A 230,686-nucleotide genomic window follows, 5' to 3' on the forward strand; every position below is an offset into this window, starting at 1 on the left:
AGTTGTTGGGTTTTTATTTCCAATACCAGCAGCTCCCAAACCTATTAAATATAAAAACTCAAGTGTTTGAAGTCTTTCAAAAAAGGATATTTCTTCTGAATAAACAACTGGCGAAGATAACATGTATAAATCTTGAGTTTCAAAATAACTAATGATCGTTGTCAACCAATTCTCATCCATACGACAGTCAGCATCTGTCGTAACGATAATATCTCCACTACATAAATCAATGGCTTTTGAAATAGCTAATTTCTTATATGAGTTCAATTTATTACTCTCATTGAGCTGAATCAATTGCACTCCTCTGTCCGCATAGGACAATACAACTTCACTTGTACGATCGTTAGAATGATCATCTATCACAATTAACTCGAGCAGTTCCGAAGGAAATCTTTGATGCAAAATAGCTTCGATAGTCCTTGCGATCCCAGACTCCTCATTGCGAGCGGCGATGATAACTGAAACTCTTCTCGTTGGTTTGTAATTGGATATAACGGTCGGTATCTCAAACCAACCCTTACGCATATACAGCACCAATGCAATATAGATCAGTGCTAATAATATTGTTAAAAAACTAAGACTTAGAATCACCAAAAAAATTTATTTTCAAAACAAAAAAAGAACCTAAAAAAGCTGGAAGTATTAGGTTTACAAACCAAATACAGGATACGATTGCCATTACGGCCAGCTCTTGGTTCGTTATATAACTATAAAGATTACCGGCAACAAAACTTCTTACACTAAAATCAAAAATATCCAATGTAGGTAATGCTGCCTGTACGAAGAACAAAATGAATATCATCAAAATCATTGCCATGACTGGCAATTCTGGCAAAATAACCAACATTAAAATAATATATTGCGAAGTAAAAATGATAAATCGAGCTAATGAGATCAAGATGACCACTAACAATTCCTTAAAAGTATATTCTTCCAAAATGGAGAAGAATGGTTTGATACGTTTCAGAAAACCAATTTTTCCAACGATAACATCTACCCAATGAACATTAAAATATAGAACTAAGAAACCTGTAGCATATAGAATTGCTAATAACCAAATACCAAACCCAATAGATAAAGGGGTTTCCATGTAAGTACATGCAAACCAAGCGATGCTTAATGCTCCCGCTATACTAGTCAATACCAATTGAGCAAATAAACCGACACCCATAGCGACAGCACCCTTAGCTCGATTTTCAGGCTTTAAAAACAAAACTCTTCCACCGTATTCACCAATTCTATTTGGAGTAAAGATAGCCCATGTTAATCCACTAAATACGGACTGGAAAGCTTTACCTAAGGATATTCTTTCAATTCTTATCGAGAGATACTGCCATTTAACAACTTCAAGCATCCAATTTACAAACATTAAAAATACAATAAGACTGAAGGTCAACCAAAAATAATGAGGATCAATCCCAGCTATCAGTGTTTTAAATTTCAGCAGATTATTTGGATCTGATAATTGCTTATAAATGTACCAGCCAGCAAAAGCCAAGACTGCGATTTTAATCAATATACCACTATATTTTTTTTGTGCTTTTGTCAGCATTTCTCAATTTTGGAAACAATGTTACTAAATTTTAGTCAAAGCTAAAGCTATTTTATGGCAATTGTAGTATCCTTTCGTCCTTGAATTTATATCCATATCGAATAAAAAATGTAATATTGCACATGCAGAAGGAGAAAGCGAAAGAAAGAATTATTTTAGGCATTGACCCTGGAACAGTTGTTTTGGGCTATGGGGTAATACGAGAACAGGGAAATAACATTAGTCTGATAACAATGGGCGTAGTTAAAATGGGACACCTTGATGATCATGCGCTCAAACTTCAACGCATATTTAAAAAAACGACAGCTTTAATCGAGGAGTATAAACCTGATAGTGTTGCTCTAGAGGCACCATTTTACGGCAAAAACATTCAAGTAATGCTTAAGCTCGGTAGAGCGCAAGGGGTTGCTATGGCCGCAGCGCTTAATTTTAACATACCAATTTTTGAATATGCACCTAGAAAAATTAAACAATCGGTCACTGGCAGTGGCAATGCCACCAAGGAACAGGTGGCAGGGATGCTCAAGTCCCTATTAAAATTCAATGAAACTCCAGAATTTTTAGATGCGACTGATGGACTGGCTGCTGCAGTTTGTCATTCTTTTCAAAAAAATGCGAGCACAGGTAATAGTAAAAGTTACAGTGGATGGAGTGCTTTTGTGAAAGATAATGAGAAAAGAGTCAAATAAGCTTATAGCTGCACTTGTCTAATTACATTTTTCACATTCAATTCTACAATATCAGTCATAGTTTTACATCTCAGATACTGCTCATTCTCATGTGAGATGGCATAAGCTTCGCGTAATTGCTTAATATTTTCCTCTGTAGATAATTGCTGAGTTTTTGATGCATCTCTCAGATCTGCAATTCGATGCCTCTCACTACGTACCCGATGGACAATCGAAGATCGTTCTTCTTGTTGATACTGCGATACTGTTTTATCAGTTAAATGCTCCATAGACAGCTTGACATAAGGAAAATTCTCTTTAAAAAACTGGGGCATATAGACTTTAGGATTGCCTTCATAAAATTGTTGGTCAAAATCAATTGCACGAATTCGAAATTGAAAATCATCAAAATCAGGAGTGATTTGTACAACGAAGTTATAAGCACGCATGTCTCCTAATAAAGATATAATACAACGTTCATTAAATTTGACAAACTCTTTAGAGATTCGAGTAAGATTATAATCAGGTGTATACATTCTTTGTTTAGCAAAAATATCTCCGGGAATACCCACAATATGCTCTTCCACTAATGTCTCATGATCTACCATATAGTTCACTTGGTTAGGAGACAATATCTCTTCCAATTCCAATCCGTAAATACGTGAAGCATCAGCCTGTTTGATATAAAAGTAATCATAAACATCATTCAAACGATTTACAATTCTAATTCGAAATGGTCTGGTATTTCCAAACGCGCAATATTCGACACGATCAATATACTTATGCTGCACAATTCGGGTATTACCAGATGCCTTTAAATTGGCGTAAATTACTTTCAAACCATCGTAAAGTTGATCGATTAGATATGGTGGATATAGTGGCGTTTCCCAAAAAGTATCATTCCCGTATTTGTCCATAACAGGTATGGTCTCAGTAAAGGAGAGTAGATCCTTATAACTGATAGGTAGTTTTGCGTCACGTTGATATAAACGTAAATATTTATGTAAACCCTCTCCCACAGCATAAATGGGTTTTTTTCTTGAAATTTTAACGTCTTCTATTTCCATAAATTTGGCATTCATGACTTAAAGTCAATAATAATCAAAATGATATAAAAAATTGTTATTCAAATATCACATTAATAATATGTATATAAAATTTTTACTAAATTTACAGACATAAACCAACAAATCTTAGTATTTTTGAAAAATTTAAAATTTTAATCTGTGACGATTATAAAAAACAATATGTCATCGACACTGATTAACTTAATTAATAACAGCACATTTAATGGAAAACAACTATTCTAATTACGATTTAGACAATCTTGATATTCAGATATTATCAATTTTGATGAATGATGCGTCTATTCCTTATACAGAAATAGCAAAAAAATTAATTGTATCTGGAGGTACCATCCATGTTCGCATGAAAAAAATGGAAGAATTGGGTATTATTAAAGGATCCAATCTCATTATAAATCCACAAAAAGTAGGTTTTGATATCACTGCTTTCTTAGGTATTTATCTTGAAAAAGGATCTCAATATTCAGATGCTGTTTCACAATTAAAAGAAATTAAAGAAGTTGTTGAATTACACTACTGTACAGGTCAATATAGTATCTTTGCCAAAATCATCTGTAGAGATACTGTACATCTTCGTAAAGTATTGAATGAAGATATTCAATCGGTACAAGGAATTCAACGTACTGAAACCATTATATCTCTTGAAGAAAGTATAAAAAGACAGATTAGTTTAGTTTAAACTATGAAATCTTATATAAATAAAAAAGCACAAAATATATTTTGTGCTTTTTTATTTATATAATTTTTTCTAACATGCTTATATAATCGTCGATACCATTCCGTATTTCTTCTATAAAAATAAATTCATCTGCCATATGGGAACGCCCAGAAAAACCTGGCCCCAATTTTACTGAAGGAATTCGTAATAACGCTTGGTCACTCATAGTGGGAGATCCATAAGTCTTCTTTCCAAGGCTAATGCCTGATAAAACAAAAGGATGATCTTCTGGAATTGAAGAAGAACTCAATCTAGTCGATCGCGCTGAAACATCCGATAACACGTGCTGTTTTATAATTGCCAATGTTTCTTCATTACTATAAGCATCCGTTGTCCTGACATCAACGACAAAATTGCAAGTCGCTGGTACAACGTTATGTTGTTCTCCACAATGAATCATCGTAACAGACATTTTGATCGGACCCAGTTTATTGGATTCTCGTTCAAATTGGTAAGATTTAAACCACTCAATGTCTCGAATAGCCTTGTAAAGAGCATTTTCACCTTCATCTCTTGCTGCATGCCCAGCTATACCGTGCGCTGTACAGTCCAATACCATTAAACCCTTTTCGGCAATAGCAAGATCCATTAAAGTTGGCTCTCCGACGATGGCAAAATCCAAAGTTCCTAAATCAGAAATTATTGATTCTATCCCTCCTTTTCCAGATACTTCCTCTTCCGCTGTCGCTGCCAAACAAAAATTATATTGAAGATCAGATCGATCGTAAAAATAAAGAAATGCAGCAATTAGAGAAACCAAACATCCTCCAGCATCATTACTCCCTAATCCAAAAAGCTTACCATCTGCTTCATCGGGCGAAAACGGATTTCTAGTGTAACCAGTATTGGGTTTTACTGTATCATGATGTGAATTTAATAAGATAGTAGGTTTAAGAGGGGAATAATTTTTATTATAAACCCAAATATTATTTCCTTTACGATACGACTTAATTTGTTTTTTATTAAAAAATTGAGCAATTAAATCGGCTGTTTCACCCTCATCCCTACTAAAAGAAGAAATTTTAATCAGTGATTTCAGTAATGTTAAACTCTCTTCAAATAATTGAACACGATTATTCATTATATAAACCTCCAGCCTTTTGAGCAGATAATTTAATACCTTTTATAAAGGCGGAGCTGAAACCATGATGCTCCATTTCATTCAAACCTGCAATAGTACATCCTTTAGGGGAAGTTACCTTATCAATTTCACTTTCTGGATGCGTTTGTGTTTGAAGTAACAAGTCAGCTGCACCCTTAGCTGTTTGAACCGCCATCTTTAGTGCATCATGGGCATGAAAACCGATTTCTACACCTCCTTGTGATGCCGCTCGAATAGCTCTTAAGAAAAAAGCAATTCCACAAGCGCACAGTGCTGTCGCCGAAGTCATTAAATCTTCATTTATGACAACAACTGCTCCAACGGTCTCAAACATCACCTCTACTTCTTTAACGATATGAGCTGCTGCAGTATCCGTAGCAATACAAGTCATTGATTGTCCAATAGCAATTGCCGTATTAGGCATTGCTCTTACGACCGATGTACCTTGTCCTAGCACTTCTTTAATATCCAAACAGCTCACTCCTGAAACAACAGACACAAAAATTTGATCAGAATCCTTCACTATCGGGGCAATTTCTTCCAGAACTTTCCGTAACTGTTGCGGTAAAATTGCAAAAACAATAATATCAGCATCTTGAACGGCCTGTACGTTATTGTCTGTGACGACAAATCCTAACTGGCTTTCATGACTTAATGCTTTAATATTACGTCTTGTTAAAGTAATTTGTTCTGCTTTGCAAAATTCACTCTTAACTAAACCTTTTGCAAGTGACAAACCAATATTTCCTGTTCCGATAATGGTGATTCTTTTCATGATTCAAAATTCTATTTTAAGGTTAAACAAGTTCCAAATTGCCCTTGTTGGAACAAGTGCAAGTTATTGGCATGACCAATATACACATTCCTAACACCTTTTTGTATAGCATCAAAAGCATTTTGCAGTTTTGGTACCATACCATCATGGATTGTACCATCTTCCTTTAATTTTGGAAACTCATCAGCATGAATTGAATTAATGACCGACTGATCATCTGTAACATCTCTTAATACACCATTCTTTTCAAAACAGTAAACTAAAGACGTATCATATAGAGACGATAGACCAACAGCTAAAGCAGAAGCAATTGTGTCTGCATTCGTATTCAATAACTGGCCTAAACCATTATGAGTGATTGCTGAGAACACGGGAACAAATCCCGCTTCTAAGAATTTTTTAATAGAAGCTGTATTTACAGAATCATGTAAAATATCACCAACAAAACCATAATCAATATCCCTAACAGGACGTTTTATGGCTTTAATAGTTCCGCCGTCAGCTCCACTCAGGCCTATCGCATCACATTTTAACACTTGAAGTTTTGCAACAATATTTTTATTAGTTAACCCTGCATAAACCATGGTTACAATACGTAACATGGCTTCATCTGTGATTCTACGTCCCTCGACCATCTTAGCCTCAATCCCTAGATCACTCGCCATGCGCGTAGCTATTTTACCACCACCATGCACTAAAATCTTTTTGCCTGGTAATGCTGCAAACTTTTCTAAAAATGAATCTAAAAGTAATTCATCATCAATGATATTGCCACCTATCTTTATAATATTCAGGCTACTATTTGACATCTTTCTCTCTAAATCTTCCAAAATAATATATTTACAAGCTTATTTTTATTTCTTTAAGCTCTCTAGCATACGCTTTAATACTACTTGAGCAGCCCAAACACGGTTACTGGCCTCTTTAATGACTAAAGAATTTGGACCATCCAGAACTTCTGATGACAATTCCAAATCTCTTCTAACAGGAAGGCAATGCATAATTTTTGCGTCATTGGTCAACGCTAATTTTTCGTTATCGATTAACCAATTTTCCTTTACAGGATATACCTGTCCATATTCTTCGTAAGAAGACCAATTTTTCACATATACAAAATCGGCCCCTTGAAGGCTATCATTCAAGTTATTCGATACCTTAGCACCATTTGTAAATTCTTCAGATAATTGATATCCATCAGGATGTACAATTGTAAAATCAACTAAACCTTCTGATTGAGCTTGACACATCCATTCCGAAAATGAATTTGGTACTGCTTGCGGTAAAGCTTTTACATGAGGAGCCCAAGCTAAAACAACTTTAGGCTTCTCCGTTTTTTTATATTCTGTGATGGTTATAATATCAGTCAGACTTTGTAAAGGATGACGGGTTGCACTTTCTAAAGAAATGACGGGTACACCACAATATTGAATAAACTTGTTAAATAAATCTTCCGAATAATCTTCTTCTCGATCTTTTAATTTTGGAAAAGAGCGTAAACCCAAAATATCACAATACTCTCCCATAACGGCAGCTGCTTCACGAATATGTTCGACAGTTGTACCATTCATGACAACTCCATCTTGAGTTTCTAGTGCCCAACCATCTTTATCCATATTCATGACCATGACATTCATTCCTAAATTCATAGCAGCTTTTTGAGTACTCAAACGCGTACGCAAACTCGGATTTAAGAACACTAAGCCCAGCGTTTTATATTTTCCTAAAGATTCTAATTCATTGGGATTAGCTTTTAGCTCCAACGCTTCTTTCACTACGTCAGACACATTTGCAACATCCTTAACAGAAAAAAACTTTTTCATATCTATATTTTAATCAAAATTAACCTTTCAAAATTTCAGCAAACGCTGTTAAAAATTGATCAGCCATTTCTTTTGTTGTATTTAATGCAGGTAATAAACGGATAACAGAAGGCTTAGCCTCTCCTGTGAATATTTTATAACTATCTAATAAATCTTTTCTTACATGAGCTAATTCACTAGGCAAATCAATACCTATCATCAATCCACGTCCTCTGACTTCGCTGATCTGTTCAAACTTATTCAATTCGCTTATGAGATAAGCTCCAACTTGAGCAGCATTTTGAATTAAATTGTCTTGTTTAATAACTTCCAGAACAGCAACTGCAGCGGCACAAGCCAAATGATTACCACCAAATGTCGTTCCCAACATACCGTAGGTAGCCACAAATTTGGGAGCTATACTAATTGCACCGATAGGAAATCCATTTCCCATTCCCTTTGCCATGGAATATATATCAGCATCAACACCAGCATAATCATGTGCATAAAACTGCCCAGAACGACCGTAACCACACTGTACAGCATCAGCAATAAATACAGAACCATATTGATCACAAAGTGAACGAATTAACTTAAGAAATGCTACAGATGCTTCACGAATACCCCCGACACCTTGTATTCCTTCAATAATTACAGATGAAATTTCATCGCCATAAGATTGGAATGCCTCAACCAAAGCTTCTTCATCGTTAAAAGGTAAAAATATAACATGATCAGTTTCATTGACCGGAGCAACAATACTTGGATTATCTGTACAAGCAACCGCCAAAGAAGTACGTCCATGAAAAGCTTTTGAAAAAGCAATAACCTTTTTTCGCTTATTATAGAAGGATGCCAATTTTAATGCATTTTCATTAGCTTCTGCACCAGAATTACATAAAAACAAATGATAATCCTCTTTCCCTGAAACCTCACCTAATAATCGAGCTAATTCACGTTGAATAGGAATCTCGACAGAATTAGAATAAAATCCAATTCGATTTAATTGTTCTGTCACACGTTGAACATAATGTGGATGCGTATGACCAATTGAAATCACAGCATGACCACCATATAAATCCAAGTAAGCATTTCCTTCGGCATCCCACACCGTCGAGCCCTGTGCTCTTACAATATTAATTGGATTAATGGGATAAACGTTAAATAAGTCCATTGATAATGAATAAATAATTAAATGAGAAACATAAGTCCGATATGCATTGCAAATATAGCTAAGTCTTCCTAAAAATCAGTTAAAAATAAAAAAGCCTATCATTTTCATGATAGGCCTTATATCTAAAAAAGTTAAAGAACTAGTCTTTGTTTTCTTCTTCTGTAGTAGTAGTAGCATCAGTTTCTGCTGGAGCTTCTTCAGTTCCTTCAGTTTTTTTCTTAGAAGTACCACGACGACGAGTTGCTTTTTTCTCAGTAGTAGCTTTAGCACCGTAGATTTCATTATAGTCAACCAATTCGATGAATGCCATTTCAGCGTTATCACCTAAACGATTTTCCATTTTGATAATACGTGTATAACCACCTGGACGATTAGCTACTTTTTCCGATATTTCACGGAATAATATAGTAACAGCCTCTTTATCTTTTAAGTAAGCGAAAACAGTACGACGAGAGTGAGTCGTATCGTTTTTAGATTTAGTAATCAAAGGCTCAACATATTTACGTAAAGCTTTAGCTTTTGCTAAAGTAGTTGTGATACGTTTATGTTTTACTAATGACGTTGCCATGTTAGCTAACATTGCCTTTCTATGGCTGTCAGTACGGCCTAAGTGATTTACTTTTTTTCCGTGTCTCATTTTTAATTTAATTTTAATGTATATACCGTCTCTACACAGAGGGAATTATATACAAGCCGCTTATTTTAATATATTAATCTTCGTCTAATTTATATTTAGACAAGTTCATTCCGAATGATAAACCTTTCGATTTAACCAATTCTTGAATTTCGCTTAATGATTTCTTACCGAAGTTTCTGAATTTCAACATATCTGCTACGTCATAAGTAACTAATTCAGATAATGAACGAATATCAGCAGCTTTCAAACAGTTCAATGCACGAACTGAAAGATCTAAGTCAACTAATTCCATTTTCAAAATTTTACGCATATGTAAAATTTCTTCATCAACAACTTTAGTTTCTTCCTTAGTTTGAGACTCAAGAAGCATATTTTCATCAGAAAATAAGATAAAGTGTTGAATTAAGATTTTAGCTGCTTCTTTTAAAGCTTCTTCTGGATGAATAGAACCATCAGTAGAAATATCTAACAACAATTTCTCGTAGTCAGTTTTTTGTTCTACACGGTAGTTCTCAATGGTAAATTTAACATTCTTAATCGGAGTAAAGATCGAATCAATCGCGATTAATCCTACAGGACCATCCACGACTTTATTCTCATCAGCATTTACATAACCACGACCTTTAGCTACGCTCAATTCTACTTCAATTGTAACCGAGTTATCCATGTTACAGATAACCAAATCAGGGTTTAATACTGTAAAGTTGTTTGAGAATTTTGTGATATCACCAGCTGAGAATTGCTCTTGACCATTGATTACTACAAATATCTTTTCGCTATCACCTTGATCACCTGTTTTTTGAAAACGAACTTGTTTCAAATTCAAAATAATCTCAGTAACGTCTTCAACTACACCTTTAATAGTTGAAAATTCGTGCGAAACGCCTGAAAACCTTATCGACGTAATTGCATATCCTTCTAATGAGGACAATAAAATACGGCGCAAAGCATTACCAATGGTTACACCAAAACCAGGCTCCAATGGACGAAATTCGAACGTACCATCAAAATCTGTAGATTTTTGCATGATAACTTTATCCGGTCTTTGAAATGCTAAAATTGCCATTTATTTCTTTTTAAAGTTTTTGTAATAATACTTGCAATACAATAGAATATGCATAATCCATGATGGACTATGCATATTACTACTTTATTTATTATTTAGAGTATAACTCTACGATTAAGTTCTCTTTGATGTTCTCAGGAATGTCAGATCTCTCAGGGTAACTTAAGAAAGTACCTGTAAGTTCTTTAGCATTCCACTCCAACCATGAGTATTTGTTGATAATTCTACCAGCAACTGAATCAGTGATTGTTTCAAGCGTTTGAGAACGCTCACGAACAGCGATTACATCACCTGGACGTAAGCTATATGATGGAATGTTAACTAATTCACCGTTAACAGTAATGTGTTTGTGCGATACTAACTGACGAGCAGCAGAACGAGTAGGGGCGATACCTAAACGGTAAACCGTGTTATCTAAACGAGCTTCTAATAATTTCAAGAAGATCTCCCCTGTAATACCTTGTTTTGAGGCAGCTTTAACAAACAAATTAGCGAATTGACGCTCTAACACCCCGTAAGTGTATTTTGCTTTTTGCTTTTCTAACAACTGAATAGCGTATTCAGATTGTTTACCTCTGCGTTTAGATGCTCCATGTTGTCCAGGAGGATAATTCTTTTTTTCTAACGCTTTATCTGGGCCGAAAATCGGCTCTCTAAATTTACGGGCAATTTTGGACTTAGGTCCTGTATATCTAGCCATTTTTTTTCTCTTAAAGTATCTATTAGCCTTTAGCTAATGAATCTTATCTTTAACCTAATTAAACTCTTCTACGTTTTGGAGGACGACAACCGTTGTGAGGAAGTGGTGTAATATCTTTGATAGTAGTTACATCAATTCCAACAGTTTGCAATGTTCTGATAGCCGACTCACGTCCAGCACCAGGTCCTTTTACGAATACTTCTACTTTACGTAGACCTAAATCGTATGCAACTTTACCACAGTCATTTGCTGCTTGACCCGCTGCGTACGGTGTATTCTTTTTAGAACCTCTAAAACCCATTTTCCCAGCACTTGACCAAGAAATAGTTTGACCTTGATTATTAGTCAAAGTAACAATGATATTATTAAACGTAGCATTGATGTGTGCTTGACCAACAGGCTCAATTACAACAATACGTTTTTTTGCAGCTTTTTTACTTTTAGCCATTTCTTAATTTTTATTTAGTAGCCTTTTTCTTGTTTGCAACTGTCTTACGTTTACCCTTACGAGTACGAGAGTTGTTTTTAGTGCGTTGACCACGAACTGGTAAATGCTTACGATGACGTAATCCACGGTAACATCCAATATCCATTAAACGTTTGATGTTTAATTGAATCTCTGAACGCAATGCACCTTCAACTTTAATTTCATCAGAAATCAATGTACGAATTGCTGCCAATTGCTCATCATTCCAATCTTGAACTTTAATGTCCTGACTGATTCCCGCCTTATCTAAGATAAGCTCCGCTGTTGTACGACCGATACCAAAAATGTAGGTAAGGCCGATAACACCCCTTTTGTTTTTAGGTAAGTCAATACCTGCTATCCTTGCCATATATGTTTAGCGATTATTTTTAATTAATTAACCCTGACGTTGTTTGTACTTAGGGTTCTTTTTGTTGATTACAAAAACTTTTCCTTTGCGACGAATGATCTTACAATCAGCGCTACGTTTTTTTATTGATGCTCTTACTTTCATGATCTTAATTATTTTCAAAAGCTTGCACTATCAGACAATCAACCCGTTACTTATAACGGTATGTGATACGTCCTTTAGTCAAATCATAAGGAGACATTTCTAATTTAACTTTATCCCCAGGCAAAATTTTGATATAGTGCATACGCATTTTACCAGAAATATGAGCAATAATTTCATGCCCATTTTCCAATTCTACCCTAAACATAGCATTAGAAAGTGCCTCTCTAATTATTCCATCTTGTTCAATTGAGGCTTGTTTAGCCATATATTCTTGATTATTATTTTGTTAAATAGCCTGCAAACAGGAGTGCAAAGATATATAAAATAATTGAAAATCAACTATTTTTCACCTAAAACTTTCTCTACATGTTCAAATGTCAACAACACATCGGGCTCGCCTTTACGAATAGCGACCATTTGTTCGAAGTGCGCTGACAGTTTACCATCAACAGTACTTACTGTCCATCCATCATCCCAAAATCTCACGCCTGCTTTTCCTGCGTTGATCATTGGTTCTATACAAATAACTAAGCCCGACTCTAATTTGGCACCAGAACCACGTTTACCGTAGTTAGGTACTTCTGGTTTTTCATGTAAATGAAGACCAACACCATGTCCAACCAGTTCTCGTACAATACCAAAACCGTATTTAGAAACATGCTCCTGTATCGCTGCACCGATATCACCTACACGTTTTCCAGCGACAGCTTGCTCTATGCCTTTGTACATAGATTCTTTTGTTACATCAAGTAACAGCTGCGCTTCTTCAGTAATATTACCAACACCAAAAGTGTAAGCTGAATCACTAATGAAACCGTTAAGATTTACGCCACCATCAACAGAAACAAGATCTCCATCTTTGATTATATAATCACTAGGAAATCCATGAACGATCTGATCGTTAACAGAAATGCAAAGTGAGTATGGAAATCCATGATAATTAAGGAACGCAGGCGTCCCACCATTATCATGGATAAACTCGTAAGCTAATTTATCAAGAGATAAAGTGGTTATGCCAGGTTTAATAACCTGAGCAACTTCACCAAGCAATTGCGAAAGCACATTTGCTGACAATCGCACTTGCTCGATTTCTTCCTCTGATTTATAATATACTTTAGACATCTAAAGAATTTAAATTGCCGACTGATCTACACCTTCTACTGCCGCAGGAGTTCTTCCTTTAATGCGTCCAGTTTTCATTAATCCGTCATAATGACGCATCAACAAGTGGCTTTCAATTTGTTGCAAAGTATCCAACACAACACCTACCAAAATCAATAAAGACGTACCTCCGTAGAAATGCGCAAATTGATTATTAATACCGAATAAACTTGCAATAGCAGGTAATATAGCAATGATCGCAAGGAAAATTGCACCAGGGAATGTGATATTTGAAATCACACGATCAATAAAGTTACTTGTTTCTAGACCTGGTTTAATACCGGGTACAAATCCTCCATTTTTCTTCATATCATCAGACATTTGCTGAGGATTAACCATAATTGCTGTATAAAAGAATGTAAATGCTATAATTAAAATAGCAAAGGTTACATTATATGCAACAGATGTATAATTACTCAACGACGTTAAGAAATCTGATTGAAGATTAGGGAAAAACTGACCTAGACTCATAGGCACAAACATAATCGCTTGCGCGAAAATGATTGGCATTACACCAGCAGCATTTACCTTTAGAGGAATATACTGTCTAACTCCACCCACCTGTTTATTTCCAACAATTTTCTTTGCATATTGAACTGGGATCTTACGAACACCTTGAACGATTAAAATCGTAAATACAACAACAAAAAATAAAGCTAAAAATTCCAGTAATAATGGAATTGGTCCACCACCACCTTTACTCATACGTGATACCCACTCCGCGGTAATACCACTTGGCAATTGTGCGATAATACCCGTCATAATGATTAAGGAAATACCATTACCAATACCTTTATCAGTAATTTTCTCTCCTAACCACATTACAAACAAAGTACCCGCTGTCAAAACTATTGCAGTAAGAATAGTGAACATTGGATCTGCTAACGTTTTTGCTGAAGGCTCAATTTGAGTTCTCACATACGCAAACGCTTGAAGCAAAGTAATCGCTAACGTTAGATAGCGCGTAATTTGATTCATTTTAGTACGACCACTTTCACCCTCCTTCTGCATTTTTTGGAAATAAGGTACCGCAATGCCCAGTAACTGAACAACAATGGATGCCGATATATAAGGCATTACCCCTAATGCAAAGATAGCCGAACGAGAGAATGACCCCCCTGCAAACATATCTAACAAACCAAGTAAACCTTCTTTCTGACCAGAGGCCAAAGCTTGAGGATTCACTCCAGGTAATACAATATGACATCCAATACGGTAAATTAGAAGAAATAGCAACGTATTCAAAATACGTGTACGTAGATCATCAATTTTCCAAATATTGGTTAAGGTTGTGATTAGTTTCTTCATTTATTAAAGTTTAACGATAGAACCGCCTGCTGCTTCAATAGCTTGTTGAGCAGTAGCCGAGAACGCATGCGCTGTAACTTCAACTTTTGCTTTCAACTCACCACGACCTAAGATTTTTACTTTGTCTTTCTTAGATACTAAACCGTGTGCAACCAATTCCTCTAAGTTTACAGTTGTCAAGTTATGTTTCTCTACCAATTCTTGTAAAGCATCTAAGTTTACACCATTATACTCAACACGGTTTAAGTTCTTGAAACCAAATTTAGGTACACGACGTTGCAAAGGCATTTGACCACCTTCGAAACCGATTTTCGTTGAGTGACCTGAACGAGAACCAGCACCTTTATGACCACGTGTAGAAGTACCACCGCGACCAGAACCTGTACCACGACCAATACGTTTACTACTTTTTACGGAACCTTTTGCAGGTCTTAAATTACTTAAGTTCATTTTAAAACTAAATTGTGTTAGGCCTTCGCTTTCACTAAACAGGTCCTAACGATTAAAAAATTGATTATAATAAAGTAATGGAAAGAACGATAAAGTTCTTTCCATATGCTTATATTAAATAGTTTCGATAGCTACTAAGTGATTTACTTTTCTCACCATACCAATAATAGCTGGTGTAGCTTCAACTTCTACTGAGTGATTGATTCTTTTCAAACCTAATGCCTCAATAGTTTTCTTTTGGCGCTCGCTTCTGTCGATAACGCTCTTTATCTGGGTGATTTTGATTTTTGCCATGATAATTAACCGTTAAATACTTTGTTTAAATCGACACCACGGTGCTGTGCTACTGTATATGCATCACGCATGTTAGCTAAAGCATCAATAGTTGCCTTTACCACATTATGTGGGTTAGATGAACCTAATGATTTTGCTAATACGTCTTTGATACCAGCAGACTCTAATACTGCACGCATAGCGCCACCTGCTAAAACTCCTGTACCCGCAATTGCTGGTTTAATCAAAACTGAACCTCCAGAATATTTACCATATTGTGAGTGAGGTACAGTACCTTTGATAATAGGAACTTTAACTAAGTTTTTCTTAGCGTCGTCAATTCCTTTCGTAATTGCTTCAGTAACCTCTTTCGCTTTACCTAAACCGAAACCAACGATACCGTTTTCATCACCTACAACCACGATTGCAGAGAAACTGAAAGTACGACCACCTTTAGTAACTTTAGCTACACGTTGGATACTTACTAAGCGATCTTTTAATTCAATCTCGCTTGATTTTACTCTTTTTATATTGCTTAATGCCATTTCGTTCTATGATTAAAAGTCTAAACCGCCTTCGCGAGCACCTTCAGCCAAAGATTTGATACGGCCATGGTATAAGTACCCATTACGGTCAAAAACTACTTTACTAATTCCAGCTGCAACTGCTTTTTCTGCAACTAATTTACCTACCGCTTTTGATTGCTCAACTTTGTTGCCTGCAGCAGCAAAATCTTTTGAAGCACTAGAAGCAGACACTAATGTCTTTCCAGCAACATCATCAATGATTTGAGCGTAGATACCTTTATTACTTCTAAAAACTGACAAGCGTGGACGCTCTGTTGATCCAGCCAGGTGTTTTCTGATTCCTTTTTTGATTCTCTCTCTACGAGATGCTTTATGTCCTGCCATGGTTATTATTTTTTAGCTGATTTACCTGCTTTTCTTCTTAATACTTCACCTACAAACTTAATACCTTTACCTTTATATGGCTCTGGTTTACGGAAGCCGCGGATTTTCGCTGCGATTTGACCGATTAATTGTTTGTCGATAGATTCCAAAGTGATAGTAGGGTTTTTACCCTTATCAGCAGTTGTTGTTGCTGTAATTTCTTTTGGCAACATAAATACAATCTGGTGAGAGAAACCTAAAGTTAACTCTAATACATTACCTGTGCATGTTGCACGGTAACCTACACCGACTAATTCTTGAGTAGTTTTGTAACCTTCAGTTACACCGACAACCATGTTGCTCAATAAAGAGCGGTATAATCCGTGTAATGCTTTGTGTCTTTTTTGATCTGTAGCACGAGTTACTACGATGTTTCCATCTTCTTGAGCAACTGTAATGTCACGATCAACTTGTTGTGTTAATTCACCTTTAGGGCCCTTTACTGTAACTAAATTCTTGTCAGATACAGTCACCGTTACACCAGCAGGCATAGCGATAGGCGCTTTTCCAATTCTTGACATTTCTTTGTGATTTTCCTAGATTAATAAACGTAACATAAAACTTCACCGCCAACATTTTGTAAGCGAGCTTCTTTGTCTGTCATAACTCCTTTAGAAGTTGACAAAACAGCGATACCCAAGCCGTTCAAAACACGAGGCATAGTCTCAACACTTGCATATTTTCTTAAACCAGGTTTACTCACACGTGTCAACGTACGAATAGCCGAGATTTTGCTAATTGGATTGTATTTCAAAGCAATTTTGATTGTGCCTTGAACTCCAGTCTCATCAAATTTGTAATTAGCAATGTAACCTTTGTCAAAAAGAACTTTAGTAATTTCTTTTTTAAGGTTCGATGCAGGAATTTCAACAACCCTGTGGTTGGCCTTAATGGCATTCCTTACTCGTGTAAGGTAATCCGCTATTGGATCTGTATTCATTATATATAAAAGTTGTGACAACGGTTTCCTTTCCAACTTTTGGAGCAGACCTTTTGTCGATTAATAAATTTTAACGTAAAAAACCCTAGCAAATCTGAAAAAAGATTTGCTGGGGCAAAATTACTTATTTTTTTGATATTACCAAGAAGCTTTTTTAACCCCCGGGATTTTACCGTCTAATGCCATCTCACGGAATGTTACACGAGAGATACCAAATTGACGCATATATCCTTTAGGACGTCCTGTTAATTTACAACGGTTGTGTAAACGAACTGGAGAAGCATTCTTAGGCAATTTATCTAATGCAGCATAATCACCAGCAGCTTTTAACGCAGCACGTTTGTCAGCAAATTTAGCTACTAATTTAGCGCGTTTTACTTCGCGAGCTTTTAATCCTTCCTTAGCCATTGTTATTAGTGTTTTGATTTTTAAATGGTAAACCGAATTGTTTCAACAATTCTAAAGCCTCAACATCATTTCCTGCACTAGTCACGAAAGTAATGTCCATACCTTGAATTTTGTTGATTTTATCAATGTTGATCTCAGGGAAAATGATTTGCTCAGTAATTCCTAAGTTGTAGTTACCTCTACCGTCGAAACCTTTATCGTTGATACCACGGAAGTCACGAATACGTGGAAGTGATACAGCGATTAAACGATCTAAGAACTCATACATGTTGTTATCACGCAAAGTAACACGCGCACCAACAGGCATACCTTTACGTAATTTGAAGTTTGAGATATCTTTTTTCGATTTAGTTGCAACAGCTTGTTGACCAGTAATTAATGTTAACTCTGCAATAGCGTTATCAATTAATTTTTTATCTGAAGTGGCAGCACCTACACCTTGTGAAACAACGATTTTCTCAAGTTTAGGAACCTGCATAACACTTTTATACTGGAATTTTTCTTTAAGTGCAGTACGGATTTCCTCCGCATATTTCACTTTTAATCTTGGTACGTAAGTCATTATTTAATTTCCTCCCCTGATTTTTTTGCTACACGAACAATTTTACCATCTTCGTTAACTTTACGACCTACGCGAGTAGGAGCTCCTGTTTTAGGATCGATTAAAGCTAAGTTAGAAATATGGATAGCTGCTTCTTTTTCAATAATACCACCATTAGGATTAGCCGCACTTGGTTTAGTGTGTTTTTTGATGATATTAGCGCCTTCTACAACAGCTCTATTAGCATCCACTAAAACTTGCAATACTTTTCCTTGAACACCTTTAGAGTTACCAGCGATAACTTTCACTAAATCACCTTTTTTGATTTTGATTTTGTGTGTAGTTGTTGTTGTTTTTTTGTATGCCATAATTATAAAACCTCCGGTGCTAGTGATACAATTTTCATGAACTGTTTCTCACGTAACTCTCTAGCAACTGGGCCAAAGATACGTGTACCACGTGGTTCATCATTATTATTTAATAATACTGCAGCGTTGTCATCAAAACGAATATAAGAACCATCTTTACGACGGATTTCTTTTTTAGTTCTAACAACTACAGCTTTAGAAACAGTACCTTTTTTTACGTTTCCTGAAGGTAAAGCGCTTTTGATGGTAACAACAATTTTATCACCTATCGAAGCATAACGCTTACCTGTGCCACCTAACACACGGATTACTAAAACTTCTTTAGCTCCGCTGTTATCAGCAACATTTAGTCTTGATTCCTGTTGTACCATGTTATTTAGCTCTTTCTAATATTTCTACTAATCTCCAATTCTTAGTCTTACTCAGCGGACGAGTTTCCATAATTAATACCGTATCGCCGATACCACAGGTATTAGTTTCGTCATGAGCAGTAAATTTAGTAGTTTTTTTAACGAATTTACCGTAGATAGGGTGTTTCACTTTACGCTCAACCTTTACTACGATAGATTTCTCCATCTTATTGCTAACTACTAAGCCGATTCTTGTTTTTCTTAATTGTCTTTCCATTTCGACTTCAATTTATGCCTCAGAGGCTGTTTCTTTCTTAGCTGCAGCTTTACGAGCACTCAATTCAGTACTTAAACGAGCGATATCTCTACGAGCTGTTTTGATTACATTAGGGTTCTCAATTGCAGAAACAGCATGTGCAAATTTCAATTTGCTAAGGGCAGCTTTCTCTTCTACTAAACGAGCAGCTAGATCCTCTGTTGATAATTCTAAAATTTCTGAATTTTTCATTTTATTTCAGTTGTTATATTGGGTTATCATTAGTTTATATATAGCCTTAGGAGTAACGGTCCTAAGGCTTAAATAATGACATTACCAACGATTTATGCTTCTACGTAATCTCTACGTATAACAAACTTAGTTTGAACCGGAAGCTTTTGAGCTGCAAGACGTAATGCTTCTTTAGCAATTTCTAAAGATACACCTTCTGCTTCAAATAACATACGGCCTGGGCGTACTACGGCAACCCAGTATTCTGGAGCTCCCTTACCTTTACCCATACGAACCTCTGCAGGTTTTTTAGTAACGGGTTTATCAGGGAAAATACGGATCCAAACTTGACCTTCACGTTTCATGTAACGTGTCACTGCAATACGAGCTGCCTCGATTTGACGGCTTGTGATCCATGCTTCCTCCATTGACTTGATACCGAAAGAACCAAAAGCTAACTCTGCTCCACGAGAAGCGTTACCTTTCATACGTCCTTTCTGCATCTTTCTGAACTTTGTTCTTTTTGGCTGTAACATGTTCGTTATTTATTTTAATCCCGTCAGCGACGGGATATTTTTAAATCTTATTATTAATTAATCTCTTTTTGCACCACGGTTGTTGCCACCACGATTGTTGTTTCCACCACGACGGTCACCACCACGACCACCTTTACGGTTGTCACGACGATCAGCACCGCCTTCGTTTCCACCACGTGTTTTCACACCAGAAGCTTGACCAATGTTTGGAGATAAGTCACGTTTACCGTAAACCTCACCTTTACAGATCCAAACTTTGATACCGATTTTACCGTAAGTAGTAAGTGCCTCAGCTAATGCATAGTCGATATCAGCACGCAATGTATGTAAAGGAGTTCTTCCTTCTTTGTACTGCTCAGAGCGTGCCATTTCAGCACCACCCAAACGACCAGAACACATAATTTTGATACCTTCAGCACCCATACGCATTGTCGATGCAATAGAAGTTTTCATTGCACGACGGAATGAAATACGCGCCTCTAATTGTTTAGCGACACCCTCAGCTACTAATTTAGCATCTAACTCAGGACGTTTAATCTCAAAAATGTTAATTTGAACATCTTTTTTAGTGATTTTCTTTAACTCTTCTTTGATCTTATCAACTTCCTGACCACCTTTACCGATAACGATACCAGGTCTTGCTGTATGGATAGTAACTGTGATACGTTTTAAAGTTCTTTCAATAACAACTTTTGCTACACCACCTTTTGCTATACGAACAGAAAGATATTTTCTAATCTTCTCGTCTTCTACTAATTTATCGGCATAGTTTTTTCCTCCGAACCAATTAGAATCCCAACCTCTGATGATTCCTAATCTGCTACCTATTGGATTTGCTTTTTGTCCCATTTCTCAATAAATTAGTTTTGTTCAACGTTAGATTTACTGTCAACGATCAAAGTAACATGGTTTGAACGCTTACGAATTCTATAACCGCGACCTTGTGGAGCTGGACGTAATCTTTTCAATTGACGACCACCTGCTACTTCGACTTCTTTAACGTATAATTGACTATCTTCAACTGATTTACCTTCGTTTTTAGCTTCCCAGTTTTTAATTGCAGATAATAATAATTTTTCTACACGGATTGCTGCTTCTTTGCTTGTATGCTTTAAAATATATAAAGCATTCTCTACTTTCTCGCCACGAATTAAGTCCACTACTAAACGCATCTTACGAGGTGAAGTAGGGCAATTTAATAATTTGGCAGTAGAAGCTCCTCCTATTTGAGCTTTCTCTTGCTCTTTGCGCTGTTTTATTAAAACAGACTTTTTAAGTTTTTTTGTTGCTTCCATTACCTATTATTTTTTCTTTTCTGCGTGGCCTCTGAATGTACGCGTAGGAGCGAATTCGCCTAATTTGTGACCTACCATGTTTTCCGTTACATAAACAGGGATAAATTTATTCCCGTTGTGCACTGCAAAGGTATGACCAACAAAATCAGGTGAAATCATTGATCTGCGAGACCATGTTTTGATAACTGACTTCTTGTTAGTTTCATTCATAGAAAGAACTTTTCCTTCTAAGTTGTGATCGATATAAGGACCTTTTTTAATTGAACGAGCCATTATTTTTTCCTTCTCTCAATGATGTAACGATTCGATGTTTTCTTCTTGTCGCGTGTTTTGAAGCCTTTAGCTAAAACACCTGTGCGTGAACGAGGCTGACCTCCTGAGGTACGACCCTCACCACCACCCATAGGGTGATCGACAGGGTTCATAGCTACACCACGAACTCTTGGACGACGTCCTAACCAACGGTTACGACCAGCCTTACCTAACACTTCGATTCTTCTATCATGGTTAGATACTGAACCAATTGTAGCTACGCAAGTCAATAAGATCATACGTGTCTCACTTGAAGGTAATTTGATAATAGCATATTTACCATCACGAGCAGACAATTGAGCATATGTACCAGCCGAACGAGCGATTGAACCACCTTGACCAGGATTCAATTCAATGTTATGAATGATAGAACCCAATGGAATGTTTGCTAATGGGATTGTATTACCTACTTCTGGGGCAACTTTTTCTCCTGCTACTACAGTCATTCCAACTTTTAAACCAGCTGGAGCGATGATATAACGTTTCTCACCATCAGCATAATGCAATAATGCAATACGTGCTGTACGGTTTGGATCGTATTCAATTGTAGCTACTGTTGCAGGGATATCTTTTTTATCGCGTTTGAAATCTATTAATCGGTATACTTTCTTGTGTCCCCCACCGATATAACGCATAGTCATTTTACCGGATTTATTACGACCGCCCGATCTTTTGTTGCTTCCAACTACTAATGATTTTTCAGGAACATTAGTTGTTACGTCAGAATAGTCAGCGCCTACTCTGAAACGAGTACCAGGGGTTACCGGTTTGAATCTTTTAACTGCCATCTCTAATTATATAGTACTGTAAAAGTCAATAGTTTCGCCATCTTTAATTGTAATGACAGCTTTTTTATACTTAGGAGCTCTACCAGAAACAAAACCTGCTTTTGTGTAACGGCTTTTTGCTTTACCTGCTACTACTGCAGTATTAACCGCAAGAACAGTAACACCAAACATAGCTTCAACTGCTGTTTTGATCTGAATTTTGTTAGCTCTGTGATCTACTTTGAAAGCATAACGGTTTAATTTTTCCGTTAAAAATGAAGCTTTCTCAGTTAAGATAGGTTTTTTAATAATGTCCATATTACTTAGCTAATGCCTCCTCCAAAGTTTTAAGAGAACCTGTAGTGAACAATAATTTAGTAGCATTCAATACATCATATGTATTCAATTGATCTACCGTAATTACTTTTGCTTTCTTCAAGTTTCTGCTTGATAAATAAACGTTGTTATCTTGCGCTTGTAAAACCAATAAAGTTTTCTCATTCGCTACATTTAAAGCATTTACTAAAGCAACATAATTTTTAGTTCCGATTGAGTCAAATTTAACTTCATCTAATACTAAAACATTGTTGTCAACAGCTTTGTAGCTTAACGCTGATTTACGTGCCAATTGTTTCAATTTTTTATTCAATTTGAAAGAATAGTCACGAGGTTGAGGACCGAATACACGACCACCACCATTAAACAATGGAGATTTGATAGAACCCGCACGAGCACCACCTGTACCTTTTTGTTTGTGTAATTTACGAGTTGATCCCGCGATTTCATTACGTTGTTTAGATTTGTGAGTTCCTTGGCGTTGATTCGCTAAGTATTGCTTCACGTCCAAATAGATCGCATGATCGTTAGGCTCTAACCCAAATACCGACTCAGGAAGTTGCACCTTGGCACCTGTTTCTTTACCTGATAAATTTAAAACTTTAACTTCCATTTCCTATTTGTCTACAACTACATAAGAACCTTTAGCTCCTGGGATGGAACCACTAACAACGATTAGGTTTTGATCAGCATAAACTTTCAAAACTTGTAAGTTCTGAACTTTAATCCTGTCACCACCCATACGACCCGCCATACGCATACCTTTAAATACACGTGAAGGCCAAGAAGCCGCACCAATTGAACCTGGAGCACGTAGTCTGTTGTGCTGACCGTGAGTCGCACCACCTACACCACCAAATCCATGACGTTTCATTACACCTTGAAAACCTTTACCTTTAGAAGTACCGACTACGTCAACATACTCCCCCTCTTCAAAAAGTGTAACGTCAACTACGTCACCAAGTTGTTTTGCATCTGGAAAAGTTTTAAACTCTACCAGCTTACGCTTAGGCGTTGTATTTGCTTTTGCAAAGTGCCCTTTTAAAGAATTCGTTGTGTTCTTTTCTCTTGCTTCATCGAAGCCAAGTTGAACAGCAGCGTAGCCATCTTTCTCTTCCGTACGTATCTGCGTAACCACGCACGGACCAGCTTGAATAACAGTACAAGGAATGTTTTTTCCCTCTGCATCAAACAGGCTTGTCATTCCTACTTTTTTTCCAATAATACCTGACATGTTGTAAATTAATTAATTAAAAGTCCATCGAAGCAGTAGGGCTTCGCTCAAGACGTATTTCTCCCAATAAGGGACTGCAAAAGTAAGAAGAATTTTCTAAGTATCAAATTATTAGCGCATTATTTTTTTATTTTTTTATCCCGATCAAGAAAATAAAAAAATAACCGATTGAATTATTAAAAATTAATCGAATAGCAGACAACTCATGGATACGATAAACATATAACTTAATTAACTTTTTTATCCTTAAAAAATCAAACGATGAAATATAAACCAAATGTAATACCGGCTTACTCAGTAAATAATAAATACCAATTTACAACAACCTAATAACAAAAACACCTATACCTAGTTGATAAAGCTAGGTATAGGTCGTTTAATCAGAATATACAGTCAATTTAAATTTTTATGATAGGCTCCCCATCCAATAATCGTTTATATCGAACTAAAGCTTCTACATAATAGTAGTCCGCATACGTCAAAGGAACATCAACCTCCGTCTCATGTGGAATGGACCCTACACTATGTTTTAAGATATACCCTCCCGATTCCTTATAGTCTGCTTTATAAGGTTTAGAAGACAATGATCGCAACATCTGCTCCGCTTTGACGATATATAATTGACTCTCCCCTCCATCGGTATATTGCGCAAGTTCCAACAATGCAGAAGCCATGACTGCGGCAGTTGACACATCACGCAAATCTTTCTGATTGTAATATTTACTAGAAGTCGTTAATTTATTTTGATCCATATCCCAATAAGGAATCAGATCTTGAGGTAAATTGGGATGATTCAAATAAAACTTTGCAATATTTCTTGCCTGCTGTAAATATTTTTGATCATTCGTTTCCCTAAACATCATAGTATAACCATATAAGCCCCAAGCCTGACCTCTGGACCAAGCTGATTCATCAAAAGCACCTTGTGCAGTCTTCCTAGATATAATACTTCCGTCCATACTATTATAATCAACTACATGATATGAACTATAATCTTTTCTGTAATGATTGACCATGGTTGCATCAGCATGTTTAATTGCGATGTCAGCATAACTGGAATTTCCTGTCATCTTAGATACTTCCATTAAAAACTCCAAATTCATCATATTATCTATAATAACAGGATATGTCCAAGATTGCCCATCCCAGTTTTTACCCCCATCCCATGAACGAATAGTCTTTGTAGCATCCTTATAACGTGTCGCCAATGAGGCAGCACCTGTACTCAGTACATATTTATAGGAAGTAGAGTCACTTGTCAACCTTAGTGCATTTCCAAAGCTGCAGTAAAGCATAAAACCCAGATCGTGCGTACCTTTATTATTCTTTTCTTTCTCCAAATATTTCAATTTTCTTTTGGCCTCATCTAATAATTTCGGATCCTTTGAATACTCATAAAGGTACAATACAGTACCTGGATAAAAACCAGAACACCACCAGCTAGATCCCCAATTCACATATTTACCATTTTGGAAAGTCGTAGGAATATCAGCTTCTTTTACAGAAGAGGCGAGATAACTAATTTGTTTCTTTGCATCTTCCAGGTTCTGATTCACAAAAGCTTGATCAAGGGTTAGCCTATCCTTCACCAACTTTCTTTTACCTTTGCACGAAGCTCCCTGAAGAGCAAATCCTATTATTCCAAACAGGATTAAATAATTTCTCAAGTTCATTTAAAAAGTAATTTTTGAGGTTTTTAATAATTTACATAATAATCTTTTGGAAACTGTTCAGCATCCCAGCATTTCTGCGAAGTCCATTTTTCAGGATTACAAGTCCAAAATTCATCATTAGCCGATAACCCAAGAGGAAGAAAGGACAAAGAGGCTACATACATAGAACCAGCATTCGTATAGTAATCTGCCAGATTCTGTTGCAAATCGCCTACCACCCCCATACGAAGCCATCCTGAAGGTGAAAAAGTCTTATCAATATAAATATTTCTCAATACTGCGGTTAGAGCTGCACGTACTTGTCCCTTAGAAATATCATCCGGCAATTTATTTTCAAGAGCCACCGCAGCCAAAGGCTGAAAAGCTGCATTCTTATAAGTTGAAGATCGACCAACCACCAAATAATAACCTTCTGGAGAAATCATACGTTCCAGATGATGTGCATAACGTTGCATTCTTTTATAAGCGCGATCAAACATTTCTTTATATCTCTTATCTACGCTTATATTATGACGCAAGGCTTCCACCAGCATATTATGGATCACATAACCATTATAATGATCAAAACTAAAGTGAGCGCCATCGCTGTACCAACCATCACCAACATACCATTCTGTATCAAATTTGTTTACAGCATAATCTATTTTCTCTCTTGCGCACTCCTCCCCGATATCATATAAAAACGTCTCCGTCATTGCCGCAAATAAAAGCCAATTACTTTCATTTGGTTTAATTTTACGCAAAAGTTTAAATTCTTCTACAACTCGACTTTTAGTAAGGGAATCTAAAGGTTCCCATAGTGCAACAGGAGCACGCAGAAAAGCTAGAGCTAAATGAGCTGCATCAACCAAAGTTTGCGAAGACGGACCACGCCAGGTAAAATAATCTGGAGATCTAGGATCTACTCCATGTTTTATTCCCAATAAAGCCTGCTCTCTGAATTTTTTACGCACACTCCCCTCATCCGTTCCATCATCAGGTAAAGCCAACCAAGGGGCCATACCTGCTAATAATCGACCAAATGCCTCTAGATAACCCACACCAGGATCACGCTTATCAAAAGTCGGACTGACCTCCATCGGCATATTTCTTCGCCATTGCTCCTTACTGATATTGGTTAATATCGGTGATGCCATCTTACTTAATATGGCTACCCAATAAGCACGGTCATTTTCCTGTCCAAAACAATGCCGTCCCTTTTGATGACCAGCCTCTAATTGCATGGGTACAGAAGTCGACAAGGTCCCTAATCCAATTCCACCTAAAAACTTCAATAACAACCTTCTTTTCATTTTTTTGTATCTATCTATGTGCACTAGATGTGCTTATTTATTAATCTAAGAGTCTAAAAATCATATTTTTGCATTAAAAAAGCAATCTTAAAAATATCAACCGACTTGTCAAACGATTGCACAGACGGTTGATATCAAAATCTTTACAGAATAATCAAAATTTAACTTAATTATCCCAACCAGGATTTTGAGTAAGATTTGTATTTCTCTCCCTTTCTAACTGTGGTACAGGCCAAGTAAATAAATGGTCTCCCCCCCAAGTGTATGGTGAATTCACTCTACCCCAAACTTCTTTAATACCATTTCCCGCATAAAAAGACGTCGCTTTAAGAGTTTTCCAACGCAGTTCATCAAAATAGATAACACCCTCACACATTAATTCACGACGTCGTTCATCACGAATTTCCTTACGCAAATCATCTTCACCGATACCTAAACGAATAGGCTGCACACTCGCACGAGTACGTACCTCATTGGCTTTTATAACGGCCTCTCCAGGCTTATGCAATTCATTCAGAGCCTCTGCCCATAACAATAATATATCGGCATAACGAATCACGATATAATCATAAGCTCCCGCCTCTCTGTTAGGAATACCAGGATTTGCACCCGTATAGACAAATTTTCGAGGATAGTAATAAAAATTTGGAACAATGTCCGTACGCAAATCAAATACACCTCCAAACTCCTGACGATATGGCCATCTCGAAGTAAACACCTGATCAGTTGCACCATTAGCCCCCACAAAAGTCGAATACGGCAAAATAACATTACTTGACAGCCTAGGATCTCGATCAACATAAGCAGCCATAACACGTTGCTCATTGCTCGTAGGAAGGTACAAAGACATATCTAAACCCTTTTTCGTCATATTAGCTATTTCCGTAGCTGTTAAGTTATTTCTTAAGAAAAATACCTCACGTTTTATGGGATCCATAGCATTATAACCCGGAATATAATCGTTCCAATTAAATGGTGAACCGTCCTTCTTTTGATAACGGTCCACCGCATCAGGGTGCACCAAGAACGTATTCCAATTAGAACCAAATGCAGATCTAGACCCAAATCTAAATTGATAATTTGACCCATAACCTGGTAAAGCAATATTCTGAATACTGAATATAATTTCAGGACTTTTCTCATTTTCACCTTTAAACAAATTCTCATAATTTCCGAAAAGAGTATGTCCAAGATCCTTCACTTTTTGAAAATCATCTATAGCTTTTTGCCATTCTTTTCTGTACATATACACTTTTCCTCGGAGAGCATAAGCAGCAGATTTTGAAATTCTTCCAAAATTCGAATTTGTAGCTTCATATCGATTTGGAAGATTAGTTTCGTTAATACAATCAGTCAAATCCTGTACAATCAAATTCCACACCTCATCTTCTGTATTTCTAGGCTTATCTACCTTATTCCATTCAATCGGTTCCGTATATATTGGAACACCTTGGTATAGTTGATTTAAACGATAGTAATAAAAAGCACGCAAAAATTTCACTTCCGCAAGCAACCGTGATTTTTTAACCTCCTCAGTTGGAGAAATATTGGTCAATCCATAGACTGCATCATTAGCTCGATGAATCCCCTCATAAAGATTCTGCCATTCGGAAGAAAATATTCCAGAGGACGCTGTTGCAGTACCATTCATTAAAACCGAATTATCTCTTCCCTGCAACGTAACATAAGTATCATATTCATACAGCATCTGTCCATTACGCAAGTTTTGATATACACCCGTTACACCTTGATCAGTTAGGTTGTCCGTTAACCACATATTATTGGTTAATACCTGTGTTTTTGGTACCGTGTCCAAGAGATCCTTATCGCAAGAAGATACCGATATTGCTGTCGCCAAGCTAGCAACAAGCATTAATTTTTTATTCCAAAATGTATATTTTATATTTTTATTTTTCATGATCAGTCTATTTTTAGAATCCAAAATTTAAACCCAATGCATACTGCTTCATTGTTGGGTATTCAGCACCTGCTCCCACTTCAGGATCTAATCCAGGGAAATTGGTAAACATCAACAAATTCTCTCCAGAAAAGAATATTCTTAAATTTCTAACCTTAAATTTCTCCGTGAGCTTCTTATCAAACGTATACCCGATTTGCAGATTTCTCAACTTAAAGAAATTCGATTCGTACAACCAATAATCACTAGACTGATTATTAATATTTTCTGCAGAGGTACCATATTTCAACCTTGGAAAATATCCATTTTGATTTGTACGCGGATCATCAGGATTATTTGGATTATAGAAGTAGTGATCGTCAGCAATTCGTGTCGTCACCTGATTTCCAGAAATCAAGACATTGTTATTATACCCATGATCATTCCAGTAATACTGCGCACCAGACTCTCCTGCCCAAATCATAGACATATCCAATCCCTTATACGAAAAGCCAAGACTAATACCGTAAATATATTTTGGATTGACAGAAGTACCGGTAAAATATTGATCCGCAGTATTTCCATATACACCATCTTGATTAAGATCCGAATAAATTAGATCTCCATAATATAGAGCAGTACTACCGTAAACATCACTGATTTTCTGACTCGAGTTTAAGAAGGAATAACCAGCAGCCTTCATCGCTTTTGCCCATTCATAGTCTCCCTCAGTACGAATCATTCCAGTCGTTGGACCTCCATGAATATTAACAGAACCATCCGCATTAAAATAAGAGCCATCCCCTTTATAGACTTTACGCAAATAAAATTCATTTAATTGACTTCCTTCAAGAATACGGTTGAGCCCCCCGCTAGAAACATCTCCTAAGTTTGTTTGCCAAGTCATTTTTCCTGTACCATCATCAACAAATCCTTCTTTCAACTGACCTTCAAATTTGATTACCTTATTCTTATTATAAGAAAAATTACCCCCTATATTATATCTGAAATCTCCAATCTGATCACGCCAATTTAAATTAAACTCAACACCTGTATTACGCATTGCAGCTTGATTAAAAAAAGGAGGAGTCGTCGTACCCGCAGTAATTGGAACCTCTGCAGCACGAATAATATTAGACGTCTTACGGTCATACACATTTAATTCTACAGATGCACGGCGTTTTAAGGTCGCAAATTCTAATCCGATCTCTTTGTTTTCAGCTTCCTCCCACTGCAATAAATCATTGCCAAAACGAGACAACTGCAAACCATTCATTTGTGTACCATTGAAAGAGTAACCAACCAGTCCGTAGACACCGTGCCAACCGTATACATTAAGACCATCTCCCCCATCATTCCCCAATTTACCCCATGATCCACGAATTTTCACATCCTGTATGTAAGGATTCACAGCAGCCATAAAAGATTCTTTTGACAGCATATAACCCAAAGAAAAAGAAGGAAAAGTTCCATATTTTCGATTACGGCCAAACTTCGAAGCACCGTCTCTACGAAGACTAAACTCAGCCAAATATTTAGAGTCATAATCATAGTTCACACGACCAAAGAAGGAACGCATAGAATTATCTGATTCATCTCCTCCGATAGATGACATTTCAGTTCCTGTACCAATATTAGTAATGGTTTCATCAATCAAACCTTTCTTAGAAGCACTGAATCCCGAATCATTATAATAAAATTCGTTATGTCCAATTAACGCACCGATTGTATGCTTGCCTATTTCCGTATTATAGCGCAAAACATTATCAAAAGATTTTCTATAAATTTTCCCATAGGATTGACTTGTTGTCAGCTGTGAAGGCACAGTTGGAGTAACCACCATATTCAGGGTAGAGAAATCATATCGAGCTGAAGGATTTTGATATCCGGTAATCTCATCAAAACGCGACTGATAATTAAATTTGGTTTCAAATGTTAAACCTTTCCAAAGTTTAAGATTAGCGAAAAATGTAGAATTCAATCGAGTTCGCTCATTACTCCCTTTATAATCATACAGATACAACAAAACATTATTTAATTGTGAAGACTCTCCTGAACTTAAAACGGCTCCCCCAAACTTGTCTTCATACTTGGGGTAGATACCCGGAGTTGTTTGACGCAAAAAATTGTAAAGATTAGCATCAGAAGCCAATGAACGATGTTCATTAACAACGAACGTTTGTGTTCCTACAGTCAAGAAATCGGTTACATCAGTTTCCAAGTTAACACGTCCTTCGTAACGCTTCATTCCTGTATTGTACATGATACCGGGATTATCTTGAATTCTTCCAGATAAATTAAAACGAATTTTCTCACTTCCTCCCAATACACTCACATTATGATTCTTCAACCAGCCATCTTCATAGATCCAGTCCCCCCAATTGGTATTAGGATAAGCAACATAATTAGGTAAACCAGAAGGAGCTAAACCATTTGGGTCCGCATTGGCGGCAGTCCATGTATCAATTGCAGACTGTGTATACTGTCCAGTAGTACCAATATTTGCAGCTGCTTCATTAAATAAATTCATGTGACGCACATAATCATTAACAAATACAGGCTTAGCACTGGGTGAGGTCCTTGAAAATAATCCCGAATAATTGATCTGCGGGCCTTGTCCAGCTTTACCTTTTTTAGTTGTTATCAAGATAACCCCATTTGCAGCACGTGCACCATATATTGCTGCAGATGATGCATCCTTCAAAACAGAAATATTTTCAATATCTTCGGGATTTACCGCATCCATTACACCTTGTATCCCATCAATGATAACTAGTGCGTCATTATTATTCATAGTTCCTACCCCGCGTACTCGAATAGTAGCACCATCACTTCCCGGTTTGCCATTTCCTACTTTTACCTGAACTCCTGCTGCTAAACCCGAGAGTGCAGAGGAAACATTAGTAACTGCACGATTTTCCAGTTGTTTAGCATCAATAGTTGATATGGATCCCAGTAATTTAGCCTTTTTCTGCGTTCCATAACCCACGACGACAACTTCATCAATAGCAGCATTTCCGTCCGCTAAAGTGATTGTAATAGCGGTTTTTCCATCGACAGAAACTTCTTGATTTTGGTAGCCTACATTAGAAATGATCAACGTTGCATTACTCGGGACAGAAATCGAAAAATTTCCAGATTTGTTAGTCGAAGTCGCTACTGTTCCTCCTTTTTCTTTGATCGTTACGCCAGATAATGCCCCACCTTGACTATCCGTTATTCGTCCAGACACAGAAATCTTTTGCTGAGCCATAGTCGTGCCTACCGTAAATAACATCATAGCCGATACCCCGACTGTGTAAAACTTTGCCATACTTTTGGATTTAGTTTATATATTAATTAATTGGTTTATGCCTCAAATTTGAAGCATAATCACAATAATAGAGGGTGATTTTTATAAATTTTTAGGGGTAAAATCTTAAATTTGACCTATAAACCAGCCAAAATGAATAATCAGCTAAATCTACTACGATGTTTTTTAACCTTGGGATTCTTGATTGCTCATTGCTATGCACAGGATTTTCGATTTGAACAATTAAGTCAGGAGAATATTCTTGACAAACAACCGGTTCTCTCTATTGCACAAGATCAAAAAGGTAGGCTTTGGTTTGGAGGAGCGGACAATCTTTTTGTTTATGATTCAAAAAATGTCTCCAATTTACGGAGATCTGACACCACACTAAATGATATTGAGTATATTATTAAAATTGGAATTAACGCAAAAAATGATCTTTTTATTGCTACCTCAACCCATTTACATCTATATGATATTAATCGACACAGATATATACAAAAAAACAGTAAACCCTTTAAAGAAAAGATAACCGTTCTAGACATTCAAACGCTATCTGGGCAGACTTTTCTTTGTGCTAAAGATGGGCTTTATCGTGCCAGCCCCACAGCATCTTCTTACAAACTTGAATTATTATTAGCCCGAGATAAAGTTCACACCATTACACAAATAAGTAGTGATACGTACATCATTGCAAGTCTACAGGGCATTGAAATGATACAATACAAGAATAAAAAGCTTTCTATTATATCCAACTTACAGCTGCCGATTCCATTACAAGAAGAACGTATTATAAGTTCGCTATTATATGACAAAGACAACTTATGGGTAGCAACTAAACTTCACGGTATTTATCGATATGAATTTAAGAATAAGACTTGGGTCAACCTTCATATAGGAAATAGCAATTTACTGAGTAATAATGTCCGTAAAATCATTAAAAACCCGCAAGGAAATATTTTAATCGGTACACTCAAGGGGTTATCTGTATTTGAAAAAGAAAATTATTTTAACAATTATCAACATACTACCTTCAACTATTCGCTATCACAAAACTCCATCTACGATATTTTTGTAGATAATCAAAAAATTGTCTGGTTAGGCACCTATTTTGGAGGAATAAATGCCATATACCCAAACGTTCTACCTCTTACTATATATGCTACGCGATCAAATAATTTGCATCGTTTAAATAGTGACATAACAAGCAGTTTTGCACAGACAAAAGAGAAGTATTGGATTGGGACAGAGGAAAATGGAATTAATATCATCAACAAAGCAAGCGGAAATAGCATTTCAGTTCCGCATCTAACAAAATCTAATCTCATCAAAGACCTTTACGTCCGAGAAAACAAGATTTATGCTGCTCAGTACGCCGGCGGATATAATGTCATTGATATCCATAGTCATAAAACGAATCATTATTATCTAGATAAAGACTCTTTCGATGTTAAGAATAATATTTTCGCTATTTATGTCGATCCATCTAAAAAAATCTATTTAGGAACAAATAGTGGATTATTTACTGTCGAAAACAATCAGATTCCTGTTCGAGTTGAAGAGATAAGAAGCAGAGAAGTTACAGACATTCAAGAAGACAGCAAATCTCAAATATATCTTTTACAAGAAAGTAAATTATATGTAAAAAATCAAACCGCTATCTTTAAAGTTATTCCAGAACTAAAGTCGCATTCAATAAAAGGTTTTTTCATCGATCCCTTGGATCAACTTTGGTTTACCACTGACAGTGCACTTTATAGTCTGCAAAAAAATGGTGAAGCAACCTTTCACGTCAAGTTCAATAAAAATAATCTCGGTTGGCCCATCATGATCGACAATATGCTCTGGATCACGAGTGAAAATGGCTTAATTTTCTTTAACCCTAAAACGAAGTACACGAATATTTTAAATCAAAATGATGGTTTACCCGTTAAAAATTTGCAAAGTGCAAAACTGTTCCATGGTGAAGAAGGAAAATTATTCTTGACGACTCTAAATGGGTTAGTATCCATAGATACTAAAAAAATAGCCTTCAATCATATTTTACCTACAGTTTTATTAAGAAATATCTATATAAATGAAAGTACACTGCCATTCGACCGAATTCATGCTACAGCAACGAACAATCATTATCAAATAAGATTACAACACCATGAAAACTATTTAACAATCGATTTTTCAAGCTCTAATTTCATCAAGCCACTAAAAAACAAATACAGATACAAGTTAGATGGGATTGACAAAGATTGGATAGAGACCAATTCAGCAAACATTAAATACACCAATATACCCGAAGGAAGACATAAATTAACCATATTTTCTTGCAACAACGATATGATTTGGAGCAAAACTCCTCTAATCTTAGATATTACGGTACTTCCTCCATTTTGGCGCACCTGGTGGGCATATCTTTTTTATGCACTATCATTTGCTTTAGCCATTCATTTCATAATAAAATTCATTGTGGAACGTGAAATTTTAATTAATTCAGAAAAAGAACACGAAAATAAAATTAACTTTTTCACTCAAATTTCACACGAAATTAGAACACCACTTACCTTAATCACAGCTCCGCTTGATGAATTAATAACAGAAGTGGCCAATCTTCCAACTACACAATTTAAATTAATACGCATCAAAAAAAATGCAAACAAACTTCTAACTGTAGTAAATGAATTATTGGACTTTAAAAAATTTGATGATCATAAACAAGAACTCAAATTGACATCAATTTCATTCAGAGAATATATCGAAGATACTTTTTATCTATTTAATGATTTTGCCCAAACAAAAAATTTAAACTATTATATTAAACACATAGATCCCATCGGCATCCAGTCAATTGATACCATACAATTTGATAAAGTGATGTTCAACCTACTGTCCAATGCTATTAAATATACCCCTGAAAATGGCACTGTCTACTTAGAAGTTATTCAAGATGAAAAAAGAATCACCATTCAGATTGTTGATAATGGCATCGGAATTACATCAACCAACCAATTTAAAATATTCGAAGAATATTATAGAGAAGATCAAGTAAATGATACTATCGGCACTGGTATAGGATTAGCCCTAACTAAAAAAATAATCGAACAACATGGTGGAGAAATTCATTGTCAATCCAAGCACGAGCAACAAGAAAATTGGACTATTTTTACCGTGCACTTGCCGAAAACATCAAATCTTGATTACAGTGAGACTGACAATTCCGTTCAAAGCATTTCTCCATTATCCGCTTTCCCCGCTATTGCAGAAGTAGGATTACAAACGACAATCCTCATTGTTGAAGATAATAAAGAGCTATTAGAAATAATTGCCAATATTTTTAAAGATAATTTCAATATTATTCTTGCTCATAATGGCGAGGAGGCATTAAAAAAAGCGGAAAAAATAGTACCTGATCTAATTATTTCTGACTTCATGATGCCCAATATGAATGGAATAGAGTTATGCAGAGCTATCAAGAACAGTATCATTACAAGCCATATTCCATTTATTTTATTAACCGCTTTAACAGACCATCAATTACAAACTGAGACTTTACAAAGTGGTGCAAACATTTATTTAACAAAACCATTTGATAACAGTCAACTCTTTTATTCTGTACAAAATCTCTTAAATATAAGTAAAAAGCGAAGCCAGAACTTTCAAATAAAAGCGACCATTAGTGATAACGAACAAGACAACAAATTCATTCAATCCTTAAACAGGCTTATCGAACATCACCTACTATCAGATTCATTTGACGTCAATTTTATTTCTCGTGCTATGGGAATGAGTGCTCCAGTACTTTACCGTAAATTAAATGCCATTACAAACCTTTCTCTTAATAACTATGTTAAAAACTATAGACTAAATAAAGCAAAAGATCTATTGCTTTCTGCTCTCAATATAAGTGAAGTAGCTTATGCTGTGGGATTTTCAGACAGAAAATACTTTAGTAAAGAATTTAAAAAACTCTTTGGACAAAATCCTTCTGAATTTATTATTAAAGAACAGCGTGATTCAAATGAATAATAACGTGTTAGTAGTTAGCATGCTAAATTGTTTATGTATTAATTGTACAACATAGTAATAATGGGGCAATAGTAGGATTACTTTTTGCCTTCGGCTAGTACTTTGTTAGCAAACTTGAATCCCTATTTCCAAACAAGTGATCGCTTGTTGATCAATGGAACCGTTATTTCCAAAAAAGCTGTCCTGAGTTGATAAACTTAAATTACTATTTCCAAAAAACTGATCCTGTGTTTAGAAATAGTAGTCACTTGTTCCCAGCAATGTACTCCTTAATCCATAAAGTGTTCAATCCTTTTAAATCATCGATTATTTATTTTCAAAAAGGTGATGGTTCTTATGAACAATGGAACACAGTTTTAGAAAACGTGATTTTCTTTTTAAAAGATTGGATTCCTTTGCCAGAGGATAGATTCCTTTTTTGAAAATAGGAACTACTCTTAGTCAAAGAGCGATTGCTCAGAGCCAAAAAGTAGTTGCAGAAAGGTTCACATGAACTCCTAAAACGGATAATTTAAGCTTTAAAAAGTGTTTTTACACAACAGTCCCATATAGTGAAGCTATACTTGATTAAGGTTGCAATATGGTTGTTCCACCAACTATATCCATTCTTACCGTATAGTCTACTTATCCTAGAGCTCCAAAAAATTCAATTTTACAATCAGCTCGATCATGATCGCTTGGCATATAGAATTGCAACTCACATTGTCCAAAATAATAAAGAACTGTTAGAGAAGTAAAAAATGTCATTTAGCGATCTCCTGAATAATAGCATTTCCCTCTAGAAGTCTTTTGTATCTAATCAATGCTTCAACATAGTAATAATCAGCATACGTCAATGGTACATCTATTTCAGAATTCAAAGGTAGTGCCCCTACACTATGTTTTAATAAATAACCGCCATTCTTTCCATACTCGGCCTTATAAGGAGCCTTAGATAAATTTGTGAGCATGGTCTCCGCCTTAGTAAGATAAAGCGTCGACTCCTTACCTACTGTATATTGCGCCAATTCGAGTAAAGCAGATGCATACAATGCCGCTGCTGAAACATCACGTAGATCTTTCTTAGCATACATTTTACTAGATTGATCAATCTTATCCTTATCAAAATCCCAATAAGGAATTAAATCTTGCGGTAAATTGGGATGATTAAAAATATACTTTGCAATATGTCGAGCCTGATTTAAAAATTCCTTCTTCTTGGTCTCGCGATACATCATGGTATAACCATAGAGTGCCCAACCTTGTCCTCTAGACCATGCAGATTCGTCAAAGGCACCCTGATGTGTTTTTTTGGCAATAACTTTACCCGTGTTCACATCATAATCAATAACATGATATGAGCTATAATCTTTTCTAAAATGGTTTCTCAATGTTGTCTCGGCATGTATTACCGCCAAATCATAATACCATTTATTTCCAGTCATTTTTGAAACCTGCGTCAAAAATTCCAAATTCATCATATTATCAATGATGACAGGATAATGCCAAGGCTTGTGATCCCAAGACCGAATAGTCTTTGTTGTCTCATTGAAACGAGAAGCGAGCGAAGCTGCGCCAGTAACTAACACATCTTTATATTTCACGGAATCACCTGTTAGACGTAAGCCATTTCCAAAACTGCAAAACAACATAAAACCTAGATCATGTGTCCCTTTATTATATTTTTCTTTCTCCAAATAAGGTAACTTCTCTTCCACCTTTTGTAATAACCCTCGATCTTGAGTTCCTTCATATAAGTACCACAGTGTTCCTGGATAGAATCCAGAACACCACCAGCTCGATGATGAAAAGACTTCTTTATTATTTTCAAAAGTTTTAGGAAATTTTTCGTCTGGGGTCTCATTTGCCAAGACTTTAATTTGTTGAGCGGCATCATTCAAATTCTGCTGGATAAACTCTTTCGATAATTTCAGATCGCTGGACTGGCCTTGCACAGTACATATTCCTAAAGCAGAACATAATACCATGAGAATCTGTTTTTTCATTTTCATCATAATTGCTATCGTCTTAATTTGCTACTATTTTATACATCACTTGATTCTTTAATTCCTTACTATTTATTGCAACATTTATTTTATAAGCGTTTCTCCCCACACTTTTAGCAATCGTGGATCTTCTATGTTTTTTGTTTCTGAAGAAAAATGAACCGTTCCCCTTTCGAAATATATAAATCCATTTTTCCATTATACGATGTCTGAAGCACGATAAATAATACATAAGGTTGGAATAAAAATAATATATGAACTTCTCACAACTTGGGCTCAATTGGACTCTAAAGTGTACTTTTTTTAGTAGACACACAAGGGAAACTTACGAAATCGTTTGAGAAGGGAAGGCATAAAAAAGGGTTATACTGGCTTTTTAAAACCAATATAACCCTTTTTTATGAGTTAAATACGGAATATAAATTCCGATAAAGTATAATTACAATATTTCAGTCTAATACTGTCCTGTACTTAAAAGAACCAGTGTACAAGCATTTTCAGTATCAATACCTAACTTATTAGCAAGTGCCGCTAATTCGGGATTTTCAGCACCAGGATTAAAGATAATTCGCTTTGGCTTTGTTGCCAATATGTAATCCATATAGCCCTTCTGATTTGCTTCGCCGACATACATCGTGATCGTATCAATATCCGAATGAATTGGTCCCATTGACTCTATTGCAACACCTGCAACTTCCCCCTTCTTAAGACCTACATTCACAATATCATGTCCATATTGCTTCAATTTATGAGCAGCTTTATACGAATACCTTTCTGGATTAGTACTCGCTCCTATTATTAGCGTTTTTTTCATAACTCCTTAATTAAACATCATCAGCCACATTACCAGCATCATTATAAACACCCTTCCTCAAAATAGGCATACCTAAAATTTTATACAATTCATCCAATTTAACTAAACTTCCATTAGTCATATTCGATAACAGTACAATCGTGACATTATTTTTAAGATCCCTCACATACAGATTGCGAAATCCGTGCCACCATCCGGTATGATAGATTATTACATCATTATTTCTATGAAAAGTACGCCATCCCAATCCATATCCAAATATTCCATTTTTAGATTTCGCACGGTCGACATAAGCAGAGTCTAATGTTTCTTTCTTTAATAATCTACCTTCATTCAAAGCTAAATCTAATTTATATAGATCCCTTACCGTACTATAAATTCCCTTATCTCCCAGAGGCCCATCTTGAAAATTTTGAACAACAGATCTTCTCCATACTTTATCGTGACCGATAACATCTGTAGGAATTTTTTCATAAATAGCCTTTGACAATGCTGCCGTATTTGTCATGCCTGCCGGATTAAAAACATTTTCCTTCATCCATTCCGCATAACTTTGATTAGTTACCTTTTCAATAATGGCACCTAACACCATGAAATTCGAGTTGTTATAAAAGAATTTACCATCTGGTTTTCCATATCGATTCGGCTTAAATTCTATCAGCATATTCATGACATCTTGATTGGTCATGCCCTTCTTCTTTTCCTTCCAATGCTGCTCCGAAAAATAAACATAATTTGGCAATCCAGATCGGTGAGACAACAATTGTTTAATTGTGATATCTGGATAAGGAAAATTCGGATAAAAATCATTAATGGTTTGATCCAATTTCAATTTCCCCTCCTCGACCAATTTCAAAATACCTATACCTGTGAGGGGTTTTGAAACAGAAGCCAATTCGAATTTTGAATCAATTTTCAAACTATCTTTTAAAAGATAATTGGCCCAACCAAATGAATTTTGATATAAAATCTTTCCATTTCTTGCAATCAGCACATTACCATTAAATCCTGATCTTTTATGCAGATTTTGCATAAATGCCTCAACTTTCGGATCTGCTTCAGATGGATGGTATATGAGTTTTAGACTATCAGTTTTAGCCTGTTCAACTAATGCCTTTTTTTGTTTTTCTTCTTTCGAACTACATGATACTGTTGCTATGATAAGAACAGCAACTAGACTTTTTAATATATATAACTTCACTATTTAACGGATTCTATTTCTTTTCTAATGTATAAATGCTAAAATGCTGATTTTAGTACTAAAAAAAGAAAAAAACAATAAAAAAAGGTCACTTTATATAAAGTGACCTTTTCAATATAAGTATTCGAAGTAAGATTATGCTAATAATCTTACTGGATTTTCTAATAATGCTTTTAACGTTTGTAAGAATTGAGCACCTGTAGCACCATCCACTACACGGTGGTCACAACCTAAAGTCAACTTCATCACATTTCCAGGAACAACCGCACCATTCTTAACAACTGGTACTTGTTGAATTGCACCAACAGATAGGATTGCACCATCAGGAGAGTTGATAATTGATGTAAATTCATCAATACCAAACATACCCAAATTAGAAACTGTAAATGTTGAACCTTCCCAATCTGCTGGAGTTAATTTTTTAGTTTTAGCTTTTTGAGCGAAATCTTTAACTTCTGCAGAAATGTGAGATAATGATTTTCCATCGGCAAAACTTACAACAGGAACTAATAAGCCATCTTCAACAGCCATTGCGACACCAATATTTGTATGTTCATTAAAACGAATCTTATCACCTTTCCATGAAGAATTTACGGCAGGGTGTTTTTTCAAGGCAACTGCAACTGCTTTTACAACGATATCATTGAAAGAAACTTTTACTGGAGCCACTTCATTGATTTGTGTACGAGCAATCATTGCATTTTCCATATCAATACTAACCGTCAAGTAAAAATGTGGAGCAGTAAATAAGCTTTCACCTAAGCGACGCGCAATAGTTTTACGCATTTGAGAAACAGCAACTTCTGTATATCTTTCTTCACCTACAAAAGTTGGTAAAGTGATCGCTTTTGTTTCGGTAGCTACTGGAGCAGACGCAGCAGGAGCAGATTTAGCAGCTGGAACGTAAGATTCAACATCTTTTTTAACAATACGACCACCATCAGCAGATCCTTTAATCTCACTCAGATTGATCCCTTTATCTTTAGCAATTTTACGGGCTAAAGGAGATGCTTTCACTCGAGAATCATCAGCTACATCAGTAGATTTATTTTCAGTAGTTACAGGAGCCTCTTCTTTGGATTCTTCTTTTTTTACTTCTGCAGGAGCAGCTTGAGATGCAGACGCTGGCTTTTGATTTAACAATGGTGTTACATCTGTTCCAGCAGGACCTACAATAGCAATGATATCATTTACTTTAGCAGCTTCACCTGCTTCAAGACCTACATACAACAATGTACCGTCAGCATAAGCTGTCACTTCCATTGTCGCCTTATCAGTCTCTACATCAGCAATAGAATCATCAGATTTGATCGTGTCACCAACTTTAAAATTCCACTGTGCAATCACACCTTCAGTCATCGTATCACTCAACAAAGGCATAGTAATTACGGTAACACCTAAAGATTCCGGAGTCACATTAGATTGTGGAGCTGCTTCAGTTTCAGATGAATTAGAAGTTTCTACTTCCTTTTTCTCTGTTACTTCTTCAGTCTGAGGAGCATCACTTAATAATGCTTGAAAATCTTCTCCTGGTTCTCCAAGAATAGCGATAATAGCATCAATCGCAACTGCTTCACCTTCTTTTGGACCAATATATAAAAGCGTTCCTTCTTGGTATGATTCAAAATCCATCGTTGCTTTATCAGTTTCGATTTCAGCAACTAAATCACCAGAGTTAACTTTATCACCAACTTGTTTGTGCCATTTTGCGATAACCCCTTCGGTCATGGTATCGCTCATTTTCGGCATTCTAACTACTTCAGCCATTGTATTTTATTTATCTAGTTAAAGTAACTTATATTAATCTAATATAAATGGATAATCCTCTTGAACGTACACATCTTTGTACAATTCATCAGCTGTAGGGAAAGGAGATTCTTCCGCAAATTTTACAGACTCATCTACAATACTTTTCACTTCAGCATCCACTTCAGCAAACCAAGCTTCATCAGCATAATTGTTTTCAACAATAGCATGCTTTGTCGCTAATAATGGATCACGCCCTTTATATTCTTCTAGTTCTTCTTTCGTACGGTATTTCGCAGGATCGGACATAGAGTGTCCTTTGTAACGGTATGTACGTATTTCTAAGAAAGTAGGTCCTTCACCAGCACGAGCACGTTGAACAGCTTCGTCCATTGCGTTGTGTACCGCTACTACATCCATACCATCTACTGGAGCACAAGGCATATCAAAACCTAAGCCCATTTTATAAATATCTTGCATATTGGTTGTACGTTGTACAGAAGTACCCATTGCGTAACCATTGTTTTCACAAACAAAAATTACTGGTAATTTCCACAACATGGCCATGTTCAAAGTTTCATTGAAAGCACCTTGACGAACAGCACCATCACCCATGTAACATACGTTAACATTATTTGTGCCCAAATATTTCTCAGCAAATGCGATACCAGCTCCTAACGGAATCTGACCACCGACAATACCATGGCCTCCCATCATCTTATGTTCTTTCGAAAAAAAGTGCATAGATCCACCTTTTCCTTTTGAACAACCTGTTGCTTTTCCAAACATCTCAGCCATACATTCATTTGCAGACACTCCTTTTGCTAAAGCATGTGCGTGATCACGGTAGGCTGTAATTAAAGAATCTTCAGGTTTAATTACAGACATGGTACCTGCTACTACTGCCTCTTGTCCAATGTACAAGTGACAGAAACCACGGATTTTTTGCTGTCCATAAAGTTGACCTGTTTTCTCTTCAAACTTACGCATAAGTAGCATAGATCTATACCACTCTAAATATGTCTCTTTTGTTATAGGTGTTGAACTCATTTCAAAGTTTTGAATTTCTTACTAATCTTGACTACAAATCTAATCAATTTGGGTGATATTTTGGTCAGAAAATCAAATTTTCTTCTCGTTTTAGACAGTTCTAAGACATTTGATTTAAACCACATAACAGGAAAGGCAAATAAATGACTGGCTTAATTTAGTAAATTAAAAAAAGAACAAACAAAAAAGCCAAAAGACATAATAATCTTTTGGCTTTTACTATTTTTTAACAAATTTGATTTTAGCTCAATTCAGCAATCAAAGTTGATTCATCAATTTTTCTTTGATCACCTGTTTGCATATCTTTTAATGAAAGCTGTCCAGAATAAACCTCCTCATCACCGATTAACAAAACATATGGAATCCCTTTACTGTCCGCGTAACTCATTTGTTTTTTCAATTTTGCGGCTGTTGGATAAAGTTCCACAGCAACATTTGCTTGACGTAAGCGATTTAAAAGTGGCAATGTAAAGGACTCGGTCTCTTTATCAAAATTCACAATCAACAGTTTGGTATAATCTCCTTTAGCCTCTGGATAAAGATTCAACTCTTCTAGAACATCATAGATGCGATCGGCACCAAAAGACACACCAACGCCTGTTAACCCTTTTAACCCAAACATACCTGTCAAATCATCGTAGCGTCCTCCGCCTCCGATACTTCCCATAGCTACTTCATTGGTCTTAACCTCAAAAATGCATCCAGTATAATAATTTAAACCACGAGCTAAGGTAATATCCACCTCTACAAACTGCTGTAAAACTTCATTTGAAGAATCCAACTTAGAAATATAATCAAAAGTTTCTTCTATTTCAGCTACGCCCTTCAATCCAATTTCCGAATTTGACAGTACATGTTTTAGCGCCGACAATTTCTCTTCATTTGATCCTTCCAATAAAATAATTGGGCGTAAAATTTCCAAATCAGTTGTTGTAAAACCACGTTCTAATAATTCCTTGTTGACTCCTTCTAAACCGATCTTATCCAATTTATCGATCGCAACTGTCATATCGACAATAAGTTCCGGCTTACCAATAATTTCTGCAATACCTGAAAGAATCTTACGATTGTTGATTTTAATCGTAAAATCTTTCAATCCCAAATTTTTCAGTGCTTCATGATAGATCAACATAAACTCAGCTTCATTGAGTAGACTGGCAGAGCCCACAACATCTACATCACATTGGTAAAATTCACGATAACGACCTCTTTGAGGACGATCTGCACGCCATACAGGTTGAATTTGAAAACGCTTGAAAGGTAAGGAAATATCATTTTGATGCATGACAACGTAACGAGCAAACGGTACAGTAAGGTCATAACGAAGTGCCTTTTCAGAAATATGAGAAATTAATTTAATGGAAGATTTAGATTTAAATAGATCATCAGGAGCTTTACTCAAATAATCTCCCGAATTCAAAATCTTAAAAATTAACTGATCCCCCTCATCACCGTACTTTCCAGTAAGTGTCTGTAAATTTTCAAAAGAAGGAGTTTGAATTTCACTGTAACCATATTTTATAAAAACACGTTTAAGCGTATTGAAAATATAATTACGTTTAAGCATTTCGGCTGGTGAAAAATCACGCGTGCCTTTTGCTAAAGAAGGTTTTACTGTTGCCATTTGGCAAAGTTAATATTTAAGAAGGATTTTTTGAGGCTTCTAAGAAAAAAGCTTAGTCAAGTTCCAAAATTTTCAAATATTCACAAGCTTTTTCAGCAGCAGATTTTTCGGCACTTTTCTTATTGAAATCTTGTCCCAACCCACATACCTCGCCTTGGACAATAGCCTCTACAGAAAACATTTTACTCGATTCTCCTGGTGGATTTTCAATTTGATTGAAAACAACCTCCTTGCCATTATGTTGACACCATTCGATCAATCGGCTTTTAAAATTTGTTTCCGTTTGTTCCAATAAATGAATATCAACATGTGGCTTAATAATGCGATTTAACAGAAAATTTTTAGTAAAAACATAACCTTTATCTAAATAAACAGCACCGATAAGTGCTTCAAAAGCATCTCCTAGCAGAGAGCCTTGTTTATTAGGAAAACTGATCATTCTGGCATCAAACTGAATCAGTTCATTGAATCCCAATTTTCGGGAAAGTTGATTAAGATGGACACGACTAACAATTTTAGATCTCATTTCAGTCAAAAAACCTTCGTCTTTATAGGGATACTTTTTGAAAAGTAATTCAGCAACAACTGAACCCAAAATTGCATCGCCCAAAAATTCCAATCTTTCATTGCTGTTTTTTGAACCTTCCTTAATCACAACAGCTACAGACTTATGCCTAAAAGCCATTTGATAAAGTCGTATGTTTCCAGGGACAAAACCTAACAGGTTCTTGAGCTTTCTAACATAAGCTTTGTCAGCAGAAAAATATAATTTATAAATCCTTGAAAAAGGCATCTTAGTCTAAAAATGGGACAACAGGTATAAAGCACCTGTTGTATCCCAATTATTTTAATAACTTAAATAAAGTAATATTAAGCTTTGTATTTTTTCACAACAATAGTTGCATTGTGACCACCAAAGCCAAAAGTATTACTCATTGCAGCATTTACAATACGCTTTTGAGCTTTATTAAATGTGAAATTTAATCTGTTGTCCAATTCTGGATCATCTGTAAAATGATTAATAGTAGGCGGTACTATATCATTTTGAACAGCTAAAATAGAAGCAATAGTTTCAATCGCGCCAGCTGCACCTAAAAGGTGTCCAGTCATTGATTTTGTAGAACTAATGTTCAATTTATAAGCATGCTCACCAAACAAATCCACAATAGCTTTAGTTTCACTAATATCCCCTACCGGAGTAGAAGTGCCATGCACATTGATATAATCAATATCTGTGAAATCTAGTTCCGCATCATTGACAGCCATTGTCATTGCAAGTTTAGCACCTAAACCCTCTGGATGTGAAGCTGTGATATGATGTGCATCAGCGCTCATACCTCCACCCCCAATTTCAGCATAAATTTTAGCACCACGCGCTAATGCGTGTTCTAAACTTTCTAATATGATCGCACCAGACCCTTCACCAGAAACAAAACCATCACGATCTTTATCAAAAGGACGCGAAGCTGTTTTAGGATCATCATTTCTAGTTGACAATGCATGCATCGCATTAAATCCACCGATTCCAGCTTCATTAATAGTCGCTTCAGATCCACCTGTAACAATCACATCAGCTTTACCCATACGAATATAGTTAAAAGCATCAATCATCGCATTGGTTGCCGAAGCACATGCAGAGACAGCAGAAAAATTAGGTCCACGAAGTCCGTGACGCATAGAAATATGTCCCGGAGCAATATCGACAAGCATCTTTGGAATAAAGAAAGGATTGAAACGCGGTGTTCCATCCCCTTTTGCAAAATTGACAACTTCATCTGTAAAAGTTGTCAATCCCCCAATTCCTGATCCCCAGATTACTCCGATACGATTTGTATCTAAATTTTCAAAAATTAAACCAGCATCCTTGATTGCTTCATCAGATGATGCAATAGCATACTGTACAAAAGGATCTACTTTGCGAGCTTCCTTTCGATCCATAAATTCATGTGGATCGAACCCCTTCACTTCACAAGCGAATTGGGTTTTAAATTTTGACGCATCAAAATGCGTAATGGGAGCAGCACCGCTTACACCATCTAGTAAACTATTCCAATATTCTGAAACGGTATTACCAATTGGTGTAAGTGCGCCTAATCCTGTTACTACTACTCTTTTAAGCTCCATTTATACGATTTGGCCCAATTAAATTAGTTAGTTAACGTTTTTTTCTAAATAAGTGATTGCTTGTCCCACTGTACCAATAGTTTCAGCTTGGTCATCAGGTATTGCAACGTTGAATTCTTTCTCAAATTCCATGATTAACTCTACAGTATCAAGTGAATCTGCACCTAAATCATTAGTGAAAGAAGCTTCTGGTGTTACCTCGTTTTCGTCTACACCTAATTTTTCAACGATAATTGCCTTTACTCTTGAAGCGATATCTGACATGATTTTATAGTTTAATTGTTTAATAAATCTGTGCAAAGAAAAATAAATTTCATCAAATATAAAAATCCAATTGATTTTTAGATTGTCAAATTATTTTCCAGGTAGGTACAGTCATACCCGTAACTCGCTATAAACTAACCTTCTTCAAGTATAACAATAATTCCTAATATGTACAAACAAGAAGTCAATTAATTCAAATTTTACATTAAATTCACAGCATTTGCATCATTTTTTTGTATTTTCGTCAAGAACACAAGCATAAATTTTCACTTTGAATAACAAAACGATACTAAAATGGGACCTAGAATTTGATGCCGAACTTGACTTCGTACTCATCGCCATATCATGTCCTTTAAAAGATTACCGTCTCTGTCATTTTATCAACAAGGTGACCTTACTCGATTTTGTAAGAGGTAAAGAAGATAAGTTTGATCATAATCAAAAATTAAAACAAAAATCTGCTGAAGAATTAGAATATCACATCATTGTCGATCATCATAAAAAATCGATACAGCACTTCACTACTTTTTGGTACATAAACACCAAATTTCAAACTGAGTATTATTTAATCAACAATAAAAGTATAGAGGGAAGCCTGCTAATACCCGAACATGCCAATTTTGATTATTTTATTCTCATCAAAAATTTTATTGATGAAGACGATTTAGATCGGATCATAAAAAACATAAACAAAATACCCGAAGTTGTGTTTGTAAAAGAAATATCACCAAAAATATTGAAATCCAAAGAAAATCTGATATTTTAGCAAACTATTTAATAGTGTACAAGATACACGCCTTAAATCTAAATTATCCTCGTTAGTAAAAACGAGTTTTATAATTTCAAAAAAATGAAATTATATAAAAATAAAAATACATAGTAATAAAAAAATTAGAATGGAAAAAGTTCAAAAAAGGACTAAAATTGTTGCAACATTAGGTCCTGCATCTGCTGACAAACAAGTGTTAACAAATATGATTGCCAAAGGTGTAGACGTTTGTCGTCTTAACTTTTCTCACGGGAGTCAAGAGGATCACCTAAAAGTTATTGAAACCATTAAAGAGATTAATGAAGAAACAAATTTCAATGTCGCTATTTTAGCCGATTTACAAGGTCCTAAGATCCGTATCGGAAAAATGAAAGAAGGTGGTGCTATCCTTGTAAATGGATCACAGGTTGAAATTACTACACATGAATTAATCGGTGATGAAGAGAAAATTTACATCACATACGATAATTTCCCAAATGATGTTGAAGCAAATGAAATCATCCTATTAGATGATGGAAAATTGCAATTACGTGTTATAAACACAAATCATAAAGATACTGTTACTTGTGAAGTTGTACATGGTGGTGTACTTACTTCCCGTAAAGGTGTTAATTTACCAAACACAAAAGTTTCAATCCCTTCTTTAACAGAAGAAGATTTAGATAATTTAAATTTCGCCCTTGATCATGGTGCAGATTGGATCGCTATGTCATTTGTGCGTTCAGCAGAAGACATCTACCAATGTAAAAAAATCATTGCTGAAAAAGGAAGTCATGCACAAGTAATTGCAAAAATTGAAAAGCCTGAGGCTATCGAAAATATTGATGCTATCATTGAAGCTACTGATGCAATCATGGTAGCACGTGGTGACTTAGGTGTTGAAATGCCAATGGAAGAAGTACCAGGACTACAAAAAATTATTGTTCAGAAATGTCGTGATTTATCAAAACCTGTTATCATTGCAACTCAGATGTTAGAAAGTATGATCACAACTCCTCGTGCTACACGTGCGGAAGTTAATGATGTGGCTAACTCGGTTATTGATGGTGCTGATGCAGTGATGCTAAGTGGCGAAACATCTGTAGGTGAATTTCCAGAGATCGTTATCGAAACAATGAGCAAAATCATTATCCACGTGGAACAAACATCTTATCCATATTATAATGAGAAAGTTAGTGAGATTAGTGATGGAACTAAAATTCCTGATGCAATTTGTGCATCTTCAGTATATTTAGCTAAGAAAACAGATGCAGCGGCAATTGCTGTCTTAACATCGTCGGGTGCTACTGCATTTGAAATCGCAAGTTACAGACCTAATGCAGACATTATGGTATTTACAGGAACTAAAAAATTGTTACGTCAATTGAGTTTATTATGGGGTGTTAAAACCTTCATATACGACAAATTTGATAGTACTGACGGTTCTATTCACGATGTCAACAAATTTATTGTGAAAAACAACTATATCGCTCCAGGTTCGATTGTAATCAACACAGCATCGACACCTTTAATCGAAAAAGGAAAAACGAATACCATTCGTGTTTCTCAATTGTAATCAAAACAATATAAAAGATAAAAAAGCTCTCCAATATGGAGCGCTTTTTTTTTGCAATATACCTCAATTCTCTCCAATTCAAAATCTTATTCTTCTCAATTCCAAATACAATTAACACTGACGATCCCAAATAGTCATCAAATTTATTCATGAAGTGAAAGTAACGTGATTTGAACCTCACTCGTATTCATGTACATCTTGGAAAATGTTATTCACACCTATGATATCCAATTTAATAGGCTAATAAGTAGTTACATAAAGCAGAGATTTTTCATTTTTATTTCAAATAATAAAAAATAAAATGATTTTATTGATAGCAATTTACAATTATCTCCTATTTATGACAATTATATTGATTGAAATAATTGTAAATAAAAATTATTATCATTAATCAACAAAAGCAGAACAAAACTTTCATAATCAATAATTTACAAAAAAAACAATTTAATGAGCTTGTTTACTGAAAGATATGCTATTAAGATCTTTCTCTCATAAAAATAACTAGCATCCATGAAAGCATCAAACACTTCCGAAAATTGGCGCTATATAATTCATAAAAAAAGCATAAATTTCACTATAATTAGATTTTGATATTGTTATTAGCTAATTGTAAGTACTGACTATCAATCAGTAACTACCTAAAAGTTCTCAATAATTAGAAAAAGCATTTTAGTAATTACACTTCCCAAAAAAAGCTCACTATGATTAATCATAACATTGACTTCAACAAAGCTAGCTTCAAAGAATTTGAAAATATACCACATTACGATATTGTACAATCTGCAAACGCTTTCCAAGAATTTATAGATTACATGAGCGATCATGATCAAATGAATTTTAGATTTATTACAGCAGGATGTGGTCCAATTGTTCAAGTCAAAACACCATTTATGAAGGTAGCAAAAGAGTGTATCAGCTTAGTGTCCAATGACTACCTCAATTTTACACAACATCCTAAAGTGAAACAGGCTGCGATTGACGGGATTATGAAGTATGGTACAGGAGCCGGAGCATCTCCGCTTATTGGAGGGCACCACGAGTACCATGTGCAACTCGAAGATCAATTATCTAGTTTTTTTAATAGACAACGGGGATCATCAATTGTATATACAACAGGATATTCTGCAAATGCAGCAACTCTACAATGTTTATTAAAGGCGGAGGATTGTGCAATTGTTGACATGGAAGTACATGCAAGTGTTTATGAAGGCTTATTACGTACTAATACTAAACGCTTTCCACATAACAGTATGATTCATTTGGAACGAGCATTGGTCGATGCAGAAAATAAATATAGAACCAAATTAGTGATAATAGATGGCGTATACTCTCAAAATGGGGATTTAGCAAAAATCGACGAAATATATCATTTGTGCGAAAAATATGGTGCTTATTTAATGGTAGATGATGCACATGGGATCGGTGTAATAGGAGAAAACGGAAGGGGCTGTATGGAAATGTACAATTTATTAGATAAAGTCCATATTATCTCCGGTACCTTAAGCAAAGCGTTTGGGCACATTGGAGGATTTATTATTTCATCTCCCGAGATCATCAATTATTTACGTCACCAATCCCGCCAACAAGTATTTTCGTCCACCTCCACTCCCGCATCCAATGGGCTTATACAGGCTATAAAACTAATCGATGAAGAACCAGAATGGCGTACAAAATTAGCTGAAAATATTTCATATTTTAAAAAAGGTCTATTATCTTTAAATCTAAACATTGGAACGTCACAGTCTGCAATAATTCCTATAAAAATCGGTGATCCACACAAAACATCTCAAGTTGCAAGAATGCTTTTAGCTGCTGGTGTATATGCAAATTGTATTGTCTATCCTGGTGTTTCAAAAAAAGATGCCCGAATAAGAACAAGCTTAATGGCAACCCATACTAGAGAAAATTTGGACCACGTATTAAATGTACTTGAACAAATTGCGAAAAAAATTAATCTTACAAAGACCACATAAAATCAATCATTAAAGAAAATGATATATTTAAATTAACTTTGAACCTAATGTTTAACCACATACACAACTACCATGGCTAGAAAAACGTATCAGGGGGAGAAAAACGACAAAAGTAGAACAATGAATAAGCTCATTCATTCTGTCGGCATTGTTTTAGAAAAAAAAGGATATACAGGCTTAACAATTGCTAATATCGCCAGTACAGCAGGTGTCGATAGGAAGTTAATCTCTGTATATTTTGGAAGCGTTGAAAACCTAATTGAAACGTACATCAAAGGAAAAGATTATTGGGTAGAAGCGACAGCTGCCGCAGAACAAACATTAGCAAATTCTAAAGATGACAGTACGCGTTATTTTCTAGAAAAACTGTTATTGGAACAAATTCACTATTTTGCATTAAATGACGAAATGCAAAAAGTTGTTCTGTGGCAGATTAGTGAAAAGTCAGATATTATGTCCCATGTGACACAATCGAGAGAAAAAATGAGTTCGCTCTTCTTTCCATATTCTGACAAGGAATTAGCAGGTAAAAATGTAGACCTCCGAGCAGTTTCAAGTTTACTTGTAGCAGGTATTTACTATTTAGTATTACATACAAAAATGACTGATAGTACTTTTTGCGAGATCGATCTTACAACCGAAGAAGGTATGAATCGTATTAAGGAGGCTGTTAAGTTTATTTTAAAACAGACTTATGAGGCGGAATAATAATGAGCATTAATTTACGACAATAAAGAATCTAGTAGTGAGTAAGCACCTTTGTTCAACATTATCAATATATATAACCAAAATATCCTATTACTATTAAAATATAGGTAATTCCCATTATCCCTTAAGAACTAAAACAAAACATCACCATTCATATTATTTTGGTGGTGAATGAGTGAGTATGATTTATCATATAGAATAATATCAAATATATGTTCCAAAAGAAAAAATCAGTTACTACTTTTCTTTGGTATCCATTCTATTTTTTAACGGAGAATCCATTCGATGGATCAGACTATCTTGTAAAAATTTGACACTATCTGTTAATCCTTTATTTTTCAACTGAGGAATACTGTTTCGTATTGAAAACTCTGAATGTTCAATAGAATTTGGTATCTTAATTGCAGAATTTTCATCAAGCTTTTTATATTTCAAATGGTAATGAACATTTGAATCTTGCGGAATCTTTAAAAAAGGTGCTTTCGAATGGAATTTACTGTTATTTGAATTAATCTTCCCTTTCAAGGTATCCTTAGACATAATTTGCGCTTGTGCTCGTGTTAAAAAAAAGCAAATAGAAAAACAAAACAAGGTTAATATCTTCTTCATATTTTTCAACTATAAAAAATGTTAATCTAAATTAACCAATAGCATTTTAAAATGAAACAATAAGCTTGTTAAACATTGTTAAATGCCGTTAAATCAAAGAAAGCATTCCTATATTTGTAACAAATGAAGAAAAGTAGCATCGTTTTGATTATTAGCTTGATGACCCTCGCCTTATTGGGCGTTGCGGCTATGCAATTCTATTTTATTAGAGAATCATACCGCCAAAAATCACAGCTTTTTGATGAATCTGTTAATGCGTCTCTAACAGCTGTTGCCGGCAAAATAGAGCGTAGAGAAGTTATTGACTTTGCGAAAGTACAGCAACAAACGAATATTAAAAAATACCAGTTTGAGCAAGAGAAGCAGCGACATCTAGCCGAGCAGCTGAAACTTCAAAGAGAGTTAGAAAATCTCAGATCTGAGCAATATGCTATTAAAGAAAAATTTAAAGAAGCAGAAGATCAATTGAAAGAAACTTTCCCAAGTGTTATTTCAATTGAGAATTCATTTTATGAAACCTACATCAATAGAAAGAATAAAGAGAATGTATTGAGTATTGATGTTATTAAATATAATAGTCCAGACCATGTCGTAAAAGAATATGTTGAAATTGGCGCTACCAAATTTTTACCTCGAGTAAACGCAAAAGATGATAGTGCCCGATTTGTTATTCCAACGATAGACCCTGTCCTAAAGCAAGCTATTGAATACAAAATAGCGACTTTACCCCCAAGATCTAATAAACAAATCTCAAAAAAAATAATTGAACTTGAAGATCAACTCGAAAACATGAGTGGTCAAAATTTAATTGGTAATGGGAAAAATGTATTTGATACCATTGCTGCCATTGGTGGTAAAAAAAGCGGTATTATAGAAGATGTAGCTATCGGTATGGAGTTATCAAAGCGTCCCTTTCGAGAGCGTCTAAATATCAATCTCATTCAAAATTTATTAAAAGAGGAATTATCTGAACGCGATATCCACTACCCTTTCAACATTGAGGTTCGAGATAGCAGTAATATTGTTTTCCGAATACAAACCATCGATAATATTATCAAACCCAATAAAATAACGCGCTATTCAACGGCCCTATTTAAAGGTGATATTGGCTCGCCTCCTGGAAGACTAAGCGTTTATTTCCCGAGAAAGAGTACAATTATTGTCGATAATATGAGTTATTTGCTACTCCCAACTCTAGCTTTACTTTTTCTTTTAATCGGCTGTTTTGCATATACCTTACTCATCATATTCAAACAAAAAAAGGTTTCAGAAATGAAAACTGATTTCATAAACAATATGACGCACGAATTTAAAACTCCTGTCGCTACGATCATGATAGCCAGTGAGTCTCTACGTGATCCCGAAATCATATCAGATGAGCGTCGAGTAAAGCGACTTGCCAATATCATATATGATGAGAATGTTAGATTAGGCAATCATATTGAACGAGTCTTAGATATAGCCCGTCTCGAAAAAGAGACTTTAAAACTAGAAAAAACGCCTATCCATATTAATGATCTATTATCAGCAGTGCTGGATAGTATGCAGCTGCAATTACAAAAAGTAGGTGGTAAATTTGAACATCATTTTGACGCAAAAAACGATGTTGTAGTAGGTGATGAACTTCATTTATCAAATGTATTTTTCAATTTGGTGGACAATGCCATTAAATACAGTAAAGATAATCCACACATAACTGTTAAAACTAAAAATACAAAAGACAGTATTCACATAACAATTATTGATAATGGGATCGGAATGGCAAAGGATCATCTCTTAAAAATATTTGATCAATTTTACCGCATTCCAACAGGAAATGTCCACAATGTGAAAGGCTTTGGGTTAGGACTTTCATATGTGTACGATATCATCAAAAGAATGAATGGCAAAATTCAAGTAAAAAGTGACAAAGACAAGGGAACACAATTTGACATCGTATTACCTATAAAAAATTAAATTTAAATCGATATTAATTTCGTATATTATCATCAATATTCGAACAAAACCATAAGAATATGCAGAAGATATTATTAGCAGAAGACGATCCAAACTTAGGAGACTTATTAAAAGATTATTTAGAGCTTAAGGGAAAATTTGATGTCACCTTATGCACTGATGGTGAAGAGGCCGTCAATCAATTTCGCAAAAGCACATATGATCTATGTATCTTAGACGTCATGATGCCCAAAAAAGATGGCTTTACAGTCGGTAAAGAAATCAGGAAAATAAATACGACAACCCCGATCATATTTGCTACCGCAAAAGGCATGATGGAAGATAAGACAGAAGCTTTTGAACTTGGCGGCGATGATTACATCACAAAACCATTTCGAGTAGAAGAATTACTCCTTCGCATAAATGCGTTGCTCAAACGTGTTATAAGAGAAAAAGATGATCAGGTTGTGAGCGATAAATTTGAAATTGGAGAATACTTCTTTGATTATACCAGTCAGCAAATAGCCCACAAAGGTGTGCAGCAGAAGCTATCGACAAAAGAAGCCGAATTATTAAGGTTACTTTGTTTAAAAAAGAATGATGTACTGACAAGAGAAGAAGCACTTTTAAAAATCTGGCATGATGACAATTATTTCACAGGGAGAAGTATGGACGTTTTCTTAAGTAAACTGAGAAAATATCTACGAGATGATCCAAAAGTTGAGATTGTTAACGTACATGGAAAAGGCTATAAATTATTGGTCAGCTAATATACATTTACTCCGAATAATAAAGAGATGTTAAAACATCTCTTTTTGTTTATCTTGCTACAATGAAAATATCAATAACAATTTTTTTTATCCTTTCTATCTTTTGCTACTCTCCATCTCTTTATGCGCAAAGAGATACTTTACAAAAAAATAATGAAGATTTTGACACCAGTAGGAATCAAATAAATTATAAACAATTAATAGTACCCGCTGCTTTAATGACTTATGGCATAATCTCCTTAAACAGCCCATACCTCAAAAATAAAGATCAACAGATAAATAATTCCATAAACAATGATCCATCAAAAACATTCAAATTTGATAATGTCAGTGTTTTTATTCCTTCAGCAGCTGTTTACGGTCTCAATTTCCTAGGTGTCCCAAGTAAACATAACTTCAAAGAACGTCTAGCCATTAGTGCGATCGCTCATGCCATCACCTTATCTACGGTATACACGATCAAACAGACCACTCCTACTTGGAGACCAGATCGTGCTGATCATGAATCATTCCCATCCGGACATACTGCTGTCGCATTTACGGGAGCCGAGATGTTATGGCAAGAGTATAAAGATCAATCCATTTGGTATGGTATCGCAGGATACACAATAGCTGCGGGTACAGGGTACCTCAGAATGTACAATCAGAAACATTGGTTTTCGGATGTCGCTATGGGAGCAGGTATTGGTATCATGGGAACAAAAATAGCATACTGGCTATTACCCCTATTTGATAAACATTTGCAATCAAGAAAGACAAGTTACTTAACCATGGCAACTCCATTTTACAATGGGAAACAACTTGGTGTATCTGCTAATTTTCAATTTTAAGCCTTGATTTATTGTCATTTTGATATAAAAGTTACAAAATATTTGTTTTTATAAAACTAATTCCGATATTTACAGCGCTTATAGAGAAAGGCAGAGGGAATAGACCCAATGAAGCCTTAGCAACCTGTCGATTGACAAGGTGCTACATTCTACCCCATCAAAAAGTGGGAATGATAAGCTAGACACAAATATATCTTGTGCCCTCCTCTCTAAAAGCAATCAAAAAATTTAGTAAATAGATTCAAGAATTTTTGATCGTTTTTTATTTCAAATAAAAAAAATCCATCTAATTTCTTGCTTCGTTAAGGTTGAACAAATAAAATAATTTTATATTTATGTTACTAACGAACAACTTAGGTTACCCACGTGTAGGTGCCTTCCGCGAGTTGAAAAAGGCCAATGAAGCATATTGGGCTAAAAAAATCAGCGCGCAAGAATTATTGCAGGCTGGACTGAAAATCCGTGAAGGCAACTGGAAAACTCAAAAAGATGCTGGCATCGATTTGATCCCTTCAAATGATTTTTCATTTTATGACCAAGTATTAGACTTGACTCTAACTGTAGGTGCTATTCCAGCACAATACCAATCACTCTTAAACAACGAAGATAAAGGATACAATTTGGACCTTTACTTTGCAATGGCGCGTGGTTTTCAACAAGATGGCGTTGATGTAACGGCAATGGAAATGACAAAATGGTTTGATACTAACTACCATTACATTGTTCCAGAATTCGTAAAAAATCAAGAATTCAAATTGACTTCAGAGAAATTCTTAAACGAATACAATGAAGCAAAATCTTTAGGTATCGAAACTAAGCCTGTATTAATCGGCCCAATCTCATACTTATTATTAGGTAAAGAAAAAGAATCTGGTTTCAATCGTATCGATCTAATCGATAAGTTGGTTCCCGTATATGAAGAAATCTTAGGCAAATTGGCTGCTGCTGGTGCAAAATATGTACAAATTGACGAGCCATTTTTAGCTTTAGATATCGATGATGCAACACGTGCTTTATACACCAGTGTATTTACTAAATTAGCTGCTGCTGCTCAAGACATCAAAATTATTGTAACGACTTATTTCGAGGCATTACGTGACAACGAAGAAACCGCTCTAAACTTACCAGTTTATGCTGTTCATGTTGATCTAGTAAGAGGTGAAAATCAACTCGACACTATATTAGCTAAAGTTCCTGCTTCATTAACACTTTCATTAGGTGTTGTTGAAGGACGTAACATTTGGAAAAATGATTACGAAAAATCTTTAGCACAAATCAAAAAAGCGGTTGATGCTCTAGGCAAAGACCGTGTATTAGTAGGACCTTCAAGTTCCTTATTACATGTACCTTTTGATTTAGACAATGAGGATAACGAAGAATCATTGCCTAAAGAAGTTAAAAATTGGTTAGCATTTGCTAAGCAAAAATTAGCAGAGGTAAAAGATCTAGCGATCTTAGCTGAAGGTGAAGTAGATGCAAAAACTGCGGAGCGTTTCGAAGCTAATAAAGCTGCAGCAGAAGATCGTCGTACATCTTCTTTAATTCACAAACCTGAAGTCAAAGAGCGTACTGCAAACATCACTGACGACGACGCAAAACGCACATCTTCATTCGCTGCTCGTAAAGAAGCACAGCAAGCTAAATTTAACCTTCCAGCATTCCCAACTACGACAATTGGTTCATTTCCACAAACAAAAGATGTCCGTAAATGGAGAGCTGATTTGAAAAAAGGTACCATTTCTCAAGAACAATATGACAAAGAAATCGCAGAGGAGACAGAAAGAACAATCCGTCTTCAAGAGCAATTAGATATCGATGTATTAGTTCATGGTGAATTCGAACGTAATGACATGGTTGAGTATTTCGGAGAGCAATTAGCGGGTTATGCCTTCACTAAGAATGGTTGGGTACAATCATATGGCTCACGTTGTGTAAAGCCTCCTGTTATTTATGGTGATGTTTACCGTCCTGCTGATATGACTGTTCGTTGGTCTTCATACGCCCAAACTTTGACTAACCGTCCGGTAAAAGGGATGTTAACAGGTCCAGTAACGATCTTACAATGGTCATTCGTACGTAACGATCAACCACGTTCTACCACAACTTATCAGATTGCATTAGCAATTTTGGATGAAGTACAAGCATTAGAAAAAGCAGGTATCAAAATTATTCAAATCGATGAACCAGCAATTCGTGAAGGTCTTCCGTTGCGTAAAGCCGATCATCAACAATATTTAGATTGGGCTGTGCGTTCATTCCGTGTTTCATCTTCTAATGTAGATGACGATACACAGATTCACACACATATGTGCTACTCTGAATTCAATGATATCATCGAAGATATCGCTGCAATGGACGCTGATGTAATTACCATCGAGACTTCTCGCTCACAAATGGAATTATTGGATGCATTTGCGGCTGACTTTAAATATCCAAACGATATTGGACCAGGTGTATATGACATCCACTCTCCTCGTGTACCGAGTACAGAAGAAATGGTTGAGTTATTGCGCAAAGCTAAAGCTGTAGTTCCTGCAGAACAACTTTGGGTGAATCCTGACTGTGGTTTAAAAACACGTGCTTGGCCAGAAACTAAAGCTGCTTTAGAAGCGATGGTTGAAGCTGCCAAAATCTTAAGAGCTGAATAAGTTTAGCGTTTTAGAATTATAAATATAAAAGATCCTGAAGTAAAATTACTTCGGGATCTTTTTTTACAAAAAAATAATACGCTCTATCTATTTCTTTAACACAGAAAGATTAATTTTACTGTAATCAAAAAAAGTGTATATCATGAAAATTTTAAGCTGGTTTTTCTGTTTGCTGTTTTTTTCATCTATCTATATCTATGCACAAGAAGGTTATCCGATCCCTCCTTTCAAATCTAACACCCTTTTTTATATTCAACATAGCGAAGGCCATAACACTTATGTATATGAAGCCAATATGATTGATAAACAGCATCTCAATGCCAACATTCCTATCAATAACTATCGAATTTTGTATGATAAAGGAGGACAAATTAAACCTTTAACGAGTATTCAACAAAAATTCGCATACGGAATCATTTCAAAAAATTTAGAGAACAATATAGTTGAGTTTGAGATTGTGTCTTATAAAAATCAACCGCTATATCTTAAGGTCGATAAAGCAGGTAAACCCTATGTAGAAACCACATTAAATGGACACAAATTTAATCTACATCGTATTTTTATCAAACAAAAGGAAGGAACGTCCGGTCTAGGGACACGAGTCGATTATCTCTTGTTTTACGGAATAGACCACAAAGGCAATAAAGTCCGAGAGAAATTAGTGCCGTAATTGATTTTTAGAAAGCAATCTCGTCACCTTATCATACTCAATGCTTTATTGCATCAGACTTTCTATTTTAATGAGTTTGTACCTCTTCAATGAAAAGAAGATAATACGTTTTATATGACGATGATGCATGATGATATTTAAAGCGTATACCCTTCTTTAATTCAATGGAAGGATATACGTCTAGTACTTTTTTTATTATAGTCACAATTTGTTGAATTTGTCCATACATTAGAACGTGCAACCTATCATTTCGTTATTTTTTGTTTACGTCCTATTTTCCGTTTTCCTTTAATTCGATCTTCAATATCTTTGATCGTGGCCAACATCTCAGTATCTACATTTTCCAATCTAACCAATTTTAATACTTTTAAGGCTTTTTTAACTTTTTTAAGTTTTTCCAATATGAGTACTCTTTTTAATAGAAATAATGAAGGTGAAACTCCAGGAATTGTTAGAGCAAACTCAATTGTTTTTTCAGCCTCTTCATATGCATTGGTATCAATCAAAGTCTGTATATAAGGTTGATAAATTTCCAAAGCATATAAATTATGTACTAACGCTTCTTGAAAATATTTCTTTGCTTGTTCAAAATCAAACAATTGTTCAGCATGAAGCCTCCCCATCAGGCATAGCGCCATCGTATTTGATTCGCCATAAGATAGGGCATATGACAAAGATTCTATCGTATTTTCCAGGTAATATGGATAATTATCCAATGCCTGTAACACATATTTATTCATAAAATATATTGCATCAATTCTCAAAAGATCCTGACATAAACGATGTTTATATCAGAAACAGTAATTAATAAAAGATCATCTTAAATACTTCGACTCCCGAAATATATCAGACATCATGAATTACTCGAACATTGTCGAGACCAAAATAAAGTCAAAAGAGGAGTAACTACGAGAAAAAAGTATTCTGAAGAATATCCCCAAGATCCTTCTTTTGGATTGAAGTCGGGTTATTTAATATAGCAAACATATTCTTCTATTTTTAATTGTGAATACCAAATTGATATGCAAATATTTAAAACAAAATTGAAATTTCAAAATAAATTTTTCAAGAAACTATTTAGGTACGCGTTTTACGATCAACAATAAATTATTTTCCAGTAACAAATAGCCATATTCATAAATAAAATAATAAGTCTGTCCTTTTACATTGGTGAAATTATGAGTATGATATTTTAAATCAAAGCCCTGCAACAACATCTTTTCCTTGCTTATTTTGAGCATCCCCTCCTCTCCCAGGAATTCTTGTAGAATACGTCTATTCTTACGTAATGTATGATTGATCTTTCTAATCAAGTTAGTGTGATCACTATTTTGCCTATAATTATAGCTATTGCGACAGGCATCATCACAAAATCTTTTATCAGACCTACCTATTAGTGTCTTTTTACATTCTAGACAACTTTTTAAATTAATTTCTTCTTCCATAAATCTCAAAATAAACGACAACAAACGTTTACAAACGACTATAGTCGACTACAAACGTTTAATCACCGACTAAAACTCGCTTTACGTTTCATCTTTGCTTCTGTTCCTCAAGAATAATTCGAAGGAAAGCAAGTATTTAAGTTAAACATTTTTACAAACATTTAAAAGTAAAGTTATGAGTACATTAAGAAACAAAGTCCAACTGATCGGTCATATAGGTGCTGATCCAATTATTAAGACAAGTACGAACGGAACAAAAGTTTCATCGATTCGATTAGCCACAAAAGATCTATTTAAAAACAAAAATGGAGATTGGGTAGACGAAACCCAATGGCATACATTAGTAGTATGGGGTAACATCAATAACATGATTGAAAAGCAGTGTCAGAAAGGAACTCAAATCCTAGCTGAAGGCAAAATTGTCTATCGCGAATATGAAGATAATAATGGTGATAAAAGACAGGTCACTGAAATTAAAGTGGGCAATATTGTGGTGATGAATAAATCCAGATCAGCTCAAGCTAGCAACACAATCATGGTAGAAGAAATCCTCGAAGAAGATTTACCATTTTAAAGAAATAAATAGTAGAAACAAACTTTTTAGTCTTAATAATTGTTCTTTATTAAAATTCAATATATTATGAAAAGAATATTTCCATTCACGTTGATCGTGTTAACTTGCCTTTCTTTATCCAGCTGTTCGGTCATTGAAGGCATTTTTAAAGCAGGAGTTTGGTCAGGTATAATCATCGTTGTTGTTGTTGTAGCTTTAGTAATATGGCTACTTGCTAAACTTTTTGGTGGCGGCAGTAAAAACTAACATAGATTACAAAATATGTCTAAAGGTATCTTTAGGCATATTTTGTAATATGATTATTAAACGACTAAACTTTTTCAAACTTTCCATACAATTTCCAGTAATACTTAATATCAGGTAAGGAAAACAAACTACTTTTCCAAGAATTAAGGATCAGCGATATCTGTTCCCCGTTTTGTTCATACTTTCCGATAAAAACTTCCTCTTTAGACAAGAACAGACCTAAATTATGGTGAAGAAGATGAAGAGATTCTATTTCAATACCTTCAAAAATTAATATACTCTGTTCTTTAACCTCCAATTCCAATGGAGCGGCAATCAATTCTGAAAATTCAATGGCTAAAAACTTATGCTTACTTTGAATAGGAAGTTGAAGTTGCTCTGCACCCTCTATCTGATTTAACAAGTCATTATTATTCATCATAACTTCTCGTGTCAGTAAAGGAATACTTGCTAATTTTTTTATGCCATTTGTTACAATCGCGGGTTCAAAATAATCGCTAAAATTTAAAATTTGATTGACGGAAAGATTCTCCTGAATTAAACTTTGGAGCGGAATGCCAAAATAATTGGCAATTACCATTACAGTTTCGATCTTAGGTTCAGCCCTTAATTCTTCATAAGACGAAATATTACCCCTACTTAGATTAAATAAATCAGCAAATGCCTGTTGACTCAATCCTCTTACCTTTCTTAATTTCTTTATATTATTACCAATATTTGTCATTATCAAAAAAATTAAATTTTTTTGCAAAATATTTTTGCAAAAAAAATTATCTTTATGCAAAGAATATATGCAATATATAAAAAACTAAATTATGTACTTCTCAAAAATTGAAAATTTTATTAGCAATATCGGATATGATATCTTTTATAAAGATGAAAAAGAAGGTGTTTTCATTATTCAAAATGAATTAGACGGCATTCACAATTTAATTGTAGGTATCGCTAATCCAATTTTAATTTTTGAACAATACTTATTTACTATTTCCAATGAAAGTATGGAATTGTTCAAATCACTACTGATTAAGAATAGGGATATGATCCATGGGGGTTTTGCTCTAACAGAAGATGGTAAAAAAGTAATTTTTAGATATACGCTGCAAATCAGCAATATTGATCAAAATGAATTTGATGCTGCAATCAATTCCTTAAGCTTATTAATAAGTGAGTACTACAATCAATTAATTAACTTCTCAAAATTATAGTAATGATGAATATTTTTAAAAGAATTTTTAGGATTGGTCAAGCGGAAATACACGCTGTGGTTGAAAAAATGGAAGACCCAATCAAAATGACGGAACAAGGTATCCGCGAAATGAAAGATGATTTAGAACAAGCTTTGGAGGCATATGCCAAAGTTAAAGCTTTAGCAATTCGTACTAAAAGCAATTTTGAGAAAAAACAAGAAGAATCAACTGTCTTCGAAGGAAAGGCTATTCTCTTATTGAAAAAAGCACAAAATGGAGAACTTTCAATTGATAAAGCTGAAAACTTAGCAAAAGAAGCTCTAGTATTAAAAAACCAATTCATAGCAGAAGCTACAGAATTAGAAAAACAAAGTATAATCCATCTTCAATCAGCAGATGAATTGCATAAAAATGTAGATATTCTCAAGTTTAACATTTCGAAATGGGAAAGCGAATTGGCGACCTTAAAAGCTCGTGTGAAAGTATCTAATGCCGCTAAAATGGTCAATAAACAATTGGCAAATATTGATTCCAATAGTACCATATCTATGCTAGAACGAATGAAAGTCAAAGTAGAGGAAGATGAAGCTTTAGCAAAAGCATATGGTGAAATTGCACATGCCAACAAATCGATTATTGATGAAATCAACGAAACAATTTCAAATAAGGACTCCGTCAATGACGAATTACAAGCTCTAAAATTAAAACTAAAAAACGATGAGAAGATTTGAATATAAAACTATTAAGATTGAACCCAAAGGTTTTTGGGGGACAAAACTTGACGAAGCTAAAATCGATGAAATACTGAACGAGCTAGGTAGCCAGGGCTGGGAACTGGTATCCATGCAAGATTTGGAATTTGGAGGAAATTCTTGGTCATTTCACTACACATTCAAAAGAGAACTTTAACAAAACTAACCAATTATGAGCGAATTATTTAACCTACTTTTCAATCCAGTATCCAACGGCATTATGACTGTACTGACAGGAATTTCGCTATTATATTGGTTAATTATGTCTTTTGCAGGTGATGGATTACACCTCTTTGATGGTGACGTTGATCTTGATGGTCATATAGACGCAACTGCTGATGTCACAGATGTGGACAGTTCTCAAGATTTACATCATCATTCAGATACACAGACGCATACAGAACCATCTTTTTTCGCAAAAGCAATGGATTTCATTAATGTTGGCAAAGTTCCTATTATGATCATCGTTACACTTTTCAAATTTATTGGATGGATCATTACGATCATTTCTTCCATATTTTTAAATACTGCCACATGGGGTCTGAAATCAATTTTCATTCTAATACCCATATTCTTCATCACATTTATATGCATGCATTTTTTTACCAAACCATTAGTAAAACTATTTAATAACATTGGCTATCATGGGGAAGAACCAATTGATTTTCTTGGAAGAATGGGAAAAATGAAAGCAACAATAGAAGGTAAAAAACTGGGGTCAGCAGAATTTTTGATCGAAAGAGATCCTATTCGTCTTTATGTAGAAAGCTTAAATGGGGAAAAAATCGAATACGGAGATGACGTCATTATTGTTGATGAATCAAAAGACAAAAAAATATATTACGTAACAAAAGAAATAACCATTCACAATATTTAATTATTAACCATGCAGTTACAAACTCTTTTATTTATAGATGGGATAACAGGTCTCATCCTCTTGATTGTAGGAATTATAGTATTATTAATTTTTGCATTTTTCATTGTATTAAGTGCTTTTTACAAAAAGATTCCACAAGGAAAAGCAATAGTAAGAACAGGTATCGGGGGTACCAATGTGGCTTTCAATAAAGGGATGTATGTTATCCCTGTTTTTCACAAAATGGAGATTATGGACATTTCTGTAAAGAAAATCGAAATATCCAGAATGCAACATGATGGTTTAATCTGTAAGGATAATATTCGTGCTGATATCAAAGTAGCATTTTTCGTTCGTGTCAACAAGTCTGTTGATGATGTGATCAGTGTTGCTCAAAATTTGGGATGTGAACGTGCAAGTGATCCCGATACCTTAAAGAGTATTTTTGAATCTAAATTTTCAGAAGCACTAAAGACTGTTGGAAAAAAATTCGACTTCATTGAACTATACGAAGCTCGTCGCGAATTTAGAAATGAAATATTAAACATTATAGGAACAGATTTAAACGGATACATTCTAGACGATTGTGCAATAGATTATCTAGAACAAACAGAACTAAAATTTTTAAGTCCTGATAATATTTTAGATTCACAAGGTATTCGTAAAATCACTGAACTTACTGCCGCACAAAATATTCACGCCAATCTTATACGCCGTGACGAAGAGAAAGTAATTAAAAAACAAAATGTTGAAACTCGTGAGGCAATACTTGAGCTAGATCGCCAATTGGCAGAAAAAGAAGAGAAACAACGTCGTGAAATCGATAACATTAAAGCTCGTGAAGATGCTGAAATAACAAAAGTTAGAGAAGAGGAACGTCTAAAATCAGAAACTGTTCGGATCTCTACTGAAGAGCAATTAGCTATTCAAGAAGAAAATAAGCTTCGCCAGATTATCATTGCAGAGAAAAATAAACTACGTACTGATGCTGTTGAAACTGAACGCGTGGAAAAAGATCGTGCATTAGAAGAAACGGAGAGAATTCGAATTGTCACATTAGCACAAATTGATAAAGAGCGTTCAATTGAAATCGAGAAGAAAAATATTCAAAATGTAATTAAAGAACGTGTTCAACTTGAAAAAGGTGTTGTAGAAGAACAACAAGGAGTCAAAGATATCGAGGTGTTTCGTGAAGTTGAACGTAAAAAACAAGCTGGTGTTATTGCAGCTTCACAAGAGGCCGAAGAACGTTTAATTTCAACTGTTAAAGCGGCTGAGGCAGATAAGATAGCATCTGAACAAAAGGCGGAGCAAGATGTTATATTTGCTGAATCAAGGAGAAAAGTTGCAGAGAAAAAAGCACAAGAATTACTAATAGATGCTGATGCGAAAAAAGAAGCATCCGTAAAAGAAGCAGAAGGCCGGAAGATTATTGCAGAAGCACAAGCAAAAGAAGATGCTGCTTTAGGATTATCGGAGGCTGAAGTAATGATAGCAAAAGCAGAAGCTACCCAAATCCAAGGTACAGCTGAGGCATCTATTATTGAGAAAAAAGCAGAAGCGAACCGTAAGCAAGGCTTAATGGAAGCAGAGGTAACGCGTGAAAAAGCGATTGCTGAAGCTACAGGAATTCAAGAAAAAGCGGAGGCCATGAAAAAATTAGATGGTGTTGGAAAAGATCATGAAGAATTTAAGTTACAATTACAAAAAGAAAAAGATATTGAATTGGCCCACATAGGCATTCAAAAAGATATTGCGGCATCACAAGCATCTGTATTAGCAGAAGCTTTAAAAACTGCAAAAATTGATATTGTGGGCGGTGAGACTATGTTTTTTGAAAATATTGTCCGTCAAGTATCTACTTCCAAAGGTTTTGACCATTTAATCAACAATTCAAAACATGCCACAGACATCAAAAACTCGTTGTTGGGTCCAGATGGAAAAGGTGATATTGCTGAAAAAGTGCGTGGCTTAGCGGATAAATATGGGATATCCTCCAATGATATCAAAAATCTAACCATCTCTGCTGCTTTGGTACAATTGCAACAAGCAGCCAAAAATGCTGACGATAGTGAAGATAGCAATTTCATCACCTCGCTATTCGGCTTAGCCAAAAACTTAGGGATATCCAATAAAAAGTTGATCTAATTTTTTCTCAAATCTGTCAACTTGAAAACGGATTGTATTCAAGTTGACAATTCAATTGGTATCATGAAATTTGTCTATCATACAGTATTTTTCAAAGATAAATTGGATTTTTAGTGTTATAAATGTACAGTTGACTTCTATATACAACATTCGTAAAGTCAATATAGTAACTTGATATCAAAATAAGTAGAAAACAGAACTCAAAAAAGATTAAAATAGTCCACGATTATTTTCGAATTATGCAAGAAACACAAGCGAACAACGATACTTTAGACTCTGGATCTTACGAAATTATTAGAAAACGTCTTCTAAATCAGAAAGAAACACTTTCTAATAAATTACAATTATTAAATACTTCCAGAAAAGAGGTATTTAATTCGACCAACTTTATATTAAAAGCCAATCAACGCATATCAACAGATAATAACTGTGTATCAAGAGGTATTTTGGCTATTGGTAATATTTGCATATTCGGATATAATGTACATTTTGGATTACGAACCGAAATACAGCTACAGGATGTATTTAGTATCTATTTATTTGAAGATAACCAATTTATTCCACAAGATCTTGATTTCATAAACGATGTAAATTTTGTAAATGATTACCAAAATCTATACAAATATTATAGAGATTCGATTTTTTCCAAATTCAGAAAAACGGAGAACTACTTGTATATGATCTTTCAGACCACCAAGAATGAACAGGATCTAAAAGCGTTTAAATGGTTGATTAAAGATGGGAAATTAATCTACTTAGATGATAGAAGTATACATGAAGTCAAAAAGGCAAATCAACATGAATTTGATTGGATAAAAACTACACTTGAAGATCGAAGATTGGGTCGTTTTCCTCATATCTCAATCTTAGACAAGGTATTTATTGAAGCGATTCATGGTGATATCACATTTAAAATTGAAAACAATACCGAATCTGGTAAAGGTATTTACTCTGAAAAGGTAAGTAATCTAGATCAACAGCTAGATGATGCAGAATACCACTACGCTGATTTAGGCAATATGATTGCTCTAAGGATAAAACCCTTTCAAGAAGAATTTCGTGCTTACATTTTCAACTTAAGGACAAAAGAAGTAGTTAATCTAAAAACGCTGAATGAATCAGCTATTTTGCTACCTGATAATCAAGGTATCATATTCTCTAATGGATATTATCTTCAGAATGGCACACATAAAACTTTCGAGAATAACCTCGAAAATGTTCAGTTTCTAAAAAAAGTAATCTCTCCTAATGGAGAAGACTATCTCTATGTTTTCACACATGAACAGTCGAATACATATATTTTGATGTCTTATAATATCATTCAGCAATCTGTAGAAACCCCAATCGTTTGCAATGGATTTACGATATTTAAAGATGGAAGCTTAATATATTTTCGTACTGAAAACGAAGCGACGCGACATCATCAAGTGCAGATATGGGAGACTCCTTACATGGCTGTTCTTAAAGAAAATGAATCTCGCAGAGATGATCCTTTGTACAAAATCGGAAATAAAGATATTGTTCAAGCGATGTCTGAGGTTCAAGAAGTCATTCAACTGATCAACAAAGAAGATTCCTATGAGGGGCTCTATGAAGATATTCTTAAAAAATCAAATTCCATTATAGATTCTTACTTCTGGATTAATGATAAAGCGCTTCAAAATCTTGGCGAACCCTTACAACAGATAAAAGAAGTCGCGAACACCGCGATCGACGAGTTCGTTAAAGTACAGATTCAGCGTAAACACGCCGAAGAAATTTTAGCGGCTACGGAGAAAAAAATAGAAGATCTTGTTTTTAAAGTCAATAGTTCGATCTATGAACAGCTAGATCAACTGGTGCACAATTTATCAGATACACGTAAATTACAAGGCGAGGTGATTGACTTACGAAATGTAAAATACATTGATAATAATAGAGTAAATGAATTAGAAGATCAACTTCAACATATAGCATCTCATCTTTCTGAGAAAACAATACAGTTTTTATTACAGGAGGCTGCACTTACATCATATGAGCAAAAAGTTATCATCCAAAAGCAAGAAGTCGAAAAAGTAACAAAAGCTATTGATGCCAAAGCTATTGAAGATGGATGTAAAGCGATCTCCAGTGATCTCGAATTATTGATTGATATACTTCATAGCTTAAAGATTGAAGACACAACACAGACAACAAGAATCATTGAAAAAATATCCGTTATTTTTGCGTCTTTAAATGAGGTTCGAGCTCAATTAACACGGAAATTAAATACACTAAAAAGTTCTGAAGCGATTGCAGAATTTTCGGCTCAGCTCACTTTGTTAGAACAATCAATTGTTAACTATCTGGAATTATCCACTTCAGCAGAAAAAGTTGATGAATATTATACTAAGATTGTTGTCAACTTAGAGGAACTTGAAAGTAAGTTTTCTGAATTTGACGAGTTTGCTTTAAAAATTGCTGATAAGCGTGACGAAATTATTAAAGCCTTCAATGGCAAGCGGGAATCTATTATTGAGCAAGTCAATAAACGATCATCTTCTCTGGAACAGATAGCGCTACGCGTCCTTAAAAACATTGAGAATAAGGCAAAATCACTATCCACTAGAGAAGATATTCTAAGTTTTTACTCGACAGATCTCATGGTTGACAAAATTCGTCAAATTATTGCAGAGCTGAAGACAATACAAGATGTATCTAAAGCTGAAAGTCTTGAGAATTTACTAAAAAAATCACAAGAAGATGCACTGCGAGTTTTAAGAGATAAGTCCGAACTATTTGTTGAAGGTGAAAATATAATTAAACTAGGCAAAAACAAATTTACAGTCAATAATCAGCGTTTAGGTTTAACTTTAATCCGTCGGCAAGATGAGCTATATTATCATTTGACAGGAACCAGTTTTTATCAAAAAGTGACCGCCCAAGAGATCAATACTTTTCGGGATATATGGGAACAAGAAATTATTTCAGAAAATAAACTGGTATATCGTGCCGAGTATTTAGCATATAAGACCTTCATAGCATCACAATCAGAAGAGAATTTTAATGCTGAAAAATTTATCAATCAAACCGTAGAACAAAATTATGCAGAATCATATATCAAAGGTGTTCATAATTTTGATGCACTTCAGATTTATGAGCAGCTTCATATTCTAGGGAAAAAATTAGATTTATTACAGTTTGATCCTGATACTAGAACATATGCCCATTTTTTTTGGTATCAATTGGATGCATCCGTTCGTTCTAAATTATTAGCTCTTATCCAATCATCTAATCAAATACTTAAGAATTTTCCAAATTCAAATCGTTATCAAAGTATAATAAAGGAAATTCTAGATGAAGTCAATCACTGGGAGACAAATTTGGATTTATCACAGATAAACGAAGCCAACATGGCCCATTATCTTTTTAAAACATTTAGCAAATTCAACAAATTATCATTGTCCGAATCTGCAGATCATTTAAAACAAGAGTTTACCCGTTATCTACATGATAAAAAGATTTTAAAAGATTTTGAGGCAGATCTGAAAAATGAAGGTTTCAATCTGACAGATCGCTTTTATTTAACTCAAAACTGGTTATATGCTTTTATTGAGAGCACTGATCATGTAATTACATTTGAAAAATACATTAATGAAACAGCAGCGCTCATTTTATTTAATCAGGACGATTATGAACTCATTATAGCCAAGGATCAACTTTCTGTGGCACATTTGAAAGGTAGTCATCCCGTAATTTTAAATGAAAGTTATCAAATAGATTTTCATTCTTTCATTCAGAAATTGACAAAATTTCAACACATCGATGTACCTCGTTTCGAGTCCTTTAATACATTAAAAGAAAAATTAAGCACGGCCTATAAAAAAGAATTAAAGATAAACGAATTCGAACCTAAAGTACTGAGTTCCTTTGTCCGTAATAAATTGATCAATGATGTTTATTTTCCTCTAATCGGAACAAATTTCGCTAAGCAATTAGGTGTAGCTGGAGAAAATAAACGTACAGCAAAAATGGGCATGCTTCTGCTCATTTCTCCTCCAGGATATGGCAAAACAACATTGATGGAATATCTCGCAAAAACGATGGGCTTACATTTTGTGAAAATCAATGGTCCTACCATCGGTCACTCCATTACCTCCATCGATCCAGCTGAAGCTAAAACTTCTGGTGAACGAGAAGAGCTTAAAAAAATTAATTTAGCATTTGAAATGGCAGACAATGTGATGCTGTATTTAGATGACATTCAGCATCTCAACCCTGAATTTCTTCAAAAATTTATTTCTCTTGCTGATGGACAAAGAAAGATTGATGGTATTTTTGAAGGAGAAAGTAAGACTTACGATCTTCGTGAAAATCGATTTTGTATCGTAATGGCTGGAAATCCTTATACGGAAAGTGGTTCTAAATTTAGAATCCCTGATATGTTAGCGAATCGTGCCGATGTATACAATTTAGGAGATGTTATTGGAGATACAGATTATTTATTTAATTTAAGTTTAATTGAAAATGCTGCAATTGAAAATCCTGCAATTGATAAAATTGCAAGTAAGAGTTTTAATGATTTTTATGCGCTCATCCGATTTATAGAAAATAAAGAAGAACAATTACCAGAATTAGAAGGAAACTACCTAAAACAAGACGTTGATGATTTCATCGCAGTTTTGCAGCATCTTTTTAAAATTCGGAATATCGTCGTAAGAGTAAATCAAAACTATATCAACAGTGCTGCTATGCAAGATAGTTATCGAACAGAGCCTCCATTTAAATTACAGGGCTCTTATCGTAATATGAGCAAATTAGTAGCTCAGGTCATACCGATGATGAATGACCGAGAAATTAATCAACTGGTTTTGACGCATTATGAAAGTGAATCACAAACACTTACCACAGATAAAGAATCCAATTTATTAAAACTGAAAGAATTAGCACATCTCTTAACAGAAGAGGAAAAAGAACGCTGGGAAACAATCAAAAAGGTTTTTCAAAAAAATAATAAGCATGGTGATCTTGGGAAGGATGATAAGATGTTTGCTCAATTATTGGAATTTAACGAGAACCTACAAGGTATCATCCATGCGATCAGTAAAAAGTAAATACAAGATAAATTGTATTTAAAGATCTTTTTTAGCTATTACTACAATCTGAAATAAAAACAGTGTAATTGTCAATTGATGATTACACTGTTTTCTTTATACAGCTACAACAAGCAAAACATTAATGATCAAATCAGTATCAAATAACATTATCGGCCTGATTGCAGACAAACGATTACCACCTTCCTCCTGCTCCACCACCACCTGAAGATCCTCCACCAAAACTTCCTCCACCGGAGCCACCAGAACGCCCCGATCCACCTCCAGAACTACCAGAAGAAGACCTGACTAGACGAGGCGTATTATGAGTTCCATGAGATATCTCATAGCCACAATATTTACACAAATCGTACTGCTCTTCCAATCCACCAGAACTATAAGTAGCCTTCGTAATTGTCTTTCGCAAATCTTTTTCAAATGTTTTATAATGGCATTGTGGACATAGTATAATAGTTTTGTCCTCATCCCAGGGAATCAATTTAGTCTCGTTTGTTTTACTATTAACCCAGACTTCATAATCACGGCTATTAATTTTTTCTTCCATTAATTGTCCTGCATCCAGAAAATTTCTCATTTTTGAATCTGCTTGATCTCGATTTATTCTTAACCAGTTTCCGGAATTATCAGGAGCGACTAAACGTCCTGGATGAAGACTTAATCGCTTATTGGATCTTCCAAAATCTATCCATGCCAAAGGACTTATTAATAACGGTAGGAAATTCCATTTCAAAAATTTACGAATAGCTTGCTGAATGTTTTCCTCATCCTTATAAGAATTTGTGACAGCTGTAATACCAGCATTATATTTCATACCTAAAGTAATCACTCCGAAAATGAGAATGAAGTAGGGCAAATTTTTAACTTGATAAACTTGGTCAAAATTTTCAAAAACAAATGCAAAAATAAAGGAAGTAAAAAACATCAGTATTCCCATACAACCACAACCACTGATTAATGGAGGAAAGTAACTGCTTTTTTTTGTTATTTTCCCTTTCGTGATTTTGGTGACCACTGAAATCCAAACATAAAGAAATATAAATACGGCAAGTACTAACAACGAATTTCTTAAATATGGATTTTTAAAATTCCAAAAAGGTATTGCTTCGGGCATTAACCGATCTAATTCAGCTCTTGCATCTGGAGCATTTAAGATTTTTTGGATAAATTTCGATGACTCTAAAACTCCACGATCATAATCATCATTTCGAAAATTAGGAACTAAATATTTTTCACCTATCCGTTTAAGGTAAGCATCTGGCAATATACTTTCCATGCCATAACCCGATATAAATCGGTACTCATGTCTATTTTTGGCAATAAAAAGAAGTAAACCATTATTACTCTCTTTTTTTCCGATTCCCCAAGTATTGAATAACTTTAATGCAAAATCAAAATCGCTATCTCCAACGTAATCATCAACGATAACAATCGCAAATTCACACGCTGTAATCGAGTCGATCCGCCAAGATATAGCGTCAAGTTCATCCATGACACTTGAAGAAATAATATGATCTGGATTTGAAACAAAATAAGCCTGCCCCTTGATTTTAGGATTAGGAAGATCCTCGACTGTATATTGAGCAAATGAAAGCGAAAACCCGTGTATTAAAATAGAGGTAATTAGGGTATAAATAAATATTTTTATTTTCCTTGACATAACTTTTCATTAATCATTCACTCCTCATCTAAAATAATCTAGACGATCATTTTTTATAATGCCGTAATAACAGTTCTTAAATTAAATTCTATCCTTTAACCTTTCCCGATGAGACTGTAAAAATACCATAGTCATCAATGAGCATATCCTCTTTCTTAATATGATTAAACGCCATTATTCGATCTAGTTCTTTTTGAGAGCGTCTACGCATTACCCAATCCTTTTTTTGATGACTATTCAGAACAAATGCTATCATTTTCAATTGTGGATGCCAAGGTTGTCCAGTATATAGAATATGACTATTTTCCTCTGAGATAGAAACAATGCCTTGCACAGCTTTATTCGTAAGTTGATTATCTCCGAATAATTCGAAGATTCCAGAAATGATAGTAATATTAGGTTCAAAATTAATGAGCTGATAAGTCTTAGGATCAAAACAGTCAAAATTTGTAAAACGAATATCGCTATAACCTTTTTGATGAATAATTTTTTCGCCCAAGCTGATATTTGATTCCACAAATTCATTGATCACAATTTCTACATCTGGGTACTTCTCCTTGATATCAAAAAGATAATTTCCTGTCCCACCTGCAATATCTAAAATCTTTACCTTTCTTCCAGAAGATTGAATATCTAGAATATTCTTTTCTAATAATGTCAATAGATGTTGTTTTCGAATTCGGATCCCTCTCCAACCAATTGCTTCTAAATATCCTTTATCGATCACTTTACCGATTCCAAACTTTCCCTTTGCTTGATTATGATATACATAGTCTAGCGATATACCAGAATCAAATCCGTATTTTAACCCAAGAGCCATCCCCTCACTTAAAGTACCGATTTTTCCCAAAGACCATTTTTGAAATGCAAAGTTCAACTTTTCCATAGTTGGCATTACTTTGTAATATAAGTTCTCATACTCTTTTACCGAGAACAAGTCCGGAGCTAAGCTCAGCTCATTCGGTTCTACTTCAAATGATTTGACTACAAAAGTTTTAATATATTGATACACTTCATGCCTCCCACTCTCGAACAATATGCCATGAAAAAAATTGGGTAAAGTTCTAAATTCCTTAACTTGAGATTCCAAATTGACATAAAATTTCTTTTGCACACTATTTTTAACCACATAATCTTTTTCAGCAGATAGGATCAAAGTTGGAATATTAATCGCTGCGGCATCCTCCACCAATCTTTTACCTGCACTTTGTAAATCCACTAATAACCTACCATTAATCGACTTTGAAATCAGCGGATCTTGATCATACGCCTCCTGTTGTGCTTTATCGTGAGTTAAAACTTTAGACTTGACATAACTTTGAATCACTAAATCTTTTTTTAGTTTGGTTGTAAAACCAATAAACTCATTAGCAAAAGGAACATATAATTTAATCTCAAATGCAGGAGCTAACAAAGCCATACCTGCAATTGGGGGAGCAAAATCATGAACCCATGACGTCACAATAACTCCAGCTATGCTATTGGCAATTACGAAAATATCTTGTTCATTTATCTGGTATTGCTGATGCAGATATTTAGAAAACATATCCAAATCCCGTACATTATCCATGAAAATTGGTGATACCGGTTCTTTGGTGTAACCATGCCCACGAAGATCATAAGCGAAAACATTATATCCCTCAAACTGAGCATCCGTGGCGATCTCATGTAACCGTTCAGAATGTTCGTGACCACGGTGTATAATGATCAATGTTTTTTGATTGGGTCGAAAATTCCATGCTCTATAAAAAATGTCACTTCCGTCAAAACTTTTAAAATATCCTGTGTTCATCATCTTTTCATTTTAATAAGTCAATTGAAGCGGCATGTAGAATACTATTTTTATTCTTTTCTTGCATCAAAGCAATTGATTGGTTTATGTTTAAATATAATATTTTTTTCAACAATAATACACCTACTAATGTACTTCTGGAATACCCCATGGTACAGTGTATGATCACTCTTGTTTCTGGACATCGTTGCTCATACGCGACCGCTATCTTGCTAACCAGATTTTCCAGATCAACAATTGAAGCTACTCCAATATCCAATATAGGGAATGAATAATACAAACACTGTTCCCTAATGATCCTATTTTCCTCCAACTCTGCTGACAAATCATATACATAATCCTTTTTAGATATCTGACAAGCTATAATTTCTTTATTGGTTAATCGAGCTGTAATAAACATGTTTGGCAATATTTCTAAGAGTATCTTTTCTTGTTTTTTCCTGAAAAAATGCCATATTAAATAATATGAAAACTGATAAGGAAAATAAAATATCTTTTTCAAGATTGAAATATGTCCATGTTTATCTTTTAAAAAATGGTGACGGTTATATTGATATTGTAACCCAACCATAAAGACCATTATACTGACCCATACTGCTACAAAACAATAGATAAGATTTAATTCATAGCATAAGGAAGCCAATAAACATACTATAAAACTGAATAGATAATAAAAACAAGCAATGTATTGATTCCTGCACGTAGCTAATTTTTTACTGGGAAAGGTTAATATCAAAACAATCTGTACAAGTATTAATGCCGTTATTACATCTATGAAGTGATGTTGATAAATAGTCAATGTCGATATTCCTAAAAGAATTAACCAGAATCCAAAAATGAATTTCACAACTCCAAATAAACGTTCTTTTAATACAGACCAAAACAAACAAGCATAACCAATATGTAATGATGGTGCTTGATTGAAGGGAGAATCCCAAGTCTTTAAAAAATCAAAAAAATAATATAACGGAAAAGTATTGACAATTGGTTTTGAATAAGAAAACTGAAGCGGAATAAGGATAAAGAAAATACCAGATGCCACCGTTAATAGCACAACACGTTTTAGATATACCATCAATTGAGATCTAGTACGACATAGAAAACAAAGTGACAAAAAAAACAATCCGCTGGACATATATGGAATAATCATCCAAGGAATAAAAGGAATATATCTTTCAAAACTAAATACAAAAGAAGGTACAACTTCCAAATTAGAAGCATAATAAGCACTACCGTTGTAAATTAATGAAAATATAAACCAGCAGGCCAATGCTGCTTTGATTTTAAGTTGTATCGTCAATCGTTTTTCATCCATTTTGCTTTTTTATACATCATAATATCCAAAAACCGAGCAGGAAAATAAGACAGAAACTTCATCAAGACTTTCATCTTCCAGGGGAAAACATAAAGTTCCTTTTTTTTAACGATAGCGTCAGCAATATAGATGGCAGCTTCTTCTTGTGAAACTAAATAAGGTTTCTTTGATAAATTCTGTTGATTAAGATCGCGCAATTTTTGGGTATCCACATACCCAGGAGCAATAGTCGTGACTGTGATCCCAAATGGTTCTAATGCCTTACGATATGCATCAGCAATTTGAATCACCGCTCTTTTGGATTTACTATATAGACTTGCTTTTGGGTAATGTAGCGTCCCAGAAACGGATGCAATCGTGACTATATGGCCTTGATTGTGTTTACGCATAACTTTTCTTGCTATCTCAAAACAATTAATAGTACCTAAAATATTGATTTGTAACATATCAATGCTTTCATTATATCGGATCTTTCGAGCGACATCATCAGCATAGCTACCTGTTGTATTAATAAAAACATCCAAAGGCTCCTGTTGCACAAAGTCAAGAACATAAAGCTGCAGCATTTCCACATTTAACACATCAACCTCATATTTCGTTAAATTGCCGTTTTCAATAACAGTTTTTTGTAAGTCTCTTCCACAAATAGCAACAAGATAACCTTTAGCCAGATACAAATTAGCTAATGCCGCACCAATGCCAGATGTTCCGCCTGCAATAAAAACTTTCATCTTTTTAAACTTTCTAATGTCTTCTGATAACCATATTGCCATTGTCGTTCAATATCATCTTGATAATGCTCAATAGTATCTGGTCGTTTTACAACAATCTCTCCCTTGAACCAGTCTACATACTTAGCACAATAATGTCCTTTAAGGATTTGGGGAGCATCTCGAGTATCAATCCAATAATCCGCATGTTGCACTTCTACCTCACGTAATCGTTCATTTCCACTGAATCCTAACACGGCTCTTACTAATGCTTCCTCTACAGGTTTATACGACTGTTTTCGCTCTATAAAAGTATGATCTGCTAAGTATTGTGCTAATTCTATTGGAACCAAATCTATCGCTCCTCCAGCATAATAATTTTGTCCAATCTCTACTGGTGCTACGTAAAACATATCGGATATCGATATGCGCACAGCTTGATGAAGTGGCACTGAGCTTTCGATCAAAATTTCTTTTGAAACCGCGCTATGCAAATAGTTCTCAGATTCAATTTCAATTTGATCGGCAGCGATCTTTTTAGCAGTTTCTACGTCTGTAAACAATACTTTTTGATAGAGCTTCCTATCTCCCCTTTTAAATAAAACCTCAAGAGGTGTAAACAACATCTTAGAACCTACAACAATGATTTTAGGACTGTTGTTTTCTTTTTGTTTCAATGTCGGTAACAAGACTGTTAAATCTTGAGGCATTTCGACCAAGTATCGATCTAGTACGTCTTCTATATATGGAGCATATTCTTTGTTAAAAGTCTTCAATAAAGAGTAATATCCGATCTTAAAAATACTTTTATGGTCTGTCAATTTTATTTGAGCAACAAAATCATAAAATTCCTTTGACTTAAGATATTCTTTTTGTTCATTAACTTGGGGAAAAGTCTGTATAACAGCCGCAGCAATAGCTCCCCCACAACTAGCAACAATAAGATCAGGAGACATGTTCATGTCTACTAATGCAGCATACATGCCCGTATATAATGCAAAGCGCGTTCCTCCTCCAGAGAAGACAATTGCCCTTTCAAATTCCTTCTTAGCCATCATTTTAATAAAATATACTGTACAATAAGAAAGAAGGCTGGCGCATTAAAAGTTAAGCTATCCATCCGATCCAATAGTCCGCCATGTCCCGGAATTAAAGTGCCTGTATCTTTGACATGTGCTTTGCGCTTCATATAAGACATAAGCACATCTCCACCAAATCCCAATATCCCAAGTAATAATCCCATAAACGTAAAATTGAGTAAATCATAAAATGAAAATAATAGATAACCCAATAGATTGCTCAGTAGCGTTGTCAACATAACACCTCCAATTAGCCCTTCCCAGGTTTTATTGGGGCTGATTTTTGGGACAATCGGTTTATTGCCGAAGAATTTACCGGACAGGTATTGAAAAACATCATTTAGCTCGGTGACAACAACAATAAAGATAATTAATCGAAGGCCAAAATGAGATATGATCGGATATTCAATAGATCGTATATATGCCAGGTAAGCAAAACAGATCAAAGTGATACAGAGTCCTATTCCAAAAGAAAGCAGAGCTTTAAAAGAAAATTTCCAGACGATGAATAAAATTATTAAGGCGATTAATATAGTAATAATAGCATAACGAAGATAAACAGTATCGGAAATAAAATAAATGAAATACGCCTGTAAACAAGTTAGCAAAACTAATAAAGGAAGAAAGGAGAAGTTTGGTTTGATCATCCTAAAAATTTCCTTCATCCCCTGAAAGGTAAGCAAGCTGACAAAGATTGTCATCGTTAGCGAATTAATAATGCCTAAAGAAAAAAGAATAATAATATATACCCAACTTTTCACACGGATAGGGACATCCGAAAATTTTCCATTAACAGGATCTTGCTCTTTCATATTTAGATTAAAGATTTTCTCAGCCTTGTTAACGTACTGATGATTAACAATATATTAATCATCGCAAAAATATATAAAGAACTATGCTGTAAGGACACTTGGCAGAAGGCTAATATTCCATACAGACCCACTAATAAAGCACGGTCACTTTTACCCATTGGCCCGTCGTATCGACGTGCAGTACCCACGACCTTTCCCATCAGACCCGCCATCTCGTTGATTATACTCAATATGATGAAGATAATAATCAGATAGAGACTTTCTGGAAGAAATTTAATCAACGGAAAAAAGACAAAAACATCAGATACGACATCTCCAATTTCATTTAACAATTCTCCTTTTTTGCTAGTTTGATTGTATGTCCTCGCCATCATACCATCCAATGCATTTAAAGCCATACGAATCAGTAAACCTATAGGAAGAGCTAAAAAAAACCAGCTGCAATAATCAGCACTCCAAAATAATAAGCCAATCAGCAATGAAAGTACGATCGAAGCTATGGTTATTTGATTTGCAGTCACATTTCTTTTATAGAAGAAAGCCAATATAGGCTTTAATAGTTGCTGAAATTTTGGCTTTAGTTTATATACAGAAATCATGTGTTAGTATTAGTTATTGTTAAAATAAATAAAAAAGGCACTTTTCGCAATATAGAATCAAATATACTCCACATTTCTTTTAATCGCTCTAAAGTTTTGCGAAACTTTAGAGCGATTAACTAAGGCTAGTTTGAGATCTTCATATCACCCATAATACAAAAAGGTAAGTATCGACGATACTTACCTTTCCTGACTCGATATTCGATTATAATTTACCGTTCGATATCTTTTAAGCTATTCATTTTCTTATATTCAAGAAATCCTTTTATATCTTCAAAATGTTCACGAACGCGTTTATTTCCAAATTCAAATACTTTCTTAGCTAGGCCATCCAGAAAATCACGATCATGCGATACTAAAATCAAAGTTCCATCAAAATCTTGGAGAGCATCTTTAATAATATCTTTCGTTTTCATATCCAAGTGGTTGGTAGGTTCATCCAGAATAAGAACATTTACCGGCTCTAGCAGTAATTTTATCATCGCTAATCGTGTTTTTTCACCACCAGATAAAACCTTTACCTTTTTTGTTGTATCATCTCCGCTAAACATAAAAGCACCTAATAGATCTTTTATTTTAACTCTAACGTCACCTACAGCAATTTGATCTATCGTATCAAATACGGTTAATTCGCCATCCAAAAGCGCAGCTTGATTTTGTGCAAAATAACCGATTTTAGCATTATGTCCTATTTTCAATGAACCTTCATAATCGATCTCCCCCATGATAGCTTTGATCATAGTTGATTTTCCTTCACCATTCTTACCTACAAAAGCGACTTTTTCACCACGTTCGATGACCATATCAGCTTTTTGAAAAACAACGTGGTCACCGTATTTTTTAGTTAACTCCTCCACGATGACAGGATATTGCCCTGATCGTGGTGAAGGTGGAAATTTCAATCTTAATGCCGATGTATCGACCTCATCAATCTCAATGACATCTAATTTTTCCAACATCTTGACACGAGATTGGACTTGAAGAGTTTTTGAATATGTACCTCTAAATCGATCTATAAACTCCTGATTATCGGCGATGAAACGTTGTTGTTCCTCATAAGCTTTCAGTTGATGCTGACGACGTTCCTTTCTCAATTCCAGATAGTGGCTATATTTTGCCTTATAGTCATAGATACGCCCCATTGTAACCTCTATAGTGCGGTTAGTGATCGTATCAACAAAAGCCCTATCGTGTGAAATAACAATAACAGCCTTCGCTGAATTCAATAGAAAATCCTCTAACCATTGAATACTTTCAATATCCATATGGTTGGTCGGCTCATCCAATAATATTAAATCTGGTTTTTTCAATAAAATTTTTGCCAATTCAATACGCATGCGCCATCCACCCGAAAATTCTGAAGTTTGACGCGTAAAATCCGAACGCTCAAAACCTAAACCTTTTAATACTTTTTCAACCTCTGCATCATAGTTAACTTCCTCAATCGAATAAAATTTCTCACTTAACTCGGATACTCTTTCTATAAGTTTCATGTAATCATCAGTTTCATAATCTGTTCTTACATTTAACTGTTCGTTCAACTGCTCCAGTTCATCACGCATATGATAAGCCTCTTCAAAAGCTTTTGACGTTTCCTCAAAGACTGTCACATTATCTTGCGTTAATAAATGCTGGGGTAAGTATGCAATAACTGCATCTTTTGGACCAGATACATTACCTGTCGTAGGCTTACCTGCGCCAGCAATAATCTTCAATAATGTCGATTTACCCGCTCCATTTTTTCCCATTAGAGCAATTTTATCATTCTCATTAATTGAAAATGATACATCACTGAAAAGAGTTGTTCCACCAAAGGAAACTGAAATATTATTTACGTTAATCACTTTTATTCGCTTTTTTTTGCGCAAAGATAAGCGAATCAATCTTATAAATGTAGTAAGTATTATTTTTATGGTAAATGCAGAGTTCATTATTGTTAGAAATTATATGAAGCTCATACCTATTTATTTTCGCACGCCCGCGTGACGATGTTTGACATCGTCACGTATAAAAGAAATTAATAATAGTAATTTTCAATTTTGTGTATCTTTGTCACATGCGATTTGATATAATTACCGTACTTCCAAGTTTATTAGAAAGCCCGTTTGCGCATTCTATTTTACAGCGAGCACAGAAAAAAGGTTTGGCTGAAATTGTTGTGCATAATCTTCGTGATTATGCGACCAATAAGCAAAAAAGTGTTGACGACTATCCATATGGAGGAGGTTCGGGTATGGTGATGCAAATAGAACCTTTTGCTGCATGTATTGAGAAACTTCAGTCTGAGCGAAATTATGATGAAATCATATTTATGTCCCCTGATGGAGAAACTCTCAATCAAGAAATAGCAAATAATCTATCTACGAAGGGCAATATGATGATTCTTTGTGGGCATTATAAAGGGATTGATCAGCGTATTCGAGATATTTATGTTACAAAAGAGATTTCTGTCGGTGATTATGTGTTATCTGGAGGAGAATTACCAGCTGCCATTTTAACAGATGCTATCATCAGATTAATACCTGGAGTTTTGTCTGACGAAACATCAGCTTTATCGGATTCCTTTCAAGACGGATTATTAGATGCACCCATTTATACGCGTCCAGCAGATTGGAAAGGCCATAAAGTTCCTGATGTTTTACTCAGCGGACATGAAGCTAAAATTTCAGCTTGGCGAGACGAACAACAACTTATTCGTACCCGAGAAAGACGACCTGATTTATTAAATGACTAATAAATTTCACTTTTTATTGATTATTTATCATAAAAAGTTTGCATAATCATTTTTTTTTATAAATTTGTGATACAATGACGACAGTTAGAACATATACAAATTGGTGGTGGCCTGAAGCAATAAGCATCGGGAACTAATTGGTATTGTCAAAATATTTCATAATCAACCAAAACCATTTATGGAAGTTCAAACCCGATGCTACTCAGTATCGGGTTTTTTTTATGTTTAAAATTAAAGAATAAAATGAAATACACGTTTAAAACAAATCTTAAAAAATTGCTTGCTGATACGACAACACCAGTTAGCATCTATCTCAGATTACGTGATGTCTTTCCAAATAGCATATTACTTGAAAGCTCTGACTATCATAGCAGAGACAACAATATCAGTTACATCTGTTGCCAATCGATTGCACATATCAAGTTAGATAGTCAGCAATTAGAAATTGCGTATCCAAATGAAATGCTCATTATTAAGAGCAAGGAAGAAATCAATTTAAAAGAAGAGGTTGCTATTTTTAGAAAAGCTTTTGAAGCAACACACTCTACAGAACGTAATATCATATCAAATGGATTATTTGGATATTTCACATTTGATACCATAGAGCATTTCGAAGATATCAAGCTGACAACGACTCCAAGTCCAAATCTAGATATCCCGCATTTACAGTACCATGTGTACAAATACGTAATCGCGATCGACCATTTTCGCAACGAACTGTTTGTATATGAACATTTATTAGATGATGAAGCATCAGAACTGGACAAACTTCAATATTTAATTCAAAATAAAAACTTTCCAGAGTATACCTTTCGCAGAACTGGAGAAGAGACTTCAAACAGATCCGATCAAGAACATCGCGAATTGGTGAAAAAGGTGAAAGAACATATCCAACGAGGCGACGTTTTCCAGATTGTTCCATCACGTGCTTTTTCAACACCTTTTCTAGGTGATGAATTTAATGTATATCGTGCGTTGCGATCTATTAATCCATCTCCCTATTTATTTTATTTTGATTACGGTAATTTCAAATTATTTGGTTCTTCGCCCGAAGCGCAGTTGACTATCAAAAATGGTGAAGCTACTATATATCCAATTGCTGGAACTTTCAAACGTACCGGCAATATGGAAGAAGATATTAAAATCGCCGAACAGCTTAAAAACGATCCAAAAGAATCAGCTGAACATGTGATGCTTGTCGATTTAGCAAGAAATGATTTAAGCAGACACTGTAGCCATGTCGAAGTAAAATCATATAAAGAAGCACAGTACTATTCGCATGTCATTCATTTAGTATCCAAAGTATCGGGCAAATTAAAGCCCGGAGTCAATCCCTTTGACGTTGTTGGCGATACTTACCCAGCGGGCACACTAAGCGGCGCCCCAAAGCACATGGCCCTTACACTGATAGACAGATATGAAGGTCAACAACGTTCGTTTTACAGCGGTGCGATTGGCTATATGGGTTTCAATGGTGACTTTAATCATGCCATTATGATCCGTTCATTCTTAAGCAAACAAAATCTACTGAACTACCAAGCGGGCGGTGGTATTGTACTCGACTCAGACCCTGAGATGGAATTACAAGAAGTAAATAATAAAATAGCAGCTTTGAGAAAAGCTTTAGAATTAGCAGAGACGTTATGATTAGACCGTTAGCATATTGTGATAACTTATCACACATACGTAGTTCAATTGATTGTATCGACTACAGAATTATAGAGCTTCTTGCACAGCGCGCTGAATATGTTCAACAAGCCGCTCACTACAAATCGTCACTAGAGGAAGTAAAGGCTGAGCAAAGAGTCATCAACATGCTCGAACAAAGAAACGAATGGGCATACTCCTTTAATATTGAAGGAAAACTAGTTGAAAGTATATTTCAATCTATTATCAATCATTTCATTAATAAAGAAACAGAAATTTTCCATGAGCAATCATAAAATATTAGTAATCGATAATTACGATTCTTTCACGTACAATTTGGTACACCTATTACAAGAGTGCGATCAAGAGTATACCGTATGGAGAAATGATAAATTCAAATTAGAAGATGTAGCTGCTTTCGATAAAATTTTATTATCTCCAGGTCCCGGTATTCCTGAAGAAGCGGGCTTATTATTAGATGTCATTCGCGCATATGCTGATACCAAGAGTATTTTGGGTATTTGTTTGGGACAACAAGCAATTGCAGAGGTTTTTGGAGGCAAATTGTATAACATGCCTCGACCACTTCACGGTGTTGCGACAGATTTAATTATCACCGATCCCGCTGAATCATTATTTGAAAATTATAGCAATCACAGCAAAATTGCCAGGTATCACTCTTGGGCAGTCGAAGCTTCCTCCTTACCCGCATCTTTAAAAATAACAGCAACTGATGAAGATGGTGTTATTATGGCACTATCTCACACAACGCTGGACGTAAAGGGGTTACAATTTCATCCCGAATCTGTCTTAACAGAAAATGGGAAACAATTAATTGAAAACTGGTTAAAAAAATAGAAATGACAATTTTAGATAAAATAGTTGAAAGAAAGAGAATTGAAGTCGCTGAATCAAAATCCAAGGTATCAATTGAAGAATTAAGTCAATATCCACTCTTTGATAGAACTTGCTATTCACTAAAAGAATCTGTTCTTGATCCACAGCGTACTGGTATTATTTCAGAATATAAAAGAGCGTCTCCTTCCAAAGGCATAATTAATGACACCAACAGTGTTGCAGAGGTCGTCCAAGGGTATCAAGAAGCTGGAGCCTCAGCTATTTCTGTGCTTACAGATGCCGATTTTTTTCAAGGAAGTTTAGACGATTTAAAAGTAGCCAGAGAAGTATTGACCATTCCATTACTGCGTAAAGAATTTATTATTGATAAATATCAAATTACCGAAGCCAAAGCTTATGGGGCTGATATTATATTATTAATAGCCGCATGTTTGAAAGTAGAAGAGATACAAGAACTATCAAGCTATGCAAAATCTTTAGGTCTAAATGTACTTTTAGAAGTTCATAACGAACAAGAATTAAAAGACAATTTATTTGATACAATTGATGCCATAGGTGTTAACAACCGAAATCTAAAAGATTTTTCAGTATCACTTACACATTCTTACGATTTAGTCAACAAAATTCCTGATCATTATATAAAAGTATCTGAAAGCGGGATCTCAGATCCGAGCACAATTCGTGAATTAAAAAATATTGGTTATCAGTCTTTTCTTATTGGTGAAAACTTTATGAAAAGTACCGATCCGGGCAAGGCATTAGCTAAATTTGTAGAAGAAATATTAAAATAATTTAAAACGAATCTAAATAAGAGTATATTTGCTATCTTAAATCACAGATTAAGTAGCGCCTTCTTATTTTGGAAACAAATATTTTTATCATAAATAAAGAAAACTTTGAGCAAATATACCTGCAGTACTGGGAGGGTATGTTTGCTTTTTGTTTGAAAAACATTCAAGATGAAGAAGTCGCAAAAGAAATTGTGCAGGAAGTATTTAAGTCTTTATGGGAACGTCGCGATAGCCTTAGACTGAAAGAAGTAGAGCGTTACTTGATACGCGCCGTAAAACTAAAAACATTTGAATACATTCGTAACAAAGTTACTCGTCAGCAACATTTAGAAAATTTCACTAATAATAAACAAAACTATTATGTGGAATATCCATTGATTGCCGAGGAACTGTCACAAAAAATATCAAAATTGGTCAATGAACTGCCTACTCAATGCAAAAAGGTTTTTCAGATGAGCAGAGATCAAGGCCTTACGAATAAAGAAATTGCCACGAAACTGTATATTTCAGAAAGAGCTGTAGAATATCATATTTCCAAGGCTTTAAAAACGTTAAAAATGGAATTAACGGATTATATTAATTAAATGATAAAGAATTCCTGTATTTTTGTCATAAGTAAATATTGCGATGCAAGTTGATCATAAGTTGATAGAAAAATATCATTTGAACCAATGCACTCCAGAAGAACGAAATCTTGTGGAAGAATGGCTTATAGATGATACTTTAGACTTTCCCTCGCTTTCCATTTCTCAAGCAGACAAGTCCCATATCCAGTCAGAAATTTGGGAAAACATCAGTCCGCATCTCACGGAATCTCCCGTAATAAAAAATGAAAACCTGATTAAAAAACGGTTTCGTTATATCGCTATCGCTGCTTCTCTACTTATTATATTTGGTTTCTATATATCTAAAAATAATATAGATAAGGAGATCAGTTATGCCATATTTGACAATAGCACCGGTCCTAATTCAAAATATTTTGATAAGAATAACTATGAACTTATATTAGGAAAGCATGCTACCGCCAAGATTAATATCGAAACAGGAGAATTTTTCTCATTAGGTACCATGGTGATCATACCTAAGAAAGATTTTGAGTTTAATTTTACAGGCACTAGGGAGAAAAAAGAGCTGAAAAATGGGGAAACTTATTTTATCCTTAATTCTAAAAACACAGGTAAGCAAATTATTCTTTCCCAATCTGAACTTACTTTCTTAGCGCCTACGATACAAAACCAACTTAAATTACAGTTTAACAATATATAGTCGCCCATATTAATATCTTCTTTCATGCAATTAAAACCTATTTCTAAATTTCTACTTCTTTTATTAATAGTTGTTTTTATTGGCTGTTCTAGTCGGGACCAAACTAGTCGTCCGAACGACAAATACAGTCTCTATATCATGAATAAGAATTTAGGCAATACAATTGTCACAGTCAATTCTCTTGATTCAGGGATAGTTGATATTCTTAAGCAAGGTATCAATTTACCTACGCAATATTTTGATCGCAGCATTATCATTCATGACGGTTATTTCTATCACATAAAAAATGCAAAATTTCGCAAATTTGAAATTAAAGAAAATGCATTATCAGAAATAGCTGACATCGAAATGCCAGATGAATATATAGAAAATATGAATTGGCAAGGAAAAGACACATTATTGATTTTTACAGTTGATAATAAAACCTACAGCAAACTGCATTATTACAAAATAGATGTAAAGAAATTTGAAGTTCTACAAAAAGAACAAATAGCGCTACCCCCTGCCCCACCCAATTTTTCAACAGTATCAATTGGATTTAGCACTTTACATGACAAAAATTTGATCCTCGGATATACCTATAATAAAGTCATCAATGAAACAGACTTTACAACAATTGACACGATGTATTTTGCGACACTAGATCCAGAGATATTGCAAGTAAAGTCCATAAATAAAGATAGTAGATCCACCTATCCAGGCGGCATCAATACCGTACAATCCTATAGCTTCCATGATGAACAAGGCAATTTTTACTTTATGAGCTGTCCTGGAATTGCCCTAGGAAACAATCTGACTAAACCGACAGCAATCTTTAGATTTGAAAAAAACAGTTCCATGATCGATCCTGACTATTGCATCAATTTAACTGCAGCCACAAAAAATCATGCCTATGGCATGTGGTATCTAGGAAATAATGAAGCAATCATCCGCAGTGAAAGAAAAGATCGCTATACTGATTTTAGTGATCATCATTCCACTTATCAATTTGAATATTATCGAGTAGATCTTTTGAAAAATAAGGTCACGAAGTTAGATCTCCCTTTTGATAAAGGCACCCGTAAGGAATCTGTGCTTGTCGAGAATGGCAAAGCTTATATAACCATTGATGACAAAGATGATAATCATCAAATCTGGATATATGATATCAAGACAAAAAAAATCAATAAAGGATTAAAACTGAACCATGAAACCAATTTCATTGTTCGTGTCGATAAATTGAATTAATTTTTATTGACAAAAACAGATCGTTGTAAATTGGTATGCATTTCTATGGTTGACTCTTATTAAATTTAGATTCAGCTGTCAGATGTAGTAAAGTCATTAGATTAAGATTAACCTACTTCTCCGATTTATAGTATATAGCTTCAGAAAAATATCAAGCTATGATTACTACATGACCTAAAATCACAGTAAATAAACTGAACTCCTTCACAGATCTCTCTATCTTCAGAGCTTACTGCTTTTAATTACATCCCTCTAATAAACCATCACTATAACTTATAATATTAGCAATTGATAGTTCCTTAATTCTCGTAGTTACTCCAATATTTATAAAATATGGACTAATTATAGTGCTATCATTTAGGCGACTAACTTTTTTATCCATATTTCTCATACGTTGACCTTCGGTAAATGTAGAGTTACGCAACATCCTTATGTATAATTAATCTAAATAAAGGGATGTTAAAATTAAAAATTATATGGTTAAATCTATTTTTAATCATATCGCTTACTTGTTACGCACAGCAGAAAGGGGAACTTAAGGGAAAGGTAAGCACGAATTCAAATGAACCGATAGAAGGAGCAACTATTACCCTGATAGGAACAAGCCAAGTTACACAAGCAGATAAGAATGGATTATTTTCAATCAAAAATCTTGCTTTTGGCAACCATACGATACGTATTTCAGCTGTTGGGCATCAAGCCAAAGACAAAGCATTCCACATGAGCCAATTAACAACAGAATTGTCCACGATCCACTTGACCACACAACATACCACAATGGATGAGGTAGAGATTGTTGCACGGTCAGAAGCCCAGGAAGTACAACAACAACCTTTTAATGTTACAGCTATAGATGCCAAGAAATTGTACAATACGACTATGGATATTGGGCAAGCTCTTAATCGAGTTTCTGGCGTGAGATTACGCGAGTCTGGTGGTGTCGGATCAAACATGTCTTTTAGCTTAAATGGATTTTCCGGAAATCAGATTAAGTTATTTTTAGATGGTATACCGATGGATAATTTTGGATCATCTTTCCAATTAAACAATATTCCTATCAATTTTGCTGAACGTGTAGAAGTATACCGAGGAGTCGTCCCCGTATGGTTAGGAGGTGATGCTCTGGGTGGAGCAGTTAATATCGTGACAAAAAACCAACCAGGCAAATATATCGATGCTTCCTATTCATTTGGATCATTCAATACCCATAAATCTTCTGTCAATACCGGTTACGTAGCTGACAACGGATTTACAATGACATTATCTGCATTCCAAAACTATTCGGATAATAATTACTGGGTAAATGTAAGGTCATATAACTTCGATACGGAGAAATATTTTCCTGCCGAAAGAAGAAAACGTTTTCACGATACTTACAGAAATGAAACCTTGATCTATAATATAGGAGTTTCAAATAAAAAATATGCAGACCAACTTCTGTTTGGAATTACACTCGGTCAAAATAAAAAAGAAATCCAGACCGGCAATACCATGGAAGATGTATACGGTGGTAGAGAAAGCCTGGGGAATATTGTTCAACCTACATGGAAGTATATCAAGAAAAATTTATGGACAAAAGGTCTTGATGTTACTCTAAATGCACGTTACAATTTCGGTCAGGAAAGAAGTTTAGATACTGTACCTCGAAAATTCACTTGGACTGGAGAAAGTAGACCTAAAAATCCGGATCAACCCAATGCACCAGGAGGAGAAAATGAATTAACAGATTACCGCTATAAAAACAATAATGGCAATCTTACGGCTAACATTTCTTATGCAATCAATGATCAGCACAGCATCATGATCAATCATTTGTTGACAACATTTGATAGAAAGGGTAAAGATCATTATTATCCAGATTTAGAAATTAACAAACTTCCTCGCAAGACAACAAAAAATATTACTGGAATCGGATATAGAACCTCGTTAAAGGATCATTGGGACGCCAATCTTTTTATTAAAAACTATAACCAAAACGGAAAATACTTCAATGAAACTGGTGTCGATGTATACGAAGATATAGCTATATCAATAAATAAATTCGGATATGGCTTAGCAACCTCCTATTTTATTAATCCAAATATACAATTAAAAGCTTCTTATGAAAAAGCGTATAGACTTCCAGACAACACCGAATTATTTGGTGATGCCATAAATATAAGTGGCAACCCGACCTTAAGACCCGAGAGCACTGACAATATTAACTTCGGATTGTCTTATGTTCTGAAATGGAAGGAAAGCAATCAACTCATCATCGATGCCAATTACATTTACCGAAATGCTCAAGATTTTATACGCCAATACGTAGGACCACTGACCAGTAATAACAAAAGAGAGCTCAAGAGTGCTAACCTAAGAAGTGTAAAGAATAATAGTATAGATATCAATTTAAAATATTATTTCAAAAATCAGCTTTCTATTGGGGGTAATATAACTTACCAAAACTTAATCAATACAACTAAAGTTGAGCCTGCGCAAATTATACAAAGCAGCATCTATAAAGATCGAATGCCGAATATGCCTTTTCTATATGGCAATGCGGACGCTGCGTACTATTTTCACCATTTAGGCAAACAAAATAATACGCTGACAATAGGATACAATCTACAATATATACAAGAGTTCTTTTTAGATTGGCCAAGTTTAGCGACCCCATCTGAACGATATAGAATCCCAACCCAAGTATCCCATGATGTCAATATCATTTATTCTTTAGCTTCTGGAAAATATAATATTGCTTTAGAATGTAATAACCTCACGGATGCAACGCGTTTTGACAATTTCGAAATGCAAAAACCAAGTAGATCTTTCAATATTAAGTTCAGATACTTTATACGTACAAAATAACAATCACAATTCAACAACAAATACAATGAAAAATTTAAACATTTTAAAAATGCTAACACTGGCATGTGGTGTTTTAGCCATTACTGCATGTTCAAAAGATAATCCTTCAGATGGAGAAGGTGATACTGGAAATTCTGGAAAAAGAGAAAAATTTGTTTTTATAGTGAATGGACAAGGTGCTGGCGAAGGTGGAGCTACAGGCAATTATATCTTAGCAACAGACAATGTAAATGAGGGTTCTATCAGTATAGTAGGCAATGGTATGCCCGCTACAGAATTGTCCTTTATCAACCAAAACAACCATATCTTCGGATTAACATATGGCGGTCAAGGTCCAATAACACTTTATAATATTGATAATAAAGGTGATTTACAAAGACTTAAAGATGAGCAAGTAAATGCAGAAACTGCGGGTATCTATGGTCATTATGGTGACAAAAACATTATTTTAGGTACAACCAATAGAAGTATAGTTAATCCTGTTGCAACACTAAGAAATTACGATGCACAAAACTTCTCTATAGCAAATAAAAACACAGTAGACTTATCTAAAGTACTAGGAGGCACCAGAATGGCCATCTGGACGGGTGTATTTCAAGTTGGAAGTAAAATATATATCCCTTTTCAATCGGCTGATGGTTCAGGCAATTGGGGTGGAAAATTTACGACTACCGACACAACCTATATCGGGATATTCTCTTATCCAGAGTTGAAATTTGAAAAAACCATCAGAGATGGTCGTGGTTCACACATAGGAAACTGGTGGGCCCAGCAAGGTCTTGCTGTTGACGATAAAGGCGATGCATATGTGTGGTTCTCTGCAAATGAAGCATCATTAGTCTCTAAAAACAAATCGGGATTCCTAAGAATCAAGAAAGGAACAGATGAATTTGATAAAGACTATTATTTTGATATCGAATCATTAGGAAATGGAAAAATTGCTAGAGGAAGCTATCTTAAAGATGACAAATTTTTAATGACCATCTATAATAAAGGCCAGCAAGCTGAAGGTGTAGGTGGTGGATTAGTCAAATTATATATTGTAGATATCCAAACAAAAAAGATGACAGAAATCAAAGAAATTCCTGCTCATGAGCAACAAGGCTATAAAGATGTCGTATTTGTTGAAAAAGATGGTAGCAAGGCTTACTATACATGTCAAAACTTAGAAGACAAACAATATTATACTTACACGATTGACATCAAGAATGCAACAGCGAAAAAAGGTTTAAAATTTGTCGGAGTAGCAGGTGTTTCGTCAATGAGTAAAATCAATTATTAAAAAATTCCATTTATTCTGTCAAAGTATCCCTTTGACAGAATAAATTTTATCACTTCATACATATTACTGTAAATCATTATGCTCAGCAAAATTAATGCATGGTTACATCTTTGGTTGGGATTAGCGGCAGGTATACCTGTCGTCATCCTGAGTATTACTGGCTGTGTGCTTGTCTTCGAACATGACATCAAAGAATTAACCACCAACTATATTCGAGTAGAAGCACAAAAGTCCGAGGATCAACTCCCTCCTTCTGCCATATATAAAGCAGTCCAAGCCGCTATTCCAGACAAAGAAATCGCTAGTTCATGGTACTACGGTTTAGACAAATCCGTAAAAGTAAGTTTAGATCACTCTGACAGTTTAGTTTATGTAAACCCTTACACCGCCGAGATACTAGCCGTAGTCAACCACGAAGATTTTTTTCATTTCATGGATGAGGGGCACCGTCACTTATGGATGCCAAACAAGATAGGTCGTCAAGTTGTAGGCTGGAGTACATTTATATTCTTTTCGCTATTAATAACAGGACTTATATTGTGGTGGCCAAAAAAATGGAATAAAAGATCTCGGGAACAAAGTTTCAAAATAAAATGGCGCGCTAAATTTAAACGTGTTACTTATGACCTGCATAATGTTTTAGGTTTTTACGCATTGACAATCGCATTAGTGATGTGCCTTACTGGATTAGTGATGAGTTTTCCTTGGATGCGCAAATCCGTGGTATGGCTTAGTGGAGGATATCCAAACAAACCTAACGTCGAACAAGTAGAAAAAGAAACTCCAGATGACCAACCTTTAAATGATGCATTGCTCGTTGCGGATCAAATCTGGTATAAAGTACGACATGAATACGCTCGTCATAATAAAGAAGCAGTTATCGTACACTACCCTGAGGAAGAAGAAAAAACAGTTTATGCTTGTACGGATATGGCAAACGGAACATGGAGAGATTTAAATTTTGATCGCAATACTTTAGAACTCACCGGTCGAAAACAAGGACCTATCGATGATGCGAACACCACAGAATGGCTCATGCGGTCAAATTATGCCCTACATACAGGATTTATTGGTGGAATGACCACTAAGATCATCTACTTTTTAGCTTCACTCATTTGTGCAACTTTACCCATTACTGGCTTCTATATCTGGTGGGGGAAAAAGAAAAAAACAGTAAAAAAATCCAAAAAAGTTCCATCCATAACCACTTAATCTTGCTGACATGTTTCATCACTGTAGATACTTTATTAGTTTATTTTTAGTTTTCACCTTATTTGCTGCATCTGCTCAAAATTCTACTACAATCGTTGGTCGTATCATAGATGAAAATGCAGCACCAATCCCATATGCACAAGTAAGTCTACATCATGCTCCTGATGGACGTGTCGCAAAAATTATAGTAGCAGATAGTATTGGAAATTTTACTTTTCCAAATACATCCAATGGAAATTACTATGTGCATATAAAAAACATGACCCACCAAGATCTCTTAACCCCACATTTTAGATTAAGCGAGCACATCAGCAAACACGATCTTGGAAAAATAATGCTTCAACAAAATAATGCCTATCTGGACGAAGTTGTTATCCATAAACGGAAACAATTTATTGAACAGCACCAAGATAAAACAGTATTTAATATCGAAAACTCAGCACTGGCAGACGGAAATAGTGGTCTAGAATTACTCACCAAGATTCCAGGAATCAGCTTGGATGATAAGGGCAGTTTCAGTTTAAAGGGTAAATCAGGAGCCTCTATCATGATCAATGGTAAACTGACCTATCTTTCTGCAGATCAGCTCGCCAATTTATTAAGAAGTACTTCATCAACAGATATTACCAAGATAGAAGTCATGACCAATCCAAACGCCAAACAAGATGCTGCCGGAACCTCAGGCATTATCAATATTGTCCTTAAAAAAGGGGTAAAGCAAGGATGGAATGGGACTGTCTCTGGTAATTTAGGTGCAGGTCGAGGACTACATCTGGGTGGAAGTTTGGACTTGAATTATAGAACCGATAAAGTAAACATCTTTGGAAATTACAATCAATACTTTCAAAATCTAGAGTATTACAATTCATTAACACGCTATTTTTATAAAGATTCACGAAAAGAACCAGAAACTTTTGCTCAACAGGAAAACAAGATACAGCCGAAACTTCGTTCTAATAATTTCAGAGTTGGGATGGACTTTTACTTAACGTCCAAACAGACTCTCGGCTTTCTAGTAAATGGAGGTTTTGGTAAATATCCTAAATATGAACCAACCACCAATCATTTTAGAAACTATACAACAAAAGATCTCATCTGGTCAGCTTCCACTATAACCGAGGGGAAAGAAAGATGGGAAGATATGCTTTACAACATCAATTATAATTGGAAATTTAATGAAAATGGTCACGAACTAAAAGTAGATGTAGATTTTATTGACCACTATTCCAAAATGGATCAAACACTTACTACCCAATATAGTAATGAAAATCAAAAAAATATACGCCCCCTATCGTCACGTATCGGTGATATCCCGTCTGACAGTAAAGTATACGTCGCGAAAATCGATTATACCCTTCCATTTAGTGAAAGTTTTAAATTAGAAACGGGTTGGAAAGCAAGCCATATCCGGACAGAGAATGATCTACAGTATGATACTCTTCAAAACGAAAATTATGTTCCCGATCAATCGACAAGCAATCACTTCATCTATAAAGAGACAATACAAGCAGGTTATGTCAATATCTCAAAAACGTGGAATAAATTTTCAACACAAGTAGGATTACGAGCAGAACACACGTCCACCGATGGAGATCAAATCACTTTAAATGAGCAATTCTCTAAAGATTATTTAAAGTTTTTCCCTTCAGCATTTCTATCCTATAGCATCAATAACAATCACAAGCTGCAATTAAGTTACAGCTATCGTGTTGAACGACCTTCATTTTGGAGCCTAAATCCATTCCGTGTGTATACTGATCCTTTCTCCTATTCAGAAGGAAATTCAAAACTAGATCCCGCTTACGAGCATGCATATGAAGCGAACTACACTCTAGCCAACAAATACATATTTACGTTAAATTATGCAGACAGATCAAATGTCGTAAATGAGATCATTGGATTAGATCCTACCAATAATCAGATTACCTACGAAAGACCGGAAAATATTGGCTCATTCAAAAATTTCGGAATATCATTTATGGCACCTACCCAATTTTTTACTTGGTGGACAGCAACACATTTTGTCAACTACTATAGAAATGAATACGAGATTCCACAGGAAGATGCCTTGATCAAACGTTCAGGAAATACATTATCATTAAATACACAAAATAATTTTAAACTCCCAAAAAATTGGTCAATAGAGATTGGTGGAAACTATAATTCCGGATTGACTATTGGTCTAACTGATATCAAAAGTTATGGGGTTGTTTATTCAGGAATACAAAAGAGTATTTTACAAAAAAAAGCAACCATTAAAGTTGTAGTCAACGATATATTCCATACTAATAATCGTCGCTATGAAACCATTTCAAATGCCGTTAGATTAATAGGAAGATCTAATCCCGATAGCAGAACAGCTATATTATCTTTCAATTATCGATTTGGAGGATCTGAAAATACAACAAAAAAACGATCAACAGGATCTGAAGATATAAAAAATAGATTGTAAAAAGATCTTAAAATAGCACAACAGAAATCTCTAAAGATACACAAAGAGCTATCAAGTTAAAAGTTGATAGCTCTTTGTGTATATCACCTGTTACAATTAGAGCTCATAAAATCATGATATTCCATTCTAATTATCATATGACATTCATATCAACTATAGCATAAATAGAACTATTTCAAATTTACTATCTTTGTAAAAAAATCAAATATGTCTGTTAAGATTGGTGAAAATATAGATTTAGGAGAATTTCCCTTGTTGCTGGCTCCAATGGAAGATGTGAGTGATCCACCATTCCGTTTTGTTTGTAAGCAAAACGGTGTAGATATGATGTATACCGAATTTATTTCTTCCGAAGGATTGATTCGTGATGCTGCAAAATCACGTAAAAAGCTGGACATATTCGAATATGAGAGACCAATAGGCATTCAGATCTTTGGTTCGGAAATCGAACATATGAGACAGTCTTCCGAAATTTGCACCCTAGCAAATCCAGATCTAATCGATATTAATTACGGTTGTCCTGTTAAAAACGTAGCCTGTCGTGGAGCAGGAGCGAGTTTATTACAAGATATCGATCGTATGGTAGCGATGACAAAAGCGGTGGTAGAAGGCACACACTTACCTGTCACTGTAAAAACACGTTTAGGTTGGGATGACAACACAAAGAATGTTTATGAAGTCGCTGAACGTTTACAAGACATCGGTATTAAAGCACTGTCCATTCATGGCCGTACACGAGCCCAAATGTACAAAGGGCAAGCCGATTGGTCAATGATACGCGATATTAAACGTAACCCACGCATCAAAATTCCGATTTTCGGAAATGGTGATGTAGATTCGTTAGAAAAAGCAGTAGCTTGGCGTCAAGAATACGAGGTAGACGGCATTATGATCGGTCGCGCATCTATAGGTTATCCTTGGATTTTTAGAGAAATAAAGCACTTTTTTAAAACAGGTGAACGCCTAGCTGGACCAACGATCGCCGAACGTGTGGAGGTCTGCAGAACACATTTAGTAAAGTCTATTGAATGGAAAGGTCCCAAAACAGGTATTTTTGAAATGCGACGCCATTATTCAAATTACTTCAAAGGGATACCAGATTTTAAAGAATACCGTATGAGATTAGTGAGTCTACAAACTTTCGAAGAGATTCAAGAAGTTTTAGATGAAATTCAACATAAATTTGCAGAAGAAGCGATCTTTTAAAATCGCTTCTTCTAATTTTTGGCCTTCATTATCCTAGCAATTGTTTTTCTCTCAACAAAAGCAGTTCCTATGATGTAAGCCATCAGCATGATATTGCCAATCCAAAAATTACGATCAAAGGCGGTATAATGAATATAAACAATAATTGTACCCACCAGCATATACGCTCCAATTTTTAAAACCTTATACGGTATTGGATAGTTCTTTTGTCCCCAAAAATAAGACAAAAGCACCATTACAAAGTAAGTTATGGATGTAACATAGATTGCACCTATATAGCTATATTGGGGAATAAGTATATAACAAAGAATGATAGTAATTAAAGCCCCTATACCTGAAATATAAAGCCCATATCTTGTTTGGTCAGAAAGTTTATACCAGACCGACAAATTCATATAAATACCGAGCATAACATAGTTGAATAAAATAACAGGAATAATAAATAGCCCTGACCAATATTCAGCACTTTTGGCAGGAGATCCACCTTCAATAAAATACTTCAGCCATTCTATATTCACAGATAAACCAATCATGACCATCATCATGGCTATCACAAAATATTCCATGATCATTGCATATACCTTTCTAGAATTTTCATTTTTTGCATAGGAAAAGAAAAAAGGTTCGGCACCTAAACGGAAAGCTTGGACAAAAATGCTCAAAAAGACCGCAATTTTTGCGATAGCACCATAAATACCGACATCCCGATCAGCAATATTTTTCGGAAGCAACTCTGGCATCAGCATCTTGTCAAGATTTTCATTGATGATAAATGAAACATTAGCAATCAATATGGGGAAACTATAACGAAACATATCCCCTAGTAAAACCTTATCAATTTTAAAATTAAAAGTATTAATCTCCGGTAGCAACATCACTAAAGTCAGTCCACTAGCGATAAAATTGGATAAGAACACATAGCCGAGCCAAGAATCCACAAACCAAGATGAAAAATAAGGTGCAGTATCAGGAAAATGTTTAAGTAAATAAGGGATAAAAACGATGAATGTTAAGTTTAACAGAACAAAAGTAATGATATTGACTAGTTTCAATACTCCGTACCGCAGCGGTCTACCATTGGCACGCACCTTAGCAAAAGGAACCACAGCTAGGGCATCTACCACAAGCGTTAGACCAACAAAGTAGACGTAGCTCTTATACTCTCCTACAGAGTCTATATTGTCCTTGGCAAACCAGGCAGCAATATCATTAGAAAATATCAGAATCGTAGATAGAAAAATCAACGAAGTAAAAATCGTCACAATAAAGCTGTTATTAAAAACTTTAGCCTTATCTTTTTCCTCTACTTTTTGTAAATATCTAAAGTACGTCGTCTCCATGCCGAAAGCAAGGAAAGCATTTATCATCGCAGCCCAAGAATACATGTTCGTAAATATTCCATAAGTGGAAGCTTCAAATTTACGAACGAAAATTGGGGTTAAAACAAAATTCAGGAGTCTGGAAACTATGGTACTAAGTCCATAGATCAGGGTTTGTCCAGCAAATTTTTTAAAAACAGACAAGATAATAAGGATTTATTTGGTTGATTTTTTTAACACTTCAAAATTATTAAAGTTCTTCCAACTCCCCTCTTCACAAGTCATTTCTTGTACCTCAGCCCGTTCGGGACCTTCTGCGCAAAAATCTTTCAAGCAATCTAAGGCAAAATCATCCCCTTCAGCTTCAATATATACAGAGCCATCAGCTAAGTTTCTTACAAAACCCTTTATGCCCAATTGATCCGCAACAGCTTTAGTTGACAATCTAAAATAAACCCCCTGTACCTTTCCTTTAATAGAAATATTTACATGTTTCATATTAACAAAAGTACAGAAGATTTTGAGTAATTTACTATACTAATCGCTGTACAGTAACTTTATCTGTAAGTCTAAAGTGTTCCATATTCTTCAACAGAACAAGTCCTGGTTTTTTACCAACCTCAATAGATCCAAATTCGCGATCGATATTTAAAGCCTGCGCTCCATTAATAGTTGCCCACTGAATAGATTGTTGAAAATCCAGATTATCAAAATGTTTGTGCAACACCTTCAATTCATCTAGAATCGATAAAGTATCATTGGAAGCTAAACTATCTGTACCAATTACTATTTTTTGGTTATCATTTACAAAGTTTAGAACTTTTGGCAATTGATCTTCAATATAAAGATTAGCTTTTGGACATAAACACCATACGATATCACGACCCATCCGATCAACAAAATCTAGATCTTTTAAAGAGGTAAAAGTATTGTGCACAAGAATCAATTTATTCGGATGAGGCAAATACGGTAGATAAGATTGAATCGAATTTCTCGCTTGAGCCTTAAACAAGTCAGGATTTTTGCCAATAGTCTTAAAAAAATCGATAAAACCACCCGTTTTATACCGGAATAACTTATTCTCATCATCACTCTCTTGATTGTGAATACTTATAATATTTACATCAGAAACTGCCTTCTTAAATTTTTTAAGAAGAATTTTTGAACATGAATAAGGTGCGTGCGGCGTCAAAGAAGAGTGAGCAGGATCAAATTCATGAATCAGATCTTTCGCTTCTTGCAATTTGCCATCTGCTTCTTCAGGCTCTACACCAAAAATTTCGACAAACGTGTGGTAAAGAATTTTACTCGATTCTTTGATTTTAGAAGTGTTATCCGAATTAACGTGATCCCCAACCGCTACAATTCCATTATTATACATCTCTGCGTCAGCCTCGGCCATAGCCTTATCAATAACTTTCAAAGATGCGCTTCTGCTTGTCATTACTGCAGAGAGAAAAGCTGGTAATCCAGTTTTTTGCGGAATCGTACCCTTCATGTGAGACAATTCTAAATGACAATGCGCATTAATAAATCCAGGAACAATTACTCCTTCAAATTTTTCAATGTGCTGGTCCTTCAATTCAGCTGCTTTACTTTCATAAATTGCTAAAATTTCACCTTCATCATTTACTTTTACCACACCATCTTTGATCGGCAAAGATGTAATTGGTAAAATATAGTTAGCGCTAAAATATTTCATTATCATAAAAACTTAAAAAATCACTTCTGCACTACAGGTTAATGCAAAGTAACTGTGGATACTAACGTTAAAATTCGTGCCAAAATATACTAAATATAATTCTGCGATTCAAAATCAAACCATCATAATATAGCATAAAAATTTACACATGATAAAATTTATAAAAACCTTTTAGCTACATTATGCTATAAAAATTTTAAATAAATTTCAAGTTTAATTAAAATCAATTTATTGCTAAATAATAACCGCAAAGAGCTAAATTATTAAATTTTAGCATATTAGTTCAAGGTAATAAATAAGTTTAATTTCAGCCAATTTATTATCAAAAAATTACATTTTTGGATGACTTTTAAAAAATTTGTAGCTATTTACTGACGTGATGTCAGCGTTTATCGATCAAAATCCAAAATTTACTTATTCAATGGGATTTTGAACGCACAATATGCTAATCCATTTTTTACCATTACCCACCTCATCTGAATAACTATCGAGTACAGAGATCGAACTCCTATTCATTAAGCAAACTTGCCTAATAAATTAATTACAATTTTACTAAAAGATGAAACTGTCTCCTGAAGTATCAACTTAATATAAAGCAATTACATATAATATTTTTAGTCCTAGAAATATTTAATAACTTCGCAACATCAATAGGGGTGCCTTGTTCCAAGAACACGAATAAAGGCTGAGAATATACCCAACAATACCATGTGTATTGTGCACCTGATCCAGATAATGCTGGCGGAGGGAAAAGGTTAGTTAAATATCAATAAAAACTGTTGTAACCCCTTGCAAGAGTTTGTTTAACTCAAAATTCAATTAAAAAATCATGGTTAAAAATTTAATCAGCACAGTAGTATTAGTAGGAATTACACTTTCTGTATCTGCGCAACACCAATTGTCAATCAAAGTAATCGACACTTCAACAAAAAAATCATTGCAGGGTGCTAGCATTATTTTATCAGATCGTGTCAGTAAACATTCGAAATCTGACCAAAACGGCATCGCTAAATTTTCTGATCTATCAACAGGAAAATATGAATTAATGGTTTCCTATTTAGGTTACGGCACAGAAAAAAAGCAAATTAACCTACTAGACAATCAGTCTTTTGAAATTTATCTCGAACCATCCAGAATAAAAACAGAAGAAGTTATTGTCCAAGCCACCCGCGCAAAAAACAATTCCTCCACAACTTATAAAAATCTAAGCAAAGAAGATATCGCAAAAAATAATTTTGGACAAGATATCCCTTATTTGCTCGATCAAACACCTTCTGTCGTAATCGGATCCGATGCAGGTGCCGGCATCGGATATACAAGTATGAAAATAAGAGGCTCTGATAATGCCCGTATCAATGTCACCTTAAATGGAATACCCTTAAATGATGCTGAAAGTATGGGGTCATTCTTCGTCAACCTTCCAGATTTTGCTTCTTCGACAGAGAGTATTCAGATTCAACGAGGTATCGGCACATCCACAAATGGCGCTGGGTCATTTGGAGCATCATTAAATATCCAATCCAATACATTGGAAAAAGATGCCTATGTGGAATTAAATAACTCTTATGGTTCATATAATTCTTGGAAAAACACGTTAAAAATTGGTTCAGGCCTATTAAACAATAAATTTGCATTTAACGTACGCCTTTCTCGTATTCTAAGCGATGGTTATATTGATCGTGCATCTGCTGATCTCAAATCATTTTATGTAGATGGAGGTTATTACAGTGACAAACAAATTTTAAAAGCGATTGTATTCTCAGGAAAGGAAAAAACTTATCAATCTTGGTACGGCACACCAGAACCAAGATTGAATAATGATATAGCCGGAATGCAAGACTACGCCATCAATGATGGTTATACAGAAGCCGAAACACAGAACCTATTAAATTCAGGCCGTACCTATAACAAATACTTATATAAAAATCAAACTGACAATTATACCCAGACACATCATCAGTTACACTACAGCAATTTTATCAATGATAAACTAACCTTCAATGCAGCCCTACATTACACGAGAGGAGCAGGTTATTATGAAGAGTACAGACCTGAAGATGCTTTTTCAAAATACAATCTGCCGCCAGTCATCATCGGAACAGATACCATCACCAAAACAGACTTAGTCAGAAGGCGATGGTTAGATAACCATTTTTATGGAGCTACCTATTCCTTCAATTACAATCCCTCCCAATCTATTAAATTAACATGGGGTGGAGCTGTAAATCAATATAAAGGAGATCATTACGGAGAAGTAATCTGGGCAAAATATGCATCTACTAGCAACTTGGGCGACAAATATTATTTAAATGATGCAACAAAAAATGATATTAGTACATTTCTAAAAGCAGATTTTGCGTTAGATAATTGGTTATTATTCGCAGATGTGCAGTATCGCAATATCTTTTACAAAGTTAGAGGTGATGATGATAAAATCAAAGGAATGAATTTTGAACGAACATTCAACTTTTTAAATCCCAAAGTTGGCTTCACTTACCTGATCAATGAACAGGCAAATTTGTATGCATCTTATGCTTATGCGAGCAAAGAACCCGTACGTAATGATTTTGTGGATGTAAAAGGGAACAATCCCAAGCCAGAAAAAATGCAAGATATCGAGCTCGGCTATCGCTTCCGAAATGATGCTTTTAACATCGGAACCAATTTTTATGGTATGTTCTATAAAGATCAGCTCATCCCAACAGGAGCACTTAATGATGTCGGTTCCGCTCTAAGGATGAACATTCCTGATAGTTACCGCATAGGGTTAGAATTTGACGCTGCTTGGAAAATATCGAATCAATTTGAGTGGAAAGCAACTGCTGGTCTAAGCCAGAATAAAATTAAAAATTATACAGATGAAACGAGCGGCGAATTTATCAAAAAGACAAATATTGCTCTTTCTCCTGCAACAATACTATCAAGTGAATTTTCTTATGCTCCACTCCCTTCTTTTCAGATCGCGTTACTGTCTAAGTATATTTCAAGACAATACCTAGACAACAGCTCTGCAAAAGAAAGAAGTATAGATGCCTCTTTTGTCAACAATGTCAGAGCTAGCTATAGCTTCTCCGTACTGGGCGTCAAAAATATAGATCTCGGTTTAACCATTAACAATATTTTAAATGAAAAATATCAAACCAATGGATATACATGGGGTTATATGGACGGAAATTCACGAAAATACTTTAATTTCTACTATCCACAGGCAACAACTAATTATATGCTGAGCCTAAATGTCAAATTCTAATTAGAAAAAATACACGCTCATTAGTAGCGTGTATTTTTTTCCTCAACAAGTATCGACTTCTACGATCAGCAGTATATAAACTGCCATTGACATAAGTGAAATCATTAGTTGACATTTTTTTCTTATAATTGCCCTATGCGCGCAGTCATACAAAGAGTTTCCAGAGCACACTGTTCAGTCGACAATAAGATTACAGGTCAAATTGAAAATGGATTACTAATTCTAATCGGAATTGAAGAAGAAGATACCATAGAGGATATGAAATGGATGGCTCAAAAATTTATCAATCTGAGGATATTCAATGACGAAAACGGATTGATGAACAAATCCGTACAAGATATCGCGGGCAATATTTTATTCATTTCTCAATTTACATTATTCGCACAGACAAAAAAAGGAAATCGACCATCCTTTATTCGTGCAGCCAAACCAGATAAAGCTCAACCCATGTATATCGAAATGGCCGATTATCTCAGTACTTTGCTGCACAAAAAAATTCAGCTCGGCATTTTTGGTGCTGACATGAAAATTGATCTACTAAACGATGGTCCAGTAACCATTATAATGAATACACAGGATAAAGAAAATTTCTAATACGATGACCATAAAAGAAGCACAAGAAACCATTGATAAATGGATTACTACGACAGGCGTTCGTTATTTCAATGAATTGACCAATACTGCAATGCTCATGGAAGAAGTTGGAGAAGTTGCTAGAATAATGGCACGACAATATGGAGAACAATCCTTTAAGAAATCGGACAAAGAAGTAAATTTAGCCGATGAAATGGCAGATGTTCTTTTTGTTTTGATGTGTTTAGCAAATCAAACAGGTATCGACTTGACCGATGCGCTCGAAAAAAATTTAGAAAAAAAATCAATTCGTGATGCTGATCGGCATAAAAACAATGAGAAACTAAAAGACCAATAACAAGGTTGTTAGTCATTTAGGTGGAAAATTATTTTTAAAAATAAATACACTAGTTATCAGGTAGACTTTATATATTTGAGGATATTAACTTAAATATATAAACTTTATGGATAAAAATTCTACACAACGATCAACTCTATATCAAATATTACTAACGAGTGCATTAACCGTTACTAGCCTGTATTCCTTCTCTCAAGAAGTCATTAGAGGTAAAGTAAGCAATAATGGCCTACCATTAAGCAGTGTTACCATTAGAAACACGAGTAATAATACATCAACTAAATCATTAGAAGATGGGAGTTTTAATATTCCAGCATCATCTGGAGTCAATACATTAGTCGTATCTCATATTGGATTTACCACCCAAACCAAAGAAATTACAATTTCACAGGGTACTGACGGTCTAATCAATTTCGAATTATCAAGCGTTTCCTTGGATGAAGTTGTTGTTATTGGATCAAGAGCTCAAGGAAGATCCAATTTACAGACCGTCGCACCCGTAGATGTTATTGACATTAAAGGATTGACAAAAGATGTGGGTCAAGTATCATTAAACCAAATTCTAAATTACGTCGCACCATCTTTCAACTCCAATACACAAACCATATCCGACGGTACAGATCATATTGACCCCGCATCATTAAGAGGCTTAGGACCCGATCAAGTATTGGTGCTTGTCAATGGAAAGCGTCGACATACTACATCATTAGTCAATATAAACGGTTCATTTGGTAAAGGATCAGTTGGGACAGATCTAAATGCCATACCAACATCAGCAATAAAAAGAATAGAAATTCTACGTGATGGTGCCGCCGCTCAGTACGGATCAGATGCCATTGCAGGCGTCATTAATATTGTCATTGAAGATAGTGTCGATGAACTACGTGCTTCCGTCACCTATGGTGGATATTTGTCCAAAAATGCAGAGAACAATTACGATGGGCAAAGTGTGCAAGCAAATGTCAATTACGGAATTCCACTAACTAAAAACGGTGGATTTATCAATTTCTCTGGTTCATACGATTTCCGGCAGCCGACAAATCGGCAAAAAGAGTTTACAGGAACAATTTTCTCCGATTACAATAATCCAAGTTTATATCCTAACCCAACAGGGGTTGATATCACCAATGATGAACTTGCAAGACTCGGTAAAACACGTGCAGATTATGTTTCAAGAATTGGTCAAGCCGAGACAAAAGGGGGATCTTTATTTTTCAATTCAAAAATTCCCTTATCACAACATTCAGAATTTTATTCATTCGGAGGATTAAATTACAGAAAAGGTACCTCAGCAGCATTTCGTCGACAACCAGCTCAAATTACCCAAAATATCAGTGAAATATATCCAGACGGTTTCCTACCATTAATCGTCACAGATAACTATGATAAATCATTAGCTACGGGAATAAAATCAGAATTTTCAGGTTGGAAAGTCGATCTATCCAATGCTTATGGATCCAATACAATTGACTTTCAGACCCAAAATTCTCTAAACGCCAGTTTGTTAAAAGCCTCCCCTACTACCTTTGATGATGGAGGATATCGCTTTATTCAAAACACAAGTAATTTAGACTTCACCAAATTCTTCGAGCAACCATTAGCAGGAATAAACGTTGCTTTTGGATTTGAACACCGTTATGAAAATTACCAAATTGTAGCTGGAGAAGAATCCTCCTATGCAGATTATGGAAAAGCAATAAAAATTGGTACTGATGCAAATGGCAATCCAATCTTAATACCCAATATCCAAGGAAATGTACAAACACGATTTGCCCAAAATGGCAAACCATATGCATCAGGAGCACAAGCATTCCCTGGATTTAGACCTGACAACGAAGTCAATGAAACACGCTCTTCAGTAGGTGCATATGCCGATGTAGAAGCCAATATAACCACGAGTTGGCTATTAACAGGAGCGCTACGTTTTGAAAATTACTCTGACTTCGGATCAACACTCAATTGGAAATTGGGGACACGTTATAAAATAGATGACATCTTTACATTTCGTGCAGCTGCAAGTACAGGATTTAGAGCTCCATCACTTCATCAACGTTACTTCAATGCAACCTCAAGCTTATTCAATGATGGTGTCATTACCAATTCTGGAACTTTCACAAACGATAGTAGGCCTGCACAACTACTCGGCATACCTTCATTAAAACAAGAGACTTCCCGTTCCTATAGTGCAGGATTAACAGCCAATTATGGCAAATTCAAGGCCACTGTTGATGGATATTTCATCGCCATAGATAACCGCATTATTTATACAGGAACATTTACAGGAAGCAATGCCTCAAATGCAACCGAACAAGACAAGGAGATATATGATCTATTAGCACAGTCCAATGCAACATCAGCACGTTTTTTTGCCAATGCAATTGATACAGAGACCAAAGGTATAGACGTAGTTTTGACTTACAATGAAGATATAGGAAAAGGTAAACTTCGGACCGACCTTTCAGCCAAGTTCGTCAAGACCAATATTATAGGAGATATTCATGCGTCCGAAAAACTTGCTGGCAAAGAAAGTATTTATTTTGACAACCAATCGCGCATTTATTTAGAATCAGCAGTACCACGCACAAAAGTAAATCTGAGTCTGAACTACAGCTTAAATAAATTCAATGTGTTCTTGCGCAATGTTTATTTTGGAGATGTTGACGGTGCGACAAACACAGAAGCTGATTACCAGACCTTCAGAGGCAAAATCATTACAGATCTAAGCCTAGGTTACAGCATCACTAAAAACCTACGCTTCACCTTAGGAGCTAATAATCTTTTAGATATTTATCCCGATGAAACTAGAGAAGGATCCGGATTGAGAGGTGCCGGATATTTTATTTATTCCAGAACAGGACAACAATTCGGTAATAATGGTCGTTATATATTTACCAAATTAGCTTTAACACTTTAATCCATTCGTGGATGTAAAAAGGCTGTATCAAGATATTTGCAGTGCCCCCAAAAAGTTAGACACTTTCTGGGGGCATTTTTATGAATAAGAAAAACAAGCACAGTTTTGAATTTAAGTTGAGCTGTGTTAGACAAATGGATGAGCATTATCGTTCTGCAAAGTCTTTGGGAGAAGAATTCGGGATTACGTATTCTTTGTTTGAGACGTGGTACAAAATATATAAGTATCAGGGGGAATCGGGGCTACTTCCCAGGAAAGGGAAAAGACACTTTAGTGCTTCTTTTAAGCTTTCTGTCCTTACTGCAATCCGAGAAGAAAGTTTATCTTTGAAAGAAGCCCGTGTACGCTTTGACCTTTCCTCGGATGCCCATATCATTGAATGGCAGAAAAGGCTGGACAAGTTTGGTCCAGAAGGATTGGAGGCACGGCCAAAAGGGAGACCCTTGATGACAAAGAAAGCAAATCCGCAGATCAAGCGAAAAGTTAGAAAAACGAATAAAGCGCTCACGCGTGAAGAGGAACTTTTGCAGGAGAATGAGTATTTACGTGCAGAAAATGCCCTGCTAAAAAAGCTCAGCGCCTTAGCTCAAGCCGAAAACAAGCGAAAGCCATAATGGAGCTAAGGCATCAATTTGATCTTGATATCCTGCTGAGTTGCGTTAAAATGGCAAGAAGTACTTTCTATTATCATTCCAAGAAGGAGGGACAAGCAGATAAATACGAACAGGTGAAAGCGCAAATCAACAAAGTTTACCATGTACATAAGGGCCGCTTTGGCTATCGCCGCATTACCCTGCAGCTCAAACGGGATGGAGTGGATATGAATCATAAGACCATTCTTAGATTAATGAGGGAAATGGGTTTGAAGAGTCTGATCAGGATAAAGAAATACAGGTCATACCGGGGTGAACTGGGCAAGATCGCTCCCAATATCCTCAACAGGAAATTCCAGGCTGAGGGGCCTTTGCAAAAATGGGCCACGGATATTACTGAGTTCAAAGTCAAGGAAAAAAAGCTGTATCTCTCCCCAATAATTGATCTGTTTAATCAGGAAGTTATAAGTTATGAAATTACTGACAGGCCGGTCTTTAAAGGGGTAATGGATATGCTCAAAAAGGCACTGCCCAAAGCAAGGGGGGCATCACAACTGCTTTTACATTCTGATCAGGGCTGGCAATACCAAATGCCTAAATATCAACAGTGGCTCAAAGAAAACGGAATCACTCAAAGCATGTCCAGAAAAGGAAATTGCCTTGATAATGCCGTAATTGAAAATTTCTTCGGAATTTTAAAATCAGAACTGTTTTATCTAAAACAATACGAATCAACAGAGAAGTTAAAAAGCGAAATAGAAGATTATATCTCCTATTACAATAATCAACGGATAAAACTAAATTTAAATGGAATGAGCCCGACAGAATATCGAGCTCATTATTACAAATCTAATTAACTAAATTTGTCCAATATTTTGGGGGCAGTCCAATTTGATACAGCCTTTTTATTTCTTTACCTTTAATGCATCATATTAATCCCTTCGGAAATGAATTTTACGAAATACCTACATAAAAGAAAACATTATGTGTTATTTACCATTTTACTTATTGGACTAGCACACGTGTCTGCACAAGACAGGGACAAAGAATTCAAATTTCAATATGATCCCAAAGATCTGGTCATGGAAAGTCTATTTCAAAAAATATACGTACTTGATTCTAGAAAAGACACCACCCATTATGGCATCATCAATAAAGGTTTTTTTGGTCAATCCGCAAAAGTTGTGGCTAATCCCTCTCTGGAAACTCAAATACAAAACTATTTAGAAATCATTACCCTTGAAAGTACGCAAAAAGATACTTTGCTTCTGCAGATTCGCCGACTGTCCTTTTCCGAAATAGGTGGTGGGCTCAAGGAAAAAGGATTTTTTGATTTTAGAGCCAATCTTTATCAAAAAAAAGGAAGCTACTATCACCCCATTAGTCGCATCGACAGCAGCTTTCAAGTATCAGGAATAGATGTTTCCAATAAATTATTAAAAAAAGGAAGCCTAATTATAGATACATTCATTCGGTCAAACCTCAAAACACCGACCATAGGATCTGAGGCTTTGACCATTCAAGATCTTCAGAACATCGATTATAAAGAAAAAGAACAATTACCTTTATATGCTGCAGAGCATCTTGTTGATGGTATCTATATGAACTACGAAAACCTCAAATTTCAAAAACCAGATTATCCACTTTTAGATGAAAAAGATAAAAAAGGAAGAATCAAGTACTATTATTATACGAATGAAAAAGGTAAAAAAGTAAAACTTAAAGATTCACAGATCTATGCTATAGTGGACAATGATGAAACGTTTATCTCCACGACCTATGGATACTATCCACTAGTCATGGAAAATGATGAATACTATTTTTACGGATTAGCGACTGAAAATAGTGCCAACATCTTCGTGTCCGCATCCGTTGGTTCAGGATTTGGAGGAGGAATGATCGGTGTTGGAATGGGTTCAGGACCTGCAAATGTGAGAAAATACAAAATAAAAATTGACCATTTAGACGGAAATTTTGAAAAAATACAACCCGTAAACGATTAAACATGAAAACATCAAGATTATATATATGGATAGTAAGTACAGTTGTAGTCATTCAATCCTGCAGTGTATCGCACCACTTAAACAAGCGATCAGAAACATTTGACAAAGCAGCAGTTGTCTCCGCACATCCATTAGCTTCAAAAGTAGGAGTCGATATTTTAAAAATGGGCGGAAACGCTATTGATGCTGCCGTAGCGGTACAGTTTGCATTAGCAGTCGTATATCCCAATGCTGGCAATATCGGAGGTGGCGGTTTTATGGTCTACCGAAGTAGCAAAGGCGAAATCAATGCCTTAGACTTTAGAGAAAAATCTCCTGAAAAAGGCCATGCCAACATGTATCTGGACAATCAGGGCAATGTGATCGAAAACTTAAGCGTCTATGGACACCTTTCAGCCGGTGTACCAGGTTCAGTAGCCGGAATGGTTGAAGCCCATCGTAAATATGGAAAACTAGATTGGAAAAAATTGCTCGCCCCAGCCATTGCATTAGCACAAAATGGCTTTCCAATAACCAAGCAGCAAGCAGAAGAATTTAACCATTTTAAAGCAAGTTTTGAAAAATACAATCCCCATGGCGCCCCTATCATCAGAGCCGAAACATGGAAAAAAGGTGATGTATTTCAACAACCAGAACTCGCCAGTACCATTACAAGAATCGCTGACCAAGGTCGCGATGGCTTTTATAAAGGCGTTACTGCAGACCTCATTGTTAAAGAGATGAAGAGCGCCAATGGTATTATCAGTCACAGTGATTTAGCCAATTATGATGCCGTATGGCGCAAGCCAATTACAGGATACTATCGTGGACATAAAATCATCTGTATGGCACCTCCATCAAGTGGCGGACCTGCATTAGTAGCACTATTGCAATCTGTGGCGCAGTTTCCATTGTCCAAGTGGGGATTTCAAAGTGATTCCACTATTCGCGTTATGGTTGAAGCAGAGCGCCGTATCTATGCCGATAGAGCAACATATCTCGGAGATCCAGACTTCATTCGCGTACCCGTAAAAGAATTGACAGATTCTATTTTCAATAGTAACAGGTTAAAATCGGTCAATTTCAACAAAGCAACAGCAAGTTCCGATGTAAGAGCAGCAAAATTTCCAGGCTATGAATCAGAAGAGACCACCCATTTCAGCATCGTAGATTCAGAAGGAAATGCCGTATCCATCACCACCACATTAAACAACTCCTATGGCTCTCGCGTATTTGTATCAGGTGCCGGCTTTATTCTAAACGATGAAATGGACGACTTCTCGGTAAAACCGGGAGTACCCAATATCTACGGTCTTGTTGGTGGCAAAGCCAATGCGATACAACCTAACAAGAGAATGTTAAGCTCCATGACGCCAACCATTGTAGAAAAAGATCATCAACTCTATATGGTGGTCGGAACACCGGGAGGGTCCACCATTATGACCTCCGTTTTCCAGACTATTGTCAATGTCATAGACTTTCATCAAGATGCGCAACAATCCGTCACATCACCACGTTTTCATCACCAATGGTTACCCGATCAAATTGATGTCGAGAAAAAAGCCATTACATCAAAAGTGAGAAAAAGTTTAGTAAACTCCGGATATAAAATTTCTCCACGTGGCAATATTGGTCGAGTAGAAAATATTATAGTATTACCAAACGGAAAACTGCAAACAGGAGCTGATCCTAGAGGAGACGATACCGCTGCAGGATATTAATGTATATCAAAATCATAAAATAAAAAAATCCCGTTACAAGCTGTAACGGGATTTTTTATTTTATTACGTTAAGAAGAATGATCTTACATCATTCCGCCCATGCCACCACCCATTGGAGGAGCACCAGCACCAGCATTTTCTTCTGGCTCATCAGCTAATACACACTCCGTAGTTAATAACATAGAAGCGATAGAAGCAGCATTTTCCAAAGCAACACGAGAAACTTTAGTTGGATCGATTACACCGGCACCAATTAAGTTTTCGAAAACATCTGTACGAGCATTGTAACCAAAATCGCCTGTACCTTCTTTCACTTTCTGAACGATTACGGCACCTTCAATACCAGCATTGAAACAGATCTGACGTAAAGGCTCTTCGATAGCACGTCTGATGATTTCGATACCGATAGTCTCGTCTTCATTAGCACCTTTTAAGCCTTTTAAAGCATCAGTTGCACGAATGAAAGCAACACCACCACCAGCAACGATACCTTCTTCTACAGCTGCACGAGTTGCATGTAAAGCATCATCAACGCGATCTTTCTTCTCTTTCATTTCAACTTCAGTAGTAGCACCAACATAAAGAACAGCAACACCACCAGACAATTTAGCTAAACGCTCTTGTAATTTCTCACGATCGTAATCAGAAGTAGTTGTTTCAATTTGAGAGCGGATTTGAGCAACGCGAGATTTAATATCTTCAGCATTACCAGCACCATTGATGATTGTTGTATTATCTTTATCCACAACAACTTTCTCTGCTTGACCTAAATCTTCTAATGTTGCATTTTCTAATTTGAAACCTCTCTCTTCAGAAATCACAGTACCACCAGTTAAGATAGCGATATCTTCTAACATCGCTTTACGACGATCACCAAATCCTGGAGCTTTAACAGCAGCCACTTTCAGTGAGCCACGGATTTTATTCACAACTAAAGTTGCTAATGCCTCTCCGTCTAAGTCTTCTGCAATGATGATTAATGGTTTACCCGTTTGAACTTGTTTTTCCAAAATCGGCAACAATTCTTTCATGTTACTGATTTTTTTATCATAGATTAAAATGTAAGGATTTTCTAATTCCGCTTCCATTTTATCTGAGTTCGTTACAAAGTATGGAGATAAGTAACCACGGTCAAATTGCATACCTTCTACTGTTTTTACTTCAGTTTCAGTACCTTTAGCCTCTTCTACAGTAATAACACCATCATTACCCACTTTTTCCATTGCTTGTGCAATTAAAGCTCCGATAACTTCATCATTATTTGCAGAAATTGATGCTACTTGTTTGATTTTATTATTGTCTTGACCAACAGTTTGAGATTGCGCTTTTAAGTTCGCTACCACTGCTGCTACAGCTTTATCAATACCACGTTTCAAATCCATTGGATTAGCACCTGCTGCTACAGATTTAATACCTGGAGCTACAATAGCTTGAGCCAAAACAGTTGCGGTAGTTGTACCATCACCCGCTTGATCGGCAGTTTTTGATGCAACTTCTTTCACCATCTGAGCACCCATATTTTCCAGAGCATCTTTCAATTCGATTTCTTTAGCTACAGTAACACCATCTTTAGTGATAACTGGTGAACCAAATTTTTTCTCAATGATGACATTACGTCCTTTTGGACCTAAAGTTACCTTTACTGCATTTGCTAATGTATCAACACCTTTTTTAAGTGCCTCACGCGCTTCAACGTTATATTTTACTTGTTTTGCCATTATTTTTAAATTTTTGAAATTAACATTTGATTCTTACTCGATATCAAGTAATCAAATCTGTTTACTTATGAATTCTATCCTTAAAAAATTAAATAACCGCGTAAATATCAGCTTCACGCATAATTAAATACTCTTTACCTTCAACAGTAATTTCAGTTCCAGCATATTTACCATATAAAACTTTATCACCAACTTTTACAGTTAAAGGTTCGTCAACTTTACCTGTTCCAACTGCTACAACGACTCCTTGAGATGGTTTCTCTTTTGCTGTATCAGGGATGTATAATCCTGAAGCTGTTTTTTCTTCTGCCTGAGCAGCTTCAACTACGACTCTGTCACCGATAGGTTTAATGTTTAATGCCATAATATATTTTATTTTTAGTTTTTTTTGAATGATATATAAACTTCATCAGCAATTATGCCAAAGCACCAAGAACAGACTTTTGAGACAAATTTGCATCGAAAAAGAATAGACTGGCAGGTTTCATTCACAATCGCTGTCAGGCTGTCACTTTCCAAAACTGACAGCAAAAAAAAAGCCTCCGATTTCTCGGAGGCTTTCAATTTCTATAGCACAACTTATTTTGTTGAATCTGTAACAGATTTCTGTGCAGGAGCTTGTTGAGCTGGCGCACCAGGCTTTTGTGTATTATTTAAGTTCAAGGGACTTGCTTGTGCAGGAGCCTCAATTTGATTACCCAAACCACCACCTACAGTAGCTGTTGTTGTTGGAGCCACAATATTGAATGCTAAACAAAAAACCATGATCGCAATCACTAATCCCCAAGAACCTTTTTCTAAAAAGTCACCTGTACGTTTTACACCCATAATATTAGTTCCACCAGCAAATCCTGATGATAAACCTCCACCTTTTGGATTTTGTATTAAAACTAAAAATGATAATAAAATACTAGCCAAAATTATTAGAGCAATTAATATTCCTTGCATTTCTTTATATGTATTAAGTTAATTTCTTTTCTAAATTTAAAATTTCCGACGCAAAGTACGCATTTTTTTCTGGATATTTCAAAACTAATTTTTTGTAAACCTCTATAGCTTTAGGATATAATCCCTGTTCAATATAAATACGAGCTAACGTTTCAGTTACCAAAGAGTATTGATCTTCCGAACTTTTACGCGCCTTATTCTCCAGATTAATCTTATCAGCAGGAGGTGGTTTTATCTGAGGATCCTCTTTGATAAATCGTTCAATCAAATGATCCGTATTTTTCTTCCCTACCTGAAAAGGAACTGTATTTTTAAATTCTTCGCTCAATTTTACTTCAGGAGACTGAAGGTGAAATATGTTCTCGCGAATTTGTTGATCCAATACCTGCGCATCAATTTTCTGTTTAAAACGCGTGACCTGCTGTTCTGCAGGTTGACCCTGATAAACTGGAGGTTTCAAAAATGGTTGATACGTCTCCGCATGATCTAAACGTGTTTTATGTAGCCACCAGAGAAAACTATAAGGCATTAGCTCATCGTCATATACACTGACACGCTCTTCATCCTTCTCTTCTGCTCCTGAAAGTAAACGCTCCTCAGGATCAATAACAGAAACCGTAGCTACTTCCACAACCTCTACTTCATCCGTATCATCCTCTCGATCAACATCACTATTTTCTAACCGAAAGAAATCATGAGCAACACCAGATTGAATCAGCGCATCCAATTCTTCCTTTCCCGTATCTTCCTTTTCCGCCTCTTCATATACATCGACCACCAGCTGATCGTCTAAAACATCCTCAACAGTATCTTCAAAAGCGATATAGTCATCCACAGACTCGATCTCATCAACCATTTCAGCAGGAGCAGCCTTATGCAAATATTCATATAACCAATTGGGATTGGCTGCATATAATAAGGTAGAAGAAATATTATGCACCTCCCTATTTAACAAATAAAGATGTCTTTCGTACGCAAAACGAAGAGACTGCGCATATGGAAATTTGGCAATCAAGGACAATAAATCAGATTCCGAAAGCAACAAAGGATTATTGATTGCTTGATGAAATAAGTTTATATCTTCTGAAATTCGTTTATTTTCCATAGTTTAATCCACTACCAGTTAGCAAATGCCTTATTGTACACATCTTCCGTCAACATCATAATAATTTCTTTATTCAATGTTTCCTCTTGAGCCGATTGCAATTGTCCAGAAAAATCTTTAAATCTGGTGAAAGACTGTTCAAAATTGTCCTTTTCTATGATTTTATTATGATAACTTACTTTAATCGTTATGGAAAGACGATTTAATGCAGCACGGTCCGTTCCTGCCTCAACAGCAGCAGGACTAATGCTATAATCCGTAATAAAACCTTCAAAAGTAGCATCAGCATTATCATTGACCTGACTTAACCGCGATTGATTACGGATACGCTCTTTTAACGCCTCCGTAAAATTTTGACTTAAAGTCGGATAAACCATTGAAGCAATATTCTCAAAGTACAATACGTTCACAGTTTTCATGCCGTCAGGGATTGATCCCCCCGTAAAACTATATTTCACACCACAACTTGTTACAAAAAATAACATCGCTATAGTCATAAAAACAGGCAACAAACTTGATTTAAGTTTCTTCATAAACGCAATTTATAAATCTAAATTTAAGTCTTTAATTTTTCTGTACAAAGTTCTTTCCGAAATACCCAGCTCTTGTGCAGCAGCCTTACGTTTACCACGATGTTTTTTAAGTGCTTTCTTGATTAAATCAGATTCCTTCTCTGTTAAAGATAAAGACTCCTCTACCTCTTCAGCATCTTGGGTATCATAATTTAAATATCCATCTTGACCATTATTGCCTTTCATCACGTTAGGCTGATGAATGGTCAACGTTTGTGGAGAAGCCGCTAGATGATCTTGCAGACGCTCAGTACTTGGTTCCACCTCTTGGTACAGACGATTGATATAAGGCGAATTTTCATCAAAAGTTGCAGGATTTACACCATTTTGAATCAGTTCAACAACCAATTTTTTCAAATCGACCATATCCTTTTTCATATCAAACAGCACCTTATACAAAAGATCACGTTCCGAAAAATCGTCTTTTCCGCTTTGATTAGCAACTACAGCAGGGAGTGTCGAACGACTTTCCGAAGGAAGATAATTTTGCAAAATGCGAGCATCCACAACACGCTCCTTTTCAAGAACAGCAATTTGTTCCGCAATATTCTTCAACTGACGTACGTTACCAGGCCAGCTATAGGTCATCAACAATTTTTGAGCATCTTCTGTTAACTGTATACTAGGCGAACGGTATTTATCAGAAAAATCAACAACAAACTTTCTAAATAACAAATAAATATCTTCAGGTCGTTCACGCAACGATGGTATCCGCAACGGAACCGTATTGAGCCTATAATACAAATCCTCACGGAACTTGCCATTTTGGACCGCATTAAACACCTCAACATTGGTTGCCGCAACAACGCGAACATTCGTTTTTTGCACTTTTGAAGATCCTACACGAATGTATTCACCCGATTCCAAAACCCGTAATAGGCGAGCTTGCGTACCTAAAGGTAACTCTCCTACTTCATCCAAAAAGATAGTACCACCGTCAACAACCTCAAAATATCCCTTTCTTGCCTCATGCGCCCCAGTAAAAGAACCTTTTTCATGACCAAACAATTCAGAATCAATTGTTCCCTCAGGAATAGCACCACAATTTACGGCAATAAAAGCCCCATGTTTACGCGAGCTTAATTGATGAATAATATGTGAAAAAACTTCCTTACCACTACCACTCTCACCCTGTATCAATACCGAAATATCTGTAGGAGCTACTTGTCGCGCAATATCAATAGCCCTATTAAGTAAAGGTGAATTACCTATAATTCCAAATCGATTCTTAATATCTTGATTATCCATCCTCTAAATTTAATAATAAAGAACCTATATTAAATCCTAATTAGTCAACTATTTTACCTAACAACGTAGCAGAAGTACATGACTCAATAAATACAGTAACGTAATCACCAGCCTTAAAGCGTTCATCTACAGGAAAAATAGCCATTGCATTCTGATCATTACGACCAGCAAAATCTTTATCCGAACGTTTTGAAAAACCCTCTATTAAAATCCGTTGGTTTTTACCCACAAATTGTTGTAAACGCTCAAAACTATGTGCACGCTGTTTGGCAACGATTTCCGTTAAACGGCTTTTCTTCACCTCTTCCGGTATATCATCAGCATAACGTTTAGCCGCTAATGTTCCCGGACGTTCTGAGTAAGCAAACATAAAAGCATAATCATATTTAACATAGTCCATCATGCTTACCGTGTCTTGATGCTCCTCTTCCGTTTCTGTACAAAATCCGGTGATGATATCCGTTGAAATACCACAGCCCGGGATGATGCGATTGATCGCATCGATGCGGTTAATATACCACTCCCTATCATATGTACGATTCATTAATTCAAGTACTCTAGAATTTCCAGACTGTACCGGTAAGTGAATGTATTTACATATATTATCATGACTTGCCATCGTATAAAGGACTTCGTCTGTGATATCTTTTGGATGTGAAGTAGAAAACCGTACACGCAACAATGGATTGACCTCTGCTACTAGTGCCAACAGATTTGCAAAATTAACAGGAGCAATCGCATCCTGTCCCTCCACCGTAGGAGCGGTATATTTATACGAATCGACATTCTGACCCAATAGAGTTACCTCACGATATCCAGCATTAAATAGATCCTGCGCTTCTTTCACAATCGATTCAGCATCGCGGCTACGCTCTCTACCTCTTGTAAATGGTACTACACAAAAAGAACACATGTTATCACACCCGCGCATGATCGATATAAATGCAGTAATACCATTTGTATTTAGACGAACAGGATTAATATCAGCATAGGTTTCCTCACGAGATAGTAATACGTTAACAGATCGATTACCACCATCAACCTGAGCAATCAAATTAGGTAGATCACGATAAGCATCAGGTCCGACGACAACATCCACTAATTTTTCCTCTTCCAAAAATTTAGCTTTCAGTCGTTCTGCCATACAGCCCAATACACCGACGATCATCCCTGGATTGCTTTTTTTAGCAAATTCAAATTCTTTCAATCGATTACGTACACGTTGCTCAGCATTTTCGCGAATAGAACAGGTGTTGATAAATACAACATCAGCCTCTTGATAATTCTTAGTCGTCACAAATCCATCTTCAAGTAAAATAGAAGCGACTATCTCACTATCCGAAAAGTTCATTTGACAACCATAACTTTCGATATATAATTTACGTCCATGACCTTTATCAACATTATTTTCAATTAATAATGCTTCACCTTGACGTGCTTCGTCATGTTCCTTAGTTGTATGCGTTAAATCTAACATAGCTCAAAATTCAAAGACTACAAAGTTAGGAATAAATATTGGATTGATGACAGTTTGTCATATTAATATTGCATGTATATGAATATAAAATCCAACAAAAAAGCGCTGATGATACATCAGCGCTTTTATAAAAATATAAATTATTTTGTAGACCTATTTAGCTTGGTTTTTAGCTTCTTGTTTCATTTGGCTACCAGCAACGATCACGATCTCTACACGACGATTGGCAGCACGACCTGATTCAGTATCATTACTCTCCAAAGGCTCAGAGAAATTTCTACCTTCTGTACGGATACGAGATGAAGATAAACCTTGAGAAACAGCGAAAGCACGAACTGCATTGGCACGATTTTCAGAAACTTTTTGATTTGCATCTAAAGATCCAATATTATCCGTGTGACCAATAACTAAAATATCTGTACCTTGTTCTTTATTTAAAGTTGCCACCAAGTTTTTGATATTTTCTCTAGCAGAAGCCTTCAAGTCAGACTTGTTAAAGTCAAATAAGATACCTGAATCAAACTTCACAACGATACCTTCACCTGCTTGTGTTACTTCAGCTCCTTCAACAGTTTTAGCGATTTCAGCAGCTTGCTTATCCATTTTCTTACCAATCAATATACCAGCAGCACCACCGATAGCAGCACCAGCGATAGTACCGATAGCAGTACTTCCTGCTTTATTACCAATTAAAGCTCCTAAAGCACCACCTGCAACACCACCAATTACGCCACCTTTTGTTGTATTATTTGTATTTTGAATTGTTGAACAGCTTCCAAATAACATTGCTGATGTAGCCACCGTAAGACCAAAAACAGCTAATTTCTTATTCATTTTCATAATTTTAATATCTAAAGTAATATTTTCTTGTATTCTATAGCAACAGTAAACAAACCAAATGCCAAAAAACAAATATTGCCCTATAGGAGCGGATATTAGTAACAAAAATATAGACAGAAATCGACAGCTGCACAACTAAACTTCATTATTTCTCTTGTGTTTTCACCTCAATATCTGGCAATGTAAGCCCCTCGGGTCTTCCATTTTTATTAAAATCAGCTAAAGAACGCTGTACATACTCTAGAAAGTCATAATGTTGCCAATGTTCAACAGTTTCATACGAAGGTCTGTAAATGCGCATAAAAGATTCTAAATCTTTATCATCCAACTTTGTTATTTCTCGAACAGCATCCTTCGAAAAAGCTTTATCAACCTCAAGTTGTCTTTTTTCACTGTCCAAAAAACGACCAAAACGCTTCGCATTCTTTGCTTCACGTCCGAAAAGATTATAGAGAGCAGTAGCAGGACTAGCTAAATAAGTACCGAATTTATTATTACCACCATTATAGACACCCTTTTTCTGATAATCCCGCATCGCTTCATTGAGTTCCGCTTCCTTCGTCTTCCGCTCAATAATAACCGTTTCTAATTTAATTCCCGGCTGGAGTTCTACATAGAAATCTTTCAGATCTCCGATTAAAGTTTTCGCCTCTGAATAGCCTACCTTTGAAAAAGACAAACTATCACCAATAGAAGCCTCAATTAAAAACACACCAAAAGAATTGGAAACAACAGATTTTTTTGTTCTAATATTTAATACATTCACATCAGGAAGACGTAAAGAAGTACCCTTTTCAAACACCATCCCCGAAATGCGCTGTATTTGTTGTGCATAAACATGTGTTCCCGAAAAAAACAAGAACACCAAGCTCAGGATGCTGATATGGCAAATTAATTTTCTATACATATATTAATAAAAGTAATCATTGTTTGACATATCATATGTTAAAAAAGTTTAAATATTTAAGATGCTTACTTATACGGATAGAAGACAAAATTTGCTCCTTCTGGCACCACAACAAACAAACACATGAAATCTTGAGCACGTTTATATTTTTTTATAAAGGCATCCTTTCTATCTTCTTTAATAATGTTTGACTCGACAAACTCTTCAAAAGTTGAAGCATTGATACTCCAGTTTGTTTTAAGTTCCACATGATCAAGAATTAGCTCACCGACATTCACGACATGCTGGTGAGCAATAAAAATGGGATAAGCAGACAATCCCTCAGCCATGATTTCTAGCGATATTTCTTTGATTGAATCACTATAATAATCCAAATCAATCTTTAAACTTTTTAGAGGACTTGATTTTTGGCTTTCATCTTCACTATTTTTCGATGCTCCAAACCATTCTTCCATTTCCATAGTTTATCCCTTTAGTTTTAATAAAACAACATTTTCGACGTGCTGTGTATGCGGAAACATATCAACAGGTTTAATCCGAACCACATCATATTTCTCAGCCAACAATGTCAAATCACGTGCCTGAGTTGCCGCATTACAACTTACATAAACGATTTTTGGCGCCTCCATTTCTAATAATCTTGCCACCACATCAGTATGCATGCCCGCACGAGGAGGATCAGTGATCACCACATCAGGCTTACCATGCTGTGCGATAAAATGAGCTGTTAACACATCCTTCATATCGCCAGCGTAAAATTTGGTATTTTTAACACCATTGATCTCCGAATTGATTTTTGCATCCTCAATAGCTGAAGGCACATATTCCACACCAATTACTTCTTTTGCATATTTAGCAACAAAGTTGGCGATCGTACCCGCACCTGTATACAAATCATAAACAAGCTCGTGACCAGACAATCCTGCAAAATCTCTTGTTATTTTATATAATTCATAAGCTTGCGCCGAATTTGTCTGATAGAATGATTTTGGTCCAACTTTAAACTTAAGGCCTTCCATTTCTTCATAAATAAAATCACGACCGTTGTAGATCTCTATTTCCTGATCGAAAATCGTATCATTCTTTTTCTGATTGATAATATAAAGAAGAGAAGTTATAGACGGAAATTTTTCCTGGATGAATGACATTAACAGTTCCACCTGTCCTTCTTCTGGATAAGCAAATACCACGATCACCATTAATTCTCCTGTTGAAGAAATACGGATGATTAAATTACGCAGTACACCACTATGTCCGCGCAGGTCATAAAAAGAAATATCATTTGCGATCGCAAACTCACGCACACTGTTACGCAGTACATTCGAAGGATCTTCTTGCAAGTAGCAATGATTTACATTTAAAATCTTATCAAATCTGCCCGGTACGTGAAACCCAAGAGCATCCATATTCATACCATCCACATTATCATCAACAGAAGTCAACCATTTCTTATTGGAAAAAGTATATTCCAATTTGTTACGATAATATTCGGTTTGTCCAGAAGCCAATATAGGTTCCATAGACGAAGTATCCACTTTGCCTATACGTGTAAGCGCATTTTCAACAGACTGTTGTTTAAACAATAATTGCGCATCATACGTCATATGCTGCCATTTACATCCACCGCATACTCCAAAATGCTCACAGAAAGGTTCAACACGGTGTTCAGAAGCTTTCTTCAATGTCTGAATACGACCTTCACCAAAACTTTTCTTTTTACGCAGTAACTCCACATCAACCACATCACCCGGAATTGCTTTTTCTACAAACAATACCAAATCATCTGTTTTACCAACACCCTTGCCTTCTTCTGCAATATCAATAATCTCGATATCGTTGAATACTAATCTTTCTTGTGAACTTTTTCTTCTCATATTGGCGCAAAATTACGCTTTTTTGATCAGAATTTTAATGAATAGTTGCGTGAACTAAATAAGGAAGAATTTCCTTTTGGAAAGAAATAAAATTTTTACGCACATCCGCTTCCGTAACAGCTGTAAATGCAAACGAGAAAACAATATTTTTACTTGTTTTAATTAAGAACGTCAGCTTCTTTTCAGGAATAGAAGCCGCAATATTATCATGCTGAATAAATGAGCTAAGTAATAAAAGCTCGAGATCATCAGACAGTGTTTTTAAATATTCTTGCGCGTTTGCAGACTCCCGAATAAATTCCCAGCCCACAAATTCATTACACACCGTATAAGTCAAACGGCTTACTTTTAGAATGGTATTACCAAGAAAAACGGCTAAGTCCTCTTCTCCCACATTCTTTTTTAAGATATCCTTGACATTCTCTTGAATATATTCCATCAAGATCGCATGCAGAATTAATTCTTTACTATCAAAATATTTGTAAAATGTAGCTTTTGCCACATTAGCCCGCTTTGCCAATTCATTCACACTGGTTTTATTATAACCATATTTGCGAAACAGCTCACGAGCAGCTCTTTTGATAGATTCAATAATCTTTTCCGCTTCCATAATATTAGCTTAAAAAATGAAGTGGAGAAACGGGACGATAAGCCACCTGTTGATCTACGAAAAACATAAAACAATTAGCAAGAATACTTTTAAAAAAAACAATCACATTATCTACACCCTCTGTAAGCACGCGCTTGACAAAGACCGCAAATAATGTGACAAAATAAAGTATTCTTTCTAACATTTAAATGATCTCACTTTCAAATTGAGATAAGAATCGTACATCATTCTCAGAGAACAATCTCAAATCTTTAATCTCATATTTCAAATTGGCCACACGCTCGATACCCATACCAAAGGCAAAACCTGAATATTTTTTACTATCGATACCACAGTTATCTAACACGTTAGGATCCACCATACCGCAACCCAATATTTCTACCCAACCCGAATACTTACACAACTGACAACCTGCACCTTTACAAATTGTACATGAAATATCCATCTCAGCAGAAGGTTCTGTAAAAGGGAAATAAGAAGGGCGGAAGCGCACTTGAGTTCCCTCTCCGTATAATTCTTGAACAAAGTGAAACAATGTTTGTTTCAAATCAGCAAAAGAAACCTGCTCATCAACGTAAAGCCCCTCAACTTGGTGGAAGAAACAATGCGCACGAGAAGATATCGCTTCATTACGATACACACGACCCGGCATGATAGCACGGAAAGGTGGCTTGCCGGCCTCCATTAAACGAACCTGAACAGACGATGTATGTGTTCTTAAAGTAATATCATTGCCTTCTTGTTTCTTAATAAAGAACGTATCTTGCATATCACGAGCAGGATGTTCCGGCGGAAAATTCAAAGCCGAAAAATTATGCCAGTCATCCTCAATCTCAGGACCTTCCGAAACAATAAAGCCTAGTTTCTTAAAGATCTCAACAATCTCTTTGCGAACCAAAGAAAGCGGATGACGAGATCCCAATTTAAGACCCTGACCAGGCAAAGTAAGATCACCTTCACTTTTTTGAACCTGCGCTTTACTTGCTCCAAATTTTTCTTGAGCTTCTTGGTATGTTCGTTCAGCAAACTGTTTAAACTCATTCAATACCATACCTAAAACACGTTTCTCTTCTACTGAAACCGTTTTAAATTCATCAAACAAATTTTTAACAATACCTTTTGAAACTAAAAATTTCAATCTGAAATTTTCTACATCAGCTGAAGAAGTTGGGACAAATTGCTTAATTTCCTCAGTATACTGCGTTATTTTATCTTGCAACATAATTATTCAAAGATACACCAAAATATTATAAAAGATAAACGGTTTTCATAAGAGAGCTTGAAATTTATTCACTCAGCTCAAAAAATAATCATAAAAAAAGAGCATCACTTTTAGGTGATGCTCTTGTTAAAAACAAATAATAACGTTAAAACGGTAGCGGATCACTATCGTTTTCATTTTCTGTAAAATCAACCTCAATTTCCTTATTTTCTATTTTTTCAGCATGTGTTTGTGCTGGAGCAGCAGCAGTAGGCTCAAAATCTGATTTACGACCTAACAACGTGAAATTCTCCGCAACAATTTCTGTTGAGTAACGTCTTATGCCTTCTTTATCTTCATAGGAACGCGTCCTGAGTCGTCCCTCAATATATACCAATTTACCTTTTGTCAGATATTTTGCGGCTACATCCGCTAATCCGCGCCATAGAACAACTGTATGCCACTCCGTTTGCTCTACTCTTTTTCCATCTCTATTAAAATTCTCTGATGTTGCTAATGGAAAACTCGCAACAGAGACATTATTATCTAAATATCTAATTTCTGGATCTTTGCCTAAATGGCCTACTAGAATAACTTTGTTGACTCCTGACATAATATTAAAGTTGTTTGGTTATAATTTAGCTGTTTCTAAAAAAGAAAAAATGAGCTTATGTTTAGCTAATTTATCCAAATCTTTTAATAAAACATAATTCCAATTTATTTTTTTTTGTTCCAAACCCCTAGGATCTAATAACCTATAGAAAGTCGCATATATATGCTGATGGCTCAAAATATGTTTTTTATTCGTCTGCAATAAAGTGAGCGCAGCGTCGGCTCCAAATACATCCAAAAACTCTTGATGGTCCACGATAGCCATTCCTTCCAGAGGCTCGCTTGTTTCAATCATAGGAAACTCATATAAATTTTCCCAAACATCTGAAGCCCCCCTCTTAGACATCAAAATCTCCTCATCCTTTTGAATGATGAAGTAATGAAAATAGCGATTCCTACTTTTCTTGGCTTTTATTTTCACCGGTAGATCTGCCACAACATCATGCACTCTGGCATAGCAGTCCAATTGAAGTTCACATTGTTGGCACAGAGGCGATTTTGGCTTACAATGTAACGCCCCAAAATCCATAATGGCCTGATTATACAAAGCAGGATAAGTTAAGTCTAAATTTTCTTTAGCCAATTGGCTAAAAATCTTTTTACCTGCAGGAGTATTGATAGGTGTATCAATACCGAAATATCGCGCCAGAACACGAAAAACATTACCATCTAAAACCGCTTGAGGCTCATCATTAGAAAAAGAAGAAATTGCTGCCGCAGTATATTCCCCAACTCCAGGTAGCTTAATCAACTCATCATATGAATTAGGGAATATCCCCTGATATTCATCACGTACTATTCCCGCAGCCTTATACATGTTTCTTCCACGAGAATAGTATCCCAAGCCTTGCCATAAGTACAAAATATCATCTTCCGAAGCATTCGCAAAAGACAATACATCAGGATAGCGCTCCGCAAACCGCAGGTAGTACGGCATCCCCTGCTCTACCCGAGTTTGTTGTAAAATAATTTCCGACAGCCAGATTTTATAAGGATCTCGTGTATTTCGCCATGGCAAATCACGTTGATGTTCGTGATACCACTCGATTATTTTCTTCGCAAATGACATCCTACAAAAATGCGCTTTTTTAACGCATCTATCAAATTATTGCCTCGCAATTATTTACCCATCTCCCGATCCAGGATCAGTTTCAATTCAGCAACTTTTTCAGGATTTCGATCAGCAATATTTGTCCTTTCACCCTTGTCAACATTCAGGTCATATAATTGATCCACATCATCATTCCCAAGTTCAATATTCACAAGGTTATTTTTTTTCGCTCCTTTACTCGCTTTGATAAATTTATAATGACCCTTCAAAACACTTAATGCGCCCGCAGATTTGATCAAATAAGCTCGACCAACCTGATCACTCCCGATCAAACTCTTCCAGTGATTTTCACTATCGATAGCCTCTCCCCGAGCATACTTGACATTCAAAAAAGAAGCAAAACTACTCAATAAATCCACTTGACAAATAAGGGCATCAGACGTAATACCCTTCTTGATAATTTTTGGCCATGTAATGATAAATGGCACACGAGTTCCAGCCTCAAACGCCGAATATTTCCCCCCACTATAAGGGCCAAATGGATTATGTCCATTCAGTTGTGCAACCGCACCATCCTCATAGCCATCATCTAACACCGGACCATTATCACTTGAAAAAATAATAATAGTATTTTCATAAACATGGTTGTCTTTTAGCGTTTTGACCAATTGTCCAACCGTATAATCAAGTTGCAGAATCGCATCCCCCCGATATCCCAGTCCACTTTTACCTTTAAACATGGTAGCAGGCATACGCGGCACATGAGGTTCAGTAGCATTATACGTTAAAAAAAAAGGTTGTTGATAATGATCTTGAATAAAACGAATTGCTTTATCTGCAAAAGTCAACGTAAGCTCTTCATCCACCCATTTTGCCTCTTTTCCTCCCGACATCCATCCAATTCTACCAATACCATTCACAATAGTATGATCATGACCATGATTCAATGAATTTTTCATTTTCAACAATTCAGGATGCTCCTTGCCTGTAGGTTCATCACCCACCTTTTGATGATAAGAAACCACAATCGGATCATTTTTGTCTACACCAAGTACACGATGATTTTCCAAAAATACAGTTGGCACACGGTCTGCGGTCGCGGGGAAAATAAAAGAATAATCATAGCCGACTTCCAAAGGTCCTGGTTTTATAGTACCATTCCAATCCTTATCCACCTCATCTCCCAGGCCCAAATGCCATTTTCCTATCACAGCAGTTTGATAACCCGCCTTTTTAAAGACCTTGGGCAAAGTAATCCGATCTTGAGGAATGATCAATTTGGCATCGCCAGGCAGAATACCAGTTCCGGACTGACGAAATGGATAGTTGCCCGTCATTAAGGAATATCGAGACGGCGTACAAGTCGCAGCAGTCGCATGCCCATTTGTAAACCGAATACCCTCAGCAGCCAAAGCATCCAAATGCGGTGTCTTGATTTTATCCGCACCATAACTACCGAGATCGCCATAACCCAGATCATCCACATAGATCAACAGCACATTCGGTTTATCCTGTTGCCCCATGACCGCTGCAAAGGGACTAATTATGGCCAATAGACCAATTAACAAAGCTGTTTTTTTCATGGGATATAAGAGGATTGGTTTGATTGAACCTCAAACTTAGATAAAATTCAGTTTGTATGCAATCATAATCTCATTCAATCTATTTGCTTATTATTTCTTCTATTGAGCAAAACAGTTCTCATAAATCATTCGTCAGTTTCGCTATTACTTTAATTTTTTACTACTATTTACCCGCTTATATCCCATTAATAGGTTAAAAACGATCGTCGTAAACATCATAAACAAACAGACTCAAATTTAATAGTAGAAAAGAATATTAAAAAACATAATTTCGCAAGAAATTAGTTACTTAAAAATGAAAATAAAAATCTTTAGAACGCTTATTCTTTTATTTGTTCTTGTCAGCAGCTCTTCTGCACAAGAGAAAATGTTCAAAATCCAGTTTGGTTTAAATATTGACAGCACAACAGAAGCAGAGTCTGTCGCAGATATTTATCTGACTAAAGATTATTTAAGAATAGAAAACAAATTTATAGATACAAGTGTCCAAATCTCTGATTTTAAGAAGCAGATCGCATACATATTAGATTACAGCAATAAAAACTATTATGAGCAAGGACTTACGACAGAAGATGCCGTAATCTCTCCCGAAGATTTTCAAATTGAATTCATCACCAATGCCTCCAAATCAATCGCTGGATATGCCTGTAAAAAAGCAATTATTAAGATCCCGATTGGAACAGAAGACGAAAAACCATTTATTGAAGTTTGGTATACCACAGCACTGCCAAAAATGTATTGGGGAGAATACACCTACTTAGAGAAAATACCAGGAGCAGCACTATCCATTTCAGCTTATGAAATGGAAATGAAAGCCATCCATGTGACAGCATCGGTGGTCAACCCTGCCCTATTTGAAGTTCCCCAAGATTTTGAACAAGTTGAGGAAGAAGCGTTCACATTTGAGACGACAGAGCTAGGAGAAAATAGGCAGTCTTATTACGATGAAGACACCGAACTTATTGGAGTAGCAGACACGATTGGCAATGCAATAACTCCTGCAAAATATAGTTTAATCAATTCCTTTATAGCAGGCTACGCAGTCGTAGCCGACGGAAGCAATCACTATGGACTTATCAACAATGACGGCAAAGAAATTATTCCCTGTCAGTATGAACATTTAGCACGTACTGAAGATGGGCTATTCCTATTTTCAAAAAATGATCGATATGGCTACATGAATATCCATGCACAAGTAGTGATTCCCGCAACCTACACTTATGCACGGGAATTTGAAAACGGTCATGCTGTAGTCACTACAGACCAAGGATCTGGCGTCATTGACAGCAGTGGAAAGATTATTATTCCAATCAAATTTGAACTCATCCACGAATTTTCAGCCAATACTGCTGTGATCTCAGAGCAAGATAAATACTATTTAATTGATCAACAAGGAAAGAAAATAAGCGAAGCATATGATTTCTTGTCCAATGGCGGAGAAAATTTATGGCTCACTATGCGATCAGAAAAATATGGATTTATAGATGCAAAAGGAAAGCAGGTCATCCCATCAAAATACATATATGCTGCCCCATTTGATGCAGGACTCTCCTTAGTTTCCGAAAATGGGGAAGATTTTTTCTATATCGATAGCAAAGGTAAGTTTGTCCAAAAAATGGACAGCGAGTAAAAATACTAAAGTGAGACATGAAGCTGTCTCATTTTTGTTTTAGCAGAGGTTTCTGTTTATTTGTAGCAAAATCACAACATGGAAAAATTGAGCTTTAAAATCGCAACATTACATCGAGGAAGATATATGTTGCTCATGATGCTGTTTGTGTTGATGCTTGTTTACATCGTATCAAGACTCCCATTATCAGAAGTCGTGAAAACAATGGGCTCTTTATTTTCACTGCCCCTGGTCCTTTTCATCGCTGTAAAATGCTCCAAACAACATTCCATTTGGACCATTTATAATGGTGAATTAATAATGGAAAACAGCAGTTCCAGTCAAACGATCGCATTGGACGACATTGACTATGTGCGCAATCTAAGAAGATCAGGAGGCAATTTGATCATTATAAAATTAAAATCAGGCAGTCATATTAGAGCCTGGCGCAACAAGCTGTTTGAATCTGAAGATGATCTCAAAAGTTTCTGCCAAACGCTAAAAGACAATGAAATAGAATATTACGATATGTAGTCGCCAATTAAAAAAGAGAAATAGTGTAACTTGAGTTACACTATTTCTCTTTTTTGTTGCTTTACTTTGTATCACATTAGATAGATCATTATGCTGGAAATAATTCAAAAACCCTGGCCCTGGTATATATCAGGTCCTTTAATTGCGCTTATCATGTTCCTATTGCTCAAGCAAGGTAAAGATTTTGGCATGTCCAATAACTTGAGAACGATGTGTTCAATTGCCGGAGCAGGCAAAACAAGTTCATTTTTCAGATTTGACTGGAAAGCACAAATTTGGAATTTATTAGTTGTATTAGGCACTATAATAGGCGGCTTTATAGCACGCTTCTATCTCAGTGATGGCGCTGCACCTGCTATAAACCAAGATAGCATAGCAGACCTACAAGCATTAGGTATTATTGACAAACTTCATGGCTATATGCCCGACAGTCTCTTTCTATTTGATGGTACTCTTTTCCAATTCTTATTGCTAAGTATTGGCGGATTATTGATCGGATTTGGAACACGATATGCTGGAGGATGCTCTTCGGGACATGCCATATCTGGACTTAGTAATTTCCAATTACCCTCATTAATTGCTGTGATCGGATTCTTTATCGGCGGGATCATCATGATTCATTTTATTTTCCCTCTCATCTTTTAAACATAGCTATGAAACAGTTAAAATTTATATTAATCGGAATATTATTTGGCATCATCCTATACAAGTCGGAGGCAGCATCATGGTACCGCATATATGAAATGTTCCAGTTTAGATCCTTTCACATGTATGGAATTATAGGAACTGCATTAACAACTGCCATCCTCATTGTTCAAGTCATAAAAAGGAAGAACATAAAAGATAATAATGACCTTCCAATCCAATTTATCGATAAAAAGAAAAGCATTACACGCTACCTACTTGGAGGTACCATCTTTGGATTAGGTTGGGCTTTGACAGGAGCTTGTCCCGGGCCTATGTTTTCGCTCCTAGGTGCTGGATATTGGACATTAGGGATTGTGCTTATCTTTGCTCTGATCGGAACATGGCTTTATGGCCTAATCCGTCATAAGTTACCACATTAATATCAGCATATGACAACAGTTCAGCAAGCATTTTTAGGAAGTTTTGAAAAAGAATTGATTGCAGAGATTGAACAAGTCTCTGTCATTAAACAGTTCAAAGCAGGAGAAATCATTATTGACATTGGTCAATACATTAAATTTATGCCCCTCCTCTTAGATGGAGTCATTAAAATCATTCGAGAAGATAAAAAGGAGGGCGAACTGTTGTTATATTTTTTAGAGAAAGGCGATACCTGTGCCCTATCTATAGCCTGCTGTGTAGGCTCAAAAAAAAGCGAAATCCGCGCCATTGCCGATGTCGATACCACCGTCGCGATGATTCCCAATCAGTACCTCGATAGCTGGATGGGAACCTATAAAACTTGGCGCAATTTTATCCTAGAAAGCTATTCCGATCGACTCAATGAGCTGTTAACTACAGTCGATAATATTGCCTTCTCACAGATGGACGTTCGCATCATGAACTATTTGAAAGAAAAGGCATCCATTAGCAAATCACAAAAGATAGAGATCACCCATCAGGTCATTGCCAATGACCTCAATACATCTCGTGTGGTCGTATCCCGAATTTTAAAATCACTAGAAAACCAAGGAAAAATCCTTTTAAATAGAAATAACATCAATCTAATTTAATTGTCATTTCAATGCTTAAAATATCGAAGGTAACCTATGTTACCTTTCATCCTTTTTTAAGACGTTACCTTTGATAAACAAACAATTAATCATGGAGTTATCACTTATTTTTGGATATATTTTAGCAATTGCAGTAGGCCTCTCAATGGGTATTATGGGAAGTGGTGGCAGTATATTAACACTACCTATATTTGTCTATCTATTTCATCTGGCACCAGCACAAGCATTAGACTATTCTTTATTTACGATTAGTACAATATCGATCATTGGATCAATTTCTCACTTACAAAAAAAAGAGATCGATCTCAAAATGAGTTTATTTTTTATTCTACCATCATTCATATCTGTTTATATGACCAAGCAATACATCCTTCCTCGTATTCCTGATCATTTTCAAATTTATGAGATGATGATTCATAAAGATCAGATCATCATGACCCTGTTCGCGATCATCATGATTGCATCAGCATTAGCGATGATCAAAAAACGCGATGATCGACATCAAATTAAAACCTCCAGAAATAACACCGCGTTGATGATATCCATTGGTTTTTTGATTGGTATATTAACAGGATTAGTAGGTGCAGGTGGAGGTTTTATCATTGTTCCAGCTCTTATACTTTTGTTAGGCAATACCATTAAACAAGCCACCGCAGCCTCTCTATTTATTATTGCCATCAATACAGCCTTTGGTCTGTTGAGCAATTTCAAACAGCTGAATCAAATCAATTGGACAATATTAATTATCTTTACAGGAATCACACTAATAGGATTGATGATTGGAATCCAATTAAAAACAAAATTAAAATCCGAAAAATTAAAAGTAGGATTTGGATATTTTCTTGGAGCAATAGGTTTAATCATAGCCAGTATAGAAATCAATCAATTTATAAATTTATAAAGGAATAAATTATGTTTTTTCAACACATTTTCGAATCTTCATTAGCACATGCAAGTTATCTCATCGGCTGTCAAGCAAAAGGAGTAGCAATTGTGATCGATCCTAAAAGAGATGTAGACACGTACTTAGCTATAGCCGAAAAAAACAACTTAAAGATAACGCATATTGCAGAGACCCATATTCATGCCGATTATCTATCCGGCTCATTAGAATTAGCCGCTTTAACAAGCGCACAGCTCTATCTTTCTGACGAAGGGGGAGCAGACTGGCAGTATGATTTTGATCACGTGGGCTTAAAACATCAGGATGAAATAAAAATTGGAAATCTGATATTTAAAGTTTTACATACACCAGGTCATACCCCTGAAAGTATCAGTTTCCTATTAACAGACACACCTGCGACAGACGCGCCCGTCATGTTGTTTACAGGAGATTTTGTATTTGTAGGTGATATTGGACGTCCAGATTTATTAGAAAATGCTGCCGGACTGATCGGAACAAAAGAAATCGGAGCACATCAAATGTTTGAATCATTAAAAATCTTTAACCAGCTTCCAGACTATGTACAAGTATGGCCAGCACATGGCGCAGGATCTGCCTGTGGAAAAGCCCTAGGGGCAGTTCCAAGTTCAACTGTTGGATATGAAAAGATAAGAAACTGGGCTTTAAAATATGGAAATGATGAAAAAGCATTTACGGAGGAGCTTCTAAGTGGACAACCAGAGCCTCCAAAATATTTTGCGATGATGAAAAAGCTTAACAAAATCAAGCGACCATTGCTAACATCAGTACCTACTTACAAAGAACTAGACGCAACAGAATTGATATTGCATCATAAAAATGATGTAACCATCATTGATACCCGCAACAAACAAGAATTTGCACAAGGATTCATACCCAATAGCATCAATATCCAGAATAATAAAGCTTTCAGCAATTGGGCAGGCTGGATTTTAGATTATCATAAACCATTTATTCTTATTGTAGCAAAAGATCAATTAGAAGATGTCACCCGCAAATTGATGCGTATAGGTCTCGATCAAGCCATTGGCTATATCACACCTCAATCGTTGCAAACAGTTGGTATCAAACTTGATCAGCAGGAAATTATTGATTTCAATGAGATGAATACAGCATTAAACAATCCCAATGCACAAATTTTAGATGTTCGAAATGAAAGTGAATATCAGGCAGGGCACCTTCCCCATGCAACCCATGTCTTTGTTGGAACACTGCTGGAAAATTTAGATCAGATAGATCAAAGTAAACAACTGTATCTACATTGTCAGTCCGGTGACCGTGCGACCATAGCCATGTCACTACTTGGCAGAGCCGGGATCAAAAATATCAAAAATTATAGTCCAGGGATGAAAGAATGGGTCGAGAAAAATGGTACCCTAATAAAATAGAAAAGCGGATTAATCCGCTTTTCTATTTTAAAGACTACGCTCCGGAATTTTAAAATACCGCAGTACATCCGTTTTCTTATCGACAATATCTCCCTTTTTATTGGTTTCCAGTCGATGATTAACAACCGAAATATATTGATAATTATCAGCATCAGATTCATAAATCGTGACTGTTGCAAACTCATCACCCAATTCATCAGCCTCCAGATAGGTCTGTAGATCTGTAAAATCCTTTTTCCCTAAATTATGCTCCAGTGCCTGCTTATCTGCTATATATGCGATCTGTTTCTCAAGTTCCCTTTTTTGCATCCATTCATTACCCCTTTCAGAAAAAGGTTCAGTTGTTTTACCCGACCAAGCTAAGACAATAGGGTAGACAATAATAGTCGCAGCCTCAATACCCCACAAGATCCATAAAGGCCAACCACTCACCACACTTTTCTTAAGAGAAAAAGTACCAACAGCATTTAATTCTTGAATTCCACTAAATGTATCCATTGGGTGAAATAGGAAATATAAAAAACCATCCAGATTAAAAGAAGACTTTAACCACATGTCCCCTCCCATTGTACCTTCAGCATTAAACATTAAGGAGACAAATAAGCACCATTGGGCATAATACGCAACCAAAGTGCAGATGAAAGTAAATAGTAGTGCAATACCCCTATTTCTAACTTTTCCGATTTTTAACAAAACGTCCAAGACGTAAAATAAGCCATAAGCTAAACCAAATGTGATCAAAAAGTTAAAATATACAATTGGTATAAACCACTGCAAAGCAATATATACGATGGCTAAAATAACAGATGCACACACTCCCGCAATAATAGCAAACAGTACACCTCCGATTGGAGCCTTCCCCGAAGACCTATAATAAGTTTCTTCCATACAAGTTTAATTAGATATAGACCTAAAATAACAATTGGAATAAATAAAAACAACCTTATATCAAACAAATATTACAAAACAGGCTGCACCTCCCTTCCCCATATTCCTAATGAATTTTGTATGTTTGAACCATGAATTTGAAATACCTATATACATTAATCTTAGGATTATTCCTGATCCAAACAACAACAGCGCAACGAAAAGGCTATTGGCAACAGGCCGTAGATTATAAAATGAATATTGATGTCAACGAAAAAACATATCAATATGACGGAGACATGCAACTGAAATACAGCAATAATTCAGGACAATCACTCAAAAAAGTGTATTTCCATTTGTATTTCAATGCCTTTCAACCGGGTTCGATGATGGACAATAGACTTTCCAACATCGCAGATCCAGATAAAAGAATGGCCACCAATATCGGCACAAAGGAAAAACCAAAATACCAGAGTCGAATTGCAACCCTGACCCCAAAACAAATTGGTTATCAAAAGATAAAGTCATTAACAATAAACGGTAACAATACCAGTTACAAAGTCGATGGTACTATTTTAGAAGTTACCTTGCCTAATGAAATCGAGGATGGCGAAACGGCCACCTTTGATATGACTTGGGAGGCACAGGTACCAGAGCAAATTAGAAGATCTGGTCGCAATTCGAAAGAAGGAGTCGCACTTTCGATGGCACAATGGTATCCAAAAATGGCGCATTTTGATGAATTCGGATGGCACCTTGATGAATATATCGGTCGCGAATTTATAGCTCCATTTGGCAACTTTGACGTCACCGTTAATATCAATAAAAATTATATCCTAGGTGCATCCGGCGTATTGCAAAATCCAACAGAAGTAAAAGGATATGTAGCAAAACCAAAAATCAGAGCAAAAGATAATAAAGTCCAATGGCATTATATCGCTAAAAATATCCATGATTTTGTTTGGGCTGCAGACCCCAAATTTGTCGTTGACTCAGCCAGCAGCAAACAGGGCATTCATGTATACACGGTATATATTCCAGAAAGTGACTCCGTTAAAACAAACTGGAAAACAGCTTTAGGACTAGCAACAGAATTTTTCGATTTCAATGCCAAAACATTTGGAGCCTATCCATGGCCCACTTATACCATTATCCAAGGAGGTGATGGCGGCATGGAATACGGTACCGCAACATTGGTCACTGGAGGTCGCAATTTAAAAAGCCTAGTAGGTGTTATTTTCCACGAAGCCGCCCACTCTTGGTATCAACACTTATTCGGCATCAATGAGACCGTAGACGAGTGGTTTGATGAAGGGTTCACTTCTTATGTAGAAGAACTTGCGATGCAAAACTTATTTGAAAAACGAGGAGCCATTGAAGCTAACCCTTCCATAGATGCTTATCGTGCGTACTACAAACTAGCCCTATCGGGAAAAGAAGAACCTGCCAGCCTACTTGCCGATTACTACAATACCAACTATGCCTACAGTAATGAAGCTTACAATAAAGGACAGGTACTAGCCGTACAATTGGGCTATATCATTGGAAAAGACAATCTGGATAAGACATTCTTAGAATTTTATAAACAATGGAAATTTAAACATCCAACGCCAAATGATTTTAAAAGAATTGCTGAAAATATATCAGGAATCAATCTAAAATGGTACTTCAACCTCTTTATCAACACTACTCGTAAGATTGACTATGCCATCAAAACGGTTAGCGATAAAGAAATTACATTACAGAACAAATCCGACTTTGCCATGCCTATTGACTTATTAGTAACCTATGAAGATGGCACAAAAGAACTTTTCTATATCCCACTACGTGAAATGAGAGGCGAAAAACCAGCAGAAAACTTCAAAATTTACGAAGGTATTAAAAGAACAACATTGGAAGACTGGAACTGGACACAACCATCCTATCAGGTCAATCTAACAAAAAAACCTGCAAAAGTGATTATAGATCCATCATTGCGCTTAGCCGATGTCGAATCCAGCGATAATACCTGGGAAAAGAAATAACATAACAACAAGAGGCTGGTCAATAAACCAGCCTCTTTGCTTTAACATCAATCCTCGCGGCTTCCATCATCAGCCATACGCACAATTTTGGGAGAGAAACTAGCGACAATATCCACCAGATCTTCTTGCGCAGCCATCACCTCGTGAATATTTTTATAAGCCATTGGGGCCTCATCCAGTCCAGCACCGATCAATGTGATGCGATGATCCGACAACATGGATTTCAAATCTTTACGTGCTATCGTTTTTATAGCTTTCGTGCGGCTCATCAATCGACCCGCGCCATGTGAAGCCGATTGAATAGCCTCTTCCATACCTTTTCCTCGGACTAAGAAACCAGGAGTTGCCATCGATCCAGGAATGATACCCAGCACCCCTTTACCTGCAGGAGTTGCTCCTTTACGATGTACGATGACCTCCTCCCCTTTCCACAACTCTTTCCATGCAAAATTATGATGATTTTCAACCATCGCCAATCGTTCAGCACCTAAAGCCTTACTGATTTTCTCGTGAATGACTTCATGACACGCCGAAGCATAGTCCCCCGCAAGGTTCATCGCTAACCAATATTCTTGACCTTCCGCTGTATCAAGTCCCATATAAGCCAAATTTTGAGCCTCGTAAGGCAAAGGACAAAGCTTTTTAGCTAGTTTAGTATAATGATCGGCAATAGTGGCGCCCAATCCCCTAGATCCCGAATGAGTCAATAAAGCAACATATCGTCCTTTCTCCATACCAAGCTCCGCATCTGCCTCCTTAAACTCCATCACCCCAAATTCAACAAAGTGATTTCCTCCACCAGAAGAACCTAATTGTGTCCAGGCCTTATCCTTTAATTGGCGAATAAAATCATTCGTTTCAAAAGCCTTACTCGCTAGCACAGCATGATCGGCACGTTCATGTTTCAAGTAACCATGTCCAGCACCAAATTTGGTATGATCCATAATCACCTTCTTATAAAAATCATGATGCGCATACAGATGCTCTTCGGGGACATCAAAAATAGACAGTGCCATTCGACAACCGATATCAACACCCACACCATAAGGAATGACCGCATGATGAGTCGCCAATACCCCACCGATTGGCAAACCATATCCTTGGTGCGCATCCGGCATTAATGCCCCCGCCACTGCAACAGGAAGTTTCATCGCCAGATCCATTTGGCGCAATGCGCCCTCTTCAATCTGAGACTCACCATAGATGCTGTAGTCTTGCTTCCCCTCTTTTAAAGAAATCGTAGCTTTAGCCACTTCATCAACATTTAAAAGAGCTTGCGCCAGCGGTTTAAATACTTCATCCTCCATATACATTTCTGGAGCAGCCAGTACTTCCGCAAACTTCAACAACATCTCCTCTCGGGTAAACCCCAATCTCTTTTTATTAATTTTCAACGCTTCCCCTAAAGCAAAATTCTCTTCATATCCCAAAGCAATTAAATCATTGCCATTTATTCTTTTATTTTCCATGATACTATTCATCAATGATGCTCCGCTTAAACCCCATCTTACAGATTTGATCTATCTTTACATCGGTTATTATTTTTCCTTAAGCAAGGAACAGCACCTCTTTATCGCTATCCCTTGCGCCTCTTTATGTCTATCTACCGATTCAGTTTTAAGGTAAAGCGGTAGATGTATTATTTCACGAACAACTGCTTCAGCTGATCCACGATCTGACCATTACCAGAAACCGATATATTGTTTATTTTTTCAGCTATCTTCTCCACATATTCCATCTCTTTCAATTTAAACAACATCGCATTATCCTCCATCAATTTAGCCGTATTCAACAAGCTTCTTGTAGAAGCCGTTTCTTCACGCCGCGTGATGATATTTGCCTGAGCTTTTTTCTCCGCGACCAGCACCTGATTCATAATCTCCCGGATATCTCCTGGCAAGATGATGTCTTTAACACCGGCATGAAACACCTTTACCCCCAGTAATTCAATCTGCGAGGCAGTATCCTCCAGCACATGTGCATTGATGGCAGACTTATTATCCATCAGCTCATCCAAAGTCATTCGACCTATGTAAGAACGCAACGCTAATTGCATCAACATATACAACTGCTTCTCAAAATCTTTATTTTCAAGCATTGCTTTTAGCACATCCACAACTTGGTACTGTATCGAAAAATTAATCCTAATCTGCGCCTTATCTTTAGTCAAGATTTCTTGACCAGCAATATCCATAGTCGTCAATCGTGTATCCACTTTTGAAATACTGATTGATGTCGCATTTTTCCACCAGTAGTAGGTACCCGCATTCAATATCTTTGAAAAAACTCCATCAAGAAATAGCAGCCCTCTCTCCGAAGGCTCTAACTTAAACTGTCGTATATAGTAAGCCAGCGTCTGCTTCTCCAACAATTGTTTGTGCACTCCCTCACTTATTTCTATATCCGTGATATCCTCCTTTTGGAAATGATAAGTTAATAACCCCTTCCAGAAAAAATGTCTGCCTGCTGCTAGTACCTGCTTATAGTTGTTATTCACAAAAACTAGACAGATCTCATGATCGGCAACTTCCACCAATGCTACATGGTCCGAAAAACCGGTAAGCTGCATCAATACATCAACATCCAAGCTTCCTGGAAAAGGCTTCGACAAATCATATAATTCTAGTTTTTCACCAAAACCTACCCAGTATTTTCCAGCAGGCAATACGCGGGTATACCGATTGTTTTTAACAACTAATCCCAATTGATTGATATCTATAGTTACTCTTTTCATCTTATTTTAATTTTTTATTCTACTCTTCCAAACCCAGTACAAAACACTGCGCTTGATCAGAATATACTATTGTTCTAAATACATTTTTCCGCGATCAAAAAGATGATCCTATTATTTATAAACGCTTCGATTCCTGTTTATTGAATATGACCGGAATATAAAAGGGGTCTAAAAGAAAAATAAAATGATGACACCTCATCCTTAAAGAATATACACCCCATTCGTGTATTCATTTAAGGATTGCAATATCCTCAACCCTATCGTTGCTTTTAGCACCTACTTTATACTACAAAGGCCCCATTCAATTGTCTCATCTTTAATAAAAAGAAAAGACCAAACGAGAGACGAAGCGCTTTCGAAGTGGAGACTTTTTTAAAGAAAGTCTAAACTTGAACATGGAACTTTCGTTCCTCCAACCGATGGACACACTTTTGAGATGTGCGTGGGACTCGAACCCACCATTTTGCTGTACTCTACCCCTGAGTTACTCCGTCCAGGACGGAGGTAGGATTCGAACCTACGACCCCAACATTTGACAATAGTGATTTTCTTAAAGTCAGCATATTACTTTCAACTGAAGCAATACTACCCTGCTATACAGAAACAGGAGACCAGGACTCTTAAATCATGCACTACGCCATATACCCTTTCAGGTATATATCTTAAAAAGCTAATCGCTTATTTATTCAAAGAACTATTTGTCTTGATCGACATTACAAATATGCAAGCCCCACCACGCAATCTGTCTGCGCAGTAAAAAAGAATTTAAAAAAATCAATCAAAAGCAACATACCAAACTGATAATCAATTACATTAATTTAATAAAAATTAAATAAACCAGATCAAAAACACTTTATACGCAAATACATTGCGCAGCAAATTTGAATTCTGTATCTTTAACTTCATACCATAATATCAAAAACAGCATGTCCACCAATAAACTTGCATTAATTCGCTACAAAACCATTGACAACTGCTTATGTCAACGTCATCGCAAATGGACCTTAGAAGATCTTATAGAAAAAGTCTCCAATTCCCTTTATGAGCTTGAGGGTATCCATAATGGCATCAGCAAAAGAACGATTCAAGGAGATATACAAGTCATGCGGAGTAATAAGTTAGGATACAATGCCCCGATTATTGTGACAGATCGAAAATTTTACAGCTATAGTGATCCTACATACAGCATCAGCAATTCACCCATCACCTCCTTAGATATGAAGAAGATGAAAGAAGCCGTAGACTTACTCAAGCATCTCAATGGTTTCTCTTATTTTGACGAAATGAGTGATATGATCTTACGTTTAGAAAATAGCCTCATTCAATCGGAAGGAGCTCAAAAGCCTGTCGTACAAATGGAAAGTAACAAACTCTTAAAGGGTTTAAACTGGATCAGCATACTTCATCACGCTATACTCGAAGAAATTCCTTTACTCATCACCTACAAATCCTTTAAGTCACTCGCTCCTATACAAGACGTATACTACCCATATCTGCTAAAAGAATACCGCAATCGTTGGTTCTTAATCTGCAAACCTAAGAAAGGAAATCTCTTAATTACGCTTGCTCTGGACCGTATAGTTGATATTGATGAAATGGCAAAACATGGTTTTATACCTTACGAAGGCATCGATTTCGATCGCTACTTTGCCGACACCATTGGGGTTACAAAAAGTCAAAAAGACCGTGGACAAAAAGTAATCTTAAAAATTGACAGCTTCAATGCCCCCTATGTAGAGACCAAGCCATTACATAGCTCTCAGCAGATCATCAACAAACATGATGATGGCAGTATCATGATTCGTCTTGATGTCGTCTTAAACTTTGAGCTGGAAAGAGAAATTTTGGGATTTGGAGAAAATATAGAAGTCATTGCCCCAAGAAATCTACGCGACCGAATAAAAAAGAGAATCAGTAAAAATCTACAGCAGTACAGCAAAGAAACAGAATAAATCCATTTAACTCTGGATTTTCCTTTACCTTTGCCTTCAAATAAAACAGACCCATGATCTACTTTCACATTCCATTCTGTAAGCAAGCCTGTCATTACTGCGACTTTCATTTTAGCACCTCACTGAAGTACAAAAATGAAATGCTCAACATGCTATACAAGGAAGTCGAACTTAGAGCCGATTATCTGGAAGATAAAAACATCCAGTCCATTTATTTTGGTGGTGGTACCCCCTCTATATTAGAACCCGAAGATATCGCTAGGCTGATCGATAAAGTATCAAAACATTTTGAGATCGACTCGCAAGTAGAGATTACTTTAGAGGCTAACCCTGATGATCTCAACCGTGAAAAAGTAGCGAAATTGCGTCAAACAGAAATTAACCGCTTTAGTATCGGTATTCAATCCTTTTTTGAAGAAGATCTAAGATGGATGAACAGAGCGCATAACCAAAAAGAAGCCGAATCTTGTATTATGCGCGTACAAGATGCCGGATTTGAAAACATCACCTGCGATCTGATCTATGGATTTCCATTATTAACCGACGAAAAGTGGAAAACCAACATGCAGAAGCTATTGGATTTTCAGATTCCGCACATCTCATCCTACTCGATGACCGTAGAAAAGAAAACAGCACTTGATCATATGATCAAAACAGGAAAAGCGCCGGCCATAGATAGTGATCAAGCTGCCGATCAAATGCTGATGCTGATCGACCAGTTGAAAACAGCAGGATTTGAGCAATATGAAATATCCAATTTTGCTAAAGATGGTATGTATGCCAAGCATAATACCAACTACTGGAAAGGAAAACATTACTTAGGTATTGGTCCATCTGCACATTCATTCAATGGTACATCACGCTCATGGAATATCGCGAACAATGCCAAATACATCCAAGATATGGCACAAGATAAGCTACCGTTAGAAACTGAACAATTATCTTTACTTGATCGCATTAACGAATACACCATGACCTCACTGCGCACCATGTGGGGTATCAATCTTGCCTTAGTGGAAGACAAATTTGGAGCAGAGGTCAAAAAACAACTATTGATAAACTCCGAAGCATTCATTTATAATAAGCAATTAACTCAAGTGGACAACCGGCTTACCCTTAGCGACACGGGCAAACTAATGGCCGATCACATTATGTCTGAGCTATTTATTATTGATGAAAATTCCCAATATGAATAACAAAATTATGAGCAGTTACTTGCCATTGGTTTGTAACTTCAACAGCTCCTGTTCTGCTAATTTTCGAGTCTCTAGCTTGATATCGTCCTTTCTGCGCTGTAGATTTTCTCCAATACTTGAAATCAAACCTTCATTCAACGGAACAAGCTCCCTTCTAGAATCCCATTGGCTGATATAAAAATCATCCGATTTTTCATCAAAAAGAATATCGTAATCATCCAATCGACGTTGTTCCTCATATGCACCTATCACGTAATAAGGAAAATATCGATTTGGTTTTTCAACTATTTCCAGCTGCAAAGGCTTATATTCATATGGAGAAGAACTAAGTTTAAACAAAAATGTAATTGCTTTTTCAAATTGGTCCAACTTCTTTAAAATCAGCAATTCGTCGTTATTATATTGAAACGGATTGGGATAGTACGCGCCATTATAAAAATAGTCTTTAGGATCCTGTCGTATCTGTAACGGCTCTACCCGTACACCATGCTTATTGATGAGGGATTCATTTACACCTTCCTCAGCAGGTACTACAAACCAATGTTCACCACCGGCATCATATTGTTTTTTCATCTTACCGGCATATACAGTAGCGTAACCGTAATTAAACGGCAGTGCAAAACCCCAATCTGCAGGAGAAATCTTATCCCCTAAAAAATTGACAAAACCAATTTTCCCCTTCTCCACATAACGTCTCAGACCTTCAGACCAATAGTCAGATCCATTATCAAAAAATTGAGGGTAATACAATATATTGCCTTTTCTGTCATATACCGTCGAAACCGCAAAAGCTGGATTATCTGCATCTTCTTCAACTCCAAGAACCCCGATAAATTCGATAAAGGGATCATCGATCGGTACATTTAAATCAAAATCATGATATACATGGTGGATTGGAGGAATAATAATTGTCCCCTTTTCATTGCGCACCCCTACAAGACTACTGTCCGCAGTCATCATATAGTACAATTTATCTTGCCCTTTAGAAAATAAAAAGCAGCAAGACAAAATGAGCGTAACGAAAATTTTCAGCCCCCTCATATAAGCAACTTTTTGGTTCTCAAATATTTCAGAATAATTGCCGTCGCACCAGCATGCTGTTGAACATAACATTTTGCCTGTTGACCAGCATAGTCGCGCTTAGTCTGATCCTGTAAACAAGTAAAGATCAAATGGAGTTTATCAGCATCTTGAATAGAAAAACCAGCTCCCTGCTCGATCAAATCCTTAGCTTCCTGAAACTTATGATATTTTGGACCAAATATAACCGGTATACCATACGTCGCCGCTTCCAATGTATTATGAATCCCCACCCCAAATCCGCCACCAATATAGCTGATACTTCCATAGCCATACAAAGAAGAGAGCATGCCTATATTATCAATGATCAACACGCGCGCATTCGCGACTTTTTGACAAGTATGCTGCGCAAAATTTGAGAATCTAAGTGCATCGGGAAATAATAATAAAATAGCGTCGATATGCGCTTCATGGATTTCATGCGGAGCTAAGATCAATTTCCAGTCAGGAAACTGCAGCATGAGGTCCTTTAAAAGCTTTTCATCCTCCAGCCATGTACTTCCTGCCACCAAAACAGGAGATTCACCAACAAATTGACCGACCTCCATCACACTTTTCTGCTGCTTGGGCAATTCCACCACACGATCAAATCTCGTATCACCCGTAAGCCCAACATTTCGAAATCCATGCTCTTTTAATAGATGGACACTTTCTTCATTTTGCATGAAAAAATAAGTGACCGACAGGAGGATTTCTCTAAAAAAACCACCATAAGGTTGAAAGAAAATTTGATTCGGTCTGAATATGGCAGAAATCATGAATAGCGGAATATCTCTATTTTTCAGTTCAGAAAAATAATAATGCCAATATTCATATTTTGTAAAAACCACAAATTCTGGATGAATGAGATCTATAAACTGCTTGGCATTTTTTGCTGTATCCTCAGGGAGATAAAAAACATAATCGGCTAAATTGGTATTCTTTCTAACCTCATAACCTGAGGGAGAATAAAAAGTAATCACAATTTTTTTTAATGGATAATCTTTTTTTATACCTTCCAAAACGGCCCGCCCCTGTTCAAATTCCCCTAGGGAGGCAAAGTGAAACCAGATGTGATTTTGACCCGTTTCAACCGTTTGATTTATGCGCGCATACCAATCCTTACGACCATCTACCCAAAGCTTAGCCTTGGGATGAAAAGGCGCTATTAAGCGTAATAAAAGCCCATAAAGATGGATTCCTAAAGAATAAAGAAGACGCATGTTCGTAAAATAATACTTATATTCGTCAAAGATATTAAACCCTTTTCTAATTGTTGAAAATAAGTGGAAAATAAGATACGCAACCCAATTTTAATACCGGAGCTGCAAGATCTCTTGACTTTCACCCTGTGTGATCATATTAGACAGGATTATCGACCATCAATCTTTGCCAATCAAAAAATAAGAACATAAAGACTTTACATATTATAATTATAAACAATGAGCAAAATACTTGTAACAGGCGGAACAGGATATATTGGTTCGCATACAGTTGTTGAATTGCATAACGCAGGATATACACCGGTTATCATTGACAACTTATCTAATTCTAGCATCAAAATGTTAGACCAAATTGAAAAAATAATCGGCGTAAAACCTGAATTTCACCAATTTGACCTATGTGATGAGGCAAAAGTCTTAGAATTTGTTAAGAATAATACAGACATCAGCGGTATTATCCACTTTGCGGCATCAAAAGCTGTCGGAGAATCCGTTCAAAATCCTTTAAAATATTACCGCAATAACTTCTTTTCTCTGATCAACATATTAGAGGCATACCGTCAAAAAACAGTCAACTTTGTATTTTCTTCAAGTTGTACAGTATATGGTGAACCCGATTACCTTCCTGTTGATGAAGCAGCTCCAATCAAAAAAGCAGCCTCACCCTACGGCAATACCAAACAAATTGCAGAAGAAATTTTGGAAGAAACAGCCCATGCCTATGACAATTTTAATATTATTGCGTTACGCTACTTCAATCCAGTTGGAGCACACGAATCTGCATTAATTGGAGAATTGCCCCTAGGAGTTCCACAAAACCTACTTCCTTTCATTACGCAAACCGCCATCGGTAAGCGTGAAAAATTAACCGTATTTGGAAATGACTTTGATACTAAAGATGGTTTCTGTGTACGCGACTTTATTCACGTTGTTGACTTGGCGAAAGCACACGTTGCTGCAATTAAATTATTAGAAAAAGGTAATCCAAAAGGAAAATATGACGTTTTTAACGTGGGAACAGGTAAAGGATATTCCGTGTTAGAAGCAATAAAAGCTTTTGAAGAAGCTTCAGGACAAAAACTAAACTACGAAGTTGGTCCGCGCCGTGAAGGAGATATCGTAAAAGTATATGGTGATGCCACCAAATCAACCAATGAATTACATTGGACAGCACAGTTAGGCATTTTTGAGATGATGGACAGTGCTTGGAAATGGGAAAAATACCTCAAGGAAAACCCGATCGTTTAATCGAATAAATAAGAGCTAACATGAAAGTTAGCTCTTATTTATTCAATAGATTAAAGTAAGCATCTAGCCCTAAGAAACAGACCTTTAGTTGTCGTGAAAAAATCGCAAATTATAATTTCAAATTTGTAGACAGCATCGTATATCGTTCTTCCCCGATTTTCTTTTTCAATCTTTGTTTAGCCTTTTTGACAGCATCTTCGGTCACACCCAATATATTCGAAATCTCCGTATTTTTTAAACCCAGCTTGCCTAAAAAAATAAATCTTAAATTTGACTCCGTCAGTTCAGGATATTGACTTAACAGATCATTATAAAAATGAGGGTATTCTTTAATAAAAGCTTCCTTAAATAAGTTCCACTTATCTTCAGTCATTAAATGTGATTCCAATAACGCCTGTAACTGCCCCCTTTCATGCTCAATAGCAGAAAAAGAGGTTTGATTCACCCGTTCGATCTCCTCCTTTAGATTAGCAATATATTCGTTCTTTTCTCTGAGGTAAACGGTAAAGGAAGATAAGTTATTATTGGCCTCCATTAATTTCTGATCCGAAAGATACTTTTCCATTTGCAAGCCCAATACATGTCTTTCATAGATCACTCTTCGTACTTTAAGTTTTCTAGTAAACAAAAAATAAAGGCTGATGGATAAAGCCAACAGCAGAGCAATAACGATACTGTATGCCCTTTTTTTAAATAATTCTTTCTCAAATTGCTCGCGACTCAATTCGATCCGATGGATATACTTTTGCTTGTCAGCAAGCCACTTTAACTGTTGTAATTTCTCATCACTATTCCATAACTGTAAACTATCGTTGAGCTGAATCAATCTCCGTCTTGCCAACAATTCACGATGATCATCATGTCGCTTCACTGCAATAGCCAAACGTACCTCTGTAATTTCTTTCTCTGACCTTTTCAGATATACTTTTGTAGAAGCATACATAGCAGCACGGTTAATGGCATTTTCCGCTTCTGTCAATTTCCCTTCATCAATATATACCTTTGCTAGCAATATATAAGCATACATGGTATTTTGCTTGCTCCCATACCGCTCCGAATAAACAATATCCTCCAATAATAAATCAACAGCCTTCTTCAAGTCTCCTCGCCCCCAGTAAATGACCGCCTGGTTACCTAGTGCTTTACCTAGCCGGACATAATCGCCCGTCTCCTTAGATAGTGCCTCCACCTCTTTAAAATAACGAAATGCTGTCACCGTATCCGCTTGCTTCAAATAAGCCATGCCCAATCCATCAAGAATACTACTCATCGCATTTGACTTTGGATGTGCATGTTTGCGGGCAAGATTTAAGTATATCATACTCGCTTCAGCATCGCCAATAGTACCGAAAAAATAAGCCATATTTCGTATTGAAATCTCGGGATTTGGAGATTTATTTAAAGAAACTTGTGGTAAAAAATTGCGCGCTTCTAAGAAAATAGGAAACGCCGCAGTAATATCTCGGAAATCATAAAGATAAAATCCATAGTTCACTTTCATCCAAAACTCTAACTCTTTATCCTTATTACGGATTGATCTTTTGATTGCGGAAAGGTAGAGACTTTTGCTTCTATCATTGGGAGCATCATATGCCTTTGCGATCCCATCTGCGAGCATATAATCATAAACAATGAGTAAGGAAGCGTCATTGTACACTTGAGCATAAGATAAGATCGGATTCAAATAATGCTTGAGAGCAACCGTATCTTTTCCAAAATCTCGCTCTTGTTTAATCAAATATTCAATTCTACTCTTACTTGAAAACAACTCTTCCATTCTGATTGAATCAGCAAAAGTTGTCTGAAAGAGAATCACCGTAAAGAAGAATAAATTAAACAGTTTCAAAATCAGCAAAAGGTTAATAAACTTGTAGATGTTTAGCGACAAATATAGTAGTTTTTAGATGTAGTTTATCAGGAACTTTCATTAAAAAATTGTTAAAAACAGAACGAATATATATGAATGATTTTTTGAGTATAAAACGTTGCTTTTTCGCCTATGGCAATACCTTTTTTAAACAAAATCTAGGAAAAAACAATTACATAAATTGAATTTTATAAGACCGGATTTTCTACTATTTAACACACTTAAAAAATCTCTTTTTTATGGCACATCACGATTTCACAAGACCATATCTTTAGACATCCTAAAGTCTGATTGAATAATGACTCTAGATATATAATCATCGTAAATTTAATCCCATCAACTTTCATCAGCAATTGGATTCGGAACAATGCAATTTAACCACAATCACCTATTATAGAGATATTTAAAGAGTAATACTTTCTAAAAGAGCACCTATCAAAAATCCAAAATAATAAAGGAAGGTACCGTTTTGATTTTTTTTAGCCTAAATTTTCCCCTATCTTTAAATCATGTCCATTCATCAAGATCCAGAATTAAAAAAGGCTGTCCTCAACCTTCCATTAAAAGAAAAAGATAAGTTGTTACTGCGATTGATCAGTAAAGACAAAATGTTAATCAAACAACTGCATTTCCAATTGTTAGAAGATGAGTCTGACTTGGAAGACCGTATCGAAAATTTGAGAAAACAACTCCAACAACTTTTTGATATAGGAGCATCTCATATATTCAACACGCCAAATATGAGTAATTTCATTGGACTTAGTAAATTGGTCAAACAGGCAAGTGGTATGGTCAACGAGCATGAAAAAATTACAAAGCATAAATTGAGCGAAGTAGAATTCCGCATTTATATTTTAGAAAGAGCCATCCTCGGTTACCCCAGTCTGTTTGGTTCATCCTATCAATCTGCAGCCCATAAACTTCAAAAGTACTTAGCAGGAAGAATAAAACATGCTGTATCTAAATACGAAAAGATTCACGAAGATCATCAATTCGATTATAGAGATCACTTTCAAGAAATTCTTGATACAGCCAATAATACAGCAATAAAGGATTATATAAAAGTATTAAATGTCAATACAAATTTATAGAAGTTAGACAGCAAAGTCCGAGATGGGATCGACATACTATCAAAACATCAAACATCCGGGATCACCTCAAATTGAGAACAGCTCGATCCCAGATCTCCATTAAGTTATAGAATATGACATAATTTGATTCAAAAATAGCACAGCACTAGAAGCCAAAATTTGATACATCGAGCTCGTTTACTTGATTTATTTTTCAGATTCGCAGCATATAGCAGCAGCTAATTTTGTAAGAAGCCATCATTTTAAGTAAATTCGCAATATTCCAAATTAGTGAACGCGTGGGAATTAAAGAAATTATAGAAAAATACGGTCAAAGTGAGCTAACACAAACTTTGACTAAAGCGATACAAGCTAAAAATCCAAAAGTCCAGTTAAAAGGTCTTATCGGTTCATCAGATGCCGTTGTGGCGGTGGCGAGTTATACCTTACAAGAACGTCCCTATCTTTTTATCCTTCCGACACATGAAGATGCTTCCTATTTCTTAAGCGACCTCGAAAGTCTCTTGGATAAACAAGTTTTGTTTTTTCCGGCTTCTTACCGTAAACCATTTGACTTCACACAACTCGATGCGACACACGTTCTGCAACGTGCAGAAACATTAAATGTATTAAATCATGCTTCTGAGCTTCCAAAAATGGTGGTTACCTATCCCGAAGCAATAGCTGAGAAAGTCATTAACAGAAGTGATCTGGAGAAAAACACCTTAGAAATAACTGAAAAATCAAAACTCAGTATCGATTTTATTAATGAATTTCTATTTGAATATGATTTCGATCGCGTAGATTTTGTTTACGAACCCGGGCAATACGCCATCAGAGGTGGAATTGTAGACATCTTCTCCTTTTCCAATGATCTTCCTTATCGTATTGAATTCTTTGGAGATGACATCGAAAGTATCAGAACATTTGAAATTGAATCCCAATTGTCGGTAGCAAAAATCCATAAAGTTACCATAGTTCCAAATGTGCAGGCTAAATTTCTTTCGGCACAAAATATATCCCTATTAGAGTATATTGACAAAGATGCAGTGATCTGGGTAAAGGATGTCCAATTTACATTGGATACCATAAAAGATGGGAATAAAAAGGCAACTGAATTTTGGAAGGCTTTGTCTGAGAAAGAGAAGAAAGATAATTCAGAGTGGATAAATCCAGCATATGGATTCTCAGACGAAAAAAACTTCAATGCCTTGCTCTTTGATTTTCCAATTGTAGAGTTCGGAAAACAGTTCTTTTATAAGCCCGATACAACGATCAAATTTGATATCCATCCGCAGCCCTCGTTCAATAAAGATTTCAATCTACTGATCCATAATTTCAAAGAAAACGAAAAAAATAAAATTGAAAATTTAATTTTTTCTGATTCCCCGAAACAGATCGAAAGAATCTATAAAATTTTAGAAGACCTGGACAAAACGGTTTCTTTCATCCCTATTCATAAAGGATTTCGCGAAGGATTTAGAGACGACAATGTCAAATTAGCCTGTTATACCGACCATCAAGTTTTTGATCGGTATTATAAGTATAAACGTAAAAAAGGCTACGAAAAAAGCCAAGCAATCACCTTAAAAGATTTACGCGATCTCAAACCAGGGGACTACATCACCCACATTGATCATGGTGTCGGCAAATATGCCGGTCTAGAAAAAGTCGAAGTCAACGGAAAATCTCAAGAGATGATTCGGTTGAGCTATGCCGACAATGACCTGCTATATGTCAATATCAACTCATTAAATCGGATTTCCAAATATTCAGGAAAAGAAGGTTCGATTCCGAAAATGAATAAACTGGGAACAGATGTATGGGATAAACTTAAGAAAACAACAAAAAAGAAAGTCAAAGATATCGCCCGCGACTTGATCATGCTCTATGCAAAGCGTAAAGCACAAACAGGGACTGCCTTTAGCCCCGACAGTTATCTTCAAAATGAGCTAGAAGCTTCCTTTATCTATGAAGATACACCAGATCAAGAAAAAGCGACCGCAGATGTCAAGCGCGATATGGAGTCGCCACATCCGATGGATCGACTCGTCTGTGGTGATGTTGGTTTCGGAAAAACAGAAATTGCTATCCGTGCAGCATTTAAAGCTGTTGCAGACAGCAAGCAAGTTGCGGTTCTGGTACCCACCACGATTCTTGCTCATCAACATTTCCGGACTTTTACCGAACGTCTTAAGGATCTTCCTTGCACCATCGATTATATCAATAGATTCAAAACAGCAAAACAAATTAAAGAAACCTTAGCCAAATTAGCCGAAGGCAAAATTGATATCATCATCGGCACCCACAGATTGGTAAGTAAAGATGTCAAATTCAAAGATTTGGGATTAATGATTATCGATGAAGAACAAAAATTTGGTGTTTCGGTAAAAGAGAAATTAAAACTATTGCGTGCCAATGTAGATTCTTTGACATTAACGGCAACGCCTATACCCCGTACTTTACACTTCTCCCTAATGGGAGCCCGAGATCTAAGTTTAATCAATACACCGCCTCCCAATCGTCAACCTGTACAAACAGAATTACATGTGTTCAATGAAACATTGATACAAGAAGCAGTATCCTTTGAACTCGAACGTGGCGGGCAAGTATTCTTCATCCATAACCGTGTAGCCGATCTTAAACAGCTCGGCGCTATGATCCAAAAATTAGTGCCCAATGCTCGTGTCGGCATCGCACATGGGCAACTTGAAGGTGATGATCTGGAAGATGTCATGTTGAAATTTATCAATCATGATTTTGATGTTTTGGTTGCCACGACCATCATTGAAGCAGGATTAGATATTCCAAATGCAAACACCATCATCATCAACCATGCGCACATGTTTGGTTTGAGTGACCTCCACCAAATGCGTGGACGTGTGGGGCGCTCGAATAAAAAATCATTCTGTTATCTATTAAGTCCACCTTTATCAACGTTAACTTCCGAAGCGTATAAACGCTTGTCTGCTATTGAAGAATTCTCCGAGCTTGGGGCAGGATTTAATGTTGCTATGCGAGATTTGGATATCCGTGGGTCTGGTAATTTATTAGGCGGAGAGCAGTCAGGTTTTATAGCCGAAATTGGTTTTGAAATGTATCATAAAATTCTTGATGAAGCGATCCAAGAATTAAAAGAAGATGAATTCTCAGAAGTATTTGCTGATGATAAAGACCATAAATATGTTTCATTCACACAGATCGACACCGATATGGAAGTATTGATTCCTGATGAATATGTGACGAATATCAGTGAACGCTATAATCTGTACACTGAAATATCGAAACTTGACAATGAGGATCAATTGACTGATTTTGCAGTATCGCTCGAAGATCGATTTGGTCCGATACCACATGAAGTTTTTGAATTATTTAATACTTTACGCTTACAGTGGTTTGGAAAACAGATTGGATTTGAGAAGATATCTTATAAGAAAAATACGCTTAAAGGTTATTTTGTCAATAATCCAAAGTCAGCTTATTTCGAATCCGACCAATTTGGAAAAGTGTTGGCATTTGTCCAGCAACATCCCGAAATCAGTAATCTAAAAGAAATCAAAAAGCAACTGCGATTGGCATTGAGTAATGTCAATAGCATTAGCTACGCGTTAAAACTTTTAAAAGAAATGGTTTAGCATATAAATCAGCAACAGGTTTATCATAAAAAAAGGTTTCTATTTTAATCATAGAAACCTTTTTTTATTCGAAGTAGATTTTACAAAACCGATGTACCATCATCTGTCTTCACCTGAATAACAGTCAATTCTTTACCAAATTTTGAGAAATATTGCGGCGATACTTGAGCAATAAATTGCGCAACAAAATCATCTTTAACAATATTAATCGTACATCCACCAAAACCACCTCCCATTTGTCGAGCTCCTAATACCTCAGCAAATTGTTTAGTAAAATCTACCAGATAATCTGATTCATCACAACTGACTTCATATTCTTGACTCAATCCATGGTGTGAGGCTAATAAATTTTGACCCAATGCGATCAGATTTCCAGCCTTCAAATGTTCACAAGCCTCATGTACACGCTCACTTTCTTCGACCACAAATCTTGTTTTTGTATAGACCTCGGCATCTTTACCTTTGACCATTTCATCCAACATAGCCACTGAAACATCACGCATATTGACAACATCTGGATATTTTTCCTTAATCCAATCAATTGCTTTTTTACATTGCTCCACACGTTTATTATAAGCGGTATCACCCAATGCGTGCTTCACATTTGTATTCAACAAAATAATGGTATATCCATCTAAAATTAGAGGAACATATTCATACGCTAAAGACCGACAATCTAGTTTCAGAACATGGTCTTTCTTCCCAAAAGTAGAAGCAAATTGATCCATGATACCACATTTAACACCAGCATAAGTATGCTCCGCCAATTGACCGATCTTAGGTATTTCCAAACGTTCTATATGCAATTCAAAAAGTTCACTTAAGGCCAATGTTGTCGCACACTCAACAGCTGCAGAAGAAGATAATCCTGCTCCCAAAGGTACATCACCATCAATATAAAGATTAAATCCCCCAACGTTCAGCCCCCTCTTCTGGATTTGATCCACCACTCCCAGAATATAATTTGGCCATTGTAGATCTGAAGGAGCAATGCGATTTAATTCAACTTCATATGTAGCCTTATAATCTTCAGCATACAAAGAAATCAAATCATCGTTCCTTTTCGAAACAGCAATATAAACAGCTTTATCAATAGCTGCCGGCAATACAAAACCATCATTATAATCGGTATGTTCACCAATAATATTAATTCTGCCCGGGGAGCGTACAATAATAGGTTCTTCTTGAAAAATAGATTTAAATTTATTTTGTATGGATTCTTTTGTGATCATTTTTTATACGTTTTTATAATGGGTCGTAGAACAGTTTCTTAGTTGTTGAGCAGCAAATTCAGGAGTAATATCACGTTGCGGATTTGCAAGCATTTCGTAGCCTACCATAAATTTTTTAACAGTAGCTGATCGTAATAAGGGTGGGTAAAAATGCATATGCCAGTGCCATTCTGGAAAGTCACCACTATTTACCGGCGCTTGGTGCATACCCGCCGAATACGGAAAAGATGTGTTAAAAAGATTATCATAACGGGTAGTCAACAACTTCAAAATTGCCGCCAGATCTTCTTTTTCCTTTTCCGAAAAAGCGACGATATTCTGTATCGCTCTTTTACTCACAATCATTGTTTCATATGGCCAAGAAGCCCAAAAAGGAACCAACGCTACAAAAGAGTCATTCTCTTCAATAATACGTTCTTGCTTTTTTAATTCAGCCTCCACATACGCACTTAACATCGTTTTACCATGCTGATCAAAATATTTTTTTTGATTTTTAGACTCTTTCTGAAGCTCCACGGGAACATGATTTTGCGACCATATCTGACCATGCGGATGCGGATTACTACAGCCCATTATGGAACCTTTATTTTCAAATATTTGAATATATTTTATCCAATCATATTTTGCCAAATTAACAAATTCCGCTTGCCAAACATCTACAACAGCTTTAATCGCAGGTACCGACATTTCAGGAAGCGTCAGATCATGCCGCGGTGAAAAGGCAATAACCTTACAAATACCTTTTTCAGATTCAGCAATAAAAAGTTCTTCTTCATTGATATCTGCCGTAGGTGTATCCTTTAAAAGAGCCGAAAAGTCGTTTACAAAAACAAAACTTTCCTTATAATCGGGATTAACATCGCCATCTGCCCTTTCGTTTGTTGGGCACAAATAGCACTTTGAATCATATGCTGGTCTTTGCTCTTGATTGTCATCTTCAACTTGTCCTTGCCAAGGTCTTTTACTTCGATGTGGAGATACGAGAACGCGTTCACCGGTCAGTATATTCAACCGAGTATGGGGATCCGAATTAATTTCGAATGTTTGCTGCATGGTCTTATTTCTTTTTCATAATTTAATCCTTAAAGATAGTAATTACGCTGTTAAACAGAATGGGAATATAAAAAAATAAGCACTCGAAGGAGTGCTTATTTTTTTATACTGAATAGGATTGTCGCATATGAAGTCAAATAATCATACTCGTTTATTGCTCGTAGAATACCAATAAACAATTCTATTTATACAAGACCTTTAGGATCATTTCCTTTAACGAGTTCAAAAATAGTGATTTCAGGCAAGATACCAACACGGCCCGGATATCCTAAAAACCCATAGCCCACATTCACATAAAGTTGTTTATTTTCTTTCTCTTTGTACAACCCCGCCCACTCTTTATATACATATTTAGCTGGGCTCCATTGTACATTTTTAAAACGGACACCAAACTGCATACCGTGCGTATGTCCAGCAAACATAACATCTACATCAGTATCGAGTACCTGAGCACGCCAATGTGAAGGATCATGGGAAAGAAGTAATTTAACTGCTTGCTCTTCAGTCCCTAATAAGGCTTTTTTCAAATCTCCATGCTTAGGAAATCTTCCCGTACCCCAATTCTGAACGCCGATAATCGCTAATTCCTCATGATTAACTTTTAAGATCCGATTTTCATCATTCAAAAGATCCCAACCCATTACTTTATGGGTCTGTATCAAATCTTGAAGATTCTTTCTCTTAGCGGCTGAATCTTCTTTCCCAAAATAGTAATCGCCATAATCATGATTTCCTAAAGTAGAAAATACACCTAGATCAGCCTTTACGCGTGAGAAAATATCCTGATAATCCCGCATCTCCGAAGCAACATTATTGACCAAATCACCGGTAAAGAAAATAGTATCCGGTTTTTCATTCAATAATAAATCAACTCCGCCATTAACGGCTTTTCTATTGTAAAATGAACCCGAATGCACATCTGAAATTTGACCGATCGTCATACCATGAAATGCTGCCGGTAAATTTGGTAAGTATAATTTTTGACGACGAACCCGATAATCATAAGCTCCAGAAATAATTCCCCAGCTTAAAGGGACTAATGGTGAAGCACCAACAAGAATTCCTGCTTTTGTTAAAAAATCCGAACGTGTTATCCCTTTCACAGGCTCTTCTGCTATTGGCATTTCCAATACATTAACCGCCTGTTTAACCGTTTTTTTGGGAGTAACCAATCTCGTCAACCACAATCCCCCTCTTCTTATGTCATCTAAAATAAGTACAAAGAAAAAGAAAAACTTAGAGGCTGCTGTCAGAAAAAATGCAACTAAAAAGATCGATCTTACCGTCAACGGTATATTAAACTTAAAGGATATTATAACTCCCAAAGACAATAGAATTGAATAGCTCCACCAAAGTATTGCAAAAGTTTTAGTTTTTGCAAATTTGATTTTAGTAGCCTTCAATGCAAAAAAGATATAAAAATCTAATATTAGAAGTACAAATACATTAATTATTAACATCATCGTTTATGAATTTATATTAAGCATCCAAAGCGATACGCTTTAATGCTGCAATCCATTTAGGGTCACCGTTTAGACTTTCAACAAGTTGAACCTCCTCGCCTCCTAAATGTTTAAATTCATTAGCATATTCCACGCCAATCTCGTCAATCGTTTCGATACAATCAGCAACAAACGCTGGACTAAACACTAAAAGCTTTTTCTTGCCCTGCTCCGCTAAATTCTCTAATAATGTAGATGTATAAGGCTGAATCCAAGGTTCTTTCCCTAATCTGGATTGAAAACAGATGCTATATTGATCCTTTTGCAAACCCAGTTCCTGAGCGATCGCACGTGTAGTAGCATGACATTGTGACAAATAGCAAAAAGAATTGACCGTATTTTTACAAGAATCACAACCATCTTCCGGACAAACTAACTGCTTAGTCGGATCTACTTTACCCAATTGACGCACAGGAAGCCCATGATAACTGAAGACTATGTGATCAAAACGAGCAATATCATGCTGCCTAGCGTGATCCGCGAAGGTCTCAATCATCAATGGCTCTTGACAATAGCTGCTGACAAAACTCATACTTGGCAAATAATTCCATTTACGGATCAATTCCATCACACGGTCGATAACCGACCCACTAGTTGCCGAAGCATATTGTGGAAACAAGGGAATAACACGTATAGAATCTAACATCATACCCTCCAGGTTTTTCAACGCATTTTCAATAGAAGGATTCTGATAACGCATCGCGAGCTCAACATGATATTCATCCCCCAATGATTCTTGCAATAAATCACGTTGGATGACACTGTAATGCATCAACGGAGAACCGGTTTGCTCATCCCAGATCGTTTTGTATATCTTGGCTGACTTTGGCGCACGCGTCGGAGCGATAATTCCTTTGACTAAAAGAGTCCTATTGATATAAGGAATATCAATAACTCTTCCATCCATTAAAAATTCCGTTAAATATTTTCTAACATCTGATGTTGCAGGACTATCTGGAGTCCCCAGCTGAACTAATAAAATTCCTTTGGTAGCTTTCTTACTCATTAGAAACAAAAGTAAGCAAATTACATGGTAGATAGGGCTATCTAGGACAAAATGAAATATTTATGACTTGAGATTTACAAGGATTTACAAGGTTATACTGCTTCCAAAAAAGATTTGACTTCTTGCATCAGCCACATCGGTGTAGATGTGGCCCCACATATACCCACACGATCATTTTCTTGAAATACTTGAATGTCAATTTCTCCTACTTCCGAAACAAAATAAGTATTGGAATTTTCTTTAAGACATACTTCAAAAAGCACTTTACCATTGGACGATTTTTTGCCCGAGACAAAAATAATCTTATCGTATTTTTTAGCGAAATGTACCAGATCCTCATACCGATTAGATACTTGACGACAAATGGTATCATTGGCTTTCACTTCATACCCTCTCTTGATCAATTCATCTTTGATCTGGTAAAATTTATCAACACTCTTGGTGGTCTGGCTATAAAGTGTAAAGGAAGCGGGCAAGTCTGCATCGTCCAATTCGGCAATATCTTGAAAAACCAAAGCTTCATTGTTCGTCTGTCCTTGCAGCCCAACTACTTCGGCATGGCCATGCTTTCCAAAAATCAAAATCTTCTCTTCCTGATCAAAAGAAGTTTTAATTCTATTTTGCAATTTGAGCACTACAGGACAAGATGCATCGATGAGGGTTATGTTATTTTCCAATGCGATCTTATATGTCTCAGGAGCCTCCCCATGTGCGCGAATAAGTACTTTCTCGTGCTGTAAGGTCGGCAATACATCATGGCCAATGATGCGTAATCCCTTCGCCTTAAGTCGGGCAACCTCCTCGTCATTATGGACAATATCACCCAGACAGTATAAATAACCATCTTCCTCCAGAATTTCCTCGGCCATATCTATCGCGTAGACAACACCAAAACAAAATCCCGAATCTTTATCAATATCAACTGTTAGATTTAATGCCATAATAATACAAAGTTACGCATTTCCTGATACTCCAAGAAAATACTTTTACCAAAGAAAATCAACAAGAATTGATCCATAATAATAATATAACACGCTAATCTTTCAGTTATTGGTGAAAATCATTACTTTTGCAAAAAAAATAACATTAATGGCAACTAACAGAACTTTTACGATGATCAAACCAGATGCAGTTGCAAATGGTCATATCGGCGCAATTTTGAATGATATTATTGCAGGTGGTTTCAAAATCGTAGCAATGAAATATATTCAATTGTCTACAGAAACAGCTGGTGCATTTTATGCAGTACACAAAGAGCGTCCTTTCTATGGAGAATTAGTAAACTTTATGACTTCTGGTCCTATCGTTGCTGCAATCTTAGAGAAAGACAATGCTGTTGAAGACTTCCGTACATTGATCGGTGCTACTAACCCAGCTGATGCTGCAGAAGGTACAATCCGTAACAAATATGCAAAATCTATCGATGCAAATGCAGTTCATGGATCTGATTCAGATGAGAATGCACAGATCGAAGGTGCTTTCTTCTTTTCACAATTTGAAAGATTTTAGTCCAGCACTATTCATAAAAAAGGCTTTCAATATCATGTTGAAAGCCTTTTTTTATGAACCTAGTTGATCTGATGATGCAACGATAATAAAATATGATTCGTCCCTTTGGAGGATCCCACATGCTGTCTCATATAGCCTAACTGCATACCTAAATTATTTCTTATTTTATAACCAGCACCAACATACAAGCGATTCCTATCAAATGTTTTTATATGGTCATCCTGAAAAAGATTGATAAAAACTTCATTATAAAAGGAAGCGTAAATCGTATTTTCTTGCATTTTCAGCGTTGTTAAAGGTAAGTCAGCAAAAAAGACATACCTTCCTCTGCCACGAAAATCCTGGTCTTCAATAAATCTTTCCTCCAACCTGAGTCGATGTCTCAACATGAACCTTCCAGCAGTTTGTTTAGCCAAGGCCTCTTGATAGATTCTATTTTCTCGAAACGGATTATTGGGTTCGCCTCTTGATTCCGAATGAATATAACCATAACCATTTGTGATGCTCAACCAAGGTAATACTTCGTATTGAAGCCCCAGCCTGAATAAAGTTTGATTATGATCTCCAAAAACTTGATGGTCCCGTAACTGCAATTCATGATGAATTGAAAATTTTGATTTATTGATTTTAGTATTTCCAAAATAAATAAACCAACCTTGTGGTGCTTGTTGACTATAAGCCGTAGTACAGAAGAAGCTAATAAGAAATAATAAGATGGAAGTTAAGTAGATATTCATTATTCTAAAATAAAAATATGGATTAGAATAATGAATATTTTCATGTAACAATATCCTATTGTTTTTTAAAAATCCCTTTTCGCTAGATATTCATTCTCTTTGGAAGTCATGAGCGTTTTGTCCTCAGGTTTTTTATCATAGTACCCGCATAAATGTAACACGCCGTGCATAATCACCCGATGCAATTCATCCCTACTATCTACCTTAAATTTATCGGCATTTTCAGCAATACGTTCCACACTGATAAATATATCGCCTGCGATCACCTCTTCCTCTTCCGAAGAATCAAAGGTAACCACATCAGTAAAAGTGTCATGATTCAGATACTGCTTATTGATTTCTAATAGATAAGCATCGGAGCATAAAATAAAGCTTAACTCACCCACACGTTTAAATCCCTCAGCTTTGATCGTATCCATTATCCACTGTCGGATTTTTGCCTTTTCCTTTAATTTAAAATCAATATCCTCTGTAAAGAACAGGATGTCTTTTAATGCCATATTAAAATGCTTTAGTTTCCATATATGTTTGCAAGATAAGGGTTGCTGAAATCGTATCTACCATACCTTTTTCTTGTCTTTTATTTTTTTTCTTGCCGCTTTGAGCAATCACTGCCGAAGCCATTTTTGAAGTAAATCGCTCATCCACCTCAACGATCTCAATCGTAGGATAAGTTTTCTTTAGCCGACGTACAAAACCTAAAACATGGATCGCAGATTCGGAATCCGTCCCATCCATTTGAAGCGGCTTGCCAACAACAAATGTTTCTATGCCCTCGATGCGAAGATAATCTTCTAAAAATTTCCAAACTTCGTCCGGATGCACCGTAGTCAATGCTGTTGCAATTATCTGCATGGGATCTGTTACCGCTATACCGATACGTTTTGTCCCATAATCAAAAGCCATTAATCTCATACTGACGCTCGTTTTGAATAATTTGACAAAAATACAACTTCTCTTGCAGTAAATACATTCCTGATTAATTAAAAAAATCTATAAATTTGCTAGACTTTAAATCAAATGGAATGAAATATACCCTATTCATTGGGCTTTTCTTAATTACTTCAAGTATCAAAGCAAATGCACAAGATTATCAAACACGTATTGTTCAAGATCGACAAGAGAAAGCAATAAGCTTATCCAAATCAAAATTTGGCCCACTGCCAGCAGATCAAGTCCAGTTTTTAGATTATTTTCCAGTTGACAAAGCTTATCGCGTTACTGCAGATGTCACATTATTATTGGGCGAAGAAACCTTCAAGATGCCCACATATGATGGTACCAGCAATCCTTATAAACGATATGCTATCTTAAATTTCACCTTGAATAATAAGCCCTATCAATTGACCGTTTATCAAAGTGCTGCACTATTTCAAAATCCTCAGTACAAAAACCATCTTTTCCTTCCATTTTTAGATTTAACAAATGGTCAAGAAAGCTATAGTGGTGGACGTTATATTGATTTAGCAACAACAGATATTATAGGAGGTAAAGCAACAATTGATTTTAATGCCGCATACAATCCCTATTGCGCATATAGTAACGGTTATCGTTGCCCTGTACCACCACAAGAAAACATTTTAGAGACCAAGATCATGGCTGGAGAAAAAGCATTTCATAAACAAAAAAACGAAAGACCTGTAGATATCCAGGCAGGACAAAATTTTAGTCAAGAAGATTTGGCGATCATCAATCAGGGTTCACAAACTGATCAATTAAGAGTATTACAAATTACAGATCAAAAAGATCTAAGCATATTGACCACAACGTCTTCTGACCTGAAATACAACGATCCATCGATACCAATTTTAGAAAAAAGAATGTTGATTACCGTTCAAGATCCGGCGCATGCAGGCGTTGGCATTGCTGCTCCTCAAGTAGGAATCAATAAAAACTTGATCGTGGTACAAAGATTTGATAAAGAAGGTGAACCATTTGAAAGTTATATCAACCCTAAAATCATCTGGAGATCAAAATTTACCAGAAAAGGAGTAGAAGGCTGCTTATCCATACCTGATCGCAGAGAGGAAGTATTAAGAAGCTACACCATTCGATTACAGCACATCAATAAAGATGGCAAAATAATAGAAGAAAATATTGAAGGGTTTACCGCTGTTATTTTTCAGCACGAAGTCGATCACCTATATGGCATCTTATACCCTGATCGTATTGAACAAGCTGAAAAAGAAGAATTCGAACCTTTAAGTGATAAAATGGAGTTTTATATAAAGCCAAACACGATACGTCCATAATTATAAAAGACCGTATCTGAGTCTATTCTCAAAACTTTTAATAATCTTTTGAGATTGCCAGCTATGTAAAATAAATTTATTCGTTCGAGTTTTTTTTCTTTAAGACTCATTGCTGGTATACAATTACCGATTTTTCCTCCATCAAGAATTAATAAAAAAAGGAAATCTTATCCAAAAAAATCTATCCATAGCTTAGAATTCGCACCTCATCTATGGATAGATTGACGCTTCTAAAGCATGGCTAGAAAAAGTAGCTCATCTCTAAATCCCTGTCTCCAAAAAACAGTTTAAAAATGATGTAAAAACAGCTCGATTGAAGCCTTATTCATGTTGGAATAACATGAAGAACAACGGAATAAATGATTAACATCTGCTTGTTATTTTCTTGAGTTATCATAGAGCCTTAATACAGGGTTGCTATAGGGTTTCTATAGGTAAAGCACTAGAAAACCTCTATAATAACTGTATAATTTCTGTCTTATATCTTTAGGATAATAAAAGCTGGTATTAACTAGTCTACTATCAAATACCCTATACTTATGAAAGTGTGGTTCAGTCGTCAAACAAGGGCAAATATCAAGGCATAAAAAAAGAGCATAAAATTAGATTTTATGCTCTCTTTTTTATAGTGATGGTGCTTTCAAGCACCTGATTGAAACAGGTTGTCTTTAGGTTTAACCTGAAAGACTGCTTAACGCGCAATCATCTTAATTTCAAATAGTGTATTCCAAAGTTTTCCAGTCACAAATAAACGCTTTCCGACATGATCATAAGCAATACCGTTCAGCTCATTATCATACTGCGCATGTTGATAGATCCCAACTAAGTTGATTCGGCCTTCTACAACACCCGTTTCTGGGTTTATAATCGCGATAATATCCTTTTCATATACATTGGCATATACTTTACCATCAATATACTCCAGCTCATTTAACGCATTTACTTGACCATTTTCATCATATACATCAATAGAACTTAGTTCTTGTTGCGTATTGGCATCTAAAAAATAAAGCTTATTGGTACCGTCTGACTTGATTAATCGCTTTCCATCATAAGTGATTCCCCAGCCTTCTTTACTATTGGTATAAGGAAAAGTTTTCTCCAATTCAAAGGTTGATTTATTAAGAACGAAACCTTCCATATTCTGCCAGGTCAACATCACGATTTTATCTCCAACAATGGTCATCCCCTCTCCGAAATATTTTTCGGAATCAAAATCTTTTCGTTGCAGTACTTTACCCGTTTTCAGATCAACGCGTCTAATCGAAGTTTTTGTACCACCTCCACTACCAGTGGATTCATATAAAAATCCATTTTCGTATTGTAAACCTTGTGTAAAGGCTGTGGTGTCATGTGGAAATTTATTCACAACTTCAAAACTATATTCTTTAGGAGCTGGAGGCACGATGCTGATATAGGCACTAGCACTATCAATCTGTGTGCCCTGATAAACTTTTGCAGAAATACTGCGAGTACCTAAAGCCAGATGCTTACTATCTACCTGCACTGCTGCTGTATCTTTTCCAGAAGCAACAACTTGATTGTCTATGTAATAGACAACCGAATCCAGATCAGATGATGAAAATTTAAGTTGAAATTGAATCGGATCGCCTTGTTGGATGGATTTGCTTGCATCGGGCTGGGCAAACTCTAATTTACCGGACTTCTTCGTTTTACAAGCACTTAAGCTTAGGATTAAACCTAAAAGTATATATGTTGTTTTTTTCATATAAAATAACCTTTTATTCATTCCAGAACGCATCTTTGATATGTTCTAATTGTATATTTTCTTTATCTGTGATTAGAATCGAAATAATATCAAATCGAATCTCACCATTCACGTTATATTTCTTCAAATAATAATCAGCGGCTCTTGTCAGTTTACGCTTCTTATTCCAATCTACAAATTCAAATGGTTCTCCATATTCGATTTTACTGCGTGTCTTTACTTCTACAAAAACTAACGTATCCGAATCCTGGACAATCAAATCTACTTCTAAATTCTTACACCGCCAATTTCTTAACAAAATTTCACAACCTAGATCCTGCAGGAATTTTTCTGCATATGACTCTCCCAATTTTCCAAAATCAAGATGCTTTGCCATAGGTTACTTGACGACAATATTTCCAAGCAGTCCCCCTAACATCTTCTCTGCTTCCTTGAGTTTTTGGTATTTAAATATCAGCACTTCCACATTGGCATCATCTTTCTCCAATTTGAGTTCTTCGCGAATCTTGACCATCTCCCGTGAAATTTTACGTTTTTTGATCCGATAGATCGCAGTTACGACTAGTGTTTTTAGATGCTCATACTCTTGGGTGACGTAGATTTTACGTTTATCATCGTTCCAGTTCTCGCTTAAATTGTATTTTGATGCCACGCAATTAATAGCAAGTTCAGCAACTGCCGCATCGGGATTGGAATAAAACTGCTTTGCTTCTGGTATTTCAAACTTTTCGACCGCTTCTCGGTAAACATTTAAGATGTAAGCTGCCGCTTTATCTTCAAAGTTGACATCACTAATATTACTCAATAATACACCTGCCACCGGAATATCACCATCGCCTTCCCACGTCGCTAGATAATCCCCGTAATTGATGAGAATACGTATTATTTCACGCTCTTGAAGAATCTCCGAGGTAATCTGCTGTGTGGGCGTCTCAATCGCGAGGGCTGCCGCACCACCTCTTTCTTCTTCTGTCATGAAAAAATCAGCCGGTGGACCGTCCATCGGAGGAGCACCTACGCCCATAGATGCAGGAGTCTTCTTGCTGAAATCTTTATCCGCTTTTTTAGATTTGGAAATTCGGATCTTATTCAATTCAGAAAGCAAGATGCGCTCTTCGATATCCAACAGGTTACTACACTCCCGTATAAAAACTGAGACCTTTATTTCGTCAGGAATCAGGGCAATACTTTCTACCACATCTCGGATGACCTCTGCCCTTTTAATGGGATCATTATTGCTATCACGAAGTAAAATTCTTGTTTTAAAAAAGATAAAATCTTGCTGATTTTCTTTTATGTAAGCTTTAAATGCAGAAGATCCGAAATTCTTCACATACGAATCGGGGTCATTCCCGTCAGGGAAAAGCAAAATCTTAACATTTAAGCCTTCTTCCAGCAACATATCGGTACCGCGCAGTGATGCTTTTATCCCTGCTTCATCACCGTCATATAATATGGTTACATTTTTAGTAAAACGCGCAATAAGCCGAATTTGGGCTGTTGTCAAAGATGTTCCTGATGATGACACTACATTTTCAACTCCAGCTTGATGCGTAGATATAACATCGGCATAGCCTTCTACCAAATAGCAATTATCCTCCTCCATGATGGCTTTTTTGGCAAAGTTGAGCCCATATAGCACATCAGATTTATGGTAGATATCGCTTTCCGGAGAATTGACATATTTAGGAACCTTTTTGTCGGTTTTTAACGTCCGGCCACCAAATCCAATTACTCTTCCTGTTAAATTATGAATCGGGAACATGACACGACCGCGAAATCGATCATACAGACTCTTGTCGTCGCGCTCGATCGCCAATCCGATCTCTTTGAGGTAATCGGGATGAAAAACCGGCCTTCATGGCTGCATCTACAAATGCCGTCCAATTATCGGGAGAATATCCCAATTCAAATTTTTTGATGATATCCTCGCGGTATCCACGTTCCTTGAAGTAATGAAGTCCAATGACCTGTCCCATTTCCATGGTCCACATTTGGTCCTTAAAAAACTTACTGGCCCAACCACTCAATACGTACAGGCTCTCTCTTTTATCCTGAGCAGCCAATTGTGCCGGTGAACGCTCGACTTCTTCAACTTCAATGCTGTACTTGTTAGCAAGATATTTGATGCCTTCTGGATAAGAGAATTTTTCCAGTTCCATCACAAACTTTAGCGCATCTCCCCCCACACCACAGCCAAAGCACTTATAAATTCCTTTAGATACAGATACGTGGAAAGAAGGTGTTTTCTCATGATGAAAAGGGCAGTTACCAATAAGGGATGTACCACGCTTCTTCAAGTCTACAAAATCTCCTACAACCTCCTCTATACGAGCAGCATCCAGCACTTTATCTATTATCTCTTGTTTGATCAATTTCGTATCCTTTTATAAACAGTAAATTTAATAAATATATAAGCAATTACAACATGAACTTCATCTGCCGTCAAACTTAGCCACCAACAGAAATTTAAAGATATCAACTGTCGATATGCATCATGTATTAAGAAATGTCCTGAGATATCCTGTCTTCAAGTTGGAATACTTGTACAGTAACGGTCATTTAAATAAAAAAAAAGGAGAATTAATCATTCTCCCTTTTTTTATTCCATCCAAGATGTTAACTATTGGATGAATGAGAGTCCCAACCCTATGCTAGACCATGCAGTCAGCAAATCATGGAACTTTATTGGTGCCTGTAACACCTTTTAAAGAATAGAAGAAGAAAATGGAAAAGGATTACAGGACTTTTTATCTTTATTGAGACATCATCTGATAAATTTCGCTCATATATGTGGATTCAGATAACGCATCCGCAAAGTCATTCCATTCATTTTCGTTAAATACAAAAACAATCTCTGGACATGGAGTATCAATCAAAACCCGCATATCACCGTCAGGAAAACTAAAGTAATTACCTTTTACATTGCTTCTCATGGTGGCTGCGACAAAAGACTCAAACTGTAAATATCCTAAACTCAAGAGGAAAGAGTCTTGCCAAATATAAAATGTCTTACACTTCGTGCAATAACTGATATGGGATTTGCCTTTATGGCTAAGAACAACTGACTGACACATATGATTCGCTTAATATTAAAACATGATAATCTCTATATATATTTAGACTAATTATAAATAACAATCAAATGTAAAAATAAATTCTGAATCTGACGAATAAAAACAAAAAAAAGGAGCAAAATATTTTTGCTCCTTTTTTTTGTTTTTAATTGAATGTTAATTCAATCCTCTTTTTATTAATAAGTATTTTGGATCGGGATCAGCACCTCTAAATGTTTTATACATTTGTGCTGGATCTCCAGTATTTCCCTTTTCTAAAATATTACGACGGAATGAATCTGCAGTTGGCTGATCATACAGTGATTTTTCTTTAAAAGCTGCAAAAGCATCGGAGTCCAATACCTCAGACCAGATATAAGCATAGTAACCCGCTGAATAACCACTTGCAAAAATATGCTGGAAATAAGTGCTTCTATATCTTGGTATAATGGCATCGATTAAACCAATCTTCTTCATGGCTCCTTTTTCAAAATCATTGATATTACCCGTTATTGGCGAAGTCGCAGCATGGTAGTTCATATCCAATAAGGAAGCCGCTAAATATTCCACTGTTGCAAACCCTTGATCAAAAGTTCCCGCTTTTTCCATTTTCGCAATTAGAGAATCTGGAATTGCTTCTTTTGTTTTATAATGCTTTGCATACTCTTTTAATACTTGTGGATCTGCTGCCCAATTTTCCATCACCTGAGAAGGCAACTCTACAAAATCTCTTGACACGGAAGTACCGGCTAAGCTTCTGTATTTTACATTTGATAATAATCCATGTAAGGCATGTCCAAACTCGTGGAATAAGGTAGTTGCTTCGTCAAAAGTTAATAATGCCGGTTCATCACCTACAGGTTTTGTAAAATTACAAACGATCGAGATTACTGGAGCATTGCGTTTACCTTCAGTTTTACTCTGGCTACGGAATGATGTCATCCAGGCACCGCTTCTTTTAGATTCACGAGGAAAAAAATCAGCATATAAAAGACCTAGATGTGATCCATCTTTGTCTTTTACTTCGTAGACTTCCACATCCTTTTGATAAACAGGAACATTATTAAGAGCAACGAATGTCAAACCATATAGTTTGTTTGCTACAGCAAATGCGCCTTCTCTCACAGTAGGTAAACTAAAGTAAGGTTTGATCTCCTCTTCGTTTAAAGCGAATCTTTTCTGACGAATAATCTCGGTATAGTATCTCCAATCATATGGTGCAACTTCAAAATTTCCGCCTTCTTCTTTTATTTCCTTATCGATATCTGCGGCTTCACCTTTTGCTTTAGTGAGCGCCGGTTCCCACAATTTATTTAACAAGGCATATACATTAGCTGGATTTTGAGCCATCGATTCTTCTAACACGAATGCTGCATGAGATGGATAACCTAATAATTTTGCTTTGGATAATCTCAGGTTCGCCATCTTGCGCAAGATCTCCTTATTATCAGTGGCATCATCATGATTGCCTTGTGTTTGGTATGCTTCCCAGATCTGTTTTCTTAATTCTCTATTTTTAGCATATTGCAAGAATGGCATGATAGAAGGATTTTGTAGTGTAAAAACCCATTTTCCTTCTTTACCTTTTATTTTAGCCTCGTCGGCAGCAGCAGATTTCAAAGCCTCTGGTAATCCTTCCAATTGTGAAGCACTATCCACAACCAATTCGAATGCTTTTGATTCGGTCATCAAATTTTGTCCAAACTGTACGGTTAATGAGGATAATTCTGAATTGATTTTTTTCAATTTTTCTTTATCCGCATCTTTCAAATTTGCGCCTGAACGGACAAATGATTTATAGGTTTCTTCCAACAATTTATTGTCTTCAACATCTAATCCTAAAGTTGCTTTTTTAGACCAGACAGCCTTGACTCTATCAAATAATTTAGCATTTAAGGAGATTTCATCCTGATGCGCAGACAATACAGGAGCTAGCTCTTTAGCAATTGCCTTCAGGCTATCGTTACTATTGGCTGAGTTTAAATTAGAAAAAACCGAAGATACATTTGTCAACAGTTTACCCGCATTTTCTAACGCCAAAATGGTATTGTTAAAAGATGGATCTTCAGTATTATTAATAATTGTATCGATTTCTAAATTATGAACCTTAAGTGCTTCTTCAAAAGCTGGTTTGAAATGTTCGTCTTTAATTTTATCAAATGGAGGAACATTAAATGGAGTATCATAGGTCAATAATAGCGGATTGTCTGTCATTTGTTTCTTTTGTTCGCAACCAACAAAGGCTGTTGCCAAAATTAAAAAAAATGGCAAAAGTCGTTTTTTCTTCATTATTTATTTTTTTATTCTCGCAATAATTTGGGCAAAGTTACAAATATTTGATTAAGTAATACTTTTTAAAAAGATCAAAATAAGAATTGTATATTTATCACAATATTGTAATAACCAGAAAAGTAATGAAACAATTATTTATTTTTATTGTCCCTTTACCAATAAATCTTCTTTAATGAATCGTATCAATCATTTTTTCTTGTACTGTGCAGGTGTACATGAAGAGACCTTAAAAAAATATCCGCAAGAACACAATAAGTATGTCGCGATAGGTGCTACCATTTTCTTTACGGGTCTATTTGCTGCAATGTCAGGTGGATATGCCATGTATTTTGTTTTCAGCGGAACTTATCTGGATTGGCTATTAGCCATTGTTTTTGGAATCATCTGGGGATTGATGATTTTCAACATGGACCGCTATATTGTTCTGAGTATCAATAAATCAAAGACTGGAGGATTTCAATTCTTACAGGCTTTCCCTCGTATTCTTTTAGCTATATTAATCGGTATCGTGATCTCAAGACCACTGGAGCTGAAGATCTTTGATAAGGAAATTAGAGAAAATCTAAAAACAACTTACATCGCCAATGAACGTGCGAAAACGGATAGTTTGAATATCATTTTTAATAAAAAATATGCGTTTGAACTGAATCAATTGAAAGCATTGACGACTGAAAGGGATTCCTTAGATGCAAATATTAAAGCTGATCGTCAAAAACTCAACTATGAAATTTTTGGAAATAAAACCACGGAAACTTCGGGTGTGGTCGGATACGGTCCTTATGCTAAGCGTAAAGAACTGGAACTCGAAAGATCGAGCGTGTATCTAGATAGCTTAAGGAGTAAAGTTAGCGTCAAAGAAAGTGTTATCCGGGATAAACAAAAAGTAGAAGGAATTTTGAACCAGAAGGGACTTTCAAATGCCAGTTTGGACAGTGCTGTTAATTTAGCAGGTTTTGCTGACCGAAACTCGGCGCTAGGTAATCTTAAAATAAAGGCAAATGGCAAGGTAGACCAGGCGACAGAAAACGCGGTGAACTTTATCGGTTTACTTTTTATTTTCTTAGAATGTTTACCCGTATTTGTGAAGCTTCTTTCAGGAAGAGATGCTTATGATCGAGCGATCCGCAATCAACGTATTATTGATGAATATGAAGCAGATGCTTCCATCGATACGGAGAAAGCAGCGATCGATCATTTGAAAGATGCTGCTATTGATATTTCGATCAATAAAAGGCTTAAAAAAATGAATGAAGGCATAGAAGAGGAGGTTTAATCCTCTTCTTCTATTTCTTCGTCTAAATATTTGGAATCGATTTGCTTATTTGCTTTGGCTCCTAACTTTTTCAAATTCTCCACTCGTCTGATCACATTTCCGGCACCAAAAGATAATTTTTTAGAGGCATCTTCATGACTTTTGAGAGCGCGTTGCAATTGAAGTTGTACTTGATCCATGTCGGTAAGGAAACCGTGAAATTTATCGTATAGTGCTCCTGCTTCTTTAGCGATTTCAATCACATTACGAGTCTGACGCTCTTGCTTCCAGATACTAGCAATCGTGCGTAAAGTTGCCAACAGCGTCGAGGGACTGACGATCACGACTTTCCTGTCCCAAGCATCACTAAAAAGATCTGGTTTTTCAGATACCGACATACTCAATGCTGATTCTATAGGCATAAAAAGTAATACGAAGTCTGGAGATTCAATACCATATAGTTCATGATAATTTTTTGCCGACAGATCTTTAACATGATTTTCTACTGATAATATATGTTGTCTTGCAAAAGCAGCACGTTCGATATCATCTTCGGCATTTACCCATCGCTCATAGGCTACTAGAGAAACTTTTGAATCGACAATCAAATGTTTATTTTCAGGTAGATCAATAATGGCATCGGGTTGCAGACGTCTTCCGTCCATATCGGTAATGGATGCCTGCAGTCTAAACTCACGATCTTTTACTAATCCTGAACGTTCTAACACGCGCTCTAATATGACCTCTCCCCAATTCCCCTGTTTCTTCGCGTCTCCTTTTAGCGCGCGTGTCAAATTGGTTGCTTCATCTTTGATCCGTAGACTTTGCTCCATCAATTGCTGGACAACACCTTTCAAAGAATTTCTTTCTGCGGCTTCCTGCGAATAGGTCTTATCTACTTTCTCTTCAAAAAGTTTGATTTTTTCCTTCAACGGATCCAAGATCAATCCTATCGACTTGGAGTTGGTTTCTGTAAAGCGAAGCGTTTTTTCTTCTAAAATCTTATTTGCTATGACCTGAAACTCGGCATTAAACTGACTCTTAATAGCTGCGATTTCAACTTTCTGCTCTTGAAATTTATCTTGTTGCGCTTCATAGAATGAACGTGTGCTTTCCAAAGATCGTTCAGCAATTAAAACATGCTCACGCTCTTTTTCCAATTCATCGCGCAACATCGCCCGCTCTTGCAATAAGCTCTGTTCGCGTTGCTGGGCTTTTGCCAGCTCTATGGCCATTGATTCCTTCTCCTGTCTCCACTGGCTATCATCTTGCTGTGAATCCTTCTTTTTCAAGGAAATTACAATTAGAACAACTAATAAAATGATAACGATTATAATATACACTGTTTCCATAAATTCGCTTAAATAAATAAAAAATGGTCCTTTTCAGACCATTGAGACTATTGTAGTTTTTGATGGGTTCGCCACCAAAGATCGGGCATTTCACCTGTGACAGCCATTTGGTAATCTTCATAACGACATGGCACGAGATGATAGCGTTCGTTTACAGATCGGGATCCAAAATAAGGAACTTGCATCCACCATCGATCTGATTTTTTACTTTTTACAAATACCAATTCATGGTCTTCATTTTCTAGGGTCGTCCTATAAATGATATAAGATGACTTTGGCAATAAGGGTGTATCTTGTTTACGGTTATAAAAGCCATCTATAAAACACCAGATCATTTGTGACACTAACATCGCTGTTTGTTGCATCGGATCATATGAGGGATTGAATTCATAAAACCCGATCGACGAACATTTGTCTGACATGCCTGCATAGCGCGCGATTTGACAAGCTTCATCTCCAAATAGGCCATTGGGCATCGCATTGGCATTGCCACATGCTTCGGATGCGCGAATAGCTCCAATATCAAAACTAACCATATCAGCGGCGCGTATCAACGGTTCGGACTGATCCATCCGACCTGCAATGGCTCCAACGCGTGTTGCATTGAAAAATAACTTATCATACATATTGAGCGACTCTTTGCTGACTAGATAAGTCTGGAAAGCGATATTACTCAAGTTGAACAGATAATCGGGCTCATGAAGAATAATGTGGTTTAGATACGATCTCGAATCTAAGGCTACATGTTCACTACTTTCCTGGTTGAGATCAAATCGGGCATCCACCACTGCAACTTCAACTTTTTGTCCCAGCTGTTGATATCCTAAATATTGTGCATAGGTCAGGTCTTGACCACCTCCAATAATAATTGGCAAAATATTTTCGCTCAACAATTCCTCTACCACAGCTCGCAATGCGGCATAGGTATCTGTCAACGTAGCCCCCGCTTTTATATTACCCAAGTCTACCGCATGAATCGCATAATCTCCTTGATAAAGCTGATAGAGGTGTTTGCGGATTGCGTCTGGAGACTTTGCACATCCTTGGTTATTTACTGATGCACGATCTTCCTCTACACCGATAATGGCCAGTTGCGGTTTATCATCTTTATCCCACGTCGGAAATTGATCTTTATAAAAACGCAAAACATGACCGAGCTGCGAACGAAAGAAGCCTTCTTCTGGAAAGAGCTCTTGAGCAACAATGTGTGTAAAAAAAACGGATAATGACATATGATGAATTTGTATTGATGGTAATCAAAAGTTAAAACCTTGCCTTAGACAAATATCCATTTATTAACTTACTTTTGAAAACATTATTTTTAACGTTATCTTTATCATGTGATATTAATAACAGGAGGAACCGGATTCTTAGGGGCGACATTGATCAAGCAATTGATCGATTTGGGAATTGACGTAATAGCGACTAAACGCTCAACCTCTAGCATTCCACAACAGCTATTATCTTCGTCTTTAATCCAATGGATCGATGCCGACATATGTAACTATTTTGATTTGGAAGAAGCTTTTCCAAATATTACAGAGGTGTACCATTGCGCGGCTGTAGTATCGTATCAAAAGCAGGATGCTGCTTATATGAAAAAGGTGAATATTGAAGGTACTGCTCATATTGTTAATCTATGTTTGGAACATGGCGCCAGATTAGTTCACGTAAGTTCGGTCGCGGCATTGGGATCAAGCAAAAATCAGGCACCTGTCGATGAGAAGGATTATTGGGAATATGAACCTACGATGTCCAATTATGCTATTTCTAAATATGAAGGTGAGATGCAGGTGTGGAGAGGGATAGCAGAGGGGCTGGATGCTGTTATCGTCAATCCGTCTGTCATATTAGGAGCGGCGTCCGGAAGTAAGGGTTCTGGGGCTATCTTTTCGCTGATAAATAAAGGGCTAAAATATTATCCGACAGGTACTGTCGGGGTAGTGGATGTCGAGGATGTAGCGACTATTATGCGTCATTTAATGGCTGATAAGAATCTTTCGGGTGAACGATTTGTGATTAACAATGTGAACTTAAGCAATAAGGCATTACTGGATAGGGCAAGTGTGCTTATGGGAAAAACACCTCCTAAAATAGCAGTACCTCCAGTTGTACTTACTATTGCGGCTACTCTTGCAACACTGGTAGCGTCTATAAAAAATGAAAAATCGACGCTGACTAAAGACAGCGCAAGGGCTTCGAGTGAAAAGCTAGCTTATTCTGCGGCTAAATTGCAGCAGGTATTGCCTTTTACATACAAGCCTTTGGATATAACTTTAAAAGAAATCGCGACACGTTATAGTCAACAATAAACAATCTAAACCCTAAACAAACTAAACCGTGAAAAATTATTACATCATTGATTTTGACAGCACCTTTACGCAGGTAGAGGCTTTGGATGAATTGGCCAAGATTTCACTTGAACACCACCCAGATCGCGAACAGATATATCTGGAAATTGAGCGATATACAAATCTGGCTATGGAAGGAAAACTTTCTTTTCGTGAGGCTCTTTCTGGACGTGTTAAATTGCTTCAGGCAAATAGAAGTCACTTGGACAAACTGATCATACATCTTAAAAAGAAGGTCTCTACTTCTTTTTCTAGAAACAGAGAGTTCTTCAAAAAAAATGCGGATACTGCCTGGATTGTATCTGGTGGATTTAAAGAATTCATTACTCCTGTAGTGGTTCCTTACAATATCAAAATAGAAAATATTTATGCCAATACTTTCCGCTTTGATGAGCATGATAATATCATCGGCTTTGATGAGTCTAATCCACTATCGGATGAGGGTGGTAAAGTAAAGTTGCTGCAAGAACTTAAAATAGATGGAACCATCTACGGTATTGGGGATGGATATTCTGATTTTCAATTAAAAGAATCTGGTCTTATCCAGAAATTCTTTGCATTTACTGAAAATATTTCCCGAAAAACAGTTACTGAAAGGGCTGATTTTATCACACCAAGTTTTGATGAATTTCTATATGTCAACAATCTGCCCCGTGCAATCTCTTATCCCAAAAATCGTATTTTATGTCTGATCGTTGGCGATGTTCCTGAGATAGCAGCTCATATTTTAAAACGGGATGGTTTCTCTATTCGTACCAAAGATACGTTTGAAGAAAAATATACAAAAGACGTCGGGATGCTCCTGCTGGGGAAAGATATCTCTGTATCGGAGGAGCAGTTGTCTCGCGCAGATAAGTTGAAGACAATTGGTGTCTTGGGCGATGCTAAAAATCATCTTAATAAAGAGGTGTGCAATGCAAAAGGTATTGTTGTTTTTGATGATAAAAAGGGCAAAAAGAGAAATGCGGAATATATCCCTAGAAGGATGGCCGATTTTATTAATAATGGGGATACTTATATGAGCCGTAACTTTCCGAATTTGCTGCTCCCTAAAGTAAAAGATGTCACAAGATTACTTCATATTCATAAGAATGTTCCGGGTATCATGGCTCAGATCAATCAGGTATATGCACAAAATGATATCAACATCATTTCTCAGTTTTTAATGACTAAGTCGGACATCGGTTATGCGGTTACGGATATCAAAGGCGAGTATGACCGGGATTTAATTAAGCAACTTAAAAAGGTTCAGAATACCATTAAATTTAGGATTTTATATTAAAAAAGTAAGAGGTTTTAAGGCGGTTACCGACGATCAACCGGATAGCTCTTTTCATCATCTTCTTTATCATGATCTACCAAAGGGGTCTTTCTGTCATAGGAAAGACCTTTTTTTAATAACGATATACTGCTGTTGGTGTCACGCAAATATCCAGTGGGATATCATGTATATCCACATCTTCGATCCCTGCTATCGGTTCAAAAAAAGATAGACCAACCTTTTGGACATCTGGCTTACATAGAGCCAAAAATCGGTCATAATATCCCTTTCCATAGCCTACCCGATGACCAAATTGATCTGAAATCAATAATGGAACTAACACAAGATCAATGTTTTTTTCATCTATATGAACACCGTCAACAGGCTCTGGTATCCCCCACTTATTAGGTAATAATACGGCGTCGTTATAGCGATAATGGGTCATGCTATTTGATCGCATGTCCGATTTGGATATGACAATCTGTATGTGGGGATGAGTTTCTTTCAGATAATCGATCAATAAGAAGGTATTGGGTTCGTGAAATTTCAATATGGGTAAAAAGACATGACAAAATTTCACTTTATTCCATTCCAGACTTTTTAATTGCTGGAGTAAACATAGATTTAGCTCTAACTCCTTGTCTGGAGGCAGCTGTGTTCTCAAATGCTTATAATATGCTCTCAGTTCAGTCTTAGTCATACTAATAAAAAAAACGGCCTTGTAGCTGGGTGCTAACAAGACCGAATAATCAACCTAAACCTAAATCTTTATATTATTTAACACGCTCGATGTAATCACCGGTTTGCGTATCAATTTTTACTTTATCTCCTTGATTGATAAAAAGAGGTACTTTCACTTCAACTCCAGTTTCTACTGTTGCATTTTTCAATGCATTTGTCGAAGTATCTCCTTTTACTGCAGGCTCCGTATATGTAATTTCTAATTCCACACTCTTTGGAGCATGTGCCATAATCGCCTCATCACTTTCAAATGCGACAATCACGTTCATACCTTCTTTCAAGAATCGTGCCGAATTTCCGAATAGAAATTTAGGAATATTGAACTGCTCATAGGTAGAATTATCCATCACTACGAAAAACTCATCCTCTTCATACAAATATTGATAATCGTTTGTTTCAACACGAGCAATTTCAACACTTTCGTCAACTCTAAAACGGTATTCTACTAATTTACCAGTTTTCACATTACGCATTCTTGCTTGATAGAAAGCACGTAAATTACCTGGTGTACGATGTATATATTCCTCAACAGCTACTAATTCACCGTTGAATCTTAAAACATTTCCTGACTTAACGTCTGATGCTTTTGCCATGATTTAAACTTTTATAATTATTTTCTGAGTTACAAAACTACACAATCTAATCTTTTTATAAAAATCTAATAATTATCAGCTTTTATAATCCGATATGGACAATGTTTGATCACAAAAAAGATATTCTTTCTCTTGGTTTGAACAGATGATAAACAATCTATCGCTATGCTTAGTCTTATCGACCAGTGCCAGATACCACTCCTCTCCTGCACGATCTAGATTACTGGTTGGCTCATCCAACAAAACTATTGTGGAGTCGCTACAGCAAGCTAAAGCCAATTTGACGCGTTGCTTCATTCCAGATGAAAAGTATTTGAGCTCTTTATCTATTGCTTTTTCAAGTCCTAATAATTGAACGACCTCAAGCTCACTATATCCCGCTAGGTACTTTTTAAATTTAAAATGAAATTGTATCTGCTCACGCAGCGTAAATTCCTCTATTAATTCGACATATGGAGTAGCAAGAGATAGGTATTGAAATATTTCTTCTGCTTCAACTGTTTTATTATTCCATTCAAAGGAAATATTTCCCGCAGAAGGTGTTAAACTTCCCGAGAGTACTTTTAACAGTGTTGACTTACCTGAACCATTGGGTCCAAGTATGGCGTATGATCGGCCAGATTCAAATGCATAATTGATATGCTTAAAAATCCATTCGCGATTATATCGTCTACCTACATCTGTTAAAATAATCTTCAAAATACCTGCAATTAAACAGCTCTTTGATTGAATCCCTTGATGACACCACGATTAGAGTTGCGTATAAAACCTAAGATTTCATCACGAATTTCTGTTGCCTGAAATTCTGCTTCAATGATCGCTGCTGCTTTTGTTAAATTTCTATTTTGAACAAATAATACACGATAAATATTTTGTATTTCCGCTATTTGTTCTTCTGTAAAACCTCTTCTTCTTAAACCTACTGAATTAATTCCAGCATAAGAAATAGGTTCACGTGCAGCTTTGATAAATGGAGGTACGTCTTTTCTTACTAATGTACCACCTGTCACAAAAGCATGCGAACCAATGGTACAGAATTGATGCACAGCTACCATTCCTGCCAAGACCACATAATCGCCGACAGTAATATGTCCAGCTAATGTACTGCTATTGGAAAATATACAATAATCACCTATTATACAATCGTGTGCGATATGGCTATATGCCTGAATTAAGCAATTTTTACCGATTACGGTACGGAATCTATCCTTTGTACCTCTATTGATAGTAACGCATTCACGAATTGTCGTATTATCTCCAATTTCAGCAGTGGTAATTTCTCCATCAAACTTCAAATCTTGAGGTTCACCTGAAATTACTGCTCCTGGATAAATTTTACAATTTTTCCCAATACGTGCCCCATCCATAATTGTCACATTGGAACCGATCCACGTTCCCTCTCCAATCACTACATCCTTATGGATCGTAGCAAATGGTTCTACAACAACATTTTGAGCAATTTTTGCTTCTGGATGTATATAAGCTAACGGCTGTATCATCTCTACTATTATTTTACTTTCACGATCTGAGCCATTAACTCAGCCTCGCAAACAACTTTTTCACCTACCATAGCAACACCCTTCATTTTTGCAATGCCTCTACGGATAGGTTCCGTCAAATCACATCTAAAAATAATCGTATCACCTGGACTTACTTGCACTTTAAAGCGTGCATTTTCTATTTTCAAGAATAATGTCAACCAATTTTCAGGATCCGGAACTGTACTTAATACTAAAATACCTCCAGTCTGTGCCATAGCTTCAATCTGCAATACACCCGGAAAAATTGGCGCACCAGGAAAATGTCCCATGAATAAATCTTCATTCATTGTCACATTTTTCAAGCCCACTACATGATTTTCTGTTAATTCTAAAATTTTATCAACCATTAACATGGGTTGACGATGAGGCAAAATCTTCATAATCTGAACCGTGTCATACACCGGTGTCATATTGGGATCATATACCTTTATCTTTTTTGTATTTTTATCCTTGCGGATTTGTTCTTTAATTTTCTTTGCAAAGGCCACATTGGCAGCATGTCCTGGTCTTGCAGCCATGACATGTCCTTTCAATGGTCTACCTACTAACGCTAAGTCACCTACCATATCCAATAACTTGTGACGTGCAGGTTCATTTTGATGACGCAACTGAATATTGCTCAAGATACCTTCTTTTGCGACAGTAACATCATCACGATTGAATAAATGTGATAATTTCTTTAATTCTTCAGGAGAAGTCTCTTTATCTACGATCACAATCGCATTACTCAAATCGCCGCCTTTAATCAAGCCATTGTCCACCAACATTTCTAATTCATGTAAAAAACAGAATGTTCTTGAGGAGGATATTTCTTTAGAAAAGTCTTCAATTTTATTAATCGCAGCATGCTGACTTCCTAAGACCGGAGAATTAAAATCAATCATACATGTTAAGCGATAACCATCAAGGGGCATAGCGATGATTTCAACTTTGCGATCGGCTTCTATATGATGAATACTATTGGTGATTTCATAATAATCACGATCAGCGTCCAACTCTTCGAAACCTGCTTCTTCAAATTTTTTAATAAAAATTGCTGAGCTGCCATCTAGAATAGGTACTTCAGGTCCATCTATTTCGATTAATACGTTGTCAATCTGTAAACCTACTAAAGCTGCCATTAAATGTTCAATGGTACTTACACTTGCACCATGCTGTGAAATGGTTGTACCTCTTGATGTATCTGTCACGTTATCTGCATCAACCAGTACTTCAGGCTGACCATCTAAATCAATTCTTTTAAACTTATACCAATGATTTTCAGGAGCTGGTTTTATCGTCATCGAAACAGTTTTACCTGTATGTAAACCCACTCCGGATATAACCACATCTTGCTTGATGGTTCTTTGTTTTACATTCATTTCTACCATATATTTAATCAAAATCGACCATAAGGTTCTTTATGATTTCAAATTTTCCTTTAACAATCGTTCTAATTCTCTCACTCGTTTTTCCAAATCAGGCAATTTCGCATAAATAACTTGCGATCTCATATTTGACTGATAGGCCAAAACTGGACTTCCTGCCCACTTTTTATCCGCCTCCACAATTGATCTATTGATTCCGGACTGCGCCTGCACTTGGCTTCGATCAGCAATACTGATATGTCCTACCACACCAACTTGACCTCCTAAAATCACATTTTCACCGATTTTACTACTGCCAGAAACACCCGTCTGAGCAGCTATAACGGTATTTTTCCCTAACTCCACGTTGTGGGCGATTTGAATCAAGTTGTCCAATTTCACCCCTTTATGTAATATGGTCGAACCCATAGTCGCACGGTCAATAACCGTATTAGCACCTATTTCGATATCATCTTCAATAATTACATTTCCGATTTGCGGAACTTTTGTATAAGTACCATCTTCCTGTGGAGCAAAGCCAAAACCATCAGATCCAACAACTGTTCCTGAATGTACCGTTACATTGCTCCCCAAAATACAATCTTGATAAATCTTAACTCCAGGAAATAATGTGCTATTGTCTCCAATCACGACATGATCTCCAATATAGACTTGAGGATAAATCTTGACATTCTTACCGATTTTGCAAGCCTTGCCGATATAGACGAAAGCTCCTATATAACCGTCTTCGCCTATTTCAGTCGTATCATGCACATATGATGGTTCTTCTCGACCTTTTCGGTCCAAACGGACCTCATTATAGAGATTCAATAGTGTTGAGAATGCCGTGTAAGCATTTTTAACACGAATCAATGTTAACGTTGATTTTGGAGTCGCTAATAATTGTTGATCTTCATTAACAATGACAATAGAAGCATTAGTTTCATATAAAAATTGCTCATATTTAGGATTTGATAGAAATGAAAGATCCCCTAGAGAAGCTTCTTCTATTTTCGCTAAATTTGAGACTTCTATATCAGGATTCCCCTCTATTGATCCATTTAATAAGGATGCTATTTGTTGAGCAGTAAATTGCATGCTACAAAGCTATGTTTTTTTATTATATTTTAATTATTTTTTAGATGGAATTGATATATATCCGAGCTCTTTTGGATAACACAGAGCAAACTTTTGCACTTTTTTTGCTAATGCCTCTAAATTTGATAAATCTGATGCTTCTGCAATATCAATTATCTCTCCGGTCTTCATTAATATCTTAATGGTATCATGATGAAGGTCATATGCACTATTGTGAATGGCCTGTGTAAAGACATAATATTGCAACTCATCGTCACTTACCTTAAAATGATCCTTTACACGTTGATAAACCAGATCCATCAGCTCATCCGAAAACGGCTCGTTGCTCATAATGGTACGATATAACTCACGACTCATCAGTTTTTGACACATTGCCCGCAGAATATCATCTTCATGTTGCGCCCACGTTTTTATAGCAGACATAATATCTGTATCATCTAAACGGGTGAACCAGTCAAGATGTAACTCATCGGCTAAGAAATTATTTTTATCAATTTTCTGCGTTAAGAACCACCTAAAAGCAGGTGTTGCAAATAGGCTGATCCCCTTACTTGAAAGTTCCTTTGCTCGTTTAAGTATTTTAATTAATAACTGTTCGGCACCAACGACGGTCTTATGCAAATAAACCTGCCAATACATTAATCGTCTGGCAATCAAGAATTTTTCTACGGAATAGATCCCCTTTTCCTCTACAACTAATTCGTCATCCACAACGGCCAGCATGGCGATGATGCGGTCAAATGAAATCACTCCCTCCGATACTCCTGTAAAAAAACTATCTCTATTCAAGTAATCCATTCGATCGGTATCCAACTGACCAGAAACCAGTTGATGGAAAAAATTGCGATGGTACTGATTATTAAAAATGGTAATGGCCAAATCTAGTTTTCCACCAAATTCTTTATTAATACGATCCATTAATAGCGATGACAACATCTCATGAGAAACGCCATCAATAATGGTATGTTCCAAAGAGTGAGAAAAAGGACCGTGACCGATATCATGCAGCAGAATAGCTGCAAGCACAGCTTCCTGTTCTTGCTCACTGATCTCGATACCTTTGCTTTTCAGGGTTTCCAAAGCTAGCGACATGAGATGCATCGCGCCTATTGCATGCTGAAACCGCGTATGCAAAGCTCCCGGATAGACCAAATGCGTCATACTGACTTGCTTGATATAGCGTAAACGCTGAAAGTAAGGATGCTGTATGAGTTCAAAAATTAATCCTGGAGGTATGGAAACAAATCCATATACAGGGTCATTTATTATCTTTTTCTTAATCAACTTATAAATGTATTATATCTTATTTTAATACGACAAACAATAGTCCAATAAAATTGTTGCTCCTTTATAATAAAGTTGAGCCAGTTTATTTCTCTCTTCTAGGAGTTAAATATTTAGCACAAATATAATTAGTTTAAGTCGTTAACAAGTGTTAAAAATAATACGCTAAGCGCCTTTTTTATTTAAGTTCGTACTTATTATCATAAAAAATCAAAAAACACGCGATTACTCCCCTAACTACCTAAACACAAAAACAAAGGAATTGAATCGTTTTTGATTACAGTAAATAAAACAACATGCAAAAAACACATATACTTTGGGCAGATGATGAAATTGACTTTTTAAAGCCTCATATTCTTTTACTAGAGGAAAGAGGTTATAAAGTCAAGACAGTAAATAATGGAAATGATGCGGTCGATGCGTTTAAGGAAGGTGTATTTGATCTAGTCTTCCTCGATGAAAACATGCCCGGCTTGACTGGTCTGGAAACATTGGTGATATTAAAATCGATCAATCCGACAGTACCAACGGTACTGGTCACTAAAAATGAAGAAGAACACGTCATGGAGGATGCCATTGGATCCAAAATCGACGATTACTTAATAAAACCTGTTAACCCCAAACAGATTCTCTTGACCATCAAAAAGCTGACAGAGAATAAAAGACTGGTGAATGAGAAAACATCTATGGCTTATCAACAAGATTTTAGAAACTTGGGTATGGTCTTGAATGATGATCTCAATTTTAAACAATGGATAGAGGCTTATAGAAAGCTGATATATTGGGAGCTTTCTTTAGAAAAATTAGAAGATGCTGGCATGCATGATATCTTGAAGATGCAAAAGTCAGAAGCTAATGTACAGTTTTCAAAGTTTATCGAGCGCAACTACTTGAACTGGATGAAAAATCCGGATCAGTCTCCAATTTTATCTCATCAGCTTTTCAAGAAAAAGGTATTTCCGCAACTCACAGAAGATAAACCCACATTTTTCTTTTTGATTGACAATTTGCGTTATGATCAATGGAAAGTGATCAATGAAGTGATTACCGATTATTTTAGATTGGAAGAAGAGGATACCTATTACAGTATTCTGCCTACAGCTACCCAATATGCCCGAAACGCTATTTTTAGTGGATTGACACCTTTAGAAATGGAGAAAAGATTTCCTAAAATGTGGCAAAATGATGAAGATGAAGGTGGTAAAAATTTATATGAGGATAAATTTTTGGAGGATCAGATCACACGTGTATACCGCAAACCGATTAAACATTCCTATACTAAGGTATTGACCTTAGATCAGGGAAAAGATGTCGTAGACAGCCTGAGCAACTTAATGCAAAACAATCTCAATGTTCTCGTGTACAACTTCGTTGATATGCTTTCGCACGCAAGAACAGATATGGCTATGATCCGTGAGTTGGCCAATAATGAAGCGGCATACCGTTCATTGACGTTGTCCTGGTTTGAGCATTCTCCTTTATTTGAGGCGCTCAAATGGTTATCTCAGCGCAACGTCAAGGTGATCATAACGACTGATCACGGAACTATAAAAGTAAAAAAACCGAGCAAAATAGTGGGCGATCGTAATACCAATACCAACTTGAGGTACAAACAGGGTAAAAACTTAAACTTTATTGATAAGGACGTTTTTTTTATCAAAAATCCACATGACGCACAACTTCCAAAGTTACATATGAGTTCTTGTTTCGTATTTGCCAAAGAGGAGTCTTATTTTGTATATCCAAACAATTACAACCAATTTGTCAATTATTTTAATGAAACTTTTCAGCATGGAGGAATTTCATTGGAAGAAATGATTATTCCTTTTGCTACTTATACGTCCAAATAACTAATTTTGCAGCATGGTAATCGAAGTCAATCAACTATCGGAGTTAGATCATGCTGCAAAACTCCTTTTAAATTCTTTTCCTGATGACCGCGTTTTTCTTTTTTACGGAAATATGGGCGCAGGTAAAACAACCTTTATAAAGGCTCTTTGTAAGGTACTAGAGGTAGAAGACAATACTTCTAGCCCTACGTTTTCGATTGTCAATGAATATAGCTCATCCCAAGGTCCAATATTCCATTTCGATTTTTACAGAATAAAAGAAGAAGAAGAAGCCTACGACTTCGGTTATGAAGACTATTTTTACTCTGGAAATTATTGTTTCGTAGAGTGGCCTAATAGAATCCCCAACTTGCTGCCTGATGATGCTAAAACAATCGAAATTGAGATCACCTCATCGACCAGCAGAAAAATAATCATAAAATAGTTGCACCCCACGCAACCTTTGCCTTTTATCTTACGTCTTCCTAATATAAACTGACTAAATTTTGGAAAACGTAAGTATAGATTCAATATGGAAAAAATGTCTTCATGGAGACAGAAAAGCTCAATACCATCTGTATCAATTGTTTTCTAAAAAAATGTATGTGGTCTGCCTTCGCTATGCAAATGATAGCTTGGAAGCAGAGGATATACTTCAAATTGGTTTTGTAAAAGTCTTCACTAAATCGCACTTATTTTCAGATCATGGATCTTTAGAAGGATGGATTAGAAAAATTATGGTCAACACTGCAATTGAGGTACAAAGAAAAAATAAAATCAGCTATGTAGAACCTCTTGAAAATGAGATCACTCACCAAAGAACACATCATACAGAGGGTGATCATCTACATTACAAAGATCTCATAACACTGATACATCAATTGCCTATCGGATACCGTACCGTATTTAATCTATATGCTATCGAAGGTTATACTCATAAGGAAATCGCAGAGATGCTCCGTATTAGTGAAGGAAATTCAAAATCCCAATTATCACGAGCGAGACAATGGTTGCAAACAAGATTATTAAAAATTGAGGCATTAACGTTATGAAAAATCAAGACATAGATAAATTACTTCGGGACCATTTTAATAAACTTGATATTCAGCCCAGTACCGATATCTGGAAAAAGATTGAAACGGAACTGGATGAGCAAAAAGTAATCTCCATAAACAAAAAAACAACTCGGCTAAAAGTGATTGGTACGGCAGCGGCAATCTTGGTTGGTATTGGTATTGTGAGTCTTGTACTGCAACGACAGTCAGCTAATCGACCAGATCATATAAAATATGCCGATCGCAAAATGGATCGAGAAATGAACACTCCGCCAAAGGCTACATCAAAGGCAGAACCCCTGCCCATCGAAAGGCAGGTACAGCTGTCTGTCAGACCGGTCAACAAAGGTAATCAGCGTGAAAACAGCTCGGCAAATGCTATTGAAACGGACATGAAGGTCGTTGCGATTCAAACATCACAAGCATTTGAGCGATTAAAGATGGGGAAAGAGCAACCGCTGATGGTTGTTGTCGACACACAGACACAGGTGGCACATGTCCTTGAATATATTCCGATCAAACCGTTGATCGAAAATCCTGACGAGGAGAATAGTATGATGGCTTCCACCGGCACAAACTCACAGACTGTGGTAACCAAAGTGCTGAATGTACTCAGCAAAACCATCAATCAGGGAAATAGTGCAGAAGTACAGTTCAGCAATGATGACGAAGGATCCTTACAGATTGATATCCTGAATAGCCTAGTTAAAAATAAAAAAAGAAAAAAGTAACACCTTATAAACTCTTTCCATATGAAAAAACATATCGTATCGTTGGTATTCACCGGTATCCTAACTTGCTGCATCGCAATAAAGGCACAGGCACAACAGGACAGCACCAAAAAAATTAATATTTCAACCCGTATTTTAGGTAAACAAGATAGCGATAAAGCTGACAGTACTGACAAGCCTGCTGTGTCCAAGTATCCGAAAACATTCGGTGGAATTACATTTTCTCGTATTGATTGGGGTTTTTCAAGATTGATCAATGACGGAAGTTTCACTTTAAATGAAAATAACGAGTTTTTAGAGTACAAGAAAGCTTCCAATTTTGGGTTTGATATTGCACAATTTGGCATTCGCTTCAGCGATCAATTCAAAACATATTTATCGACGGGTTTTGAATGGAATTATCTGAGATTAAAACATAATGTTTTATTAGATCAGGATGCGACACCTTTAGACTATTCCTATCCTGATGACATCACTTATAAGAAAAATGTGTTCACTTCCACCTATCTACGTGTTCCATTGACGTTTGAACTGAGAAGTAAAAAATTTAGAAATGGTGATCGCGCCAAACTTGCTTTTGGAGCCATGACCGGAATCTTAATAAAAGGAAGCCAGCGTCTAAAAAGTCGTGAGCAAGGTAGTCAAAAATTTAAGGACAACTATAACTTGGCGAGTTTTCAATATGGGGCATTTGCAAGGCTAGGTTATGATTCTATGGGAGTTTTTGTCAAATACTATTTCAACGATATGTTTGAAAACAGCCCAAATCAAGACGGTTTAAATAATTTTACTTTTGGTCTAACATTAGGTTTTTAGAGTAGAATAATATTAAAATGCTTAATTTTAAGCCGAATTAATACATTCGGCTTTTTATTTTGCATACTATGTTACAATCTTCATGTCAGTACGTTCCCTTTGATCAAGAAGTCCCCGGACTTCCTTATATCCACCTTGAAAATCTTAGTTTTTCATTTTCAGAGCGTGCTGAATATTTAGCCGTATCGCAAGCAAACTTAGGCATACAAGAAGGTAAAATCACAGCAATTATTGGTGAATCTGGAAGTGGGAAAAGTACGCTTCTGCGATTAATCTATGGTCTTTTGGAGCCTTTAAGTGGCGAAGTTCGCTATAAAGGATGGTTGGTACCCACTAGAAAAGACAAATTGATACCTGGACATCAAGATATGAAACTGGTGTCTCAAGGTTTTGATGATTTAAATACATTTGCCAATGTGTGGGACAATGTAGCTTCGCAGTTGCCGAATACCAATATAGAAGCTAAGCAAAGTAAAACTTCTGCTATTCTCAAACGCTTGCGAATTGACCATCTTGCTAAGAAAAGAATCGCAGATATTAGTGGCGGTGAAAAACAACGCGTTGCCATCTGCAGAGCATTGGTCAATGATCCTCAGGTACTATTGATGGACGAACCCTTCAATCAGGTCGATGCTTCCTTTAGAGATACGTTGCAACAAGATATCAAGCAAATTGTGGTCGACACTGGTCTTACCATCATACTGGTATCCCATGATCCAACTGAAGTCTTAGCATTGGCGGACGATCTTATCGTCATGAAAGATGGTCAGATATTAGATCAAGGACATCCTCGTGAACTGTACGACAAACCCACCAATCCTTATACAGCACTCTTATTGGCCAAAAGCAATATATTGAGTAGTGAGGCGGCAAAAGCACTTGATATCGATAGTGACTCGACGATCATCATCCATCAAGAATGGATATCCGTCTTACCTTCAAGTACGACTGGAGGTTTTAAACTGATCGATATCCGTTTTAGGGGGTTTTATTATGAACTAGTAGTGGCTAATTCTGATCTTCAACTACATGCCATCAGTATAACTCCTACTTCCTTACAGATAGGTGCCGATGTAACAGTAAAAATTGAGAAATATATTAGTCTTTAAGCAATAGGCTATCTAAAAGAGCAATGAGTTGATTAAACTCCTTTTCTTCATAGCCTACGGACTGATAAATGATATGACCCTGTGTATCGAGAATAACATTTCGTGGAATACCTTGCTCTGCAAATAGGCCAAATACGTTTCTTTTGAGATCGGGATAAATAGGTAAGGTAAACTGATGTTCAGAAACAAAGGGATCAATCTTATCCCAATTTTGCTCTCTTGCCAAGACCAACAAGGCAAACTTTGGGTGCTCTTTATATTTTTCCCATATTTCCTTTTGCAACCTCGGCAATTCCTCTCTACATGGTGGGCACCAGGTAGCAAAAAAGTTAAGCAGGACAATCTTACCCTTTAGATCTGCACTAGAAACCAGTTCACCATTTTTATTAGGAACGGCAAATTCGGGCGCAGGTTCATGAAGGGCAACTTTCCATCCGCTTTCAGCTGTTTGTGCTTGTGATACGCAAAATAAAAAAACACATACCAATCCTAAAATATACTTCATTACGTTTTCTTGTTTTACAAATGATCGACCCAATCCATAAATTGAGCTAACCATGCTACTGAACTTGTTTTATTAATCATTCCAAAACCGTGCCCGCCCTCTTCGTATGTTAATAGCTCATTCTTAACGTGGGCTTGATCTAATGCTGCCATCATGACGTAACTATTTTCTATAGGCACTGCTTTATCATCTTTTGCATGCACAAAAAATACAGGACAAAGTTTAGCTGTCACGTTATGTTCTGCAGAAAATTCGGCTTTCTTTTCTAAAGAAGGATTTTCTCCAAGCAGATTCGTTCGGGAACCTTTATGGGTAATGCTATCCTGCATGGAAATAACCGGATAGATTAGACCTGCAAAGTCAGGAGCTAAAGATAAATTTGTGGGATTGGCAATGAAAGCCTGATCTGATTTAGTGAGTAAAGTCGATGCTAAGTGTCCTCCTGCCGAAAATCCGATAACTCCAACTTTGGTCAATGAAGGGAAATCGTTTCGGACCCACTGCATCGCACGTTGCGCATCTTGAATAGGTCCAATACTTTTGTCGACCATAATATTGGGAGAAGGGAGTCTATATTTAAGTACAAATGCTGTAAACCCCGATTTTATCAATTCCTTGGCCACATCATGACCTTCATGATCCATCGCAATATGTGAATATCCTCCACCAGGTATAATCAAGATTCCCGTGTGCTTATCTACAGCTTGGGAAGGTTTGTACACAAATATTTCGGGGATATTTCGGTTAAACTTTGCCGTATCGGTACGAATAGCATTTGGAATCGCATCCTTGTACAAGGCAAACCTCTCTTGAGCAGAGGCTTTAAAAGCGATTGAAAAGAGTAAGATCATTAACGTAAATTTCATGTATTACAAATTGGTAACGATTATTAAATCCAGATCTTTTGCTGTCATTTCAAATTTAGAAGCAATGTCCTTATTGGTTAATATGCCTTGATAAAGGTATGTCGCACTCCTAATCCCTGCGCTTTTCCAGATGACATTTTTCAATCCACCTTGCTCTGCAATATCGAGTAATATTGGTGTAAAGATATTAGTCAGGGCATAGGTTGCAGATCGAGCTACCCTCGAAGCGATATTGGGTACACAATAGTGAATGACATCATATTTTCTGAATGTTGGTTCATCATGGGAAGTAATATTTGATGTTTCAAAACAGCCACCTTGATCAATACTAACATCGATGACAACGGCATTTGGTTTCATTTCAGATACTGTTTCTTCCGATATGACACAAGGAGTACGCCCCGTCTTTGAACGTAATGCACCGATAACAACATCGCAAGTTCTGACAGCCTTATTTAAAATAGCAGGTTGTATTATAGAGGTGTATACGGGACTTCCTAAATTATTCTGTAATCGCCTTAGCTTATAAATAGAATTGTCAAAAACTTTCACCTGAGCTCCCAAAGCGATCGCAGTACGGGCTGCATATTCGCCTACAGTACCAGCACCTATGATGACCATTTCTGTGGGCGGTACTCCAGTGATACCTCCTAACATCAATCCTTTTCCACCAAAACTATTACTTAAGTACTCCGAAGCGATTAATGTTGATGTAGCCCCTACGATTTCGCCCATAGCTCTAACGACAGCTAAACAACCTCCTTCATCACGTAAATACTCGAACGATAAAGCCGTAATTTTTTTTTGGATAAGTGCTCGAAGAACAGGCAGTTCCAATAGCGAAGGTTGTAATGAGGACATCAAAATTTGATTGGGCTTCATCATCCCTACTTCTTTTAGGGTGGGAGCAGATATTTTGACGATACAGTCTGCTTGATACACTTCCTGTGCAGAAGATACAATTCGAGCTCCTTGTTCACTATAATGATGATCCAAAAAATTAGACCCCAATCCTGCACCTGTCTCCATGACAACCTCATGACCATTTTCTACCAAAAGACCGACAGATAATGGTGTTAAGCAAATCCTTCTTTCTTGAAATGCAATTTCCTTGGGCACACCAATAAACAATCTTTTTTCGCGTGAAGCCGTCGCCGATAAAGTCTCTTGAGGCTGTATCATTGCCTGACTTGCCAATTTACTTAACTCACTCATTTATTTTATGCATTACTTTTTAAATTTACTATTTTTATTTAAGCTAAGCAAAAGAAATTAAGTGGTTATGTAGTTAGTACATTAGAAAAAAAACTACATTTGTGAAACTAAAACACTAAAACAAACCTATGTTTAACAAACTTAATATTGTTCCTCGATGGATCATTTTTGTATTAGATATTTTCACGGCCATATTTGCTTTTACACTAGCAAACATTATCTATTACAGTTTTGACTTTGCGTTTATCAATACATCTGAATTTGCCATTAGGCTTATTTATGTAATAAGTGTGACGGCATCTTCGTTTTATTTATTCAAGATGCACACGGGTATCATCCGATATACAAGTGCAGTGGACTCCATTCGAATTTTAACGGCGATTGTTTTTGCAGTGTTTGTCTTTTTAGTGATTAAAACCGTGTTATTGGCCACTGGAGATCATCATACCATATCAGCCTCACTCGTTATTTTATATGCATTATTCTGTTTCTTACTACTCACAACCTACCGAACGTTCATTAAAATATTTTTTGTCTATACCAAAAATATCAGAAGTGACAGACGTAACACGTTGATATATGGAGCTGGGGATTTGGGAATTGCCGTCAAAAGGACTTTAGATCATGATATCCGTTCGAAAAATGCAATTGTTGGTTATTTAGACGACAATGAGCAGAAAATTGGAAAAGTCATTGATGGTATCAAAATTTTTGATCCAAAGAAATTGGGTCAAGTCATCATCAATTTGAATATTGAAGAAGTGATTATCGCTTCTCACAACATACCTTTGGAATCAAAAACTGATGTTATTGATGTTTGTTTGGAAAAAAAGGTCGCTATATTGACCTTACCTTCTGTTAAAAAAATAATGAACGGGGAATTAAATCCAAACCAAATTCAAAAAATAAAAATTGAAGACTTATTGGAGCGCGCTCCCATTAAAATAAGCAATAGTAATATTTTAAGCCAATTAAAGGGCAAGCGCGTATTAGTAACGGGAGCTGCCGGATCTATCGGGAGTGAGATCGCAAGACAATTGGGCAAATTTGAACCACAGATGATCATCCTTTGTGATCAAGCTGAATCGCCACTTCACAATTTACAACTGGATTTGCAGGATGAATTTCCGCTCCAAGTGTATCATTCTTTTATTGGTGACGTTCGGAGTCTAGACCGGATGAAACTGATGTTTGAGACGTTCAAACCACATTATGTCTATCACGCAGCAGCGTACAAGCATGTTCCCATGATGGAAAATCATCCTTTGGAAGCAGTGCATACCAATGTTGTCGGCACTAAAAATATTGCCAACCTTGCTGTGGAGTATAATGCGGATAAGTTTGTGTTTGTTTCCACGGATAAAGCGGTCAACCCAACCAATATCATGGGTGCGACAAAAAGAATTGCCGAAATCTACGTGCAGTCTTTCAATCATTTCTTACAAAACAATGGGCATCTAAATGCAAAGACTAAATTCATTACGACACGATTTGGCAACGTCCTAGGTTCTAACGGATCTGTGATCCCACGTTTTAGAGACCAGATCGAAAAGGGGGGGCCTGTAACGGTCACCCACCCCGAGATCACACGTTATTTTATGACCATACCCGAAGCTTGTCAATTGGTGCTTGAAGCGGGATCAATGGGCGAAGGGGGAGAAATATTCGTGTTTGATATGGGCAAATCTGTTAAAATCATCGAATTGGCCAATAAAATGATCAAGCTTTCTGGCTTTATTCCAAACGAGGATATTGAAATTAAGTTTACAGGACTGCGACCTGGGGAAAAACTGTATGAGGAACTACTCAACGATCTGGAAAATACGATGCCAACGCACCATAAAAAGATCATGATCGCAAAAGTGAGAGAAAATGATTTTCAACAGATAAATAATCATATTGAAGTTTTAATAGCTGGTATTAAGCATCAAAATAGACATGATGTCGTATTAGAGATGAAAAGAATTGTACCTGAGTTTAAAAGCCAAAACTCAATCTACGAACAAATAGATAAAGAAATTGAGGCTGAGCAAAATCCGATAAATCGAGTTTAACGTTTATTATCATTACAAAAGCTTGGATATTTACAGTAAAATTGTATTTTTGCAATCTATATTTTTTCATTGAATCATAATGTCTAAAAATCAAAACCAAAATAACGCTGGACAAGCGAATAAACCTTCACAAGGTTCATCTTTTCAGGACAATCAAAAAAGCATCACTTTTATTGTAGGTGGTATTTTTGTGTTAATTATATTGTATTTTGGATATCAAAAACTTTATTTACAACCAAGAGCTGAAAAAGCAGCGAATGAAATATTTAAAGCGGAAGAATATGCAACAATAGATTCATTACAAAATCGTGCTATTGAAGGTGATGGTTCTTTCTTAGGATTTAAAGAAATTGCTGATGAATATTCAAATACAAAATCAGCCAATATTGCTAATGCCTATTTAGGTGGATTATATTTACGTCAAGGTAAGTACAATGAAGCTATTGAAGCATTGGAAAACTATTCTTCAACAGGTAGTACCATTCTAGATCCTTTGGTTATTGGATTAAAAGGTGATGTTTATTCAGAATTGAAAGATTATAAAAAAGCAGCTGGTTTTTATAAAGAAGCGGCTGACAAATCTTCAAACTCTTATACTACTCCATTATTTTTGAAAAAATTAGGATTAGTTTACGAGGCACAGAATGAATATAAACAAGCTGAAGAAACTTATAAGAAGATAAAATCAGACTTTCCTGAAAGTCAAGAAGCTGCTATGATAGACGGACCTATCGGTCGTGTACAGGCGCATTTATAGTATTTATGATGTTGCATCATATAGAAGGTCGCTCAAAAAGCGACCTTTTTTTTGTGCTGTATAACCCGGATAAAACCATCACTTTACAATGTCTGTCATCCATCGATGTCGAGGAGCTAAATCATCCGTGTGGCTGATAAACGATATTGATTTGAAAGAATAAATTTACTCTTAGATGAACGCTATTGTATTGTGTATCTAAGCAAATTTATCTAAGTTTGTTTCAATATGGCAAGTAGCATTAAAAATTTATCAGACTTCTCACACATAAAAGTCGCAAATGCAAATCCTTTTAAATTTGGGATTGTAGTAGCACAATGGAATGCTGAGATCACTGGGGCTCTTTTAAATGGTGCAATTTCTGGATTGGAAAAGCATGGAGCACAAGAAGAAAATATTAAAATCATCGAAGTTCCGGGCAGCTTCGAATTAATAACCGGCGCTGATATTTTATTACGCGATGATTCCCTTGATGCAATCATCTGTTTGGGATGTGTAATCCAAGGAGAGACTCGTCATTTTGATTTCATCTGTGACGCCGTAGCCAACGGAATCAGTAATGTGGCATTGAAGTACAATAAACCTGTTATTTTTGGTGTATTGACCACTGACAATCAACAACAAGCATTAGATAGGGCTGGTGGCCAACACGGAAACAAAGGTGAAGAGGCTGCGATTACAGCAATTCAAATGGCACAAATTAGTGCACAAAACTAATTTTACTTTTTTACCAAAAAAAAGTATCAGTCATTGACTTTGTAGGTGCTTATGCTAAAATATGTGAAGGCTTAGCACACACATGCAAACAAGAATAAGATAATATTGTTATCTCTATAGTATTTGATCGACTTAGGTATCCTGTAAGAGATGTCTAAGTCGATTTTATCTTTTATAAAGATTCATATCATGAAAACTACAGTAAAAATTATTTTCTTTTACCTCATTGTGCAAGTTAATTTTGCCATAGCGGTAGCACAAGAGACGAGTGTCCCTGCGAAGCTTTTGTCTTCAATAGGCGGAAACGATATCTGGCAGGAAACAAAATTTTTATTATTTTCTTGTAACGGAAATGACAACGCCAATCTATTAAATAATGAGGCCGAACGTTCCTTATTGTGGAATCGGGAAACTGGTGAATGTCGATTTGAAGGGCAATCTAAAAAAAATGAAAAACTAGTCTACTTATTCAATTTCAAAACTAAGAAATCACTTAAATTTTTTGTTAATGCGGTTGATGTAAGCACCCAAGAGTCGGCATTGCAAGAGGACATCAGGCAACAGATCAATGGAGACTTACAACTACTCTTGCTGCCCACAATAGCAGAACTAAAAGGAATAAACTTTTCGAATACCACTGCGAAGCTTTTAAATAGTGAAAAGCTCTTGAGTACCTCTGTGACCTACAACGGAAATTTTTATAATAGCCCAATCAGAGGGAACCTCATGATTCATGAAAATAACGGCGAAATAAAAGTATTCGAAAATAGTATCAATTCAATAAGCTATCAAATTGATCAGTATAAAGATACGGGATCAGGTTTGAGACTACCGACTTCATTTGTTGCGATCAACAATAAAAAGAAAAGCTGTACATTTACAACCGTTTCTACATTTGAACAGGTAGAAGCTTCAAAATTTACTGATTTATAATATGATTAACTGGATTCCTCTTAATAGTTTAGACCAACTACAAGAAATATTGAATAGCGATCAAGTATCTGCCATTTTCAAACACAGCACTACTTGTGGTATCAGCGGCATGGCCAAGAAAAACTTTGAGCGCTTTGCGAACCTGACGGATAAGTCTTATGATGTTTATTACTTAGATCTGCTGTCGTTCCGCGAAATTTCTAATCAGATCGCTTCCATCTGGAACGTGGAGCATCAATCACCACAACTCTTGATCATAAAAGGCAAAACTTGTATTTTCAATGCTTCACATGGCGATATTGATTTTGACGATGTCGTAAATCATATAAAATAGAAAAAGCTACTTCGGTAGCTTCTTTTATTTTATATTTTTTTATATAGATTAGTTTTTACCTTCATCTTCCCACCAGTCTTCTTTTAAATCATCGATCTCACGACGATCTCTTTTAGTCGGTCTACCCGTACCTCGATCTCTTTTAAGAATGGGAGCATGGAAAGCCGATTTGTAGGCTGAGGTTTCCTCTTCAGGAGTTAAATCTTCATAAAATTGTACCGCTGTTTTAGCATCTACCCTTCTTTCCAGAAGCCCTAAAACTTTGACTACCTTACGTTCAATACCTTTCTGGACCTGATAGATTTCTCCAACTTTCACCACATACGAAGCCTTTATATTCTGCCCGTTCAATTTTACCCGACCCGCTTTACAAGCTTCAGTTGCCAAACTACGTGTTTTGAAAAGACGTATTGACCACAAATATTTATCGATTCGAAGTTTTTCAGTTTCTGTTGCCATTTGTACAAAAATAGTCATAAAGACTTAAAATCTGCTTATTATGCATTATAAATTGAACAAATTTTAACATATTTGTCTTCAATAAAAAGAACTGATAATTTTGAATTATAAAAGATGGTTGATCAATTAAAAAAACTTATTGAAGATGCCTGGGAGGATAGACTACTTCTAGAATATAAAGAATATGCAGAGGCTATTCGTACAGTAATCTTAAAACTTGACGCTGGTGAATTGAGGGTTGCTGAACCTATTGGCACGAGATGGCATGTCAATGATTGGATTAAAAAAGCTGTTATTTTATATTTCCCTATTCGTGAAATGAGTGAATCAACTGCTGGTCCTTTTGTTTACTACGATAAAATGAAATTAAAAACGAACTACAAAGAAATTGGTGTTCGTGTTGTTCCTGGTGCTTCTGCTCGCTTAGGAGCTTATTTAGCAAAAGGTGTTATCTTAATGCCTTCGTATGTCAATATTGGTGCTTATGTAGGAGAAGGTACCATGGTGGATACATGGGCTACTGTTGGTTCTTGTGCACAAATTGGTAAAAACGTTCACTTAAGTGGTGGTGTTGGTATCGGTGGCGTATTGGAACCTGTACAAGCAGCTCCAGTAATCATCGAAGACAATGTATTTGTTGGTTCTAGAGCTATCGTTGTGGAAGGTATCCGCGTTGAAACTGAAGCAGTATTAGGTGCGAATGTTGTCTTAACAGCATCAACTAAAATCATTGATGTATCTGGTCCTGAACCTGTCGAATACAAAGGTTATGTGCCTGCTCGTTCTGTTGTGATCCCTGGTTCATACACGAAAAAATTTCCGGCTGGAGAGTACCAAGTTCCTTGCGCACTAATCATCGGTAAACGTAAAGAATCTACAGACAAGAAAACATCGTTAAACGATGCGCTACGTGATCATAATCTAGCGGTATAGTATTTTATATAATTAAAAAAATGAGTGAATTTGTAGATAGAAATGATATTAACCAGGCTCTAGAAGTACTCAAGAGTGGCGGTTTGATTCTATACCCAACAGATACGATCTGGGGTATAGGTTGTGACGCAACAAATCCTGAGGCTGTAGAAAAAGTTTTTCAGTTAAAAGGTCGGGGAAAAGAAAAGAGCCTTATTGTTTTACTACATAATGAAAATCAATTGGCAAGTTACGTGACTGAAATTCCAGAAGTAGCTTACCAATTGATTGAATATACCGAGAAGCCGCTTACGATCGTTTATTCCGCAGCTAAAAACTTAGCGCCTAATGTTATTGCAGAAGATGGTTCAATCGGAATTCGCATTGTAAACCATGATTTTTGTCAACAGCTCTTACAGCGCTTTAGAAAACCATTGGTCTCTACATCTGCTAATATCAGCGGACAATCTTCCCCGACATGCTTTGACGACATCGCTGAAGAAATAAAAGAGCAAGTAGACTATGTGGTCAAATATGGTCAACATGTCAAAAGTGATGGTAAGTCTTCAAGCGTAATGAAGTTGGATCCTAGCGGAAAGTTTGAATTTATCCGAAAATAAGGTGAACATGAAAAAATTAATATTATTCGTAGCGTTAGCATTTGGCTTTTCATGGAATAGTCAAGCGCAACAAAAAGAAATTACACCTGCGAAGGTTGGTGTACAATATGGCAAAAAGGTTGATAACTCTAATGCAATTACAGTTGACAAATTGGAAAAATCGTTGGAGACATCTGCCAAATTTACGGGTAAAGTCACTGGCAAAGTTGTTGAAGTTTGCAAAAAAAAGGGCTGTTATTTGACCCTTGAGAGAACAGGAGACAAAGAGCCTGTTATGGTTCGCTTTACCGACTATAGCTATTTTGTACCCACTGACCTCATCGGAAAAAATGTAGTTTTAGATGGCTACGCAAAAGTCAAAGAAGCGACAAATGAAATCACTTTTGTTGCAGACGGCGTATTGGTCGTAAAATAAACGTACTATAAAAACACTGAACAGGCTATTTCCAACGGAATTAGCCTGTTTTTATTTGTAGCATTTATTAAATAAGCTTGATACCTTTGTAGACGATGAAAATGATCCATACTACAGCCGCTCAATCGATCAACTTAAAAGGTCAAATAATGACATTTGATCGTCCCATCATCATGGGAATATTAAATGTGACGCCAGACTCTTTTTTTGATGGGGGACAAAATAATACGATAGAACAAATACTTATCCAGACTAGAAAGTTACTTGAAGAGGGCGCTGACATCATCGACATTGGGGCTTATTCTTCACGACCTGGAGCAGCATTGATCAGTTCTCAAGAAGAGCTGGACCGAGCACTACCTGCTATCGCTGCCATAGTAAGTACATTTCCAGATGCCATACTTTCTATAGATACTTTCCGAGCAGATGTGGCCGAGGCCTGTATACATGCTGGTGTACATCTCATAAACGATGTATCTGGAGGCACTATAGATCCTCTTATGTTCGAAACCGTAGCGAAATTGCAGGTCCCATATATTTTGATGCATATGCGCGGCATTCCTGAAAATATGCAACAATTAACCGCATATCAGGATATCGTCACTGATGTTGCTACCTATTTTGGACAAAAAATTGCAGCTTTACGAAAACTCGGGGTGAAAGACATCATCCTTGACCCTGGCTATGGTTTCGCAAAAACAATAGAACAAAATTATGAACTGCTACATCGCGTCGATGAGCTCCATTATTTTGGCCTTCCTTTACTTGGGGGAATCTCCCGAAAATCTATGATCTATAAAAAATTGGGAATAACTCCACAAGAGGCCCTAAATGGGACAACAGCCCTCCATACTTTACTCCTGAGCAAAGGCGTACAGCTGTTGCGTGTGCATGATGTTAAAGAGGCTAAACAGATCGTAGATCTATTATGTAGTTAACCTTTTTTATACATGAAAGGCTTGAATAATCAAGCCTTTTATTATTTATACAATTTAATATCAATATACTACAACACTTCCATCAGCTTTTCAAAGGCCATTCCCCGGGATGCTTTCAACAGGATAGTTGCACCGGAGATCGGATGGATGGATAGGCTCGATTTCACATCATCGGTCGTTTCAAAAAACTCAGAATCGCCATCTTTGTGTTCATAAAATGCTTTGCCGACGAAAATCAAGCGTGCTCCTACAATTGTTTTGGCAAGATCTACCACTTTTTGATGTTCAAAAGAAGATTCATCTCCAAGCTCAAACATATCACCCAAGATAATGACTTTCTGCTCAGCTTCGATGATCCCCATATTAGTCAATGCGGCCTCCATACTCGTTGCATTCGCATTATAATAATCACAGATCACGGTATTGCGGTCTGTCTTTGTTATCTGAGATCGATTATTAGTAGGTGTATATTCTGAAATGGCTTCGTTGATAAGCCCAAGAGGAACATCAAAATAATGTCCCAGTGCGATCGCTGCTAAGAAATTTTCTGTATTGTAAGAACCCGTTAATTGGGTATCTGCTTGAAAGACTTGTTCCGATTGTTGAAGATGCCATTCGATTTGCAATAATGGATTTGCCTTGATCAAACGGCCAATGATCGCATTAGACTCGGAAAAACCATAGGTTACCACCTTATTGATATGTCGTTGTGCTGCCATTTCTTTCAAAAAAGGATTATCCCCCTGCAGAAACAATGTTCCCTGACTATCTTGTAACCAATCATACAGTTCTCCTTTTGTTTTCTTCACCCCCTCAAAAGAACCAAATCCTTCCAAGTGCGCTTTACCTACATTGGAGATCAGCCCATGAGTAGGTGCTGCAATCTGGCATAAAAAATCAATTTCACCAATATGATTTGCTCCCATTTCGATGATAGCGATTTCGATTGTCTGATCAATCGCTAACAAGGTCAAGGGAACGCCTATATGGTTATTCAAATTTCCTTTGGTCGCATAGGTCTTATAGGTTTTGGATAGCACGGCATTCAACAACTCTTTAGTCGTGGTCTTACCATTGGTACCTGTGACACCAATAAAAGGAATCTCAAATTGTTGGCGATGATAATGTGCCAAAGCTTGTAAGGTTTTCAAAACATCATCAACGAGTATAAATCGATCATCTTTTTTGTATTGGACCTCATCAATGATCACGTATCGAGCACCAGAAACCAGCGCATGTTCTGCAAATTCATTTCCATTAAAATTGGCTCCTTTTAAAGCAAAAAAGAGTGAATCAGGTAAGATATGACGTGTATCAGTTGATACCGCAGGATATTGTTTGAATATGTTGTACAGTGCTTGCAGTTCCATTCTAAAAACTTTTATGTGATTGCATTTATAAGAGCAATCATAAAACAAACTTAGATAAATTTGCTTTTATACCCAATTATAATCTTACTAAAGATAGCGAGTACCTATATCCCATCCGGAAGAGCGCCATAACAGATTATAGGTTTTTATGGAGAAAGGTGATGATTTTATCGATCATGGGCTGAAACCAAGGATTAAAAAACCAAAAGGTATGCGGAGAGTCTTCAAATGCAAAAACCTCTGTATAGATCCCTAAATCATGCATCTTACGTATCATATCATCTCTCCCTGCGTGAAAACGGGGTATGGAGCTATTCAAAAATAATGTCTTTGCCGTGGAGATATTGACTTGATACAAAGGTGAGGCTTTTTCCCATTGTGCAGGCTCCTGATCATATGTTCCTCCTAGCCAAAATGAAGCCATCTCCCCTTCTTCAGATTCTGGATGATTAAAAGCTACAATCCCGTCAATATTGACAACGGCCTGAACATATGCTTTTTTATTTGCATCACTATTTGTACCCAATAAACTTGCTAACTGACCTCCCGAAGAGGTACCGATTACCGCAATTCGAGCCGTATCGATCGGCAATTGCTTCTGACTTTTGGCCCATAAGACCGCATCTATTAAATCTGTATATGCTGCGGGAAATTTAGCTTCTAACGAAAGCCTATATTCCACACTCAGAACTACAAATTGATGTGCTAAGGCATTTGCCATCGTTGCCATCATCTCTTTATTGCCAGAGCGCCATCCCCCTCCATGTACTAAAATGAGACAAGGATAACGGGTGTCAAAATTTTGAGGGAGGTAGGCATCTAAGGATAATATCCTATCATCTGTTTTTTTATATGGGATTTGACGGATGGTCAAAACTGTACTGTCTACTTTTTCTGCCAAAGTAATATAAGGTCTTTTCTTACTTTCTTTAGCAAAGGTACCTTGTAAAGTAAAAGAGCTGTCAACTTTCAAGATCTCCTGTGCATGGAGCAAGAAACACAAACTATTAAGAATAAGAAGTAAAATACGAACCTTCATGATTTTGAAATTTTTATTGCTTATCCGTTTCAACGGTAAAAAAGCGGATTAAAGACATCATTCTATGGATCAATTCAATTGCTATTTTCTGTTGGTTTCCAATCTGTAAATATCGATGAAAGACTGGGTTGCTTATAGTTATTATTTAGGATTTGCTTAGACCAAGGAACACGTTTGGACAACTGTTTAAACCCCTCTCCTCTGCAGTTAATTTCTAAAAAAACCGCTGTTTTATATTTATCCGGAAACATGGTATCTCCATTCCATGGATCCCAACCTTCAGCGGCTATATGTGAGCCCAAGTTGCAGGCATAAAACATAGCTTTAGCATTAGAGCGCCATGGTCTACCCAAATAAACCTGATTTACCTGCTCATTTTTTGCGCGCAGATCACAATTTAAAAATACAAATCCATAAGGGTGACCATATGAGTTTGAAGGTGCCGTAATATAAGAGTTCTTTAAACTTTCAATCGTACATTTAGAAAAAACAGCTGTTGCTGCTCCAAATATAAAATCTGTACTTCCTGAAATAAAACATTGGTAGATGAAATTTCTTGATCCTGCTCGCGCCAAATAAAAAGTATCTTGCCACCCCAGGATCTTACAATTACGAACGATCGTACGATCAGCATCAATATGCAGCGCCACAGCCTGCCCCTTTTCTCCAGCAGTATTCTGTATCGTCAGATTTTCAATGACACAGTCATTGCCTGCTACAAGAACCGTGTAGGAGGTATAAGTATTAAAAGGAGTTAGAAACTCATTTTGTACATTTCTTTTACCTGAATAATCGTCATTTGTAATGATGGTCGAATCTCTATCTTCCCCTACTATATGTATAAAATGTTTCCATGAGGGTATATTCAGCTTTTCATGATAAATCCCTTTGTGTACGAATATCGTAACTGGAGACTCGTAAAAATCCCGCACCGCATGGACCGCTTCTTGAATTGTTGGATATCCCTCTCCGTGCTGCCCTACGATGAGCATTTTCTTCTGTTGGGCACAACAAAAGATTACTAAAAAAAAGCAAAAGATACTGATAAGAAGTCTTTTCATATTTATCCAACATCACATAAAAAAAGTAAGCCTATACCTATGTCAAAGGAAGCACTGGTTACAACAAGTTTACTGCTAATCGGACGCAATCACAAATCCTGATTATGCAATCGTTCCCGAAAACGTTTGCATATTTTATGATAGGTGAAATCTCTTGATTCGTCTTTTTATTCCTTATTTTAGAGATATACCAATACCAGTAACCCGATCTCATGATGTCAAAACGTATCATTTTTATTTTACTGATTATATTGCAATTGATACCTGTGTCCTATGCTCAAGAATATGATTACATCGTATCCAAAGAAGGGAATGGCGATTTTAGTACAGTGCAAGAAGCAATAAATGCCACACCTGACTTTAGAAAAAAAGCTACCCGCATATTAATAAAAAAGGGCATCTATAAAGAAAAGATCATTATTGCGGGCTCGAAGCAACTTATTCAACTGATTGGCGAACCAAACCAACAAGTTGTCCTTAGCTATGATGATTTCGCTCAGAAGAAAAACAGCTTTGGCGAAGAGATCGGTACTTCAGGCTCATCAAGCATATTGATCTACGGTGATGGTTTCTATGCTCAAAATATCACCTTTGAAAACTCTTCTGGACCCGTAGGTCAAGCGGTAGCCGCATGGATAGCTGCCGATAAAGCTATTTTTCAAAATTGCATTTTCTTGGGTTTCCAAGATACGCTGTATACTTATGGCAAGGGTGCTCGACAGTTGTATGTAAACTGTCATATCGAAGGCACAGTCGACTTTATCTTTGGCTCGTCTACGGTATGGTTTGAAAAATGCATTTTAAAATGCAAGAATAGTGGTTATATCACAGCAGCATCAACACCGATAGACGTCAAAAACGGATATCTTTTCAATCAATGTCTGATCATCGGTGACCGATCTACAGGAAAATTCTATTTAGGAAGGCCGTGGCGCCCCCATGCTAAAGTTATTTTTCAACACACGACATTGCCAGACTTTATTGATGAAGGCGGGTGGGACAACTGGCGCAATATTGAAAATGAAAAAACAGCATACTTTGCCGAATATGGAAATAAGGGACCTGGTAGCCACGTGGAGAAACGCGTGCACTGGAGTCACCAGTTAACACATTCCGAAGCGGAAAAATATCAGATCAATACTTATTTTGATGACTGGGATCCCAGCGATATCATCAAAAACCCATGATTTACCGGTAACGATTGCATAGATTTCACTTCGATTTCATCGACAAAGATCGTACACTTGTGTTACATACAACCCAATTATAAACTTTAAGACTTCCTAATTATGAGGACTTCCCGTAATTATTTCAGTAGCATCAAAAAAGGTATCCTAGCAGTTATAGTACTGTCTGGTTCTTCTGTCTTTGCTCAAGCACCTCAACCTCCGGTTGTTCAAACAGTATCATTCCGCTCCGACACGATCAATATCGTCAATCACGGGGCAAAAGGAGATGGCCATTTTTTAAATACAACTGCTATTAATAAGGCGATTGAACAGAGTAGTCTTCAAGGTGGTGGTGTTGTGCTAGTTCCATCAGGACTTTGGCTGACAGGTCCTATTATCTTAAAAAGTAATGTCAATCTTCATTTAAAAAGAGATGCAATCCTATTCTTTACGGATGATTTTGATCAATATAAATTGATAGCAGCAAATTGGGAAGGACAACCTGCTTGGCGCAATCAGAGTCCAATCTCCGGAACTGATCTAACTAATATTGCGATTACGGGTTCGGGCGTTATCGATGGCAATGGTGATGCATGGAGAATGGTCAAGAAAAGTAAACTCACAGATTCGCAATGGAAAAATCTTGTTAATTCGGGCGGCGTTGTAGACAAATCAAATCAGATCTGGTATCCTTCTGAAAAATCATTGGCCGGATCTAAAGATAAAAAAGCGGGTGTCATGACTGCTGGGACATCTTCCTCCGATTATGAACATATAAAAGATTTTCTACGTCCCAATCTATTGGTGTTGACCAATTGCAAAAAAGTGCTCCTAGAGGGTGTCACCATACAAAATTCTCCAGCATGGAATCTGCACCCCTTGTTGTGCGAAGACTTGACATTGCGCCGTCTATTGGTCCGCAATCCATGGTATGGACAGAATGGAGATGGTGTTGATATTGAGTCATGTAAAAATGTACTGATCGAAGATTGCACTTTTGATGTAGGCGATGATGGTATCTGTATCAAATCGGGACGTGACAAATCGGGAAGGGAACGAGGAAAACCTACGGAAAATGTATTAATCCGCAACAATGTGGTTTACCATGCCCACGGTGGATTTGTGATCGGCAGTGAGATGAGTGGCGGTGCCAAAAACATCTGGGTTCAAGACTGCAGTTTTATTGGAACGGATATCGGCTTAAGATTTAAAACAAAAAGAGGAAGAGGGGGTACCGTTGAAAATATTTTTATCGAGAACATCAATATGATCGATATACCTGGAGAGGCTATTCTATTTGACATGTACTATGAAGCCGTTGATCCTGTTCCTATGGCTGGAGAGAGGCGAGAAAAAGTTAAAGCTGAAAAAATCCCTGTCACTGAGGAAACTCCTCAATTCAAAAATTTTCATATTAAAAATGTATTTGTCAACGGGGCTGAAAAAGGAATATTTTTCAGAGGTCTACCTGAAATGAATATCCAAGATATAACCATCGAAAAGGTAACGATACAGGCAAAAAAGGGTATTGATATCATCGAAGCGTCTAACATAAAACTCAAGGATATCACCATTTTTTCAAAAGAGACTACACCGGTAGTACATATTGAAAATGCACAAAATATTGTTTTTGAAAACTTAAAATATCAGGATGATGCTACCCTGCTGTTTGATCTGTATGGAGAAAATTCAAAAAATATCCAAGTCATCAAAACAGATGTAAACAAGGCTAAAACAATAAGCAAGATAGCATCTGGATTATCAAAATCTGTACTGAAAATCAAAAAATAACCTGTGATGAAACAAATAGTTGCTCTTATATTACTTGTCTGTAGTCTATATACACATGGTTTTGGTCAGATACCTTTATCTGAAAAAATGACGCAAACTGCCATTGATAAACTATTTAAGGATAGTGTTTTTGTGAATAACACCAAAGGACCAAAATGGACTTACGATATGGGCGTGGTGCTTGAAGGGGTTGCTGAAACATGGAAAAATACGGGAAATAGCTCGTACTTTAGTTATATCGAATCTTGGATGGATAAGTTTGTCGGACAAGATGGGACCATAAAAAATTATTCGGCGAAAGACTTTAATATTGATCATATCAAAAATGGACGTACACTGCTCTTACTTTACAAAGTCACAAAAAAAGAAAAATACTTAAAAGCTTGCCATGCTCTTTACAAACAGCTATTAAATCACCCTAGAACTCAAGAAGGTGGCTATTGGCATAAAAAAATCTATCCCAATCAAATGTGGTTGGATGGACTGTACATGGCTCAACCTTTCCGAGCAGAATATGCTGCGCTCATGAATCTGACAGATGAGTACAACGATATCGCCAATCAGTTCTTTTGGATGGAAAAGAATGCCAAAGATCAGAAGACGGGACTACTCTATCATGGCTGGGATGAGTCTCGGGCAGAAAAATGGGCAAACGCCAAGACGGGGCAATCTCCTAATTTTTGGGCAAGAGGGATGGGTTGGTATGTGATGGGATTAGTAGATGTACTTGATTATTTCCCTCTTGAAAATGCCAATCGGCAGCCTTTGATTGATCTTTTGAATAGGACGCTAAAGACTATCGTAAAATATCAAGATCCAAAAACAGGTGTCTGGTTTGATGTGATGGATCGCGGAGATATCAAGGAAAATTATGTTGAAGCATCGGCTTCAAGCATGTTTGTATATGCTTTAGCAAAAAGTATCCGATTGGGATATGTGTCTAAAGGATATGCTAAAAATACTCAAAAAGCATATGAAGGACTTCTCAAAGAATTTATATCAACTTCACCAAATGGACAGATCAATCTCAATCATGTGGTTGAAGTATCGGGATTAGGTGGAAAGAAAAAATATAGAGATGGAAGTTTTGAGTATTATATGAGTGAACCTGTTGTAAGCAACGACCCGAAGGGCGTAGGTCCATTTATACTCGCTGCCTCGGAAATGGAAATCTTTCAAGAACAGCCTAAAGGAAAGCAATTTACCGTTACATTGGATAATTATTTCAATAACGAATATAAAGCTGATCCAACAGGAAAATTAAAACCTTATCATTATTTATGGGATGGCGATGACAACAATGGTTTTTCGTTTTGGGGGAGAATTTTCAACAGAAAGCATATCCAGACCAACATACTCAAAACAGCTCCTAACTTGAGCAATCTGAGCCGATCCAATATCTATATTATCGTTGATCCTGATACCGAAAAGGAAACCGAACAACCCCACATGATGACTGAGCAATCTGCTTCTGAGATCGCTAATTGGGTGAAAAAAGGAGGCGTACTTGTATTACTACTCAACGACGTTGGCAATTGCGAAATAAAAGAATTCAATACGTTAGCCACAAAATTTGGAATTACTTTTAACGAGGACAGTAAGAATCGGGTGAAAAATAATAATTATGAAGAGGGTGCTGTATATGTGCCAAAAGGAACGGGTATTTTTCATGATGTAAACAAAATATATGTCAAGGAAATTTCTACTTTATCTCTAAAATATCCTGCAAAAGAGCTTGTCAAGCATCATGATGACATCATTATGGCCACAGCTTCATTTGGGAAAGGAACTGTTTTCGCTATCGGAGATCCCTGGTTATATAACGAGTATGTGGATGGTCGAAAATTGCCTAAAGATTTTCAAAACTTTCAAGCAGCAGAAGAATTAACAACCTGGTTGATCTCAAAAATTAAAAACTAATGGCTATGCGGTACTCATTTTTAACAACAGTGATGTTTTGGCTATTTTCCAACCTGCTGTGTTTTGCTCAGCCCAATGAGATCAAAGATCCTATGGCTGAAAAGATGCTGATTTATCAATTAAAAAATGGGGGGTGGCCTAAGCAACTAAAAGATAAAAGTGTGGTTAACTATGACTTGCAGATCAGCAAATCGCTTTTAACGAGGATAAAAAGCACGACTATCGAGTCTGCAACCATAGACAATAAAGCAACCACGAGGGAGATAACGACTTTAATCAAAGCCTACAAAAAAACAAAAAACATAACGTATTTACAGGCGGCAGAAAGAGGTATTGATTACCTATTAGAGGCACAATATAGCCATGGTGGTTTTCCTCAATACTATCCCAACACTTCTCTCTATAGAAGCCAAATCACCTTCAATGATGATGCGATGATCAATGCATTGCAGATACTACATGATATCGCGACGGCCAACAATGACTTTGAACTGGTTGATAGATCCTATATCCCAAAGGCACAGTCTGCAGTAGAAAGAGGCATTGCCATCATCCTACAACTACAAGTAAAACAAGACAGCCTACTGACGATATGGTCTGCTCAATATGACCCCGAGTCTCTTTTACCCGCTCAGGCCAGAAGTTTTGAACCAGCAGCATTGAGTACCAGTGAATCTGTTGGTATAGTTCGATTTTTAATGGCACAAAAAAATCCATCTCCAGATATTATAACAGCAATCCATGCTGCTATTAAGTGGTTTGAACAACATCAGATTGCAGGTTATCGATTTGACCATGAGATTGACCCTAAAACAAAAAGATCCATACGTCATTTGATCGCAGATACATCTTCAACTGTTTGGGCAAGATTTTATGATCTTGAGTCAAATAAACCCATTTACGGTGATCGAGGCAATTTGATCACATCCAATTTTGAAGATTTATCAGAAGAAAGAAAAAATGGCTATGCCTGGTTTGGAAACTGGCCGGAGAAGCTTCTCCAAAAAGATTATCCTAAATGGCTCAAAAGAAATAATGTAGTGAATCCAAATTAATTATTAAACACGGAATAAAAAATGATTTTAAATCGCCAAAATCTACCAGAAATTACCAATACCGAAGTGCTGAAACCAGTGGATTCAGTTTTTGATCTTCCAGAGAAAATTATACAATTTGGTACTGGTGTATTACTGAGAGGCCTTCCTGATTTCTATATCGACAAGGCAAATCGAGAAGGGGTTTTTAATGGCCGCATTGTTATTGTAAAATCGACAGATCAAGGAGATACTGTTGCTTTTGAGCAACAGGGCAATCTCTATACCACCTGTGTCCGCGGAATAGAAAATAAGGAAACGGTCAACCAGCAGATTATCAACGCTTCTATCAGTCGTGTTTTGACTGCTACAAAAGACTGGGATCAAATCATAGAAGCAGCGATCAACCCTGCTATTAAAATCATCATATCCAATACAACAGAAGCTGGCATCACATCGAGCAGTGAAGATATTTCTGTTGGAGTACCGTCTTCATTCCCAGGGAAATTATTGGCGATATTATTTGCAAGATTTCAAGAGTGCAAAGGTGATCCCAATGCAGGATTCATTATTCTACCTACCGAATTAATCAGTAATAATGCAGATCAACTGAAAGAATACGTGCTTCAATTAGCTGCTATCAATCATATGAATCAGCTTTTTATCCGATGGATAAAAACAGCAAATTCGTTCTGCAACACACTTGTTGACCGCATTGTTCCTGGAAAGCTGGCATCTGAAGATTATAAAGAGACAACATCAAAATTAGGATACGACGACGAACTCATGATCATGGTGGAACCTTTTAGCTTATGGGCAATTGAGTCTTCTGATCCTCAAGTTATCGAAAAGCTTTCCTTTGCACAAGTCAATAAAGGAGTAGCGATCGTTCCTGATATTCAAAAATTTAAAGAACTTAAATTGCGCTTATTAAATGGAACACATACCCTATCCTGTGCAATCGCGCTGTTAATGGGCTTTGATACCGTTAAAAAAGCAATGGAGAATGATGATTTTCTAGGGTATGTGTCCGATTTAATGGAAACAGAGATCGGTCCTTCAATTTTGGACGAGACCATTACAAATGAAGATGTACAGGTTTTTTCAAAATCCGTGATTGACAGATTCCGCAATCCATTTTTGGACCACCAGTGGAAAGCCATTTCATTAAATTATACCTCCAAAATTAAATTAAGGATACTGGGTCTATTGAACAAATGGTATCAATTGCATCAGTATGCACCTGAACATATCGCCTTAGGTTTTGCGGCATATGTAATCCTCATGGATACCAAAGAAATCAATGGCGCTTTTCAGACACAACATATCGCCTCCAATTTTAATATTCAGGATGAATATGCGTCGGCATTATACCAGCAATGGGCGAAAGGATCTCATCAGATCAGCGATATCTTAAAGTCGACTGCAGTATGGGAACAAGATCTATCGGCTTTTCCAGGATTTTATAACGCTGTAGCAAACTACATTCAACAAATCAGCAGTATAGGAATAGAGGCGGTCTTAAAAAAACAGGAGCAATTAAAGTATGAAAACTAAGTTTTTACAGATCCACCCATTAGATAATGTGCTGGTCGCACTGCAAGATCTGAAAAAGGGAGAGGTCATCTCATTTAAAGGTAGTGATATCACCCTTACCGCTGATATTCCGGCAAAACATAAATTCTTTATGGATGATATGCATGCCGGTGATGATATTTTGATGTATGGAGTATTGGTCGGTAAATCTCAATATGCGATCGCCAAAGGAAGTCGTATGGATACAGACAATACAAAACACGCAGTAGATACCTATTGTTTTCGTCCTTATGATTATCAGTGGACAGCTCCTCATATCGATTCTTTTAAAGGCAAAACATTTAATGGTTATGTACGATCAGATGGACGTGTGGGTACGGCAAATCATTGGTTATTCATTCCTCTCGTGTTTTGTGAGAATAGAAATCTCGATATTATTAAGGAAGCCTTATACAATGAACTGGGTTATAATGTTTCTGAAAAATATAAGTCATTTACAAAGGCACTAGTACATGCGCACAAAAATGGAAGGCCATTACAGCAGGTCAATATGGATGAATTCGTCCATTTTTCTCCAACCTCTGAACGTGTTTTTAAGAATATTGATGGTATTAAATTTTTAAATCACCAAGGAGGCTGCGGTGGCACTCGTCAAGATGCGGCAATATTAAGTAAGCTATTGGGCGCTTATGCAGATCATCCGAATGTATGCGGTATCACCATTCTGAGTTTAGGATGTCAAAATCTTCAAATAAATGATTTTTTAACCGATCTAAAGGATCGAAATCCAGACTTCGATAAACCTATTTTTATTTTCGAACAGCAGCAGTCCAAGAGTGAAGAAATCCTGATCAAAGAAGCTATCACCGCTACATTTGAAGGTCTAGTCCAAGCCAATGAGATAGAAAGGCAGCCCGCTCCATTAAGCAAATTGGTGTTGGGAGTCAAATGCGGCGGAAGCGATGGATTCAGTGGAATTTCAGCCAATCCTGCTGTGGGATACACTTCAGATTTATTAGTGGCTTTGGGTGGAACTGTTCTTTTAGCGGAATTTCCAGAGCTGTGCGGGGCCGAACAAAGTTTGATTGATCGTACTATAGACGAGCATGCCGCTAAAAAATTCATCTCCCTGATGCAAGCTTATAGCGCTTCTGCAGAACAGGCTGGATCGGGTTTTCATATGAATCCATCACCGGGTAATATTAAAGATGGCCTGATCACCGATGCCATAAAAAGTAATGGAGCGGCAAAGAAAGGAGGCAACTCTCCTATTGTAGATGTGCTGGACTATACCGAATCTTATTCAAAATCTGGGCTTAATTTGGTCTGTACACCGGGCAATGATGTGGAAGCCACAACGGGAAAAACAGCATCAGGCGCAACATTGATCTTATTTACCACAGGTCTTGGTACTCCGACAGGCAATCCCATCTGCCCCGTCATCAAAGTCGCAACCAGCACAAAACTTGCAACGCAAATGGCAGATATCATCGATATCAATACAGGACCGATTATCGATGGTGAAAAGACCATTGAAGAAATGGGTGAAGATATACTGCATTATTGTATCCAAGCGGCGAGCGGTGCGATTATACCCAAAGCCGTCTTACTCAATCAAGATGATTTTATTCCTTGGAAACGAGGAGTGAGTTTATAAATCCATATAATTCCATTTGATATGAAATCTTTTTTAGACGAAAACTTCTTATTAACGACAAAAACAGCGCAAGATCTATATCACGGTTTTGCGAAACATCAACCCATTATTGATTATCATAATCACCTTATACCGCAGCAGATCGTCGAAAATAGATCTTTTGATAATATCTCTCAGCTCTGGTTATATGGCGATCATTATAAATGGAGAGCTATGCGTACCAATGGTGTAGATGAAAGGTATATAACTGGAGATGCTACGGATGAGGAAAAATTTATCAAATGGGCAGAGACAGTTCCGTATACTTTGAGAAATCCACTTTATCATTGGACACATCTCGAATTGAAACGATATTTTGGTATTGAAGAAATACTTTCTGGTAAAAATGCAAAAGCTATTTACGACCGTATCTCCGAACAACTGCAATCACCAGAATTTAATGTCCGTGGTCTGCTCAAAAAAATGAACGTGGAAGTGATATGCACAACAGATGATCCGATCGATAGCTTAAATGATCATCAACAATTTGCTTCTGAAAAAGAAACATTTAAGATGCTACCCGCATTTAGACCTGATAAGGCTATGAATTGCGACCGTGTGGATGAGCTTAATTCATACATAGATCAATTGGAAAAGTGTACAGATATGGATATCAGTTCATTCCAAGATTACTGTAAGGCCATTCGGTCACGTCATGATTTTTTCGCCTCCAATGGCTGTTGCCTATCAGATCATGGCATCAACCAGGTCTATGCCGAAGATTATACCGAACAGGAGATCATCCAAATATTTGCCAAAATCAGAAATAAACAGGATCTCAGTCTGCAAGAAAATTTAAAATTCAAATCTGCCATGCTCATCTACTTTGCAGAACTGGATCATGAAAAGAACTGGGTACAACAGTATCACCTTGGCGCATTACGCAACAACAATAGTCGTATGCTCACTATACTGGGTCCAGATACGGGATGGGACTCTATCGGCGATTTCAGTCAAGCGACGGCTCTTTCAAAGTTTATGAATAAGTTGGATCGTACTGACCAGCTTGCCAAAACGATTGTTTATAACCTCAACCCTGCAGATAATGAATTGATCGCCTCGATGATCGGAAATTTTAATGACGGTTCGATTGCAGGAAAAATACAATTTGGTTCTGCCTGGTGGTTTTTAGATCAAAAGGATGGTATGACCAAACAATTGAACGCTTTGTCCAACATGGGACTTCTTAGCAGGATGGTCGGTATGCTGACAGACTCAAGAAGCTTTCTTTCATTCCCAAGGCATGAATATTTTAGACGTATACTTTGTAATCTATTTGGAGACGATGTTGAAAATGGGGAATTGCCAGATGATCAGGAATGGATCGGCAAGATCATTGAGGATATTTGCTACAACAATGCCAAAGCATACTTTAGGTTTTAAATATTGCGGACAAAAAGAGCTGCTCCATATTCAGATGATCTCTGAAAACGTTTGCGTAAATATAAGCAGTTCTTTTTGTTCAGTTTTATTATAAGCCTTAACTTTAGAGTATAGAATCATTTATCAACCTAAGTTACCAGGATGGACTTGTCCGTAGCTATTGATATACTCTTATTGAAAGGAATACGAACAAACTAACATTTCTTTATATCAACCATGTAAAGAAAAAGTACCTAAAAATATGAACAATAATAAACCAACAAAGTATCGCTGGAGCGTTTGTGCCCTCCTATTTTTTGCCACTACTATCAATTATTTAGATCGTCAGGTGCTCTCGCTAACTTGGAAAGACTTCATCAGTCCAGAGTTTCATTGGACTAATAATGATTACGGAACAATAACAGCACTATTCTCCATTTTTTATGCGGTGAGTATGCTTTTTGCTGGTCGTTTTGTCGATTGGATGGACACAAAAAAAGGATTTCTTTGGGCAATAGGTATCTGGTCTATCGGTGCTATCCTACATGCTTTTTGTGGTATCGCAACGGCGGGGCAACTGACAGGCAATTGGTTTTTAAATTTTGAAGAGTCCAAAGAAGTAATAGGTACGATCAATGATGTGGGCTTGGTGATCAGCACGAGTGTCACCTTATTTATTTTTGCTCGTTTTGTATTGGCCATTGGCGAAGCTGGTAATTTTCCCGCAGCGATCAAGGCAACAGCAGAATATTTTCCAAAAAAAGACCGTGCATTGGCAACCAGTATTTTCAATGCAGGTGCTACCATTGGAGCATTAGTAGCCCCCATTACTATTCCTACAATAGCGAAGTACTACGGTTGGGAAATGTCCTTTATTATTATTGGTGCCTTGGGATTTGTCTGGATGGGATTTTGGATATTTATGTATAAGAAACCTGAAGAACACCCTCAGGTCAATGAAAGTGAATTAACTTATATCCTACAAGATTCGGCACATCATACAGAAGAACAAAAGCTAAATGAAAAGACAAAAGTCTCTTTTATAGATTGTTTTAAGCATAAACAAACATGGGCTTTTGCTTTTGGAAAATTTATGACTGATGGTGTTTGGTGGTTTTTCCTATTTTGGATGCCGGCTTATCTGAGTGCTGTATATGACATTAAATCGTCCGATACCGAAGGACAGTTGGCCATTTTTGTTCTATACATGATTACCCTATTCTCCATCTACGGTGGATACCTACCTACTCTTTTTGTCGAAAAGAAAGGTATGAATCCGTATGAAGGCAGAATGCGCGCGATGTTGATCTTTGCTTTTATTCCCTTGATTGTTTTATTTGCACAACCTCTAGGATATGTGTCTTACTGGGTTCCTGTAGTTTTTATCGGTATTGCGGGTGCAGCTCATCAATCTTGGTCTGCCAATATCTTCTCAACTGTTGGTGACATGTTTCCAAAGAAAGCAATTGCTACAGTAACAGGTATCGGTGGTTTAGCCGGAGGACTTGGTGCATTTATTATCAACAAAATATCTGGTGTTCTATTTGATTATGCCAAAGAAACTCAAATGAAATTTATGGGATTCCATGGCGAGGCAGCAGGCTATTTCATCATTTTTTCATTTTGTGCTGTTGCATATTTAATTGCATGGATAGTCATGAAAGCTTTGGTTCCTAAAATGAAAATCGTAGATTTATAATTATAATATATTCAACAACCTAATCCATAATTAAACTAAACTCTAAATGAACTTAGAATTAGAAAGTATTTTCTACGAGGAGAGTAACATCCCTCCTGAATTTACGCTCGAACAACAAGTCGATCAACGCGAGTTCCTTTCTGATGGGAAAATGATTCCTTGGGAAGGACAAATCAATGAAGTTTTTTCACCTATATGTGTCAAGACCAAGGACGGTCTTCAACGAAAGCGTATCGGTAGTTTTCCAGTATGTACTGAAAAAGAATCTATGGCAGCGCTAGATGCTGCTGTCCAAGCTTTTGATAATGGTCGCGGTGAATGGCCAACAATGAGTGTGGCTGATCGCATCATCTGTGTCGAAAATTTCACCAAAAAAATGATCGAGAAAAAAGACATTGTTGTCAAATTGATCATGTGGGAAATCGGAAAATCATATACAGATTCCATCAAAGAATTTGATCGTACCGTAGAATACATCTATGCCACGATCGATGCTTTAAAAGATATTGACAGACAGTCTTCAAGATTTGAAATCGAACAAGGTATTATTGCTCAGATCAGACGCTCACCGCTCGGTGTAGTACTTTGTATGGGCCCCTTTAACTATCCTTTGAACGAGACCTTTACTACGCTTATACCGGCATTGATAATGGGCAACACCTTATTATTTAAACCACCTAAGCATGGTACATTATTGCACTACCCTTTGTTAGAGGCATTCAGAACTAGTTTTCCAAAAGGTGTAGTCAATACCATCTACGGTAGAGGAAACAATATTGTACCGAGCTTGATGCAGTCTGGAAAAATTAACGTATTAACATTAATTGGTTCTAGTAAAGTCGCAGATGAATTAAAAAAACTGCACCCTAAAGTAAATCGCCTACGTGCCATTTTAGGATTGGATGCCAAAAATGCAGCGATTATCACAAAAGATGCTGATCTTAACTTAGCTGTATCGGAAACGGTATTGGGGTCACTTTCTTTCAATGGTCAACGCTGTACAGCCATAAAAATAGTGTACGTACACCGTAGTATTGCACAAGAATTCTTAAAACGCTTAACAGCAGAAGTGGAGAAATTGAAGTTTGGTATGCCTTGGGAAAAAGGGGTGTCGCTAACACCATTACCTGAATTAAACAAACCGGCATACTTAACCGAATGTATCCAAGATGCCATTGCCAATGGAGCGAAGGTCATCAATCCAAATGGTGGACAAGTAGAAGAATCATTTGTGTATCCGGCGATCATGTATCCGGTAAATGCCAATATGAAGCTTTATAGAGAAGAGCAGTTTGGTCCAGTGATTCCTGTTGTACCTTTTGATGACTTAGAAGAACCGATTGAATATTTAATTGAATCTTCGCATGGTCAGCAAGTTAGTATTTTCAGTAATAATGCTGCTGTGATCTCTTCTTTAATTGATCCATTGGTCAATCAGGTAAGCCGTGTAAATATTAATTGTCAATGCCAGAGAGGTCCTGATAATTTTCCATTTACTGGTCGTAAAGACAGTGCCGAAGGTACGTTATCGGTCGTGGATGCATTGCGTGCATTCTCTATCCGTTCTCTCGTTGCGGCCAAATTTACAGATGACAATAAAAAGATGCTTAATGATATTGTGAGCTCCAACAGTTCCAATTTCTTAAGTACCAAATACATTTTCTAAAATAAAAAGGGGCTTTGCCCCTTTTTATTTTATCTTTTGCGCTAATGTTATCGACTGCTCTTTGATCCCTTGTACGACCAATTGGGCAATTACAAGCGCTCCGCGCTCATTCAGGTGTGTATCATCAATCTTTCCGTTAGGATAATTGGGATGAGGAGGAGGTACATGTAAAAACAAGTTTTTAGAAGACTCTTCTCCATACTCCATCAATAATGTACGCGTTTTTTTTTCCATATCAATCATAGGAACTCCTAATGTACGCGCAACACTCCTTACCCGATCTGGATATTGCCCATGCGTATCGACCAACTGACCATCCTCAAATTTCCTTCTTACTATAGAAGTCAATAAAATGGGATACGCTTCCTTTGCTCGTACTTCGGCCACATATTGCATCAGATTCTGTTCATATTCCTGCAAACTTGTACCCACTGTGGGCCGGTCCACTTTTTCATCATTATGACCAAATTGGATCAAAACATAATCTCCTGCTCGCAAATCATTCAGCACCTCCGACCAGCTAATATGTCCTACTGAATCATTGGGCTTACGGAATGATTTTGTGCTCCTACCGTTAATGGCTAAATTAATGACTTCTACATCTGCGTTAAAAAACTGCTTAAAAGGTGTTCCCCATCCTGTTTCAGGAAAGACATTTGCTTTTTTATCCGCGGCGGTTGAATCACCTATGATATACACCCTCGTTTTATCAAGAGAAAACGAAGATGCGAGCGCTGTTAAAATCAATAACAAAAATATCTTGTTCATATCATATTTTATGATGGTGACTAAAAATAGCCTGCCCATTTATACTAGACAGGCTATAAACTAAACAACCAAAACTATTTAATCCATCTCATATCACCAATACCATTCTCTTTTAGCGTGCTATTCGAAATTGTAAAGTCTCCCTTTGAAACATCTTTAAATCCTGGGTTCAGGGTTGTTCCCGATGGGTCAATCTTTATACTGGCAGATGATGTTGCTGTAAAATTTACGGCATTAAAATAATTATTGTTCGCTACTGTTTTTAATGTCGTGGCTGCTTGATTCGCCAGCAAGCCGTCCGTATTTGCAACGATATTCTTCGTAAATGAAATTTCATTTTTTGTTGCTCGCACATAGAATAACCTTTTCGTATTCAAATTAACCACATTATAAAATGTATTGTTTGAAACTTTCAGGATAACATTTTCACTTGGAAAATTGGTAGAGCCATCTGCATCCATACGAAACAAATCTCTTGCAGCAACACAGTTGTAAACGGTATTGTTAACGAATGTCAAACCTTTGACCAAACCTTTTCTGATATCAATAAAATCACCGCCAGTCCCTTCGATATTGTGGAAAATGCCCTGTTCAAATTGCACCGCATTAATCAGTGATTTGTCAGCAACATTCAGTAAGCTATTTTTATAATTTCGGATCACAACATCTTGTACATGAAGATCTCCATATGTTCCATTGTCAAACTGTTTGTAAATAAATGTAGAAGCCACTTCTTTTTTACCGTCCAGAATCAGATCTTTTATGGAAAGTGCTGCCCCATCGCTCACTATAAATCCGGCATTAATCAAAACGGGCTTATTGACCGATTCAATTCCTTTGATACTGATTACTTTACTAATGAGCAGGTCTGTACTCAACAGATATTCTCCAGATTTTAAGGCAAATGTTTCACCACCAACGGCATTTTTAATTGCTGATTCCAATTCAGCGGCGGTCGTAATTAAAATCGCACCCCCCAAATCAATTGCCGTTGTAAAGCTTAATGTCCCACGTACTTTTGATTCATTCATCAAAGTGGCAACATAATTGGTTTCACCAATTAGGCCACTTACTGTTGCCTGTCCTTTAGCGATTTCGTCAGCTGTCACTTGATGAATTATATTTCCTGGTGAAAGTACTATCGTTGTAGCCTTCTCTCCTGCAGTCCATTCCAAAAAGGCTGCATTTGCTTCAATTTTGGATACATCGACAGCCTTAAAGATTTGTTCAGTGCTCGTTTTAAACGTAGCCGAACTCCACTTTGAATCCTTGATATCTACTCCTACTGCCTTCACACGTACAGCATAATCGGTATCCCCAGAAAGTCCTGTAATGGTATAGGGTACCTGATCAAAAAGGATATCAGAAACCACACGTTCTGGCTCTCCAGAAAAACTTTCATCTTTGGAAGCATACACTTCTACGGTATAGGAGGTTGCTTTTGATACCGCTTTCCAAGTCAGTCTCACTCCTGTCTGGTTGACAACACGTGTTTCTAATGATGTTGGGGAAAATACACGGTCTACATCTAAGGTGGTTATTTCGGCAAACCGGTCATCCTTGCAGCCACTCGTTCCCAATGAAATAATAAGGATAAAAGGATATATGAAGTTGTTAAACTTGATCATAATTTATTGTTTTCATTTAAATAATTACTGAAAATTAAACCCATTATTATTCAGCTTGCCATTACTTCCGTCCAGAAACACTTGCCAAATGGGCCAAAACTGCTGTTGATCTGGATCTCTTAAAAACAAACCATCCCAATACTTCACAGCATCAGAGGCTGCATTCAATGTCCAGGCTTTGCTGGATTCATATGTGCTTCCGACTGCATCTGTATCTCCTTTTTTTAGCCCATAGATTTCTACTGTCTCTTGATCCGCTGCGGTTCTAAAATAAATTTTGGACAATAAGCCTTCATATTTTCCAGTTCGCGCTTCCAACTGCTGTAATTTAATTTTGGATGCATTCAGCTTCTCACTCAATAAATTCCACCGAATAAGATCCGATTTACGCAGCATTTCACCCACAAACTCCAAGGCTCGTTCGTCGACTATAGCATTAAAAAATAAGGTTTTGCTTTGTGTAATTTGGTTCATGTACTGATCCACTTTTGCGGTGTTATTGGCAAAAGCACGAGCCCTTACTTGTTTAAAATATGGAGCTGCTGCTTGTGGACCGTCCAATTCATTAATCGCCTCAGCCGCCATCAATAAAACATCGGCGTAGCGCATATACATCCAGTTCAAACCGTCATCATTGGTAGAAGTCACCACGCGACTCATCCATTCATAGCGATATTTACCAAAGTACCATTTGTTTAGACTGGTCGGTACTTGCTTGCCCCCGGTCCATTCATACGGAACACAAGAAACATCTCTGCGCAAATCACCCTCCTCATAATCATAATACATCGTTGGATTAGGTCCATTAGTACCACCTTTGTTTTGTCCGGTGTACTTATCCACTGTCGTATGTTTGACTCCCAGATCAAAGATCACACGACCTCTACCCTCGCTAAATGGAATCTCCCACATCGACTCCAGCCCGGCAGCTCCAGACTCGCGGCATAATGTTTTGAATACCTCCTCAAAACCCAGCAACCGTTGTGTACCACTATTGATAATATCCAGACACTCTTGTTTAGCAATTGCATAGGTTTTCGCTACAGCTAAATCTGGATCATTGCTTCTTCTAATCGTTCCATCAGAACGTTGAGAAAATCCGCCAGCTGCCAAAGCTAGACGAGCACGAAGCCCTTTTGCAAAAGCTTTATTTACGCGTTCCACAGAAGAAGTCGTAGAGGTTGCATTTGCCCAAGGCAATAAAGTAGCGGCCTCTTCGAGATCTTGTAACAACTGTTTGTAAATCACATCGCGATCACTTTTCTCGATATAGGTGGTTTCACTTGTTAAAGGTTCGAAGCGAGCAGGGACATCTCCCCATCCTTTTAATAAATCGTTGTACAGTACTGCACGCAATGTCAATACCTCTCCTAAGATTTGAGCCAATTCAGGATTATTCGCGACATTTCCATACGTACGTAGACCACGAATCGCCATATTTGCACGCTCTATCCCCTCATAAAATTTTGCCCAAGCGTTATTATCCGTATTCATCTGCCCATTATTCACATTGGTATTATAATTGGATAGTCGCGATTTATCATCAGCAATTGTTCTTAACGCATTGTTTACTTCTGTATCTGTATTGACACCATAGAACACCAGATACCGACCCCTATAGGAGTTTGTCTCACCAAAAGACTGTATAATCCCAGCTATAGCACCAGAGGCTAAACTTGGAGTAGAAAAAATAATCGATTCATCTAATGAAGATTTGGTAGGGGCATCCAACACCTTACTACAAGAAGCGGATAAACTCGCAGCAACAAGTAAGATTGAAATTTTACTATATATTCTTTTCATCTTCTTAAAAATTTAAATTAATACCAGCAACAAATAGCCGACTCTTAGGGTAAGCTGAATAATCAACTCCAGGGGTAAGGTTTGTTTTTCTACGCGTAGACACTTCGGGATCAAAACCGCTATAATTGGTCCACGTAAATAGATTATATCCCGTTACATAGAGACGTAAATTTTTGACGCTCGCTTTTTTCAACCACTGATTAGGCAATGTATAGCCTACTGATAGCGTACTAAAGCGCAAGAAGGAACCATCTTCAACTGCCCAATCACTGAATACAAAACTTTTCATATGTGGAGACCACATTGTAGTATTACGGTTCATCTCTTCCAATTGATTGGGATCGTTTGATAGAGTTCCATCTGGCAATAAATTGGTCCAACGCTGTCCCTCAGCCATGGTCGAGATCATATTACGTGACGAATATTTACTTGTTGAGGTGTATTCGATCTTATTGGCATTGTAAATATCATTGCCGTAACTCCAGTTGAATAAGGCTGAGATATCAAAGTTATATATACGACTATAGATCGAAAAACCTCCTGTATGACTTGGATTGGCATCTCCTATAATCGTTCGATCTGTCGCATCAACACGATTTCCTTCTCCTGCAATATTTTTCAATTTTATCATACCTGGTCTCAGTGCTCCTACCACCGCCGTTGCGTCTGCAACACCATCTTTTAATATCCATTTCTTTGTGGTTGCATCGTATCCCGAAAAATCTGATACTTCGTAGCGACCATCATTTAAGTAACCATACATCTTACCCACCGATAGCCCTTGCTGAACGATATACTCGGGACCGATCTCACTAGATGCCCATTGACTTTCGGCATAGAAGCTCTCCATCAGACCTAAAGAATTAACTTTGTTTCTATTGAAACTGATATTTGCAGAGAGATTTAAATCTATATTCTTTTTCTGTATGGCTTTCCATGCCATGGACAATTCCAACCCTTTATTTTGGGTTTCTCCCATATTGCGATATTGTCCATCATAGCCTGTACCTGGAATTGGAAAGAGGATGAGTAGATCTTTCGTATGATTTAAATAGGCATCTATGGTACCGGTGACCGCTCCACCAAATAAGGAGTAGTCGAGGCCCAGATTGCGCGTTACTGTGGTTTCCCATTTTAAGTCCGAATTGGCCATGATCTTTGATGCAGCCCAATAGCTTTCAAATCCATTGACCCAAGTGGTCGGCTTTACATCAAATGTTTGTGTCATCTGACCAGATGGTATGTTATTGTTTCCTGCGGTTCCGTAACTGGCTCTTAGCTTAAAATCGTCTAACCAGCGCTTGGTATTATCCATAAAAGGCTCTGCTGAAATGCGCCAAGCTCCAGAGGCTGATGGAAAATACCCCCATCTATTGTTTTTAGAAAATTTGGATGAACCATCCGCTCTAAATGTGGCACTTAACAGATATTTACCCTTAAAATCATAATTTGATCGACCGAAAAATGACAGGAGCTTATCATCAGGGAATAGGTAGTTTTCAATGGCATTTGCATCACCTTGTGCGGATAGTTTTCGAGCATCGTCAAAACCGAATGTCTTGGGGAAACCATGTACCGTTGTCGTATGTGACTCCGATATACTTTTGATATACTCCTGTCCTAACAAAAGATTTAAATTATGATGGGTACCCATCATATCTTTAAAATCATAGGTCAATGTATTGGTATTTCGAAGCGATTGTTTATTTAATTTAGTAAAAACGATCGCGGGCAAACCTTGATTTTCCGCAGCGGGAATATTGGCGACATAATAAGTTGTTTTTCCATAGAAGCGATCGTCGGCATTCCGAAAATCATCATAACCAATTTCTGATTTTATTTTCAAGTTATCAACCAATTCCCAAGCAACACTTCCATTGAGGTTATAGGTCCTCCTCTTTTGTAATTGATCATTATCGGAAAGGGCTTCCAATGGGTTATATAGGTTAAATTCATCATCAGTCTCATCCGTATTGGTTAGCCCCTGAATGGCAAAAGGAGGATAGAGCATCGCATATTTCAAGCGTGAATCTGCTGAAGATATTTCTTTCTGTTCATTAGTCCCTCCGCCTTCAATCTTGGTATCTGAAAAGCGCATGCCCAAATCAACAGTAACTCTTTTATGCGGTTTATGGTTTAATTTAAAATTTAGATTTTGGCGTTGATAACCGGACATCTCCATGATGGCTTTATCCTTGATAAAAGTGTGACTCAGTGTATATTTGGTATTATCACTGCCTCCACTTAGACTGATATTTTGATTGAAAACATTCCCCGTTCTACCAAATACCAGATCCTGCCAATCATTTGCTTTGACTTGATCATACAGATCAATATCTTGGTAATTGCCAAAGTACTTGGTGTACCCTCCTAGGTCGTTATTCAGTAGTGCATTTTCATATTGCCATTTGACATAATCGGCAGGAGTAAGTACATCCAGTGTATTAGCTATATTTCTAAAACCACCGTACGCAGCATAGCTGACGGCTGTTTTACCGGACTTGGCTCCTTTGGTGGTGACTAGGATCACGCCATTCGCTCCTCTGGAACCATAGATTGCCGCAGAAGAAGCATCTTTTAAAACATCGATTGTTTCAATATCTGAAGGAGCAATATCAGCAATAGAAGCGACCGGAAATCCATCGACAATGTAAAGCGGAGCATTGTCTCCTGTTATGGATCCTCCCCCACGAATCCGCACCTTCATCTCCGCATCAGGAGAGCCTTCTGTAGATGATATCTGGATCCCAGCCATCCTTCCAGCAATAGCTTCTAATGCGGAGGCAACAGGAGCTTTTTGAATTACATCAGCGGATATTGACGATATGGCCCCCGTCAAGTCTTTCCTTTTAACAGAACCATATCCAATATTCACGGACACTTCTTCCAATGCATTGGAAAGGCTCTCCATATCCAAATTGATGATGGAGCTTCCTGTAGGGACGACGACCGTAATGCTCTTGTATCCTACATAGGTCAGCACAAGCTCTGTATCTTTGGTAGGAACTGACAGGATGAATTTTCCAGATTTATCTGTAATGGCTCCATTCACTGACCCTTTTACACTAACGCTAACGCCAATCAAAGGACTTGCATCTTTCGCGTCTTTAACGATACCGGATACTTGTCTACTTTGTGCAAATGCATCATTTGCAAAAAAGGCTGTACACAAAAGGGTAGAAAACAACACTCTACTCATAATGTTTATATTAAGTTTAAAAATTGCTTATCAAAAAGTAATCAAGAAGAAATTGCTCTTAAAAGGCTAAAGAAATCTCTTACAATTGGTTTAATTTATGTAACAAGTTTACTAACTAAATACCATTTCAAGGACTATTTTCCACCAAAATCTATGCAATCGTTGCCGGTATCGTTTGCAATTTTGAGTGGACTAAAATTTGATATTATCAAAAAAAAACCATAACATTATATTTAGCCCAAAAATTATGAGATTCAAACCGTCGACTATTAAAGATATTGCGCTTGCACTTAATTTATCCACCTCCACGGTATCAAGAGCTATGCGTGATAGTTATGAAATTAGTGCTGAAACGAAAAAATTAGTTTTAGATTATGCTAAAAAAATCAACTATACGGCCAATCCTATCGCGAGAAGCTTAAAGGAGAGAAGAAGCTATTCGATTGGAATCATCGTCAGTGAGATCGCTAATAATTTTTATTCGCAGGTGATCAATGGGGTGGAATCTGTGGCCCATAACAAAAACTACCAAGTGGTGATATCACAAACACATGAGTCTGCTGAAAGAGAAAAAATGAATGTAGAATACCTGTCTTCGCGATCTGTTGATGGTTTATTGATTTCTTTATCTTCTGAAACCAATGATATTGAATACCTCAAAACCCTGCACAAGCAAGGCTATCCGATTGTTTTCTTTGACAGAATACCCGAAGATTTTGATACATTCAAGGTGACTTCAAATAATTTTAAAGGGGCTTTTGATGCAACAGAACATTTAATTTTAAATGGACACAGCAAAATAGCACACTTGACTAATAGTAAATCTTTATCCATCACAAAAGAAAGACTGGCGGGATACCAAGCAGCGCTAAAAAAGCACCATATCCGCTATGATGAAAATCTAGTGAAGTTTTCGGAGTACGGTGGTATGCATATGCAAGAAATTGATGAAGCTATTGATGCTCTATTTGAACAAAAATTTGATGCAATATTTATTTCTGGAGATAAATTGTCAACTGGTTATTTGATGTATTCAAAAAAGAAATATCCAAAATTGATAAGCAAAATAGCAATTGCTGGATTTACAAACTCCAATGTGGTCAGTATTTTCTCTCCCTCGCTAACGGTTGTCCGGCAGCCTGCATTTGAAATGGGAAAAGTAGCAACGGATCTCCTTATTCAGATGATAGAAGCAAAAAGACCTATTACCGAATATGAAACTATTACATTAGAAACAGAGCTCATCGACGAAAAAGACTTGAAAATTTAAATTGGACTTGTATCAAAACAGAGATTCAATTTTTAATCTCCTTAATCTGATAACAAGAAAAGCTTAATAAAAAACCGCAAGTACTTTCGTACTTACGGCCTACATATTAAATAAACATTGAAACTATTTACATTTGTGAAGCAAGATGCTTTTATAAAGCTCGTTGCTTTTCTTCATTATCGGTATTCTTTTTCTTTGCCGCATTTTTCAAATTCCCAAATTTGTAAGAATAGGTCAAACGAGCCACTCGACGATCTTGATTTTGTCGGATCTTCGTGTTAAAAGATGAAAAATTGGTTGATAGATTTTGATTGCTTGTATTGAAGATATCTGATACAGCTAGCTTAAGCGAGCTTCTTTTATCTTTAAAGTTTTTAGTAAGACCGATCTGTGCATCCCAACGGCTCTCCAATTTATAAATATTGTATGTGAAAGGAGAGAAATAACGTAGGTTCATTTCTGCAGATAATGAAGGTGACAGCTTAAATGTGCTCATCGAATTGACCTGAAATAGAAAACTCGTACTATTTACTATATCTCCTGCGATGGCTCCATCAAAATTCATATATACTGCGGTGATATTATTATAAGAAGACCAGAATTTTGTCACCTGTACCGGCATGCTTAAATTTAAAAAAGCCGAATTGTTTTTCCCTAGATTTTCACGTGTCACCCAAGTCGTTTTTTTAACAGAATCTTGTCCCATACTTTCCACGATTGCATCTGTCTGCGCATTGTAGCCTAAGGAAATCGTGTATTTTTTATAAAGCGTATAGTTCAAATTTAACTCATTTGCATATTGCGGATTCAAATAAGGGTTACCACGTTCTGAAGTATACTTATCAATAAAATAATCAAAGGGATTGAGCTGGCGGTAATTTGGTCTTGTTACTTTTCTCGAATAACCCAAAGAAAATATATGATTTTCATGGGCATCATAACTCAAATTTGCCGATGGGAATAAATCAAAATAATTTCGTTTTACCTGTTTGCTTTCTGTAAGCGAGTGACCATCTGATAAGGTATACTCTCCACGTAATCCCGCTTTAATTCCCCATTTTCCTATTTGATTGTCATAATCAACATAACCTGCCGCAATTTGCTCTTTATAGATGAAATGATTTGATCTGTTGACAATATTGGTCCACTTGTCATCTAATTGTTCTTCAAACAAGAGGTTATTATCTGACTTCACATTTGAATATTTTACCCCTGTCTCCAGATTGGAAGTTTTACTTAAGGGTTGATTGTAATCCAGTTTTGCAACATAGATATCAATTCCTATTGGCATCTCACTTCTTAAGATCTCTGGATCATGTATCAATTGATTGTTTTTGTCAAACAATCTATTATCATAATCAGCCTTTTTGCTATTTTTAAATTGGCTCCAATCCAAATCCAAGATCAATTTTTTACCCGTTGAATCAATCTTAAACTCGTTATTGAAATTGAATGAATAACGGTTAAAGCCTTCTTTAAACTGGGTCATGGAAATCAATGTAGAATCGATTGTGGTCAATGGTCCTATCAAAGATTTGCTATCATTGTCATTGAGCTCGACATTATTACTTCCATTAAATTGCAAAGACATTACATTACGATCCGAGGTTTTCTGTTCAACTCCAAATTTGTAGGTATGTGTCCTATCTTTGATATGCAGATTTGATTGTTGATCAAATAATGTTTCCATTCCATTGTTGGAAATGATGCGCTCTATATTAAGTCGATTGATATATTTATCGTCACTGTAAGAGTAAGATCCAAAGTAAGTCGTATTATTCTTTTTGTAGTTGAGTGACAAAGCTGAATTACCTCTAAATTTTTCACCTAATCCAGCAGTTGCAGAAAAGTTTCCATTAAAACCTTCCATTCGATTTTTCTTCATCACAATATTGATCGTTCCGACAGCTCCCTCCGCGTCATCTTTGGCACTACGTGATTTAATAACTTCAACAGACTTAATCTGGTTTCCATCTGTACTTTTTAGTAGGGTCGTCAGCTGCTCTCCTGTCATATACGTTTGGCGGCCATCGATGGTAACTTTTACTCCAGATTGTCCCATGAGCTGTAAGTTATTGTCATTATCCAAACTAACCCCAGGTGCGCGCTGCACAATATCTAAACCATTATTTCCTGCGGCCAATGGTGAATTTTCAACATTTAAGATTAGCTTTCCTTGTTTATTTTCTACAAGAGGTTTCTTTCCTTCTACGGTTACTTCAGACAAGGTATTGCTGCTCGGTATAATCTGCAGATCGGGTATTTGCTGTGCTGTTTTATTAAAATTAATAATAGCGGAGCGTTTCACTTCATAACCAATCATTCTAGCTTCTACATAATATGATCCCGCTGCAACATTTTCGAAAGAATATTGTCCGTCCTCTTTGGTAATGGCTGTTTTTAAAATAATATGATTAGTACTGTGGATCAAATAAGCTGTAACAGCACTCATTTGTTCATTTTTTTCATTCACCACCTTACCGGTTATGCCCACCGCTGCCCATAGCAGTTGTGCACTGATGGCAAATAAGATTGTTAGTAATAGTTTAGTTTTCATTGAGTATAGGTTGTTCTATCCGAAATAGAAATGTTGAGTAGTTAGTATAAGTTTTGTATAGAATGTTACAATAAGATTGATTTATTTAAAAAAAAGGGCTTTAAGCGTGTTAAAGCCCTTTTTTTGTTAGATTTAATGATGCCTTTCATGAAAAGGGCTTTCGGAATGAAGGTCTTTGATGTTCTTTTATGAACAGCGTTATTTTTTCTTCCCTTTTGTTTCTACGACAACAGTGCCCGGTGAAATGCTGATGATCGTATCGCGTCTTTCGATCACTGTATCTACCACTCCGTTTTCCTCTGTATCGTGTTCTGTTTCAGCAATTTCTGGAAGAGCGCATTTCAAACCTAAATTTGTCATCACCCATTCTGTTTCTTTGATGTCCTCATTGCTGTAACGATCCAAGCATTCGTAATATGAGATATCAGCATAGTTATGGCTCAAATCTCTATTTAATAATACTTTTGCTCCAACTGGAAGATAAATCGTAACATTGACCTTTTGATCTCTATATAATTCATTTTCTGCCAATCTAAAGTGACTATCGAAAATAATGCTCGTACTATCCTGAACGGCTTTGTAATTAATGGCCGATGCTCTTTTCGTTGCTAAATTGTAATTAGCCCCCTTAGCAGAATATTCGTATTTGATATAGGGCATCTGAGCAGAGTCGATCCGTTCAAAACGAATTCGGATATCATCCTGTAAATATTCAGATAAGTTCGTTCCCCTTATTTTTAGATTTGTGCGGGCATCGTCACCATTTATTTTGATCACTCGCACGTCACGTTCTTGAATACGGTAAATAGATCTTAATGCTAATGGTTTTTCTTCGACAATCTTACTTTCCTCTTTGAAATCTTTAGCGACCGATCCAGAATAGTAAATGATACCTCCCAAAGAAATCATCCACACTAAAAATAATGAGGTAGTGAGGTAATTATTCATCGGTCTGCGATCAAACAATAACCGAATGATCAGATAAAATAATCCCGCAAATGGAATCCCGATAGCTAAAAATGCAGCTGTCAGTGCCCAAGGAGCTTGCGTTGGGTCGATCAGGTTTAGGGGTTCAATAATACCTCGATCGGTCACACCTGCGATTCCCAAGCTAAAAAAGATAAGTGCAATAAGCAATGATATTAAGCTTAAACCTATTGAAAAGGCAACAATCAAACCGATTACTTTAGCAAAAATCTTGACAATCTCTCCAAATGCCGTTCCCGCAGATTCAACACCTCTATGGAATGTACTTCCAGCACCCGAAAAATTATCCTTGAGACCACTCAACTCTTCCTCAAAACTTCTTTTAAAATTTTGAATATTGGGTGATTCGCCACGCATTTCCATACGATCTGCTCTGGTAATTGCAATTGGCATAACGATCCACAAAATGATATAGACCAAAAATCCGGAACCAAACACCACGACGAATAAAACAAATAAAAGCCTAACCCAACGTGCCTCTATGCCAAAGTAATGGCCCAGTCCACTACATACACCACTGATCACTTTATCTTCAGGGTCTCGCATCAGCTTTTTGCCAGTTCTAAAGTTAGCATAAGCATTGTTCGTCTGCTGATCGTTATATTGTTGATCTGTGTCATTGATTTCAAAATCGCTAACACTTCCCATCTGTGCAATTACGGCATTTACATCTTCCATATTCAGTACTTCTTTGATGCCGGTCTGAATCTTCTCTGTAAACATTTCTGCAATACGATTTTCGATATCCTCCAAAATCTCTTTGCTATCTTCTGAACTTCCGAAATGTTTTTTAATATCAATCATATAATTGCGCAACACATCATATGCGTCCTCTTCTATATGAAAAACGATACTATTTATATTGATAATTATAGTCTTGTTCATGGTATGTATAGGTTATATTGATTTGTCAATTTTATTAATTCGATCTGCTAGGGACGTCTCCACCGCAAAAACCAGTTCTTTCCAAGTGACATCTAAAATGTCTAGAACTTGAAGTCCTTCATTGGTGATTTCATAATACTTACGAGGAGGACCAGAAGTGGACTCTTTCCATATGTAACTCAGCAAACCGTTATTCTTAAGTCTTGTCAATAGCGGATATAATGTTCCCTCTACAACCAAGAGCTGTGCTTTCTTCAGTTCGCTGATGATATCCGATGCATATATTTCCCCTCGGGAAATAATAGAAAGAATACAATATTCAAGTATCCCTTTGCGCATCTGTATTTGTGTATTTTCAGCTATCATAACAATACAAAGATATATGTTTTATTATGTACTATGCAATACATAGTACTATATAAATGTCAATATTTTTCTTAAACATCTGTAAATCAGGTTAATAATTTCACTATGTGTTTCATAACATTATTTCACTTTTCTTGTATTTATGATTATTTTAGCACGAAAATTGATTATAAGGTGAGCATGATTAGATTATTATTAGATTATAAATGGGTAATGCTTTGGGCAGTAATAGTAATCTTACTTTGCTGTATGCCGGGACAGAATTTTGAAAAAGTACCGTCTTATCCCGGAATGGACAAACTTGTTCACGCGGGTATGTTCTTCGTTTTCTGCACTTTGATTTACAATGGTGTACTAGTACAATTCAAAGGCCGCCCCACAAAATGGGTCCCGGTATTGGTGGTTAGTATTTTAGGTCTTCTTTTCGCTTTGTTGACAGAAGCATTGCAACTTTATATATTTACCTACAGATCTGGCGACTGGTGGGATCTTTTTGCAGATAGTGTAGGAATAGGTATGGCGGGATTCGCGTACTTGCTTTTTTATGTACGGAGAAAATAAAATTTAGTACACTAGGATTTGGCAGGAGCCACATCTCAACACTAAGCCCGCGCTAAAGTTAATACCGATAGGATACAGCCTGCCGCAACAAGTTGTTCTGCGGCAGCCGTTAATGTGGCTCCGGTGGTCAAAACATCGTCCACCAATAACACATGTTTCCCTCTTAGGCGATCTTGATCGGGACACATAAAGACATTCAAAACATTGTCGTATCGCTCCAGTCTAGATTTTTTAGTTTGGCTGATGTTATCTTTTTCACGAATCAATCCATGTTCTAAAATTGGTTTTGACAACCCCATTCCAATACCTTTTGCCAGATAAAAAGATTGATTATACCCCCTTTTATTTAGCTTGTTTTTGTGTAAGGGAATTGGAATAATAACATCAACATCTGTAAATACATCACTTTTAGCTAATGTTTCACCATACTGCTTACCCAGAAAATAAGCCAATTGGGGTTGATTTGCATATTTAATTTGATACAAAATCCGTTCTACGCGCGACTTTCTTCGCAACAAAAACATAGCAGCAGCATGTTCAAATGGAAATTTACCCCAGAGCTGACGTGCTACCTGATTATTGGAGTCTAGATGGAAATTTGTAATGGGCAAATGAAATAAACAAGATGTGCAGATATATTTTTCTTGACTAACCAAAATATGGCCACAACCAGCGCAGATCTTAGGAAAAAATAGGGCTGAAAAATCTGATAAGTAGTGGAGTAACCGGTTCTTCATATCGACTGTACCTATACCAACTTGATTAATTTTGTTTTATTTACGATCAAAATAGTAAATAAAACAAAATTAATCAAAAGAATCTATGTTATAGGATATTAGAAATTGCTTTCCAACTTGCGTTAATTCCTCCCAAACGAAATGCTGAAAAGAAATATAGATCGTCTATGATGATGATTTGATTAAGCTTCTTGAGCTTCTTTATCTTTAATTGCTAACTGTCCACACGCAGCATCGATATCTTTTCCGCGGCTTCTACGAACATTGGTAATAATTCCTTGATTCTTTAAATAATTAGCAAATACTTCAATTTTATCAGCGTCGGCATTTACAAAACTAGCGAGTGAAATTGGGTTGTATTCAATGATATTGACCTTACAAGGTACATTTTTACAAAATCTCGCTAATTCTTTCGCATCTTCCAGATCATCATTGAAATTATCAAAAACAATATATTCGAATGTTATCGGGCTTTTTGTTTTTGCATAAAAATATTTCAGTGCATCTGCTAAAGCCTCTAAGGTATTTTGTTCGTTGATCGGCATAATCTCGTTACGCTTTTTATCATTAGCCGCATGTAAAGAAAGGGCTAAGTTAAAACGTACTTGGTCATCACCCAGCTTCTTGATCATCTTGGCAATACCTGCTGTGGATACTGTAATACGTTTCGCGGCCATATTAAGACCATCGGGAGAAGTGATACGTTCGACCGATTTCATCATATTCGCATAATTCAAAAGCGGCTCTCCCATGCCCA

The 230,686-nt window shown here is 36.4% G+C and carries 208 protein-coding genes, 2 pseudogenes and 2 riboswitches (2 of these 212 running past the window's edge); of the genes and pseudogenes, 84 read left to right on the forward strand and 126 right to left on the reverse strand.

Annotated elements, in window-relative coordinates:
- Positions 1-591, reverse strand: the 5' portion of a protein-coding gene (locus MUB18_RS02850) for a glycosyltransferase family 2 protein (protein WP_248754918.1). The gene continues 540 nt to the left of window position 1, outside the view; the window shows 591 of its 1,131 coding nt (coding positions 1-591); the start codon lies at positions 589-591; its stop codon lies beyond the left edge, outside the window.
- Positions 575-1,552, reverse strand: a complete 978-nt coding sequence (locus MUB18_RS02855; RefSeq protein ID WP_248754919.1) for a flippase-like domain-containing protein — start codon at positions 1,550-1,552, stop codon at positions 575-577. Before MUB18_RS02855 ends, MUB18_RS02850 begins: the two co-directional genes overlap by 17 nt.
- 122 nt (positions 1,553-1,674) lie before the next feature.
- Here MUB18_RS02855 and ruvC point away from each other — a divergent pair, with 122 nt between their 5' ends.
- Positions 1,675-2,241 (forward strand): crossover junction endodeoxyribonuclease RuvC, encoded by a 567-nt coding sequence (ruvC, locus tag MUB18_RS02860; RefSeq protein WP_248754920.1) that lies wholly within the window; start codon positions 1,675-1,677, stop codon positions 2,239-2,241.
- A gap of 2 nt (positions 2,242-2,243) precedes the next feature.
- Here ruvC and MUB18_RS02865 read toward each other — a convergent pair whose 3' ends face one another.
- A complete protein-coding gene (locus MUB18_RS02865) occupies positions 2,244-3,287 on the reverse strand; it encodes a hypothetical protein (protein ID WP_045755616.1) in 1,044 nt (347 codons plus the stop codon).
- A gap of 223 nt (positions 3,288-3,510) precedes the next feature.
- On the opposite strand from MUB18_RS02865, the gene MUB18_RS02870 reads away from it, so the two are divergent.
- Positions 3,511-3,984: an Lrp/AsnC ligand binding domain-containing protein gene (locus MUB18_RS02870; protein ID WP_045754637.1), complete on the forward strand. Its 474-nt coding sequence runs from the start codon at positions 3,511-3,513 to the stop codon at positions 3,982-3,984.
- Between the two features lie 55 nt (positions 3,985-4,039).
- On the opposite strand, the gene MUB18_RS02875 is transcribed toward MUB18_RS02870, so the two are convergent.
- The 38 genes from MUB18_RS02875 to MUB18_RS03060 all read right to left on the reverse strand — a co-directional run bounded on the left by MUB18_RS02875 (position 4,040) and on the right by MUB18_RS03060 (position 32,147).
- Entirely contained in the window at positions 4,040-5,104 is a 1,065-nt protein-coding gene (locus tag MUB18_RS02875; RefSeq protein ID WP_045754638.1) for a M20 family metallo-hydrolase, read from the reverse strand.
- On the reverse strand, positions 5,097-5,900 hold the full coding sequence (gene proC / locus MUB18_RS02880; protein ID WP_045754639.1) for a pyrroline-5-carboxylate reductase: 804 nt from the start codon (positions 5,898-5,900) through the stop codon (positions 5,097-5,099). Before proC ends, MUB18_RS02875 begins: the two co-directional genes overlap by 8 nt.
- Before the next feature lie 11 nt (positions 5,901-5,911).
- Positions 5,912-6,709, reverse strand: a complete 798-nt coding sequence (argB, locus tag MUB18_RS02885; protein ID WP_045754640.1) for an acetylglutamate kinase — start codon at positions 6,707-6,709, stop codon at positions 5,912-5,914.
- A gap of 45 nt (positions 6,710-6,754) precedes the next feature.
- Positions 6,755-7,720, reverse strand: coding sequence for an acetylornithine carbamoyltransferase (locus tag MUB18_RS02890; protein WP_248754921.1), 966 nt, complete (start codon positions 7,718-7,720; stop codon positions 6,755-6,757).
- Positions 7,721-7,739: 19 nt separating this feature from the next.
- Positions 7,740-8,873: an aspartate aminotransferase family protein gene (locus tag MUB18_RS02895; RefSeq protein WP_248754922.1), complete on the reverse strand. Its 1,134-nt coding sequence runs from the start codon at positions 8,871-8,873 to the stop codon at positions 7,740-7,742.
- A 139-nt stretch (positions 8,874-9,012) separates the two neighbouring features.
- Positions 9,013-9,510: a 50S ribosomal protein L17 gene (gene rplQ, locus MUB18_RS02900; protein ID WP_045753993.1), complete on the reverse strand. Its 498-nt coding sequence runs from the start codon at positions 9,508-9,510 to the stop codon at positions 9,013-9,015.
- Between the two features lie 73 nt (positions 9,511-9,583).
- On the reverse strand, positions 9,584-10,576 hold the full coding sequence (locus MUB18_RS02905; RefSeq protein WP_045753992.1) for a DNA-directed RNA polymerase subunit alpha: 993 nt from the start codon (positions 10,574-10,576) through the stop codon (positions 9,584-9,586).
- 91 nt (positions 10,577-10,667) lie between these two features.
- Positions 10,668-11,276 carry a 30S ribosomal protein S4 gene (gene rpsD / locus MUB18_RS02910; protein WP_045753991.1) on the reverse strand — a complete coding sequence of 203 codons (609 nt, stop codon included), beginning with the start codon at positions 11,274-11,276 and terminating at the stop codon, positions 10,668-10,670.
- 58 nt (positions 11,277-11,334) lie between these two features.
- On the reverse strand, positions 11,335-11,724 hold the full coding sequence (gene rpsK / locus MUB18_RS02915) for a 30S ribosomal protein S11 (RefSeq protein WP_045753990.1): 390 nt from the start codon (positions 11,722-11,724) through the stop codon (positions 11,335-11,337).
- Positions 11,725-11,734: 10 nt separating this feature from the next.
- Positions 11,735-12,112 (reverse strand): 30S ribosomal protein S13, encoded by a 378-nt coding sequence (gene rpsM, locus MUB18_RS02920; protein WP_045753989.1) that lies wholly within the window; start codon positions 12,110-12,112, stop codon positions 11,735-11,737.
- A gap of 27 nt (positions 12,113-12,139) precedes the next feature.
- Positions 12,140-12,256, reverse strand: coding sequence for a 50S ribosomal protein L36 (gene rpmJ / locus MUB18_RS02925; protein WP_038702005.1), 117 nt, complete (start codon positions 12,254-12,256; stop codon positions 12,140-12,142).
- Positions 12,257-12,302: 46 nt separating this feature from the next.
- Positions 12,303-12,521, reverse strand: coding sequence for a translation initiation factor IF-1 (gene infA, locus MUB18_RS02930; protein WP_002997456.1), 219 nt, complete (start codon positions 12,519-12,521; stop codon positions 12,303-12,305).
- 74 nt (positions 12,522-12,595) lie between these two features.
- Positions 12,596-13,378, reverse strand: coding sequence for a type I methionyl aminopeptidase (gene map, locus MUB18_RS02935; RefSeq protein WP_045753988.1), 783 nt, complete (start codon positions 13,376-13,378; stop codon positions 12,596-12,598).
- 9 nt (positions 13,379-13,387) lie between these two features.
- Positions 13,388-14,725, reverse strand: a complete 1,338-nt coding sequence (gene secY / locus MUB18_RS02940; RefSeq protein ID WP_045753987.1) for a preprotein translocase subunit SecY — start codon at positions 14,723-14,725, stop codon at positions 13,388-13,390.
- Between the two features lie 3 nt (positions 14,726-14,728).
- Complete coding sequence (gene rplO, locus MUB18_RS02945) at positions 14,729-15,175, reverse strand: 50S ribosomal protein L15 (protein WP_045753986.1); 447 nt, start codon at positions 15,173-15,175, stop codon at positions 14,729-14,731.
- Positions 15,176-15,289: 114 nt separating this feature from the next.
- Positions 15,290-15,469 (reverse strand): 50S ribosomal protein L30, encoded by a 180-nt coding sequence (gene rpmD / locus MUB18_RS02950; RefSeq protein ID WP_045753985.1) that lies wholly within the window; start codon positions 15,467-15,469, stop codon positions 15,290-15,292.
- A gap of 5 nt (positions 15,470-15,474) precedes the next feature.
- On the reverse strand, positions 15,475-15,993 hold the full coding sequence (rpsE, locus tag MUB18_RS02955; protein WP_038695504.1) for a 30S ribosomal protein S5: 519 nt from the start codon (positions 15,991-15,993) through the stop codon (positions 15,475-15,477).
- 12 nt (positions 15,994-16,005) lie between these two features.
- Positions 16,006-16,368, reverse strand: coding sequence for a 50S ribosomal protein L18 (gene rplR / locus MUB18_RS02960; protein WP_186812817.1), 363 nt, complete (start codon positions 16,366-16,368; stop codon positions 16,006-16,008).
- Entirely contained in the window at positions 16,365-16,919 is a 555-nt protein-coding gene (gene rplF / locus MUB18_RS02965) for a 50S ribosomal protein L6 (RefSeq protein WP_045753983.1), read from the reverse strand. The genes rplR and rplF overlap by 4 nt, the downstream gene beginning before the upstream one ends.
- Positions 16,920-16,939: 20 nt before the next feature.
- Positions 16,940-17,341: a 30S ribosomal protein S8 gene (gene rpsH / locus MUB18_RS02970; protein ID WP_244914430.1), complete on the reverse strand. Its 402-nt coding sequence runs from the start codon at positions 17,339-17,341 to the stop codon at positions 16,940-16,942.
- Between the two features lie 135 nt (positions 17,342-17,476).
- Positions 17,477-17,746 (reverse strand): 30S ribosomal protein S14, encoded by a 270-nt coding sequence (rpsN, locus tag MUB18_RS02975; protein ID WP_021190937.1) that lies wholly within the window; start codon positions 17,744-17,746, stop codon positions 17,477-17,479.
- On the reverse strand, positions 17,739-18,308 hold the full coding sequence (gene rplE / locus MUB18_RS02980) for a 50S ribosomal protein L5 (RefSeq protein WP_045753981.1): 570 nt from the start codon (positions 18,306-18,308) through the stop codon (positions 17,739-17,741). The genes rpsN and rplE overlap by 8 nt, the downstream gene beginning before the upstream one ends.
- Positions 18,308-18,655: a 50S ribosomal protein L24 gene (gene rplX, locus MUB18_RS02985; RefSeq protein ID WP_045753980.1), complete on the reverse strand. Its 348-nt coding sequence runs from the start codon at positions 18,653-18,655 to the stop codon at positions 18,308-18,310. Before rplX ends, rplE begins: the two co-directional genes overlap by 1 nt.
- Before the next feature lie 2 nt (positions 18,656-18,657).
- The gene (rplN, locus tag MUB18_RS02990) at positions 18,658-19,026 is read right to left on the reverse strand and encodes a 50S ribosomal protein L14 (protein WP_021189647.1); all 369 of its coding nucleotides are present in this window, start codon (positions 19,024-19,026) and stop codon (positions 18,658-18,660) included.
- Between the two features lies 1 nt (position 19,027).
- Positions 19,028-19,282, reverse strand: a complete 255-nt coding sequence (gene rpsQ, locus MUB18_RS02995; protein WP_021189648.1) for a 30S ribosomal protein S17 — start codon at positions 19,280-19,282, stop codon at positions 19,028-19,030.
- A gap of 12 nt (positions 19,283-19,294) precedes the next feature.
- On the reverse strand, positions 19,295-19,513 hold the full coding sequence (gene rpmC, locus MUB18_RS03000; RefSeq protein WP_045753979.1) for a 50S ribosomal protein L29: 219 nt from the start codon (positions 19,511-19,513) through the stop codon (positions 19,295-19,297).
- 92 nt (positions 19,514-19,605) lie between these two features.
- Positions 19,606-20,028, reverse strand: coding sequence for a 50S ribosomal protein L16 (gene rplP, locus MUB18_RS03005; protein ID WP_045753978.1), 423 nt, complete (start codon positions 20,026-20,028; stop codon positions 19,606-19,608).
- A gap of 57 nt (positions 20,029-20,085) precedes the next feature.
- On the reverse strand, positions 20,086-20,877 hold the full coding sequence (rpsC, locus tag MUB18_RS03010) for a 30S ribosomal protein S3 (RefSeq protein ID WP_045753977.1): 792 nt from the start codon (positions 20,875-20,877) through the stop codon (positions 20,086-20,088).
- Between the two features lie 11 nt (positions 20,878-20,888).
- Positions 20,889-21,323 (reverse strand): 50S ribosomal protein L22, encoded by a 435-nt coding sequence (gene rplV / locus MUB18_RS03015; RefSeq protein WP_045753976.1) that lies wholly within the window; start codon positions 21,321-21,323, stop codon positions 20,889-20,891.
- Positions 21,324-21,329: 6 nt separating this feature from the next.
- On the reverse strand, positions 21,330-21,596 hold the full coding sequence (gene rpsS / locus MUB18_RS03020; RefSeq protein ID WP_021189653.1) for a 30S ribosomal protein S19: 267 nt from the start codon (positions 21,594-21,596) through the stop codon (positions 21,330-21,332).
- Entirely contained in the window at positions 21,596-22,423 is an 828-nt protein-coding gene (gene rplB / locus MUB18_RS03025) for a 50S ribosomal protein L2 (protein WP_021189654.1), read from the reverse strand. Before rplB ends, rpsS begins: the two co-directional genes overlap by 1 nt.
- A 6-nt stretch (positions 22,424-22,429) precedes the next feature.
- A complete protein-coding gene (rplW, locus tag MUB18_RS03030) occupies positions 22,430-22,720 on the reverse strand; it encodes a 50S ribosomal protein L23 (RefSeq protein ID WP_045753975.1) in 291 nt (96 codons plus the stop codon).
- A 1-nt stretch (position 22,721) separates the two neighbouring features.
- Complete coding sequence (gene rplD / locus MUB18_RS03035; RefSeq protein WP_045753974.1) at positions 22,722-23,351, reverse strand: 50S ribosomal protein L4; 630 nt, start codon at positions 23,349-23,351, stop codon at positions 22,722-22,724.
- Between the two features lie 3 nt (positions 23,352-23,354).
- Positions 23,355-23,972: a 50S ribosomal protein L3 gene (gene rplC, locus MUB18_RS03040; protein ID WP_045753973.1), complete on the reverse strand. Its 618-nt coding sequence runs from the start codon at positions 23,970-23,972 to the stop codon at positions 23,355-23,357.
- Positions 23,973-24,370: 398 nt separating this feature from the next.
- On the reverse strand, positions 24,371-25,645 hold the full coding sequence (locus MUB18_RS03045) for a glycoside hydrolase family 88 protein (RefSeq protein WP_248754923.1): 1,275 nt from the start codon (positions 25,643-25,645) through the stop codon (positions 24,371-24,373).
- A gap of 23 nt (positions 25,646-25,668) precedes the next feature.
- The gene (locus MUB18_RS03050; protein WP_248754924.1) at positions 25,669-26,937 is read right to left on the reverse strand and encodes a DUF2264 domain-containing protein; all 1,269 of its coding nucleotides are present in this window, start codon (positions 26,935-26,937) and stop codon (positions 25,669-25,671) included.
- A gap of 166 nt (positions 26,938-27,103) precedes the next feature.
- The gene (locus tag MUB18_RS03055; RefSeq protein WP_248754925.1) at positions 27,104-28,855 is read right to left on the reverse strand and encodes a RagB/SusD family nutrient uptake outer membrane protein; all 1,752 of its coding nucleotides are present in this window, start codon (positions 28,853-28,855) and stop codon (positions 27,104-27,106) included.
- A gap of 13 nt (positions 28,856-28,868) precedes the next feature.
- Entirely contained in the window at positions 28,869-32,147 is a 3,279-nt protein-coding gene (locus MUB18_RS03060) for a SusC/RagA family TonB-linked outer membrane protein (protein ID WP_248754926.1), read from the reverse strand.
- Positions 32,148-32,279: 132 nt separating this feature from the next.
- Here MUB18_RS03060 and MUB18_RS03065 point away from each other — a divergent pair, with 132 nt between their 5' ends.
- Complete coding sequence (locus tag MUB18_RS03065; RefSeq protein ID WP_248754927.1) at positions 32,280-36,146, forward strand: hybrid sensor histidine kinase/response regulator transcription factor; 3,867 nt, start codon at positions 32,280-32,282, stop codon at positions 36,144-36,146.
- Between the two features lie 743 nt (positions 36,147-36,889).
- Here MUB18_RS03065 and MUB18_RS03070 read toward each other — a convergent pair.
- The 9 genes from MUB18_RS03070 to MUB18_RS03110 form a co-directional block, all read right to left on the reverse strand.
- Positions 36,890-38,137, reverse strand: coding sequence for a glycoside hydrolase family 88 protein (locus MUB18_RS03070; RefSeq protein ID WP_248755917.1), 1,248 nt, complete (start codon positions 38,135-38,137; stop codon positions 36,890-36,892).
- Between the two features lie 448 nt (positions 38,138-38,585).
- A complete protein-coding gene (locus MUB18_RS03075) occupies positions 38,586-38,945 on the reverse strand; it encodes a CoA-binding protein (protein WP_248754928.1) in 360 nt (119 codons plus the stop codon).
- A 10-nt stretch (positions 38,946-38,955) separates the two neighbouring features.
- Positions 38,956-40,146 carry a serine hydrolase domain-containing protein gene (locus tag MUB18_RS03080; RefSeq protein WP_248754929.1) on the reverse strand — a complete coding sequence of 397 codons (1,191 nt, stop codon included), beginning with the start codon at positions 40,144-40,146 and terminating at the stop codon, positions 38,956-38,958.
- 135 nt (positions 40,147-40,281) lie between these two features.
- On the reverse strand, positions 40,282-41,913 hold the full coding sequence (locus MUB18_RS03085; RefSeq protein WP_248754930.1) for a 2-oxo acid dehydrogenase subunit E2: 1,632 nt from the start codon (positions 41,911-41,913) through the stop codon (positions 40,282-40,284).
- Between the two features lie 33 nt (positions 41,914-41,946).
- A complete protein-coding gene (pdhA, locus tag MUB18_RS03090) occupies positions 41,947-42,942 on the reverse strand; it encodes a pyruvate dehydrogenase (acetyl-transferring) E1 component subunit alpha (RefSeq protein ID WP_045753966.1) in 996 nt (331 codons plus the stop codon).
- 241 nt (positions 42,943-43,183) lie between these two features.
- On the reverse strand, positions 43,184-44,566 hold the full coding sequence (gene hisS / locus MUB18_RS03095) for a histidine--tRNA ligase (protein WP_248754931.1): 1,383 nt from the start codon (positions 44,564-44,566) through the stop codon (positions 43,184-43,186).
- A gap of 52 nt (positions 44,567-44,618) precedes the next feature.
- Positions 44,619-45,359, reverse strand: coding sequence for a ribonuclease III (rnc, locus tag MUB18_RS03100; RefSeq protein ID WP_045753964.1), 741 nt, complete (start codon positions 45,357-45,359; stop codon positions 44,619-44,621).
- A 77-nt stretch (positions 45,360-45,436) separates the two neighbouring features.
- Positions 45,437-46,690 (reverse strand): beta-ketoacyl-ACP synthase II, encoded by a 1,254-nt coding sequence (fabF, locus tag MUB18_RS03105; protein WP_021192393.1) that lies wholly within the window; start codon positions 46,688-46,690, stop codon positions 45,437-45,439.
- Between the two features lie 27 nt (positions 46,691-46,717).
- A complete protein-coding gene (locus MUB18_RS03110; protein WP_021192392.1) occupies positions 46,718-46,954 on the reverse strand; it encodes an acyl carrier protein in 237 nt (78 codons plus the stop codon).
- Positions 46,955-47,225: 271 nt separating this feature from the next.
- On the opposite strand from MUB18_RS03110, the gene MUB18_RS03115 reads away from it, so the two are divergent.
- The 4 genes from MUB18_RS03115 to MUB18_RS03130 all read left to right on the forward strand — a co-directional run bounded on the left by MUB18_RS03115 (position 47,226) and on the right by MUB18_RS03130 (position 51,959).
- Positions 47,226-47,720, forward strand: a complete 495-nt coding sequence (locus MUB18_RS03115; protein ID WP_045753963.1) for an IPExxxVDY family protein — start codon at positions 47,226-47,228, stop codon at positions 47,718-47,720.
- Between the two features lie 130 nt (positions 47,721-47,850).
- Positions 47,851-49,278, forward strand: a complete 1,428-nt coding sequence (pyk, locus tag MUB18_RS03120; protein ID WP_045753962.1) for a pyruvate kinase — start codon at positions 47,851-47,853, stop codon at positions 49,276-49,278.
- 701 nt (positions 49,279-49,979) lie between these two features.
- A complete protein-coding gene (locus MUB18_RS03125) occupies positions 49,980-51,251 on the forward strand; it encodes an aminotransferase class I/II-fold pyridoxal phosphate-dependent enzyme (RefSeq protein WP_094771539.1) in 1,272 nt (423 codons plus the stop codon).
- Between the two features lie 72 nt (positions 51,252-51,323).
- Complete coding sequence (locus tag MUB18_RS03130) at positions 51,324-51,959, forward strand: TetR/AcrR family transcriptional regulator (RefSeq protein ID WP_094771540.1); 636 nt, start codon at positions 51,324-51,326, stop codon at positions 51,957-51,959.
- 237 nt (positions 51,960-52,196) lie between these two features.
- On the opposite strand, the gene MUB18_RS03135 is transcribed toward MUB18_RS03130, so the two are convergent.
- Positions 52,197-52,568 (reverse strand): hypothetical protein, encoded by a 372-nt coding sequence (locus MUB18_RS03135; RefSeq protein ID WP_248754932.1) that lies wholly within the window; start codon positions 52,566-52,568, stop codon positions 52,197-52,199.
- A gap of 123 nt (positions 52,569-52,691) precedes the next feature.
- On the opposite strand from MUB18_RS03135, the gene MUB18_RS03140 reads away from it, so the two are divergent.
- From MUB18_RS03140 to MUB18_RS03160, 5 genes are all read left to right on the forward strand, one after another.
- Complete coding sequence (locus MUB18_RS03140) at positions 52,692-54,524, forward strand: sensor histidine kinase (RefSeq protein ID WP_045752578.1); 1,833 nt, start codon at positions 52,692-52,694, stop codon at positions 54,522-54,524.
- A 59-nt stretch (positions 54,525-54,583) separates the two neighbouring features.
- Entirely contained in the window at positions 54,584-55,273 is a 690-nt protein-coding gene (locus MUB18_RS03145) for a response regulator transcription factor (protein WP_045752579.1), read from the forward strand.
- A gap of 62 nt (positions 55,274-55,335) precedes the next feature.
- Complete coding sequence (locus tag MUB18_RS03150; RefSeq protein WP_248754933.1) at positions 55,336-56,103, forward strand: phosphatase PAP2 family protein; 768 nt, start codon at positions 55,336-55,338, stop codon at positions 56,101-56,103.
- Positions 56,104-56,178: 75 nt separating this feature from the next.
- Positions 56,179-56,283: riboswitch (SAM riboswitch) on the forward strand.
- Positions 56,284-56,438: 155 nt separating this feature from the next.
- Positions 56,439-58,751, forward strand: coding sequence for a 5-methyltetrahydropteroyltriglutamate--homocysteine S-methyltransferase (metE, locus tag MUB18_RS03155; protein ID WP_248754934.1), 2,313 nt, complete (start codon positions 56,439-56,441; stop codon positions 58,749-58,751).
- 142 nt (positions 58,752-58,893) lie between these two features.
- Positions 58,894-59,421 (forward strand): DUF4833 domain-containing protein, encoded by a 528-nt coding sequence (locus MUB18_RS03160; RefSeq protein WP_248754935.1) that lies wholly within the window; start codon positions 58,894-58,896, stop codon positions 59,419-59,421.
- 245 nt (positions 59,422-59,666) lie between these two features.
- On the opposite strand, the gene MUB18_RS03165 is transcribed toward MUB18_RS03160, so the two are convergent.
- A complete protein-coding gene (locus MUB18_RS03165) occupies positions 59,667-60,161 on the reverse strand; it encodes a hypothetical protein (protein WP_248754936.1) in 495 nt (164 codons plus the stop codon).
- Positions 60,162-60,494: 333 nt separating this feature from the next.
- A complete protein-coding gene (locus MUB18_RS03170; protein ID WP_248754937.1) occupies positions 60,495-60,866 on the reverse strand; it encodes a hypothetical protein in 372 nt (123 codons plus the stop codon).
- Between the two features lie 175 nt (positions 60,867-61,041).
- Between MUB18_RS03170 and MUB18_RS03175 the strand changes: the two genes are divergently transcribed.
- Together MUB18_RS03175 and MUB18_RS03180 are read left to right on the forward strand one after the other, a co-directional pair.
- Complete coding sequence (locus MUB18_RS03175; protein ID WP_045752585.1) at positions 61,042-61,440, forward strand: single-stranded DNA-binding protein; 399 nt, start codon at positions 61,042-61,044, stop codon at positions 61,438-61,440.
- A 66-nt stretch (positions 61,441-61,506) separates the two neighbouring features.
- Positions 61,507-61,686 (forward strand): hypothetical protein, encoded by a 180-nt coding sequence (locus MUB18_RS03180; RefSeq protein WP_045752586.1) that lies wholly within the window; start codon positions 61,507-61,509, stop codon positions 61,684-61,686.
- A 64-nt stretch (positions 61,687-61,750) separates the two neighbouring features.
- Here MUB18_RS03180 and MUB18_RS03185 read toward each other — a convergent pair whose 3' ends face one another.
- Positions 61,751-62,410, reverse strand: coding sequence for a helix-turn-helix domain-containing protein (locus tag MUB18_RS03185; protein ID WP_045752587.1), 660 nt, complete (start codon positions 62,408-62,410; stop codon positions 61,751-61,753).
- 91 nt (positions 62,411-62,501) lie between these two features.
- Here MUB18_RS03185 and MUB18_RS03190 point away from each other — a divergent pair, with 91 nt between their 5' ends.
- From MUB18_RS03190 to MUB18_RS03215, 6 genes are all read left to right on the forward strand, one after another.
- Positions 62,502-62,891, forward strand: a complete 390-nt coding sequence (locus MUB18_RS03190) for a YbjN domain-containing protein (protein ID WP_021192378.1) — start codon at positions 62,502-62,504, stop codon at positions 62,889-62,891.
- 2 nt (positions 62,892-62,893) lie between these two features.
- Complete coding sequence (locus MUB18_RS03195; protein ID WP_248754938.1) at positions 62,894-63,604, forward strand: PspA/IM30 family protein; 711 nt, start codon at positions 62,894-62,896, stop codon at positions 63,602-63,604.
- Complete coding sequence (locus tag MUB18_RS03200) at positions 63,591-63,782, forward strand: DUF4177 domain-containing protein (RefSeq protein WP_094771482.1); 192 nt, start codon at positions 63,591-63,593, stop codon at positions 63,780-63,782. The genes MUB18_RS03195 and MUB18_RS03200 overlap by 14 nt, the downstream gene beginning before the upstream one ends.
- A 15-nt stretch (positions 63,783-63,797) precedes the next feature.
- Positions 63,798-64,502 (forward strand): OB-fold-containig protein, encoded by a 705-nt coding sequence (locus tag MUB18_RS03205; protein ID WP_045752589.1) that lies wholly within the window; start codon positions 63,798-63,800, stop codon positions 64,500-64,502.
- A 9-nt stretch (positions 64,503-64,511) separates the two neighbouring features.
- A complete protein-coding gene (locus tag MUB18_RS03210; protein WP_248754939.1) occupies positions 64,512-66,629 on the forward strand; it encodes a flotillin family protein in 2,118 nt (705 codons plus the stop codon).
- A 239-nt stretch (positions 66,630-66,868) separates the two neighbouring features.
- Complete coding sequence (locus MUB18_RS03215; protein WP_248754940.1) at positions 66,869-71,701, forward strand: DNA repair ATPase; 4,833 nt, start codon at positions 66,869-66,871, stop codon at positions 71,699-71,701.
- A 175-nt stretch (positions 71,702-71,876) separates the two neighbouring features.
- On the opposite strand, the gene MUB18_RS03220 is transcribed toward MUB18_RS03215, so the two are convergent.
- The 8 genes from MUB18_RS03220 to MUB18_RS03255 all read right to left on the reverse strand — a co-directional run bounded on the left by MUB18_RS03220 (position 71,877) and on the right by MUB18_RS03255 (position 81,509).
- On the reverse strand, positions 71,877-73,358 hold the full coding sequence (locus MUB18_RS03220; protein ID WP_045752592.1) for a TPM domain-containing protein: 1,482 nt from the start codon (positions 73,356-73,358) through the stop codon (positions 71,877-71,879).
- Between the two features lie 88 nt (positions 73,359-73,446).
- Positions 73,447-75,153, reverse strand: coding sequence for a bifunctional alpha/beta hydrolase/class I SAM-dependent methyltransferase (locus MUB18_RS03225; protein ID WP_248754941.1), 1,707 nt, complete (start codon positions 75,151-75,153; stop codon positions 73,447-73,449).
- A gap of 4 nt (positions 75,154-75,157) precedes the next feature.
- The gene (locus MUB18_RS03230; RefSeq protein ID WP_248754942.1) at positions 75,158-76,465 is read right to left on the reverse strand and encodes a hypothetical protein; all 1,308 of its coding nucleotides are present in this window, start codon (positions 76,463-76,465) and stop codon (positions 75,158-75,160) included.
- Complete coding sequence (locus MUB18_RS03235) at positions 76,447-77,196, reverse strand: SDR family NAD(P)-dependent oxidoreductase (protein WP_248754943.1); 750 nt, start codon at positions 77,194-77,196, stop codon at positions 76,447-76,449. The genes MUB18_RS03230 and MUB18_RS03235 overlap by 19 nt, the downstream gene beginning before the upstream one ends.
- Entirely contained in the window at positions 77,193-78,230 is a 1,038-nt protein-coding gene (locus MUB18_RS03240; protein ID WP_248754944.1) for a patatin-like phospholipase family protein, read from the reverse strand. Before MUB18_RS03240 ends, MUB18_RS03235 begins: the two co-directional genes overlap by 4 nt.
- Positions 78,230-79,066 carry a phosphatidate cytidylyltransferase gene (locus MUB18_RS03245; protein ID WP_248754945.1) on the reverse strand — a complete coding sequence of 279 codons (837 nt, stop codon included), beginning with the start codon at positions 79,064-79,066 and terminating at the stop codon, positions 78,230-78,232. Before MUB18_RS03245 ends, MUB18_RS03240 begins: the two co-directional genes overlap by 1 nt.
- 2 nt (positions 79,067-79,068) lie before the next feature.
- Positions 79,069-79,665 carry a CDP-alcohol phosphatidyltransferase family protein gene (locus MUB18_RS03250; RefSeq protein ID WP_045752596.1) on the reverse strand — a complete coding sequence of 199 codons (597 nt, stop codon included), beginning with the start codon at positions 79,663-79,665 and terminating at the stop codon, positions 79,069-79,071.
- 212 nt (positions 79,666-79,877) lie between these two features.
- Positions 79,878-81,509, reverse strand: a complete 1,632-nt coding sequence (locus tag MUB18_RS03255) for an ABC-F family ATP-binding cassette domain-containing protein (RefSeq protein ID WP_045755245.1) — start codon at positions 81,507-81,509, stop codon at positions 79,878-79,880.
- Positions 81,510-81,721: 212 nt separating this feature from the next.
- Between MUB18_RS03255 and trmD the strand changes: the two genes are divergently transcribed.
- From trmD to dusB, 13 genes are all read left to right on the forward strand, one after another.
- Positions 81,722-82,399: a tRNA (guanosine(37)-N1)-methyltransferase TrmD gene (gene trmD, locus MUB18_RS03260; protein ID WP_045752597.1), complete on the forward strand. Its 678-nt coding sequence runs from the start codon at positions 81,722-81,724 to the stop codon at positions 82,397-82,399.
- Between the two features lie 243 nt (positions 82,400-82,642).
- Positions 82,643-84,046 carry an anthranilate synthase component I family protein gene (locus tag MUB18_RS03265; protein ID WP_094771484.1) on the forward strand — a complete coding sequence of 468 codons (1,404 nt, stop codon included), beginning with the start codon at positions 82,643-82,645 and terminating at the stop codon, positions 84,044-84,046.
- Positions 84,043-84,342: a chorismate mutase gene (locus MUB18_RS03270; RefSeq protein WP_045754375.1), complete on the forward strand. Its 300-nt coding sequence runs from the start codon at positions 84,043-84,045 to the stop codon at positions 84,340-84,342. Before MUB18_RS03265 ends, MUB18_RS03270 begins: the two co-directional genes overlap by 4 nt.
- Positions 84,329-84,904 (forward strand): anthranilate synthase component II, encoded by a 576-nt coding sequence (locus tag MUB18_RS03275; RefSeq protein ID WP_045754374.1) that lies wholly within the window; start codon positions 84,329-84,331, stop codon positions 84,902-84,904. Before MUB18_RS03270 ends, MUB18_RS03275 begins: the two co-directional genes overlap by 14 nt.
- 2 nt (positions 84,905-84,906) lie before the next feature.
- Positions 84,907-85,695: an indole-3-glycerol phosphate synthase TrpC gene (gene trpC / locus MUB18_RS03280; RefSeq protein WP_045754373.1), complete on the forward strand. Its 789-nt coding sequence runs from the start codon at positions 84,907-84,909 to the stop codon at positions 85,693-85,695.
- A gap of 68 nt (positions 85,696-85,763) precedes the next feature.
- Complete coding sequence (locus MUB18_RS03285) at positions 85,764-86,279, forward strand: RNA polymerase sigma-70 factor (RefSeq protein ID WP_248754946.1); 516 nt, start codon at positions 85,764-85,766, stop codon at positions 86,277-86,279.
- Between the two features lie 43 nt (positions 86,280-86,322).
- Positions 86,323-86,961, forward strand: coding sequence for a hypothetical protein (locus MUB18_RS03290; RefSeq protein ID WP_248754947.1), 639 nt, complete (start codon positions 86,323-86,325; stop codon positions 86,959-86,961).
- Between the two features lie 138 nt (positions 86,962-87,099).
- The gene (locus tag MUB18_RS03295; RefSeq protein ID WP_248754948.1) at positions 87,100-88,188 is read left to right on the forward strand and encodes a hypothetical protein; all 1,089 of its coding nucleotides are present in this window, start codon (positions 87,100-87,102) and stop codon (positions 88,186-88,188) included.
- Between the two features lie 456 nt (positions 88,189-88,644).
- Positions 88,645-91,035: a TonB-dependent receptor gene (locus tag MUB18_RS03300; RefSeq protein ID WP_248754949.1), complete on the forward strand. Its 2,391-nt coding sequence runs from the start codon at positions 88,645-88,647 to the stop codon at positions 91,033-91,035.
- A gap of 25 nt (positions 91,036-91,060) precedes the next feature.
- A complete protein-coding gene (locus tag MUB18_RS03305; RefSeq protein WP_248754950.1) occupies positions 91,061-92,317 on the forward strand; it encodes a DUF4374 domain-containing protein in 1,257 nt (418 codons plus the stop codon).
- Between the two features lie 78 nt (positions 92,318-92,395).
- Complete coding sequence (locus tag MUB18_RS03310) at positions 92,396-93,529, forward strand: PepSY-associated TM helix domain-containing protein (protein ID WP_248754951.1); 1,134 nt, start codon at positions 92,396-92,398, stop codon at positions 93,527-93,529.
- Between the two features lie 10 nt (positions 93,530-93,539).
- The gene (locus tag MUB18_RS03315; protein WP_248754952.1) at positions 93,540-95,981 is read left to right on the forward strand and encodes an outer membrane beta-barrel family protein; all 2,442 of its coding nucleotides are present in this window, start codon (positions 93,540-93,542) and stop codon (positions 95,979-95,981) included.
- Positions 95,982-96,188: 207 nt separating this feature from the next.
- Positions 96,189-97,187: a tRNA dihydrouridine synthase DusB gene (gene dusB / locus MUB18_RS03320; protein ID WP_248754953.1), complete on the forward strand. Its 999-nt coding sequence runs from the start codon at positions 96,189-96,191 to the stop codon at positions 97,185-97,187.
- Between the two features lie 11 nt (positions 97,188-97,198).
- Here the strand turns inward: dusB and MUB18_RS03325 are convergent, their stop codons facing one another.
- The 3 genes from MUB18_RS03325 to MUB18_RS03335 are packed head-to-tail and all read right to left on the reverse strand — an operon-like array spanning position 97,199 to position 100,208.
- The gene (locus MUB18_RS03325; protein ID WP_248754954.1) at positions 97,199-98,710 is read right to left on the reverse strand and encodes an oligosaccharide flippase family protein; all 1,512 of its coding nucleotides are present in this window, start codon (positions 98,708-98,710) and stop codon (positions 97,199-97,201) included.
- Positions 98,711-98,722: 12 nt separating this feature from the next.
- A complete protein-coding gene (locus tag MUB18_RS03330; RefSeq protein ID WP_045754362.1) occupies positions 98,723-99,004 on the reverse strand; it encodes an acylphosphatase in 282 nt (93 codons plus the stop codon).
- A gap of 34 nt (positions 99,005-99,038) precedes the next feature.
- Complete coding sequence (locus MUB18_RS03335; protein WP_248754955.1) at positions 99,039-100,208, reverse strand: amidohydrolase family protein; 1,170 nt, start codon at positions 100,206-100,208, stop codon at positions 99,039-99,041.
- Positions 100,209-100,850: 642 nt separating this feature from the next.
- Positions 100,851-100,975: riboswitch (TPP riboswitch) on the forward strand.
- A gap of 62 nt (positions 100,976-101,037) precedes the next feature.
- Between MUB18_RS03335 and MUB18_RS03340 the strand changes: the two genes are divergently transcribed.
- The 7 genes and pseudogenes from MUB18_RS03340 to ggt all read left to right on the forward strand — a co-directional run bounded on the left by MUB18_RS03340 (position 101,038) and on the right by ggt (position 111,599).
- The gene (locus MUB18_RS03340; RefSeq protein WP_248754956.1) at positions 101,038-103,458 is read left to right on the forward strand and encodes a TonB-dependent receptor; all 2,421 of its coding nucleotides are present in this window, start codon (positions 101,038-101,040) and stop codon (positions 103,456-103,458) included.
- Positions 103,459-103,593: 135 nt separating this feature from the next.
- Positions 103,594-104,052: a D-aminoacyl-tRNA deacylase gene (gene dtd / locus MUB18_RS03345; RefSeq protein ID WP_248754957.1), complete on the forward strand. Its 459-nt coding sequence runs from the start codon at positions 103,594-103,596 to the stop codon at positions 104,050-104,052.
- Positions 104,053-104,056: 4 nt separating this feature from the next.
- Positions 104,057-104,389 carry a nucleotide pyrophosphohydrolase gene (locus MUB18_RS03350; protein ID WP_045754359.1) on the forward strand — a complete coding sequence of 111 codons (333 nt, stop codon included), beginning with the start codon at positions 104,057-104,059 and terminating at the stop codon, positions 104,387-104,389.
- A 106-nt stretch (positions 104,390-104,495) separates the two neighbouring features.
- A complete protein-coding gene (locus MUB18_RS03355; protein WP_248754958.1) occupies positions 104,496-107,303 on the forward strand; it encodes a TonB-dependent receptor in 2,808 nt (935 codons plus the stop codon).
- A gap of 80 nt (positions 107,304-107,383) precedes the next feature.
- Positions 107,384-108,753: pseudogene (locus MUB18_RS21935) on the forward strand (IS3 family transposase).
- 90 nt (positions 108,754-108,843) lie between these two features.
- Positions 108,844-109,899 (forward strand): hypothetical protein, encoded by a 1,056-nt coding sequence (locus MUB18_RS03370; RefSeq protein WP_045754357.1) that lies wholly within the window; start codon positions 108,844-108,846, stop codon positions 109,897-109,899.
- A gap of 2 nt (positions 109,900-109,901) precedes the next feature.
- The gene (gene ggt / locus MUB18_RS03375) at positions 109,902-111,599 is read left to right on the forward strand and encodes a gamma-glutamyltransferase (RefSeq protein ID WP_248754959.1); all 1,698 of its coding nucleotides are present in this window, start codon (positions 109,902-109,904) and stop codon (positions 111,597-111,599) included.
- Between the two features lie 83 nt (positions 111,600-111,682).
- Here ggt and groL read toward each other — a convergent pair whose 3' ends face one another.
- The 17 genes from groL to MUB18_RS03460 form a co-directional block, all read right to left on the reverse strand.
- Entirely contained in the window at positions 111,683-113,320 is a 1,638-nt protein-coding gene (gene groL / locus MUB18_RS03380; protein WP_248755918.1) for a chaperonin GroEL, read from the reverse strand.
- A gap of 85 nt (positions 113,321-113,405) precedes the next feature.
- Complete coding sequence (gene groES / locus MUB18_RS03385) at positions 113,406-113,681, reverse strand: co-chaperone GroES (protein ID WP_045754354.1); 276 nt, start codon at positions 113,679-113,681, stop codon at positions 113,406-113,408.
- A gap of 215 nt (positions 113,682-113,896) precedes the next feature.
- Entirely contained in the window at positions 113,897-114,265 is a 369-nt protein-coding gene (gene secG / locus MUB18_RS03390) for a preprotein translocase subunit SecG (protein WP_045752853.1), read from the reverse strand.
- A 13-nt stretch (positions 114,266-114,278) separates the two neighbouring features.
- Positions 114,279-115,370 (reverse strand): hypothetical protein, encoded by a 1,092-nt coding sequence (locus tag MUB18_RS03395; protein WP_248754960.1) that lies wholly within the window; start codon positions 115,368-115,370, stop codon positions 114,279-114,281.
- A gap of 11 nt (positions 115,371-115,381) precedes the next feature.
- Positions 115,382-115,903, reverse strand: a complete 522-nt coding sequence (locus tag MUB18_RS03400; RefSeq protein WP_045752851.1) for an LptE family protein — start codon at positions 115,901-115,903, stop codon at positions 115,382-115,384.
- A gap of 9 nt (positions 115,904-115,912) precedes the next feature.
- A complete protein-coding gene (locus MUB18_RS03405; protein WP_045752850.1) occupies positions 115,913-117,190 on the reverse strand; it encodes a sigma-54 interaction domain-containing protein in 1,278 nt (425 codons plus the stop codon).
- A gap of 40 nt (positions 117,191-117,230) precedes the next feature.
- Complete coding sequence (miaB, locus tag MUB18_RS03410; RefSeq protein ID WP_045752849.1) at positions 117,231-118,667, reverse strand: tRNA (N6-isopentenyl adenosine(37)-C2)-methylthiotransferase MiaB; 1,437 nt, start codon at positions 118,665-118,667, stop codon at positions 117,231-117,233.
- Between the two features lie 153 nt (positions 118,668-118,820).
- A complete protein-coding gene (locus tag MUB18_RS03415) occupies positions 118,821-119,501 on the reverse strand; it encodes an OmpA family protein (protein ID WP_248754961.1) in 681 nt (226 codons plus the stop codon).
- A 151-nt stretch (positions 119,502-119,652) separates the two neighbouring features.
- Positions 119,653-120,414: a hypothetical protein gene (locus MUB18_RS03420; RefSeq protein ID WP_045752848.1), complete on the reverse strand. Its 762-nt coding sequence runs from the start codon at positions 120,412-120,414 to the stop codon at positions 119,653-119,655.
- A 65-nt stretch (positions 120,415-120,479) separates the two neighbouring features.
- The gene (locus tag MUB18_RS03425) at positions 120,480-120,875 is read right to left on the reverse strand and encodes a hypothetical protein (protein WP_045752847.1); all 396 of its coding nucleotides are present in this window, start codon (positions 120,873-120,875) and stop codon (positions 120,480-120,482) included.
- Positions 120,876-120,878: 3 nt separating this feature from the next.
- The gene (gene rlmD / locus MUB18_RS03430; RefSeq protein ID WP_094771460.1) at positions 120,879-122,288 is read right to left on the reverse strand and encodes a 23S rRNA (uracil(1939)-C(5))-methyltransferase RlmD; all 1,410 of its coding nucleotides are present in this window, start codon (positions 122,286-122,288) and stop codon (positions 120,879-120,881) included.
- Positions 122,289-122,322: 34 nt separating this feature from the next.
- Positions 122,323-122,898: a TetR/AcrR family transcriptional regulator gene (locus MUB18_RS03435; RefSeq protein WP_045752845.1), complete on the reverse strand. Its 576-nt coding sequence runs from the start codon at positions 122,896-122,898 to the stop codon at positions 122,323-122,325.
- A gap of 4 nt (positions 122,899-122,902) precedes the next feature.
- Positions 122,903-123,082 (reverse strand): hypothetical protein, encoded by a 180-nt coding sequence (locus MUB18_RS03440; protein ID WP_248754962.1) that lies wholly within the window; start codon positions 123,080-123,082, stop codon positions 122,903-122,905.
- Entirely contained in the window at positions 123,083-124,120 is a 1,038-nt protein-coding gene (pheS, locus tag MUB18_RS03445) for a phenylalanine--tRNA ligase subunit alpha (RefSeq protein WP_248754963.1), read from the reverse strand. It abuts the gene before it with no gap.
- Positions 124,121-124,265: 145 nt separating this feature from the next.
- Positions 124,266-124,712, reverse strand: a complete 447-nt coding sequence (locus MUB18_RS03450) for a single-stranded DNA-binding protein (RefSeq protein WP_094771461.1) — start codon at positions 124,710-124,712, stop codon at positions 124,266-124,268.
- A gap of 18 nt (positions 124,713-124,730) precedes the next feature.
- Positions 124,731-125,780: an A/G-specific adenine glycosylase gene (gene mutY, locus MUB18_RS03455; RefSeq protein ID WP_248754964.1), complete on the reverse strand. Its 1,050-nt coding sequence runs from the start codon at positions 125,778-125,780 to the stop codon at positions 124,731-124,733.
- Positions 125,781-125,830: 50 nt separating this feature from the next.
- Positions 125,831-127,345 (reverse strand): sulfatase family protein, encoded by a 1,515-nt coding sequence (locus tag MUB18_RS03460; protein WP_248754965.1) that lies wholly within the window; start codon positions 127,343-127,345, stop codon positions 125,831-125,833.
- Positions 127,346-127,640: 295 nt separating this feature from the next.
- On the opposite strand from MUB18_RS03460, the gene MUB18_RS03465 reads away from it, so the two are divergent.
- The 7 genes from MUB18_RS03465 to MUB18_RS03495 all read left to right on the forward strand — a co-directional run bounded on the left by MUB18_RS03465 (position 127,641) and on the right by MUB18_RS03495 (position 133,498).
- Entirely contained in the window at positions 127,641-128,975 is a 1,335-nt protein-coding gene (locus MUB18_RS03465; protein ID WP_084405264.1) for a WG repeat-containing protein, read from the forward strand.
- 78 nt (positions 128,976-129,053) lie between these two features.
- Entirely contained in the window at positions 129,054-129,488 is a 435-nt protein-coding gene (locus tag MUB18_RS03470; protein ID WP_248754966.1) for a hypothetical protein, read from the forward strand.
- A 90-nt stretch (positions 129,489-129,578) separates the two neighbouring features.
- Positions 129,579-130,133, forward strand: a complete 555-nt coding sequence (locus tag MUB18_RS03475; RefSeq protein WP_248754967.1) for a YeeE/YedE family protein — start codon at positions 129,579-129,581, stop codon at positions 130,131-130,133.
- Positions 130,134-130,141: 8 nt separating this feature from the next.
- Entirely contained in the window at positions 130,142-130,555 is a 414-nt protein-coding gene (locus tag MUB18_RS03480; protein WP_045752443.1) for a DUF6691 family protein, read from the forward strand.
- A gap of 9 nt (positions 130,556-130,564) precedes the next feature.
- Positions 130,565-131,188, forward strand: coding sequence for a Crp/Fnr family transcriptional regulator (locus tag MUB18_RS03485; RefSeq protein WP_045752444.1), 624 nt, complete (start codon positions 130,565-130,567; stop codon positions 131,186-131,188).
- 91 nt (positions 131,189-131,279) lie between these two features.
- A complete protein-coding gene (locus MUB18_RS03490; RefSeq protein WP_045752445.1) occupies positions 131,280-132,089 on the forward strand; it encodes a sulfite exporter TauE/SafE family protein in 810 nt (269 codons plus the stop codon).
- An 11-nt stretch (positions 132,090-132,100) separates the two neighbouring features.
- Complete coding sequence (locus tag MUB18_RS03495; protein WP_248754968.1) at positions 132,101-133,498, forward strand: MBL fold metallo-hydrolase; 1,398 nt, start codon at positions 132,101-132,103, stop codon at positions 133,496-133,498.
- A 27-nt stretch (positions 133,499-133,525) separates the two neighbouring features.
- On the opposite strand, the gene MUB18_RS03500 is transcribed toward MUB18_RS03495, so the two are convergent.
- The gene (locus MUB18_RS03500) at positions 133,526-134,386 is read right to left on the reverse strand and encodes a hypothetical protein (RefSeq protein WP_248754969.1); all 861 of its coding nucleotides are present in this window, start codon (positions 134,384-134,386) and stop codon (positions 133,526-133,528) included.
- Positions 134,387-134,517: 131 nt separating this feature from the next.
- Here MUB18_RS03500 and MUB18_RS03505 point away from each other — a divergent pair, with 131 nt between their 5' ends.
- A complete protein-coding gene (locus MUB18_RS03505; protein WP_045752448.1) occupies positions 134,518-136,389 on the forward strand; it encodes a M1 family metallopeptidase in 1,872 nt (623 codons plus the stop codon).
- 47 nt (positions 136,390-136,436) lie between these two features.
- Here the strand turns inward: MUB18_RS03505 and MUB18_RS03510 are convergent, their stop codons facing one another.
- Both MUB18_RS03510 and MUB18_RS03515 read right to left on the reverse strand, forming a co-directional pair.
- Complete coding sequence (locus tag MUB18_RS03510; RefSeq protein ID WP_248754970.1) at positions 136,437-137,858, reverse strand: RtcB family protein; 1,422 nt, start codon at positions 137,856-137,858, stop codon at positions 136,437-136,439.
- Positions 137,859-138,028: 170 nt separating this feature from the next.
- Positions 138,029-139,123: a slipin family protein gene (locus MUB18_RS03515; protein ID WP_248754971.1), complete on the reverse strand. Its 1,095-nt coding sequence runs from the start codon at positions 139,121-139,123 to the stop codon at positions 138,029-138,031.
- 926 nt (positions 139,124-140,049) lie between these two features.
- Between MUB18_RS03515 and MUB18_RS03520 the strand changes: the two genes are divergently transcribed.
- Positions 140,050-141,075, forward strand: coding sequence for a helix-turn-helix transcriptional regulator (locus tag MUB18_RS03520; RefSeq protein ID WP_248754972.1), 1,026 nt, complete (start codon positions 140,050-140,052; stop codon positions 141,073-141,075).
- 53 nt (positions 141,076-141,128) lie between these two features.
- Positions 141,129-142,271, forward strand: coding sequence for a radical SAM family heme chaperone HemW (hemW, locus tag MUB18_RS03525; protein WP_248754973.1), 1,143 nt, complete (start codon positions 141,129-141,131; stop codon positions 142,269-142,271).
- A 15-nt stretch (positions 142,272-142,286) separates the two neighbouring features.
- On the opposite strand, the gene MUB18_RS03530 is transcribed toward hemW, so the two are convergent.
- Complete coding sequence (locus MUB18_RS03530) at positions 142,287-143,231, reverse strand: hypothetical protein (protein WP_248754974.1); 945 nt, start codon at positions 143,229-143,231, stop codon at positions 142,287-142,289.
- A gap of 77 nt (positions 143,232-143,308) precedes the next feature.
- Positions 143,309-144,553 (reverse strand): 3-deoxy-D-manno-octulosonic acid transferase, encoded by a 1,245-nt coding sequence (locus tag MUB18_RS03535; protein WP_248754975.1) that lies wholly within the window; start codon positions 144,551-144,553, stop codon positions 143,309-143,311.
- 219 nt (positions 144,554-144,772) lie between these two features.
- Between MUB18_RS03535 and galE the strand changes: the two genes are divergently transcribed.
- Positions 144,773-145,801 (forward strand): UDP-glucose 4-epimerase GalE, encoded by a 1,029-nt coding sequence (gene galE / locus MUB18_RS03540; RefSeq protein WP_045752453.1) that lies wholly within the window; start codon positions 144,773-144,775, stop codon positions 145,799-145,801.
- Between the two features lie 109 nt (positions 145,802-145,910).
- On the opposite strand, the gene MUB18_RS03545 is transcribed toward galE, so the two are convergent.
- Positions 145,911-147,647, reverse strand: a complete 1,737-nt coding sequence (locus MUB18_RS03545; RefSeq protein ID WP_248754976.1) for a hypothetical protein — start codon at positions 147,645-147,647, stop codon at positions 145,911-145,913.
- A gap of 530 nt (positions 147,648-148,177) precedes the next feature.
- On the opposite strand from MUB18_RS03545, the gene MUB18_RS03550 reads away from it, so the two are divergent.
- Both MUB18_RS03550 and mfd read left to right on the forward strand, forming a co-directional pair.
- Positions 148,178-148,759, forward strand: coding sequence for a hypothetical protein (locus MUB18_RS03550; protein WP_248754977.1), 582 nt, complete (start codon positions 148,178-148,180; stop codon positions 148,757-148,759).
- Positions 148,760-149,037: 278 nt separating this feature from the next.
- Positions 149,038-152,373, forward strand: coding sequence for a transcription-repair coupling factor (mfd, locus tag MUB18_RS03555; RefSeq protein WP_045752455.1), 3,336 nt, complete (start codon positions 149,038-149,040; stop codon positions 152,371-152,373).
- Between the two features lie 80 nt (positions 152,374-152,453).
- Here mfd and galK read toward each other — a convergent pair whose 3' ends face one another.
- The 5 genes from galK to MUB18_RS03580 all read right to left on the reverse strand — a co-directional run bounded on the left by galK (position 152,454) and on the right by MUB18_RS03580 (position 158,107).
- A complete protein-coding gene (gene galK / locus MUB18_RS03560) occupies positions 152,454-153,605 on the reverse strand; it encodes a galactokinase (protein ID WP_248754978.1) in 1,152 nt (383 codons plus the stop codon).
- Between the two features lie 3 nt (positions 153,606-153,608).
- Positions 153,609-154,658 carry a UDP-glucose--hexose-1-phosphate uridylyltransferase gene (locus MUB18_RS03565; protein WP_084405267.1) on the reverse strand — a complete coding sequence of 350 codons (1,050 nt, stop codon included), beginning with the start codon at positions 154,656-154,658 and terminating at the stop codon, positions 153,609-153,611.
- A gap of 185 nt (positions 154,659-154,843) precedes the next feature.
- A complete protein-coding gene (locus tag MUB18_RS03570; RefSeq protein ID WP_411028116.1) occupies positions 154,844-156,118 on the reverse strand; it encodes a metallophosphoesterase in 1,275 nt (424 codons plus the stop codon).
- Positions 156,119-156,137: 19 nt separating this feature from the next.
- Positions 156,138-157,166: a ferrochelatase gene (hemH, locus tag MUB18_RS03575; RefSeq protein WP_045754469.1), complete on the reverse strand. Its 1,029-nt coding sequence runs from the start codon at positions 157,164-157,166 to the stop codon at positions 156,138-156,140.
- A 92-nt stretch (positions 157,167-157,258) separates the two neighbouring features.
- Entirely contained in the window at positions 157,259-158,107 is an 849-nt protein-coding gene (locus MUB18_RS03580; RefSeq protein ID WP_045754468.1) for a 4-hydroxy-3-methylbut-2-enyl diphosphate reductase, read from the reverse strand.
- A 148-nt stretch (positions 158,108-158,255) separates the two neighbouring features.
- On the opposite strand from MUB18_RS03580, the gene MUB18_RS03585 reads away from it, so the two are divergent.
- Positions 158,256-158,675, forward strand: a complete 420-nt coding sequence (locus tag MUB18_RS03585; RefSeq protein WP_045754467.1) for a nucleoside-diphosphate kinase — start codon at positions 158,256-158,258, stop codon at positions 158,673-158,675.
- A 59-nt stretch (positions 158,676-158,734) separates the two neighbouring features.
- Here MUB18_RS03585 and MUB18_RS03590 read toward each other — a convergent pair whose 3' ends face one another.
- From MUB18_RS03590 to ruvX, 3 genes are all read right to left on the reverse strand, one after another.
- The gene (locus MUB18_RS03590; protein WP_248754980.1) at positions 158,735-159,412 is read right to left on the reverse strand and encodes a DUF2490 domain-containing protein; all 678 of its coding nucleotides are present in this window, start codon (positions 159,410-159,412) and stop codon (positions 158,735-158,737) included.
- 65 nt (positions 159,413-159,477) lie between these two features.
- Complete coding sequence (gene ybeY / locus MUB18_RS03595; protein ID WP_045754466.1) at positions 159,478-159,912, reverse strand: rRNA maturation RNase YbeY; 435 nt, start codon at positions 159,910-159,912, stop codon at positions 159,478-159,480.
- Position 159,913: 1 nt separating this feature from the next.
- On the reverse strand, positions 159,914-160,327 hold the full coding sequence (gene ruvX / locus MUB18_RS03600; protein WP_045754465.1) for a Holliday junction resolvase RuvX: 414 nt from the start codon (positions 160,325-160,327) through the stop codon (positions 159,914-159,916).
- Positions 160,328-160,437: 110 nt separating this feature from the next.
- On the opposite strand from ruvX, the gene def reads away from it, so the two are divergent.
- Positions 160,438-161,664: a peptide deformylase gene (gene def / locus MUB18_RS03605; protein ID WP_248754981.1), complete on the forward strand. Its 1,227-nt coding sequence runs from the start codon at positions 160,438-160,440 to the stop codon at positions 161,662-161,664.
- Positions 161,665-162,355: 691 nt separating this feature from the next.
- Here the strand turns inward: def and MUB18_RS03610 are convergent.
- From MUB18_RS03610 to MUB18_RS03630, 5 genes and pseudogenes are all read right to left on the reverse strand, one after another.
- Positions 162,356-163,393 (reverse strand): glutaminyl-peptide cyclotransferase, encoded by a 1,038-nt coding sequence (locus tag MUB18_RS03610; protein ID WP_248754982.1) that lies wholly within the window; start codon positions 163,391-163,393, stop codon positions 162,356-162,358.
- 13 nt (positions 163,394-163,406) lie between these two features.
- On the reverse strand, positions 163,407-163,769 hold the full coding sequence (locus MUB18_RS03615) for a YraN family protein (protein WP_045754464.1): 363 nt from the start codon (positions 163,767-163,769) through the stop codon (positions 163,407-163,409).
- Between the two features lie 3 nt (positions 163,770-163,772).
- Positions 163,773-165,768, reverse strand: a pseudogene (dnaG, locus tag MUB18_RS03620) (DNA primase).
- 381 nt (positions 165,769-166,149) lie between these two features.
- A complete protein-coding gene (locus tag MUB18_RS03625) occupies positions 166,150-166,374 on the reverse strand; it encodes a hypothetical protein (RefSeq protein WP_248754983.1) in 225 nt (74 codons plus the stop codon).
- Between the two features lie 252 nt (positions 166,375-166,626).
- Complete coding sequence (locus MUB18_RS03630; protein ID WP_248754984.1) at positions 166,627-168,738, reverse strand: M3 family metallopeptidase; 2,112 nt, start codon at positions 168,736-168,738, stop codon at positions 166,627-166,629.
- A gap of 175 nt (positions 168,739-168,913) precedes the next feature.
- Here MUB18_RS03630 and MUB18_RS03635 point away from each other — a divergent pair, with 175 nt between their 5' ends.
- Complete coding sequence (locus MUB18_RS03635) at positions 168,914-170,014, forward strand: DUF4407 domain-containing protein (RefSeq protein WP_045752612.1); 1,101 nt, start codon at positions 168,914-168,916, stop codon at positions 170,012-170,014.
- On the opposite strand, the gene MUB18_RS03640 is transcribed toward MUB18_RS03635, so the two are convergent.
- Both MUB18_RS03640 and MUB18_RS03645 read right to left on the reverse strand, forming a co-directional pair.
- Positions 170,011-171,285, reverse strand: a complete 1,275-nt coding sequence (locus MUB18_RS03640; RefSeq protein WP_248754985.1) for a DNA recombination protein RmuC — start codon at positions 171,283-171,285, stop codon at positions 170,011-170,013. The genes MUB18_RS03635 and MUB18_RS03640 overlap by 4 nt on opposite strands.
- A 107-nt stretch (positions 171,286-171,392) precedes the next feature.
- Entirely contained in the window at positions 171,393-172,577 is a 1,185-nt protein-coding gene (locus MUB18_RS03645; RefSeq protein ID WP_248754986.1) for a formimidoylglutamase, read from the reverse strand.
- Positions 172,578-172,685: 108 nt separating this feature from the next.
- On the opposite strand from MUB18_RS03645, the gene MUB18_RS03650 reads away from it, so the two are divergent.
- The gene (locus MUB18_RS03650; RefSeq protein ID WP_248754987.1) at positions 172,686-173,657 is read left to right on the forward strand and encodes an NAD-dependent epimerase/dehydratase family protein; all 972 of its coding nucleotides are present in this window, start codon (positions 172,686-172,688) and stop codon (positions 173,655-173,657) included.
- A 28-nt stretch (positions 173,658-173,685) separates the two neighbouring features.
- Positions 173,686-174,978, forward strand: coding sequence for an HAD-IB family phosphatase (locus MUB18_RS03655; RefSeq protein ID WP_045752616.1), 1,293 nt, complete (start codon positions 173,686-173,688; stop codon positions 174,976-174,978).
- A gap of 112 nt (positions 174,979-175,090) precedes the next feature.
- Here the strand turns inward: MUB18_RS03655 and MUB18_RS03660 are convergent, their stop codons facing one another.
- The 7 genes from MUB18_RS03660 to MUB18_RS03690 all read right to left on the reverse strand — a co-directional run bounded on the left by MUB18_RS03660 (position 175,091) and on the right by MUB18_RS03690 (position 181,560).
- Positions 175,091-175,657 carry a 5-formyltetrahydrofolate cyclo-ligase gene (locus MUB18_RS03660; protein WP_248754988.1) on the reverse strand — a complete coding sequence of 189 codons (567 nt, stop codon included), beginning with the start codon at positions 175,655-175,657 and terminating at the stop codon, positions 175,091-175,093.
- 73 nt (positions 175,658-175,730) lie between these two features.
- Positions 175,731-176,291 carry an elongation factor P gene (gene efp / locus MUB18_RS03665; RefSeq protein WP_094771921.1) on the reverse strand — a complete coding sequence of 187 codons (561 nt, stop codon included), beginning with the start codon at positions 176,289-176,291 and terminating at the stop codon, positions 175,731-175,733.
- A gap of 75 nt (positions 176,292-176,366) precedes the next feature.
- Complete coding sequence (locus MUB18_RS03670) at positions 176,367-176,990, reverse strand: ATP-binding cassette domain-containing protein (RefSeq protein WP_045752619.1); 624 nt, start codon at positions 176,988-176,990, stop codon at positions 176,367-176,369.
- A gap of 11 nt (positions 176,991-177,001) precedes the next feature.
- Positions 177,002-177,790: an acyl-ACP--UDP-N-acetylglucosamine O-acyltransferase gene (lpxA, locus tag MUB18_RS03675; protein ID WP_045752620.1), complete on the reverse strand. Its 789-nt coding sequence runs from the start codon at positions 177,788-177,790 to the stop codon at positions 177,002-177,004.
- An 8-nt stretch (positions 177,791-177,798) separates the two neighbouring features.
- Positions 177,799-179,193, reverse strand: coding sequence for a bifunctional UDP-3-O-[3-hydroxymyristoyl] N-acetylglucosamine deacetylase/3-hydroxyacyl-ACP dehydratase (locus tag MUB18_RS03680; protein ID WP_248754989.1), 1,395 nt, complete (start codon positions 179,191-179,193; stop codon positions 177,799-177,801).
- A 39-nt stretch (positions 179,194-179,232) separates the two neighbouring features.
- Positions 179,233-180,276: a UDP-3-O-(3-hydroxymyristoyl)glucosamine N-acyltransferase gene (gene lpxD, locus MUB18_RS03685; RefSeq protein WP_094771920.1), complete on the reverse strand. Its 1,044-nt coding sequence runs from the start codon at positions 180,274-180,276 to the stop codon at positions 179,233-179,235.
- Positions 180,277-180,309: 33 nt separating this feature from the next.
- On the reverse strand, positions 180,310-181,560 hold the full coding sequence (locus MUB18_RS03690) for an HD domain-containing protein (RefSeq protein WP_045752623.1): 1,251 nt from the start codon (positions 181,558-181,560) through the stop codon (positions 180,310-180,312).
- A 296-nt stretch (positions 181,561-181,856) separates the two neighbouring features.
- Here MUB18_RS03690 and MUB18_RS03695 point away from each other — a divergent pair, with 296 nt between their 5' ends.
- The 6 genes from MUB18_RS03695 (at position 181,857) to MUB18_RS03720 (ending at position 187,100) form a co-directional block, all read left to right on the forward strand.
- Complete coding sequence (locus tag MUB18_RS03695) at positions 181,857-183,410, forward strand: PglZ domain-containing protein (protein ID WP_045752624.1); 1,554 nt, start codon at positions 181,857-181,859, stop codon at positions 183,408-183,410.
- A 13-nt stretch (positions 183,411-183,423) separates the two neighbouring features.
- Positions 183,424-183,834 (forward strand): tRNA (adenosine(37)-N6)-threonylcarbamoyltransferase complex ATPase subunit type 1 TsaE, encoded by a 411-nt coding sequence (tsaE, locus tag MUB18_RS03700; RefSeq protein WP_045752625.1) that lies wholly within the window; start codon positions 183,424-183,426, stop codon positions 183,832-183,834.
- 61 nt (positions 183,835-183,895) lie between these two features.
- The gene (locus MUB18_RS03705; RefSeq protein WP_248754990.1) at positions 183,896-184,441 is read left to right on the forward strand and encodes an RNA polymerase sigma factor; all 546 of its coding nucleotides are present in this window, start codon (positions 183,896-183,898) and stop codon (positions 184,439-184,441) included.
- Positions 184,438-185,175 (forward strand): hypothetical protein, encoded by a 738-nt coding sequence (locus MUB18_RS03710; RefSeq protein WP_248754991.1) that lies wholly within the window; start codon positions 184,438-184,440, stop codon positions 185,173-185,175. The genes MUB18_RS03705 and MUB18_RS03710 overlap by 4 nt, the downstream gene beginning before the upstream one ends.
- 21 nt (positions 185,176-185,196) lie before the next feature.
- Entirely contained in the window at positions 185,197-185,991 is a 795-nt protein-coding gene (locus MUB18_RS03715; protein WP_045752628.1) for an outer membrane beta-barrel protein, read from the forward strand.
- Between the two features lie 68 nt (positions 185,992-186,059).
- The gene (locus tag MUB18_RS03720) at positions 186,060-187,100 is read left to right on the forward strand and encodes an ABC transporter ATP-binding protein (protein ID WP_248754992.1); all 1,041 of its coding nucleotides are present in this window, start codon (positions 186,060-186,062) and stop codon (positions 187,098-187,100) included.
- On the opposite strand, the gene MUB18_RS03725 is transcribed toward MUB18_RS03720, so the two are convergent.
- From MUB18_RS03725 to MUB18_RS03735, 3 genes are read right to left on the reverse strand one after another with little or no spacing between them, the layout of a single operon-like run.
- Complete coding sequence (locus MUB18_RS03725; RefSeq protein ID WP_248754993.1) at positions 187,090-187,605, reverse strand: TlpA family protein disulfide reductase; 516 nt, start codon at positions 187,603-187,605, stop codon at positions 187,090-187,092. The two genes, MUB18_RS03720 and MUB18_RS03725, sit on opposite strands and share 11 nt — an antisense overlap.
- Before the next feature lie 14 nt (positions 187,606-187,619).
- Positions 187,620-188,471, reverse strand: coding sequence for an alpha/beta hydrolase (locus MUB18_RS03730; RefSeq protein ID WP_248754994.1), 852 nt, complete (start codon positions 188,469-188,471; stop codon positions 187,620-187,622).
- Between the two features lie 3 nt (positions 188,472-188,474).
- Complete coding sequence (locus tag MUB18_RS03735; RefSeq protein WP_094771913.1) at positions 188,475-189,686, reverse strand: alanine dehydrogenase; 1,212 nt, start codon at positions 189,684-189,686, stop codon at positions 188,475-188,477.
- A 128-nt stretch (positions 189,687-189,814) separates the two neighbouring features.
- On the opposite strand from MUB18_RS03735, the gene MUB18_RS03740 reads away from it, so the two are divergent.
- The 5 genes from MUB18_RS03740 to ytxJ all read left to right on the forward strand — a co-directional run bounded on the left by MUB18_RS03740 (position 189,815) and on the right by ytxJ (position 194,481).
- Complete coding sequence (locus MUB18_RS03740; RefSeq protein ID WP_045752633.1) at positions 189,815-191,740, forward strand: polysaccharide biosynthesis protein; 1,926 nt, start codon at positions 189,815-189,817, stop codon at positions 191,738-191,740.
- A 79-nt stretch (positions 191,741-191,819) separates the two neighbouring features.
- Positions 191,820-192,497 carry a tetratricopeptide repeat protein gene (locus tag MUB18_RS03745; RefSeq protein ID WP_045752634.1) on the forward strand — a complete coding sequence of 226 codons (678 nt, stop codon included), beginning with the start codon at positions 191,820-191,822 and terminating at the stop codon, positions 192,495-192,497.
- Positions 192,498-192,725: 228 nt separating this feature from the next.
- On the forward strand, positions 192,726-193,214 hold the full coding sequence (gene ribH, locus MUB18_RS03750) for a 6,7-dimethyl-8-ribityllumazine synthase (protein WP_045755963.1): 489 nt from the start codon (positions 192,726-192,728) through the stop codon (positions 193,212-193,214).
- 189 nt (positions 193,215-193,403) lie between these two features.
- Positions 193,404-194,147 (forward strand): hypothetical protein, encoded by a 744-nt coding sequence (locus tag MUB18_RS03755; RefSeq protein ID WP_248754995.1) that lies wholly within the window; start codon positions 193,404-193,406, stop codon positions 194,145-194,147.
- Position 194,148: 1 nt separating this feature from the next.
- Positions 194,149-194,481: a bacillithiol system redox-active protein YtxJ gene (gene ytxJ / locus MUB18_RS03760; protein ID WP_052627779.1), complete on the forward strand. Its 333-nt coding sequence runs from the start codon at positions 194,149-194,151 to the stop codon at positions 194,479-194,481.
- Between the two features lie 48 nt (positions 194,482-194,529).
- Here ytxJ and MUB18_RS03765 read toward each other — a convergent pair whose 3' ends face one another.
- Positions 194,530-194,958: an RNA-binding S4 domain-containing protein gene (locus MUB18_RS03765; protein ID WP_248754996.1), complete on the reverse strand. Its 429-nt coding sequence runs from the start codon at positions 194,956-194,958 to the stop codon at positions 194,530-194,532.
- Between the two features lie 96 nt (positions 194,959-195,054).
- On the opposite strand from MUB18_RS03765, the gene MUB18_RS03770 reads away from it, so the two are divergent.
- The 4 genes from MUB18_RS03770 to folP all read left to right on the forward strand — a co-directional run bounded on the left by MUB18_RS03770 (position 195,055) and on the right by folP (position 197,825).
- Positions 195,055-195,873, forward strand: a complete 819-nt coding sequence (locus tag MUB18_RS03770) for a 2,3,4,5-tetrahydropyridine-2,6-dicarboxylate N-succinyltransferase (RefSeq protein ID WP_248754997.1) — start codon at positions 195,055-195,057, stop codon at positions 195,871-195,873.
- Positions 195,874-195,893: 20 nt separating this feature from the next.
- The gene (locus MUB18_RS03775; protein ID WP_094771912.1) at positions 195,894-196,472 is read left to right on the forward strand and encodes an L-threonylcarbamoyladenylate synthase; all 579 of its coding nucleotides are present in this window, start codon (positions 195,894-195,896) and stop codon (positions 196,470-196,472) included.
- A gap of 7 nt (positions 196,473-196,479) precedes the next feature.
- Entirely contained in the window at positions 196,480-196,887 is a 408-nt protein-coding gene (locus tag MUB18_RS03780; RefSeq protein ID WP_052627500.1) for a DUF4920 domain-containing protein, read from the forward strand.
- Between the two features lie 95 nt (positions 196,888-196,982).
- On the forward strand, positions 196,983-197,825 hold the full coding sequence (gene folP, locus MUB18_RS03785; protein WP_045752960.1) for a dihydropteroate synthase: 843 nt from the start codon (positions 196,983-196,985) through the stop codon (positions 197,823-197,825).
- A 68-nt stretch (positions 197,826-197,893) separates the two neighbouring features.
- Here the strand turns inward: folP and MUB18_RS03790 are convergent, their stop codons facing one another.
- The 3 genes from MUB18_RS03790 to MUB18_RS03800 all read right to left on the reverse strand — a co-directional run bounded on the left by MUB18_RS03790 (position 197,894) and on the right by MUB18_RS03800 (position 201,295).
- Positions 197,894-199,195: a UDP-N-acetylmuramoyl-tripeptide--D-alanyl-D-alanine ligase gene (locus tag MUB18_RS03790; RefSeq protein ID WP_248754998.1), complete on the reverse strand. Its 1,302-nt coding sequence runs from the start codon at positions 199,193-199,195 to the stop codon at positions 197,894-197,896.
- A 136-nt stretch (positions 199,196-199,331) separates the two neighbouring features.
- Positions 199,332-200,234 carry an alpha/beta hydrolase gene (locus MUB18_RS03795; RefSeq protein ID WP_248754999.1) on the reverse strand — a complete coding sequence of 301 codons (903 nt, stop codon included), beginning with the start codon at positions 200,232-200,234 and terminating at the stop codon, positions 199,332-199,334.
- A gap of 74 nt (positions 200,235-200,308) precedes the next feature.
- Positions 200,309-201,295, reverse strand: coding sequence for a pectinesterase family protein (locus MUB18_RS03800; protein WP_248755000.1), 987 nt, complete (start codon positions 201,293-201,295; stop codon positions 200,309-200,311).
- Between the two features lie 212 nt (positions 201,296-201,507).
- Here MUB18_RS03800 and MUB18_RS03805 point away from each other — a divergent pair, with 212 nt between their 5' ends.
- The 9 genes from MUB18_RS03805 to MUB18_RS03845 all read left to right on the forward strand — a co-directional run bounded on the left by MUB18_RS03805 (position 201,508) and on the right by MUB18_RS03845 (position 215,168).
- Positions 201,508-202,482: a pectinesterase family protein gene (locus tag MUB18_RS03805; RefSeq protein WP_248755001.1), complete on the forward strand. Its 975-nt coding sequence runs from the start codon at positions 201,508-201,510 to the stop codon at positions 202,480-202,482.
- A 102-nt stretch (positions 202,483-202,584) separates the two neighbouring features.
- Entirely contained in the window at positions 202,585-204,255 is a 1,671-nt protein-coding gene (locus MUB18_RS03810) for a glycoside hydrolase family 28 protein (protein ID WP_248755002.1), read from the forward strand.
- 6 nt (positions 204,256-204,261) lie between these two features.
- Positions 204,262-206,175, forward strand: coding sequence for a glycoside hydrolase family 105 protein (locus MUB18_RS03815; RefSeq protein WP_248755003.1), 1,914 nt, complete (start codon positions 204,262-204,264; stop codon positions 206,173-206,175).
- 5 nt (positions 206,176-206,180) lie between these two features.
- Entirely contained in the window at positions 206,181-207,230 is a 1,050-nt protein-coding gene (pelA, locus tag MUB18_RS03820; protein ID WP_248755004.1) for a pectate lyase, read from the forward strand.
- A gap of 21 nt (positions 207,231-207,251) precedes the next feature.
- Positions 207,252-208,766 (forward strand): tagaturonate reductase, encoded by a 1,515-nt coding sequence (locus MUB18_RS03825; protein ID WP_248755005.1) that lies wholly within the window; start codon positions 207,252-207,254, stop codon positions 208,764-208,766.
- Positions 208,756-210,402, forward strand: a complete 1,647-nt coding sequence (locus tag MUB18_RS03830; protein ID WP_248755006.1) for a UxaA family hydrolase — start codon at positions 208,756-208,758, stop codon at positions 210,400-210,402. Before MUB18_RS03825 ends, MUB18_RS03830 begins: the two co-directional genes overlap by 11 nt.
- 21 nt (positions 210,403-210,423) lie before the next feature.
- Positions 210,424-211,824 (forward strand): glucuronate isomerase, encoded by a 1,401-nt coding sequence (gene uxaC / locus MUB18_RS03835; protein ID WP_248755007.1) that lies wholly within the window; start codon positions 210,424-210,426, stop codon positions 211,822-211,824.
- Positions 211,825-212,065: 241 nt separating this feature from the next.
- Positions 212,066-213,502 (forward strand): MFS transporter, encoded by a 1,437-nt coding sequence (locus MUB18_RS03840; RefSeq protein ID WP_045752970.1) that lies wholly within the window; start codon positions 212,066-212,068, stop codon positions 213,500-213,502.
- 46 nt (positions 213,503-213,548) lie between these two features.
- Complete coding sequence (locus MUB18_RS03845; protein ID WP_045752971.1) at positions 213,549-215,168, forward strand: NADP-dependent glyceraldehyde-3-phosphate dehydrogenase; 1,620 nt, start codon at positions 213,549-213,551, stop codon at positions 215,166-215,168.
- A 24-nt stretch (positions 215,169-215,192) separates the two neighbouring features.
- Here MUB18_RS03845 and MUB18_RS03850 read toward each other — a convergent pair whose 3' ends face one another.
- The 4 genes from MUB18_RS03850 to MUB18_RS03865 form a co-directional block, all read right to left on the reverse strand.
- Positions 215,193-215,936 carry a rhamnogalacturonan acetylesterase gene (locus tag MUB18_RS03850; protein WP_248755008.1) on the reverse strand — a complete coding sequence of 248 codons (744 nt, stop codon included), beginning with the start codon at positions 215,934-215,936 and terminating at the stop codon, positions 215,193-215,195.
- A gap of 74 nt (positions 215,937-216,010) precedes the next feature.
- A complete protein-coding gene (locus tag MUB18_RS03855; RefSeq protein WP_248755009.1) occupies positions 216,011-217,564 on the reverse strand; it encodes a DUF5123 domain-containing protein in 1,554 nt (517 codons plus the stop codon).
- A gap of 24 nt (positions 217,565-217,588) precedes the next feature.
- Positions 217,589-219,367, reverse strand: coding sequence for a RagB/SusD family nutrient uptake outer membrane protein (locus MUB18_RS03860; RefSeq protein WP_248755010.1), 1,779 nt, complete (start codon positions 219,365-219,367; stop codon positions 217,589-217,591).
- A 4-nt stretch (positions 219,368-219,371) separates the two neighbouring features.
- Positions 219,372-222,566 carry a SusC/RagA family TonB-linked outer membrane protein gene (locus MUB18_RS03865; RefSeq protein WP_248755011.1) on the reverse strand — a complete coding sequence of 1,065 codons (3,195 nt, stop codon included), beginning with the start codon at positions 222,564-222,566 and terminating at the stop codon, positions 219,372-219,374.
- Between the two features lie 247 nt (positions 222,567-222,813).
- Between MUB18_RS03865 and MUB18_RS03870 the strand changes: the two genes are divergently transcribed.
- On the forward strand, positions 222,814-223,836 hold the full coding sequence (locus tag MUB18_RS03870) for a LacI family DNA-binding transcriptional regulator (RefSeq protein ID WP_248755012.1): 1,023 nt from the start codon (positions 222,814-222,816) through the stop codon (positions 223,834-223,836).
- Between the two features lie 151 nt (positions 223,837-223,987).
- On the opposite strand, the gene MUB18_RS03875 is transcribed toward MUB18_RS03870, so the two are convergent.
- The 3 genes from MUB18_RS03875 to MUB18_RS03885 form a co-directional block, all read right to left on the reverse strand.
- Complete coding sequence (locus MUB18_RS03875; RefSeq protein ID WP_248755013.1) at positions 223,988-226,393, reverse strand: TonB-dependent receptor domain-containing protein; 2,406 nt, start codon at positions 226,391-226,393, stop codon at positions 223,988-223,990.
- A gap of 198 nt (positions 226,394-226,591) precedes the next feature.
- Positions 226,592-228,265, reverse strand: a complete 1,674-nt coding sequence (locus MUB18_RS03880; RefSeq protein WP_248755014.1) for a PspC domain-containing protein — start codon at positions 228,263-228,265, stop codon at positions 226,592-226,594.
- 12 nt (positions 228,266-228,277) lie between these two features.
- A complete protein-coding gene (locus MUB18_RS03885) occupies positions 228,278-228,631 on the reverse strand; it encodes a PadR family transcriptional regulator (protein ID WP_045754597.1) in 354 nt (117 codons plus the stop codon).
- 105 nt (positions 228,632-228,736) lie between these two features.
- Here MUB18_RS03885 and MUB18_RS03890 point away from each other — a divergent pair, with 105 nt between their 5' ends.
- The gene (locus MUB18_RS03890; RefSeq protein WP_262917510.1) at positions 228,737-229,192 is read left to right on the forward strand and encodes a VanZ family protein; all 456 of its coding nucleotides are present in this window, start codon (positions 228,737-228,739) and stop codon (positions 229,190-229,192) included.
- A 41-nt stretch (positions 229,193-229,233) separates the two neighbouring features.
- Here the strand turns inward: MUB18_RS03890 and MUB18_RS03895 are convergent, their stop codons facing one another.
- Together MUB18_RS03895 and rlmN are read right to left on the reverse strand one after the other, a co-directional pair.
- The gene (locus tag MUB18_RS03895; RefSeq protein WP_248755016.1) at positions 229,234-229,929 is read right to left on the reverse strand and encodes a ComF family protein; all 696 of its coding nucleotides are present in this window, start codon (positions 229,927-229,929) and stop codon (positions 229,234-229,236) included.
- Positions 229,930-230,111: 182 nt separating this feature from the next.
- Positions 230,112-230,686, reverse strand: the 3' portion of a protein-coding gene (gene rlmN / locus MUB18_RS03900; protein WP_045754599.1) for a 23S rRNA (adenine(2503)-C(2))-methyltransferase RlmN. 490 nt of this gene lie beyond the right edge of the window; 575 of the gene's 1,065 nt are visible here — the last part of the coding sequence; its start codon lies off the right edge, out of view; its stop codon occupies positions 230,112-230,114.

The organism is Sphingobacterium sp. PCS056, assembly GCF_023273895.1.
Taxonomy (GTDB): domain Bacteria; phylum Bacteroidota; class Bacteroidia; order Sphingobacteriales; family Sphingobacteriaceae; genus Sphingobacterium.

What these genes read in the sequence shown, in the direction of transcription:
- rpsQ (WP_021189648.1), bottom strand. Translation starts at nt 19,282, where the DNA reads ATGGAAAGACAATTAAGAAAAACAAGAATCGGCTTAGTAGTTAGCAAT.
- MUB18_RS03305 (WP_248754950.1), top strand. Translation starts at nt 91,061, where the DNA reads ATGAAAAATTTAAACATTTTAAAAATGCTAACACTGGCATGTGGTGTT.
- MUB18_RS03610 (WP_248754982.1), bottom strand. Translation starts at nt 163,393, where the DNA reads ATGAAAAAAACAACATATATACTTTTAGGTTTAATCCTAAGCTTAAGT.
- rplE (WP_045753981.1), bottom strand. Translation starts at nt 18,308, where the DNA reads ATGACTTACGTACCAAGATTAAAAGTGAAATATGCGGAGGAAATCCGT.
- MUB18_RS03450 (WP_094771461.1), bottom strand. Translation starts at nt 124,712, where the DNA reads ATGTCAGGAGTCAACAAAGTTATTCTAGTAGGCCATTTAGGCAAAGAT.
- ggt (WP_248754959.1), top strand. Translation starts at nt 109,902, where the DNA reads ATGAAAACATCAAGATTATATATATGGATAGTAAGTACAGTTGTAGTC.
- MUB18_RS03050 (WP_248754924.1), bottom strand. Translation starts at nt 26,937, where the DNA reads ATGAAAAGAAGGTTGTTATTGAAGTTTTTAGGTGGAATTGGATTAGGG.
- MUB18_RS03045 (WP_248754923.1), bottom strand. Translation starts at nt 25,645, where the DNA reads ATGAACTTGAGAAATTATTTAATCCTGTTTGGAATAATAGGATTTGCT.
- pheS (WP_248754963.1), bottom strand. Translation starts at nt 124,120, where the DNA reads ATGTTGCAAGATAAAATAACGCAGTATACTGAGGAAATTAAGCAATTT.
- proC (WP_045754639.1), bottom strand. Translation starts at nt 5,900, where the DNA reads ATGAAAAGAATCACCATTATCGGAACAGGAAATATTGGTTTGTCACTT.
- MUB18_RS03250 (WP_045752596.1), bottom strand. Translation starts at nt 79,665, where the DNA reads ATGATTTCTGTATATAAACTAAAGCCAAAATTTCAGCAACTATTAAAG.
- MUB18_RS03160 (WP_248754935.1), top strand. Translation starts at nt 58,894, where the DNA reads ATGAAAATTTTAAGCTGGTTTTTCTGTTTGCTGTTTTTTTCATCTATC.
- MUB18_RS03460 (WP_248754965.1), bottom strand. Translation starts at nt 127,345, where the DNA reads ATGAAAAAAACAGCTTTGTTAATTGGTCTATTGGCCATAATTAGTCCC.
- MUB18_RS03500 (WP_248754969.1), bottom strand. Translation starts at nt 134,386, where the DNA reads ATGGAAGAAACTTATTATAGGTCTTCGGGGAAGGCTCCAATCGGAGGT.
- MUB18_RS03550 (WP_248754977.1), top strand. Translation starts at nt 148,178, where the DNA reads ATGTCCATTCATCAAGATCCAGAATTAAAAAAGGCTGTCCTCAACCTT.
- MUB18_RS02865 (WP_045755616.1), bottom strand. Translation starts at nt 3,287, where the DNA reads ATGGAAATAGAAGACGTTAAAATTTCAAGAAAAAAACCCATTTATGCT.
- MUB18_RS03855 (WP_248755009.1), bottom strand. Translation starts at nt 217,564, where the DNA reads ATGATCAAGTTTAACAACTTCATATATCCTTTTATCCTTATTATTTCA.
- MUB18_RS03590 (WP_248754980.1), bottom strand. Translation starts at nt 159,412, where the DNA reads ATGAATATCTACTTAACTTCCATCTTATTATTTCTTATTAGCTTCTTC.
- rplC (WP_045753973.1), bottom strand. Translation starts at nt 23,972, where the DNA reads ATGTCAGGTATTATTGGAAAAAAAGTAGGAATGACAAGCCTGTTTGAT.
- MUB18_RS03350 (WP_045754359.1), top strand. Translation starts at nt 104,057, where the DNA reads ATGACCATAAAAGAAGCACAAGAAACCATTGATAAATGGATTACTACG.
- rplO (WP_045753986.1), bottom strand. Translation starts at nt 15,175, where the DNA reads ATGAACTTAAGTAATTTAAGACCTGCAAAAGGTTCCGTAAAAAGTAGT.
- MUB18_RS03215 (WP_248754940.1), top strand. Translation starts at nt 66,869, where the DNA reads ATGCAAGAAACACAAGCGAACAACGATACTTTAGACTCTGGATCTTAC.
- MUB18_RS03875 (WP_248755013.1), bottom strand. Translation starts at nt 226,393, where the DNA reads ATGAAAACTAAACTATTACTAACAATCTTATTTGCCATCAGTGCACAA.
- fabF (WP_021192393.1), bottom strand. Translation starts at nt 46,690, where the DNA reads ATGGAGCTTAAAAGAGTAGTAGTAACAGGATTAGGCGCACTTACACCA.
- MUB18_RS03880 (WP_248755014.1), bottom strand. Translation starts at nt 228,265, where the DNA reads ATGAACAAGACTATAATTATCAATATAAATAGTATCGTTTTTCATATA.
- secG (WP_045752853.1), bottom strand. Translation starts at nt 114,265, where the DNA reads ATGCAAGGAATATTAATTGCTCTAATAATTTTGGCTAGTATTTTATTA.
- MUB18_RS03065 (WP_248754927.1), top strand. Translation starts at nt 32,280, where the DNA reads ATGAATAATCAGCTAAATCTACTACGATGTTTTTTAACCTTGGGATTC.
- MUB18_RS03815 (WP_248755003.1), top strand. Translation starts at nt 204,262, where the DNA reads ATGAAACAAATAGTTGCTCTTATATTACTTGTCTGTAGTCTATATACA.
- MUB18_RS03125 (WP_094771539.1), top strand. Translation starts at nt 49,980, where the DNA reads ATGATTAATCATAACATTGACTTCAACAAAGCTAGCTTCAAAGAATTT.
- MUB18_RS03790 (WP_248754998.1), bottom strand. Translation starts at nt 199,195, where the DNA reads ATGGAACTGCAAGCACTGTACAACATATTCAAACAATATCCTGCGGTA.
- MUB18_RS03805 (WP_248755001.1), top strand. Translation starts at nt 201,508, where the DNA reads ATGATGTCAAAACGTATCATTTTTATTTTACTGATTATATTGCAATTG.
- miaB (WP_045752849.1), bottom strand. Translation starts at nt 118,667, where the DNA reads ATGTTAGATTTAACGCATACAACTAAGGAACATGACGAAGCACGTCAA.
- MUB18_RS03340 (WP_248754956.1), top strand. Translation starts at nt 101,038, where the DNA reads ATGGTTAAAAATTTAATCAGCACAGTAGTATTAGTAGGAATTACACTT.
- infA (WP_002997456.1), bottom strand. Translation starts at nt 12,521, where the DNA reads ATGGCTAAACAAGCCTCAATTGAACAAGATGGAATAATTAGAGAGGCA.
- lpxD (WP_094771920.1), bottom strand. Translation starts at nt 180,276, where the DNA reads ATGCAATTTACTGCTCAACAAATAGCATCCTTATTAAATGGATCAATA.
- MUB18_RS03695 (WP_045752624.1), top strand. Translation starts at nt 181,857, where the DNA reads ATGCAAAAAACACATATACTTTGGGCAGATGATGAAATTGACTTTTTA.
- mutY (WP_248754964.1), bottom strand. Translation starts at nt 125,780, where the DNA reads ATGTCATTTGCGAAGAAAATAATCGAGTGGTATCACGAACATCAACGT.
- MUB18_RS03230 (WP_248754942.1), bottom strand. Translation starts at nt 76,465, where the DNA reads ATGGATGAAAAACGATTGACGATACAACTTAAAATCAAAGCAGCATTG.
- MUB18_RS02895 (WP_248754922.1), bottom strand. Translation starts at nt 8,873, where the DNA reads ATGGACTTATTTAACGTTTATCCCATTAATCCAATTAATATTGTAAGA.
- efp (WP_094771921.1), bottom strand. Translation starts at nt 176,291, where the DNA reads ATGGCAAAAGCATCAGACGTTAAGTCAGGAAATGTTTTAAGATTCAAC.
- MUB18_RS03885 (WP_045754597.1), bottom strand. Translation starts at nt 228,631, where the DNA reads ATGATAGCTGAAAATACACAAATACAGATGCGCAAAGGGATACTTGAA.
- metE (WP_248754934.1), top strand. Translation starts at nt 56,439, where the DNA reads ATGTTACTAACGAACAACTTAGGTTACCCACGTGTAGGTGCCTTCCGC.
- MUB18_RS03745 (WP_045752634.1), top strand. Translation starts at nt 191,820, where the DNA reads ATGTCTAAAAATCAAAACCAAAATAACGCTGGACAAGCGAATAAACCT.
- rpmJ (WP_038702005.1), bottom strand. Translation starts at nt 12,256, where the DNA reads ATGAAAGTAAGAGCATCAATAAAAAAACGTAGCGCTGATTGTAAGATC.
- map (WP_045753988.1), bottom strand. Translation starts at nt 13,378, where the DNA reads ATGTCTAAAGTATATTATAAATCAGAGGAAGAAATCGAGCAAGTGCGA.
- rpsN (WP_021190937.1), bottom strand. Translation starts at nt 17,746, where the DNA reads ATGGCTAAGGAAGGATTAAAAGCTCGCGAAGTAAAACGCGCTAAATTA.
- rnc (WP_045753964.1), bottom strand. Translation starts at nt 45,359, where the DNA reads ATGCCTTTTTCAAGGATTTATAAATTATATTTTTCTGCTGACAAAGCT.
- galK (WP_248754978.1), bottom strand. Translation starts at nt 153,605, where the DNA reads ATGATCACAAAAGAATCCATACAAAATAAATTTAAATCTATTTTTCAA.
- MUB18_RS03850 (WP_248755008.1), bottom strand. Translation starts at nt 215,936, where the DNA reads ATGAACAAGATATTTTTGTTATTGATTTTAACAGCGCTCGCATCTTCG.
- MUB18_RS02870 (WP_045754637.1), top strand. Translation starts at nt 3,511, where the DNA reads ATGGAAAACAACTATTCTAATTACGATTTAGACAATCTTGATATTCAG.
- rplB (WP_021189654.1), bottom strand. Translation starts at nt 22,423, where the DNA reads ATGGCAGTTAAAAGATTCAAACCGGTAACCCCTGGTACTCGTTTCAGA.
- ytxJ (WP_052627779.1), top strand. Translation starts at nt 194,149, where the DNA reads ATGATTAACTGGATTCCTCTTAATAGTTTAGACCAACTACAAGAAATA.
- dtd (WP_248754957.1), top strand. Translation starts at nt 103,594, where the DNA reads ATGCGCGCAGTCATACAAAGAGTTTCCAGAGCACACTGTTCAGTCGAC.
- MUB18_RS03200 (WP_094771482.1), top strand. Translation starts at nt 63,591, where the DNA reads ATGAGAAGATTTGAATATAAAACTATTAAGATTGAACCCAAAGGTTTT.
- MUB18_RS03530 (WP_248754974.1), bottom strand. Translation starts at nt 143,231, where the DNA reads ATGATGACTGCGGACAGTAGTCTTGTAGGGGTGCGCAATGAAAAGGGG.
- MUB18_RS03405 (WP_045752850.1), bottom strand. Translation starts at nt 117,190, where the DNA reads ATGGATAATCAAGATATTAAGAATCGATTTGGAATTATAGGTAATTCA.
- secY (WP_045753987.1), bottom strand. Translation starts at nt 14,725, where the DNA reads ATGAAGAAACTAATCACAACCTTAACCAATATTTGGAAAATTGATGAT.
- MUB18_RS03300 (WP_248754949.1), top strand. Translation starts at nt 88,645, where the DNA reads ATGTTAAAATTAAAAATTATATGGTTAAATCTATTTTTAATCATATCG.
- MUB18_RS02890 (WP_248754921.1), bottom strand. Translation starts at nt 7,720, where the DNA reads ATGAAAAAGTTTTTTTCTGTTAAGGATGTTGCAAATGTGTCTGACGTA.
- MUB18_RS03895 (WP_248755016.1), bottom strand. Translation starts at nt 229,929, where the DNA reads ATGAAGAACCGGTTACTCCACTACTTATCAGATTTTTCAGCCCTATTT.
- rpsS (WP_021189653.1), bottom strand. Translation starts at nt 21,596, where the DNA reads ATGGCTCGTTCAATTAAAAAAGGTCCTTATATCGATCACAACTTAGAA.
- MUB18_RS03800 (WP_248755000.1), bottom strand. Translation starts at nt 201,295, where the DNA reads ATGAAAAGACTTCTTATCAGTATCTTTTGCTTTTTTTTAGTAATCTTT.
- MUB18_RS03795 (WP_248754999.1), bottom strand. Translation starts at nt 200,234, where the DNA reads ATGAAGGTTCGTATTTTACTTCTTATTCTTAATAGTTTGTGTTTCTTG.
- MUB18_RS03890 (WP_262917510.1), top strand. Translation starts at nt 228,737, where the DNA reads ATGTGTTTCATAACATTATTTCACTTTTCTTGTATTTATGATTATTTT.
- MUB18_RS03660 (WP_248754988.1), bottom strand. Translation starts at nt 175,657, where the DNA reads ATGACTAAGACTGAACTGAGAGCATATTATAAGCATTTGAGAACACAG.
- MUB18_RS03485 (WP_045752444.1), top strand. Translation starts at nt 130,565, where the DNA reads ATGACAACAGTTCAGCAAGCATTTTTAGGAAGTTTTGAAAAAGAATTG.
- rpsM (WP_045753989.1), bottom strand. Translation starts at nt 12,112, where the DNA reads ATGGCAAGGATAGCAGGTATTGACTTACCTAAAAACAAAAGGGGTGTT.
- MUB18_RS03075 (WP_248754928.1), bottom strand. Translation starts at nt 38,945, where the DNA reads ATGAAAAAAACGCTAATAATAGGAGCGAGTACTAATCCAGAAAGGTAT.
- trmD (WP_045752597.1), top strand. Translation starts at nt 81,722, where the DNA reads ATGCGATTTGATATAATTACCGTACTTCCAAGTTTATTAGAAAGCCCG.
- MUB18_RS03060 (WP_248754926.1), bottom strand. Translation starts at nt 32,147, where the DNA reads ATGGCAAAGTTTTACACAGTCGGGGTATCGGCTATGATGTTATTTACG.
- MUB18_RS03615 (WP_045754464.1), bottom strand. Translation starts at nt 163,769, where the DNA reads ATGGCAAAGCATCTTGATTTTGGAAAATTGGGAGAGTCATATGCAGAA.
- MUB18_RS03170 (WP_248754937.1), bottom strand. Translation starts at nt 60,866, where the DNA reads ATGGAAGAAGAAATTAATTTAAAAAGTTGTCTAGAATGTAAAAAGACA.
- MUB18_RS03415 (WP_248754961.1), bottom strand. Translation starts at nt 119,501, where the DNA reads ATGAATAAGAAATTAGCTGTTTTTGGTCTTACGGTGGCTACATCAGCA.
- MUB18_RS03265 (WP_094771484.1), top strand. Translation starts at nt 82,643, where the DNA reads ATGAAATACACGTTTAAAACAAATCTTAAAAAATTGCTTGCTGATACG.
- MUB18_RS03775 (WP_094771912.1), top strand. Translation starts at nt 195,894, where the DNA reads ATGAGTGAATTTGTAGATAGAAATGATATTAACCAGGCTCTAGAAGTA.
- MUB18_RS03070 (WP_248755917.1), bottom strand. Translation starts at nt 38,137, where the DNA reads ATGAAAATGAAAAAACAGATTCTCATGGTATTATGTTCTGCTTTAGGA.
- MUB18_RS03830 (WP_248755006.1), top strand. Translation starts at nt 208,756, where the DNA reads ATGAAAACTAAGTTTTTACAGATCCACCCATTAGATAATGTGCTGGTC.
- MUB18_RS03480 (WP_045752443.1), top strand. Translation starts at nt 130,142, where the DNA reads ATGAAACAGTTAAAATTTATATTAATCGGAATATTATTTGGCATCATC.
- MUB18_RS03190 (WP_021192378.1), top strand. Translation starts at nt 62,502, where the DNA reads ATGTACTTCTCAAAAATTGAAAATTTTATTAGCAATATCGGATATGAT.
- rplF (WP_045753983.1), bottom strand. Translation starts at nt 16,919, where the DNA reads ATGTCAAGAATTGGAAAAGCGCCTATCGCTATGCCTGCTGGTGTAACG.
- MUB18_RS03420 (WP_045752848.1), bottom strand. Translation starts at nt 120,414, where the DNA reads ATGTATAGAAAATTAATTTGCCATATCAGCATCCTGAGCTTGGTGTTC.
- lpxA (WP_045752620.1), bottom strand. Translation starts at nt 177,790, where the DNA reads ATGATACAGCCGTTAGCTTATATACATCCAGAAGCAAAAATTGCTCAA.
- MUB18_RS03735 (WP_094771913.1), bottom strand. Translation starts at nt 189,686, where the DNA reads ATGAGTGAGTTAAGTAAATTGGCAAGTCAGGCAATGATACAGCCTCAA.
- MUB18_RS02905 (WP_045753992.1), bottom strand. Translation starts at nt 10,576, where the DNA reads ATGGCAATTTTAGCATTTCAAAGACCGGATAAAGTTATCATGCAAAAA.
- MUB18_RS03425 (WP_045752847.1), bottom strand. Translation starts at nt 120,875, where the DNA reads ATGGAAATGGAAGAATGGTTTGGAGCATCGAAAAATAGTGAAGATGAA.
- MUB18_RS03755 (WP_248754995.1), top strand. Translation starts at nt 193,404, where the DNA reads ATGAAAACTACAGTAAAAATTATTTTCTTTTACCTCATTGTGCAAGTT.
- MUB18_RS03355 (WP_248754958.1), top strand. Translation starts at nt 104,496, where the DNA reads ATGGATAAAAATTCTACACAACGATCAACTCTATATCAAATATTACTA.
- MUB18_RS03645 (WP_248754986.1), bottom strand. Translation starts at nt 172,577, where the DNA reads ATGTCATTATCCGTTTTTTTTACACACATTGTTGCTCAAGAGCTCTTT.
- MUB18_RS03290 (WP_248754947.1), top strand. Translation starts at nt 86,323, where the DNA reads ATGCAAGTTGATCATAAGTTGATAGAAAAATATCATTTGAACCAATGC.
- MUB18_RS03185 (WP_045752587.1), bottom strand. Translation starts at nt 62,410, where the DNA reads ATGACAAATATTGGTAATAATATAAAGAAATTAAGAAAGGTAAGAGGA.
- MUB18_RS03585 (WP_045754467.1), top strand. Translation starts at nt 158,256, where the DNA reads ATGGCAACTAACAGAACTTTTACGATGATCAAACCAGATGCAGTTGCA.
- hemW (WP_248754973.1), top strand. Translation starts at nt 141,129, where the DNA reads ATGATCTACTTTCACATTCCATTCTGTAAGCAAGCCTGTCATTACTGC.
- ruvX (WP_045754465.1), bottom strand. Translation starts at nt 160,327, where the DNA reads ATGAGATTAATGGCTTTTGATTATGGGACAAAACGTATCGGTATAGCG.
- rpsE (WP_038695504.1), bottom strand. Translation starts at nt 15,993, where the DNA reads ATGGCATTAAGCAATATAAAAAGAGTAAAATCAAGCGAGATTGAATTA.
- rpmC (WP_045753979.1), bottom strand. Translation starts at nt 19,513, where the DNA reads ATGAAAAATTCAGAAATTTTAGAATTATCAACAGAGGATCTAGCTGCT.
- MUB18_RS03195 (WP_248754938.1), top strand. Translation starts at nt 62,894, where the DNA reads ATGATGAATATTTTTAAAAGAATTTTTAGGATTGGTCAAGCGGAAATA.
- ribH (WP_045755963.1), top strand. Translation starts at nt 192,726, where the DNA reads ATGGCAAGTAGCATTAAAAATTTATCAGACTTCTCACACATAAAAGTC.
- MUB18_RS03635 (WP_045752612.1), top strand. Translation starts at nt 168,914, where the DNA reads ATGAATCGTATCAATCATTTTTTCTTGTACTGTGCAGGTGTACATGAA.
- groES (WP_045754354.1), bottom strand. Translation starts at nt 113,681, where the DNA reads ATGGCATTAAACATTAAACCTATCGGTGACAGAGTCGTAGTTGAAGCT.
- MUB18_RS03630 (WP_248754984.1), bottom strand. Translation starts at nt 168,738, where the DNA reads ATGAAGAAAAAACGACTTTTGCCATTTTTTTTAATTTTGGCAACAGCC.
- MUB18_RS03085 (WP_248754930.1), bottom strand. Translation starts at nt 41,913, where the DNA reads ATGGCTGAAGTAGTTAGAATGCCGAAAATGAGCGATACCATGACCGAA.
- rplQ (WP_045753993.1), bottom strand. Translation starts at nt 9,510, where the DNA reads ATGAGACACGGAAAAAAAGTAAATCACTTAGGCCGTACTGACAGCCAT.
- MUB18_RS03435 (WP_045752845.1), bottom strand. Translation starts at nt 122,898, where the DNA reads ATGGAAGCGGAAAAGATTATTGAATCTATCAAAAGAGCTGCTCGTGAG.
- MUB18_RS03240 (WP_248754944.1), bottom strand. Translation starts at nt 78,230, where the DNA reads ATGGCTAAGAAGGAATTTGAAAGGGCAATTGTCTTCTCTGGAGGAGGA.
- MUB18_RS03245 (WP_248754945.1), bottom strand. Translation starts at nt 79,066, where the DNA reads ATGAAAGAGCAAGATCCTGTTAATGGAAAATTTTCGGATGTCCCTATC.
- argB (WP_045754640.1), bottom strand. Translation starts at nt 6,709, where the DNA reads ATGTCAAATAGTAGCCTGAATATTATAAAGATAGGTGGCAATATCATT.
- MUB18_RS03400 (WP_045752851.1), bottom strand. Translation starts at nt 115,903, where the DNA reads ATGAAGAAACTTAAATCAAGTTTGTTGCCTGTTTTTATGACTATAGCG.
- MUB18_RS03565 (WP_084405267.1), bottom strand. Translation starts at nt 154,658, where the DNA reads ATGCAGCAAACATTCGAAATTAATTCGGATCCCCATACTCGGTTGAAT.
- MUB18_RS03845 (WP_045752971.1), top strand. Translation starts at nt 213,549, where the DNA reads ATGAACTTAGAATTAGAAAGTATTTTCTACGAGGAGAGTAACATCCCT.
- pelA (WP_248755004.1), top strand. Translation starts at nt 206,181, where the DNA reads ATGCGGTACTCATTTTTAACAACAGTGATGTTTTGGCTATTTTCCAAC.
- hisS (WP_248754931.1), bottom strand. Translation starts at nt 44,566, where the DNA reads ATGGCAACAGTAAAACCTTCTTTAGCAAAAGGCACGCGTGATTTTTCA.
- MUB18_RS03315 (WP_248754952.1), top strand. Translation starts at nt 93,540, where the DNA reads ATGTTTCATCACTGTAGATACTTTATTAGTTTATTTTTAGTTTTCACC.
- MUB18_RS03180 (WP_045752586.1), top strand. Translation starts at nt 61,507, where the DNA reads ATGAAAAGAATATTTCCATTCACGTTGATCGTGTTAACTTGCCTTTCT.
- MUB18_RS03440 (WP_248754962.1), bottom strand. Translation starts at nt 123,082, where the DNA reads ATGTTAGAAAGAATACTTTATTTTGTCACATTATTTGCGGTCTTTGTC.
- MUB18_RS03725 (WP_248754993.1), bottom strand. Translation starts at nt 187,605, where the DNA reads ATGAAGTATATTTTAGGATTGGTATGTGTTTTTTTATTTTGCGTATCA.
- rlmD (WP_094771460.1), bottom strand. Translation starts at nt 122,288, where the DNA reads ATGAGAAGAAAAAGTTCACAAGAAAGATTAGTATTCAACGATATCGAG.
- rplP (WP_045753978.1), bottom strand. Translation starts at nt 20,028, where the DNA reads ATGTTACAGCCAAAAAGAACAAAGTTCAGAAAGATGCAGAAAGGACGT.
- MUB18_RS03840 (WP_045752970.1), top strand. Translation starts at nt 212,066, where the DNA reads ATGAACAATAATAAACCAACAAAGTATCGCTGGAGCGTTTGTGCCCTC.
- galE (WP_045752453.1), top strand. Translation starts at nt 144,773, where the DNA reads ATGAGCAAAATACTTGTAACAGGCGGAACAGGATATATTGGTTCGCAT.
- MUB18_RS03205 (WP_045752589.1), top strand. Translation starts at nt 63,798, where the DNA reads ATGAGCGAATTATTTAACCTACTTTTCAATCCAGTATCCAACGGCATT.
- uxaC (WP_248755007.1), top strand. Translation starts at nt 210,424, where the DNA reads ATGAAATCTTTTTTAGACGAAAACTTCTTATTAACGACAAAAACAGCG.
- MUB18_RS03765 (WP_248754996.1), bottom strand. Translation starts at nt 194,958, where the DNA reads ATGACTATTTTTGTACAAATGGCAACAGAAACTGAAAAACTTCGAATC.
- pyk (WP_045753962.1), top strand. Translation starts at nt 47,851, where the DNA reads ATGGAAAAAGTTCAAAAAAGGACTAAAATTGTTGCAACATTAGGTCCT.
- MUB18_RS03335 (WP_248754955.1), bottom strand. Translation starts at nt 100,208, where the DNA reads ATGAAATATTTTAGCGCTAACTATATTTTACCAATTACATCTTTGCCG.
- rpsD (WP_045753991.1), bottom strand. Translation starts at nt 11,276, where the DNA reads ATGGCTAGATATACAGGACCTAAGTCCAAAATTGCCCGTAAATTTAGA.
- rpmD (WP_045753985.1), bottom strand. Translation starts at nt 15,469, where the DNA reads ATGGCAAAAATCAAAATCACCCAGATAAAGAGCGTTATCGACAGAAGC.
- MUB18_RS03140 (WP_045752578.1), top strand. Translation starts at nt 52,692, where the DNA reads ATGAAGAAAAGTAGCATCGTTTTGATTATTAGCTTGATGACCCTCGCC.
- MUB18_RS03710 (WP_248754991.1), top strand. Translation starts at nt 184,438, where the DNA reads ATGAAAAATCAAGACATAGATAAATTACTTCGGGACCATTTTAATAAA.
- MUB18_RS03135 (WP_248754932.1), bottom strand. Translation starts at nt 52,568, where the DNA reads ATGAAGAAGATATTAACCTTGTTTTGTTTTTCTATTTGCTTTTTTTTA.
- MUB18_RS03730 (WP_248754994.1), bottom strand. Translation starts at nt 188,471, where the DNA reads ATGAAATTTACGTTAATGATCTTACTCTTTTCAATCGCTTTTAAAGCC.
- MUB18_RS03535 (WP_248754975.1), bottom strand. Translation starts at nt 144,553, where the DNA reads ATGCGTCTTCTTTATTCTTTAGGAATCCATCTTTATGGGCTTTTATTA.
- MUB18_RS03520 (WP_248754972.1), top strand. Translation starts at nt 140,050, where the DNA reads ATGTCCACCAATAAACTTGCATTAATTCGCTACAAAACCATTGACAAC.
- MUB18_RS03130 (WP_094771540.1), top strand. Translation starts at nt 51,324, where the DNA reads ATGGCTAGAAAAACGTATCAGGGGGAGAAAAACGACAAAAGTAGAACA.
- MUB18_RS03720 (WP_248754992.1), top strand. Translation starts at nt 186,060, where the DNA reads ATGTTACAATCTTCATGTCAGTACGTTCCCTTTGATCAAGAAGTCCCC.
- MUB18_RS03165 (WP_248754936.1), bottom strand. Translation starts at nt 60,161, where the DNA reads ATGAATAAATATGTGTTACAGGCATTGGATAATTATCCATATTACCTG.
- MUB18_RS03515 (WP_248754971.1), bottom strand. Translation starts at nt 139,123, where the DNA reads ATGAAAAGAGTAACTATAGATATCAATCAATTGGGATTAGTTGTTAAA.
- rpsK (WP_045753990.1), bottom strand. Translation starts at nt 11,724, where the DNA reads ATGGCTAAAAGTAAAAAAGCTGCAAAAAAACGTATTGTTGTAATTGAG.
- MUB18_RS03470 (WP_248754966.1), top strand. Translation starts at nt 129,054, where the DNA reads ATGGAAAAATTGAGCTTTAAAATCGCAACATTACATCGAGGAAGATAT.
- MUB18_RS02875 (WP_045754638.1), bottom strand. Translation starts at nt 5,104, where the DNA reads ATGAATAATCGTGTTCAATTATTTGAAGAGAGTTTAACATTACTGAAA.
- MUB18_RS03825 (WP_248755005.1), top strand. Translation starts at nt 207,252, where the DNA reads ATGATTTTAAATCGCCAAAATCTACCAGAAATTACCAATACCGAAGTG.
- MUB18_RS03310 (WP_248754951.1), top strand. Translation starts at nt 92,396, where the DNA reads ATGCTCAGCAAAATTAATGCATGGTTACATCTTTGGTTGGGATTAGCG.
- MUB18_RS03055 (WP_248754925.1), bottom strand. Translation starts at nt 28,855, where the DNA reads ATGAAAAATAAAAATATAAAATATACATTTTGGAATAAAAAATTAATG.
- MUB18_RS03780 (WP_052627500.1), top strand. Translation starts at nt 196,480, where the DNA reads ATGAAAAAATTAATATTATTCGTAGCGTTAGCATTTGGCTTTTCATGG.
- MUB18_RS03510 (WP_248754970.1), bottom strand. Translation starts at nt 137,858, where the DNA reads ATGGAAAATAAAAGAATAAATGGCAATGATTTAATTGCTTTGGGATAT.
- MUB18_RS03715 (WP_045752628.1), top strand. Translation starts at nt 185,197, where the DNA reads ATGAAAAAACATATCGTATCGTTGGTATTCACCGGTATCCTAACTTGC.
- MUB18_RS03870 (WP_248755012.1), top strand. Translation starts at nt 222,814, where the DNA reads ATGAGATTCAAACCGTCGACTATTAAAGATATTGCGCTTGCACTTAAT.
- MUB18_RS03680 (WP_248754989.1), bottom strand. Translation starts at nt 179,193, where the DNA reads ATGAATGTAAAACAAAGAACCATCAAGCAAGATGTGGTTATATCCGGA.
- MUB18_RS03145 (WP_045752579.1), top strand. Translation starts at nt 54,584, where the DNA reads ATGCAGAAGATATTATTAGCAGAAGACGATCCAAACTTAGGAGACTTA.
- dusB (WP_248754953.1), top strand. Translation starts at nt 96,189, where the DNA reads ATGTCTGTTAAGATTGGTGAAAATATAGATTTAGGAGAATTTCCCTTG.
- hemH (WP_045754469.1), bottom strand. Translation starts at nt 157,166, where the DNA reads ATGAGTAAGAAAGCTACCAAAGGAATTTTATTAGTTCAGCTGGGGACT.
- MUB18_RS03810 (WP_248755002.1), top strand. Translation starts at nt 202,585, where the DNA reads ATGAGGACTTCCCGTAATTATTTCAGTAGCATCAAAAAAGGTATCCTA.
- MUB18_RS03270 (WP_045754375.1), top strand. Translation starts at nt 84,043, where the DNA reads ATGATTAGACCGTTAGCATATTGTGATAACTTATCACACATACGTAGT.
- pdhA (WP_045753966.1), bottom strand. Translation starts at nt 42,942, where the DNA reads ATGAGTTCAACACCTATAACAAAAGAGACATATTTAGAGTGGTATAGA.
- MUB18_RS03770 (WP_248754997.1), top strand. Translation starts at nt 195,055, where the DNA reads ATGGTTGATCAATTAAAAAAACTTATTGAAGATGCCTGGGAGGATAGA.
- MUB18_RS03330 (WP_045754362.1), bottom strand. Translation starts at nt 99,004, where the DNA reads ATGAAACATGTAAATATTTCTATTAAAGGAAAGGTACAGGGGGTTTAT.
- trpC (WP_045754373.1), top strand. Translation starts at nt 84,907, where the DNA reads ATGACAATTTTAGATAAAATAGTTGAAAGAAAGAGAATTGAAGTCGCT.
- MUB18_RS03865 (WP_248755011.1), bottom strand. Translation starts at nt 222,566, where the DNA reads ATGAGTAGAGTGTTGTTTTCTACCCTTTTGTGTACAGCCTTTTTTGCA.
- MUB18_RS03235 (WP_248754943.1), bottom strand. Translation starts at nt 77,196, where the DNA reads ATGAAAGTTTTTATTGCAGGCGGAACATCTGGCATTGGTGCGGCATTA.
- folP (WP_045752960.1), top strand. Translation starts at nt 196,983, where the DNA reads ATGAAAATGATCCATACTACAGCCGCTCAATCGATCAACTTAAAAGGT.
- rplW (WP_045753975.1), bottom strand. Translation starts at nt 22,720, where the DNA reads ATGGACATTATTAAAAAACCTATCTTAACTGAGAAAGCTTCATTTTTA.
- rpsC (WP_045753977.1), bottom strand. Translation starts at nt 20,877, where the DNA reads ATGGGACAAAAAGCAAATCCAATAGGTAGCAGATTAGGAATCATCAGA.
- MUB18_RS03860 (WP_248755010.1), bottom strand. Translation starts at nt 219,367, where the DNA reads ATGAAAAGAATATATAGTAAAATTTCAATCTTACTTGTTGCTGCGAGT.
- MUB18_RS03570 (WP_411028116.1), bottom strand. Translation starts at nt 156,118, where the DNA reads ATGTTAATAATTAATGTATTTGTACTTCTAATATTAGATTTTTATATC.
- ybeY (WP_045754466.1), bottom strand. Translation starts at nt 159,912, where the DNA reads ATGGCATTAAAAGACATCCTGTTCTTTACAGAGGATATTGATTTTAAA.
- MUB18_RS03225 (WP_248754941.1), bottom strand. Translation starts at nt 75,153, where the DNA reads ATGATGAACACAGGATATTTTAAAAGTTTTGACGGAAGTGACATTTTT.
- rplD (WP_045753974.1), bottom strand. Translation starts at nt 23,351, where the DNA reads ATGGAAGTTAAAGTTTTAAATTTATCAGGTAAAGAAACAGGTGCCAAG.
- MUB18_RS03150 (WP_248754933.1), top strand. Translation starts at nt 55,336, where the DNA reads ATGAAAATATCAATAACAATTTTTTTTATCCTTTCTATCTTTTGCTAC.
- rplN (WP_021189647.1), bottom strand. Translation starts at nt 19,026, where the DNA reads ATGGTACAACAGGAATCAAGACTAAATGTTGCTGATAACAGCGGAGCT.
- MUB18_RS03580 (WP_045754468.1), bottom strand. Translation starts at nt 158,107, where the DNA reads ATGGCATTAAATCTAACAGTTGATATTGATAAAGATTCGGGATTTTGT.
- MUB18_RS03490 (WP_045752445.1), top strand. Translation starts at nt 131,280, where the DNA reads ATGGAGTTATCACTTATTTTTGGATATATTTTAGCAATTGCAGTAGGC.
- MUB18_RS03505 (WP_045752448.1), top strand. Translation starts at nt 134,518, where the DNA reads ATGAATTTGAAATACCTATATACATTAATCTTAGGATTATTCCTGATC.
- ruvC (WP_248754920.1), top strand. Translation starts at nt 1,675, where the DNA reads ATGCAGAAGGAGAAAGCGAAAGAAAGAATTATTTTAGGCATTGACCCT.
- MUB18_RS03475 (WP_248754967.1), top strand. Translation starts at nt 129,579, where the DNA reads ATGCTGGAAATAATTCAAAAACCCTGGCCCTGGTATATATCAGGTCCT.
- MUB18_RS03175 (WP_045752585.1), top strand. Translation starts at nt 61,042, where the DNA reads ATGAGTACATTAAGAAACAAAGTCCAACTGATCGGTCATATAGGTGCT.
- MUB18_RS03220 (WP_045752592.1), bottom strand. Translation starts at nt 73,358, where the DNA reads ATGTCAAGGAAAATAAAAATATTTATTTATACCCTAATTACCTCTATT.
- rplV (WP_045753976.1), bottom strand. Translation starts at nt 21,323, where the DNA reads ATGGAAGCAACAAAAAAACTTAAAAAGTCTGTTTTAATAAAACAGCGC.
- MUB18_RS03395 (WP_248754960.1), bottom strand. Translation starts at nt 115,370, where the DNA reads ATGGAAAATAAACGAATTTCAGAAGATATAAACTTATTTCATCAAGCA.
- MUB18_RS03495 (WP_248754968.1), top strand. Translation starts at nt 132,101, where the DNA reads ATGTTTTTTCAACACATTTTCGAATCTTCATTAGCACATGCAAGTTAT.
- MUB18_RS03740 (WP_045752633.1), top strand. Translation starts at nt 189,815, where the DNA reads ATGTTTAACAAACTTAATATTGTTCCTCGATGGATCATTTTTGTATTA.
- MUB18_RS03370 (WP_045754357.1), top strand. Translation starts at nt 108,844, where the DNA reads ATGAATTTTACGAAATACCTACATAAAAGAAAACATTATGTGTTATTT.
- MUB18_RS03210 (WP_248754939.1), top strand. Translation starts at nt 64,512, where the DNA reads ATGCAGTTACAAACTCTTTTATTTATAGATGGGATAACAGGTCTCATC.
- rplX (WP_045753980.1), bottom strand. Translation starts at nt 18,655, where the DNA reads ATGGCATACAAAAAAACAACAACAACTACACACAAAATCAAAATCAAA.
- MUB18_RS03465 (WP_084405264.1), top strand. Translation starts at nt 127,641, where the DNA reads ATGAAAATAAAAATCTTTAGAACGCTTATTCTTTTATTTGTTCTTGTC.
- MUB18_RS02855 (WP_248754919.1), bottom strand. Translation starts at nt 1,552, where the DNA reads ATGCTGACAAAAGCACAAAAAAAATATAGTGGTATATTGATTAAAATC.
- tsaE (WP_045752625.1), top strand. Translation starts at nt 183,424, where the DNA reads ATGGTAATCGAAGTCAATCAACTATCGGAGTTAGATCATGCTGCAAAA.
- MUB18_RS03275 (WP_045754374.1), top strand. Translation starts at nt 84,329, where the DNA reads ATGAGCAATCATAAAATATTAGTAATCGATAATTACGATTCTTTCACG.
- MUB18_RS03110 (WP_021192392.1), bottom strand. Translation starts at nt 46,954, where the DNA reads ATGTCAGATATCGCTTCAAGAGTAAAGGCAATTATCGTTGAAAAATTA.
- def (WP_248754981.1), top strand. Translation starts at nt 160,438, where the DNA reads ATGAAATATACCCTATTCATTGGGCTTTTCTTAATTACTTCAAGTATC.
- MUB18_RS03295 (WP_248754948.1), top strand. Translation starts at nt 87,100, where the DNA reads ATGAATAAGAATTTAGGCAATACAATTGTCACAGTCAATTCTCTTGAT.